This window comes from Arhodomonas aquaeolei DSM 8974 (assembly GCF_000374645.1).
In the GTDB taxonomy this organism is placed as follows: domain Bacteria; phylum Pseudomonadota; class Gammaproteobacteria; order Nitrococcales; family Nitrococcaceae; genus Arhodomonas; species Arhodomonas aquaeolei.
In genome coordinates, this window is the sequence record NZ_KB894802.1 from 58,427 (window position 1) to 273,653 (window position 215,227).

The window sequence follows — 215,227 nt, forward strand, 5'->3', positions numbered from 1 at the left end:
GGGCACGCGCACGTCCGCACGGCGACCGCTGACGTGGATGCGCCGGGACCCCGGGAACGGCCGGGTCACGGCCTCGCCGAGGGCGGCCGCGGTGCCGCGGATATCGGTATCGGTGTCGCTCATGATGTGTCGCCTCTGCTCGCAGATGGTGAAAAGGCGACGAAAAGGGGGGAGGGAAGGTTGCACGTCCGCGATGACGGCGGACGCCGGCCGGTGGCCGGTGATGTGCAAAGCTCCCTGCGCCGGTACGAACCGGATCAGGTTCCAAGGGACTCTCTCAGCCCGGCATGCGTCGTTGCACCCGGGCACCCCCGCTTCTTCGTCCAGTAACGTCCCCGGCGCGGCCGGGGACTGTCACCGAGACTAGAACCGGCGTGTCTGCCGGTCAAATGCGGGTTTGATCTGGATCAATGCCCCTGTCGCCCCGTTGCGATGTGATCGTGCGGTCATGTTTTGAACGAGCGGAGGCAGTCATGGCCGTAGTCACGAACCAGTCCTGGGATCACCTCGAGTGCCCGGCATGCGCGGCGTGGCAGGTGGTGCCCCGTGGCGCGGCGGTGTCGCTGGAATGCCGCTGCGGCCGGCCGGATCCGGCGGCGCATCTGCGCCGGCCCGCGACCGGCTACGAGGTAATGCTTGCGAGTCAGCGCCGGTCGCTGTTGACCGTCCACGAGCCCGTGCCCGCGGGCGAGGGCCTGCGCGAGGCGGCCTGACCCGTTACCCGGTCCGGCGGGACCCTGCGCTACACTGGCGGTCCATTGCGGACCGCCGGTGAGTTCCCATGCCCCGTTTCGCCGCCAATCTGTCGATGCTGTTCACGGAGCGCCCATTCCCGGCGCGTTTCGAGGCTGCCGCCGCCGCGGGGTTCCGTGGTGTCGAGTGCCATTTCCCCTACGACTATCCGGCGCCGGTGCTCGCCGGCGCCCTGGCGGACAGCGGTCTGAGCCAGGTGCTGTTCAATCTGCCCGCCGGGGACTGGGCCGCCGGCGAGCGCGGGATCGCCTGCCATCCGGACCGCCGGGATGAGTTCCGGGCCGGCGTGGATACCGCGATCCACTACGCTCGCGCGCTGGCGTGCCCGCGGGTGAACTGCCTCGCCGGGCGGCTCCCCGGGGACGTCTCTGCGGAGTGCGCGCGGGAGTGCCTGGTCGACAACCTGCGCTATGCCGCGCCGAGGCTTGCCGACGCCGGCGTGCAGCTGCTCGTCGAGCCGATCAACACCCGCGACGTGCCGGGCTTCTTCCTCTGCCGCTCCGACCAGGCCCTCGGAGTGATGGACGATGCCGGCGTCGCCAATCTCGCGTTGCAGTACGACGTCTACCACATGCAGGTGATGGAGGGGGACCTGGTGCGGCATATCGAGTCCGCGTTCTCCCGCATCGGCCACGTCCAGGTCGCGGACAACCCGGGCCGCCACGAGCCGGGCACCGGGGAGATACATTACCCCTTCGTGTTCGAGCGACTGGACGCGCTCGGCTACGACGGCTGGGTCAGCGCCGAGTACGTGCCCCGCAGCGGTACCGCGGCCGGACTCGGCTGGCTGATGCCCTACCTCCGGGGGTAGGGCGGCGGGTCAGCGCCGGAGGATCTCGGCGAGGTCCACCGGGCGCTCCTCGTCGCTGAGCGCGAGCCGGGATTCCAGGGTGGAGAGGTGCTGGCGCACCAGCGTGGCCGCCTCGTCGCCGCGGCCCTCGGCCAGGCAGCGCACCAGCTCCTGGTGGTCGTCACCGAGGTAGCAGGCGCTCATCCCGGGGGCCTTGTACAGCGCGATCACGATGGAGGTGCGGATCACCAGCTCCCGGAGCATGCGGCCGAGCACCTCGTTGGGCGCGTTGTCCGCCAGGCACAGGTGGAAGGCCATGGAGTGGTGGACCCGGTCCTCCTGGCGGTCGCCGGTGTGGGCGGCGTGCTCGTCGCGGATGATGTGCTCGAGCCGCTCCCGGGCATCGCCGCTGAGCCGGCCGGCAAGCTGGCGGGCGACCTCGCCCTCCACCAGGCGCCGGGCATCGAAGATCTGGCGGGTCTCCTCGACGCTCGGGTGGGCAACCAGCGCCATCTGGTTGGGCCGACGCGTGATGATCTGGTCGGCCGTCAGGCGCGAGAGGGCCTTGCGGACCACGGAGCGGCTGACACCGAACAGCTCGCCGAGAGTGATCTCGGGTAGCCGCGTGCCGGGAGGCAGCCGCTGGGTCAGTACCGCCTCGTAGATGGCGTCGTAGATGGCGTCGTCGGATGCGCGACGCCCGCGTCCGGGCGTTTCGAGGCCCGCCTGCTCCAGCGGTCGTGGCTCGCGTTGCTGCGCCATGGTCTCCTGCCGCGTCGGGATGTCTAGGGGTTACGGATACCGCTCGAATGTATCGGTTACCCCCGGGCCTCGCAAACGGCGGCGGCGCTCACGCGCGCGCCGCGATCCGCCGGGCGATGTCGTTGTGCCGACGAACCAGTGCGGGGAGGTCCACGTCCGTGAGCGCGCCGTCGCGGACCCGGAGGCGCCCGTTGATCAGGCTGAGTGCGACCTGCGGTGGGCGGCAGAACACGAGCGCGGCGAGCGGGTCGTGGACCGCGCCGCCGGCGAGCGGCAGGGTGTCGAGCCGGTAGCCGACGATATCCGCGGCCATGCCGGGGGCCAGGTGGCCGATGTCATTGCGGCCGAGCACCGCGGCCCCGCCGCGGGTGGCGAGGCTCAGTGTCTCCACGGCGCCCATGGCGTCGGGGCCGTCCACGAGGCGGTGCAGCAGCATCGCCTGGCGTGCCTCGCCGAGCATGTCCGAGCCGTCGTTGGATGCGGAGCCGTCCACCCCCAGGCCGACGCGGGCGCCGGCCCGGCGGAGCGCGCGCACCGGGGCGACGCCCGAGCCCAGGCGCATGTTGGAGCTCGGGCAGTGCGCCACGCCGCAGCGGTGTGCGCCGAGGCGGCGGATTTCGTCGTCTTCCGGGTGCACCATGTGCGCGAACCAGACGTCCTCGCCGCACCAGCCCAGGTCCTCGGCGTACTCCACCGGGGTGCGGCCGAAGCGCTCGCGGCAGTAGGCCGTCTCGTCGCGGGTTTCGGCGAGGTGGGTGTGGCAGTGCACGCCGTAGTGTCGGGCCACCTCCAGACTCTCGCGCATCAGCGTCTGCGATACGGAGAAGGGGGAGCACGGTGCCAGGGCGATGCGGGTCATCGCGTAGTCCGCGTCGTCGTGGTGGGTCTCGATCACCCGCTGGCTGTCGGCGAGGATCGCGGTCTCCGACTCGACCACGGCGTCCGGCGGCAGGCCGCCGTCCGACTCGCCCACCGACATGGACCCGCGCCCGGCGTGGAAGCGCAGGCCCATCTCCCGGGCGGCGTGGATCTGGTCGTCCAGGCGGGCGCCGTTGGGCCAGAGGTAGGTGTGGTCGGCGGCGGTGGTGCAGCCGGAGAGCATGAGCTCGGCGGCGGCGATCCGCGTGCTCACGTCCATGGCCTCCGGATCGAGGCGTGCCCACACCGGGTAGTGGCTCACCAGCCAGTTGAACAGCCCCGCGTCCTGCCCCGCCGGCAGGTTCCGGGTCAGGGTCTGGTAGAAGTGGTGATGGGTGTTCACCAGCCCGGGGATGAGGATGTGTCCGCGGGCGTCGATCACCCGGTCGGCATCGGTGCCGATGCGCGCCGCGGGTCCCACCGCGGCGATGCGGTTGTCCTCGATACGGATGCTGGCGTCGTGGAGCACGCCGCCGTCGTCGCCCTCCATGGTCGCGACGGCCGCGGCGTTGTCGAGGATCAGGCTCGTCATGCCGCTGTCACTCCTTGTTTCGCTCGATCCACGCGCCGAGGGCGGCACGCTCCTCGTCGGTGATGCCGGTGATGTTGCCGAGCGGCATGTAGTGGCTGTCGACGGCGACGCGCTTGATATCCGCGCGGTGTTTGCGGATCTGTGCGGCGGTCTCCAGCACGATGCCGGCGGGCGGGCTGGCGTATCCCGAGAATGAGGGCTCCGGGGCGTGGCAGGTGGTGCAGCGTTCGTCGATGATCGTGTGCACCTGCTCGAAGCTGACCTCGCTCACTGTCTCGCCGGTGCCGTCGCCCGCCAGCATCGAGCGGACCGGCGGGCTCAGCACCGCGACCACCGCGGCGAAGGCCAGCGCACTCGCGGGCAGTATCAGCCGCTTCACCGCACCGGGCCGGTGGCGGATGTTGAAGTAGTGGCGCACGGCGACGCTGATGATCGACACGGCCGCGAGGATCGCCCAGTTCCACGCCGCCGCGTAGGTGCCGGGGAAGTGGTTGCTGATCATGATGAACAGCACCGGCAGGGTGAGGTAGTTGTTGTGGCGGCTGCGCAGCAGGCCGTTCTTGCCGTAGCGCGGATCCGGCGAGCGGCCCTCCTCCATGGCCCGCACCAGCTCCTTCTGCGAGGGGATGATGACGAAGAACACGTTCGCCACCATGCACGTGCCGATCGCCGCGCCCACGTGGATGTAGGCGGCGCGGCCGCTGAACACGGTGCTCAGTCCCCACGCCAGGAGCACGATGAGTACGGTGATCAGCGCCGCGAGCAGCCGCGGGCGCTCGCCCAGCCAGCGGCAGAGGCCGTCGTAGACAAGCCAGGCGGCCACCAGCGTGGCGATGCCAATGGCCACCGCCTGCCAGGGCTGGAGGGCGGCGACCGCCGGATTGACCATCATCGTCTGCGCGTTGAGGTAGTAGACGATGATCAGCAGGGTGAAACCGCTGATCCAGGTGAAGTAGGCCTCCCACTTGAACCAGTGCAGGGTCTCGGGCAGCTGCGGCGGTGCCACCGCGTACTTCTCGACGAAGTAGAAGCCGCCGCCGTGCACGGCCCAGAGATTGCCGGCGATCCCCGCGGGCTTGCCCGTGCGTTCGAGGTTGTTCTCCAGCCAGTTGAAGTAGAACGACGCCCCGATCCAGGCGATGCCCACGATCAGGTGGATCCAGCGAACCAGCAGGTTCGCCCACTCCATCAGATGCGCTTCCATATCCGAGGGTCCCCGTGAGTCTCGTGCGGCCGGCGGTCTTTAACTGCCCCGGTAGGTGGTGTAGCTGTAGGGTGAGATGAGCAGCGGCACGTGATAGTGCTCGTCGGCATGGGCGATGCCGAAACGCACCACCACTTCGTCGAGGAAGCGGGGCGCGTCGCCGGGCAGGCCCAGCCGGTCGAAGTACTCGCCGACCTGGAAGACGAGCTGGTACTGCCCGGCCCGGAAGGCGTCGCCTTCGAGCAGGGGGCCATCCACGCGGCCGTCGTCGTTGCTCACGGCGTCGGTCAGCGGGGTCAGCACGTTGTCCTCGACCCGTGCCAGCGCGATGCGGATCCCGGAGCCGGGGCGGCCGTGGGCGGTATCCAGTATATGGGTGGTGAGTCGGCCCATGGCACTCTCCTCCTCGTTATTCGCTCGTCAGCGGGTGGGTGACGGTGGTCCCGGTGGCCGTCCGTTGGGAGGTATAAAACACGTTGTCGACAAACGCAAACAAAAGTGTATACATTTTTGGCCGGCTGGTGATGCCAGCCGGAAATGAGTTATGGGGGAAGTCATGGCGGAAGGCGTACTGGAACCGAGACCGAGTCAGCTCAACGAAGACGATTTCGTCGCCCATTACGGCGACGTCTACGAGCACTCGCCGTGGATTGCCCGGCAGGCGTACCGGCGCGGCCTGAGCGTCACCGAGGACACCCCGGATTCGCTCGCGGCGACGATGGCGGCGGTGCTCAATGCTGCCTCCGCGGAGGACCAGCTCGAGGTAATCCGCGCCCACCCGGACCTCGCGGGCAAGGCGGCGGTGCAGGGCGGGCTGACCGACGACTCCGCCCGGGAGCAGGCCGGGGCGGGCCTGGATCAGTGCACGCAGGAGGAGTACGAACGCTTCCAGCGGCTCAACCGGGAGTACTGGGAGCGGTTCAACATGCCCTTCGTGATGGCGGTCAAGGGCCATGACCGCGGGACGATCCTGGAGTCCTTCGGGCGCCGCCTGGAGAACGGCCCGGACGAGGAGCGGCGCACCGCCGTGGCGGAGATCAACCGCATCGCGCGGCTGCGCCTGCTCGACCGGGTGACGTGATCAGCGGGCGCGGGCGTCGGCGGCCTCGAGCGTGTTCTCCAGCAGGGTGGCGCGGGTCATCGGGCCCACGCCGCCCGGGACCGGCGTGATCCAGGCCGCATGCTCCGCGGCCGCGGCGTAGTCGACGTCGCCCACCATGCGGCCTTCCTCGTCGCGGTTGATGCCGACGTCGATCACCACCGCGCCGGGCTTGATCCAGTCGCCGGCGACGAAGCCCGGGCGGCCGACGGCGGCGACCACCACGTCCGCGGCACGGACCTTCTCCGCGAGGTTGCGGGTGCGGCTGTGGCAGATGGTCACGGTGCAGCGCGCGTTCAGCAGCTCCAGCGCCATGGGCCGGCCCACGATGTTGGACTGCCCGATGACGATCGCGTCCAGGCCGGTGAGATCGACGCCGGTGCGCTCGAGCAGGGTCATCACGCCGTGGGGCGTGCACGAGCGCAGGCCCGGCAGGCGCAGGGTCAGGCGCCCGACGTTCACCGGGTGGAAGCCGTCCACGTCCTTGGCGGGGTCGATGGTCTCGATCACCTTCTGGGCGTCCATGTGCCCGGGCAGCGGGAGCTGGACGAGGATCCCGTCGACCTCGTCGTCGGCGTTGAGCCGCTCGACCAGGGCGAGCAGGTCCGCCTCCGGGAGGTCGGCCGGGAGGTCGTGGTCGATGGAGCGGATGCCCACCTCGGCGCAGTCGCGGCGCTTCATGCGCACGTAGACCTGCGAGGCGGGGTCGTCGCCGACCCGGATCACCGCCAGTCCCGGGGGCCGCCGCCCCTGGTCGCCGCGCTCCGCCACGTCCCCTGCGATGCGCTTTCGCAGCGCTGCGGCGATCCCCTTGCCGTCGATGATGCGCGCGTTCATGTGCTATAACCTCCGGGTGGACAGTGACCGGCGAGTAAGGCGCCGAATTCTCGCACTTGGGCGCCGGCCGCTCAACTCGAACGCTTGACGGCGGCGGGGGCTCTGCGTAGTATTCCGCCGTCTGCAGCGACGGCTGTAAGGCCTGCCCGGCGTGACCCGGCACGAGAAGCACGGGGTGTAGCGCAGTCTGGTAGCGCGCCTGCTTTGGGGGCAGGATGTCGGGGGTTCAAATCCCTCCACCCCGACCAGTACCGTCGCCGCACTGGCCAGGCGACCCGGCGGGTGTGCCGACGCTTGGGGCTGTGGGTCAAGCGCCCGTAGCTCAACCGGACAGAGCATCGGCCTTCTAAGCCGAGGGTTGCGGGTTCGAATCCCGCCGGGCGCGCCAGATTCGAGGGATTGGCCGATTCGACAATGGTGGGCGTAGCTCAGTTGGTAGAGCACCGGATTGTGGCTCCGGAGGTCGTGGGTTCAAGCCCCATCGCTCACCCCAAACAATACGGGCCGTTAGCTCAATTGGTAGAGCAGCTGACTCTTAATCAGTTGGTTCAAGGTTCGAGTCCTTGACGGCCCACCATACCGCTGAAAGGGGCAGGCCCACGGGCCTGCCCCTTTTCTTTGCGCCTTTGCATTCCCTTTGTGGCTGCCGGGTCCGGCAGCCGGATCCCGTGGCGATGACGGAATAATCCCTGCCGGTGGCCGGTGGTAAGTGCGACGTAAGTGCCGGGGCGCTAGGGTGTCACCCGGGGACCGTGGCGCGGGGCGCCGCGGCCGGGTGTCCAGGCCACCGGAGCTCGTCGCCATGAGACAGCGTATTGTCCCGCTCGCCATCCTCGCCGCCGCCGTGGCGCTGCCTGCCCTGGCCGCCGCCGTGCCCCGGCCGGTGCCAGGGCGCTGGGTGAGTGTCGCGCGTCTGGAGGCGATCGGCATTACCCAGCGTCACGAGGGGGTGCTCAGTGCGCGGTGGTGTCAGTCCGGTTTCGTGTTCGCGCCGCAGGGCAAGCCACCGGCGACCTTCACGCTGGATCCGGATGCCGGGGTGTACACGGCGACCACCAAGGCCGACAGCTGCGTCACCCACTGGCGGCTGAGCCCCGGGCAGCGCCGGCTGGAGGGCACCTATACCGGGCAGTGTCAGGGCATGAGCATGGAGGCGCGGGTCACCATGCGCCTGCTCGAGGCATCGGGCTCCGTCGAGTCAGCGCCGCCGAAGCGGGGTGGCGGCGCTGACGGGCGGGCCGGTGGCGCCGGCGGGGATATCTCCGGTGGCCGGGCCCTGGGCGTGGTCGCCTCGGCGCTGACCGCGGTGGGGGCCGCCACCGATCCGGGGGCGTTCGGCGACTATCTCTGGAGCGACGTGAAGCAGGGCTCGCGGCATGTGTCCATGTGGCTGACGGCGGACCGGCAGCCCCGCCGGGCCGCCCGGTCGATGCCCGATCCCTGTGATGTCGCGCCCGGCAGCCTGGAGGGTGCGCGCTATCTCCTCGACTTCGAGATCTACCGCCTGGGCGGCGACGGTACTCACATGGCGGTCGCGCGCGTCGTCGACGTCGAAACCGGCAGGATCCTCCAGCAGCGCATGGGCGAGGGCGGCCGCGGTCGCGACGGTGCGGTCGCCGCGGTCGGCGGTGCCTACGATGCACTGGATCTCGGCATCACCGTGCCGGCGAAGCGGTGAGGAGGCGGGGCGGTGAGCGTGGCAGGCGATCCGGACCGCGAGACGCTCGTGCGGGCGCTTGAGGACGAACGCCGACGCGAGCTCCGGCGGTTGGTGTCCCGCCTGGTGGTGCTCGCGGTGATGGTCGTCGCGGTATTCGGTGTCTTCTTCGCCGGTGCGGATACCGTCGAGGACCGGCTCGTGATCCTGGCAATGGCGCTGATCGTGGGGGGCGTCCCCGCCTGGATGATCGGTCGCGGCGGTCCCAACCGCTGGCGACGGCACGTCGCCGAAATGCTCTATCCCGCGCTCGCGCAGGAGGCGGGGTTCACCGACTACGCCTACCGCGGTCCCGGCCTCGCCTTTGACGGCTTCCGTGAGATGGACCTGGTCCCCGCGTATCACAGTGGTACCCGGACCCATCTGCTGGCGGGGACCTTCAGCGGCGTGCGGCTGCAGGCGGCGGAGGTCGAGCTGCGTCGCGGCCGCGAGGGGCGTGGACGGGTGTTCACCGGCCTGGCGGTCCGGGCGCGGCTGTCCGGCGATCCGGGGGTGAGCGTCCGGGTCGGACCCGACGGCGGGCGAATCGTGGGCGCGGTCCGCGAGGCGGTTCGTGCGCCGGCATCCGGGCTGGCTCTTGTCTCTCATGCCGGGCTGCGCGGTGCCGGACTGGAGGTTCGGGCGGACAACGCCGTGCTGGCCTCGCGGCTGCTCGACGCCGGCCTGGCCGAGGCGTTGAAGGCCCTCCGGCCTTTCGGTGCCGTGCGCGCCGCAGTGGTCGATGATGTATGTCTGGTCACGATCGAGACGGAGGCGGCCTTCTTTCCCGAGCCGGCGGTCCGGCGGCCGGTTCCCGGAGATCATTCCCGCGCCGTCGCCGCCAGGCTGTCGGCGCTCGCCGAGCTCGGCCGCCGGCTGGGTGAGGCACTCGCGAGCGGCCCCGCACGGCAGGGCTGATGCCGGGCGCCGCCAAACGCTGCTGCATGAGGAGAGCCGCGATGAACACCAGCAAACGCCTGTTCGCCGCCGCCACCGCTGTGCTCGCCGGTCTTCTGGCGGGTATGTCCGTCGTCCACGCCGGCAACTGCCGGACCCCCGCCAAGGCCGCTGCCGACCTGTGGGACCGTTACGACCAGGTCGCCAAGGCGGTTGGCTGTGCCGTCGGTACTGCCGGCGCCGCGGTCGCAACCGGCGGTGTCTCCCTGCCGGCCTCCGCGGCGATCTACGCCGGCTGCCTTGGCAAGAGCGAGGCAGCCGACCGGGCAACCAAGGGCATGATTGCGGCCTGGAACCGCATGAACCGCAACGGCTGGGGCACCATAGGCCCGCGCAAAATGGTTCTCGGGGCGTCCTACGAGGGCACCATCCGTGGCCCGGGCAGCCGCATGTACATCACGCCGGCGCCGGTGGGCGCCTTCATGCTCGACCTCTCCCTGGGCAAGCGCGATGAGCGCCGCAACAAGGGTCGAACGGAGGTCACGGTCTGCCGCTTCGCCCCGCCCGGCGATGACGGGCTCGTCGACGGCGAGAAGCTCTGGAGCTTCACCATCGACCGTGGCCGCGGCAACCAGGGCCGGACCTGGCACCGCCGTCTCACCGGCGTACGCGGGTACATCGTCACTGTCGCACTGCAGGGCAAGAGCGCGGTGAAGGCGATGAAGTACCGTGTCTCCGCCAAGGAGAGCGCGCCGGACCATACGGTGGTGATCGACGGCGGTGCCGCCGCCGGGCGCACCGGCTACCGTCTGGTCGCCGGCCGCTTCGTCCAGCCGGTGGACGGCCGCGTCGCGGGCCGGCGCGTCAGCATCGATTCGAACGACACGGCCCGTGGCCGTCGGGCGGAGGGGAGCGTCTCCAGCGGCGCGGACGGCTTCCGCGTATACGGCGACGTGCGCTCGGTGAGCCTCGATAATCCGGCGGCCGCGCGGGTCTACGTGGATGGCCGGACGCGCGCCGTGGACACGGCGGGTCGTGACCGCGGTGGCAACACGCGTGACAAAGCCGGCGGCAACCGGAATGCTTCGGCCGGCGGGCAGGGCGGTAACGGCACTGTCGGCAAGCTCGCCGGGAATCCCGGCCTTGACAGCGGCGTCGAGCTACCCAACGGGGTCGTCAACAAAGGCAGTGGTGCCGGGAATGGCGGTGGCGCCGATCCGGACGCCTTCGCCGGGCGCTGGTCCACCGACTTCGGTGAGCTACGGCTGCACCGCGCCGGGCCCTTCGTGGTCGGCGACTACGCCGACAAGGGCGTAATGGTCGGTCGCGTCTCCGGGGGGTGCGCCGCGGGCGTGTTCACCAACGGCGGGCGTAACGGGATCTTCCGCTTTACCCGTGCCGGCGATGGCCGTTTCCGCGGTCAGTGGGCCTGGCACGGCAAGGACCTGCAGGGCAACTGGACCGGCAGGCGCACCGGCGATGCCCCTGCGCGCCTGCGCAACTTCACCCGCGACGGCGGGACCACGCATACCCAGTCCCTCGGCCGTGACGTCTTTGACGGACGTTACACCAGCGATTACGGGCCGGTGGGCCTGTATGCGCGGGACCTGTTCGTGGTCGGTGACTACGGCGACAAGGGGATCCTCGCCGGTATGTGGGACGGCAGTGGCTTCGTCGGCCGCTTCACCAACGGTGCACGCACCGGCTGGTTCGATTTTCGCTTCCTCTCGAAGAACGGCGACTTCCGTTCCGGGCGCTGGGGCTGGGTCGGTGACGACGGCGGCGGCGACTGGTCGCTGCGTCGCCGGCGTGATGGTGTCGACCCGGCGGCCCTGACCCTCGCCGAGTCGGTCGGCTGCCCGCGCTGACTGCCGTGTCCGCCACCGCCCGGGCTGGGGCGCTCGCGTGTGTCCCCGCGATGGTTTAGGATACGCGCGCTTGCGGTGCGTGCACTGTGTCCACCGCGTGGCTGCAGGCCACGCACCGTCTCTCGCCCGGCGCGTGGGCGGGCCGTTTAGCGCGGTTCGCCGCGGATTGTATAATCCGCCGGACACTGCGAAAGTGGCGGAATTGGTAGACGCGCTGGGTTTAGGTCCCAGTGGGGTAATCCCCCGTGCGAGTTCGAGTCTCGCCTTTCGCACCAGACATTGAATCGTGAGGCGCGGACACGGCGTTCGCGCAAGAGGTGGTAGTCGATGCAAGTATCCGTGGAGACGACGGAGGGCCTGGGCCGGCGCATTCGCGTGCAGGTGCCCTCCGAGCGCGTGGACAGCGAGGTCGAGAGCCGGCTGAAGGACCTGCGCGGGCGTGTGCGCATGAACGGTTTCCGCCCGGGCAAGGTGCCGCTCAAGGTGGTGCAGCAGCGCTATGGCGAGCAGGTCCGTGGCGAGGTCCTCAACGAGGTGGTGCAGAGCACCTACAGCGAGGCGCTGGAGCAGGAAGGCCTGCGTCCGGCCGCCGCGCCGGAGATCGAGCCGGTACAGACCGATGCCGGCAAGGACCTCGAGTACCAGGCTTCCTTCGAGGTGCTGCCCAGCGTCGAGGTCCAGGGGATCGAGGAGGTCGCTGTCGAGCGCCCCGCCGCGGATATCGGCGATGCGGACATCGACGCGCTGATCGAGCGTCTGCGTCACCAGCAGGCGGATTACAGCGAGGTGGATCGTCCCGCCGACGAAGGTGACCGTGTCACCATCGACTTCCACGGCACCGTGGACGGCGAGGAGTTCGAGGGCAACAGCGGCGAGGACGTGCCGGTGCAGCTCGGCTCCGGTCAGATGCCCTCGGAGTTCGAGGCCGAGCTCGTGGACGTGAAGGCCGGTGACGAGACGCGCATCGAGTACACCTTCCCCGAGCAGTTCCCGGACGAGACCATCGCCGGCAAGACCGCGACCTTCGAGGTCCGCGTCAAGACGGTGGAGGCCCCGGACCTGCCGGAGGTCGACGACGAGTTCGCCAAGGCCCTGGGCATGGAGAACGGTCTCGAGGAGCTGCGCGAGCGCGTGCGCGAGAACCTCGAGCGCGAGCGTGACCAGGCGGTGCGCGCCCGGGTCAAGGAGCAGGTGATGGATGGGCTGCTCGAGCGCAACCCCATCGACCTGCCCCAGGTGCTCATCGATCGCGAGATCGAGCAGCTGCGCGAGCAGACCAAGCAGCGCATGCAGCAGTACGGTGCCGAGGGCGAGGAGCCGGACCTGCCGGCCTCCCAGTTCGAGGACGAGGCCCGTCGCCGCGTCGCGCTCGGCCTGCTGGTCAACGAGGTGGTGCGCGCCAACGAGATCGAGCTGGACCGCAACCGACTCCAGCAGGCGCTGCAGGACATCGCCAGCAGCTACGGCCAGCCGGACCAGGTGATCCAGGCCTACATGCAGAACCAGCAGCTCATGGAGAGCCTGCAGGTGCAGGTGATGGAGGATCAGGTGGTTGACTGGATCGCCGAGCGCGCCCAGATCACGGACAAGCCCATGAGCCTTGACGTGCTGCTGGGCCGTGCCACTGACGAGACCGCCGGAGAGTGATGATGATGAGCGAGCGCGAGGGCCAGATCCGCAGCGAGATCGAGAACACCGGGCTCGTGCCCATGGTGGTCGAGCAGACCGCCCGGGGCGAGCGCGCCTACGATATCTACTCGCGGTTGCTCAAGGAGCGGGTGATCTTCCTGGTCGGCCCGGTCGAGGACTACCAGGCCAACCTGCTTATCGCGCAGCTGCTGTTCCTGGAGTCCGAGAACCCGGACAAGGATATCCACCTCTACATCAACAGTCCCGGCGGCGTGGTCACCGCCGGTCTGGCAATCTACGACACTATGCAGTTCGTCAAGCCGGATGTGAGCACCGTGTGCATCGGCCAGGCCGCGAGCATGGGCTCGCTGCTGCTGGCCGCGGGTGCCGCGGGCAAGCGTTATGCGCTGCCGAACTCGCGGGTGATGATCCATCAGCCCCTCGGTGGCTTCCAGGGCCAGGCCACGGACGTGGACATCCACGCCCGTGAGATCCTCTCCACCCGGGAGCGTCTCAACCGCATCCTTGCCTATCACACCGGCCAGGACATGGAGACGATCCAGCGTGACACCGAGCGCGACAACTTCATGGATCCGGAAACGGCCCAGGAGTATGGCCTGATCGACGCCGCGCTCAAGGACCGCTCCAGCATCGCCGGCGCCACCGAGTGACCCGCGGCCCGCCCCGGCGACAATCGCCGGGGCGGGGATTGAACCTGCCTTCCCCGCCCCCCATCTCCAGCCCTGGAAGGCGCCGGAAAGGCCGCCGTGCGGCCGTCGGCGTGTACTTGCGTGCCTGCCAAAATGCAGGCAAGGTTTCAGCAAATGCTTCTCCCATGTTCGAGGGTGACCAATGACTGACAGAGAGAACGGCAGGGGCGACGACAACGGCAAGCTGCTGTACTGCTCCTTCTGCGGCAAGAGCCAGCACGAGGTGCGCAAGCTGATTGCAGGCCCATCCGTTTTCGTCTGCGACGAGTGCGTCGAGCTGTGCAACGACATCATTCGTGAAGAGATGGAGGAGAAGGCGGCGGGGGCCGGCAGCCGGCTGCCGAAGCCGCAGGAGATCAAGGAGGTCCTGGACGAGTACGTGATCGGCCAGGAGCCGGCCAAGAAGGTGCTGGCGGTTGCCGTCTACAACCACTACAAGCGCATGGAGGCGGGCCAGTCCAAGAGCGACGTGGAGCTCTCCAAGAGCAACATCCTGCTCATCGGCCCCACCGGCTCGGGCAAGACCCTGCTCGCGGAGACCCTGGCGCGGCTGCTGGACGTGCCCTTCACCATCGCCGACGCGACCACGCTCACGGAGGCGGGCTACGTCGGCGAGGACGTGGAGAACATCATCCAGAAGCTGCTGCAGAAGTGCGACTACGACGTCGAGAAGGCGCAGCAGGGCATCGTCTACATCGACGAGATCGACAAGATCTCGCGCAAGGCGGATAACCCGTCCATCACCCGGGACGTCTCCGGCGAGGGTGTGCAGCAGGCGCTGCTCAAGCTCATCGAGGGGACGACCGCGTCCGTGCCCCCGCAGGGCGGGCGCAAGCACCCGCAGCAGGAGTTCCTGCAGGTCAACACCGCCAATATCCTGTTCATCTGCGGTGGTGCCTTCGCGGGGCTGGAAAAGGTCATCCAGCAGCGCTCGGAGAAGGGCGGCATCGGCTTTTCCGCCGACATCAAGGCCAACAGCGAGCGCAAGAGCACGGGTGACACCCTCCGCGACGTGGAGCCGGAGGACCTGGTCAACTACGGGCTCATCCCGGAGTTCGTCGGCCGCATGCCCGTGGTCGCAACCCTCGCCGAGCTCGACGAGCAGGCGCTGGTGCGGATTCTGCGTGAGCCCAAGAACGCGCTGGTCAAGCAGTTCGGCAAGCTCTTCGACATGGAGGGCGTGGAGCTGGAGTTCCGCGACGAGGCCCTCGTCGAGGTGGCGCGCAAGGCCATCGCGCGCAAGACCGGTGCCCGCGGGCTGCGCACCCTCATCGAGCACGTGCTGCTCGACACCATGTACGATCTCCCGAGTATGGAGAACGTCAGCAAGGTGGTGATTGACGACGCGGTGATCCGGGGCGAGACCCGGCCGTACGTCATCTACGAGGGCTCCGAGCAGCAACCCGCCGCCGCCTCCGACTGAGCGCCCCGCTCCGGGGGAGCCGAACCGGGCCCGGGCACCCGCAGGGTGTTCCGGGCCTTCGAGCGTATGTTGAAAGCGTAGTCGCCCGGCTCCATATCCCCCACATCCGAATCGTCGCGATCGCCGCGCTTGCGGCGGTCGCGGGCACAGGCACGAGGGCCAGAATCCTATGTCCACCGAATCGAGCGCCGAGCGCAACACCCCGGTCACCGGGCGCATGCCGGTCCTGCCGCTGCGCGACGTGGTGGTGTACCCGCATATGGTCATCCCGCTGTTTGTCGGGCGGGACAAGTCCATTCGCGCCCTGGAGGCGGCGATGGAAGGCGAACGCCGTATCTTCCTGGTCGCCCAGAAGAGTGCGGAGGTCGACGAGCCGGGGCCGGACGACCTCTACGGCATCGGCACCATCGCCAACATCCTGCAGATGCTCAAGCTCCCCGACGGCACCGTGAAGGTGCTGGTCGAGGGCAGCCAGCGGGCGCGCTTCTCCGCACTTGTGGAGGACGCCGACTACTTTGCCGCCAACGCCGAGGAGATCCCGGAGATCACCGGCGAGGGCGACCGCGAGCTCGACGTGATGATGCGCTCGCTGATGTCGCTGTTCGAGCAGTACGTCAAGCTCAACAAGAAGGTGCCGCCGGAGATCCTCTCCTCGCTGCAGGGCATCGACGAGCCCGGGCGGCTGGCGGACACCGTCGCCGCGCACATGTCGCTGTCCATCGAGGAGAAACAGCGCACCCTCGAGATCGAGGACGTGCGTGCGCGCCTCGAGCACCTGATGGCGCTGATCGAGGGCGAGCTCGACATCCTCCAGGTCGAGAAGCGCATCCGTGGGCGCGTCAAGCAGCAGATGGAGAAGTCCCAGCGCGAGTATTACCTGAATGAGCAGATGAAGGCCATTCAGAAGGAGCTGGGCGAACTCGAGGACGTGCCCAACGAGGTCGAGGACCTCGAGAACAAGATCGCCGACTCCGGCATGCCGCAGGAGGCACGCGAGAAGGCGGACCAGGAGCTCAACAAGCTCAAGCTCATGTCGCCGATGTCCGCGGAGGCGACGGTGGTGCGCAACTATCTCGAGTGGATGGTGAGCGTGCCGTGGAAAAAGCGCACCCGCGTGCGCCACGACCTCGAGCGCGCGCAGCACATCCTCGACACGGACCACTACGGTCTGGAGAAGGTGAAGGAGCGCATCCTCGAGTATCTCGCCGTGCAGAAGCGCGTGCGCAAGCTCAAGGGCCCGATCCTCTGCCTGGTGGGCCCGCCCGGTGTCGGCAAGACCTCGCTGGGGCAGTCCATTGCCCGCTCGGTCAACCGCAAGTTCGTGCGCATGTCCCTTGGCGGCGTGCGCGACGAGGCGGAGATCCGCGGCCATCGCCGGACCTACATCGGTGCGCTGCCCGGCAAGATCATGCAGAAGCTCTCCAAGGTGGGTAACCGCAATCCGCTGTTCCTCCTCGACGAGGTGGACAAGATGGCGATGGACTTCCGTGGCGACCCGGCCTCGGCGCTGCTCGAGGTCCTCGACCCGGAGCAGAACACCACCTTCAACGATCACTACCTGGAGGTGGACTTCGACCTCTCGGACGTGATGTTCGTGTGCACCGCGAACACCATGAATATCCCGGCGCCGCTGCTGGACCGCATGGAGGTCATCCGGCTGCCGGGCTACACCGAGGAGGAGAAGATCAACATCGCCGAGCGCTATCTCGTCCCCAAGCAGATCAAGGCCAACGGCCTGCGCAAGGGGGAGCTGGACATCAGCGCCAATGCGGTGCGCGACATCGTGCGCTACTACACCCGCGAGGCGGGCGTGCGTAACCTCGAGCGCGAGGTCGCCAAGATCGCGCGCAAGGTCGTCCGCGAGGTGGTCACCGGGGCCAAGAAGAAAGGCAAGACCGAGACCGTGCGGGTCACCACCCAGAATATCGATCGCTACCTCGGCGTGCGGCGCTACCGTTACGGTGTGGCCGAGGAGGGTGACCAGATCGGGCGTGTGACCGGCCTGGCATGGACCGAGGTGGGCGGCGAGCTGCTCACCATCGAGTCGGCGGTGGTCCCCGGCAAGGGCAGGCTGACCAACACCGGTCAGCTCGGCGAGGTCATGCGCGAGTCCATCGAGGCGGCACGCACGGTGGTCCGCAGCCGTGCCGAGGCCCTGGGCGTGGACCCGGAGTTCCATCAGAACCGCGACATCCACGTCCACGTGCCCGAGGGCGCCATCCCCAAGGATGGTCCCAGCGCCGGTATCGGCATGTGCACGGCGCTGGTCTCGGCCCTCACGAGCATCCCGGTGCGTGCGGACGTGGCCATGACCGGCGAGATCACCCTGCGCGGTGAGGTGCTGCCCATCGGCGGGCTCAAGGAGAAGCTCCTCGCGGCCCTGCGTGGGGGTATCAAGACGGTGCTGATCCCGGAGGAGAACCGCAAGGATCTCGCCGAGATCAACAAGGATATCAAGGGCAAGCTCGATATCCGGCCGGTACGCTGGATCGACGAGGTCCTGGACGTGGCCCTCATCCGCCGGCCGGAGCCCGCCGACAAGGCGGAGCCGGAGACCGGCGAGGCCGAGACCCCGCGCAAGGGGCGTCGCAAGCGCGAGAGCGCCCGTACGCACTGAGTGCCGCGTCCGCTCTGGCGTTGACACTCTTCGGGGGCATTGCTATAAATCGTCCCGCCGGTGAACGGCGGGACGGTTATCCTCCCGTTGCCCCATGCGGGGTATCCCCTTTGTGGATAGAACGCGGTGGATAGGAACAGGACGTCCCAGCGGTCCGCGCCCCCAGTGTTGTGCGTCTCCGTTGGTGACGCTAGGATGCGGGAAGGCTTACGCCGCGGTGCTTTGCCGACGCGGCCGGCACCAGCCGAAGTCGCGGGCAATGGGTTGGTCCATAAAAGAACACCAAGGGGAATCGTTCTGATGAATAAGTCCGAGTTGATCGAAGCGGTCGCGCAGTCTGCAGACATTTCCAAGGCGGCGGCCACTCGTGCCGTTGATGCCTTCGTCGACTCCGTCGCCGACGCGCTTCGCGAGGGGGATCAGGTCACGCTGGTGGGCTTCGGCACCTTTACGGTGCGCGAGCGTGCCGCGCGTAGCGGGCGCAATCCGCGCACCGGTGAGACCATCAACATCCCCGCGTCCAAGGTTCCCGGCTTCAAGGCTGGTAAAGCGCTCAAGGATGCGGTAAACTAGCCAGTCTCAGTTGGGGTGGTTAGCTCAGCTGGGAGAGCGTCGCCCTTACAAGGCGAATGTCGGGGGTTCGAACCCCTCACCACCCACCAAAAACGGAGCGGTAGTTCAGCTGGTTAGAATGCCGGCCTGTCACGCCGGAGGTCGCGGGTTCGAGTCCCGTCCGCTCCGCCACCGATTTCCCAGCACTCCAGAAAGGCGCCCGCGCGGCGCCTTTTTGCTGTCCGGAACCCCGGAAAACACGGGTTGTCTCCCGGGGGACGTGTATAACCCCAGTCGGCATGGTTGGTGACGATGCTTCAGGCTATTCGTGACAATACCAGGGGCTGGATCGCCTACGTTATCGTGGCGGTCCTGATCGTCCCCTTCGCGCTGTTCGGCGTCTATAACTACTTCACCGGCGGGAGCAATCCGCCGGTCGCCGAGGTCGCGGGCCACGAGATCACCTCGCAGCAGCTCGACCGAGCGGTCCAGCAGCAGCGCCGGCGTCTGCAGCAGATGCTTGGCGACCAGTACGATCCGTCCATGTTCGGCGACGGCGTCCTCCGGCGCCGCGCCCTGGACAACCTGATCGATTCCACGGTGCTCGACAGCTATGCGCGGGAGCATGGTTTCCGCCTCACCAATGCCGCCCTGCGCGCCCGGATCCGCTCTCAGCAGGCATTCCAGGCCAACGGCGAGTTCTCCCAGGAGCGCTACCAGGCGGTGCTCCGCCAGAACGGCATGACCCCGGAGCAGTACGAGGCCCAGCTGCGTCAGCAGGGGGCCACCGGGCAGCTCCGCCAGGGGGTCACCGGCTCGGTGATCGTCACCGACGTCCAGCTCGCCCGTTTCGTCGCCCTGCAGCGCCAGCAGCGCGATGCGGCCTGGCTGCGGGTCGATGCCGCCGCGTTCAACGGCGAGGTGGACGCCGGCGAGGACGCCCTGCGCGAGTATTACGACGCGCACGCCGATGCCTGGCAGCGGCCGCAGCAGGTCCGGCTCGCCTACGTGGAGCTCTCCCGTGACAAGCTCGCCTCCAGCGTCGAGGTCAGCGACGAGGCGGTGCGCAAGCGCTACGAATCCCTGCGTGATACCCGCTTTACCCAGGGGGGCGCGCGCCGGGTGCAGCATATCCTCATCCAGGTGCCGGACGATGCCGCCGACGAGGAGGTCGAGGCCGCGCGCAAGCGCCTGGAGGATGTGCGCACGCGGATCGTCGACGGCGACATCGATTTCGCGGCGGCGGCACAGGAATATTCGGACGACGCCGGCTCCGCGGATGACGGCGGCGCCCTGGGCTGGGTCTCCCGGGGCGACCTCTCCGAGCCGATGGCGAAGGCGGCGTTCTCCCTGGAGGAGGGGGCGGTCAGCGAGCCGGTGCGCACCGATTTCGGCTGGCACCTGATCCGCGCCGCCGAGGTGCGTGACCGCGAAGTGCAGCCCTTCGAGGCCGTTCGTGACACCCTGCGCCAGGAGCTTGCGGCGGAGAAGGCCGAGCAGCGTTACGTCGAGGTACGCAACGAGTTCGCCAACGTCGCCTACGAGAACCCGCAGGGTCTCGAGCCCGCCGCCGAGGCGGCCGGGGTGCCGGTGCAGACCACGGACTGGGTCTCGCGTCAGGGCGGCGGCGAGGGCATTGCCTCCAACCAGTCGGTGATGGAGGCCGCCTTCTCCAGGACCGTCCTGGATGACGGGATGAACAGCGAGCTCATCAAGCTCGGCGACAATCGCTCGGTGGTCGTGCGTATCGCCGATCAGCGTCCCGCGACCACGCTGCCGTTCGATGAGGTCCGCGATCAGGTGCGTGAGCGTTTCGTCTCGGAGCACACCGCGACCCTCGCCCGCGAGCGCGGCGAGGCGCTGGAGAACAAGCTCGCCGACGGCACCACGGCGGAGGACCTCGCTGCCGGTGGTGGCGGTGTCGACTACAAGGCGTTCGGCTGGGTCGGCCGTGACGGTGGCGGCGGGCTACCGCGTGCGGTTACCGACCGGCTCTTCCGTATGGCCCATCCCGGGGACGGCGGGACGACTCGTGCCGGGGTCAGCCTGGCGGACGGCGACTACGCGGTGGTCCTGCTGAGCGGTGTGCGTGACGGCAGCCTGGATGACGTGCCCGATGCGCAGCGCGAGCAGCTGCGTCAGCGTCTGGGGCAGCTCGATGCGGCCAGTGTCGGTTCGGCCCTGGTCGAGGCGTTGCGCGCCGAGACGGACGTCACCATCTACGAGGACCGCCTCTAGGCCGGGGACTCACTGCCGGCCGTCCAGCGCGGCGCCGGGGTTCCGGCACCGCGCTGGGTATGCCTTACTCGAACTCGGCGCCGGACAGTGCCACGGCGTGGAAGCCCGCATCCACGTGGACCACCTCGCCGGTAATGCCGGAGGCGAGGTCGGAGCACAGGAACGCCCCCGCCTTGCCCACGTCCTCCGGGGTGACGTTGCGCCGCAGCGGTGCCGCCTGGGCGTTGTAGTCCAGCATCTTGCGGAAGTTGCCGATCCCCGAGGCCGCCAGGGTGCGGATGGGGCCGGCGGAGATGGCGTTCACCCGCGTACCCTCCGGGCCGAGGTCGTAGGCCATATAGCGCACCGACGCCTCCAGCGCCGCCTTGGCCGGCCCCATGACGTTGTAGTTCGGCAGGGCGCGTTCACCGCCGAGGTAGGTCAGGGTCAGCAGGCTGCCCTGGCGGCCCTTCATCATGGGCCGTGCCCGCCTGGCCAGCGCCACGAAGCTGTAGGCGGAGATGTCCTGGGCGGTGCGGAAGCCCTCGCGGGTGGTGTTGTCCACGAACGAGCCCTCGAGCTCCTCGCGGGGCGCGTAGCCCACCGCGTGGACCACGATGTCCAGGCCGTCCCACTGGCGCTCGAGCTCGGCGAACACCGCCTCGATATCCTCGTCACGGCTGACGTCCAGCGGCAGCACGATACTGCTGCCACACGCCTGCGCACACTGCTCGACCCGCGGCTTGAGCTTGTCGTTCTGGTAGGTCAGCGCGATTTCCGCACCCTGCTCGGCCATGGCCTCGGCAACCCCCCAGGCGATGGAGCGGTTGCTCGCCACGCCGACGATCAGTGCCTTCTTGCCATCGAGAAAACCCATCGGCTCGTCCCTAGTCTCTGTCTGAAGTGATAGCCCACCCCGGCCGCGCCGGCGGCCGGGGTCCCGCAGGGGAATGGTACACGAGCGTGGCGGCCGCGGGGTGGGGCGAGTGTTGGCGCCTCGTGATGGAGTGCTACTATGCCCGGCAATGTGTCCGTGAGGAGTCCTCGCCGATGAAGGTCCTGGCGAAGCTGTGTGCCGGCGTACTCGTGCTCGCTGCCGCACCGGCCGCGATGGCCGCGCATGCCGTGGCCATGTACGGCAGCCCCAAGTATCCGTCCGGATTCGAGCATTTCGATTACGTCAACCCGGATGCCCCCAAGGGCGGCACGCTGCGGCTGGCGAACACCGTCGCCGCGACCTTCGACAGCCTCAACCCCTTCATCCTCAAGGGTAATCCGGCGGCGGACCTCACCCGGACCTACGACACCCTGACCGTGCGCTCGCTGGACGAGCCGTTTACCGAGTACGGGCTGGTGGCGAAGGACATCGAGATCGCCCCGGATCGCACCTGGGTGCGTTACCGCCTGCGCAAGGCGGCGCGCTTTCACGACGGCGAACCCATCACCGCCGAGGACGTGGCCTTCAGCTTCCGCATCCTCAAGGAGAAGGGGCATCCCCAGTACCGCTCCTACTACAAGGATGTCACCGGCGTGGACGTGGAGGATGCGCACACGGTGACCTTCCATTTCGCCAGCGGAGACAACCGCGAGCTGCCGCTCATCCTCGGTCAGCTCCCGATCCTGCCCAAGCACTACTGGGCGGAGCGTGATTTTGACAAGACCACGCTGGATCCGCCGCTAGGCAGCGGCCCGTACCGCATCGCCGAGGTCGATCCCGGCAAGCGTATCGTCTATGAGCGCGTGGACGACTACTGGGCGAAGGACCTGCCCGTGAACCGCGGGCGCTACAACTTCGAGCGCATCAGCTACGACTACTACCGCGACGCCACCGTCGCGGTGGAAGCGCTCAAGGGCGGGGCCTACGACATGCGCATCGAGAACGTGGCCAAGAACTGGGCCACCGCCTACAACATCCCCGCGCTGGAGGAAGGGCGGCTGGTCAAGCAGTCCATCGACCATAACCTGCCCTTCGGCGTGCAGGGGTGGTTCTTCAACACGCGCCGGCCTGTATTCCAGGACCCCCGGGTGCGTGAGGCCATCGGCTACGCCTTCGATTTCCAGTGGACCAACCGCAATCTGTTCTACGGCGCCTACAAGCGCCTGGACAGCTATTTCGCGAACTCCGAGCTGGCCGCACGGGGCAAGCCCTCAGGGGCGGAGCTGAAGCTCCTGGAGCCATGGCGCGACCAGCTTCCCGAGCGTGTGTTCAGCAAGGCCTACACGCCGCCGAGTACCGCCGGCGAGGGCGGCCTGCGGGATAACCTGCGCCGCGCGGTGGCGCTGCTGAATGATGCCGGCTACGCCATCCGCGACGGGCGCATGGTCAACGAGGATACCGGCAAGCCGCTGTCCTTCGAGATCCTGCTCGACAGCGCCTCGATGGAGCGGGTCACGCTGCCCTTCGTGAAGAACCTCGAGCGGCTGGGGATCGACGCCACCGTGCGGACGGTGGATCCGACCCAGTACCAGAACCGGGTCCAGCGCTTCGAGTACGACATGATCGCCGAGCGCATCGCCCAGTCGCTCTCTCCGGGTAACGAGCAGCGTGCCTACTGGGGCTGCGAGGCGGCGAAGACGCCGGGCAGTCAGAACTATGCCGGCATTTGCAGCCCCGCGATCGACGCGCTCATCGACAAGGTCATCCATGCGCCCGACCGCGAGGCGCTGGTCACGCGTACGCGGGCGCTGGACCGGGCGCTCCTGTGGGGGTTCTATGTGGTGCCCCACTGGTACTCCGGCAGTTTCCGGCTGGTCTACTGGGACAAGTTCGGCCAGCCCGCCAGGAACCCGCCCTACGGACTGGCGCTGGACAGCTGGTGGGTGAATCCGGAGAAGGCGGCGGCACTGTCGCAGTGACGGCCGGGCAGGGAACCAAGGAGGTGCGAGCATGTCGGACGCACTGATGCACGGCGCGGAACGCATCACCGAGCGGGTCCGGGAGCGGGCCAACGCGGCCAACGTGGCCCTGCTCTCGGTGTTCTGGAACGGCGATGAGGGCCTGCGCGGCGACGCCGACCTGCAGACCCTGTTCATCGAGGGTGTGGAGAAGACCGCACGCGTGGCGCTGACCAGCGACCAGGTCAGCGGCGCCAGCGAGGGCGGCGTGACCCCCGACGTGGACGCGCTGCTCGAGGAGGCGCTGAACAGTATTCACGTGCCGGCGGCGCCGTCGCCGCCGGAGGGGGGAGCCGGCTGAGGGGATGCCCGCCTATATCGCGCGACGCCTGCTGCTGATGATCCCGACCCTGCTCGGGATCCTGCTGCTGAACTTCGTGATCGTTCAGTTCGCCCCGGGTGGCCCGGTGCAGCAGATCGCCGCGCAGGTGCGCGGCACCACCGATCTGAGCACCAGCCAGTTCGCCGGCAGCAGCGGCGATACCCGTGGCGGGGACGGCAGCGACACCGGCTCGGGTTACCGGGGTGCGCAGGGGCTGCCGCCGGAGCTGATCGAGGAGCTGCGCCATCAGTTCGGCTTCGACCGTCCGGCCTACGAGCGCTTCCTCAAGATGGTGGGCGACTACCTGCGGCTGGATTTCGGCGAGAGCTTCTACCGTGACCGCAGCGTGCTCGATCTGATCATCGACAAGCTGCCGGTCTCCATCTCGCTGGGGTTGTGGACGACGCTGATCGTGTATCTCGTCTCCATCCCCCTGGGGATCCGCAAGGCGGTGCGCGACGGCAGCCGCTTCGACGTGTGGACCTCCGGCGTGGTGATCGTCGGCTACGCGGTGCCGGGGTTCCTGTTCGCCATCCTGCTGATCGTGCTATTCGCCGGCGGGACCTACCTCGACTGGTTCCCGCTGCGCGGACTGACCTCGGAGAACTGGGCCGCACTGTCGTGGCCCGCGCGCATCGCGGACTACTTCTGGCACATCACCCTGCCGGTCATCTCCATGGTCATAGGCGGCTTTGCGAGCCTGACCATGCTCACCAAGAACTCCTTCATGGAGGAGGTGCACAAGCAGTACGTCGTCACCGCCCGGGCCAAGGGGGTGAGCGAACGCCGGGTGCTCTACGGCCACGTCTTCCGTAACGCCATGCTGGTGGTTATCGCGGGAATGCCCGCGGCGTTCGTGAGCATCCTGTTCACCGGCGCGATGCTCATCGAGGTGATCTTCTCGCTGGACGGGTTGGGTCTGCTCGGCTTCCAGTCGGTGGTGAATCGCGACTACCCGGTGGTGTTCGGGACCCTGTTCATCTTCACGCTGCTCGGCCTGATCCTTAACCTGATCGGCGATCTCACCTACGTCCTCGTGGACCCGCGTATCGACTTCGAGACCCGGGAGGGCTGAACGGATGCACTGGCGCGAGGCATGCCGGAGCGCACAGGGCGGCCGCGGGGCGCGCCCATCGGGGGGCGAATGCGCGGACCGCGTCTGAGCCCGATCAACCGCCGGCGCTGGCAGCAGTTCCGGCGCAACCGCCGGGGCTGGTACTCGCTGTGGCTGTTCACGACGCTGTTCGTGCTGACCCTCTTCGCCGAGGTCATCGCCAACGATCAGCCCCTGTTCGTCTGGTACGACGGTGCCGCGTATTTCCCCGTGGTGGCGGATTACCCGGAGACCGCCTTCGGCGGCTTCCTGCCCACCACCGCGGACTACCGCGACCCCGCGGTGCAGGAGATGATCGAGGCCAAGGGCTGGATGCTGTGGCCGCCTATTCCCTACAGCTACGACACCATCAACTACGACCTGCCGGTCCCGGCGCCGGCCCCGCCCAGCGCGGACAACTGGCTCGGTACCGATGATCAGGGCCGCGACGTCACCGCCCGGCTGATCTACGGCTTCCGCATCTCCGTGCTGTTCGGCCTGCTACTGACGCTGACCAGCTCGGTCATCGGTGTCGCCGCCGGCGCGGTGCAGGGCTACTTCGGTGGCTGGACGGACCTCCTCGGCCAGCGAGCGATCGAGATCTGGTCCGGGCTGCCGGCGCTGTACGTCATCATCATCCTCTCCAGCTTCGTACAGCCCGGCTTCTGGTGGCTGCTGCTGATCCTGCTGCTGTTCAGCTGGACCCAGCTGGTCGGCGTGGTGCGCGCGGAGTTCCTGCGCGTGCGCAACTTCGACTACGTCAAGGCCGCCCGCGCGCTGGGTGTCTCCGACGGGGTGATCATCGCCCGGCACGTGCTACCCAACGCCATGGTGGCCACCATCACCTTCGTGCCCTTCGTGATGACCGGGGCGATCACCGCGCTGACGTCACTGGATTTCCTGGGCTTCGGCATGCCGCCCGGGGCGCCGTCGCTGGGCGAGCTGCTGGCCCAGGGCAAGGCCAACCTCCAGGCCCCGTGGCTCGGGATCACCGCGTTCGTCGCCCTGGCGGTGATGCTCTCGCTGCTGGTATTCATCGGCGAGGCCGCCCGGGACGCCTTCGATCCGCGCAAGACCCTGCAGGGGGGCATGGATGGCTGACGTCCCCCTGCTCGCCATCGAGGGACTCCAGGTTGCCTTCGGCCGGCAGGTCGTGGTTCACGGCGTCGACCTCACGGTTCGCGGCGGCGAGACCCTCGCGCTGGTGGGGGAGAGCGGCTCGGGCAAGTCGGTGACCGCCATGTCCGTGCTCGGGCTGCTGCCGTACCCCCATGCCAGCCACCCGGCGGGGCGCATACGCTACCGCGGCGGGGACGTCCTGGGGGCCGACGACGCGCGCCTGCGGCAGATGCGCGGCGGCGAGGTCGGCATGATCTTCCAGGAACCGATGACCTCGCTGAACCCGCTGCACACCGTGGAGAAGCAGATCGGCGAGAACCTTGCGATCCACCGCGGACTGCGCGGTGCGGCCATGCGCAGGCGGGTGCTGGAGCTGCTGGAGCTCGTTCGTCTGCCGGATCCCGAACGCCGCCTGGGGGCCTATCCCCACCAGCTCTCCGGCGGCCAGCGCCAGCGTGTGATGATCGCCATGGCGCTTGCCAACGACCCGGCACTGCTCATCGCCGACGAACCCACCACGGCCCTGGACGTGACCATCCAGGCGGAGATCCTCGACCTGCTCGCCGACCTCAAGGCCCGGCTCGGGATGGCGATGCTGTTCATCAGCCACGACCTCAACGTCGTGCGCCGCGTGGCGGACCGGGTGGCCGTGATGAAGGACGGACTGGTCGTGGAGCAGGGGCACGCCGCCACCGTGTTCGCGGCTCCCCGGCACGAGTACACGCGCGCGTTGCTCGCCGCGGAGCCCTCAGGGCGTCCGGAGCCAGTGGCCGACGGTGCGCCGACGGTGCTCGCCGCCGAGGACGTGCGCGTGTGGTTCCCCATCCGCGGCGGGCTGCTCCGTCGGGCACGGGATTACGTTCGCGCGGTGGACGGTGTCTCGCTCACCGTGCGCCGGGGCGAGACCCTGGGCATCGTCGGTGAGAGCGGCTCGGGCAAGACCACCCTGGCTTTCGCGCTGCTGCGCCTGCAGCCCGCCACCGGGCGGGTGGTGCTGCTCGGTGACGACATCTCGCGTCGCCGCCCCCGGGCCCTGCGGTCGCTGCGCCGGCGCATGCAGGTGGTCTTCCAGGACCCGTATGGCAGCCTCAACCCGCGGCTGTCGGTGGCACAGATCGTCGCCGAAGGCCTTAGCGTGCACCGCCTCGCCCGCGACGATGCGGAGCGCGAGCGCCTGGTCGCCGCCGCGCTGGAGGAGGTGGGGCTCGCCCCGGAGCTGGCCGAGCGCTTCCCCCATGAGCTCTCCGGCGGTCAGCGCCAGCGGGTCGCGCTGGCCCGCGCGGTGATCCTTAAGCCCGACCTGATGGTGCTCGACGAGCCAACCTCCGCGCTGGACCGTACCGTGCAGTCGCAGCTGGTCGCGCTGCTACGCGACCTCCAGGTGCGGCACGGACTGGCGTTCCTGTTCATCAGCCACGACCTGTCTGTGGTGCGGGCGATGAGCCACCGCATCCTGGTAATGAAGGACGGCACCGTCGTGGAGTCGGCGGAGACCGAGGCCCTGTTCCAGCGTCCCGGCGAGGCCTACACCCGGCGGCTTATCCAGGCGGCACTGGGACCCGCGTGAGTCGCCGCGTTCTGATATCCTTGCCGCGTTTGGCCCGCTGACGGAAAACCTACCCCCATGGACCCGGTCATCGCCCTGGTGGGCCGCCCCAACGTGGGCAAGTCCACCCTGTTCAACTACCTCACCCGGAGCCGCGACGCCCTGGTCGCCGACTACCCGGGGCTCACCCGCGACCGCCAGTACGGCCTGGGCCGTGTCGGCGGGCGTGCCTATATCGTCGTCGACACCGGCGGCGTGGGCGAGGACGAGGCCGGCATCAACCAGGGCATGCAGGGGCAGGCCCGCCAGGCGGTCGCCGAGGCGGACGCGGTGTTGCTGCTTGTCGACGGCCGCACGGGGCTGACCGGGGCGGACGAGGCCCTGGCCGCCACCCTGCGCCGGGCGGGCAAGACGGTCTGGCTGGTGGTGAACAAGACCGACGGGGTCGATCCCCGCCTGGCGGTAACGGACTTCCACGCCCTGGGGATCGGTGAGCCCCGTGCTATTGCCGCTGCCCATGGCCGCGGCGTGCCCGCGCTGATGGACGAGGTGCTCGCGGCGCTGCCCGCCGAGGGCGCCGGCGACCACCCGCCGGTGGACGAGGCCCAGGACGCCATCCGGGTGGCCGTGGTCGGGCGCCCGAACGTGGGCAAGTCCACGCTCATCAACCGCATCCTTGGCGAGGACCGGGTGCTGGTCTACGACATGCCCGGCACCACGCGGGACAGCATCTTCATCCCCTTCGAGCGTGACGGCCAGGCCTACACCCTCATCGACACCGCCGGTGTGCGGCGTCGCGCCCGGGTCCGCGAGGCGGTGGAGAAGTTCAGCATCGTCAAGACTCTCCAGGCCATCGAGGCGGCCCACGTGGTGGTGATGGTGGTCGACGCCCAGGGGCTGGTCTCCGAGCAGGACGCCCACCTGATCGGCCACGTGCTCGAGGCGGGCCGGGCCTTGGTGCTGGCCGTGAACAAATGGGATGGCCTCGAAGAGGGCCACCGCAATGAGGTCCGGCGCTCGCTGGACGTGAAGCTCGGCTTCCTCGACTTCGCGCGGGTGCACTTCATCTCCGCGCTCCATGGCACCGGCGTGGGGCTGCTCTACGATACCATCGGTCAGGCCTACGCCGCGGCCATGGCCGAGCTGGAGACGCCGCGGCTCAACCAGATCCTCACCGACGCCACTGCCGCCCACGCACCGCCGCTGGTGCGCGGGCGTCGGGTAAAGCTGCGCTATGCCCACCAGGGCGGGCGCAACCCGCCGGTGATCGTCATCCACGGCAACCAGACCGCACGACTGCCGGAGGCCTACCGGCGCTACCTCTCCAACACCTTCCGCCGGGAGCTGGACCTGTGGGGCACGCCGCTGCGCCTGGAGTTCCGCACCGGCGACAACCCCTACGCCGACCGGGCCAACACGCTGTCCGCGCGCCAGCGCGCCCGCCGCCGGCGGCTGATGCAGCACGTCAAGCGCCAGAAGTCCAAGCGCGGCGGCAAGGGGCGGTGACCGGGCGGCGCGGCGCTAGCGTTTTCGCCCGCCGATGACCTTCGCCCGTAGCGTGTCGCCGTGGGCTGCGCCCAGGGACTGCACGCGCTCCAGCAGACCCTCGCTCAGGCGGTGACCGGCGGGGATGAGCAGCAGTCCCTCCGGCGTGGTCAGGTCCTTCGCCAGCACCATGCCCGGGCGGAGCTCCGAGATCGGGACCCCCTCCTGGCCGGCATCGTCGCCCTCCGACTGGAGGTCGTGCCAGCGCAGGAAGGCGTTCACGGCGCGGGGGTCGAAGCGCCCGCCGCGCTCGCGCTGCAGCAACGCCCGGGCGTCCGCCTCGCTGAGCCGGCGTGGGCGGATGTGGCCGTGCATGGCCTCGTCGAAGACGTCGATGACGGCGAGCATGCGTGCCGCCACGGGGATCGCGTTGCCCTTGAGCCCGTCCGGGAAACCCTTGCCGTCGTAGCGCTCGTGGTGGTGGCGCACGATGCTCGCCGCCTCCCCGAGCGGCGCGCTGTGGGCGAGCGCGTCGGCGATGATGACCGGATGCCTCCTGAACGACTCGATGGCCGACTCCGGCAGACGCGACTCCGGCGTGCGCTGAATGGACTCCGGCAGGGTCGCTTCGCCGACGTCGTGCAGCCGTGCCGCCAGTGTCGCCTCGATCACACGGGACTCGCTGAGCTTGAGATGACGGCAGAACCCTTCCATGAGCGTTGCCACACGGTCCCCATGGCCCTGCTTGGCGGCGGTTTCCAGGGTGTACAGGCCCTCGGCGAGGGTGCGCGCGGCTTCGGGGATGGTCTCCGCCGGCGGCTGCTCGGTGGCGATATCCCGGTCGAGGCGTTTGCCCTCGGCGTTGCTGATGGCGGCGACGAGGGTCGCGTGAAGCTCGTCCGCGGACCAGGGCTTCTCCACCAGGGCGTGGATGCCCGCCTCGTTGATCGCGCGCAGGCTGGTCGCATAGTTGCCGTACGCGGTGAGCAGGATGCGCGGTACCGAGGGCGCGCGGGCGGCGAAATCGATAAGCAGGTCCACGCCGTTCTCGTCGGCAAGGCGGTAGTCGCAGATGATCGCGGCCACGGATTCCTCGTCGAGCACCGCCTTCGCCTCCGCACCGGAGTTTGCGCCGCGCATGGCGTAGCCGCGGCCGATGAGTTCCCGGCGCAGGGCGGTGAGCACGTGGGGCTCGTCGTCGATGCACAGCACGGTGTGACCGGATCCGGTCTCCGGCGGGGCCGTGTCATCGCTCATCGTCGTGCTCCTCCTCCGTGGTGTCGCCCTCCGAGCGCAGGGCGTTGGCCTCCGCCTCGTCGCGCTCGCGTTCCAGCTCGCTGATGCGCTGCTGCATGGTGATCGCCTGGGCCGCGAAGCGGTCGACTGTCTCCTCCAGCGAGGAGATCGCCTGGCGCTGGTTCTCGTAGGCCTCGGCCTGGCTCATGAGCTTGCGGATCTGGCGGCGGTTGCGGTAATTCTCGTTCTGGAACAGCGTCAGCGATTGCTCGGATTCCTGGATCTGGCGTTCGAGCTTGGCGATGCGGGCGAGGTACTCGCGTTTCTGCTGTTCCTTCTCCTGCTCGGAGCTCTCGAGCTGGGTCCGCAGCTCGCGGATGACGGTGCGCTGCTGGTCGAGTGAGTTGACGATGCGCCGGTACTCGGTGTCCATGCGCTCGGTGCTCTGCTCGATCAGCTGATCCCGCCGGCGGAGACTGTGCGGGCGGGTCGGGCGCTGCACGCCGGCGGCGGGCCGTGCCTCGAACGGGGCGATGTCGCCCCGGTCCATGTACTCGTCCAGGGGCTGGCGGCTGTGCTCGTAGTGAGCCAGGTGCTCGTCTAGACGTCGCCCCAGGGCGCCCTCGTCACCGAACTCGGCCCGCAGGGCATGGCGCATCTCGGCGTTCGCGCGGCGCTCGACGACGTTGGCGCTGTGCATCTCGTTGAAGCGCTCGCGGTATCCTTCCAGGGCGCCGATGCGTTCCTGCAGCCGCTGGACCTCCACGGCCTGGTTGTGCGCCGCCCAGGGGTCATTGCCGCCACTGTCCGGCGGCGACGCGGTCTCCGTATGCGAGCGTTCCCGGGATGACTCCGCGCGGCTGGCGCGCATGGCCGTGGTAATCGCCTTCTCCACCCGGTCCCAGAGGCGGATATCGCGCTCCACGGATTCCTGATGCGTGCGCCAGTAGGCCTCCGGTGGCGCCTCCAGACTGGTGAGCTGGGATTGCAGGAGCGCGTAGCGCATCTGCAGGCAGACCAGCTCCGGGTCACCGGTATCGTCGATGTGGGCCAGCCGGTGCAGCTCCGCGGGCGCGCCCTGCCAGCCCTTGCGGAAGCGGTGTACCAGCCGTTTGACGGCCTCGTGGAGAAACGCGGAGAAGGCCTCGACGTCTTCCGCAGGCGCAACGCCCTCCGCTTGCAGGCCGCGGATCCGGCGGCGCTGGCGGCGGTAGAGCACGGCGAGGACGACGACGGCCACCAGCAGGATGTAGATGACCTCTGCCAGCACGACGACGATGCTGATCCAGATGTTATCCCCGAGATTCATGGGCCTGCCCCGTTTTTGCTGCGCTTTTCCCGGGCGTGAGCCGGCCGGCGGCGGGTGGCGGTCGTCGTGTGAAAAGGCTTTGCCAATACCGGTTCGGCAGCCCATTATCTGCACAATGTGAGAACGCCGCCAACCGGGGCGCGATATGATGCCAAGCTCCTTTCTCCCCGGCCTGCGCGGGCTGACCGGGCGCCTGTTCCGTGTCCTTTCGGGCCCGCGGCGACGCTCGTCCCGGCTCAGCGACGAGATGGCGCGCTCGTGCCTCATCGATCAGATCGCCACGGTAGCCGCTGCGACCTCGGCCGCGGAGGCCGCGGAGGCGGTCGTCGCCCGGCTCGCCGCGGCCTTCGGGCCGGGCGGTGGCGCCTGGCTCACGCTGCCGGAGGGGCGTTTTGCCGCCGGTTACACCGAGGATGATGGAGAGGGTATTCGTGCGCCGGTGCCCGGCGTCGGTGACGACTGCGAGCTGTGCCTCGTGCCCGGCCCGGCTTACCGGGGCGGGCCGGGGGAGCATCTGGTGGCGCTGGTGACCGCTACCGCCGATCTGGTCGGTCTGTTCCGCCGTGGCGAGGCCCACCGTCGGGCCCGTGCGGCGGATGAGGCGTACCTGCGGGTTATCGCCTCCACCGCGGAAGAGGGCATATGCCGGGTCGCCCTCGACGGCCGGGTGCTGGATGCCAACGAGGCGTTCGCCCGGATGTACGACTGCCGGCTCGAGGAGTTGATCGGGCACTGCATCATGGAGTATCTGCCGCCGCAGATCGCCGAGCGTATACGTACCGGCCTGGCGGCGCGTGCCGAAGGCCGTAGTGAGCGTTACGAGCTCCACCTCCATCCCGATACCCCGCAGGAGCGCTGGCTGATGGTCTCGGCCTCTCCGGTCCGTGGACCCGACGGCCGGGTCGAGAGCGCCTTCGCCATGGTCACCGACATCACCGCGCTCAAGCTCGCGACCCGCGAGGCAGAGCAGGCGCGGGAGCGCGCCGAGGCCCTGCAGGCCGAGATGCTGCGTACGGCCAAGCTTGCGGCGGTGGGGCAGATGGCCGCCGGGGTCGCCCACGAGATCAACAATCCGATCGGTTTCGTGCGTTCCAACCTGGGCACGCTGCGTGAGTATGTCGGCGTGCTCGAACAGGCCGCGGCGGGTGACGACGATGTCTCGCAGGAGAAGCTCGCCTTCGTGCGCGAAGACATCCCGGAGCTGCTCTCCGAGAGCGAGGCGGGCATACAGCGGGTCGCCGACACCGTGCGCACGCTGCGCGGTTTCGCCCGTGACGACAGCGGGGAGTGGACGGGTGTCGACCTCAACGAGGTGGCGGTGAATGCGCTGCGCATTGCCGGGCCGCGCCTCAAGGGGCGGGCGCGAACGCTGCGCGAGTTCTCCGCCGTGCCGACGGTGCGGGGATCGCCGGTGGAGCTCTCCCAGGTGCTCGTGAACCTGCTTATCAACGCGGCCAACGCCCTGGATGGCCACGGCACCATCCGTGTGGTGACGCGGTGTGAGGGTGACGAGGCGGTGCTCGAGGTCGCCGACGACGGCCGCGGGATGAGCGAGGAAGAGCGCGTGCGGGTGTTCGAGCCCTTCTACAGCCGTTCCGGCCAGGAGGGCACCGGTCTCGGGCTGTCCATCGTGCAGAACATCGTCGAGCGTCACGGCGGGCGGATCGAGCTTGCAAGCGAGCTGGGTGCGGGCAGCCGTTTCAGTGTCCGTCTGCCGGCAGCGGCGGACGTGGAGCCGGCCGTGGAGGCGCCGGGCGGGTGAGCGCGGACGGTACGTATCAGCCCTCGTCATCATCGCCCTCGTGCGGGCTGGTGGAATCGCCGTCGAGATACCGTGCGTGGATGCGGGGCGCCGGCGCCGGGCGGTGGAAGTAGTACCCCTGCAGGTAGCGACACCCCAGCTCGCGCAGGTACAACGCCTGTTCGTGCGTCTCCACCCCCTCGGCGACGACTATCAGGTCGAGCTCGCCGGCGAGGGCAATGATGCCGCGGACTATGGCCTCGCTGGCCTCGTTGTCGTGCATTCGCGCGATGAACGTGCGGTCGATCTTCAGGCCGTCGATCTCCAGCTCCGCCAGGTAGCTGAGTGACGAGTAACCGGTGCCGAAGTCGTCGATGAGCACCCGCACGCCGGCGGCACGCAGCCGGTGAATGCACGGCACCACGGTGCCCTGGTTGCTTACCAGGGTGTCCTCGGTGATCTCCGCGACCACGTTTTGCGGGTCGATATTGAAGCTCTCCAGGCGTTCCAGGAGGCGGTCCGCCATGTCCGGGGCACCGAACTGTTCGCCTGAGAAGTTGATACTGATGGACAGTTCCGTCCCGCGGCTCCTGAACCAGCGCCGCCAGTCGAGGCAGACGTTCTCCACGACGACGTTGGAGAGCTCGCGCATCAGCCCGGCCTCTTCGGCGACGGGCAGGAAGTCTCCGGGGGGGACGACCCGATCCGGGTGGCGCCAGCGCACCAGTGCCTCGAAGCCGACCACGGCGAAGTCCCGGCTGCGCACCACCGGCTGGTAGTAGTTGGTCAGCTCCGCGGTCTCCATGGCCAGTCGCAGCTGGGCGGCGATCTCGATGAACTGCCGCGCCCGGTCGCCGAGCTCGTCGGTGTAGAAGCAGTAGCCCTGGGTGTCGAGCCGTTTCGCCTCGCTGGCCGCGGCCTCGGCGCTGCGTAGCAGCTCGCTGTCGGTGAGCCCGCAGCTCGGGTAGGTGCCGATGCCCACGCCGGAACCGAGAGTGATCGTGGTCCCCTGCAGGGTCAGCGGCCGGGCGACGGCGTCATTGATGGCCTGGGCGGTCAGCGCCGCATCCATCGGGTGGGAGATCTGGTCCAGGCACACGAGGAAGCTGTCGCCGGTGTGCCGGGCGACTTCGCCCTCGTCGTCCACCACGGTCTGGAGGCGTTCGCCTATGGCCTTGAGGACGGCATCGCCGAAGGCGTGACCGTAGGACTCGTTGATCGGGCGGAAATGGCGCAGGTTCACCGCCAGAACCGCGCAGATGTCCTTCTCCGGATCGAGGGCCCCGAGGCGGCGTTGCAGGGTGGCGGTAAAGCCTTCCCGGTTAGGCAGGCCGGTGACCGAGTCGAACGTGGTGAGCACGTTGATACGGTGTTTGTAGGCCTCGATCTCGGCGCAGTCGTAGAAGCAGCAGATGTAGCTGCAGTCGGGGCCGTCCTCTCCCACCCGGGTGATGGTGCCCGCCAGCCGCAGGGGCGAGCCGTCGCTCGTCCGGGAGCTGACACTGCCGTGCCAGACGCCGTACTGCGCCAGGCGGTCGTCCATGGCCTGGCGTTCCCGGGGGTGGCCGTCAAGGAGCTCCCGGAAGGGGACGAGCCGGCCGGTCACCGCCTCCGCGGAGCGGCCGGATATCTCCTCGAAGGCGTTGTTGACCGCCATTACCCGCCAGTCCGAGTCGAGTATGGCGACGGCGTTGGTGATGCTGTTGAGGGCGAGCTGGGCCTTCTCGCGTTCCTGTTCCGCGATGATGGTCTCGGTGATGTCGCGGATGACCATGACGTTACGGGGGGCACCGGCGCTGTTACGGTACAGCGCGCTGGTCAGTGCCAGGGTGATCTTTGCGCCGTCCGCCCGGCGTGCGGGGACACGGGCGCGCACGCTACGGTGCCGCCGGCGCCGTTCCAGCAGGTCGGTGATCGCGGGATCGGTCTCGTCGACGACGAGCCCGGGTCCGTTCGAGACCAGTGTCTCCTCCGGGTAGCCGAGGATGCGGCAGGCGGCCGGGTTGGCGCTCAGGATGCGCCCGTCCCGGGCGGTCGTGACGATGCCGTCGGCGCTGTGCTCGATCAGCAGGGCGTATTCTCCCGCGAGGTCGCGTCGGGCGAACTCCGTGCGCAGGGCGTGGTAGACCGGGACCCCGGTGGCAAAGGCGAGATACACCAGGCCCAGGGGGATGAAGAACAGGGTGGTGGGCAGCCCCCAGGGCGCGCCGATCCCGTCGAGCCCGAGGGCCAGCCATCCCACCACGCACACCGCGGCATACGCGAGCGCAAGCACCGACGCCGTAATCACTGGATGAGGCCCGGGGGCGCCGCGTTTCAGGGCAGGCTTTTCGCGCCGCATCGTGCCTCCCTCCGATCATGCAGGGGTGTAGGGAATGTTGATTCTGGCCCGCGTTTCAAGCCGTTGTCGCCGGTTGGTCAATATTCATTCATATTGTGATGTTTGTCACGTAAATTCAGCATCCGGAATGGATGCCGCCTAGCCTGGCTGTGCTGGCCGGTGCCTGTTGCGCGTGCGAGACTGAAAAGATGACCGGTCTATGCCAAATGCCAGGGGAGAGACCCGCCGTGCCATCCCAAAGCCCGCCCTTTTCCGACCATCCCCGATGCACGGTGACCGGTGAGCCGCGTCACGTGGGGGTCGAGATCGAGCTCGCGGGCCTCGGGGTCGAGGCACTGTCTTCGCTGGTCGCCGCCAGTGTCGATGGCCGCGTGGAACGTCTCAGCCGCTACGAGCACCGCATCATCGGCGATGCCCGGGGGGACTGGGGCGTGGAGCTGGATTTCGCGTTCCTCAAGCGACGGGGACGGCGTTCGGGGAATGACGGTGTCCCTGAAGATGCCCTGGAGGCGATGATCCGGCTGGGCGCGGAGCAGCTCGTGCCGGTGGAGGTGGTCTCGCCGCCGCTGCCCATCGACGAGCTCGGCGGGGTGGACCGCCTCATCGAGTCGCTGCGCCGGGCCGGGGCGCGGGGTACGGGGGACGGGCTGACCTATGCCTTCGGGCTGCAGCTCAACCCCGAGCTGCCGGCACTGGATGCGACCACCGTGACCCGCTATCTGCAGGCGTTCCTGTGTCTGCACGACTGGCTCAAGGAGCGCGCCCGGGTGGATCTTACCCGGCGGCTGACGGCCTACATCGATCCGTTCCCGCGGGATTACGTGAGGCGGGTGATCGATCCCGGCTACACCCCGGGCCTGGCGACGCTGGCGGACGATTACCTTGCCGCGAACCCCACCCGTAACCGGGCCCTGGACCTGTTGCCGCTGCTCGCCCATATCGACGGGGAGCGCGTGCGTGCGGCGGTCGACGACCCCCGCATCAAGCCGCGTCCGGCGCTGCACTATCGCCTGCCCAACAGTGAGGTCGGCCGGCCCGGATGGGGGATCATGGCCGCCTGGGCGGACTGGCTGGCGGTGGAGCGCCTCGCCGCCGATCCGTCACGGCTTGCCGGGGTGTGCACCGCCTACGCCGAGCACCTGGATCAACCCCTGTCCGGGCTCGTGCACCCGTGGAGCGAGCAGGCCGGTACGTGGCTGGACGTCCCCGACGCCCCCTGATCGCGGTCACCGGTCCACGGCGTGGCGGTATCGGTCCGCGCCGGTGCATCGACGTCGCCCTGCGCCTTGCCGGCGGGAGACCGGTGCACTGGCATGCCGGGAGCGTCACTGACGGCGTCGCGGTCCACGCCGTGGTGATCTCCGGCGGCCACGATGTGGACCCGGTACTCTACGCGCAGACCCCCCGGGTCCGGCCCCGCCACGATCCGGAGCGCGACGCCTTCGAGTCGGACGTCATCGCCCGCGCCCTTGCCTGCGGCATCCCGCTGCTCGGCATCTGCCGAGGGGCGCAGTTGCTCAACATCGTGCGCGGCGGCAGCCTGCACCAGAGCCTGCGTAGTCGCCGTCGGCACACCGGCAACCGACGGACCTTGCTGCCGTGCAAGAGCGTGCGTGTGGTCGCGGGCAGCACGGTCGAAGCGGTCCTCGGAACCGGGCGGTTGCGGGTGAACAGCCTCCACGATCAGGGTATCGACCGGATCGGCGAGGGGCTGCGGGTGGTGGCGACGGACCGGGACGCCATCGTCCAGGCCGTCGAACGGCCCGGTGCCCGTTTCGTCATCGGCGTGCAGTGGCATCCGGAGTTCCTGGTTTACCTGCCCTCGCAGCGGCGGCTTTTCCGTTCACTGGTGGACGCGGCCGCGGCGAGCGAGGCCGTGCCTTTCGAGACAGCGTCCCGGCCGTGAGCGGCTATCTCGGGCTTTTCGCGCTCGCCTTCCTGGCGGCCACGATTCTGCCGGCATACTCGGAGGTGCTCTTCGGGGGCATGGTTGCGGCCGGTTATGACCCGTTCGCCCTGTGGCTGTGGGCGAGCGCGGGCAATACCCTGGGGTCAGTGGTCAACTGGTTGCTGGGGCGCTATCTGCTGCACTTTCGAGACCGCCGCTGGTTTCCGTTCCCGGCCGGCGCGCTGGGGCCCGCGCAGCGCTGGTTTCAGCGCTACGGGGTGTGGTCCCTGCTGCTGGCCTGGGCCCCGGTGGGAGGGGATGCACTGACCTTCATCGCCGGCATGATGCGTGTGCGCTTCCCGCTCTTCCTGCTGCTGACGGGGATCGGCAAGGCCACCCGCTATGCGGTCCTGCTCGCCTTGATCGTCGGCGCAGGGACGGCATTCCCCGTCCCGGGCTGAGCCTGGCCCCGGGCGGCGCCAACGCCGACTAACGTTCTACTAACGCACCCTCGGATACGCTGCGCTGCAGACAAGGCGTACTCCGCAGTCGGTCGTCACCGCTTTGCCGCAGGCAGCGATCGGGCCGGCCCCCAGATAGAACACGAACGGTGCCGACAGCCATGCGTTATCCAGCGAATCCGACCGTAGCCGCCTCCCGGATCGCGGCCGCCCGGGTGGGCGGCGGTTGTGCCCTGTCCGTCGCAGCGGTCGTCTCGGCGTTGGCGAGTGCGCCAGCAGTGGCCGGCAAGGACATCGTCATCACCGGGGAGACCGCCACCCGGGTGGTGCGTGACGGCGACACCACCACGGTGTCCACGGACACCGTACGTGGGGAAAACGGCTTCAACGATTTCAAGCATTTCCGCGTGCGCCGCGGCAATACCACCAATATGAAGCTGCCGGCGGGAACCCGGCGGCTGATCAACCTCGTGCACGACAGCCGCGCGGTCGTGAACGGCGAGCTCAACGCCATCCGCAACGGCGCGGTGGGCGGCGAGCTGCTGTTCGCCGATCCCCACGGGTTCGTGGTCGGGGCGAGCGGCACGGTGAACGCCGGCAGCCTCGCGGTGGCGGCGCCCACGGCGGATTTCATGGACCGCGTGGTCGAGGACATCGACGGTGACGGTAGTGCCGTCGACGCCCTCGTGCGCGGCGCGTTCCCGGTCTCCGGCGACGGCGTCATCCGCATCGACGGCGAGGTCAATGCGGACAAGGGCGTGCGCATCGTGGGCACCCGCTACGAGCAGACCGGCACCGTGAACGCCGGGGCAGCGCCCACCGACGGTGACCGCGCCGAGGCCACGTTCCGGGCAGCGGTAAACGTCGAGGGCTTCGCCGAGGCGGACGCCCTGCGCGTAGAGGGCGGTTCGCTGGTGGCCGTGACCACCGGTGACGCGACGATCGACGGCGAGGTCATCGCGCAGGCGCGCGACGGCAACGGCGGCGGCGTGCTGGTCACCGCCGGCGAGGACCTGGACATCGGCGGCAACGCGCGCATCGACGCCGACGCCGACGGTGCGGACGGTGACGGCGGCACGGTCGGCCTGTGGGCGGACCGCAATGCGGTCATGTCGGACGGGGCGCACGTGAGTGCGGACGGTGCCGGGGCCGGCGACGGCGGGTTCATCGAGTTCAGCGCGGGCGAATCGGTCAACATCGGTGCCGTGGAGATTACTGCCCGCGCGCCGGGTACCGGCACGGCCGGTACCTTCGTGGTCGATCCCGCGGACCTGACCATCAGTGGACGCGAGGACTACGACGGCACTAACGCCGAGTTCACCGCTACCAACAGCATCACCGTTGCCCAGGGGGCCGTGATCAATACCCGGGACACAGCCGGGGGTGTGTCGGACGGTACGGACCGGGATGACGCCGGCCTGTCCGCGTCCCAGGGTGATTCCGGCAGCATCTCACTGGATGCGCCCGCCATCACGCTGGCGGGCGACGGCGGCAGCGGTGCGCAGCTGCTCACCTTCGCCACCGGGAGTTACAGCGCCGGCGATGTGACGCTCACCGCCGGCGGCGACCCGGAGATCAACCTCAGCATCGACACCACGCCGACGGCGACCATCGACGTCCAGGCCGGGGCGCTGGTCGACGCCGGGGCCCGGGGCAGTGGCAGCGCGGGTGACGTGGCGCTGGTGGCTACCGCCGTGGACCGGAAGGTGTCGGGCTTCAGCCAGGTATCCGCGGATGTGGACGTGGCGGGTGAACTCATCGGCCGTGACATCTCGGCGACCGCGGAGGCACGGTCGCTGATCAAGCTCGTCAATCTCCAGAACGCCAGCGACGTGGTCACCGAGGACATCGGCAGCGGCCGAATCGAGGCGAGCTTCGACGACGTTACCGATCTCAGCCAGCTCGGCTACGAGCTGCCCGCGTCGTTTTCCGTGGCGAAGGTGGACGCGACGGTGGACGTCACCGCCGGTGCCAGCCTCGACGCGGCGCGGAATGTCACCGTGGACGCCAACGCCACCCGGCACGTGGACACCGCGGCGGACAATGCCGTGGGCAACATGGCGCTGCCCATCGGTATTGCCGCCATGTACGGCCAGATCAGCGGCACGACCCGGGCCGAGGTCGCCTCCGGGGCGACGGTTACCGCCGGTAACGACCTCGCGGTACAGGCCCGCAGCGACAACACACTGAAGGCGGCGGCGAGCGCCAGCGGCGAGGCGACCAAGTCGGGCAGCAGCGCCGCCGGTTCCGGCTCCACCTCGTACAAGACGGCCTCCACCGTGGGCGGCGCGCTCAGTATCGGCTATGCCGATACCAGCACCGAGGCCGTGGTTCGCGGCGACCTGAGCGTGGGCCGGGATGTTGCAGTGACGGCCCGGGATCGCAACGCCTACTCGGTGAGCGCGTCGTTCATGCTGCAGTCCGCACCGGACGCGCCAACCGCCGGACTTACCGCGGCGTTCGGCGAGTTCAACGCCGATGCCGACGCCCGCCTGGGGAGCGATGTCAACGGCGTCAGGGACGTCCGGGTGACCGCGGATTCGCTCACCGACGGCAACGCCGTGTCCTCGACCGCCGGGATCGACAGCGCCAAGAAGCGGACCAACCGCGTCAGCTCAAGCGGTGGCAGCTCCCGGGCGGCCGGCGGTGTCGGCGGCGGCATCTCCGGCGGGCTCAACCAGCAGGCCGGCGGCGCCTCCGGCGGCAAGATCCAGCTCGGTGCCGCCATGGCCATCGGCCTCACCGACGTGGGCTCCGATGCGCGTATCGAGGATGGCACCACCGTGAATGCCGACGGCAGCGTCGCGGTCCAGGCCCGGACCAAGCAGCAGGCGATCCGTACCATTGCCAGCAACACCCTGGCGGTGAAGGGCGCCAGCGCCAGCGGTTCGTTGACCACGATCAGCACCGGCCTCACGGTCGCCCGTCACACCCAGCACGCGCGGGCGCTCATCGGCAACGACGCCACCGTCACCGCGGACACCGTGGGGGTGCGCTCGGAGTCGCGAACGCCGATCACCGTGGACTATCCGGATGCCTGGACCGGCCCGGAATACTGGGACTCCGCGGCGGACGTGGTCAGCAGCCTCAAGGAGACGGCCTCGGCGGCGACCGGCGTGCTCGATCTGGGTAACAGCCTGTTCTCCTCGTTCACGCAGACCGAGGCCAAGAGTGCCGGCTCCCTCGGGCTCGCCGGTACGATCAACTATTTCGGCGTCGACCACACCTCGGAGGCGTGGATCGGTGACGGTGCCAGCGTCACCGCCCGCGGCGACGGGGACGGCACCCCGGATACCTGGTCCGCGCCGCTCGTGGCCGGTTCGGACGGCACCGACTGGCAGTACGACCAGGCCATCGACGTGAGCGCCCTGTCGCATACCGGGGTGATCACCGGGGCCGGTGTGCTCAACAAGCTCACCGGCGGCTCCTCGTCCAGTGGCGGCAGCTCCTCGAGCTCGGTCGGTGTCGGCGGTGCGTTCTCCTGGATCGACCTGGATGCGACCACCAGCGCCGGCATCGCCGACGAAGCGGTCATCGACGCGGGCGGCAACGGTCTGGGCGTGAACGCCCACGCGGACGACCTCGTCGTCCAGGTCCTGCCGGCGGCGGGCAAGGGCGCGAGCATCGGTGTCTCCGGCGTGTTCGGTCTCACCCAGGTGGACAACGATACCGATGCCGTCATCGCCGACAGCGCCACGGTCGATGCCGGGCGCATCGGCGTCAATGCGGACCAGTCCCTGCAGGCCTACGGTCTCGCCGGCGCGGTGACCCTCTCCAGCAATGCCGGCGTGGGCGCGAGCGTGTTCGTCCACGACGTCGAGACGGATACCAGCGCGGCGATCGGGGATATCGGCAGTAGTGGCGACAACCTTCTGCCGCCCCCGCTGGACACCGGTGGCCTGTCGCTGCCCGACGGTGGCGGCGTGCTGACCACGGGCGATCTCGTGGTCACGGCGGACACGTCCGGTCGCGTGGTCGGGCTCGGGGTGGCCGCGGCGGTCGCCCGGCAGAAGAACTCGCAAAAGCAGGGCATGACCGGCACCCAGCGCAGTGACGCCAATAACACCAGCAGCTCGGCGCAGAGCAGCACCCAGGGGCGGGTGAGCGATCCGCAGAACGACGGCAGCAACAGCAACGGCGCCGGGAGCACGCTCAGCAACACCGGTTCCCGCCTGGAGCAGCGCTCCGGCGGCAACAACAGCCAGCAGTCCCTGTCCGGCAGCAACGGCAGCCAGCAGCGCAGCAACAGCAAATTCAGCCTGGCCTTGGCCGGCTCGGGGGTCTTCAACCGTTCCCGCATCGATACCGCGGCCGAGATCGCCAACGTCACCGTGCACGCGCCGGACAATAGCAGCGACACGGACATCACCCTGCGCGCGGTCAACAACACCGATCTCATCGGTGCGGCGGGGTCCGGCGCGCTGAGCGTGGGCGGCAACAGCTCGAAGTTCTCCTCGGCGATCGCCGGCGCGGCCGCGATCAACTGGCTCGAGAACGACACCAGCGCGCGGATGATCGACACCACGGCGGATCGCGCCGGCACCGTGAACGTGCAGGCGGCCAATGCCGGCGACCAGGTGGCGGTGGGCCTGGGTCTCGCGGTGAGCAGCGGCAGCTCGGGCAGCGCCGCCGTGTCCATCGCCGGTTCGGCATCCCTCAGCCTGGTGGACGGGAGCACCACTGCCGCCATCGATGGCAGCGACGTCACCGCCGTGGATGCGGACGGCGACGGCACCGCGCCGGACGTCACGACGGCGGCCTTCGACCGTTCGCGCATCCTGAACGGCGGCGGCGCGTTCTTCGCCGCCGCCGGCCAGCAGAGCGGCGGGTTCGGCGCCGCCGCCACCGCGGCGTGGATCGGCAACGACACCACCGCCCGTATCGGCGGGAGCGCGCTCTCCGGGTTCAACGACGTCGACGTGCTCGGGCTCTCGTCCAGCCAGATCCTGCTCGGCGCCTTCACCGCCGGTGCCGGTGGCCGGGTGGCGATCGGTGGCTCGTTCTACGGCGCCTATGTCGACAACACCCTTACCGCGGAGATCGACGAGCGCGACGGCAGCCGTGCCAGCATCAATGCCGACGGCGACGTGACCGTCCACGCGGAGGGCGTCGACGGGTTCTCGCCGCTGGCCGGGTATCTCACCGCACCGGGGGACAGCAGCGCTTGGCTCACCGGCGCCTCCGGGCTCACCGGCGACAGCCGGCTGCAGCAGGAGGTCGAGACCGACAACGACGACGGCACCGCCACGGTGTTCGACGGCGATCTCTCCGGGGAGATGATCCTCGGTGCCGCGGTCAGTGCCCAGGGCAGCACCAACGGACCGGCCGGCGGGCTCGCGTTCGGCTTCACCTACGTGGACAGCGCCTACACCGCCGTGATCGGCGACGCGGACGTCACCACCGGCGGCGACGTCGACGTCCGCGCCGCCAACAACGCGGCGATACTCGGCATGGCCGTCGGCGCCGCCGCCGGCAACCAGGCGAGCTTCGCCGGCTCGGCGATCGCCAACGTCATCCGCGCGGACGTCACCGCGCGGGTGGGGGCCGAGCGCGACGGCCTCGCGGCCGACCAGCACCGCGCGGTGGTCAACGCCGCCCGGGTGGACGTGGACGCGGCCGCCGACGGCGAGCTGTATTCCTTCATCGGCAGCCTCTCCGCCTCCGGCAAGGTCGCCATTGGTGCCTCCCTCGGCTACAACAGCATCGGCGGTGACGTGGCGGCGCGGGTACGCGCTGCCGATATCACGACGTCCGCCTCGGCCACCGATCAGGCGCCGTGGGCGGTCTCCGTGGACGCCCGCCGACGCTCGGCGGTGCGGACCCTGGCGGTCTCCGGCGGCGCCGCGGGCAACACCTCCGTGGGTGGCTCCCTGGTGGCCAGCGACCTGCTGGGCACCACCGGCGCCACGGTCGATCAGGGCAGCGATATCGACGCCGCGAGCCTGCGCGTGAACGCCACCGATGGCGGTGACCCGCTCTCCGGCATCTGGTCCTTCGCCGGACAGGTCGGCGGGGCCGGTACCGCGGCGATCGGCGGTGCGTTTTCCGTGAACACCATCGACCGGGACCAGACCGCCGCCGTCGACGACAGCGACGTCACCGCGAACGGCGACGTCCAGGTGGCCAGCGAGGCGGACGCGAACGTGCGTACCGGTGCGGTCGCCGGTGGCGCGTCCGGCAACGTCGCGGTGTCCGGGTCGCTGACCATCAACACCCTGCTGGGCGAGGAGGAGGCCCGTGTCAGTGGCAGCACGGTCAACGCCGGCGGTCTCGAGGTCGCGGCGCGCGGCGGGCGCAGCATCTGGAGCCTGGCCGGCTCGTTCTCGGCGAGCGGTAATGCCGCAGTAGGCTTTGCGGGGTCGATCAACACCATCAAGGGCAGTCGCACCGCGACGCTCACGGGTAGCACGGCGGACGTCGGCGCCGGCGACGTCGACGTCGCCGCCGGCGGCTACGAGAACGGCACGACGCGCCTGGTCTCCGCGGCCGTCGCCGGCGGTGCCGCCGGCTCGGCGGCCATCGGCGGCTCGCTGGCGGTCAATACGGTGCTGCGCACCGAGACCGCGCAGGCGGACGATGCCGACGTCACCGCCGGCAGCCTGTCGGTGACCGCGAACGACGGGGCCACGGAGATCGACGCCCTGGCGGGAGCGGCGAACGCCTCCGGCAGCGCGGCCGTGGGCGCCGGGGTGACGGTCAACACCATCAAGGGCAGCCGCAGCGCCCTGCTCACCGGGAGCGTGCTCGACGTCAGCGACAGCGTGGACGTGCTCGCGCGCCAGGACGGGACCATCCGTTCCGCCGGCGTCGCCGGCTCGCTCGCGGGATCGGTGGGTGTCTCCGGCTCCAATACCACCAACATTCTTGACGGCACCGTCGAGGCGGGCGTCGAGAATACGGCCTCCAGCGACGACGGCCAGGACACCACCGTGCGCGCCACCGACGCCGCGACCATCGAGTCGCTGGCGGGGCAGGTGAGTGGCGGCGGATCGGCGGGCGTGGGTGTGGCCGCCGGGATCAACCGGATCGGCACGGCCGTCAGCGCGTATATCCGTGGCGAATCCGGCGACGGTGCCTACCGCGGCAACGACATCCGCGTGGACGCGCTTGCCCGGCCGGAGATCAAGACCGTGGCGGTGAGCGGCTCCGCCGCCGGCCAGGCCGGTGTCGCCGGCTCGGTGGCGACCAACATCGTCACTGCGACGACCAGGGCGCGGATCGAGCAGGGCGCGCACGTCGTGGCGGCCGACGACCTCGCGGTCACCGCCCGCGACCGCAGCGTCGTGCGCGTGCTCGGCGGCGCCGCCGGCTTCGGCGGCCGCACCGGGGTCGCCGGTACGGCGACCTTCAACCTCATGGAGGGCGAGACCTCGGCGGCCATCACCGGCGGCGCCACGCGGGTGTCCGCCCTGGGCGGGGACGCCGGCGACGACGTCACCGTCTCCGACGGCACCATCGCCGGGGATGCGCCGGATCCGGGGGCCTGGTCCGACCCGGAGGACTTCAGTCCGGTGAACGACCTCGCCGAGAACGAGGAGGACGTCAACGGCCTGGCGGTGCGCGCGAGCAGCATCCAGCAGGTGGGCGTGCTCGGCACCGCGGTCTCGGCCACGGTCCCGCGGCTGACCGGCTCCGGCTCCGGCGCGGCGGTGGGCAACGTCAACGTGGTGGCCGGCGCGACCCGCGCGGAGATCGAGAACGCCACGATCAACGCGGCCGCCGACGGTACGCCGGCCTCCGGCGCGGACGTCACCGTGGGCGCGAGCAGCCACGTGTTCGACGTGGACTACGTCCTCGCCGCCTCGGGTGGCGGCTGGGCCGGGGTCGCGGGGGCGATGGACGCCAACGTGATCAAGCGCACCACCCACGCGGGGCTCCACGGTGCGACGGTCAACGCCGGCGACGCCGTATCGGTGGATGCCCGCTCGACCCAGGCGGTCGCCGGCTTCGCGGCCGGGGCGACCGCCGCCGGCGGGGCCGTGTCCGGCTCCGTCGCCCTCGCGGTCGCGCAGGGGAACACCGAGTCGCTGGTCGACGGCGGCAGCGACGTGGACGCCGGCGGCGACGTCTCCGTACGCTCGGAATCGGACGTTAGCGTCGCCACCACCGGCGGCGCCGCCTCGGTGGGCGCCGTGGGGGCTGGCGCCGCCTTCGGCGTGGGGGTTACCGAGGCGACGACCGTGGCCCGCATCACCGGTGCGGGCACGCGGGTGCTCACCCCCGGGCAGGTGACGGTGGACGCGGATGCGACCACGACTCTCACCACGGCGGCCGCGGCGGCCTCACTGGCCGCCGGCGGCGCGGTCGCGGGCGCCGGCTCCCTCGGCTACGTACGCAATACCACGGAGGCCACCGTCGAGGACGCCACGGTCGGGACAGACGGCGACGCGGTGGGCGGCCTTGATGTGAACGCCGGCGACGACGTGACCCTGAACACGGTGGCGGGCGCGCTGGGTGTCGAGGTCAGCGGGGGTGCCGGTGCCGGGGCGGGCGCCGGCGTGATCCTGGTGCAGAGCGGCACGCGCGCCGAGATCAACGGTGCCGATGTCGTCGCCAGCGGCGACGTCAACGTGGATGCGCGCCGCGACGCCGACCTGTTCCTCACCTCCGTGGCCGGCGGCGCCGGCGTGAACGTGGGGCTGGCGGGTTCGGCGGGCGTCATCATCCTCGGCGACGGCACCGTGACCAGTGACAGCGAGGACTACGGCAGCCCGGACGAGGAGCTGGACAAGGGCGGCAGCGGCACGCTCTCGGAGATCGACGGCCTGACCAGCGGCGGGAAGACCGGCAATTCCTCCGGCAAGTACGACAACCCGCTCCAGGCCAATTCCGACCCGGACGCCGAGCTCGAGACCACGACCTCGGATACCCTCGCGTACGACGACGGCACCGGCGGTACCCGCGATGCCGGGACCACGCTGGAGGACAGCACCGCCTATGACACCGGCGGCCGGTACCGCAACCGCAGCGCCGACGAGACGGCCGCGCGGATCATCGCCAGCGACGTGGACGCCGGCGGCGACGTCTCCGTGACCGCGACCAATGCGACCGCCACGGAGAACATCACGGGTGCGCTGGGTGTCGGCGGCACCGTGGGCGTCGGCGTGGGCATCGGTTTCACCCGGGTCTACAGCGAGGTCACCGCCGAGATCGATGACAGCACGGTCTCCGGTGACGGGATCACCGTGAAGGCGGACGCCGACGACCTCGGCGACGATTACACCGCGCTGCTGCATTCCTACGTGGGCTCGGTCGGCGGCTTCGGCGGTGTCGCGGTGAACATCGCCGACGCGCGGCTCGACGACACCGTGACCGCCCGGGTGCGCAACAGCACGGTCACCGGCAACGGCGGCGACCTCGACGTGATCGCAAGCGACGGCTCCAGCGTCTCCACCAGTGCCTACGGTGCGGCGCTCTCCGGCGGGATCGGCGTCGCCGCCGTCTATTCCGGCGCTAAACGCGACGGCACCGTGGACGCCTTCCTGGACGCCGACAGCCCGGTGACCGGGTTCCGCGACGTCGGCCTCAGCGCGGCGACCGACGCCGTTACCGGCGCCCGAGGATGGGCCGGTGCCGGCGGTTTCCTCGCCGGAGCCTCCGGCACCGGCGTGGTGGCGGCGGACGAGGTCGCCGCGGACGCGCGGATCAAGACAGGCACCGCCGTGAACGTCTCCGGCGGCGTCTCCGTCGGCGCCTCCGCGCGCTCCCGCGTGACGGCGGATGCCCTCGGCATCGCGCTCGGCGGCTACCTCTCGGCGGCGGCATCCATTGCCGAGGCGACGGCGGGCGCCGGTGCGGTTGCCGTGGTCGAGGACAACGCCGACGTCCGGGCGGACTCCCTGGATGTCTCGGCGAGCCGCGGCACGGCGGACGCCGACGATGCCGACATCGCGGACAACGGCCTGGACGGCAGCTTTTCCTCCGACCCCGCCTGTCCGGGGGCGGGCGCCGTCGATGCCTGCGCCTTCGCCCGCGGCGCCTCCGCGGGCGGCCTGGTCGGCGTGAACGCCACCAAGTCCACGGCGACGAGCACCGGCGAGGTCCGCGCCGAGGTGGGGGATGTGACCCTGCCGGGCGCCGACGTCTCGGTGACGGCGGGCGCCACCACCGGCCAGTACAGCGAGGCCACCGGCTACTCCGTCGGTATCGTGGCCGCGGGCGCCAATCTCTCCTACGCCACGAACAGCGTCACCACCAAGGCCATCCTCGACGGGCCCGCCGGCCAGCACGGCGGTATCGGTACGCTCGAGGTCCGGGCGGTCAGCGAGAACGACGCCACCGGCCGCGCCACCGCCGGCAGCGGCGGCGTGGTCTCGGGGGCCGCCTCCAAGGTGGAAACCGACGACGAGGCCGTGACCCGGGCCAGCGTGGCGGCGGGCATCACCGACGATCCCCTGGTCAGCGACGCGCTGCGCGTGCGTGCCTACCATACCTCGCGCTACGACGGCCGGGTGGACAGCGTGCAGGCCTCCGTGGTCGGGGCGAGCGGTGCCCGCGCGGATCACGACATCACTACCGACGTCGATGCGACGATCGCCGGCGGCGCCCACCTGGCCGCCGGTTCCGCCCAGGTGACCGCGCAGACCGACGTCCGCAGGCCCAAGGATACCGACTACGACATCACCTCGGGCTCCGGCGGCGTGATCGACGCCCCGGCGGTAGAGGCGGACAGCCATATCGCGCCGCACACCGATGTCACCGTCGGCGACAACGCCGTCCTGGACGTCTACGGCGACTGGCGCGAGCCCGGTCACCGCCTGGTGCTGGAGTCCGTCAACGACGTGCAGGCCGATCAGCGGGTGAAGCTGGATTCCGGCGGGGCGATCTCCGTCGCGAAGGCGGAGTCCCTGGTGGACATGGAGGGTGCGGTGGCCGGCGTCTCCGTCGGCAACGCCACCCTGGAGACGGTCGGCGACCTCGTGCTCGCGGCCTATACCACCGCCGATCTGGATGCCCGCGCGAACGTCAAGACATACGGCGGTGCCGGCGCGGCACAGGGCAAGAGCCGCACGAAGGCGGCGGTCACCAACCGGGTGGATGTCGCGGGCGGCGCGCGCACGAAGTCCTGGGGCGACACCGCCATCTATGCCGGACGCGATGCCGACGGCACCCAGGGGCTGTTCGATCTCACCGCCCGCACCGAGCTGTGGAACAAGACCGCGTTCCCGGTGGAGACGGACCCGGTGGCGGACGCCATTGCCGATCAGTCCAACCTGATCACGCTCGCCAGCAACGCGAAGGTGCGCAGCGTGCGCGACGTCGAGCTCTACGCCGATGACGGCCGCCGCCTGCTCACCGGCTCCGGCACCGGTACGGACCTCTACCGCAAGGCCGCGGAGGACATCGCCAACGCTATCGGCGACCTGGTTGGGGCCGACGACATCTCCCTGGAGATCACCTACCAGAATACCGAGGACGCCAGCACCGACCGCGTGCAGGTCGATGGCGACGTGCTCACCGGCGTGCACTCCCACCAGACCCTGACTATTGCCAACGCGCTCGACGGCGACGGGGAGTACGAGGCCACCGAGCAGAGCGCCGGCATCACGTACAGCAGCGATACCCGCAACCTGCTCACCGAGCTGCAGGACCGTATCGACGAGCTCTACGAGATGAAGGCGAACTACGGTTCGGTGGAGGCGGCGCGGAACGCGTTCGAGGCCGAGATCAACCTGCTCGAGCGCCAGCTCGCCCGGCTCAGCGGCCAGGCCGACGATTACCCGGGCCAGGGTGTGCAGGTGCGCTTCATCGAGGTCGATCCGATCCTCGCGCGTCCCGGCTCGATTCACGTCATCGGCGACAGCCTCCGGGGCAGCGGCGAGCTCCACGCCCCGGGTGACGCGCGTATCGACATCAACAACGCCAGCCCGGCGTTCCTGGACATCACGGGCCTCGAGATCCCGGCGGACGCCGGCGGGGAGCTGACGTTCAACTACACCTCGGTGTCGGACAACGCCGAGCTGAATAACCTCAACGCCGGCGGCGGTGCCGCGTTCACGGAGATCGAGACCGCCGAGAACTCGCCGGATCCGCTGATCACGGTGGACTCGACCTTCAACCCGGACCTGAACGACCCGCCGGCCGGTGTCTCCGGGGACGAGGCGAGGGCGGTGGACCCGGCGATCTACGTCACCGGGGATATCCGCAACCTCCGCGGCAAGGTGGCGATCGAGAGCAACACCGGCAACGTGCGCGTGACCGGCAACATTCGGGCGAACACCGTTGACATCGCCGCCGGCGACTCGCTGACGCTCTCCTACGTGGACACCTTCCGCCACGTCGGCGGCGACCCCCGGGTGGGCGGCTACGGCGGCGTGAAGGTCGCGGCCAACAACCTCATCGCCTCGGCGCGCTATCTCAACCTCAACGCGACCCTGCAGAGCGGCATCGCGGACTGGGACCTGAACCTGGACAGCGCGGACAAGGCCGATATCGATGCCTTCCGCACGGACTACTGGCTCGCCCGCATCCGCGGCGAGAGCCCCGATGCCACGTTCAAGGTGCGTGAGCGCGATAACGACACGGGCACGCCGGCGGTGATCTACGACGCCAGCAAGGACCGTCTCGAGCTGGAGGGCGTGGAGGTCAAGGGCGGCTACATGGAGCTGTCCGGCAAGATCATGAACACCGGCAAGGGCACGTTCTGGGACACCAGCATCGCCGCCCTGAACGTCGGGAACATCACCGACATCCAGGATGCCCAGGCCAATGACACCACGGTGACCCTCGCCACCAAGTCCATCGGCTCGGACGACGTCCGCATCGTCTATGACGGCGCAAGCGATGAATATCGTCTCGAGGGCGCGGGCGTGCAGAGCATGCCGGACTTCAACGGCAAGAAGAGCTATCTCAGCAGTGCCGGGCGGATCAATATCCTCACGGACGGCTTCGACTTCACCGCCAGCAACGCGAGTGACGACGCTGACATCAGCACCGTCGGCCGGCTGCGGGTGCTCGACGGTTACGGCCGCATCGACATCACCAACGAGACCGGCTACCAGCTGCACGCCAATGCCCTCGATGCGGGCAACGACATCGAGGGCACCCTGCGGATCAACGACACGGACGCCGCCTCCGGAGGCGGCAGTGCGACGACCACCGTCTATAAGCACCTCGGCAACGACGTCCAGGTCTACCGCGAGCACGACGACGGGACGCTCAGCCTGTTGCGTACCAACGAGGACAGCCGTTCGGCGCAGTACACGCCGGAGGAGCACCTCAAGTATGCGTGGCTCACGGGCACGGACTACCGCGAGAAGCGCACCGTGCGCCGCTACAACGACACCGCGATCGGCTTCATCCCCAGCGGCGAGGGGACGGTCGATTATGACCACACCAAGGAGCTCGATCACGCCCCCCTGCCTGGCGCGGAGTTCATCACCACCGACCAGGTGACCGAGGGTACGAAGGAGGTCGACCGGGGTGACTGGGAGACCGTGTCCAAGCGCAACTGGTCGACCTGCGAGACCAGCACGCCGGGGGTCTGCTGGGAGTGGCGGTACTGGTCCGAGGAGGTCACAGTCCGCGGCCGCACGGATATCGACCGCCATGCGGTCGCCGCGGACAACCCCATCGACGTCGAGTTCATCGGTCAGGACGCCCCGGCCATCAGCGTGGACAACGGCGGCGCGCGGCTGACGCTGGGTGGCGCGGTCACCGCGCCCACCGGTACGGTGACCATCGACGCGGGGGCCGTGTCCGGGACGAGCGACGGCGCGGCGGTCGTCGCCGACCGTATCGATATCGGCGCGGTCAGCGGCATCGACAACTTCACCGTCAACGCCGGGGATGCGTTGCGCGCGGTCACGGACGAAGGGGCGGTGGCGCTCACGGCCACCGGCCGTACCCCGCTGGAACGGGTGGCCTCCGGCAACGGCAGTGTCCGCCTCGACGCCGGCGGCGACGTCGTGGTGGCCGGCTCCGCCGGTTCCGGGGCGGTGGTCAGCGGGCGGGACGTCTCGCTCACCTCCGGCGCCGGCAGCGTGGGCACGTCGGCGGTCCCGGTGCGGCTCGACTCCAGCGTCGGCGGGGAAGGCACGGTAACGGTCACCGCCTCCGGCGACGCCCACGTCACCGAGACCGCCGGTGACCTGCGTGTCGACCGGATCGTCGGCCGCGGCGGGGATGTGAGTGCCCGGGTGGTCGACGGCGACATCGTCGACGCCAACACGACCCAGCGCCGGGACGAGCGGGCCCGCAGCGAGCTGCTCGACGTGTGGGAGGGCATGGACCTGCGCGCCGAGGACGGTGCGGCGGACGCCGTCGCCATCCAGGAGGACGCCTACGCGGCCCGCCAGGAGCGGGTCTACCGGCTCTACTGGGAGGCGCGCAACGTCCACCAGGACGGCAACGGCGACTATGTCGCCGACAGCTTCGATCCGGATACCTTCGACTATCAGCTCCCGGGCAGCGAGCGCCAGCGCCTGCTCGACGACGGCGTCGCCCAGTCGGCCATCGACGACCTGGAGCAGCAGCGCGAGTCCGCGATACTCGCCATGCACAACGAGGTGCTCAACGATCCCGCTGCCGCCGATTACGATCCCGACTTCAGCTATACGCTCACCAGCGCGGACCGCGACTCGCTCTCGCAGGGCTCGGTCTGGACCACCGAGCAGCTTGAAAGCCGGATCGGTGCCGGGCTCGCCAAGGGCACGACGGATACCACCACCCGTATCGAGGAAGAGAACTTCGTCGCCGGCGGCCGGCTGGACCTCGTCGCCGATCGCATCGGCGCCGAGACCGCCGACGAGATCGTCATCGACCTCAGCGGCGGCTCGGTGAGCCTCACCGATGAGCAGCGTATCGCCCTGGCCGCTGCGGAGCCGGACGACCTCGACATCACCGACGACACCATCCGCATCCGCCAGCGTGAGGACGTGGACGTGGACGCCGGCGCCGCCGTCACCGCGGTTTCCGGTTCCGATGTGTTCCTCGGCGGCCAGCAGGACATCAACGTCGAGGACGTCAGCGGCGGTGCCGTGCGGATCAAGACCGCCGGCGACGTGCTTACGGCGGCCCCCGGGCAGGTGGTGGTGGACGGCAACCGCGTCATCCTGGAGTCCGGCAGCGGCACCCTGGGCACGGCGGCCGACCCGGTGCAGGTCAATGTCGCCGACCGCCTCACCGCCCGCGGTTCCAACGGCGTCTACATCCGCCAGGACGGCACCCTCACGCTCCAGCGCATCGTCTCCGACGCGGGCGTGGGCCTGTGGGTCGACGGCGGCGATTTCCTCGCCGGCACCGACCAGGGGATCGATATCCAGGCCGGCGGCCCGGTGTCGCTGAACGTCAGTGGCGACGTGGGCGATGCCGGCGAGGCCCTGGACATCACCGGCGGTGATATCGCCCTCGATGTCGGTGGCGACGCCTGGCTGGCGGCACTGCCTTACGCCGGCGCCGTGGCGGACATGACCCTCGCCGCCTCCAGCGTGACCGGCACGCTCGACGTCGCCGATGTCCGCAGCCTGACGGTGGACGGTGCCGTGGATACCGGCGCCTTTGCCGCGGCCGTCGGTGACCTCGGCATGACCGTGAACAGCGGTGCCGGTGTCACCGCGGCCGGTGCGATCGACATCACCGGCGATCACCTCGCGATGCAGGGCGACGCCGGCCTGACCGGTGACCGCCTCTCCGTGGACGTGGCCGGCGATATCGTTGCCGACCGTGTCCGCGCCCGCGGCGGTGCGGCGGACACGGACCTGCTGCTGGACGCCGGCGGCTCGCTGACGATGACCGACGACGGGTCGCTGATCAGCAACGACGCAGGGCTCGCCCGTCTGCGTGCCGGCGGCCATATCGGTACGCCTGCCCGGCCGCTGGAGGTCGACGTGGACACGCTGCACGCCGACGCCCTCGGTGGTGATCTGCGGCTGCACAGTGGCCACGCCATCGGGTTCGTCGACCGCAGCACGGCCTCCGGCAGCGGCACCGCGACCGCACGGATCGTGGCCCCGGCCGTCACCGGCGCGGACCTCATCGCCGACCGGCTGCTGGTGGAGGCGGGGACCTTCTCCGGGCCGCGGCTGGAGACCCGGGACGCGCCCATGGATCTCGCCGTGGACGGGCTCGCCGACATCGGCACGCTCATCGCCGGGACCACGGCGGTCATCGATGCCGGGGCGCTGGCCATCGACTCGGCCGCCGTGACGGACACCCTCACCGCCACCACGACGGTGCGCAGCGGCGCCGACGGGCACCAGGACCTCGGCACCCTGGACGCCGGCGCCCGGATGAGCCTGACCGCCGCCGGCGACGTGGATTACGACAGTCTCACCGGCGACGCCACGCTGGCCATGGACGTGGCCGGTACCGCCACCGGCCGGACCGCCGCGTTCGAGGACACGCTCACGTTCACCGGCACCGGGGACTATGACGTCGGTGCCGTGACGAGCAACACCGGGGACGTGATCGCCGACGATGTCGGCGGCGCCTTCGACGTCGCCACGCTGCGGACGCCGGCGGGGCTGATCGATGTCACCGCCGGCTCCTCCGCCATCGCCGACGGCGAGGCCGGCGGCGTCCACGCCGGGGACGGCTGGTCCGTCAGCGTGGTCACCGACGGGGTCCAGGATCACGGTCGTCTCGCCGCCGAGGGCGACATGGCCTTCGAGGCCGGCATCGACCACAGCGGCTACGAGAACGACGCCGCCGGCGGTGCGGACTTCCGGGCGCTGGACCTCCTCTCCCGCGGGGGCAGCATCCACGTGGACGCCGGGTTCGCGGCAGTGGAGGCCGCGGACGCCTTCGCGCCGGATCAGGCGATCCGGATCCACACCACCGGTGCCCAGCGCCATGGCCGCATCGAGGGCTCCGGAACCGCCCGGCGGCTCCGTGCCGACGGCCGGGTGGAGCTGTACGCCGGTGACGACATCACCATCCGCGAGGTCATCGCTGGCATCGACGGTGAGAACTGGTCCGACACGGAAGGCGGTGATGCCGATATTGAATCGGCCCACGGTGACATCGTGGGCAATCACATCAAGGCCAGCCGCGACATCATCCTGATGGCCATCAACGGCCGCCTGGAGCTCAACCGCCTCGACTACGGCCGCGGCTACACCCTGGAGGCGGGGCGCGACATCATCGCCGGCATCGGTGGCAACTTCGACTCGGCGGACGGCGAGATCAAGGCCGGGCGACACATCGAGATCACCACCCTGGGCCGGGCCGGCGAGAACGGGGATATCCTCCTCGGCGGACTGGAGGCGACCGACGGCCACATCTGGCTGGATGCCGCCGGCGACATTCTCGTTAGGGTGAACGGGGCCGGGGCCCGCGCCACCAGCGGCCTGATGACCGCGGGTGCCGGGGTGGACCTGGCCGCCGATGGGGATATTCGCGTCGATACCGGCATCGACGCGGGCGACGGCATCGACGCGGTCTCCGGTGGCGACATCACCGTCGGTGGCTTCCTGCGCAGCGGCGGCGCCCAGGACCTGAAGGCGGCGGGCGAGATCACCTTCGACACCGCGGATGCCGGCGGCGACGTGGACCTGGACGCGGTGCTCGGACCGGTCCGGTTTGTCACCGTGGACAGCGGCGGTGCCGTCACCGGCACCAGCGGCGGCGATCTCACCGGCGAGCGCGTCTCGGCCGACGATGAGGTGCGGCTCGCCGCCGGTGTGCGCGACGGTGCCGTGACCCGGCCGGCGGACCTGCGCCTGACCCGCCTCGACGGCCGCACCGGGGAGCTGACCGCCTCCGACGAGCTGCGGGTCGACGATGCCCGTGTGGCTGACCGGCTGTGGCTGATGGCCCGGGATGTCGACGTCGGTGCCACCCAGACCGGTACCGGCGTCCTGGACGGCCGGATCACCGGCGCCCTCGGCGGCGTCGCCGATGTGGCACGGCTGACCCTCGATGCCGCGGCCGGCCGGGGCGCGGTGTTCGACCGTGTTTACGGCCGTCAGGTACGCATCGACACGACCACCGACCGGGTCCACATGATGGATGCCTGGATCCCGCAGTGGCTTCGGCTGAACACCGCCGAGGCGGCGGTGCTGGCGGACAACGTCGATCCCACGTCCGATCCGGCCATCGACATCCAGCTCCACGAGCTCGACTACCGTTTCGAGTTCGAGATCGACGGGACCGACGCCTTCACCGACGCCTACGTCACCCGCTTCGCCAACGGCTATGCCGTCGAGGTGCCGAACTACAACGCCGACCACAACCGTGGCGGCACGCGCACCGGCGGCACCGGGGCGGCACGGCGCACCGCGCAGAAGAGCATCGTTCGCGAGGCCTCCCGGGTGCTTTCGGTGCAGCCGCCGGTCACCCCGGGGCTGCCCGTGGAGCCGGTGAGCGTGGGTACGGGCGGCGCGGTATCGACCTCCGGCGGTGGCGCCGGGATGTTGCAGAACGATGGAGACCGCAATAGTGATGCGATTTGAAGCGCGGGTCTGCGGACTCGCTGCCGGCCTGAGCCAGGTCGCGGCGGCGGTCCTGCTCGCGGTGCCGGCCGTCGCCGGCGCCCAGCAGGCGGCGGATGCCCCGGAGCCCGGTGCGATCCAGGAGCAGCTCGATCGTGAGCGCCGCGACCTCGAGGCCGCCCAGCAGCCCGGGGATGAGGGTCCGGTGCTGGATGTGCCCGAGATGCGTTCCGGAAAACTGCCGGAGACCGGCGAGCGGTTCACGCTCAAGGGCGTGCGCTTCACGGAGTCGACGGTGATCCCGGAGGAGCGCCTGCGCGCCATCGCCAGCGATTACGTCGGCCGCGAGGTCGGGTTCGACGACCTCAACGAGATGGTGGCCCGGATCAACCGCATCTACGATGAGCGCGGCCAGCTCACCGCGCGGGCCATGATCCCGCCCCAGCGGCTGGACGACGGCATCCTGCGCGTGACCATCGTCGAGGGCAGGCTCGGCAGTCTGCGTATCGAGGGCAACACCTATACGCACGAGGACTACATACGCTCGGTCATCCCGGTGGCCCCGGGGGAGTTCGTCGACGTCCCGGAGCTGCGCCAGCGGCTGCAGACGCTCAACCGTCTCTCCGGGCTGCGCTATTCCGCCGGCCTCGAGGCGGGGGAGGGCTTCGGCGAGAGCAACGTCCGCGTCGACGTTCGTGAGCCCCAGCGCTGGCGGGCACAGGTGTTCGCCAATACCAACGGCTCGGACTCTACCGGTCAGTACCAGGCCGGGACCTTTCTCGTCGTCAACGGCCCGCGCGGCGTGAGCGACCGGCTGGTGGTCTACGGCATCGGTGCCGAGGGCCTGGCAAGCGGGTATCTCGGCTACGAAATGCCGGTGACCGACTCCGGTGGCCGGCTCAATGTCTCGGCGACCTACACCCGGACCAAGATCGTCGGCGGTGGCTTCGAGCAGCTCGATATCACCGGCGATTCCAAGCAGGTCAGCGCCAGCTACATCGGCCCCTGGATGAACTGGGGGCAGACCGTGCTCGACTGGAATGCCCGGGCGTCGTGGCTCGACTCCGGTAGCGAGATCTCCGGCGGCACCCTCTCGGACACCAAGCTTTACCGTCTGGGCACCGGCGTGGTCCTCCGCGGCGTGGGCGCCAGCGGTGCGCGCTGGCGCGTCAGCCAGGAGCTGGTGGTCAACCGCTCGGACGTCTTTGGCGAGGAGACGCAGACCTACGCCACTTTCCCCGGCGAGGCCACCTACGCCCATCCCTTCACGCCGCGTATCAGTGGTCTGGTCAAGGGCAGCTGGCAGTATGCGATCAAGGATCAGTTCGCCTCGCCGTCCTACTACCAGGCCGGCGGGCAGTCCAGCGTGCGCGGCTACGACCGCGGCGTGCTCTCCGCGGCCCGGGGCGGCGCCGTGTCAGCGGAGGCCCACTGGCGGGTCCACCCCACCACGGACCTGTTCTACTTCGTCGACTACGGCTTCGTCGAGGGCCGCAGCCAGGACTTCGAGCAGCTGCGCAGCACCGGTGCGGGCGTCAGCGCGGGCACCGGCACCAACTGGAACGCCTCGCTCACGGTGGGCGTGCCGCTGCGCGACGTGACCCAGGACCAGGACAGCTACCGCATCCACGCGCAGCTCAGCTACAGCTTCGGTTCTTGAGTGACCGCCCGTCACCCCGATCAGCACAGCACAGGAGACCCCCAATGGCATCGCTGCTCTTCTATAGCGACATCGTCCCCCTCAACAGCGAGCGGCACGCGGATCTGCGCCTGCGCGACGCCGTCGGCGACTGCAGCTTCGCCCGCGACACCCACTTCGTGCCCGTCGCCGGGGTGGAGTTCTACCAGGTCGCCGCAGACTACCCGATCCTGTTCGCGGGGAGCGATGAGGACCCCTCGCCGGTCGCGCTGCTCGGCCTGGAGAGTGGTCGCAACCTGTTCGTGGACAGCGAGGGGCACTGGCAGAGTGGCACCTACGTGCCCGCGTTCGTGCGGCGCTACCCGTTCGTCCTGGCCCGGGGCGAGGACGGTGAGGATGCCGACATGACCGTGTGCATCGACCAGGCCTACGGGGGTTTCAACCGCGAGGAGGGCACCGCGCTGTTCGAGGACGACGGCAGCCAGAGCGAGTTCCTGCAGCGCACTGTCGGCTTCCTGCAGCAATACCTCGCCGACAGCGAGCGCACCCGGACCTTCGCGCGGCGGCTCAACGAGCTGGGGCTGCTCGTACGCCGGGACCTCCAGATCACCGACGCCGACGGCAACAGCCGCGCGATCCGGGATTTCCGCGTCGTCGACGAGGCGGCCCTGGACCAGCTGGACGACGCCACTGTGGCGGAGCTCCACCGCGACGGCTCGCTGGGCTGGATCCACGCCCACATGGTCTCCCGCGGCCAGCTCGAGCGCATGCCGGTGCGTCTGCGCACCGAGGCGGCGTGATTCCCCCCGCGGGTCATAGCACCGGCGGGTCCGTACCCGGTCCCGGCCGGCGGCATGCCCGCCGGGGCGCGCCCGTGCCGGGTATGGCCGCGTCCGTATCTCGGTGGATAAAAAGGGGAGGGGTCGGTGTGCTGGCGCCCCGGGCAGGATTCGAACCTGCGACCTACCGCTTAGGAGGCGGTTGCTCTATCCGACTGAGCTACCGGGGCGTGAGCGGGCAGTATACCGGTGCGCCTCCCGGCGCCCAAATCCCGCCCATAAAAAAGGCCGGTCACTGACCGGCCTTTTTCCGTTATCTGGTGGAGCCGAGGGGAGTCGAACCCCTGACCTCTAGAGTGCGATTCTAGCGCTCTCCCAACTGAGCTACGGCCCCTGTAAGAACGCGAGGGAGTATATCATCGTGCTCTGTCTATGCAATACCGCCGCCCCGCGCGAGGCGGCGGTACGGCGGGTTCACTCGCCGGTCAGCAGCACCTTGATCGCCTTCTCGTCGCTGGCGCGGGAGAACACGTCGTAGGCCCGCTCCACCTCGTCGAGCCGGAAGCGATGGGTCACCAGCCCGGCCGCATCGACACCGCCGGCCTCGAGGATGCGCATGAGCACGGGGATGGTGTTGGTGTTCACCAGGCCGGTACGGACCGTGATGTTCTTGATCCACAGGTCCTCGAGGTGGAAGGTCACGCCCTTGCCGTGGACCCCGATGTTGGCGATGTGACCGCCGGGGCGGACGATGCGCTGGCAGATATCGAACGTGTCCGGGATCCCCACGGCCTCCATGGCCACGTCCACGCCTTCACCGCCGGTCATGTCCATGACCGTGTCCACCGCGTCGCCGGTGACCGTGTCGGTGGCGCCGAGCTGCCGCGCCATCGCCAGCCGGTTCTCGTCCGGGTCGATCATGATGATGCGCGCGGGGGAGTAGAAGCGCGCGGTGAGCAGGGCGGCGAGGCCGATGGGCCCGGAGCCCACGATCGCGACGGTATCGCCGAGCCCGACTTCGCCGTTGAGCGCGCCGATCTCGTGGCCCGTGGGCAGGATGTCGCTGAGCATCACCGCGGCCGCCGGGTCCAGTCCTTCGGGCAGGCGGTAGAGGCTGTTGTCCGCGTGGGGGATGCGCACGCGCTCGGCCTGGGTGCCGTCGATGCGGTGGCCGAGGATCCAGCCGCCGTCGCGGCAGTGGGCGTAGACGCCGCGCTTGCAGTAATCGCAGCGCCCGCAGGCGGTGATACATGAGATCAGCACCGGGTCCCCGGGTTTTACGCCGGCGACGCCGTCACCCACGGACTCGACCACGCCGACACCCTCGTGGCCGAGGATACGGCCCGGTTCGCAGGTGGGGACGTCGCCCTTGAGGATGTGCAGATCGGTGCCGCAGATGGTCGTGTGGGTGATTCGCACGACCGCATCCGTGGGTTTCTCGACGGACGGATCCGGACGGTCCTGCCATGTGCGCTTGCCGGGTCCTTCGTAGACCAGTGCCTTCATCGCGTTGCCTCCCTGCCTTTACAGGCCGTTACGTGGTATCCCCAGTCTAGCTCCGCCGCCGGCCAGGATCACCATCGTCGGTGAGGCACGCCGGACAGCCGCCGGCCGCCGTGCGGTGAGCGGAGGCCGGTGTTCGTGTCAGAATCCCCCTGTCGGCGGGCCATCCCGCGCCCATGGAGCAAGACGTGACGCCGCGGCTGTCGATCATTATCCCCGTCCTCGACGAGGCGGCCGTTCTGCCCGGGCTGCTGGCGTCCCTGGTGCCGTTTCGCGAGGCCGGGGACGAGGTCATCGTCGCGGACGGCGGCAGCCGTGACGGTACGCCCGCATCCGCGGCGCGGCGGGCGGACCGGGTCGTGGGCACGCCGCCCGGGCGTGCCCGGCAGATGAACGCGGGCGCCGCCCGGGCCTGCGGCGGGATGCTGTGGTTCCTGCACGCGGACTCGCGGCTCACCCCCGGATGCCGGGACGCGCTTCTCGACGCCGTCGACGGTGGTGCCGCGTGGGGGCGGTTCGACGTGCGTCTGAGCGGTGACCGCTGGCTCTACCGGGTCATCGCCGCGGCCATGAACACCCGTTCACGCTGGACCGGTATTGCCACCGGAGACCAGGGACTGTTCGTTGACGCCGGCGTGTTCCGGCGCGTGGGCGGATTCCCGGAGCAGCCGCTGATGGAGGATATCGCGCTGTCGGCCCGGCTGCGCCGTGTCGCGCCCCCCTGGTGCGCGCCCGGGCCGCTGGTGACCTCCAGCCGGCGTTGGGAGCGTAACGGCGCGTGGCGCACGATCGCACTGATGTGGCGCCTGCGCCTGGCCTACCGGCTCGGCGCCGATCCGCAGCGTCTCCACCGGCGCTACTACCGTAGTGGCGATGCCCCGTGAGCCGTCATCTGCTGATCTTCGCGAAGCCCCCGCTGCGCGGGCGGGTGAAGACCCGGCTGGCGCGGCGTATCGGCGACCGTGCCGCGCTGGCCGCATACCGGGGCCTGCTCCGCGATACGGTTGTCCGCCTCGCCGGCGCCGGCGGCGCCCGGCTTACCGTGGTTGGGGCCGGGGCGCCGCACCCGGCGCTGCGGCGCCTGGCTGAGCGTCACGGCGGTGATTTCCGGACCCAGGGGCCGGGCGACCTCGGGGCGCGGATGGAGCGCGCGCTGCGGCGCGTGCTGGCTGGCGGCGGTCTGCCGGTGATCGTCGGTGCGGACTGCGCCGGCGTGACCCGTGCCCATTTGACCGGGGCCTTCGCGGCGCTGGAGGCGGGGGCGGGTGTGGTGCTCGCCCCGGCCGAGGACGGCGGCTATGCGCTGGTGGGGGCCTCCCGGCCCGTGTCCGAGGCGTTCGTGCGCATGCCCTGGGGCGATCCCCGGTTGATGCGCCGTACGCGCCGCCGTCTCGCTGCTGCCGGCGTCCCCGTTACCGAGCTGGCGCCGGCCTGGGACGTGGATGACTGGCTGGATCTGCACCGCTGGCGGCGCGAGCGCGGCCGGCGGCCGCTTGGAGGTCGCCCGCGCCACGGGTATCCTTGAGACCCGTCGGGTTCAGCGGCATAACGCTCGCCGCTCAGGGCCCGGATCGATGCCGGCGGACCGCATAACGGCCCGCTTTCCCGGGCAGGTGGCCTGTCGGAGTCAGGCCGCTACTAGGAGTGGCGATGTTTCTGGAGCGCAACCCCCGCTTCGTCAGCCGTCTTACGCGCGACACCCTCGCGATCATACTGGCGGGCGGCCGCGGCGGCCGGCTCGCGAACCTCACCGACTGGCGGACCAAGCCGGCGGTGCCGTTCGGCGGCAAGTTCCGTCTCATCGACTTCCCGCTGTCGAACTGTATCAACTCGGGCATCCGCCGCATCGAGGTGATCACCCAGTACAAGGCGCACTCGCTGATCCAGCACGTCCAGCGCGGCTGGGGGTTCCTGCGCGGCGAGTTCGGGGAGTTCATCGAGGTCGTCCCGGCCCAGCAGCGCCTGGATAAGCCCCTGTGGTTCGCGGGGACCGCCGATGCCATCCATCAGAACATCGACATCATCCAGGCCCACAACCCGGGCTACGTCCTCGTGCTCGCCGGCGATCACGTCTACAAGATGGACTACGGGCCGATGATCGCCCAGCACGCCGCGAGCGGGGCGGACATGACCGTGGGCTGCGTGCGCATGCCGCGTGAGCGCGCGCGCTCGTTCGGGGTGATGACTGCGGATACCGACGGGCACGTGTTGCGTTTCGCCGAGAAGCCCGTGGACCCGGAGCCTACGCCGGACGATCCCGACCGGGCGCTGGTGTCCATGGGCATCTACATCTTCAATCGGGAGTATCTCTTCGAGCGCCTGCGCGCGGACGCCGAGGACATCAACTCTTCCCGGGACTTCGGCCGCGATATAATCCCCGCCGCGATCGAGCAGGACCGGGTGATGGCCTATCCATTCGCCGACCCTGAGTCCGGTGCCCAGCCCTACTGGCGGGACGTGGGCACCGTGGACGCCTTCTTCGAGGCGAACCTGGAGCTCATCGGCCGGACCCCGGAACTCGACCTCTACGACGAGGACTGGCCGATCTGGACCTACCAGGCGCAGCTGCCGCCGGCGAAGTTCATCCACGACGGCGAGGGTCACGGCGGCATCGCCGTGGACGCGATGGTCTCCGGCGGTGACCTCATCGAGGGCGAGGTGCGCCATTCGCTGCTGTTCAGCCAGGTCCGCGTGCGTCCGCGGGCCCGGGTGGAGGACGCCGTCATTCTGCCCGACGTCGAGGTGGGAGCGGGTTCGCGGATCCGCCGCTGCGTGATCGACGAGGGCTGCCGTATCCCGCCCGGGACGGTGATCGGCGAGGACGAGCAGGCGGACTGCGAGCGCTTCTACGTCTCCTCCGGCGGGGTGGTCCTGGTCACCGCGGAGATGCTTGGCCAGGAGGTCGCCCATGTCCGGTGATGGAAACGATTTCCATCGTTTTTCGGCCGACGAACGGTCACTGGCGACAATCCTGTATCCATTGAATTAATCCCTTTACAGCCCTAGAATTAGCTATGTCGCGGCGCAGCATAGCGACAGCAGAATCAGTGGTGTTTTCAACAATGTTCTGAATCGGAGGTTCACCATGCAGAACGAGGGGCGTGATCTCATCTTTTTCCCGTCCAAGGCGCAGGACCTGATGGCCATGACCGCCGCCGAGCGCGATCACTGGCTGATGCAGGAGATGCGCCGGGCCCGCGCCCGCACGATCCAGCATGGTGTCACCGCGATTCGCAACTGGCTCGGGCGTCGTTTCGGGTTCGGCGGCAGCGCGCCGGCGGGCAACGTGGTCTCGGTCAACGAGCGTGCCCGCGGCGGCGAGAGCCGCGAGGGCCGGCGGCACGTCGCCTGAATGACACGCCGGCGGCGCCACTGTGCAGCGGCGGCCTCCGGGCCGCCGCTGTCGTTTGCGCGAATGGTTTTTGGCCGTATGATTTCGGTTGTCGACGAATCCACCCCACTGAGTGAGGAGACGACGGAAAATGGCTAGTACGCTGCGTGCCATCATTGCCCTGACGCTGATCGCCGGGGTCCTCGTGATCGCGGGCTGCAACACCATGGAAGGCTTCGGCAAGGACGTGAAGAACACCGGAGAGGCGATCGAGAAGAAGGCGAGCGATTAGGCACAGGGCGGAGCGCCCGGCGGGCGTGTTCGTCCCGACGAGAGAAGCCGGCCCGCAGGCCGGCTTCTTCGTATCCGCAAGCTGGTACCGGGAGGGGGACTTGAACCCCCACGCCCTTTCGGGCATCGAATTTTGAGTCCGACGCGTCTACCGATTCCGCCATCCCGGCAGGGCGGCTTCAGTATACGTCAGCCGCGGACACCCCGTGAAGGCGCCGGCGGGGCGCGGGGATTCGCCGCCGTGCGGCGGCCCTGATACTATCGCCGGCTGTTCGGTAACGGCACGGCCCCAATGGATCGCAGCGACTTCCACTTCGAACTGCCCGACGAGCTGATCGCCTCCCGCCCGTTGGCGGAGCGGACCGCGAGCCGGCTGCTTTGCCTGGACGGCGAGACCGGTGCGGTTGCCGACCGCCGGTTCACCGATATCGCGGGGCTGCTTGCACCCGGGGATCTGCTCGTACTCAACGACACCCGTGTCATCCCCGCGCGCCTGCATGGCTGCAAGGAGAGCGGCGGGCGTGTGGAGGTGCTGGTCGAGCGCCTGACCGGCGAGCACGAGGCGCTGGCGCACCTGCGCGCGAACAAGACGCCGAAGCCGGGGGGACGGCTGGTGCTGGAGGGCGGGATCGAGGCGGAGGTCGTCGCGCGCGAGGACGCGCTCTTCCGGCTGCATTTCGCCGGCGACACGCCGCTGCTCGAGCTGCTCGAGCGCCACGGTCACATGCCCCTGCCGCCATATATCCGCCGGCCGGACGAGGGCCTGGACCGCGAGCGCTACCAGACCGTGTTCGCCGAGCGCCCCGGTGCCGTCGCGGCGCCCACGGCGAGCCTGCATTTCGACGAGTCGCTGCTGGCCGGGCTCGCCGGTGCCGGCGTGGAGGCCGCGCGCGTTACCCTGCACGTGGGGGCGGGGACGTTCCAGCCGGTCCGCGAGGCGGACATTACGCGTCATCACATGCACAGCGAGTGGCTGAACGTGCCGGCGGACACAGCCGCAGCGGTGGCGCGTACCCGCGAGCGTGGCGGCCGGGTGGTGGCGGTGGGCACGACGGTGGTGCGCGCGCTGGAGACCTGCGCCCGCGCCGGCACGCCGGCGGCATTCAGCGGCGAGACCGATATCTTCATTTACCCCGGCTATCGCTTCCGCGCGGTGGACGCGATGATCACCAACTTCCACCTGCCGGAATCGACCCTGATCATGCTGGTCAGCGCCTTTGCCGGCCGCGAGCACGTGCTCGCGGCCTACCGCCACGCCGTCGAGGCGCGCTACCGGTTCTTCAGCTACGGAGACGCGATGTTCATCCAGCCGCCCAGCCCGGAGGCCCGGGCATGAGCGTGGACTTCGAGATCGCGGCGCGCAGCGGCCGCGCCCGCCGGGGCACGCTGACCTTTTCCCGGGGGGGCTCGGTGCCGACACCGGCGTTCATGCCGGTGGGGACGTACGGCACGGTCAAGGCGATGACGCCGGAGGAGCTCGAGGAGCTCGGCGCCGGCATCATCCTCGGCAACACCTTCCACCTCTGGCTCCGGCCGGGCACGCGGATCATTCGTGCCCACGGCGATCTCCACGACTTCATGGGCTGGGACGGGCCGATCCTCACCGACTCCGGCGGCTTCCAGGTGTTCAGCCTGGGCCGGACGCGCCGGATCACCGAGGCCGGCGTGCACTTCCGCTCGCCGGTGGACGGGGCGAAGGTGTTCATGGGGCCGGAAGAGTCGATGACCGTGCAGCACGACCTCGGCTCGGACATCGTGATGATCTTCGACGAATGCACGCCGTATCCGGCGAGCGAGGCCGAGGCGCGCACCTCGATGGAGCGCTCGCTGCGCTGGGCGGCCCGCTCGCGGGCCCGTCACGACGAGCTCGGCAATACCAACGCCCTGTTCGGCATCGTTCAGGGCGGGGTCCACGAGGGTCTGCGCACGGCCTCGCTCCAGGGGCTCACGGAGATCGGCTTCGACGGCTATGCCATCGGCGGCCTCGCCGTGGGTGAGCCCGCCGAGGAGCGCCACCGCGTGCTCGAGCACCTGGAGCCCCAGCTGCCCGCCGGCCATCCGCGCTATCTCATGGGCGTGGGCAAGCCGGAAGACATCGTCGAGGCGGTGCGCCGCGGCGTGGATATGTTCGACTGCGTCATCCCCACGCGTAACGCGCGCAACGGCTTTCTCTACACCGAGACCGGGGTGCTTCGCATCCGCAATGCGCGCCACGCGGAAGATATCCGACCCATCGATGAAACCTGTGGCTGTTATACGTGTCGACACTACTCACGGGCCTACCTGCGGCACCTGGACCGTTGCAGGGAAATCCTGGGGGCACGGCTGAACACCCTGCACAACCTGTACTATTTCCAGCGGCTGATGACGGGAATCCGTTCGGCGATCGAGGCGGACCGCTTCGAGGACTGGGCGGCGTCGTTCTACGCCAAGCGCCGGGGGCTGTGACATAATGCGCGACTTTGCGGGTCACCCGGGAGGCGGTGGCCGCGGAGTTGATACGTCAATGATATCGAGGAGACTCGTATGGACTTCCTGATTTCCGATGCCCTAGCCCAGGGGCAGGGCGGGGCCGCACCGGGCGGTACGCTCACCAGTCTGATCTTTCCCGTTGCCCTGATCGTCATCTTCTACTTCCTGCTGATCCGTCCCCAGCAGAAGCGCGCCAAGGAGCACAAGAAGCTCGTCGAGGGCCTCGCCAAGGGCGACGAGATCGTCTCCAGCGGCGGGCTCGCCGGCAAGGTGACCGATGTCGGCGAGAACTTCGCCAGCGTCGAGATCGCCCCGAATGTCGAGATCCGGCTGCAGAAGAGTGCCGTGGCGCAGGTGCTGCCCAAGGGCACGCTCAAGCAGAAGCTGGAGAAGGCCGACAGCGGCCAGGACAAGTCGGGGAAGAAAGCCGGCAAGTCGGACGAGCAGTAATCCCGCCGCGACCAGGGAGTCGGCATGACCAACCGCTATCCGCTCTGGAAGTACCTCATCCTTGCGGTCGTGCTCGTGGTGGGGGTGATCTACGCGCTGCCGAACCTCTTCGGCTCGGACCCGGCGCTGCAGATATCCACTGAGTCCGGTGACCCTCCGGCGGAGACCGTGCAGCAGCGCGTCGTCGACCGCATCGAGGGCATGGGACTGGCAGTCAAGGGCACCGAGGTGCGCGAGGGCCGCTTCCTGGTCCGCCTCAACAACACCGAGGCCCAGCTCGCCGCCAAGGACGAGCTGGACGTCTCTCTGGGGCCGAAGTACACGGTCGCGCTCAACCTCGCGCAGTCCACACCGGACTGGCTGCGGGCGCTGGGGGCGCGGCCGATGTTCCTCGGCCTCGACCTGCGCGGCGGTGTTCACTTCCTCATGGAGGTGGACACCGATGCGGCGATCCAGCAGCACATGGATCGCTATACCAACGAGTTCCGCAAGGCGCTGCGCGAGGCGCGCGTGCGCTATACGGACATCAGCGAGGATGGCACCAGCCTGCGCCTGGGCTTCGATGCCGCCCAGGAGCGCGAGCAGGCCTTCCAGGTCCTCAGCGACGACTACCGTGAGCTCGAGTTCACCTCGGACGAGTCCGACGGGCAGTTCTGGATGCGTGCGAAGCTGCCGGAGAAGCAGGTCCAGGAGATCGTCGACTTCGCCGTCGAGCAGAACATCACCACCCTGCGCAACCGGGTCAACGAGCTCGGCGTGGCCGAGCCGGTGATCCAGCGCCAGGGTCGCAGCCGCATCGTGGTCCAGCTCCCGGGTGTGCAGGACACCGCCCGCGCCAAGGACATCCTCGGCGCCACGGCGACGCTCGAGTTCCGGCCCGTGGACATGGACAACTTCCCCTACCAGGGCGGTGCGGACGGCCCGGTGCCGCCGGGCTCGGAGGTGTACCCGCGCCAGGACGGCGGCTACGTGATGCTCGAGGACAACGCCATCCTCACCGGCGAGTACATCACCGACGCGCAGTCCGGGCTTGATCAGCGCACCGGCCAGCCGGAGGTGACCATCCGCCTCAACGCCGCCGGCGGCGACCTCATGACCCGGTTCTCGGCCCAGCACGTCAACGATTACATGGCGGTGCTGTTCATCGAGACCCAGACGGTGACCCAGCGCGTCAACGGCGAGGTGCAGCGTCGCCAGCAGACCGACCGCAAGGTCATCAGCGTCGCCCAGATCCAGGAGCAGCTCGGCAGCCGCTTCCGGATCACCGGGCTGGGGAACCCGCGGGAGGCGCGCAACCTGGCGTTGCTGCTGCGGGCCGGCTCCCTCGCCGCGCCGCTGCAGATCGTCGAGGAGCGGACCATCGGCCCGAGCCTGGGCCAGGAGAACATCGACCAGGGCCTCGCCGCCGTGGTGGTCGGCTTCCTGCTCGTGGTCGCGTTCATGGCGCTTTACTACAAGGTCTTCGGCCTGATCGCCGACGTGGCGCTGCTGCTGAACCTCGTGCTCATCGTCGCCGCGTTGTCGCTCCTGCAGGCCACGCTCACGCTGCCCGGCATCGCCGGCATCGTGCTGACCGTGGGTATGGCCGTGGACGCCAACGTGCTGATATTCGAGCGTGTACGCGAGGAGATACGGGCCGGGGCCTCGGCGCGGACCGCCATCGACTCCGGCTACGGCAAGGCGTTCTCGACCATCGCCGACGCGAACATCACGACGCTGATCGCAGCGATCGTGCTCTTCGCCTTCGGTACCGGCCCGGTCAAGGGCTTCGCGGTCACCCTGTCCATCGGCATCGTGACATCGATGTTCACCGCGATCATGGGCACCCGCGGGCTGGTGAATCTCATCTACGGCGCCCGCCGCAAGGCGCGGCTCTCGATCTAGGGCGAGGTCCAGCATGAACCTGTTCAAACGTGACACGCAGATCGACTTCCTGGGCAAGCGGCGCATCGCGTTCGTCGTCTCGCTCGTCCTGCTCCTGATCGCCGTGGGCTCGCTCGCCGTGCGCGGGCTGAACTTCGGGCTCGACTTCACCGGCGGCACGCTGGTGGAGATCGGTTACCAGAAGCCGGTGTCCCTGGACGAGGTGCGAAGCGAGATCGGGGACGCCGGGTTCACCAGCGCCGTGGTCCAGCATTTCGGCACCGCCAAGGACGTGCTCATCCGGGTGCCCCCGGAGGGGGCCACGGGGCAGCGTGTCGGTGACCGCATCCTCGCCGCCGCCCGCGGCGGCGACCGCCAGCCGGAGCTGCGGCGGGTGGAGTTCGTCGGGCCACAGGTGGGCGATCAGCTCAAGGAGCAGGGCGGACTGGCGATGCTCTACGCGCTCGCCGGCATTCTCGCCTACGTTGCTTTCCGCTTCGAATACCGCTTCGCCCTGGGGGCGGTGGCGGCGCTGGTGCACGACGTGACCATCACCCTGGGCTTCTTCTCGGTGACGGGCGTGGAGTTCGACCTCACGGTGCTCGCCGCGTTGCTCGCGGTGATCGGTTACTCGCTCAACGACACCATAGTGGTGTTCGATCGTATCCGGGAGAACTTCGTACGCGTACGCAAGGGCACCCCGGTGGACGTGGCGAATATGTCGCTGAACCAGACCCTCTCGCGCACGTTGATGACCTCCGCGACGACGCTGCTGGTCGTCATCGCGCTGGCGGTGCTGGGCGGTGAGCTCATCCGGCCGTTCTCGGAGGCGCTGCTCGTGGGTATCGGCGTCGGGACCTACTCCTCGATCTTCGTGGCGAGCGCCCTGGCGCTGCGCCTCGGGGTGAGCAAGGAGGACCTGATCCCGCCGGAGAAGGAGGGCGCGGACCAGGAGAACCATCCCTGATCCGCGGTTCGCGGGGCGGCCCGGCCCGGGCGGCCCCGCGGCGGTGTGCTAGCGGCGCAGCGCCTCGGTGAGATGGGGGCGGATGGTGCCGAGCAGGCTGCCGTGCAGCTTCAGGCTGCCCGCGACCACGTTGCCGCTGTCGAGATACCCGGTCTCGCCGGTGAAGTCCGTCACCAGGCCGCCGGCCTCCTGCACCATCAGCGCCCCGGCGGCGATGTCCCAGCGGCTGAGCCCCAGCTCCCAATAGCCGTCCAGCCGGCCGCAGGCCACGTAGGCGAGGTCCAGTGCGGCCGATCCGGCCCGCCGGATGTCACCGGCATGCTCCATCGCATCCGCGAACATCCCCAGGTAGGCGGGTTTGTGCTCGGGGTGACGGAAGGGAAAGCCGGTGCCGAGCAGTGCGCCGTCGATGCTGCCCCGCTCGCGCATGCGGATGCGCCGGCCCTCGAGGGTCGCGCCGCCGCCGCGGTTGGCGGTGAACAGCTCCTGGCGCACCGGGTCGTAGATCACCCCCGCCTCCAGCTGTCCGCGGTGGAGCACGGCGATGGAGACCGCGAAATGCGGGAAGCCGTGCAGGAAGTTGGTGGTGCCATCGAGGGGGTCGATGAGCCAGACATAGTCGGCATTCGCCTCGCCGCCACCTTCCTCGCCGATGATGGCGTGGTCCGGGTAGGCGCGGCGCAGCGTGGACACGATCTCGCGCTCGGCCATGATGTCCACGTCGCTGACGAAGTCGTTCGCCCCCTTGCTCTCCACGCGCACGCGGTCGAGCCGGTCGAGGTTGCGGACAATGACGTTACCGGCGCTGCGCGCGGCGCGCACAGCGATATTCACCATCGGATGCATTGGGGATCGCCTATTCCGGCCAGCAATGGACAGCCGTAAAGCGTAACAGCAATAATGCGCGCCTGTCCTGTCCGGAGCCAGCGGGGATGCTCGATCACGTTCAGGTGCTGCTTGTCGGCACCACCCATCCCGGTAACGTCGGCGCCGCGGCGCGGGCGCTCAAGACCATGGGCCTCTCGCGCCTGGCGCTGGTCGCGGCCTGCGCGGTCGACGACCACGCCCGCGCCAACGCCGGCGCCGCCACGGACGTGCTGGACGCCGCGACCGTTACGGCGGATGTGGATACCGCGCTCGCCGGTGCCGGCCGGGTCTTCGGCGTCAGCGCGCGACCGCGCCGTCACGGCGTGCCCGCGCTCAGCCCCCGGGACGCGGCGGCGGAGATCGCCGGTGCGCCGGATACACCGGTGGCGGTGATGTTCGGGCGCGAGCACTCCGGGCTGACCAACGAGGAGATCGGGCGGTGCCATCGCCTGGTCCATATCCCCGCCAATCCCGACTATGCCTCGCTCAATCTGGCCGCGGCGGTGCAGGTCGTGTGCTACGAGCTGCGCCTTGCCGCGGCAGGGGCGGCGCTGCCGACGGCGGGGGTGGACGACGCGCCGGCCTCGGCGAATCACCTCGCCGGGCTCTACGACCACCTGGCGCGGGTCATGGCGGCCAGCGGTTACGCGGCGGCGGCGGACCAGAAACACCTCATGCAGCGCCTGCGCCGGCTGTTCAACCGGGCGGTGCCGGAGCACACGGAGGTGAACATCCTTCGCGGGATCCTCGCCGCGGTGGAGCGCAGGCTCCCGCCGCCGGATGGCCGGGAATGAATCCGTACCGTTATACTGCATGCATGATTGCCATGCTGCCCGGTCCCGGCCGTTTCTCGTGTAGCCGGCCCGGATAGCGCCCCGGCGGTGCTATCCGGGCCGGCGCGGGGCCCGCACGTGCCGGTGCTCCGCGTCCCGTGGGCCGCTCAACCATCCACCGGCATCGATACGGGGCCTCCCTTCATCATGTTCGACCGCATCAAGCAAGATATCGCCTGCGTCTTCGACCGTGACCCGGCGGCGCGCAACGTCTTCGAGGTGCTCACCTGCTATCCCGGCGTGCACGCGCTGATCTTCCACCGCTGCAACCACTGGCTGTGGCAGCGCGGCGTGCGCTGGCTGGCACGGTTCCTCTCGCTGTTCGCCCGCTGGGTCACCGGCATCGAGATTCACCCCGGTGCCCGTATCGGCGAGCGGTTCTTCATCGATCACGGCCTGGGTATCGTCATCGGCGAAACCGCGGAGATCGGCGACGACTGCACGCTCTACCAGGGCGTGACCCTCGGCGGGACCTCCTGGGAGAAGGGCAAACGCCACCCGACGCTGGGCGATAACGTCATCGTCGGTGCCGGGGCGAAGATCCTCGGGCCGATCACCCTGGGCGACGGCTCCCGCGTGGGTTCCAACGCCGTGGTGGTCAAGGACGTGCCGGAGGGCGCGACGATGATCGGCGTCCCCGCGCGGGTGGCCCGGCGGCCGGAGCCCGTTACCGAGGAGGACCGCCGGCGCGAGGCGACCGCGCGGCGCATCGGTTTCGATGCCTATGGCGCCACCCGCGACATGCCCGACCCGGTGGCCAACGCCATCAACGCCATCCTGGACCATGTCCACACCACGGACGAGCGCCTCGAGGAGATGTGCCGCGCCATGCGCAAGCTCGGCGCCGAGGTCAGCGACGAGCGTCTGCCCGAGCTTGGTGACTGCGGCATGCAGACCGGGGCCGGCGAGGAGACCGAGGAGGCCTCCGGCGAGGCGTCCGGTGCGGACGACTCGGAGAGCCCCCGCACCGGCACGCACTGATGACGGATCCCGGCCCGGTCTATCTCGACTACGCGGCGACCACCCCGCTGGACCCGGCGGTTCTGGCCGCGATGCGACCGTGGCTGGAGGGGCTGGCCGGGAACCCGGCGAGTGCCCACGCGGTGGGCCGGCATGCCGCCGCCGCGGTGGCGCAGGCCCGTGCCCGGGTCGCCGGGGCCCTGGGGGCGTCGGCCGACGAGATCGTGTGGACCTCCGGGGCGACCGAGGCCGACAACCTCGCGATCAAGGGGGCGGCGCGTCACCAGCACGCGCGCGGACGCGGTGATCATCTCGTCACCCTGGCCACCGAGCACCGCGCGGTGCTGGCGAGCTGTGAGGCCCTGGAGCGCGAGGGGTTCACGGTGACGCGGGTGCCGCCGGAGTCGGACGGCGGCGTGAGCGCCGGGGCGCTCGCCGCCGCGCTGACCGCGCGCACGGTCCTGGTGTCGGTGTCCGCGGTGAACAACGAGACCGGCGTGATCCCCGACCTGGCGGCCATCGCCGAACGGGTGAAGGGGCACGGCGCGCTGCTGCATGTCGATGCGGCCCAGGCCCTCGGCCGGGTGTCGCTGGACGTCTCCGGGCTGCCTGCCGACCTGGTCTCGCTTTCGGCCCACAAGTGCTATGGCCCCCAGGGCGTGGGGGCGCTGTATGTCCGTCGTCGCCCGCGGGTCCGGCTCATGCCGCTGCTCCATGGCGGCGGCCAGGAGGGGGGGCTGCGGCCGGGCACGGTGCCCGTGGCGCAGGTGGTCGGTATGGGGGCGGCAGTGGCGCGGTGCGTGCGCAACGCGGCCCGGGACGGCCGTCACCTGGAGGCGCTGCGGGGTCGCCTGCTTGCCGGCCTGGCCGAGATCGGCGGTGTGATCCTCAACGGGCGTCGGGATGGTTCGCCGCATATCGTCAATGTCTCGTTTCCCGGGGTGCATGGCGCCGCGCTTGCCGGCCTGCTGGACGGCCTGGCGGTCTCCGCGGGCTCGGCCTGTGCGGCGGCCGTGCCGGCGCCGTCCCACGTGCTGCGCGCCATGGGCCGGCCGGATGCCCTGGCCCACGCCTCGCTGCGCCTCAGCCTGGGCGGGCCGACCACTGCCGGGGAGGTCGATCGGGCGGTGGCGGTGATCGGTGCTGCGGTGGGGCATCTGCGCGGCTTCTCACCGGTGTGGCAACGCCTCGCCGCCGGCGAGACGATCCAGTCGGTCTACGGGACCCGCACTCCGTTGGTGTCGATATGACGGGCTGCGGGGCGATACCGCTGGATCCCGCAGTGGCGTTGACATACGGCGGGGCCGTGGCCGCACGTTTCGCCGCCCCCGCTCATGCCGGCCGTCCCGATGGGACCGGCTGGCTCTCGGGGGAGGCCGGCCGGGTGCCGGCCGGCGTGACGGTGAGGATCTGGCTGCGCGGCGACACGGCCGGCGGTGTCACCGCCGCGCGTTTCGAGGCGTTCGGCGATCCGGCGGTGATCGCCGCCGCGGACTGGCTATGCGACGAGATCGCCGGCCGGCCGCTGACGGAACTCGGGGGGCTGACAGCCCGTCGAATCAGTGAGGCACTGGCCATTCCCGCGGCCCATATGGATGGTACGCTGGTGGTTGAAGACGCGCTCGCCGCCGCGGCCGAGCGGCTCGCGGCCATCGGCGGGCGGTCCGGCGACGACGGAGGTTGTGGCAAATGAGTATTCAGGTAACCGATCGCGCGGCGGCGCACATCCGCCGCTCCGTAGCGGGACGCGATGACGCCGTGGGCCTGCGGCTCGGGGTTCGCACGTCCGGCTGCTCCGGGTTCATGTACACCGTTGACTACGCCGATGCCGTCGGCGAGGACGATACCGTATTCGACGTCGGTGACGTCCGGGTCGTGGTGGACCGCAAGAGCCTGCCGTTCATCGAGGGCATGGAGGTCGACTTCGTGCGCGAGGGCCTCAACGAGCGGTTCGCGTTCCGCAATCCCAACGCTACCGCCGAGTGCGGTTGCGGCGAGAGCTTCTCCGTGGCGTGAGCCGGTCGCCGGGGGCTCAATTGCCCGGTCCGGCGCCCCGGGTTAGACTGTTCGCCTTTAGCCGGCGCCCTCGTCCGGGGGTGCCGGCGAGCCTCGTTAACATCCTGGAATCCACTGCGACCGAACACGGAGTAGCCGCATGGCCGTTGAACGCACCCTCTCCATCGTCAAGCCCGACGCCGTGGCGAAAAACGCGATCGGCGAGATCTACAGCCGCTTCGAGAAGGCGGGTCTGCAGATCGTCGGCGCGAAGATGCTGCACCTCAGCCGCGAGCAGGCCGAGGGCTTCTACGCGGTGCACCGCGAGCGGCCGTTCTTCGACGCGCTGGTCTCGTTCATGACCTCGGGGCCGGTGATGGTGCAGGTGCTCGAGGGCGACGACGCGATCCGCAAGAACCGCGAGATCATGGGTGCGACCAACCCGGCCGAGGCGGCCGCGGGTACCATCCGTCACGATCTCGCCGAGACCATCGACGCGAACGCCGTCCACGGTTCCGACGCGGCCGAGACGGCCAAGACCGAGATCGAGTTCTTTTTTGGCGACGATGAGCTCTGCGCCCGTAGTTGATGCCAACCCCGGTGATGCGCCGGGTCGGGTGAACCTGCTCGACCTGGACCGCCAGGGCCTGCAGCGGTTCTTCGCCGATCTCGGCGAGAAACCGTTTCGCGCCGTGCAGCTGCTCAAGTGGCTGCACCAGCGCCGTGTGCTCGACTTCGAGTCGATGACCGATCTCAGCAAGTCGCTGCGCGCGCAGCTGCACCGGCACGCCGAGGTCCGTCTGCCGAGCCCGGTATTCGATCAGGAGTCCCGGGACGGCACGCGCAAGTGGGTCCTGTCGCTGGAGGGCGGCAACGCCATCGAGACGGTGTTCATCCCCGAGAACGACCGCGGCACGCTGTGCGTGTCCTCCCAGGTCGGCTGCGCGCTCGACTGCACCTTCTGCTCCACCGCCCAGCAGGGGTTCAACCGCAACCTCTCCACGGCGGAGATCATCGGCCAGGTGTGGTTCGCCCAGTCCGCGCTCGACGCCGAGGGGCGCGGCCGCCGGGTGACCAATGTGGTGCTCATGGGCATGGGCGAGCCGCTGGCGAACTACCGGAACGTGGTGCCGGCGACCCGGCTGATGGTCGATCAGCACGCCTACGGGCTTTCCCGGCGGCGCGTGACGCTGTCCACCTCCGGGCTTGTGCCGAACCTGCGCCGGCTCGCGGGCGAGAGCGACATCAGCCTGGCGGTGTCCCTGCATGCGCCCAACGACGCCCTGCGTGACGAGATCGTGCCGGTGAACCGGCGTTATCCCCTGGCAGAGCTGCTCGACGCCTGCCGGCAGTACGTGGCGAATACGCCCCACCGCCGCATCACCTGGGAGTACGTGATGCTCGACGGCGTGAACGACAGCGACGGCCACGCCCGGGAGCTGGCGCGGTTGCTCGAGGGCATCCCCTCGAAGATCAACCTCATCCCCTTCAATCCGTTCCCCGGCGCGGCGTACGAATGCTCGCCGGCGGAGCGGATCCAACGCTTCGCCTCGCTGCTGCAGCGCGCCGGCTACATCACCACGGTGCGCCGGACCCGGGGGGAGGATATCGACGGGGCCTGCGGCCAGCTCGTGGGCGAGGTCTCGGACCGCCTCCGCCGGCATCCCCGCTGGGGCCGTTCCGCCCCGGAGGGTGCGGCATGAGGGGTGTCTGGCTGGCGGTGGTGCTGGCACTCGGGCTGAGCGCCTGTGCGAACGTGCCCCAGCAGGAGCCCGCGCCGGATTCGCAGCCCAAGACCGACAGCCAGCAGGCGGCCAGCGCCAATACCCAGCTCGGCGTGCGCTACCTGCAGCAGGGCGAGCCCCGGCAGGCGTTGCGCAAGCTGCGCAAGGCGCTGCGCCAGGATCCGGACAACGCGGACGCGCACACGGTGACCGGGATCGTCTACGAGCGCCTGGACCGGCCCGAGCAGGCCGAGAAGCACTACCGGCGCGCCGTGGAGCTCGACGGTAACAACGGCACGGCGCTCAATAACTACGGACGCTTCCTGTGTGACCGCGGCGATGTCGACCGCGGCCTGACGATGTTCGACCGCGCGGCGGACAATCCGCTCTATGACCGCGTCGCGGTGGCCCTGACCAACGCCGGCAACTGCGCGCTCAACGCTGGCCGAAAGGACGTCGGGGAGGACTACCTCCTGCGCGCCCTGGAAGCGAACAAGACCTTCCCGCCGGCCCTGCTGCGCATGGCACGCCTGCGCTACGAGCAGGGCCATTACCTCAACGCGCGCGCCTTCTACCAGCGCTACCTCGATGCCGCGCCGCAGACCGCCCAGTCCGCGTGGCTCGGCCTGCGCATCGAGCACGAGCTCGGCAACCAGGATGCGGTGGCGAGCTACCGGCTGCTGCTGAACAATCGTTTCCCCGAATCGCCGGAGACGCGCCAGATGCTGGAGTGGGAGAGCGATGGCAAGCTTTGATTCACCCGTGGCGGAGGCCCCTGAGGAAACCGGCGGGCATGGACCCGGCCGGCGTCTGCGCCTGGCCCGCGAGCGCCGGGAACTCGCTGTCGGCGCGGTGGCCGACGCCCTGCACCTGCACCGCCACGTGGTGGTGGCGATCGAGGAGGATCGCTACGACGATCTGCCGCCGGTGACCTTCACCCGCGGCTATATCCGCTCCTACGCGCGGTTTCTGGAGCTGCCGGAAACCGAGATCCTCGAGGCCTTCGACCGCCTGGGCGTCCGCGACGCCTCGCCGACGTTCACGCCCCCGGGCTCCGAGAGTGGGCCGCGGCGGGGGGCAGGCCTGCCCGCCGGCACGCCCTGGCTGCTGGTCGTGCTCGTGGTGGCGGTGCTCGCCGTGGCCGGGTGGTTCTGGTTCAACGACGACGGTTTCGGTGCCCTGATCGGCCGGGACCAGCCCGAGGTCGGGGCGTCGGCGCCCGCGGCGAGCGGTACGGTCGAGCAGCAGGGCGCCAACGCGACGGAAGGCTCCGGCGGGGCCGCCTCCGGTGTTGAGGGGGACGCTGTGACGGGCACAGGGAGCAGTGCGGCCTCTGCCCCGCCGGAGGACGCCGGCGTGGCGGCATCCGGTGAGCAGACCGGCATTACCGGCGCCGGCGATACCGGGACCGGAGGCGCCGGGTCGACGGGTACCGCGCCGGAGGTCGGTGACTCGGCGGCTGCGGGTGCGCCTGAAAGCGGTACGGAATCGCCGGCGGCCGCGGATACCGGCACGTCGTCCGGCACGGCGCGTGGTGCGTCCGCCGCGGACGCGGCGTCCGGGGTTGCCATGACCGGCGCAGACGCCGCTGTCGGGAACGGGGCTGCCGGCACCACGGCGGCGGCCGCTGGCGAAGAGGATGGGGGAGACGGGGCCGGCCCCGCGCCGGCGGGAAGCGACCGTCTGACCTTCGAGTTTACCGGCGAGTCCTGGATGGAGGTCACCGACGCCGCCGGCGACCGTCTGCTGTTCGGGCTGGTCGGCGGCGGCGAGACCCGCACGGTGACCGGTGAGCCGCCGTTCGAGATCGTTGTCGGCGACGTCAGCGTGGTCTCGCTGAGCCACGACGGCCAGGCTGTCCCCCTCGCGGACCGCGCCAACGGACGCGTCGCCCGTTTCACCCTGGGCGAGTCGCGCTGACCGCCGAACCCAATCATCACGGAGAACGACTTGAGCAGTAGCCTGCAGAGCCTGCGTGGCTTCGCGGACATTCTCCCCGGCGCGAGCGCGCTCTGGCGCGATGTCGAGCAGCGCCTTCGCCGGACGGTGTCCGCCTACGGTTACCAGGAGATCCGGCTGCCGGTGCTGGAGCGCACTGAGCTGTTCGCCCGCTCCATCGGCGAGATCACCGACATCGTCGAGAAGGAGATGTACACCTTCGAGGACCGCAACGGTGAGAGCCTGACCCTGCGCCCCGAGGGCACCGCCGGCTGCGTGCGAGCGGCCCTGCAGCACGGGCTGCTGCACGGCGCGCAGCCGCGGCTCTGGTACATGGGGCCGATGTTCCGCTACGAGCGCCCGCAGAAGGGGCGCTTCCGGCAGTTCCACCAGATCGGGGCGGAGGTCTTCGGCCTCGACGGCCCGGACGTGGATGCGGAGATGATCCTGATGACCGGGCGCATGCTCCGGGCCATCGGCCTTACCGACGTGCGCCTGGAGATCAACAGCCTCGGTACGCCGGAGGCGCGCCGGGCGTACCGCGAGCGCCTCCAGGCGCACCTGCGCAAGCACGAGGACGTCCTCGACGACGACGCGCGCCGGCGCCTGGAGAGCAACCCGCTGCGCGTGCTGGACAGCAAGAACCCGGCGATGCGCGAGGTCATCGCCTCGGCGCCGAGCCTGCTGGACGCGCTGGACGAGGAGTCCGAGGCGCACTTCGGGCGCCTGCGCGAGCTGCTCGACGCCGCCGGCCAGCCGTACACCGTCAACGAGCGCCTGGTTCGCGGTCTGGACTACTACAGCCGCACCGTTTTCGAGTGGGTGAGCGACCGTCTCGGTGCCCAGGGCACCGTGCTCGCCGGTGGGCGTTACGACGGACTGGTCGCCCAGCTCGGCGGCCGGGCGACCCCGGCCATCGGCTTCGCTGCCGGTATCGAGCGCCTGGTGGCGCTGGTGGCGGATGCGGAGGCCGATGCGGCCGAAGGGGCGGCGCCCGCGGTGGACGCCTACATGGTGATCATGGGCGAGGCGCCCCGCGGTGAGGCGATGCGTCTTGCCGAGCGTCTGCGCGACCGGCTGCCGGCGCTGCGGCTGCAGCTCAACAGCGGCGGCGGCTCGTTCAAGAGCCAGTTCAAGCGAGCCGATCGCAGCGGTGCCCGGTACGCGCTGATCGTGGCCGAGGAGGAGCTGGCGGAGGGCCGGGTCGGGCTCAAGGACCTGCGCGGCGAAGGCGATCAGGTGCGGCTCGACGAGGATGCGCTGGTCGGGCAGCTCGCTGCCGTGGCGACCCGGCGTGACGACATCAACGGAGGGGGCTGACGTGGCATACACCACCGAAGAGGAACAGCTTGAGGCGCTCCGGCGCTGGTGGCACGAGAACGGCCGGGCCGTGATTGCGGGCGTGATCATCGCGGTTGCCGCGGTGGTCGGCTGGCAGCAGTGGGAGTCCTGGCAGGAGCGCAGCGCCATGGAGGCGTCGGCGCGCTACGACGCGCTCAACGAGGCGGTGGCCGAGGATCGCCCGGACGCCGTCGAGCAGGCGGTGGAGGCGCTGCGTGCAGACTCCGGCGACAGTCCCTACGCCGTTCTCGGCAGCCTGGCGGCGGCCAAGTACTTCGCCGGCCGGGGCGACCTCGAGGCGGCCCGGGCGCGGCTGGACTGGGCGCGCAACAACGCTTCCAGCGATGCCCTGCGGCAGGTCGCGCGGCTGCGTCTCGCGGAGGTTCAGCACGCCCTCGGTGACGGCAAGGGCGCCCTGGCGACCCTCGAGCCGGTGCCGGGTGGACCGTTCGCGGCCCGTTACCAGGAGCTGCGCGGCGATATCCTCGTGGCGCTGGACCGTCACGACGACGCGATCGAGGCCTATCGTGCAGCCATGGACAGCGAGCCCGGCAGCCAGCGCAGCCAGTACGTGCGGGTGAAGCTCAATGACCTCGGTGCCGAGGTCGGGGAGGCCTCATGATGTCGCGGATAGCCCGGCTTTCCCTGGCCCTCGTGCTCGGCTCGGCCCTCGTCGGTTGCGCCACGCCCGACGCCTTCGAGGCGACGGATCCGCCCGGCGGCGTGTCCGTCGCGGGCGGTCTGGAACCGGAGATGGTGTGGTCCCGCGATGTGGGCGAGGCCGGCGGTCTGCATGACCGGCTGGAGCCCGCCTACTCGGACGAGCGGATCTATGCGGCGGGCGCCGACGGCACGGTCTACGCGTTCGATGCCGAGAACGGACGGACCGAGTGGACCCAGGACCTGGGCGCCCCCCTGTCCGGCGGACCGGCGGCCGGGCACGGCCTGGTGGTGATCGGCACGCGCAAGGGCGAGGTCATCGGCCTGTCCGCCGACGACGGCGAGGTGCTCTGGCGCTCCGGGGTCACCAGCGAGGTCCTCGCGCCGGCGGCGATCGGCGACGACGTGGTCGTGGTCCGGACCAACGACGGGCGCGTGTTCGCCCTGGAGCCGGACAGCGGTGAGCGCCGCTGGCTCTACGACCGCAACGTCCCGACCCTGACCGTGCGCGGGCACAGCGCCCCGGTGATCGCCGAGGGCGGTGCCATCGTCGGTTTCGACAACGGCCGCCTGGTGGCGCTGTCGCTGAGCGAGGGCACTCCCGTCTGGGAGGCGTCCGTGGCCGTGCCCAAGGGGCAGACCGATCTGGACCGGATGATCGACATCGACGCCGATCCCCTCGTGGCGCGGGATGCGGCGTTCGCCGTGGCCTACCAGGGCCGTGTGGCCGGTGTGGCGCTCAAGAGCGGCCAGGTGGTCTGGGCCCGCGAGCTCTCCGGGAACGCCGGTCTGGCGCTCGCCGGGCGTCGTCTCATCGTGCCCGATACCGGGGGCCGTGTCTGGGCGCTTGATCCGTCCAACGGCGCTTCGCTGTGGCGCCAGGACGCCCTGTCCGGTGAGGCCCTCGCCGGCCCCGCGATCCAGGACGGGTACGTCGTGGTGGCGGGTGATGACGGTTACCTGAGCTGGCTGAACGCGGACAGCGGCGAGATCCTGGCGCGGCGACATGCCGCGGATACCCGCATCACGGTCGCCCCGCTGGTCGTGGGTCACCGGCTCTATACCCTCTCCACCGGCGGCCAGCTTCAGTCCTGGTCCCTGCCGGGCTCGTGATCGCGACGGCATGTGCCTGATCGTCGTCGCGGCGGGCCACCACCCCCGCTACCCGCTGGTGGTGGCGGCCAACCGCGACGAGTTCCATGAACGCCCCGCCGCGCCGGCGGCGTGGTGGGACGACCCGCCGGTGCTGGCGGGGCGCGACCTGCGTGCCGGCGGCACCTGGTTTGCGGTGGACCGGCGCGGCCGTTTCGCCGCGGTCACGAACTTCCGCGATCCCTCCACCGAGGCGGCGCCGCGCTCCCGCGGCGAGCTGCCCGCGGCGATGCTTGCCCACGAACGCCTCGAAGCCGGTCTCGACGCACTGGCCGGCGTCGCCGGCCAGTACGGCGGTTTCAATCTGCTCTCCGGTGACGCGCACGGCGGCGGGCTCGTGCACCTGTGTAACCGGACCGGCGAGTCACAACGGCTCGGGCCGGGGCTGTATGGCCTGAGCAACCACACCCTGGACACCCCCTGGCCCAAGGTCCGGCGGGCCCGTGACGGGCTGGCGGAGTTGCTGGCAGCGGACGCCGTCGACGCCGGCGTGCTTCTCGAGCTGCTTCACGATCGCCGCGGCGTTCCCGACGACGCGCTCCCGGATACCGGTGTCCCGCTGGAGTGGGAGCGCCTGCTGGCACCGGCGTTCATCGTCAGCGAGCGCTACGGGACCCGTGCCTCTAGCGTTTACATCGTCGCCGACGACGGTACTGCGACCTTCGTCGAGCGGCGTTTTGACCCGGCCGGCCGGCCGACGGGGGAGACCCGGGAGGCCTTCCGCGTCATGGGCTGACGGTCGGCGGGCCCGGCGGGCAGGTTACCCGGCGCATCGGCGCGTTCGCGTGGTCCCCCGGGCTGAATTGCGCCCCCCGGGGGCGGGTGATAGGCTCGTTGGCCTCCGTCCGGAGGGTCCCTCCGGACCCGGCCGTCGGGCTTCGCCCCGGCCGCGAGCGAAAACGCCAGCGAGCGACATTGGAGGAGTTCGACTCATGCGCATCATTCTTCTGGGCCCCCCGGGGGCGGGTAAAGGGACTCAGGCGCAGGCCCTGTGCGAGACCTACGGCATTCCGCAGATCTCCACCGGGGATATGCTGCGCGCCGCCGTCAAGGCGGGTACGCCCCTCGGCCAGGAGGCCAAGAAGGTCATGGACAGCGGCGGGCTGGTCTCCGACGAGATCATCATGGGCCTGATCAAGGAGCGCGTGGCCGAGCCGGACTGCGCCAACGGCTTCCTCTTCGACGGCTTTCCGCGCACCATCGCCCAGGCCGACGCCCTGGCGGCGGAGGGCATCCGCATCGACAACGTCGTCGAGATCCAGGTGCCGGACGAAGAGATCGTCCAGCGTATGACCGGGCGGCGCGTGCATCCCGGCTCCGGGCGGGTCTATCACGTCGAGCATAACCCGCCGAAGGCGGCGGGCCGCGACGACGAGACCGGCGAGGAGCTGGTCCAGCGCGACGACGACCGCGAGGAGACGGTCCGCAAGCGCCTGGAGGTCTACCATGAGCAGACCCGTCCGCTGGTCGACTACTATCGCGATCTCGCCGGAAAGGGCGGGCCGGATGCGCCGAAGTACGTGAGCGTGGACGGCCGCGGCAGCGTCGAGGACGTGCAGGCGCGTATCCGCGCCGAGCTCGTCGACTGAGCCCCGATAACGCGGGCGGGCTGCGTCCAGTCCCGCCCGCGTGCGTATTCCGGCCCGGCCCCGTGTCGTGCCGGACGTTCCGGCGGGGCGGCTAGTCCCCGCCCCGGCCATGACTGGCCAGCCGGCGCAGTGCGTCGGCCAGCCGTGGGTCGTCACAGCCCTCGGCGGTGGTCTCCAGCAGGCGGGCGTTCGTGCCACTCAGCCGCCGAGGCGGCGCACGACGGGTGCGCAGTCGCGGCGGCTCGACGGTGATCCGGCACGTACGGGGGCGCTGGTCGATCAGCGATGCGGCGGCCTCCAGCAGCTCCCCCTGCCGGTATCGCAGCTGGGTGGCCCAGATCGGAGAGTGTGCAACCAACGCCAGGGCATCGCGGTCCAACCCGGCGAGGCGCCACTGGCCGTGTAGCTCATCGGGCAGCACGCGCTGGAGCCGGCGTTGCCACCGGGTCGTCTCCCGGGTGCGTGCGCCGAGCCGTTCCAGCACGGTGTTGCCCCGGTGCAGGACCCCGCGCAGGACCTTCGGACGACCGTTGCCGCGCTGATCCGCCGGCATTAGTGACCCTGCTAATGGATGGATGAATACGCTATAGTAGCGCCCTGTCGCGAAGTGGACTACCGCTTTCAGCCCGCACCCATGCCAGCTCGGATGACGTCCATATGTTAGGTGCCATTACCAAGAAGGTCTTCGGCAGTCGCAATGACCGCGTAGTTCGCCGGATGCGCAAGACGGTGCAGCGCATCAACGACCTCGAGGAATCCGTCCAGAAGCTCGACGATGACGCCCTGGCCGGGCGTACCGCGGTGTTCCGCGAGCGTCTCGAGGCCGGCGAGAGCCTGGACGACCTCCTGCCCGAGGCGTTCGCCACCGTGCGCGAGACGGCCCGCCGGGTGCTCGGGATGCGCCACTTCGACGTCCAGCTCATCGGCGGCATGGTGCTCCATGAGGGCCGGATCGCCGAGATGAAGACCGGTGAGGGCAAGACCCTGGTCGCCACGCTGGCCGCCTATCTGAACGCGTTGCCGCGCACCGGGGTGCACGTGGTCACGGTCAACGACTACCTGGCCCGGCGCGACGCCGAGTGGATGGGACGGGTCTATCGCTTCCTGGGCCTGGAGGTCGGGGTCGCGGTGCCGGGAATGGACCCCGAGGACAAGCGCGCCGCCTACGCCGCGGACATCACGTACGGGACCAACAACGAATTCGGCTTCGACTACCTCCGCGACAATATGGCCCTGCGCCTCGAGGAGCGGGTCCAGCGCGGCCGCGGTTTCGCCATCGTCGACGAGGTGGACTCCATCCTCATCGACGAGGCGCGTACCCCGCTGATCATCTCCGGACAGGCGGAGCAGTCCAGCGAGCTCTACCAGCGTATCGACCAGCTCGTGCCCCGCCTCACCCGGCAGGAGGAGGAAGAGGGGCCTGGTGATTTCAGCGTCGACGAGAAGGCCCGCCAGGTCTATCTCACCGAGGACGGCCAGGAGCGCGCCGAGCAGATCCTCAAGGAGAGCGGCCTGCTCAAGGCGGACGAGAACCTCTACGACGCCCGCAACATCTCGCTGGTCCACCACCTGAACGCGGCACTGCGCGCCCACGCGATCTTCCAGCGCGACGTCCACTACCTCGTGCGCGATGGCCAGATCGTGATCGTCGACGAGTTCACCGGCCGTGCGATGCCGGGGCGGCGCTGGGGCGACGGTCTGCACCAGGCGGTCGAGGCGAAGGAGGGGGTCGAGATCCAGGCCGAGAACCAGACGCTCGCCTCGATCACGTTCCAGAACTACTTCCGTCTCTACGACAAGCTCTCCGGCATGACCGGTACCGCCGACACCGAGGCATACGAGTTCCAGCACATCTACGGCCTGGAGGTGGTGGTCATTCCCACCAACAAGCCGATGGTCCGCGAGGACCACCACGACCTCGTCTACCTGAACCAGAAGGACAAGTACGGCGCGATCCTCGAGGACATCCGGGACTGCCACCAGCGCGGGCAGCCGGTGCTGGTCGGCACCACTTCCATCGAGGCCTCGGAGCTGCTCTCCCGCGAGCTCAGGAAGGCCAACGTCCCCCACGAGGTGCTCAACGCCAAGCAGCACGAGCGCGAGGCGGGCATCATCGCCCAGGCGGGCCGCCCGGGGGCGGTGACCATCGCCACCAACATGGCCGGCCGCGGCACGGACATCGTGCTCGGCGGCAATCTCGACGCGGAAATCGCGGAGCTCGGCGACGACGCCGCCGAGGAGGCGGTGGAGGGCCAGCGCGCGGACTGGCAGGCCCGACACGACGCGGTCATCGAGGCCGGCGGCCTGCACGTGATCGGCACGGAGCGCCACGAGTCCCGGCGCATCGACAACCAGCTCCGCGGCCGTTCCGGCCGTCAGGGTGATCCGGGCTCGACCCGCTTCTATCTCTCCCTGGAGGACAGCCTGCTGCGCATCTTTGCCTCCGAGCGCGTCTCGGGGCTGATGCAGCGGCTCGGCATGGAGGAGGGTGAGGCCATCGAGAGCGGCATGGTCTCGCGGGTCATCGAGAACGCCCAGCGCAAGGTCGAGGGCCACAACTTCGACATGCGCAAGCACCTGCTCGAGTACGACGACGTCGCCAACGACCAGCGCAAGGTGGTCTACCAGCAGCGCGATGAGCTGCTGCGCTCGGAGGACATCTCCGAGACCATCGAGGCGATGCGCGGTGACGTCGTCGAGGCGGTGATCAGCGAGCACATCCCGCCGGGCAGCATCGACGAGCAGTGGGACGTCGCCGGCCTCGAGGAGGCACTCGCCGCCGAGTTCAACGCCCGGCTGCCGGTGCAGCAGTGGCTCGACGAGGAGGACGACCTCCACGAGGAGACGCTACGCGAGCGCATCCACGAGCACATCGCCGAGCAGTACCGTCAGAAGGAGGCGGAGATCGGCAGTGATCTCATGCGCCAGGTCGAGCAGAGCTTCCTCCTGCAGGTGCTCGACTCCCACTGGAAAGATCACCTCGCCGCGATGGACCACCTGCGCCAGGGCATCCAGCTGCGCGGCATGGCCAGCCGCGACCCCAAGCAGGAGTTCAAGCGCGAGGCCTTCGCGATGTTCCAGGAGATGCTCGAGGGCATCAAGCGCGAGACCATCAAGATCCTCAGTCACGTCCACGTGCGCTCCGAAGAGGAGACGCGTGCCGCGGAGGAGGAGCGCCACGCCCGCGAGCAGGCCTCCATGCGGGCCCAGCACGCCGAGGCGAGCGCCATGAGCGATGCCTCCGGCGAGGAGGGCGCGGGCGCCGCCGCGGAGAGTGGGGAGAGCGGGACGTTCGTGCGTGACGGCCGCAAGGTCGGGCGCAACGAGCCTTGCCCCTGCGGCTCCGGGCGCAAGTACAAGCACTGCCACGGCCGGCTGGCGGGCTGATCCGTGGCGGTCGGTAACGACGCCCTGCCGGTGCTGCACCCGGTGCCCGGCGTGCGCCTCGCCGCCGCGGCCGCCGGGGTGAGCAAGCCGAACCGGCGCGACCTCGCACTCATCGAGCTCGCACCCGGCGGCACTGCCGCCGCCGTGTTCACCGAGAACCGTTTCCGTGCGGCGCCGGTGGTGCGCGCCGAGGCGAACCTCGCGGCGATGGCGCCGCGCTATCTGCTCGTCAACACGGGCAATGCCAACGCCGGCACGGGCGAGCGCGGTCACGCGGACGCCCGGCGCTGCTGCGAGGCACTGGCGTCCCTGGTCGGCTGTGCGCCGGAGGCGGTGCTGCCGTTCTCCACCGGCGTGATCGGCGAGCCGCTGCCGGCGGGCCGCATCGAGGCGGGCCTGCCGACGCTCGTGGACGGTCTGCGCGACGATGCCTGGGCGGACGCCGCCGAGGCCATCCTCACCACCGACACGCGGCCCAAGGGGGCCAGCGAGCGCGTGGAGGTCGACGGGCAGACGGTCACCCTCACCGGCATCGCCAAGGGCTCGGGCATGATCCGGCCCAACATGGCGACCATGCTCGCGTTCCTGGCCACCGACGCGGTCATCGAACCGGCGCTTGCGCGGCGCCTGCTCGCCGATGCCGTGGCCGGCAGCTTCAACCGCATCACCGTCGACGGCGACACCTCCACCAACGACGCCTGCACCCTCGTCGCCAGCGGGGACAGTGCCGCCCGCCTCGATCCGGACGCGGATCCCGCGGGTTACGAACGCTTCCGTGCCGCGCTCTCGCGTGTGTGCGAATCCCTGGCGCGGGCCATCGTGCGGGACGGCGAGGGGGCCACCCGCGAGATCGCGGTCACCGTGTGCGGGGCCGGGGATGGCGACGAGGCGGCCCGCGTGGCGTTCGCGGTGGCGGAATCCCCGCTGGTGAAAACCGCCGTGTTCGCGGGCGACCCGAACTGGGGCCGTATCCTCGCCGCGGTCGGCCGCGCGGGCGTGGACGACCTCGACGTCACCCGGGTACGCATCGATCTCGCGGACTACACCATCGCCGACGGCGGTGGCCGCGTTGATGGCTACGAGGAGGCGGAGGCCGCGCGGCGCATGGCCGCGGACGAGCTGCAGATCACCATCGACCTGCGTCGCGGTGAGGCCGTGACCACGGTCTGGGGCTGCGACCTCTCCTACGAGTACGTGCGGATCAACGCCGATTACCGGTCATGAGCCCGGCAGCGGAGACGATTCACGTGGCCGTCGCGGCCATCCGCGGCGGTGACGGCCATGTGCTCATCTCCCGCCGGCCCGACCACCTGCACCAGGGCGGGCTGTGGGAGTTCCCCGGTGGCAAGGTGGAGCCCGGCGAAGCCGTCACCGAGGCGCTCGTCCGCGAGATCCGCGAGGAACTCGATATCACCGTCACGCCACGCCGGCCGCTGATCCGGGTGCCCTTCGATTACCCGGGCCGGCGGGTCGAGCTCGACGTCTGGCTCACGGTGCCGCAGCCGGGCGAGACGCCGAGGGCCCTCGAGGTGGCCGAGTGGCGCTGGGTCCCGTCCGCCGGGCTGAGTGCCTACCCGTTCCCGGCCGCCAACACCCCGATCGTCCGGGCGCTGACCCTGCCGGAGCGCTACGCCATCACCCCCGCGGAGGAGGACGGTGATGCGCTGCTGGCCCGCCTCGACCGGGCCCTGGCTTCCGGGCTGGCGCTCGTGCAGTGGCGGCGCGCCACGGCGGACGCGGCGCTGCTGCGAGAGGCGATCCGGCGCTGTCACGCCTCGGGCGCCCGGCTCCTGGTCAATGGCGACCCGGCGGCGGCGCGGGGGGCGGGGGCCGACGGCGTCCACCTGTCCTCGGCACGCCTGCGTTCGCTGGACGCCCGGCCGTTGCCGGCGGACATGCTGGTCGCCGCTTCCTGCCATGGCCCGGAGGAGCTCGATCTCGCCCTGGGCGCGGACGCCGACTTCGTCGTGCTCTCGCCGGTGCGCGCCACGCCGTCCCATCCGCGTGCCCATCCCCTCGGCTGGCCCCGCTTCGCGGAGTGGATCGCGGCGTTCCCGCGCCCGGTCTACGCGCTGGGGGGGATGAGCGTGGCCGACCTGCCGGACGCGCTGGCCGCCCGGGCACAGGGGATCGCCGGCATAAGAGGGCTCTGGTAGGCGCGACGACGGCGGTCTTCCCGGCGGCGGCCGCCGTCAGTTGTCGGCGTCCTCGCCCTCGCCGGGGCTCCACGCGTCCAGGGACGGTTCCCCGGGGATATAGCGCTCGCCCTCTACCCACGCACCGAGATCGATGAGCCGGCAGCGCTCGCTGCAGAACGGGCGGTAAGGCGAGCGCTCGGACCACTCCACGCGGGCACCGCAGTTGGGGCATTGAACCGTGCCCGGGCCGCCGCCCCCGGGCCTGTTGGCGGTCAGATCGCGCATAGCTCCAGCCGGAAGGGTACGTTCTCGTCGGTCTGTTGGGGACGCTCGGTGGCGCCGCCCTGGACCATGAAGCGCACGGTGCAGAAGTGCTTGTTCCCGCTGATCTCCGGGAAGTACGGGGCGTCCGCGGGCAGGGCGACCCGCAGCAGCTGGTACGGCGATCCCCGTTCGAGGGTCCGCTGGTAGCTGCCCCCCTCCGCCTCGAGGGTCACCGGGTCGGCACTCTCGCGCAACAGCGAGAGGATCCGCCGGGTTGACTCGCGCAGGATACCGAAACCGTCGTACCAGCTCTCCAGGTCCTCGCGGCGCCGCTCCGGCGACCGGTTGAGCCACAGGTGATAGCCCGGCAGGTCAAACGCACAGGTCCCGCCCATGATCCCGGAGCGCTGCGCCACGGCCGCGAGGAACTCGTTGTCGCGAACGATGGCGGGTATCCCCGGCGGCGCGGCGCGCAGGCGCTGGGCGAGGTCGCGGCACTCGTCGAGCACCGGTGCGAGCAGTGAGGGATCCACGCCCGGGCGCTTCTCCAGCGCCTCCAGCGAGGTGACCATCTGCTCGAGCTCCTTCTGGATCTCCGAGCGCAGGTCCCCGCGGGAGAGCAGGGCGACGATGTCCACCAGCGTGCCCACCGCGAGCCGACTGTGCCACTCCGTGTCCCCCGTCATCCCGAAGCGGCCCTGGTCGAAGAGGAACTCCAGGCGCAACAGGGTGCGCACCCGTTCGTTGAGCGGGTGTTCGTAGGTGATGCGCGACGAGGAGGATTCACTCATGGTGGACGACCCTGCAGAAACGAGTGGCCTATTGTGACGCAGCGGGCGAGCCGCGACCAACCCGTCGCCACGCGACGTCACCGCAGGGGTTAGCGGCCGCCGGTGGCGAGGGCGAGGTAGCGCTCGTGAAGGGCGTCGACGGCGTCACGCAGCGCCTCCGGCGGCCCGCGGTTGTCGATCACGTCGTCGGCATGGGCGAGCCGGTGCGCGCGCGATGTCTGGGCCGCGAGCGCGGCACGGGCCTGCTCGTGGGTGTGGTCGTCGCGCTCGGCGAGGCGTTCGATCTGATGCGCCTCCTCGACGTCCACCACCGCGACGCGGTCCACCCACTCGTGCCAGCCGGATTCCACCAGCAGCGGCACCACGAGGACAATATACGGTCCCGGGCTGGCCGCGATGCGCTCACGGACGGCCGCCTCGATGCGCGGGTGCAGGATGGACTCCAGGCGCCGCCGGGCAGCCTCATCGTCGAAGATGAGCGCGCGTAGGGCGCGGCGGTCGAGGCAGTGGTCCTGGGTGAGCACGTCCTTGCCGAACGCATCCACCACGGCCGTGAGGCCGTCGGAGCCGGGGCGTACAACCTCGCGGGCGACGGCGTCGGTGTCGATCACGTCGGCGCCACGTCGGGCGAACAGGCGGGCCACCGTCGACTTGCCGCTGGCGATGCCGCCGGTGAGACCGACCACGAACACTAGGCGATCCCCGCGAACTGCAGGTAGGCGTCGATGAGGGCGTCGCCCCACAGCAGTGCCACCCAGCCGGCCGCGGCGAGGTACGGCCCGAACGGGATGGGCTGGTCGCGGTGACGGCCGAGCCCCGCGATGAGCGCGATGCCCACCGCTGCGCCCACGAACGACGAGAGGATGATGACCAGCGGCAGCATCTGCCAGCCGAGCCAGGCGCCGAGCAGGGCGAGGAGCTTGAAGTCGCCGTAGCCCATGCCTTCCTTGCCGGTGATCAGGCGGAAGGCATGATAGACCGCCCAGAGCACCAGGTAGCCGGCGGCGGCCCCGGTGATGGCCGTTGCGGGTCCCACGAACACGGGGACCAGGGCGAGCAGCAGCCCGAGCCACAGCCCGGGGAGGGTCAGGCTGTCCGGCAGGAGGAAGTGGTCCAGGTCGATGACCGTGAGCACGATCAGCCACCAGGTCAGGACCAGCCCGGCGGCGCCGGCGACGGTCCAGCCCAGCTGCCACCAGGTGACCAGCGAGAGCACCGCGGTGAGCCCTTCCACGATCGGGTAACGCGGCGAGATCCGCGCGCCGCAGTCACGGCAGCGGCCACGCAGGAGCAGCCAGCTCACGACGGGGACGTTGTCGCGGGCCCGGACCGGGCGATTGCAGGCGGGGCAGTGCGAGCCCGGGCGGATGAGGTTGAACGGCTCGCGCGCGGGCGGTGGCTCGCCGCGAAGCTCGGCGCACTGGGCCGCCCAGTCCGCCTCCAGCATCCGCGGCACGCGGACGGCGACCACGCTGAGGAAACTGCCCACCGCGAGCCCGACCAGCACTACGAGGGCCGCCTGCAGGCCGGTGTTGGCGGCCAGGAGGTCAAAGAGCGGCATGGGCGCTCAGATCACCTGGCCGAGCTTGAAGATGGGCAGGTACATCGCGATGACCAGCCCGCCCACGAGCACGCCCAGGATGACCATGATGAAGGGCTCCAGGAGGCTGGAGAGGCTGTCGATCGCCGCGTCCACCTCCTCCTCGTAGAACTCTGCGACCTTCGCGAGCATGCTGTCCAGCGAGCCCGCTTCCTCGCCGATGGCGATCATCTGCACCACCATGTGCGGGAATGTCTTGGACTGGTCCGCTGCCCATTGCAGCTGCTGGCCCTGGGCGACTTCCTCGCGCATGCGCAGCACGACGTTGCCGTACACGGAGTTGCCGGTGGCACCGGCCACGGATTCGAGCGCATCCACCAGGGGCACGCCGGCGGCGAACATGGTCGAGAGGGTGCGCGCGAAGCGCGCGATCGCCGCCTTGTGCAGGATCTGGCCGATTACCGGGATGCGCAGCACTACCCGGTCCAGGAAGTGCCGGAATCTCTCCGAGCGCTTGTAGGTCTGTATCGAGGCGATCACCACCGCCACCAGGGCGGCGAGGATGAACAGCCAGTTGTCCCGGGTGAAGTTGGACAGGTCGATGACCATGCGGGTGAACGCGGGCAGGTCGGCGCCGAAGCCCCGGAACAGCGACTCGAACTGCGGCACCACGTAGATCAGCAGGATCGCGGTCACGCCGATGGCCACGCAGACGACGGCCGCCGGGTAGAAAAGCGCCTTTCGGATCTTGCGCTTGATCGACTCGGTCTTCTCCTTGTAAGAGGCGATCTTGTCGAGGAGGGTGTCGAGCACGCCGGCCTGCTCGCCCGCCTCGATGAGGTTGCAGACCAGCTCGTCGAAGTACATCGGGTGCTTGCGCAGCGCATCCGACAGCGGTGTGCCGGACTCGACATCCTCCTTGATGCCGAGCACGAGCTGCTGCATGTTCGGGTTCTCGTGCCCGCGGCCGATGATGTCCAGCGCCTGCACGATGGGCACGCCGGAGTCCAGCATCGTCGCCATCTGGCGCATGAGCACGGCGATATCGCCGGCGCGAATGCGCTTGCGGCGCTGCCCCTCCATGAGCTCGGCGATGGAGGATTTGCGCCGGATCCGCTGCGCGGCGATGCCTTGCTTGCGCAGCGTCGCGCGCAGGCTCGTCGCGCTCTCGGCGCGGGAGTCGCCCTTGACCTTGCGGCCGTTTCGGTCGACCCCTTCCCAGTTGAAGCTGTTGAGCTTGAGCGCCTTGGTCGCCATGGCCTAGTCCACCGTGACCCGGTTGATCTCCTCAAGGCTGGTCACACCTGCGCGAACCTTGTCCAGCCCGGATGTGCGCAGGTCCTTGACGCCTTCGCGCTCGGCCTGTTCCTGCAGCTGCATCGCGTTGCCACCCTCCATGATGATCTGTCCCATCCGCTCCGATACGGGCATGACCTGATAGACGCCCACGCGCCCCTTGTAGCCGGCCGCGCACTGCTCGCAACCCTGTGGGGCGTAGAGGACGAGATCATCTATCTCGTCCTCGCGGAAGCCTTCCTCGAGCAGGGCCTCCCGCGGGATATCCTGGGGCTGTTTGCAGTGGCTGCACAGGCGCCGTGCCAGGCGCTGGGCGATGATGAGATTTACCGACGAGGCGATGTTGTAGCCCGGCACGCCCATGTTGGCGAGACGAGTGAGCGTCTGCGGTGCGTCGTTGGTGTGCAGCGTCGAGAGCACCAGGTGGCCGGTCTGCGCCGCCTTGATCGCGATCTCCGCGGTCTCGAGGTCGCGGATCTCGCCGACCATGATGACGTCGGGGTCCTGGCGCAGGAATGAACGCAGTGCGCCCGCGAAGTGCAACCCGGCCTTGGGGTTGATGTTGACCTGGTTGATACCGCCGACGTTGATCTCGACCGGATCCTCCACGGTGCAGATGTTGCGGTCCGTCGTGTTGAGGATGTTCAGTGCGGTATAGAGCGAAACCGTCTTGCCGGAGCCCGTGGGGCCGGTCACGAGCACCATGCCGTAGGGCTTGTGGATGTACTCGAGGAAGTTGTCCTTCTGCTCCGGCTCGTAACCGAGCTGGTCGATGCCCATCTGCGCCGAGGTCGGGTCGAGGATGCGCAGCACGATCTTCTCGCCGTAGATCGTGGGCAGCGAGCTGACACGGAAGTCGATGGCCCGGCGGCGCGAGAGGTTCATCTTGATGCGCCCGTCCTGGGGCACGCGGCGCTCGGCGATGTCCATGCGAGACATCACCTTCAGCCGCGCCGCGAGGCGGGGCGCGAGCGCACTCGGCGGGCTCGCGACGTTCTGCAGGATGCCGTCCTGGCGGAAGCGGACGCGGTACTCGCGCTCGTAGGGCTCGAAGTGGATGTCCGAGGCACCGCGGTTGATCGCGTCGAGCAGGACCTTGTTGATGAAGCGCACGACCGGGGCATCGTCGGAGTCCGGCGTTGCCGCCCCGGCGTCCTGGCCCTCTTCCTCTTCCTCGCCGCTCGTTGTCTGAAGATGTTCGAGATCCTCGTCCAGGTCGAGGTCGGCGAGGGCGTCACCGGCGTCGTTGAGCGCGTTCTCGATCGCGGCGCCGAGCTTGTCGTCCTCCACGAGCACGGGCTCGGTGATCAGCCCGGTGTGGAACTTGAACTCGTCCAGCGCGCGCAGATTGGTGGGGTCGGAGACGGCGACGAACAGCCGCTTGCCACGGTGCACCAGCGGCAGTGCGCGGTGGTGGCGGATGAGGCGCTCGCGGACCAGCGACACCGCGGTCTGGCCGAGGTCGATGGCATCGAGGTCGATCACGGGGAGGCCGAACTCGTCCGAGCCTGCCGCGGCGATGCGCAGCGGCGCCACCATGCGTTGCTCGACCAGGTAGGTAACGAAGGGCTGTTCGGCCTGCTGGGCCGCGGCGAGCGCTTGCTGAGCCTGCTCGGTTTCAAGCAGACCGTCGCGAACGAGCCGCCCCGCGAGTCCCCCGAGCTTCACCGACGGATTGGCCGTTGCCATAGGCTGTCACCACTTGCCTGATGGAATACGGCGCGAAATGCCCCGGGGTTGGCCGCCCCGTCGCGCCTGTTGCCGACTCCCCTTATGGGGCGACTATACCCGATCGTCCCGTCGACTGTAACCAGCCCCGCCGGGGCCCTGTGCCCGTTTGCCGCAGGTTTTCGCGGCAAAATGGGAACGGGTCGGCACTAATGCGTGTCCTCCTCGACCAGGTTCACGCCGGCGGCCCAGAGCGAAGCGAGCGTGCCGGCGCGGGCGACCGGGGGCGCGATAACCGCGACATCATGGGCGCGGGCGTGCCCGGTAATGGCGCGCAGGGCGGTGTCGTCGAGGACGGAGCCGTCACTGGCGAGCAGCGCCTCATGCAGCCGGATGAAGGCCAGCGGCAGCGCCGCGGCGATCTCCGCGAGGCGTGCGGCGTCCGCGACGCCGGAGACCGCCAGTGGGTCCGGAATGTTCGCGGCGAGGGCCGGGGTGGCGATTTCGGCGGCGGCCACTTCCGGGATGACAGCCCCCTGGGCGACGCCGTGATGGTCGCAGCGCCCGCGCAGCCACCCGGGGTAGGCCGGATCGGCGAACGTGCCGACCCCGAGCGGCACGATGACCGCCGCGATATCGGCGGATGCGGCCAGCCCGTCGAGGACGCACTCCAGGACCTCGCGGTCCAGCCGCATCGCCAGCCGGGAGCCGGCGATGGCGGGACCGTAGTCCCCCGGCGGCAGGGGCGATCCGGCCTCGTCGAGGATACGCGGGTGTACCCGGGCGAGGTGGCTCGTACCGCCGTCGAGACGCGTCAGTGCCGCGCTGCGCGTGGCCAGACGCTCGGCATTCAAGGCGCTCTCGATGCGCCTGCGCCACTCGCCGCTGCTCCTGTGACCCCCCGGTTGGGGGAGCGGGCCGGAGGCGCTTAGAAGGCCCTCCGGATCCGACGCCGGCGTCACTCCGCGGGCATCGACCTGCGCCGATACGGTTGGCGCCGCGCCCTCGGCGGCGTCGGCGAGGCGGGCCGCGAGGTCGCCGCAGGCGCCGGCGGGGACGCCCCGTGCGAGAAACGCGAAGCGGTCGTGCCCGAGCCGGGCGAGGGGGCCCAGCGGCGGCACCGCAGTGTTCATGGCGTCGGCGGCGGTGATGATCGCCGCCTCCTCCTCGGCCGGCGTGTCGCCGTCGGTGGTGAGCGCGATGTGCAGCACGGTGGAGGGGACGCGGTCGGCCGTTGCGGTGGCCGTGGCGACCTCGGCGAGCAGGGCGTCTCCGCGCATCAGGCCGGTGGCCGGGTCGCTGTGTTCAAGCATGCAGGCGTTGGTGATCCGGCGGCGGTTGGCCTGGATCCGACGACGGAGGAGGGGGGCGAGTACGGCCTCGTGGCCGGGCCCCAGAGCCAGGTCGACACCGGGGGGCGGGCACCGCGGCGGGTCACCGGCGTGCAGGGTCGCAAGTACCGGTGCCGTCAGCGACGGACGCTGGCGGATGGCCGGAACCAGCGTGGTCGTGAGCTCGGCGTCGACGATCACGGCGTCCGGCCGCCATCGCTCCAGCCTCAGCAGCAGGGCGTCGTCGTCCGGCTCGAAGGTGGTGACGGCGAGGCCGTCTGTCGCAAGCGCATCCGGAATGGAGGCGGCGGTGCCGATCAGCGCGGTCCGCCCCGGTTCCCCGGTGTCGCCCAGCCCGGCGAGGAGCCGCCGCAGCGGGCCCGGGGCGACGGGCTGTGGCACCACCGCGTCGGCCCCGGCATCGAGGGCGCGGCGATAGCTGCCGACACCCGCATCCGGGACGGCGAGGATGAGCGTGGTGGCGCCGGGGTCTCGGGTTGTCCGCCATGGTGGGCCGTCCTCGCCGGCGGGAGGGTCCACGGCCGCGACGATAACGGCCGGCGGGCGGTGGGCTACTGCGGTCCGGAGCACGGCCGCGCTGGCGAACGCGCGGGCGTGGTGGCCGTGCGCGCGCAGTGCCGCCGCGAGGTGCTGGCTGTCCGTCAGCTGCGACAGGCAGATGTAGATGGTGTCGGGCCGGTCCGTTCCCTGGTCCATGGCGGTCTCTCATGATGGCGTCCCCTGCGGGCGGGGCCCGGTGGCAATGGTGCGTCATTCCCCGTGCGCGGTCGAGCGGACCTTGTGTGCCGAAGGGTGCGGCGTTATGCTCTGAGCGACATATACCCCTCCCACCGGGGGAGGGATTGAGGCCAGGAGGTGAACGATGGAGTTCCAGGTTGAGGGTATGTCCTGCGGTCATTGCGAGAAGGCGGTTCGCGAAGCGGTCGAGGCCGTGCCCGGGGTGGAGTCGGTCACCCGGGTGGACGCGGCGAGCGGTGCCCTGGTGGTGAGCGGCGAGCCGGAGGCCGGGGCAGTGGCCGACGCTGTGCGCGAGGCCGGTTACGACGTGACGGCGCCGTCGTCATGAGCGAGGCCGAGACGCACTGCGGACTGCAGCTCGACGACGGGGTCCGCGAGGACGCCCGTCGCCGTCTGCTGTCCCTGCGCGGGCATGTCGATGGTATCGCCCGCATGCTCGAGCGCGACGAGATCTACTGTGTCGACGTGCTCAAGCAGATCAAGGCGGTGGAGGGCGCCCTCGGCAAGGTCGGGGATCTCGTTCTCCGCAGCCATCTGCGCAACCACGTCACCACCGCCCATGAGCGCGGCGATACCGACCGTATCGTCGAGGAGCTGATGGACGTCCTGAAGTACCGGTGAGCCGACCATGAGCACCACTGTCGATATCCCCGTGGAGGGGATGACCTGCGCGGGCTGTGTCTCCCGCGTCGAGAAATCCCTCGGCGGCGTCTCCGGCGTCAGCGAGGCCAGCGTGAATCTCACCACCGGTAACGCCCGGGTGGCCTTCGACGGGGACCCGGCGGTGGCGGACGCGGTTGCCGCGGTCCGGGACGCCGGCTACGACGTCGCCACCGAGGAGCGGACGTTCACCATCGAGGGCATGACGTGTGCCGGCTGCGTGCGCCGCGTGGAGCGTGCGCTCGCCGCCGTGCCGGGCGTGCTCGAGGCCAGCGTCAATCTGACCCTGGGCAACGCGCGGTTGAACGTCATCCCCCGCGCCGATCTCGACCGCGAGGTCATCGCCGCGGTGGACCGGGCGGGCTACACGGCCAGCCGCGATGCGGACGAGGGGGCGCCCTCGCAGGGAGACCGTGCCGACCCGGAGCTGACGCGGCTGAAGCGCTCGGTGGCGTTCGCGGCAGCGTTCACGGTGCCGCTGGTGATCATCGGCATGGGCAAGATGCTGCCCGGGATCGGTTCGTGGATGCAGTCGGTGATGCCCGAGCGGGCATGGATGTGGCTCGAGCTGGTGCTGGCCTCGCCCGTGCTCTTCTGGGCCGGTGCGCGGTTCTTCCGCGGCGGCGTGGCGGAGCTGCGCCATGCCGCGCCGGGCATGGACAGCCTCGTGATGCTCGGGGCCAGCGCCGCCTGGGGCTATTCGTTCCTCGCGCTGGTGGTGCCCTGGATATTCCCCGAGGGCACGGCGCAGACCTACTTCGAGGCCGCCGGTGTGATCGTCACCCTGATCCTCGTCGGCCGGCTGCTCGAGCACGTCGCCCGCGGGCGGACCTCGGAGGCGATCCGCGGGCTGCTTGCACTGCAGACCCCCACCGCGCGGGTCCGTGACGGCGACGATACCCGGGAGGTCGATGTCTCCGAGGTGAGCGTGGGGGCCGAGGTGGTGGTGCGCCCCGGGGAGCGGGTGCCGCTGGACGGATCCGTGATCGAGGGTCGTTCCTGGGTGGACGAGTCCATGCTCTCCGGCGAGCCCGAGCCTGTGGCGAAGGAGGCGGGTGCCGAGCTCATGGGCGGTACCGTCAACGGCCAGGGCGGGCTGGTGATGCGGGTCAGCCGCGTCGGCGGTGACACGGTGCTCTCCCAGATCATCCGCATGGTGGAGGCCGCGCAGGCCGAGAAGCCGCCGATACAGCGTCTGGCTGACCGGATCGCGGGGGTGTTCGTGCCCCTGGTGCTGGCCGCGGCGGCGATCACCTTCGTCGTCTGGCTGGCGGCCGGGCCCGAGCCGGCGCTGTCCTACGCCTTCGTCACCGCGGTGAGCGTGCTGCTCATCGCCTGCCCCTGCGCCATGGGACTGGCCACGCCCACGGCGATCATGGTCGGTACCGGCCGGGGGGCGCGCATGGGCGTGCTCTTCCGCCGCGGGGCGGCACTGGAGGGCCTGGCGAAGGCGGATACCGTGGTCATGGACAAGACCGGGACCCTGACCCGGGGGCGGCCGGCGGTCACCGACGTGCGCGTGCTCGCCGGCGACGAGGCGACGGTGCTTGCCCGTGTCGCCGCGGTCGAGGCCCTGAGCGAACACCCGGTGGGCGAGGCCGTCGTCGCCGCGGCCCGGGACCGCGGTCTGGAGCCGACGCGCGCCGAGGGCTTCGAGGCGGAGGCCGGCTACGGTGTGCGCGCCCGGGTGGACGGTCACGACATCGCGGTCGGCGCCGAGCGCTACCTCGAACGCCTCGACGTGGCGGCGGGTGATGGCCGGGAAATCGCTTCGACGCTGGCGGCCCGGGGTCGCACCCCGCTCTACGTCGTCGAGGACGGTCAGCTGGTCGCGGTGCTCGGCGTGGCCGATCCGGTCAAGCCGGAGGCGGCGACCGTCGTTTCAGCGCTGCGCGAGCGCGGGCTCACGGTGGCGATGCTTACCGGTGATACCCGTACCACCGCGGAGGCCATCGCCGGGGAGCTGGGGATCGACCGGGTGGTCGCCGAGGTGCTGCCGGCGCAGAAGGCGGACGAGATCCGGCGCCTGCAGGGCGAGGGCCGGCGTGTCCTGTTCGTGGGCGACGGCATCAACGACGCCCCGGCGCTGGCCCAGGCGGATGCCGGTATTGCCGTGGGAACGGGGACGGACGTGGCCATCGAGGCCGGCGATGTGGTCCTGATGCGGGGATCGCTGGACGGGATCGTCAATGCCGTGGCGCTCTCGCGGGCGACCCGGCGGACCATCCTGATGAACTTCGCCTGGGCCTACGGCTACAACGTCGCGCTGATCCCGGTGGCTGCGGGGGTGCTCTGGCCGGTGAGCGGCTTCCTGCTCAACCCGATGCTCGCCGCGGGCGCGATGAGCCTCTCCAGTGTGCTGGTGCTCACCAACTCCCTGCGGCTGCGCCGGTTCCGTGGGCCCATGGGCCCGGGGGAGGCGGGTGAGGCGGCCGGCGGGCGTACGCCGGCCGCCGCGGCCTGATCAGCCGCCGTTGACCTGATCCTTGAAACCCTTGCCGGGGCGGAAGGCGGGAACGCGGCTGGCGGCGATCCGGATGCTCTCGCCGGTCTGGGGGTTGCGCCCGGTCCGGGCCGCGCGCTCGGTCCGGGTGAAACGCCCGAAGCCGGTAACGCTGACATCGGTGCCGTCGGCAACTGTGCCCTGAATGGTGTCGAACAGCGCGTCCACGACCTCGGCGACCGCCTTGCGAGGCAGCTCGTCACAGCGGTCACGTACGGCGTCGATGAGCTCGTTCTTGTTCATCACAGGATTCATTCGCCTCTCTCCCTTCGATTGCTGTCGGAGTCGGATCGCTCGCCACCGGGCGGCGGCAACGCAGGGTCTGTGGCGGAGTTCAGCAGACGCATTGCCGCCGTGTCCAGCGATTCCGCGACGAGTGTGACCGGGACCACATTACAGGAGGGTTTTGGCGACGCTCCAACGAAAAAGGGGCCGGATCCGTCGATCCGGCCCCTTCTCGGGGAATGGTCGGGGTGACTGGATTCGAACCAGCGACTCCTACGTCCCGAACGTAGTGCTCTACCAAGCTGAGCTACACCCCGGATTGTCTGCTAGTGGCGACGGTCGGCAGCGAATCGTGCCAGCTCAGCGAGGGCCTCGCGGAGCCGATCGTCCCTCGCGAAGGTGAGCGCTGCCTCTGCCTGGCGCGCCTCCTCCTCAGCGAGGCGGCGAGTATAGGCAATGGCGTCGGTGTTTGCAATGGCCTCGCAGACCGCGGTGATCCGTTCGCGCCCGCCGGCCTCGATCGCCTCGCGGATGAGTGCCCGGGTATGCTCGTCGCCGACCTCCATGGCCCGGATAAGCGGCATCGTCGGCTTGCCCTCGGCGAGGTCGTCGCCGACGTTCTTGCCGATCTCCGCGGGGTTGCCATCGTAGTCCAGGGCGTCGTCAATGAGCTGGAAGGCGGTCCCCAGGTGGCGGCCGTAGGCCGCCGCCGCGGTGTCGTCGCTGCCGGCGAACAGCGCGGCCAGGCGGCAGCCCGCCTCGAACAGGGCCGCGGTCTTGCGGTAGATGACCTCGCGGTAGCGGGCCTCGTCCACGTCGGCGTCGTGGACGTTAAGCAGCTGCAGCACCTCGCCCTCCGCGATCGTGTTGGTCGCGCGTGCGAAGGTCTCCATGGCCTCGGTGCTGCCGAGCTCCACCATCATCTGGAACGAGCGGGTGTAGAGGAAGTCGCCGACGAGCACGCTCGCCTCGTTGCCCCAGATATGGTTGGCCGTGTCCTGTCCGCGGCGCTGGTCGGAGCCGTCGACCACGTCGTCGTGGAGCAGCGTCGCGGTGTGGATGAGCTCGACGATGGCCGCCAGCGGGATGTGGCGGTCGCCCCCGTAGCCGGCGGCGCGGGCGGTCAGCAGCACCACCATCGGGCGCAGCCGCTTGCCGCCGCTGTTGACGATGTAGGCGCCGAGCTGGTTGATGAGCACCACGTCCGAGCGCAGGCGGTCCTGGATGGCCCGGTCGACGGCCTGCATGTCCTCGGTGACGAGTTCGCGAATGGCGGCGAGATCCATTAAATGGTCCGTCCCGGGCAGCTCCTGGAGTGGTGAGTCGACCGGATGCTAGAGAGGGGGGTGGGGGGTGTCAAGAAAACGCCCGCGGGAGTTGACCTCGCGCGGCGCGAAGCCTATGATTCGCGGTCTTTAGTTTCCCAGACTGCATTAGCAGCGAACCGGATTTGGAGAACGCAGCCATGTACGCCGTGATCAAGACGGGCGGTAAGCAGTATCGCGTCAGCGAGGGCGATGTCCTCCGTGTGGAGAAGATGGAGGCCGAGGCCGGCTCCACGGTCGAGTTCGACCAGGTGCTCATGGTCGGCGGCGACGACGTGAAGGTGGGTTCTCCGCTGGTGGACGGCGGCCGTGTTTCCGCCGAGGTGGTCTCCCACGGCCGTGACCGCAAGGTCGAGGTGGTGAAGTTCAAGCGCCGCCAGGGCTACCACCGCAAGCACGGCCACCGCCAGCACTTCACCGAGGTCAAGATCACCGGCATCAACGCCGGCTGAATCGGAGGTTAACGAGGCATGGCACATAAGAAGGCAGGCGGTAGTACCCGCAACGGTCGCGACTCGGAATCGAAGCGCCTGGGCGTGAAGCGCTTCGGTGGCGAGGCGGTGCGCGCCGGTAATATCATCGTTCGCCAGCGCGGCACGCACTTCCACGCGGGCGCCAACGTCGGCATCGGTCACGACCACACCCTGTTCGCCAAGAGCGACGGTGAGGTCGTGTTCGAGCGCAAGGGGCCGCGCAAGCGGCGCTTCGTGAGCATACGCGCGGCGAGCTGATCGGCGACCGAACGCATCCCGAAAAGCCCCGTCGCAGGACGGGGCTTTTTTTTGCCGGTAAGGGCCGGCTCGAGGTGGCGGTATGAAATTCGTGGACGAGGCGCGTATCCGGGTCGCCGCCGGTGACGGCGGGGACGGCTGCGTGAGCTTCCGGCGGGAGAAGTTCGTCCCCAGGGGCGGGCCTGACGGCGGCGATGGCGGCCGTGGTGGCAGCGTCTACCTGGTCGGCGACGAGGGCCTGAACACCCTCGCGGACTTCCGTCACAGCCGCCGTTACGCGGCCGAGCGCGGTGAGAACGGCCGCGGCCGGCAGATGACGGGACGCAGCGGCGACGACGTCATCGTGCCCGTACCGGTGGGCACCGTCGTCACCGACCGGGAGACCGGCGAGGTGATCGGCGATGTCACCGCCGAGGGCGAGCGGCTGCTCGTCGCCCGCGGCGGTGACGGCGGTGTCGGCAATATCCACTTCAAGAGCTCCACCAACCGTGCCCCCCGGCAGTCGACGCCGGGGCAGGATGGCGAACGCCGCGAGCTCTCGCTGGAGCTGCGCGTGCTCGCCGATGTCGGCCTGCTCGGGCTGCCCAACGCGGGCAAGTCCACCCTGATCCGCGCCGTCTCCGGTGCCCGCCCGCGGGTGGCTGACTACCCCTTTACCACCCTGTATCCCAGCCTGGGCGTGGTCCGCGTGGGACCGGGGCGCAGCTTCGTGATGGCGGACATCCCGGGGCTGATCGAGGGGGCGGCTGAAGGTGCCGGGCTCGGGGTGCGTTTCCTCAAGCACCTGGCGCGTAACCGGCTGCTGCTGCACGTCCTCGACATCGCCTGCATCTACGACGACCGTGACCCCGCCGCCGATGCGCGCTCGGTCGTGGACGAACTCGCCGCGTTCGACCCCGGGCTGGCGGCGCGGGAGCGCTGGCTGGTGCTGAACAAGATCGACCTCATTCCCGCCGACGAGCGCGACGCGGTGGCCGCCGAGATCACCGCGGCGATGGATTGGGAGGGCCCGGTGTTCCTGGTCTCCGGTGAGAGCGGGGAGGGCGCGGACTACCTGTGCCAGCGCGTCATGGACCGCCTGGAGGCGATGCGGGGCGAGGGTGACGCCGATGGATGAGGGTGCGCGCTGGCGCGCCCGGCTGGCCGATACCCGGCGCTGGGTGCTCAAGGTGGGCAGCGCCCTGGTGACCAATGAGGGCCGGGGGCTCGACGGTGAGCGCATCGCCGGCTGGGTGGCTCAGATCGCGGACGCTCATCGCCAGGGGCGGCAGGTCGTGCTGGTCTCCTCCGGCTCCGTCGCCGAGGGCGTGCAGCGCCTTGGCTGGCCCCGTCGGCCGCATGCGCTGCATCAGCTCCAGGCCGCCGCGGCGGTCGGGCAGATGGGGGTGGTCGAGGCCTACGAGCGGGAGTTCCGCCGTTTCGGTCTGCGCACCGCCCAGGTGCTGCTCACCCATGAGGACCTTGCCGACCGTCGCCGCTATCTCAATGCACGCAGCACCCTGCGCACGCTGCTGGCGCTGGGGGTGGTGCCGGTGGTCAACGAGAACGACACGGTCGCCACGGACGAGATCCGCTTCGGTGACAACGACACCCTGGCGGCGCTGGTGACCAACCTGGTCGAGGCGGAGGTGCTGGCGATCCTGACCGATCAGGACGGTCTGTACGATGCCGATCCCCGCCAGAATCCGCGGGCCGCCCTGATCAACGAGGCGGACGCCGCCGATGAGCGCCTGGAGGCGATGTGCTCGGATGCGCCCGGTGCCCTGGGCAGCGGAGGGATGCGCACGAAGGTGACCGCGGCGGCCCGTGCCGCTCGTTCCGGTGCTGTGACCGTGATCGCCTCGGGCCGCCTTCCTGACGTGGTGGCACGAATCGCCGGCGGAGAGCGGCTGGGCACGCTGCTGTGGCCCTCGCGGGAGCGGATGGCGGCGCGCAAGCAGTGGCTGGCCGGCCAGCTGCAGGCGCGGGGGACGCTGTGGCTGGACGCCGGTGCGGCACGGGTGCTGCGCGAGGACGGCCGCAGCCTCCTGCCGGTGGGCGTGACACGGGTGGACGGGCGATTCATGCGCGGTGACATGGTGACCTGTCTCGACCCGGATGGCCGCGAAGTGGCCCGGGGGCTGGTGAACTATGGCTCGGGGGATGCCCGCCGGCTGCGCGGCGTCTCCTCCAGTCGCATCGAGGCCGTACTCGGGTATGTCGACGAGCCCGAGCTCATCCACCGTGACAATCTGGTGCTCTCGGAGGAGAGCTGAGGCGGGTGCCGGTGGGGCGTGTCCGGCGGGCAGGTGGAAACGAAGACGCCGGCCAGCGGCCGGCGTCTTCGTCACGATCAGGCAGGTTCCGGCTTAGCCGAGGGCCTTGATCTTCTTGGCCAGGCGCGCCTTGTGCCGCGCGGCCTTGTTCTTGTGGATCACCCCTTTGGTGGCCATGCGGTCGAGGACCGGGACGGCCGTACTGTAGGCTTCCTCGGCCTTCGCCTTGTCGCCCGCCTCGATCGCCTTGATCACCTGCTTGAGCTGGGAACGCATCATCGAGCGGCGGGCCTGATTGTGGCGACGGCGCTGCTCGGTCTGACGAGCGCGCTTCTGAGCAGAGGCGATGTTAGCCAAGGTCGAACTCCTGCGTGATCCTGTCCACGATAAAGTCGCGTATGATGGCGCCTCGCCCGGTCGGTGTCAATCACGCGCGACGCCCGCGGCGCGCGGGCGCGCGACCGCGTACCGGGCCCGGGCATCGCAGGCGTATACGGAGACAACGGCATGAAGGTAGCGGGCCTGTTCCGGGCGTTGCTGACATTCAGCTCGTGGACGCTGCTCTCGCGGGTCCTGGGGCTGGTGCGCGATATCGTCCTGGGCGTGGTCTTCGGCCCGTCGGCAGGGATGGACGCGTTCCTGGTGGCGTTCAAGATCCCGAACTTCATGCGCCGGCTCTTCGCCGAGGGGGCGTTCTCCCAGGCCTTCGTGCCGGTCCTCTCGGAGTACCACACGCAGAGCACGCCGCAGGAGGTCAGGGCGCTGGTGCGCCGGGCCTCCGGGAGCCTGGCGGTGGTGCTGTTGGCGGTGACCCTCGTGGGGATGGCGGCCTCGCCCTGGCTGGTGCGGGTGTTCGCCCCCGGCTTCGCCGGTGACCCCGAGCGCCTCGCGGCGGCAGCGGGGATGCTGCGGGTGACCTTTCCCTACCTGATGCTGATCTCGCTGACCGCGTGTGCCGGCGCGGTGCTCAACAGCCTGGGCTCGTTCGGTCCGCCTGCGTTCGCGCCGGTACTGCTCAACATCTGCCTGATCGGCGCGGCGCTGATCCTCGGCGACGTGCTCGATCCCGGGGTGGCGGTACTTGCCTGGGCGGTGGCACTCGCCGGGGCGTTGCAGCTGGCGCTGCAGCTGCCGTTCCTCGCCCGCCAGGGGTTGCTGGTGATGCCGCGGCCGGATTTCCGCGATCCCGGCGTTCGACGGGTCCTGCGGCTGATGGGGCCCACGCTGTTCGGCACCTCGGTGCAGCAAATCAACCTGCTCGTGGACACAGTGCTGGCGTCGTTCCTGATGACCGGCAGCATCAGCTGGCTGTACTGGTCCGACCGTCTGGTGGAGTTTCCGCTGGGCATCTTTGGCGTCGCCCTCGGCACGGTGATCCTGCCGCGGCTGTCTCGGGATCACACCGGCGCCGGGCCGGAGGCGTTCAACGCGACCCTCGACTGGGCCCTGCGGCTCACGCTGGTGCTCATCGTCCCGGCGACCGTGGGGCTGATGGCGCTGGCCGCGCCGATGCTGGCGACGTTGTTCCAGTACGGCGCCTTCGGGGCCCGCGATGTCCAGGCGGCGAGCTTCAGCCTGCTCACCTACGGGGTGGGGCTGTTCCCCTTCGTGCTGGTCAAGGTCCTGCTGCCCGGCTATTTCGCCCGCCAGGACACGCGCACACCGGTGCGTTACGCGGTGGTCGCGATGGTGGTAAACGCGGTGTTCAGCATCGCCGCCGTGGCGCTGCTGTACGGCAGCGGCGTTGCCCACGCCGGGCTGGCCCTGGGTACGGCCCTGGCCGCGGGGGTGAACGCCGGACTGCTCGTGCGCGGGCTGCGCCGGCGCGGCGTCTACCGGCCGCAGGCCGGCTGGCCGCGCCTGCGCCGGCAGGTCGGTCTGGCGGTCCTGGTGATGCTCGCCGTACTCTACTGGCCGGCCCGCCAGCTCGACGCCTGGATCGCGGCGGGACCGGGGCTGCGGGTGGCCGCGCTGGCGGGCTGCATCGTGGTGGCGGCGGTGGCGTATTTTGCCGTGCTCCTCGCCCTCGGTCTGCGCCCGGCGATGCTGCGCGAGCCGCCGTCGTCGGAGGTTCGGACGCCGGCGGGGTAGACCGGCCGCGCCCGGCGGCGGGCCGTCTTCACGGACGGGTGCCGGTCGGGACTCCGGCTCCCGGGAGGCGGCCCGGACTGTCGCACGCCTGCGGCGCACGACCTACCTGCGGGTTCCGGCCGGGATATACCGTGCCATCTGTAGGTCGGCTGCTCCTGGCAGCCAACAGCTTCCGGGCCCGTGTCGGAACCTGCGCATGGCCGGTCCACGGCGGGTCTGGCGGAACGTCGGCTGCCTGCGAGCAGCCGACCTACCGGCGGCAACATACAAGGTCATGCGTGGTCGCAGGCCGTGTGCGACGTCCCCGCCGGTTCCGGCCGGGGTGCCGTGCCACCGGTAGGTTGGCTGCTCCTGGCAGCCAACAGCTTCCGGGCCCGTGTCGGAACCTGCGCATGGCCGGTCCACGGCGGGTCTGGCGGAACGTCGGCTGCCTGCGAGCAGCCGACCTACCGGCGGCAACATACAAGGTCATGCGTGGTCGCAGGCCGTGTGCGACGTCCCCGCCGGTTCCGGCCGGGATGCCGTGCCACCGGTAGGTTGGCTGCTCCTGGCAGCCAACATCTTCCGGGCCCGTGTCGGATACCTGTACATGACCGGCCCAAGGCGGGTTGGGCCGGGATCTTGGCTGTGCTCAGCAGCCAGCCCACGGGCCCCCTGCGGCCAGGGCCTCCACGCACGGGTCCCGGTCAGGGTGTCGGTGGCCGGACGTAACCGGCCCGCGGTGGCGGTGCGGGCCGTCGTCGGCGTTCGGCAGATACGCTGAACCGGCGTTACGCCGGGCCGGCGGCGGCCCACGACTTTCACCGCGCAGTGAATCCACCGTAGAATACAGGGATTTGGGGACCGGCACGGCATGGAGCTCATCCGGGGCAGCCACAATCTAGTGCACCGGCACCACGGTTGCGTCGCCACCATCGGCAATTTCGATGGCGTGCACCGTGGCCATCATGCCGTGATCGCGCGTCTGCGCGAGCGCGCGGACGCGCTCGGGCTGCCGGCGACGGTGGTGACCTTCGAGCCCCACCCGCTGGAGTTCTTCGTGCCCGAGCGTGCGCCGCCGCGTATCACCGGGCTGCGCGACAAGCTCGCCGCGTTGCACGGCTGCGGCATCGACCGGGTCGTTTGCCTGCGCTTCGGCCGAGGCCTGGCGGATATGCCGGCGGAGGCGTTCATCGATGATCTGCTGGTGCGGCGGCTCGGCGTGCGGTTCCTGATGGTGGGCGACGACTTCCGCTTCGGCCACGGCAGGCGGGGCGGTTTCGAGATGCTGCGCACGGCGGGCGAGACGAACGGCTTCGAGGTGGAACGGATGCCGACGGTAGTCGACGGCGGCAGCCGGGTTTCGAGCACCCGGGTCCGGGAGGCGCTGGGATCGGGTGACCTCGCCACGGCGGGCCGGCTGCTCGGACGGGCCTACACCATCAGTGGCCGGGTCGCCCGCGGGGACGCGATCGGCCGGGAGCTCGGCTGGCGTACCGCGAACATCCGTTTCCGGCGTTCGCCGCCGCCGGTGCACGGCATATTTGCGGTGACCCTGGACGGTCTTGGCCGGCGGCAGGAGGGGGTGGCCAGCGTCGGCACGCGGCCCACGGTCAACGGTCGGGCCACGCTGCTGGAAACCCACCTCTTCGATTTCGACGGCGACATCTACGGCGCCCACGTCGCCGTGACCTTCCGGGCGTTCCTGCGTGGCGAGGAGCGTTTCGACACCATGGAGGCGCTGCGCGAGCAGATCGCGCGCGACGCCGACGCGGCGCGGGCCTGGTTCGCCGGGCAGCCCGACAACCCGTCATCGACACAGGATCGCAGGACGACGTCGTGACCGATTACAAAGACACCCTGAATCTGCCCAAGACGGACTTCCCCATGCGCGCCAACCTCGCCAAGCGCGAGCCCGACCGGGTGGCGCGCTGGAACGATGAGGGCCTGTACCGGCGCATCCGCGAGCAGCGCGCCGGGCGCGAGCGCTTCATCCTCCACGACGGCCCGCCCTACGCCAACGGCGAGATCCATATCGGCCACGCGGTCAACAAGATCCTCAAGGACATCATCGTCAAGGCGCGCACCCTGGACGGCTACGACGCCCCTTACGTCCCCGGGTGGGACTGCCACGGCCTGCCCATCGAGCACAAGGTCGAGCAGGACATCGGCAAGGCCGGCGAGGACGTCTCCGACGCCGACTTCCGGGCGGCCTGCCGACGCTTCGCGGAGGCGCAGGTGACCGGGCAGAAGGCGGACTTCCAGCGCCTCGGCGTGATCGGGGACTGGGACGATCCGTACCTGACCATGAACTTCCGCACCGAGGCGGACATCCTGCGCGCGCTCGGGCGCATCGTCGGCAACGGGCACCTCAAGCGCGGCTTCAAGCCCGTGCACTGGTGCACCGACTGCGGCTCGGCACTGGCGGAGGCCGAGGTCGAGTACGACGACCACGTCTCCCCGGCGATCGATGTGCGGTTCACCGCGGTGGACGGCGACGCGCTGCGCCGTGCCTGTGGCGCCGAGGGCATGGAGCCGCAGGCCGCCGCGTCGCTGGTGATCTGGACGACGACCCCGTGGACGCTGCCGGCAAACCAGGCGGTGGCCGTCCACCCGGAGCTGGATTACGTGCTGGTCTCCGCCGACCACGGCCGCGAGCTGCTTCTGCTGGCGGAGGCCCTGCACGAGACGGCGCTGGCGCGCTACGGCATCGAGCACTACGGCATTGTCGGGCGTTGCCTGGGCCGGGACCTCGAGGGACTGGCGCTGCGTCACCCGTTCCTGGACCGGCGGGTGCCCGTGGTCGTCGGCGAGCACGTCACCACCGAGGCGGGCACGGGTGCCGTGCATACCGCGCCGGGTCATGGTGCCGATGACTTCGAGGTGGGCCAGCGCTACGACCTGCCGCTGGAGAACCCGGTTGGCGATGACGGCCGCTTCCTCCCCGGGACCGAGCGTTTCGCCGGGCTGTTCGTCTTCGATGCCAACCCGAAGATCGTCGAGACCCTGCGCGAGACCGGGACGCTGCTCAACGTCGAGCGCTACGAGCACAGCTATCCCCACTGCTGGCGGCACAAGACCCCGATCCTCTTCCGCGCCACGCCCCAGTGGTTCCTCAACCTGGAGGCCAACGGGGTGCGCGAGAAGACCCTGGAGGCCCTGCCCACGGTGCGCTGGTTCCCCGACTGGGGTGAGGGCCGCATGGCGGCGATGGTGCGCAACCGCCCGGAGTGGTGCATCTCGCGCCAGCGCAACTGGGGCGTGCCCATCGCGCTGTTCGTCGACCGCGAGACCGGTGAGCCCCACCCGCGCACCGACGAGTTCATCGAGGCGGTGGCCCAGCGCATGGAGCAGCGCGGCATCGACGCCTGGTTCGAGCTCGATCCCGCGGCGCTGCTCGGCGACGACGCCCCGCGCTACGAGAAGGTCACCGACATCCTGGACGTGTGGTTCGACTCCGGGACCACCCACGCCTCCGTGCTGGAGTCGCGCCCGGAGCTCGCCAAGCCGGCGGACCTCTACCTGGAGGGCTCCGACCAGTATCGCGGCTGGTTCCAGTCGTCGCTGCTCACCGGCATGATGCTCGACGGCCGGCCGCCCTACCGGGGGACGCTCACCCACGGCTTCACCGTGGACGAGAAGGGCTACAAGATGTCCAAGTCGCGGGGCAACGTCATCGCCCCGCAGACGGTGATGAACAAGCTCGGTGCCGATATCCTGCGGCTCTGGGTGGGCTCCACGGACTATACCGGCGAGATCGCCGTCTCCGACGAGATCCTCAAGCGCACCGCCGACAGCTACCGGCGCATGCGCAACACCGCCCGCTTCCTTCTCGCCAATCTGGCGGGGTTCGACCCGGCCACCGACTGCGTCGAGCCGGAGCGCATGCTGGCGCTGGACCGCTGGGCGGTGGACCGGGCGCTGGAGGTCCAGCGCGAGGTGGTCGCCGCCTACGACGTCTACGACTTCCACCAGGTCACCCAGCGCGTGCACCACTTCTGCGTGCTGGACATGGGCGGCTTCTACCTCGACGTGATCAAGGACCGCCAGTACACCACCCAGAGCGACAGCCTCGCCCGGCGCTCCTGCCAGACGGCGATGTACCACATCGTCGAGGCGCTGGCGCGCTGGATCGCGCCGATCCTCTCGTTCACCGCCGACGAGCTCTGGGCCCACATCCCGGGTGAGCGGGGCGAGGGCGCGGGCGCGGGCGCGGTGTTCACGGCGGAGTGGTACGACCAGCTCGTCCCGCTGGAGGGCGAGGCCTTCGACCGCGGCTTCTGGCAGCGGGTACTGGGCCTGCGCGAGGCGGTGGCCAAGCGCATCGAGGAGCTGCGCAACGACAAGGTCCTGGGTGCCACCCTGGAGGCCGAGGTCGAGCTCTACTGCCCGGAGCCGCTGTACAGCGAGTGGCAGCAGCTCGGCGATGAGCTGCGCTTCCTGCTGATCACTTCCGCGGCGCGGGTGCACCCGGCGGAGGCCCGTCCGGAGGGCGCGATGACCGCGAGCCTCCCCGATGGTACGGAGTTCGGCGTGGTGGTCTCGGCCACCGAGCACGCCAAGTGCGTGCGCTGCTGGCACCACACGCCGGACGTGGGCCGCAACGCCGATCATCCGGAGCTGTGCGGCCGCTGCGTGGCCAACGTGGCCGGCGAGGGCGAGGAACGGCTGTATGCCTAGCCACGCGGTGGCGCCCGCCGTGTGTCCGTCGCACGCCTCCGGCGCACGACCTACGCGGTCCCCAGTGGTCGTCCAGCGGGTAGGTCGTGCACGGCCAAAGGCCGTGTGCGACAGCGCGGCCCTGCGGCAGGTCAGGGCGTCGCAAGTACGTCGTGCACGGCCGCAGGCCGTGTGCGAGAGCCCAACACCGCGGCAGGTCGGAATGTCGCACGGCCCCGTCGCGCGACCTGCTTGGTCGACGGCGGATAGCGGTCGGGTAGGTCGTGCACCGCCAAAGGCCGTGTGCGACAGCCCCGCGTCGCGGCGCCTGGTCCGCGCGCGGTGCATCATCGACTCGATCCATGGTGATGCTCGCGCGGGTAGGTCGTGCACGGCCACAGGCCGTGTGCGACATCGCCTCCTTCGCTGTGCCGTGCCCGCCGCGAGGCCCGCCTTGTCACACCGGGAATCCGATCCATGCTGCGCTTCGGCCTGATCATCGCCGCCGTCGTCCTGGTCGCCGATCAGGCGACGAAGTACTGGGCGGCAACGGCACTGATGCCCTATCGTCCGGTGCCCGTGATGCCGTCGTTCAACCTCACGCTCTCGTTCAACACCGGTGCGGCGTTCAGCCTGCTCGCCGACGGCAGCGGCTGGCAGCGCTGGCTTTTTACCGCCCTGGCGCTGGCGGTGAGTGTCTACCTGATCTGGTGGCTGCGTGCGCTGCGGCCCGGTGAGCGGCTGGTCGCCGCGGCACTCGGCCTGGTGCTCGGGGGCGCGCTGGGCAACGTGCTGGACCGCATGGTCCACGGGTACGTCATCGATTTCCTGGACGTTTATGCCGGCAACTGGCACTGGCCGGCCTTCAACGTGGCCGACAGCGCCATCTCCGTGGGTGTGGCGATGCTGGTGATCAGTGTCGTCCTGGGCCGGCGGGTGTGAGCCTTCTAGGCGAGGCTCCGGCGCTCGTGAGACAATCCGCCCACATACGCGAGGCGACTGCCACCATGCCCGAGATACTGCTTGCCAACCCCCGCGGCTTCTGCGCCGGCGTCGACCGGGCGATCAGCATCGTCGAGCGGGCGCTGGAGTGTTTCGGCGCCCCGATCTACGTCCGCCACGAGGTCGTGCACAATCGCACCGTTGTCGAGGATCTCCGCGGCAAGGGCGCGGTGTTCGTCGAGGAACTCGACGAGGTCCCTTCCGGTGCGACCGTCATCTTCAGTGCCCACGGCGTTTCCCAGGCGGTGCGGGAGGAGGCGGACCGTCGCGGCCTGCGCGTGTTCGATGCGACCTGCCCACTGGTCACCAAGGTCCACATCGAGGTGCAGAAGCATGCCAGCGAAGGGCGGGAGGTGGTGCTCATCGGCCATGACGGCCATCCGGAAGTGGAGGGCACCATCGGCCAGTACGTAGGCGAGGGCGCGGACCGCGGCGCGATCTACCTGGTGGAGACGCCCGACGACGTCGCCCGCATGGACGTCCGCAACCCGGACGAGCTCGCCTTTGTCAGCCAGACGACCCTGTCGATGGATGATACCGGGCAGGTCATCGACGCCCTGCGCGAGCGCTTCCCGCGTATCCACGGGCCGCGCAAGGACGATATCTGCTACGCGACCCAGAACCGCCAGGATGCCGTCAAGGACCTCGCCGCGCAGGTCGACTGCATGATCGTCGTGGGCTCCCAGAACAGTTCCAATACGCGCCGGCTCAAGGAGCTCGCCGAGCGCATGGGGGTCACCGCGTACCAGATCGACGGCCCTGACGACCTGCGCCGGGAGTGGCTTGACGGTGCCGAACGTATCGGCGTCACCGCCGGGGCGTCGGCACCGGAGGTCCTGGTGAAGGGGGTCGTGGACCGCCTCGTCGCCTGGGGCGGCACCCGGCCGGCGGAACAGGCCGGTCACACCGAGGAGGTCGTCTTCTCCCTGCCCCGGGATCTCATGCGAGAGATCAGACGGCGGAGTGCGTAGCCACGACTTTCGCGCCTCCGCCGCCGATTCAGCCGATGGCGCCCTCGGTCGTCGCTTAGCAGTCGTTCTTGTCGATATCCGATATCCGATGCGAGACGCGGGCGCGTCCAGTCGCGCTGATGACAACGGCGCGTGCATGTCCTGCGGTGGTGATGCCAGTGTCGTCACAGACGGTGAACGTGCCCATCTGCAAAGCCCCCGATGCGGTGCGGGGGTAGCCTTGGGGTATGTAGGAGAGCGATTCCGACACCATCTGGTTGCCGGTTAACCGGAAGCCGTCGCGCAGGGCGCGTGAATCGCGGAGTAACGGCTCGGTGTTATTCCGGTCCCCGCTACCGTCGCGGTCGACAAACACGACCCAGCCGGCAGACCAGTCGGTGCCGGAGCGGCGAACCGTTATGCGCTCGCCGCGTTTGACTGCTTCGGATCGTGCAAACGCCAGTGTCGTCAGAAATCGGTTGGTCGACGAACTCAAGGCGGTGCTTCGAACAATCGTTGAGAGGGTGGGTATGGCGATCCCGAGTATGGCCGCGAGCAGGGCGACGGTAACCAGTAGCTCGATGAGCGTGAAGCCTCGTCGGTGCATGTCTGCTCCTCCATGAGCGGTTTCGAAGGACTGCGTCATTCCGTGACGAGTGATCTCGAAGGTCAGTTTTTGAGCAATGAGTGATCGTCGTTGTCTCTCGATGCTGTTCCGTTCATCGTGTGATGAGACCCACCAATCGGGCCGGGCTCGTGGAGGTCCCCGAAAGATCCTACCGTTGTCGCCATGAATAGCAAGATACGCGGATTCACGCTGATCGAATTGATGCTTACCGTGATCGTGGCTGCGATCCTGCTCTCGGTCGCGATCCCCAGCTTCCGCACGTTCATACAGAACAACCAGCTGACCACGGCGACCAATCAGTTCGTTACCGCGCTCAATCTGACGCGTAGCGAGGCCGTCAAGCGTGGTCGTTCGGTTCGTATCTCCGCCCTTTCCCCGTCGGGTAGTAACGAGTGGGGGGGAGGGTTCATGGTGTGGATCGACGAGAACGGTGATGGCACCTACGACGCGAGCGACGATCAGCAACTTCGCCGCTGGGATGCCCTGGACGGCAACATGACGGTCGACAGCAACAATGGCAGGACATTGTTCATCTATGACGGTGACGGTGTCGTCAACGCCGGAGATACGGTCGACGTCTGTGACAGTGGACGTTCGGGGGAGACCGGCCGCCGGCTTGCTATCGACGTGACGGGCCGTATTTCCATCAGCGACGATAGCTACAGTGGCTGTTCATAAGATCATGTACTCCTCATCAACAACAACCGTACGACAGTCGGGGCTCTCCATGATTGAGATCCTCGTGACCGTGCTTGTGCTCTCTATTGGCCTGCTGGGTGTTGCAGGGTTGAACCTGCAGGCGATCAAGGCGAATACCGAGGCGATGAAACGCTCGCAGGTGACTTGGCTCGTCGACTCGCTGGCCGAGCAGATGCACGCCAACAGCGACGGCGTGTACGACTACTTCAGCAGCTCCAATCCTCCAATGCCGTTGAAGGGTGGGACGAATCGGTGTGATTCCCCGCCGACGGACCACTGCAGCTCTGATGCATGCCGGGTATTCCGGGATGCACTATGGCGCGTCGCCTGCGACGCCAGTCTTGGGGCGGAGGCATCCGGGGTCGCGGCGTTGCCCGGTGGAGAGCTAAATATCGAGTGCAGCGAGGACCCTTGTGAGGAAGGGGACTCATTCGAGATAGAGGCCGTATGGCGCTATCAGGGCGGCGACGGTAGCGGTGACGGCCCCGACGACAAGAGCCGATTCGTACAGGAGGTCGTGCCGTGATGGTGATGGGCGATGAGTCGCATTCCAGGGAGCGGGGGCTGACGCTTATCGAGCTCATGATCGCGCTGGTCTTGGGGCTGATGCTCTCCGCCGGCGCGGTGCAGTTGTTTATCGCCAATAAGCAGAGCTACCGCTTGCAGGACGCTTTGGCGCGGGTACAGGAGAACGGCCGTTTTGCCATGCAGCGGCTTGGCCGTGACGTCCGCATGGCGGGTTATCACAATCCGCTCACCGCGCCCACTCCGGATGCGTTTCATACCGACGCCACCCCTTCGGATTCGAATACGGCCGATGGCGGCAGCGGCGCGAGTGATCGGGTCGCCGTAGTCCGTATGTATCCCGATGAGACAGCGGCCGACTGCCTGGGAACCAAAGCCGCAGGGGAGCGTGTCGTCAACGTGTATTCGGTTTCGGGAGGTTCGCTTGTTTGCCGCGGTATGGACCCTGAAACCGGAAGCTGGCTGGAGAGCGCACAGCCGCTCATCGATGGTGTCGATACCTTCCAGGCAGAGTACGGAATCGACAGTGATGATGACGGTAGCGTCGACAGTTACGAGGATGCGGGTGGGGTGACGGACTGGAGTCAGGTCATCACCGTAAGGCTTGCGCTACTGCTACGTACGCAGCAGGACAACCTCAGGCCCGCCAATGCGGATACCTACAACGTGCTCGGCGAGACGGTTTCCCCGGGCAGTGACGGACGGCTGCGCAGCATCTTCGAGAACACCATAGTCCTTAGGAACCGTTTGCCATGACTGCGTGGAATCGGATTGCGGACCTTTCTCGAATCGGCCGGCAACGCGGTGCCGCGCTGGCGATAAGTCTGGTAATCCTGCTTGTGTTGACGTTGGTTGCCGTTACCGCGTCACAGGTCAGCCGAATGCAGGAGGCTATGTCGGGTAACGCCCAGCAGGAACGGACTATATTCCAGACGACCTATTCGGCCATTTCGTGGGCGCTTAACAAGTTCAGCGACGATCCGTCCACACTGGCCAGCGCGATTGACAGCGACGGTACGGAAAACGTGAGCATGGATGAGTCCACCGAGGACCGGTTGGTCACGGATCGCCACCTTCAGCTGAGCACCCTGGAGGTTACGCATACCGGTCAGGGATGTCCCAGTGGCTTCAGCTGCAAGAATTTTGAGGGGCATTACTTCGACGTGGACTCGGAGGCATCGATCGCCGGTACCGGTGCTAACTCGAGTCAGACTCAGGGCATTATGCGCGTAACGCCAAAAGATTGATGACCGTGATGTGTTTGTGCGTTTCGGTAATCGTATGTGGCTGAATAGTGAACCGGGGGTGAGGATGTCAAAGACTGCAGGCGTTTTCTGGGGAGTTTTGCTTCTCGTTGTCGCGGCAGCGGCCTCGCCGGTATCGGCGGAAATCCGTAACCTTGAATCCGCCATTGAGGCGGCAAGAATCACCATGACGAAGCAGGGGGCGGGGCGTTTTGAGGTTGAGGCCCAGGCCTGCCCGACGTGCAAGAAGCGGCGTTTCGACGTGTCCGACGATACCCAGTTCATAAACCGCGGACAGCAGTCGAGTATCGATCAGTTTCTCGCGACGCAGCCGACAACGGGAACAGTCATCTACAAATCGGATAGCGGCGAATTGACCAAGGTCCTCTGGTCGAAGTGAGCGTCTGGACGTTGGGTGTCCGGTATCCCGATACGAGCCAGGGCTAGGAGCAACAGCAATCATGAGTCATGGAAGCAGCGTCTGCCGGTGGGGCTTGGTAGCGGGGTTACTTCTGTCTTTGCTCTCGATCGCCCATGCGGACGATACCGAAATCTATGTGCCTGACGAGAGCGCATGGAAGCAGCCGAACGTGCTGTTTGTCGTCGATACCTCGGGGAGTATGAGCTCCACTGTCGAGGTGACGCCTGAAGAATATGATGCCTCACAGTCGTATGACGGGGATTGTGACACCGGGCGAATCTACTGGTCAGAAGGAGGCGGCACGCCTTCCTGCGGCGGGAGGAACGGCGGTACGGACAACTGGATTACCGAGGACGCGTTCAAGTGTGACTCCGCTCAGGGTTCGCTGGATAGCGCTGGTCAGGCACTCGGCGTGAGGAGCGCGCAGAACAGGGAGCAGTGTTCCTGGTCCTGGTCGTGGTCCGACGGCTGGCACAGGGAATGTTCGACGAGCTGGCGGGATCTGGATGACAACTCCCATGACGCAGCAGTGGAGTGCCGTGCTGACCGTGGGACGCATGGTGCCTCCGATGGTGATGCCGCTGTGTATGCCTCGGACACCGATGGCCCTTGGTCCGAGAATGAGGACGAGGAGATCAACTGGGGTTATCGGGATGACTATAATTTTTACACTGGAAATTATCTGAATTATCTCGATAGCGCGACGGTCGAGGAAAAAACCCGGCTGGAGGTCGTGCAGCAGATCGCCGGCGACTTGGTTGATAGCATCAATGGTATCAATATCGGGTTGATGCGATTCGATGCGGGACACGACTGCGGTTATTGGAGCTGCAGCTACTCCGGCGGCTTCGTGGATTTGGCAATCGACGATATCGGGGATAACAGGTCGGCTTTCAAAACCAAACTCAACAGCTATTATCCGGGCGGGAACACCCCTCTCAGCGAGACCTATTGGGAGGCGGCACGGTATTTTCGCGGTGAAGGCGTAGTTTTTGGTAATGAGACGGAGCCACGCACGAGCGTTGACGAATGCAGGCAGTCCGACTCGTGGAACACTTACAAGTCGCCGATTGAGGACCCCTGTCAGAACAACTACGTCATACTGTTGACGGATGGTCTCCCTACAGACGATACCGAGGCCAATGATGCGATCCGTGATTTGACGGGGGCGTCGTGCTCGGGGAACGGCGGCTGTCTCGACGAGCTGGCGGAATACCTGTACGAAGAGGACCAGTTCGACGATTCCGATTTTGGTCGGGATCTCAGTGATTTCGAGGAAAGCACCCAAAAAATAATTACCTATACCATCGGCTTCCGGGTTGATGATGGGCTGTTGTCTGATACAGCCAATAAGGGGGGGGGTCGTTATTACACTGTCGATACCTATGACGAGCTGAAGAGTGCGCTTACGGAGATATTCGTCGAGATAGTCTCTTCTGGGGCGACGTTCGCGTCACCGGGTGTGGCTGTCGACAATTTCAATCGCCTGCAGAACCGTAACGAACTTTACTATGCGCTGTTCGAGCCGGCCTCGACGACGCGATGGCCGGGGAACGTCAAGAAGTACCGTCTCGGGTATGACGAGGACACGGATACATTCCAGGTTGAGGATGCGAACCACACGGCGGCTGTCGATTCGTCTACCGGCTTCTTCAAGGACAACGCCAAGAGTTACTGGAGTGAGGTCGTGGACGGCGACGATGTCCAGAAGGGCGGTGCCGCCAATCAGTATCCGGATCTCAATCCTGAAAGCCGCAATGTCTATACGTATCTCGGTGATTCGGAAAACCTGACAGCCAGCTCGAATGCGCTCGATGAGGGCAACTCCGGGATTACCAAGTCCATGATTGGCTTGGCCGACAGTGCGTCGGATGCCGAGCGTACGGAGGTGCTCAAATGGGCGCGCGGTGTTGATGTCCTGGATAGCGACGATGACGGCAGTACCAGCGATGCATGTCAGCGAATGGGGGACCCCCTGCACGGCCAGCCCGTCCTAGTGACCTACGGCGGCAGTCAGGACAGTCCCGATATAACGCTATATGCGATTACCAATAGCGGGTATCTGCACGCCATTGATACCAGTGATGGCTCGGAGACGTTTGCGTACGTTCCCAGCGATCTGCTCGGAAATCTCGCAACGCTCATGGATAACCCGGACGGTACGGACAAGACCTATGGCCTCGACGGACCATTAGAGACCTATGTCGAGGAGAACGGGGACGATTCCGATCAGACCATCGAAGCCGGCGAAGGTGACAAGGCTTACGTGTTCGCCGGCATGCGGCGTGGTGGGCGCGACTTTCATGCACTGGATGTGACTGACCGCTCTGAACCTTCCCACCTCTGGACAATCACTGGTGGTAGCGGGGAGTTTTCGGAGTTGGGGCAGACTTGGTCCGCGCCGCAGACGGCGACCCTGCTCTGGACAGATGGCTCGGAGAAGGACGTGCTCATCTTCGGTGGCGGGTACGATCCTGCGCAGGATGTCGAGGGTGCTCCGGTAACGGACGGCCAGGGGCGCGCGATATACATCGTCGACATGGAAACGGGGGAGCTTCTGTGGTGGGCCGGTCCGTCTGATTCCGGGGCCGATCTTGAACTCTCCAATATGACGAACTCGATCCCGGCGGATGTGACGGTTGTCGATATCGATGCCGACGGTTACCCGGATGCCCTGTTCGCCGCTGACATGGCGGGACAGATATGGCGTCTGGACTTTACGTACAAGGACACCGATAGCGGTGAGCAGGATGGTGACCCGGGGATAGACGCGCTTGACGAGATTACCGGCGGTCGCATAGCCGATTTTGCTGGTTCGGGTGAGGCCGGCAACCGGCGATTCTATAACGCGCCGGATGTGACCCTTATCAATAACGGCGGGGAAAACTACCTGGCTGTCTCCATCGGTTCCGGTTACAGGGCGCATCCGCTTGATACGACAATCAACGAGCGGTTCTATATGCTAAAAAGCACACCGGTGTATGGGGCCCCGACGGGCAATGATGGAAACGTCGACTATACGACGGTCACCGAGAGTGATCTCTACGACGCCACCGATAACACCATCGGGCAGGGCAGCGACGAGGACAGCGCGGCTGCTCAGGAAACTCTGGACGAGGGTGATGGCTGGTATATCGACCTTGAGGCAGACGGTGAGAAGGTCCTCGGTACTGCCACGGTATTCAATAGCCGACTGCTGTTCACCACGTTCATCCCAAGTGATGATCCGGAAGCGGTATGCGGGACCCGTAACGGGCATTCCCGGCTCTACCTGATGGATGTCCGTGACGCCACCCCTGTGGCGAACCTTGATACCGACTCGGACGATCTCACTGATACGGACCGTTACGTCTCGCTTACGCGCGGCGGGATTGCGCCGTCACCACAGGTTCTTCTGGTACCGGGAGGTGAGAACGGTGACGGACCCATCCAGCCAGTGGTGACCGTTGGTACGGAACTCCCTCTGGAGAATTTCTGTAAGGAGGACGGAAATTGCGTGGACGGGGGGCCGCTGGGCTCGTTACCGGCGCTTTCGCGCACGTACTGGCGAGAGAACGAGACGGAGTGATCAGCACATGATTATTCGCGTAACGAGGGAACGAAGCGTTGCAGGATTTACGCTGATCGAATTGATGATTGTGGTGGCGGTTCTGGCGATCATTGCGGCGATCGCCTACCCGACCTACCAAGGCCAGGTGCAGGCCTCCCGCCGTGCGGACGGTAAGTCGATGCTGATGCAGGTTATGCACGCTGAGGAGCGCTATTACACGGAAAACTACTCTTACACCACTGATCTCGACGATAGTGGCGACGGCGGCGAGCTAGGCCTTAATGACGGAGGGGCGTCGGCGGGTAACGTGCTCTCGGACGATGAGTTCTATGAGATCAGTGCCAGCGGCTGTGGCAGTGGTATCGGCGAGTGTGTCCAGTTGACCGCATCCCGGCGGGGCGCTCAGCAGGCGGACACTGAGTGTGGCAACCTCACGATGGATTCCCTGGGCAACAGGGGCAACACGGGCTCCGCTCCCGCCGATGAGTGCTGGTGAGTGTTGCACGTTGACGTGTAATCGTGGGGCGATATTAGGCCCTAGATAAGGCTGGACAGCGATCGGTGTGCGCGATAACCTTTGCTCCCGACTCAAGGCCGGCGTAGCTCAGCTGGTAGAGCAACGCATTCGTAATGCGTAGGTCCGCGGTTCGAGTCCGTGCGCCGGCACCATATCTTCCGCTGACCGGGTCCTCCGGTTGGCATCGGTTCCCGCGAGTTCGTCGCCGGCCTGTTTCCATCACAGGCTGGCGGTATGCACGCCGCTCAAGTTCCCGGGTGAACCTGCCGCTAAAGAACGGTAAGGGTTTCACGGACGGAAGAGGGGCGATCGTGTTCAGACTGCTGACGTCGAGCATCCGCAACAAGCTGCTGCTCAATACCGGCCTGGGTACCGGGCTGACCCTGGGCGCTGCGCTGTTTGCCATGGCCGTGGCCTGGCAGGGCCTGCAGACCTATCGCGGGCTGCTCGACAGCTCCCTGGTCACCCAGGCCGATATCAGCTCTCTGAATCAGGATCTGGACCGTCAGCTTCTTGCCTGGAAGGACATCATGCTTCTCGGTGCCGACCCTGCGCGTGAGAAGGCGGAGGCCCGGTTCCGCAAGCAGGGTGACTCCATCGAGGAGGACAGCAAGGCGCTGATCTCCCGTCTCGACGACATGCCAGAAGTGCGGGCCTTGCTGAAACGCTTCCGTTCCGAGTACGCGGAGATGCGCAGCGGCTACGATGAGGCGCTGCAGGTCTTCGTCGACTCCGGGTATATGCGTCTGACGGCGCGTGCGATGGTGGACGGGTTGGCCGAGCAACCGCGGCAGACCCTGGTCGAGGTCCAGGACCGGGTGGACGAGCGGCTGCAGGGCATGGCCCAGGAGACCGCGGCGTCGACGATGCGCAACTTCATGATCACGCTCGTCCTGATCGCGATCGCGGTGCTGGTCGCGTTTGCGGTCTTCCTGTTTCTCCTGCGCCGCAGTATCACGCGCCCCGCCGGCGAGCTGGTGGAAGGGCTCCAGGCGATGGCGGCCGGGGATTTCACCCGGCCGGTGGAGCGTCATACCCAGGATGAGCTCGGGCGGGTCGCCGAGGCCGCGGAACGCCTGCGCACCGATGTCGGCGAGCTGGTTGGAGAGGTCCGCGGGGCGGTCGCCCGGCTGGGCGAGTCCGCCGAGCAGACGGCGGCACTGGCGGAGCATAATCGCACCGCGATCACGACCCAGCGCGAGGAGACCAGCCAGGTCGCCACCGCCATGAACGAGATGAACGCCACCGTGCAGGAAGTGGCCCGGAATGCGGGCGAGGCGGCCGAGTCCGCGGCGTCTGCGTCACGGGATTCCGAGAACGGGCGTGGCGTGGTGGAGACCACGGTATCCCGCATGGATCAGCTGGCCGAGCGTATCGACGAGGCGGGTACGGCGGTGGAGCAGCTCGACCAGCACAGCACGGCCATCGGCTCGGTGCTGGATGTCATCCGCGATATCGCCGAGCAGACCAATCTGCTGGCCCTCAACGCCGCCATCGAGGCGGCCCGGGCCGGCGAGCAGGGCCGTGGTTTCGCCGTGGTCGCCGAGGAAGTGCGGGCGCTGGCGCGTCGCACCGCGGAGTCCACGGATCAGATCCAGCGCACGATCGAGGAGCTGCAGTCGGGTAGCCGGCGGAGCGTGGAGCTGATGGGGGAGAGCCGCGGTGCCGCGGGCGAGGTCGTGGAGCAGGCCCGCGAGGCCGGGGCGGCGTTGCAGCGGATCGCCGAGGGTGTGCAGCGCATCAACGAGATGAACGACCAGATCGCCAGTGCCGCTGAAGAGCAGAGCGCGACCACCGATGAGATGAACCGCAGTATCTCCAATATCGCCCAGGTGGCCGACGACAGTGCCGAGACCGCCGGCGAGACGACCCGCGCCAGCGAGTCGCTCCAGCGCCTGGCCGACGAGCTGGATGAGCTCGTCCGCCGTTTCCGGATCAGTGCTGCTCGATGACCAGTACCCGGCCCTCGTGCCGGAGGTTTACCCGCCCGAGAAACGACATCCCCAGTAGCGGCGTGCTCGGCGCGCCGCCGGGGAGCACCATCCCGTCGACCCCCTGGACCACCACCTCGCCGAGGCGTACCCGATCGAAGGTGACCCGCCAGCCCGTGGTGGCGCCGGAAGCGGTATTGACCCGTATGCGGGTCCCGCTTTCCTGGTAATCCAGCCCCATGCCGTCCGCCATGGCCGCGTTGATCGCTACCATATCGGCACCGGTGTCCACCAGGAAGCGCACGGGGCGGCCATTGATGCGGCCGTTGCTCATGTAGCGCCCGCGGGTGTCCGGTGACAGCCGCATCTGGCGGGGGGTGGCGGCGGCGTATGTGCCGCCGGCACGGCTGGTGAGGCTCAGTCGACGGCGCTGGCCGTCGATACTGATGACTGCCGCCTTGGGGGTGGCGTCGATGAGGCGCACACCGCGGGGACCGGTCGTGCCCTCGGAGAGCACGACCCGGGTGCCGTCGATCTCCAGCAATGCCTTGCCGGGGAACAGGGCGCGGACCTGCACGTCCGGAGGGGCGGCTGCGGCGACGGTGCATGCCATGACGGCGGCGGCCGCCGCGGTGCGCAGCCATACCCGGAGGGTGAGCCGCGCATGCCGTGCCCGGCGGCGTCCGGATTGGATGGGTACGTGATTCAACACCGGCGACTCCCTGTGGTGATGAGGTGTGCGTGGCGCTCCAGCCGGGGTTCAGCATACTAAGCCGGCTATTGCCATTGCCACCTCCCGAATCGTGCCGATGCCCGACCCGAGCGATCGTCCCGGCTGGCGCTGGTCTCCGGCCTTGCCCATCGTCGGCTGCCGGGAGCAGCCGATCTACGGGAGGTGCAGCGCTACCGGGTTTGCCGGCAGGCCCCCTTTGCGGGATGCCTGCGAAGGGGACCGGTGTTGTAGGTTGGCCGCTCCTGGCAGCCAACATCCCGTCCCCGGCTACGCCGACGGCTTGAGCGGCCTGATGACCCCGATGTGCGCGCGTGCCGCCAGCGCCGGCGGGACAAAGCCGGGATGACCGCGTCGGGGGGCGGCCATGCGCAAGCCCGTTCCCATCTGTTCCGGCGTCATCAGGAACCAGACACCCGATACCCCGCAAATCGCTTGATCCGCGAGACGGTATCTACGGAAGGGTGGACCACCGGGACTTCGTCGAAGGGGTAGATTGGCTGCTCCCGACAGCCAACATCTGTGCGGGAAGGGTGCGCACGCGGGACAGGCGCCTTGTGATTGCGGGAGGCGGACATCCACTACCCGCCGTATGAGAATGTCGGCTGCCTCCCTGCCGCCGATCTACGGGATGCGTCGCGCGCTTTCGGCGCATGCCCGGTGAGATTGCCGGGCGGAAAAACGCCCCGGCCGGGGAAAACCGGCCGGGGCGGTCACGGGTCGTGCGGCGTGTCGGTCGGTTACTCGCCGCGGAAGCGGCCCACGAGCTCGCGTAGGCGGTTGCTCATGGCCGCGAGCTCCTCGCCCGCGCTCTTGAGCTGATCCATGGCGTTGACCGACTCCTCGACCACCGAGCCGACCTGCGAGACGCTCTGGTTGATGCTCTCGCTGGTGGCGGTCTGCTCCTCGGCGGCGCCGGCGATCTGCGTGTTCATCTCGGTCATCTGGTTGATGCCCTTGCTGATGCTGCTGAACGAATCGCCGGCCTCGGCGGCCTTGTCCACGGTCTCCTGGGCGCGGCTGCGGCTGCTGTCCATGGCGGTGGCCGCGTCCTCCGCGCCGTTCTGCACCCGCTCGATGATCGACTGGATCTCGCCGGTGGACTCCTGGGTGCGCTGGGCGAGGGTGCGGACCTCCTCGGCGACCACGGCGAAGCCGCGGCCCTGCTCGCCGGCGCGGGCCGCCTCGATGGCGGCATTGAGGGCGAGCAGGTTGGTCTGCTCCGCCACCTCGCGAATGACGTCGAGCACCGTGGAGATGTTGCCCGCCTCGTCACGCAGGGCCATGACCTTCTGCGCCGCGGACTCCACTTCCGAGGCGAGCCCGTCGATGGCCTCCACCGTGTCCTGCACGACCTTGCGGCCGCGTTCGCCCTCGTCGGAGACGGATTCCGCGCTCTTCGCCGCCTCGGCGGTGTTGCGCGCGATCTCCTGTGCCGTGGCCGCCATCTCGTTCATCGCGGTGGCGACCTGGTCGATCTCCGAGCGCTGGCGCTGGACACCCTCGTCGGTGCTCTGGGTGACCGCCGTGAGCTCCTCGGAGGCGCTCGCCAGGCTCGTGGTCTCCTGTTTGATACCGCGCACGACGCCCTGCAGTGCACCGAGGAAGCCGTTCACCGCGGCGATGAACTCACCGACCTCGTCGTTCTTGCCGGCGTCCAGGCGGCGGGAGAGGTCCGCGTCGCCGTTCTCCATGCTGGTGAGCAGCCCGGTGATCTGCTCCTGGCCGCGCTTGATCGGGCGCACGATGCCGCGGGTGATCAGCAGCGCGAGCAGCAACCCGCCGATAACGGCCGCCGCCAGCACGCCGGAGGTCACCAGGGAGGCCTGCTGGGCACGGCCCTGGGCGCCTTTCGCCACGTCGGCGAGGTCGTCGAACGTGCTGTCCTGCAGCGCGCGGGCGGCCTTCGCCATGGACTTGCCGAGCGGGTCGAGGGTGTTGTCCCTGGCGGTCCCGATGGCATTCAGCCGGGAGGCGAGCCCCTTGGCGGTCTCGTGGTACTCCGTCAGGCCGTCGCGGGCCTGCTTGACGAGTTCCTCCTGGTGGTCGCCGAGCACGTAGGTGGACAGGCGCTCGATGCCCTTCGCCGTCTCCTCGGCGAGCTGGTTCGTTTCCTGCTTCAGGGCCGGGTCCTGGTTGTTCACGTACTGCCGGGTGGTGGCCCGGAGCTGGTTGAACAGACCGAGCGTGGACTGGGCCTGATAGGCGAGGAGGTAGTCGTTGGAGCCGGTGCCCGCCTTCGCCAGCTCCTGGAGCGGGGCATTGATGCCGGAAGCGGTATCGCCGAGCTTGGCGGCGATCTCATTGATGCCCGTCGCCGCCTGCTCGATCTTCGTTTCGAAGACCTTCTCGTAACGTCCGTGCTGTTCGGCGAGCTGGTCGACCAGGTCCTGGCGCTCGGCGTTCTCGATCAGGCCCTGGGCGCGTTTGACCGCCGCGTCGAACTCGCTGCCGAACTGGGAGAACTCCTTCGCCATCTGTGGATCCCGGGAGGCGATGTAGGCGTCCAGGCGCAGGCGCTGGCGGTACAGGGAGCTGAGCATGTCCGTGGCGACGGCGGTGTTCGGCACGAGCGTCTCGGTGACATCCGTCATCTGGGAGTCGACGCTGCGGAAACCGTTGACCGCCACCACGCCGACGATCACGAACAGCGCCAGTATCAGCGCCGGTGCCGCCATTACCTTGGCCGTAAGGCCCATCCTGCGGTTGCGCAGGCCCTTGCGCGTTGCGCCCCTCTCGGTGGCTTCACTGCGTTTTGACTGCTTCATTGTTGCCCCGCCGTTCCGTGAAACATAGCCTTCCCCGTTCGTATCGGCACGGCCGCGGGCGACTTGACCGGCGTACCGGAGCCGGTCGGGGGGAACGCCGCGCGCGCCGTGTTGTCCGCATCTGCGGGGTACCGGCGTGATTGCGCCGGATATTAGCATGACGTCAGTCAAGGATCGGGCTCCGGGGCCGATACCCTTGGTGAAAGCGGGGCGAAGTTCTCGCCATGCACTGGCAGCATCGGGGACACATAGCGGATGGATCTGGCGACGCTGATCGGTCTAATCGGGGCGACGGGCGTGATCATGATGGCCATCGTCGTGGGTGGCGATGCGGCGATCTTTCTCAACGTCCCTTCGTTGCTGATCGTGGTCTCCGGCGCCCTGCTCGCGACACTGATCAAGTTCCCCCTGAGTCAGTTCCTCGGGGCGTTCAAGTCGGTGGGAAGGGCGTTCAAGTATCGTAGCGACGATCCGCGCCGGCTGATCGAGCAGACCGTCGACCTCGCCCAGGTGGCGCGCAAGGAAGGGCTGCTGGCGCTGGAGAACTACGAGGTCGATAACCCGTTCCTGCAGCAGGGCGTTCAGCTGCTTGCCGATGGCCACGAGCCCGAATTCGTCAAGAAGGTGCTCGGCCAGGAGATCGACCTCAGCATCGAGCGTGCCGAGCGTGGGGAGAACGTCTTCCGTGCCCTCGGGGACGTGGCGCCGGCGATGGGCATGATCGGCACGCTGATCGGGCTCGTGCAGATGCTCTCCAATATGGACGATCCCAAGAAGATTGGTCCGGCCATGGCCATCGCGTTGCTCACCACGCTCTACGGTGCGGTTATTGCCAACGCCATCGCCCTGCCGCTGGCCGACAAGCTCGCCGCGCGTAATACCGAGGAACGGCTCAACCGGACCCTCATCCTGGAGGGGCTGATTTCGATCCAGGAGGGCTTGAATCCGCGGGTCATCGAGGAGCTGCTCAAGACCTACCTGCCGACGAGCCAGCGCCAGGACGCCACCGACGAGGCGGCGTAGGCGATGATCGGGGACGCGCCGACACGACGGCAGAAACGCCAGGCGATGCCGCCGGGGGCGCCGCAGTGGATGGCGACCTTCGCGGACCTGGCGACGATCCTCCTGTCCTTTTTCGTGCTGCTGCTCTCGTTCTCCGAGATGGACGTGGAGAAGTACAAGCAGGTGGCCGGATCGATGCGCAACGCCTTCGGCGTGCAGCGCATCGAGTTCGCCTCCGACGTGCCCAAGGGAACGAGCTTCGTGCAGCAGGAGTTCGAGACCGGCCAGCCGCAGAAGACCTCCATTGACCGTTTGCGTCAGATTACCAGCTCCGCCCAGCGCCGGAACCTGACGCGGCTCGACGAGCAACTGCCTATCCCGGTCGAGGAGCGCCAACGAGGCCTCAAGGAACAGGCACAGGCCAAGCAGAACGCCAGGGTGGAGGAAAACCTCAAACGCCTGCGGGCACTGCTCGCCGAGGAGATCAAGCAGGGGCTGGTCGAGGTCAAGCGTGCGGGCACGCGTATCATCATACGTATACGTGAGCGGGGCTCGTTCCCCACCGGCTCGGACCGCCTCATAAAGCCGTTCAAGCCCGTGGTCGAGAAGATCGCCACGGCGCTGGGGGAGACCGCCGGCGGGGTCACTGTGGCGGGGCACACGGACAACGTGCCGATAGACAACGACCGTTTCCGCTCGAACTGGGCGCTGTCAGCGGCTCGTGCGGTGACGATGTACCATCGCCTGGTGACCGCGGCCGATCTCGATCCGAAGCGGTTCACCGTGGAGGGGCACGCCGATACCCGTCCCGTGGCGTCCAACGATACGCCCGAAGGCCGTGCACAGAACCGGCGGGTCGAGGTCATTCTCGAGCATGGTGGCAGCGGAGAGATCGAGCGCAGCATTGATGCCCTGCTCGGACTCAAGGGAGGAGGGAAGCCGGATGAGCCATCATCAACCACCGGACAGTGACGAACGGCGCGCGCACTTCCGTGTACCGGATACGCTGCTCCTCGACTACGAGCCAATAGACGAGGGGCAGATGGAGTCGCGCCGCGAGGAGATGGCGGGGCGCTGGCCGAATGCCTTCATGCTGGCCAGCCGCCTGCACGAGATCCGCGAGGGGGCGACGGTGCTCCGACGCCACGCCCGCCAGGAATCCGCCGTTTTCTCCAAGCTCGTGGATACCCTGGATCAGAGCATCGACCTCCTCGCCGAGACGCTGGCCGTCCAGGCGTTCGGCAACCGGGTCGCCAAGGTGACGGACGTCAACATCGGTGCCGGCGGGATGGATTTCATAAGCTCCGACGGCGCGCTGCCACCGGGCTCCATCCTCGATTTGCGCATGCTCTTCCATTCAACCGGTGCGGGGCTGCGTATGTTCGGCCGCGTGCGCCATTGCGACCGTGTCGCAACCGGAGGACACCGGCTCGGCATTGAGTTCGAGTTTGCCCGCGAGCACGACCGGGAGCTGCTGGTGCATCTGATGCTGCGCCGCGAGGCCCAGCTGCTGCGTGAGGAGCGAGGAGACTGAGCGTCAGGTCTTGCGCAGGAGCTCGCGCTGTAACGAGAGCACGAGGCCCTGGAGGCGGTCGCGGTCCGCGTGCGTGAAGTCCTGGAATTCGGCGCCGAAGCGGTAACGCTTTCGCTGCCGGTCGTATTCGAGGTAACGGATCTCCACCCGCGCGTCCAGCGGCTGGCTGTCGTGCAGGGCGATGTGGCAGTCGTACTGGTTATGCGGCTCGGGCTCCGGGCCCTTGATCACGTAGGCGCCGATGCCGCCGGCGGAGAGGTCGCAGAGCTGTATATCGGTATCCGGGGCGTCCTCGCCGCCGGACAGTGTGCAGTGCTGCTGGCGGGTCAGCGGGACGGGCACGCGCACGAAGCGTCGGCGCTGATTGTAGACGATCTCCTCGGGGTAGCCGGCCACGTAGTAGTAGATGCCATCGGCCAGGCCGATCTCCTGGACAGTGACCGTGAACCGGGTGTCGACACCGAGGGTCCGGCTGACGACGCGCAGCTCGGTGCCGATCTCGATGCGGTCGTGGCCGCGTCGGGGTTTGAGCTCGTCGAGGGTCAGCCGGCGGCTCTGGGGGTCGACGTAGAGCAGCGCGCTGCGGAAGGGCGTGCCCCGTTCCGGCAGGTGGACGTCCAGAAGGTTGCGGGATTCGTGGAGGCGGCGGAGGATTCCGGTCTTCTGCCCGGGGTTGCGTATGATTTCCGGTTCCTCATAGGGCGCCGCGTTCGTCATACCGCTTTTTTCCCCACCGTCAGGCGCTGGTTCGCAGGCGCCCGGATCCGGACGCTGTTCCCCCGCCGGGACCGTAGGTCTCGCCGTCGCGCTCGCGGCCGGTCAGCAGCGCGACTTCCTCGCCGACGGTCTCGAGCACCCGCGCGATGGCAATGCCGTTGCGCTCGTTGCGGCGGTTAACGCGCGCGAGGGTATCGCGCAGCGCCTGCCACTCGGTTTGCAGGGCCGAGTCGGCGTCCTCGCCCGGGGGGGCCGGTTCGGGGCAGGTGTCGATTGCCTCGAACAGCCGCAGCTTCTCCTGGGCGGTGGCCTCGATGGTCGCGGGATCGGCACGCGCGGTGATCTCCGCGTGCTCGCGCTCGAGCACTGCGTCGAGTTCGTCGACAAGCCCGCGGAGGGTGCGCAATCCGTCAAGCGTCAATGTGCCGTCAGCCATCGCTCAGCAGTTGCTCGAAGTCCGCGAAGCGCTGGGCGATGCGGTCCGCGTCCAGCGGGTACTCCCCTCGCGAGATGCGATCGCGGAGATCCTGGACACGGTTGCTGTCCACTTCCGGCGTGTTATCGATAGACTCACGCACCGCCTGCAGGCGGCTGGATTCGCTGGTGCTGTCACTCTGCGGGGCCGCGGTCGCGGCGGACGGGCGGCTGTCGGTATCCTCGTGCGAGCCGGTCCGTGCCGTGCTGTTCCTGCTACCCGTCGGGTAACTGCCGGGCGGGCGCGGGCCGTTGTCGATGGGGTTGCTCATGTTCCCTGCTCCTCGATTATCCAGACCTGCCTCTGCAGGAGTTAGCGGCCGGATTTCCGCGAACTTTAGCAGCTCGCGGGGTGAATGTCCGTTGTCAGCGCTCAAATGTCCGTTGTCAGCGCTCAGTAGTTGACGCGCATGCGCCCGCGCGCGACGACCTCGCCCTCGACGACACGCTCGGAAGAGAGATTGCGGGCACGTATCCGTTCGCCTCGGGTGCCGTCCTCCAGGGCGCGCCCCTGCATGCTGACCTTCACCGGGCCGTTGCCGGCCTGGATAAGCAGGGTATCGCCGCGGCGCACGAGTGTCGGGCGGGTCAGCTGACCGGCGTCGATGACCGTACCCGGTTGCAGCGACCGCTGTGTCTGCAGCCCGATCAGGCCCTCCGGGTCGGTATAGTACTCGCCCCGGAGCCTGGTGGTGGTGCGCCGGGCCGTGCGCAGGTCTTCGGCATCGAGCCGGCTGCCGCGGGGGACGGGCCGGGCCGCGACGACGACCTCGATGCTGCGCACCACCCGGGTCGGGACGTAGACCTTCCAGGGGGAGGGACCCGGGCAGCGAACCCGGACCACGAGCCGCTCGCTGCCCTCCCGCCGGTTGGGAGCGTCGGCAGCCAGGGCCTCGCCGCAGGCCGGTAGCCGCAGGCGCTCGTCGAGCCGGTCGATTTCCACGCGCTCCAGCTGTCCGGCATCGCCGTCGAGCTCGTTGACGAAGGCCTGTACGCTCGTGCGTATCTCCGCCAGCGACTGGGTCGGGCGGGCCTGGGCCGCGGGCAGCACGCTGCCCAGCAGTATCAGTGCGACGATTGCTCGGTAGGCCATCGTGGGTCCATATCGTTCCTGTGTCCGCCCTCGTGCTTGCAGAATCCGTTCCAGGTGGGTTCAGTCCCGTGGCGGTTGGCCGATAACCATACTGTCCGGTACATCAGTGGAGCCCTGTTCCAGGACGCTAGCGCCATCCGTTACGATGGAGTCGCGAAATCCGGCCCTGCGGCCGGTGAAATGCCCGAGGAGGTCGCGCGTGGCCCTGGAGAGCCGCAAAGACAACAACACGATGGCCGCGGCGGACTACGAGGCGTTCCGGCGCTTTCTCGAGGAGCGCTCGGGCATCATGCTCGGCGAGAACAAGCAGTATCTCGTCACCAGCCGCCTGGCGCCGTTGCTGCGTCGCCATTCCCTCGCCGACCTGGGGGCGTTGGTACAGCGGCTCCAGTCCGCGGGGGGGCAGCAGCTGCGTACCGAGGTCGTCGACGCGATGACGACCAACGAGACGCAGTGGTTCCGCGATATCTACCCGTTCCGCATCCTCGCCGACCAGCTTTTTCCGGAGTTCGAGCGGCGTGGCAAGCGCCATATCCGGATCTGGTCGGCGGCGTGCTCGTCGGGCCAGGAGGCCTACTCGGTGAGCATGACGCTGTCGGAGTACCAGGCAAAGGGTCGGAATCTTGACGCTACAATCGTCGGTACGGACATCTCCACGCAGATTGTCGGTCGGGCGAAGGCCGCGGAATACAGTGCCAGCGAGATCCGTCGCGGGCTGAGCGAGGAACGCCAGCGACGATATTTCGACGCCGTCGATCAGAACACGTGGCGGGTTCGCCCGGAGGTCACCCGGCGGGTGAGCTTCCGCCAGCACAACCTCCTCGAGGCCTACGGTACCCTCGGCCGGTTCGATCTCATCCTCTGCCGCAACACTCTCATCTACTTCTCCATGCCCACGCGCACGGATCTCATCCGCCGCATGGGGCAGGCCCTGGAGCCCGGCGGCTACCTCATGGTCGGGGCCTCCGAGTCCCTGCCCAGGGAGCTCACGGAATTCGAGATGGTGCGCTGCCATCCCGGCGTGGTGTACCGCCGCAAGGACTGATCGTTTCCGGGTTGATCCGGCCTGTCGCACACGGCCTGCGGCTGTGCCCGGCCCATCTGTTTCGGCCTTGACCCCTTCGGCTGGTGGTGTGAGACCTGCGTCCCGGACGCGGGATTCGGCGAGCCGGGCGGGTAGGTCGTGCGCCGAAGGCGTGCGACGTCGCGGAGGACAGGCCGTCTTCTCGCACACGGCCTGCGGCCGTGCCCGGCCCATCTGTTTCGGCCTTGACCCCTTCGGCTGGTGGTGTGAGACCTGCGTCCCGGACGCGGGATTCGGCGAGCCGGGCGGGTAGGTCGTGCGCCGAAGGCGTGCGACGTCGCGGAGGACAGGCCGTCTTCTCGCACACGGCCTGACGGCCGTGCCCGACCTACACGTTTCGACCTGTAACCCTCCGGTGGTCGAGGCGCTCGCGCTAGCTGGCACGTCTGTTGCATCTGCCTGACCCGGAATCATCGCAGGAGGTGACCGGGCATGAGCATCACGATGGATCGGGTTTTCGGCGTCGCTGCCGACGCCCTGCAGGTGCAGTCCGAGCGCACGCAGCTGATAAGCGGCAACATCGCCAACGCCGATACCCCCGGCTACAAGGCGCGGGACATCGATTTCCGCAAGGCCCTGGACGGCGCCGGCGGCGGTGCGCTGGCGCTCGCGCGGACGTCGCCGGCGCATCTCGGTACCGGCGCCGCGGGCACGAGCGCCTCGGTGCAGTACCGCGTGCCTGCCAACCCCTCCCTCGACGGCAACACCGTGGAGGTCCACCGCGAGCAGGCGAAGTTCGCGGAGGCCACCACCCAGTACCAGGCCGCCCTCAGCATGCTCGGTGACGACATCAAGGGCATCATCGGCGCGATCAAGGGGGAGTAGCCCATGTCCATGTTCAATGTCTTCGACGTCGCGGGCTCGGCGATGAGTGCCCAGTCCCTGCGGCTGAATCTCACGGCGAGCAACCTCGCCAACGCCGAGACCACGGCCTCGTCGCCGGAGCAGGCCTACCGGGCGCGCCAGCCGGTCTTCTCGGCGGCGTTGCAGGCGGCCCAGGCACGCGACGGCGACGCCGGTGCGGTGCCGGTGGAGGTGCGCGGCGTGGTCGAGAGCGAGGCACCGGTGCAGGAGCTTTACCGGCCCAACAGCCCGCAGGCCGATAACGAGGGCTATGTCTATCGCTCGAACGTCAACCCGGTCGAGGAGATGGTCAACATGATCTCGGCCTCGCGCTCGTACCAGAACAGCGTCGAGGTGATGTCCACCTCCCGCGATCTGATGCTCCAGACGCTGCGTCTCGGACGCTAAGGAGAACGCCATGACCACGGTGACCGGCACGAGCAGTGCCTCGCAGCAGGCTGCCATGTCGTCCAGCCAGGCAGAGAACGACCGCACGGAGCTCGGCCAGCAGGACTTCCTCAAGCTGATGACCACCCAGCTGCAGAATCAGGACCCGATGAACCCGATGGAGAACGCGGAGTTCATGTCGCAGATGGCCCAGTTCACATCGGCGTCGGGCATCCAGTCCCTGCAGAGCTCGTTCTCCGACTTCCAGTCCTCCATGACCGCCAGCCAGTCGCTGCAGGCGGCCGGCCTGGTCGGCCGCAAGGTCACCGCCGAGAGCGACACGGGGCATCTGCCCCAGGACGGCGAGCTCAGCGGCACCGTGGAGCTGGACGCCGGAGTCGGCAATTTGACGGTATCCATCGTCGACGGTACCGGCACCCGTGTCGCGGAGATGGCGCTCGGCGCCCAGGATGCGGGCTCGGTGGATTTCTCCTGGGACGGCGAGAACGCGAACGGCGAGCGCCTGCCCAGTGGCGATTACCAGGTGGTCGCCGAGACCACCACGACGGACGGGGTGACTACGCAACCGGTACGCATCGCCGGCGAGGTCACCAGCGTTGCCCTGGCGGGCAACGGCCGTACGCCGACACTCACCGTCGACGGCGTGGGCGATATCTCGCTGTCCGATGTACGCAAGGTTCAGTAAGGGGAGGCACAAGGCATGTCTTTCGGAACGGCTCTCACCGGTCTCAAGGCCGCGGCATCGGACCTCGATGTTTCCGGCAACAACGTGGCGAACAGCCAGACGACGGGCTTCAAGTCCTCGCGGACCGAGTTCGCGGATATCTTCGCTTCCAGCAACCTGGGGGTCTCGCAGACCGCGGTGGGGCAGGGCGTGCGCCTGGCCAATACCCGTCAGCAGTTTTCCCAGGGGCAGTTCGACTTCACCGGTCGCAGCCTGGATCTGGCCGTCAACGGCGAGGGGTTCTTCCGCGTGAGCGACGGCGGGGAGACGCAGTACACCCGAAACGGTGCGTTCAGTCTCGACAAGGACGGCTACATCGTCGATGCGAACGGCCGCCAGCTCACCGGTTTCCAGGCGGACGGCGAGGGCAATATCACCGGGGCGCAGGGGCCGCTGCAGGTCAATATCGGCAACGTCGCACCCCAGGCGTCCAACGAGATGCGGTTGTCGGCCAATCTCGACGCCACCGCGGACGCCCTGACCAACCCGTTCGATTCCGGTGATCCCGAGACCTATAACTTCTCCACGTCGACCACCCTGTACGACTCCCAGGGCGGTGATCACCTGACGACGCTGTATTTCCGCAAGACCGGCTCGAATCAGTGGAACGTCCAGGCGACCGTCGATGGGGCCTCCGGTGTCGGGAGTCCTGGCAACGAGATCGACATGGGTACCGTGTCGTTCGACACCCAGGGTCAGCTGACGGCGCCGGCGAACGACACCCTGACGTCGGGCGCGGTCCCGCTAAGCGGCAACGTCGCGGACCTCGATCTCTCGCTGAACGTCGAGGACCTCACCCAGTTCGGCTCCCCCTTCGAGGTCAAGCAGCTGCGCCAGAACGGCTACGCCGCCGGCCAGTTCACCGGCCTGGGCGTCGAGGCGGACGGGCGCATCATCGCGCGCTTCACCAACGGCCAGACCGAGGCGCTGGGGCAGGTGGCACTGGCGCGTTTCCCGGCCCCCGAGCAGCTTCAGCAGGTGGGCGACACGAGCTGGGTGGAGACCTTCCAGTCCGGCACGCCCGTGGTCGCCGCGCCGGGCTCCTCGGGGACGGGATCGCTGGAGCCAGGGGCGCTGGAGCAGTCCAACGTCGACATCACCGAGGAGCTGGTGAGCATGATCACCGCCCAGCGCAACTATCAGGCGAACTCCCAGATGATCTCGACCCAGAACCAGATCACCCAGGAGATCCTCAATATCCGCTCGTGAGCGGTGAGCGTCTGCGCCGCGGCACGCCGGCCGTGCCGGCGGCGCAGGCACAGGCTCGCGCCCGAAGGAGGCAGAGACCATGGATCGCATGGCCTACATCGCGATGGCGGGGGCGAAATACGCCCTCGAACAGCAGCGGGTTACCAGCAACAACCTCGCCAACGCGAACACCACCGGCTTTCGCGCGGACCTGGAGGCACTGACCAGTCGCGACGTTCACGGCCCGGTGCGCCCGAGCCGTGTCTACGGCGTGGAGACGCGCACCGGCAGTGATTTCACCGAGGGGGCGCTGAAGACCACCGGGCGTGACCTGGACGCCGCGATCAGCGGCAACGGCTGGTTCACCGTCCAGGCGGCCGATGGGACCGAGGCCTACACCCGCCGTGGCGACTTCCGCGTCACCCAGGGCGGCCTGCTGGAGACCGGGGCCGGCGAGCTGGTCATGGGGGAGAACGGCCCCGTGGCCATCCCACCGGCGGAGAAGGTCGAGATCGGTCAGGACGGCACCATCAGCGTCGTGCCCAAGGGGCAGAGCGCCAATGCCATGGCGGTGGTTGACCGGCTCAAGCTGGTGGATCCGCCGACCCGGCAGCTGCGCAAGGGCGAGGACGGGCTGTTCCGGCTCGCCGGCGGCGGCACTGCCGATGCCGACGCCGGTGTGAAAGTGGTTTCCGGCGCGCTTGAGTCCAGCAACGTCAATGCCACGGACGCGCTGGTGCAGATGATCGACCATGCCCGCCGCTTCGAGAGCTACATCAAGATGATCGAGACGGCGCGCCAGACGGACGAGGCCGGACAGCGACTGCTGCGCAGCGGCGGCTGATGCGGCATGAGAGTTGCAACGGTTTAGCCACGACGGGATCGATGCGCGCGGATACGCGCGGGAGGAATGAACCATGAATCCGGCACTCTGGGTGGCCAAGACGGGGATGGACGCGCAGCAGACGCGGATGTCCGTGGTCTCCAATAACCTGGCCAACGTGAACACCACCGGCTTCAAGCAGGACCGGGCGAAGTTCGAGGACCTCGTCTACCAGACCGTCCGCCAGGCCGGCGGCCAGACCACGCAGGACGCGCAGCTGCCCTCCGGGCTGATGGTCGGGACCGGCGTGCGCGTGGCCGCCACGGAGAAGATGCACACCCAGGGCAACATCCAGCAGACGGGGAACGCCCTGGACATGGCCATCAACGGGGACGGCTTCTTCCAGGTGCTGCAGCCCGACGGCACGATCGCCTACACCCGGGACGGTTCGTTCCAGGTCGACAGCCAGGGCCAGCTCGTCACCAAGAACGGTCTCTCCGTGGTGCCCAACATCACCATCCCGGACGACGCCCAGAGCGTGACCATCGGCCAGGACGGTACCGTTTCCGTCAAGACCGCCGGCCAGGCCCAGTCCACCCAGGTGGGTACCGTGGAGCTCGCGGGCTTCGTGAACCCCGCCGGGCTCAAGCCCGTCGGTCAGAACCTGTTCGTGGAGACCGGGGCCAGTGGCACGCCGCAGACCGGTACCCCGGGGCTCAACGGCCTGGGGAGTATCCAGCAGGGCTCGCTGGAGAGCTCCAACGTCAACATCGCCGAAGAGCTGGTGAATATGATCGAGACCCAGCGGGCGTTCGAGACCAACACCCGTGCGATCTCCACCACCGACGGCATGCTCCAGTTCATGACCAACAACCTGTAATCACCGCAGGTGGGCGGGGCATTCAACATGACCTTCGAGACAACAGACCGGCCAGAGGCGGATCGAGGGCGCGGGAGCGGGCAGCCGACCGCCTCGCCGGTTCCCGTAGGTCGTGCGCCGAAGGCGTGCGACTTCTCCGACGGCGCCCCGCGGGGTGCCGGGCGTGCCGTGTCGCCCACGGCCCGGGATGTCGGCTGCCGGGAGCAGCCGACCTACGGGCAAGGCGTAGCCCCGGTAGGTCGTGCGCCGAAGGCGTGCGACTTCTCCGATGGCGCCCCGCGTGGCGCCGGGCGTGCCGTGTCGCCCACGGCCCGGGATGTCGGCTGCCGGGAGCAGCCGACCTACGGAAAAGGCGTAGCCCAGGTAGGTCGTGCGCCGAAGGCGTGCGACTTCTCCGATGGCGCCCCGCGTGGCGCCGGGCGTGCCGTGTCGCACACGGCCCGGGATGTCGGCTGCCGGGAGCAGCCGACCTGCGTGACGTCATGGCCCGCCGCGGGTGGCGGCCGTGCCGGCATGCTGCGCGGGCTGCTCGCCTGCCTGTTGGTGGCGCTGTTCCTCGTCGGCTGCGCGAGCACGCCACGCACACCGCCGGAGCCGTTGCCCCAGCCCAAGCTCTATGAGCCGGAGCAGCAGGACAATGGCGCGATTTACCAGCCAGGGCTGGATACGCGGCTGTTCGAGAACCGCGTCGCCCATCGCGTCGGCGACATCGTGACGGTGCGGCTCGAGGAGGAGACCGACGCGAGCAAGAACGCCAACATGGCGCTCGGCCGCAGCTCCAGCTACAGCATGCCGTCGCCGACCCTCGCGGGGAAGACGCCCACGGTCGACGGCAATCCGCTGTCGTTTGATGTGCAGAGCGAGCAGGACTTCGACGGCGGCGGCTCCGCGTCCCAGAGCAACGCCCTGTCGGGCACGGTGACGGCCACCGTCGTCCGCGTGCAGCGCAACGGCAATCTCGTCATCCGGGGGCAGAAGCAGATCACGCTGAACCGGGGCGAGGAGTACGTCACCATCTCCGGGGTGGTCCGGCCGGACGACATTGATGCACAGAACACCGTCTCCTCCACCCGCGTCGCCAACGCCCGGGTCAGCTACACCGGTTCCGGTGCGCTGGCGTCGAGCAGTCGCATGGGCTGGCTGGGACGCTTCTTCCTGAGTGTGGTCTGGCCGTTCTGAGGGCATGAACATGACACGCACGCGACTCATTCTCCTCGTGCTCACCGCGCTGATGCTCGCCGTGCCGCCGGCCTGGTCGGAACGGATCAAGGACCTCGCCTCCGTGCAGGGGGTACGTGAGAACCAGCTCGTCGGCTACGGCCTCGTGGTCGGCCTCAACGGCAGCGGCGACCGCACGAGCCAGACCCCGTTCACCGTGCAGAGCATCAAGTCGATGCTCGCCAGCCAGGGCGTGACCCTGCCGGCGGACCAGAACCTGCAGGTCGAGAACGTCGCGGCGGTGATGGTCAGCGCCGAGCTCCCGCCCTTCGTCAAGCCGGGCCAGCGCATCGACGTCACGGTCTCCTCCATCGGCAATGCCGACAGCCTGCGTGGCGGCAGCCTGCTGATGACCCCGCTCAAGGGCGCGGACGGCCGCGTCTACGCCATGGCCCAGGGCAATCTCCTCGTCGGAGGCTTCAGCGCCGGCGGCAACGACGGCTCCAACGTCACCGTCAATATCCCGACCAGCGGCCGGGTCCCCAACGGCGCCACCGTCGAACGCACGGTGCCGGACAGCTTCGGCAAGGGTCGCACGGTGATGCTCAACCTCCACACCCCGGACTTCACCACCGCCAAACGTGTCGCTGCCAAGGTCAATGGCAAGCTCGGCGACGGCACCGCCAGCGCCATGGACGCCGCCACCGTGAGCGTGCGTGCCCCTGCGAACCGGGACTCCCGGGTGAGTTTCGTCTCCTTCCTTGAGAACCTGGAGATCGACCCCGGCGAGGCGCCGGCCAAGGTGATCATCAATTCGCGCACCGGTACCGTGGTGATCGGCAACCAGGTCGAGGTGCGCGCCGCGGCGGTGAGTCATGGCAGTCTGACCGTCACCATCACCGAGAATCCCCAGGTCAGCCAGCCCGAGCCCCTCTCTCAGGGGCAGACCACGGTCACACCGAACAGCGGGGTACAGGTCGATCAGGAGAACAACCCCATGTTCCTGTTCGGCCCCGGCACCCAGCTCTCGGAGATCGTCAATGCCGTCAACCGCGTGGGTGCCTCTCCCAGCGACCTGGTCGCCATCCTCCAGGCACTGCGCAAGGCCGGCGCCCTGCGTGCCGAGCTGATAGTGATCTGAGGCCGTCGCCATGCGTGCCGATGGACTGGGAGGCTACAACGCCGTCAACTCCGGCGACCTGACGCGTTTGCGCCGGGACGCCCGTTCCGGCGGGGAGGACGCCGTCCGGCAGGTGGCGAAGCAGTTCGAGTCGCTGTTCGTGCAGATGATGCTCAAGGGCATGCGCGATGCCTCCATCGGTGACGGTGGGATGTTCTCCAATAACGCCACGCGCCAGTACCAGCAGCTCTTCGACAAGCAGGTGGCGATGCAGACCGCCGACGGTCAGGGCTTCGGTATCGCCGCCATGGTCGAGCGCCAGATGCGGGGCCAGGCCGAGGGCGGCGCGGGCGCGGTTAACGGGACGTCACTGGCGGATTACCGGCAGCGGGCCGTACCCGCCGCTGCCCCGCCGACCGGCTGGGCGGCCGCCGGGGCGGATGCCGCCGCTTCCGGGAGCGGCACCGCCGGGCAGACCGACGAGAGCGTCGGGGCAACGGACAGCGCTGACGGTGGCGGACGCTGGGAGAGCCCCCAGGCCTTTGTCGAGGACGTCCTCCCCGCGGCCCGGCGTACCGCGGAGCGCCTTGGCGTCCCCCCCGAGGCCCTGGTGGCCCAGGCGGCCCTCGAGACGGGCTGGGGGGCGAGAACCCTGCAGGCCGCTGACGGCAGTCCGAGCTTCAACATGTTCAACATCAAGGCCCACGGCTGGCAGGGCGCCCGGGTGCGGGTGCCGACGCTGGAATACCGCGACGGCGCGGCGGTGCGCGAGCAGGCCGAGTTCCGCGCCTACCGCTCGGTTGACGAGGCCTTTGCAGACTATGCGGACTTCCTGCAGAGCAATCCCCGCTATCGCGACGCGTTGAACGCGGGCGACGACGATCCCGCCGGATTCGCCGACGCCCTGGAGGACGCCGGCTACGCGACGGACCCGCGTTATTCGGAAAAACTGCGCCGGATCCTTGACGGTCCCACCCTCCGGGACACGATGGCGGGTCTCAAGGATTCCGGCGAACGGTCGACAACCTGACATGTACCCCGCGTGAGCGCGCGAGGGGCCCGACGAGGGAACCGGTATGGGTGTATTCGAAAACGGTGTCTCCGCGCTGCAGGCCCTGCAGCGCGCGATGAACACCACCTCGCACAACATCTCCAACGTCAACACCGACGGTTACAGCCGTCAGCGCACGGAGTTCACCACCCGTACGCCCCTTGGTGCGGGCAACGGCTTCTCCGGCAGCGGCGTGGAGGTGGAGACCGTGCGCCGGATCTTCGACCAGACCCGGGAGACCTCGGTACAGCGCAACACGTCCGAGTACCAGCGCCTGGAGACCCTGGCCAACAGCGCCGGGCGCATCGACGACATGCTCGGCGACGAATCCTCGGGGATCTCCAGCGCCCTGCAGGATTTCTACGGCGCGGTCCAGGATGTCGCCGCGGATCCATCGTCCGCGACCAGTCGGGATACGCTGCTCACGCAGGCGCGCAACCTCTCCAGCCGTTTCCGCGGCGTCGGTGAGCAGCTCCGCGGTTTCAATGACGACGTCAATACCCAGCTCAAGGGCAAGACCGCCGAGGTGAACCAGCTCGCGGGCTCGATTGCGGACCTCAACCAGGAGATCTCGGTACAGAGCGGGCGCTTCGGCGAGCCGCCGAACGACCTGCTCGACCAGCGTGACCAGCTCGTCCGCGAGCTCTCCGGACTCGTGGACACCCGCACGGTGGAGGCGAGCGACGGTTCGCTGAACGTTTTCGTGGGCACCGGCCAGACACTGGTTTCCGGATTCAGCAACTCCGAGCTGACCACCGTCCGTCCCGACGGTGACCCGACTCGGCTGAACGTTGCGATCACCACCCGCTCCGGCGGTACCACCGACATTTCCCGCCAGATAGGCGGTGGCGAGATCGGCGGTCTGCTCGACTATCGCGAGAATGTACTCAACCCGACCCGCGAGGAGATCGACCGCATGGCCGCCGGCCTGGCGCAGACGTTCAATGCCCAGCATCGCGACGGCCTGCAGTTCGGAGGCGGCAACGAAGGGGGCCTCGGCGGCGACCTGTTCTCGCTGGGCGGGCCCGGCAGCGTCGCCGATGGTGCCACCGTTGACAGCGGATTTGCGGCCTTCGACCCCGAGAGCGAACCGGCCCTGAACGGGGTGCGCCTGACCTTCGACCAGGCGAGCTCGCAGTGGACTGCGGAGAACGTCGCCACCGGCGACACGCAGACGTTTCAGGACAATGACCAGGTCGTCTCGTTTGCCGGAATGAACCTGGACATGGGTAAGGTTTCCGGTGCCTCCGATGGTGCGACCATCAGCGTCGATCCACTGCAGGACGCCGCGACAGGCATGCGGGTCGCCATCGACCGGCCCAGCCAGGTCGCTGTCGCCGCCCCGCTGCGGGTGGGCGAGGTCAGCGGCAACGACGGTGATGCGGCTGTCGACGATTTCAGCGTCGACAGCATCGACGGTCTGCCGTCGGGCGGGCCGGCCTACCGGCTGGAATACACCGACAGCCTGCCCGGTGGTGGCACGGGCTACGAGCTGGTGGACGGCGGCGGCAACGCGGTGAACGATGGCGCCGGCAACCCGGTTACGATCGCCTACGATCCCGCGACTGACGCCGCGGGCAAGGCGTTCTCGGTGGACGTCGCGCTCGGCGGTGGCAATACTGCCACCGTCTCGGGCGCGTTGAGCGGCCGTCCCGAGGTCGGCGACGCGTTCACCCTGGAGCGCAATACCGGCGCCGTGGGTGACAGCAGCAATGCCGTGGCCCTCGGCGACATCGCCGAGCAGGGCGTGTTCGACGGCGGTGACACGACCCTGCAGGAATTCTATGCCGGGCTGGTCGGCGAGGTCGGCACGAAGACCCTGCAGGCGCAGACCGGCCGCGATGCCCAGGAATCCGTGCTGGAGCAGGCGAGGGCCGCCCGTGACGAGGTCTCCGGCGTGAACCTCGATGAGGAGGCGGCGGACCTCATGCGCTTCCAGCAGGCCTACCAGGCCGCCGCACAGTCCATCTCCATCGCCCGCACCACCTTCGACGCGCTGCTGTCGGCGACACGAGGCTGATCATGGTCCGCATCTCTACCAACCAGTATCACCAGACCGCCCTCAATGCGCTGCTTGACCAGCAGAACACCCTCTCGAAGGTCCAGGAGCAGATTGCCTCGGGCAAGCGCATACTCAGCCCGTCGGACGACCCGTCCGGTGCGGCGCGGGTCCTGGAGCTCGCCCAGAGCATCGAGAGCACGGAGCGTTACAACCGCAACATCGATGCTGCCGAGTCGCGGATGGGGCTGGAGGAGTCGACCCTGAACGAGGTCAGCTCGACTCTCCAGCGGGTGCGCGAGCTCGCCGTTCAGGCGAAGAACGACAGCAATACGGCGGAGGACCGCAAGAAGATCGCCGCCGAGGTCCGCGAGCAGTGGAAGCACCTCGTTCAGCTTGGCAACACCACCGACGGCAATGGCGAATACCTTTTCGCCGGTGCCCAGAGCGGTACCCGCCCGTTCCAGACGCAGGCGGACGATACCGTCCAGTATGCCGGTGGCCAGACCGCCCGCCGTCTGCAGGTGGGAGCCGGCCGGAGCATGGAGACGACCCATACCGGTTATGAGACCTTCATGGACATGCCGGCCAGCTACGAGGTGACGGCCACTACAGGAAGCACCGGTACGGCCACGGCGGCAGTGGCGGTCAACACGTCGGTCACCCAGCGCGAGGACGTCTCCGGCTACGAGGTCCGGTTCACGGAAACCGCCGACGGCGGGTTCGACTATGCGGTCGTCGACGACAGCGGCAACGCGGTTACCGACAGCGACGGCAACGCCATAACCGGGCGTTACGAGGCCGGCCGGAGCATCCAGCTCCCAGAACAGGGCGTGGAGCTGACCCTGCACGGCCAGCCGGCGGACGGCGATGCGCTCACCATTCAGGCGGACAGCGATCGCTCGATGTTCGATGCGGTCGAGCGGTTCGCGAGCGCGCTGGAAAACGCCAGCGACACGGAGCAGGGGCGGAGTGCGTTCCAGGCCGCCGGCGACCGGGCGCTCGCGGAAGTCGACGCCGGTCTGGAGAACGTCGAGCGGATCCGCGCCGAGGTGGGCGGCCGGCTGAACGGCCTGGACAGCGAGCGCAATGCCAACGAGGCCGCGGCGCTGGAGCTCAAGAGCGCGCGCAGTACGATCCAGGACCTGGATTACGCCAGCGCCATCTCCGAGTTCTCACGACGCCTTACCGGCATGCAGGCAGCCCAGCAGAGTTACTCCAAGATCCAGGGCATGAGCCTGTTCAACTACCTGTAAGCCCGCATAAGACCCCATTCCGGTAGCTCGTGCACGGCGACCGGCCGTGTGCGGCTCCGTCCGCCACCCCCGGTAGGTCGTGCACGGCCGCCAGGCCGTGTGCGACATCCCGCCTACCGGGGCGAGAACGTCGCACGCCTTCGGCGCACGACCTACCATATCCGGCGGGCTATACACGGCGAGCGGCGGTGTGCCACGCGCCCGCTGCGCCGGGCCCGAAAACGCTCACCGCCGGCGTTCGCCACCCCAGCCGGTAGGTCGTGCACGGCCGCGAGGCCGTGTGCGACATCCCGCCTACCGGGGCGAGAACGTCGCACGCCTTCGGCGCACGACCTACCCATCCGGCGGGCTATGCACGGCGAGCGGACGTGGGCGGCTGCTCCGTCCGCCAACATCGGTAGGTCGTGCACGGCCAAAGGCCGTGTGCGACATCCCCCGTCGGGCGCGCCTCCAACCGCCTGCGACATGGCACCTGCAACCCCACCACTCACTCACGCCCGACATGCGGTGGTAGGGACGGCACCTGCTCGCCCCAATACGGCGGGTACACACCCGCGCGTACCAGTCGATGAAAACTCGACCACGGCCACGCCGCCGGACAGGCCACGAGGCCGTGGCGAACCGGATTGTAATGGACATAATCGAGGTGGTTGCGGAAGTCAGCCTCGTCGCGGATACAGTGCTCCCAGAACCTCGGTTGCCAGATGCGTCCGCGCTGCGCGCCCGCCGTCACGGCCCGTTTGATCAGGCTCCAGCGGGTGGCGAAATCGGCATCGTCCGGTGGCAACGTCCACACGCAGTGAAGATGGTCCGGCAGCAGCGTGATCGCCTCCATGCGAAACGGCCGGCGCTCGCGCGTTCCGCGGATCGCGGCACCGAGCAGGGCGCGGATGCCCGCGTCGCACAGCACGGCCCGCCGCCGGTAGGTCACAACGGTAAAGAAATAGGAACCACCCGGTATCCATGGGCGTCGGTATCGCATCCCTGCGTTCCCCGATGATCGATTCGTGTCGTTCGACCATCGTGGATCGCACTCGCGGTTGCAAGGAACGGTATCCGGCACGAGAACGTCGCACGCCTTCGGCGCACGACCTACCATATCCGGCGGGCTATACACGGCGAGCGGCGGTGTGCCACGCGCCCGCTGCGCTGGCCCGAAAACGCACACCGCCGGCGTTCGCCACCCCAGCCGGTAGGTCGTGCACGGCCGCGAGGCCGTGTGCGACATCCCATCCCTCTCCGAAAGCCACGCGCAAAGGCACGCCAACGCCCGCCTATTCGAACGCCAGCGCCTCCCCCAGCCCGTTGATCAGCGGCTTGAGGTGCTTCTTGTAGTGCCGCCAGCGCTGCTTGGACTTCGTGTAGATCGGCTGGCGGACCTGGTCGTAGCTCGCCGTCAGGGTGCGTACGCCGGAGCGCGTGTGGTCCAGGCAGGCGTCGTCCCACGGCAGGTCACAGAACTCGAGCATCCGGCGGATTTCCAGCTCCGGGTCACTGACCAGGCGCTCGTAGTGCAGCTCGTGGATCGACAGCGGCAACGCCTCCCGCCAGTAGGCCATCAGGCGCCGGTAGTGGCGGTAGTAATGGGCCAGGTTGTCCTGGTCGTAGGCGAACTGCAGGCCCGAGGCGGCGAAGTTCTGGAAATAGCAGGACAGGCAGGTGTCCAGCGGGTTCCGGTTGCAGTGGATGATCCGCGCGTTGGGGAACAGCAGCGCGATCAGGCCGAGATGCATGAAGTTCTGCGGCATCTTGTCGGTGACCCGCAGTGTCTCGTCCGGCGCCAGCTCAGCGAGGAAGTCCAGGTACTGCCCGGCGGCCTTCGCCGCGGACTCCCGGGTGAGCTCCGGCACGCACTCCGGGTAGGGGGTGGTGACGTCCATGAGATCCGGCAGGGCGTTGGCGATGCTCTGGATCTCGCGTAGCTCGCCGGCGGCGGTGACGCCGGGGTGGCTGGCGATGACCTGCTCGGTGAGGCTGGTGCCGGAGCGGGGCATGCCGACGATGAAGATTGGTCGCCGGGAGTCGCTGCCGATACCCGACAGGCGCTCGAACAGCGCCTTCGTGAAGGTCGTGGTCACCGCGTCGAACTGCTTTTCCGCGAACGCCCGGTCGTAGGTCCGGGGCTTGATCTCGTTGCCGCGCCGGAAGAAGTCGAAGGCCCGGTCGTAGTCGCCGATGTCGTCGTAGAGCTGCCCCGCGGTGAAGTAGAGGCCGTAGTGCGAGCGGCTGGCGAGCCTGCCGGACATGGCGCGGTCGACGATCTCCGCGGCCTGCTTCTGTTCGCCCATCCGGCGGGCGAGGGTGAGATAGGCCCCCAGGGTACCCGGGGCCACGGTGGCGTTGTTCTCGATCAGCGGCCGGACCAGCTCGAAGGCCTCGGCCTTGCGGCCGCTGCGTTCCAGCACCCGGGCCTTGATGCTGACGAGCTGGTCGTCGCCGGGTTTGAGTGCCAGTGCCCGTTCGATCGCATCCTGCGCCTGGTCCCACTCCCCCTGGCCGGCCAGGATCTCCGCCATCAGTCCCAGCCCCGCGGTGTCCTCGGGGGCCAGCGCGATCGCCTTGCGAGCCTCTCGGTAGGCCTGTTCGTGGCCGCCGGAGTGGGCGAGGCACTCAGCGAGCAGCCGGTGGAAGCGTGCCTCGCCGGGGGCGTAACGCACCAGGCGCTTCGCCCAGGCCAGCGCTTCCTGCGGGCGCGCCAGCGCCACGAGGGTGGAGGCCAGTGCGAAGAGTCCGAGGACGTGGCGGTTGTCGAGGTTGACTGCTGCCCGCGCGATGTTCTCCGCCGAATCGTGCTGGCCGATCTCCAGCAGCGCCTCGGCGAGGTTGGCGAAGGCGTCCGGATCCCGCGGGGCCGCGACCACGGCGCGGTTGAGCACCTCGGTGGCCTGGGCGTATTCGCGGCGCGCCTTATGGATAATGCCGATGTTGAGCAGGGCCTTGGCGCAGTGTTCGTCGTGCGCCAGCGCCTGCTCGAATACGGCCCGGGCCTCGTCCAGACGCCTCTCGCCGTACAGGGCGGTGCCCTGATTGCAGAGGAAGACCGTATCGCCGGGGGCGAGCTCGACGGCCATGCCGAAGAGCTGGCCGGCCACGTCGTGCTGGCCGATCCGCATCGCGAGCAGACCCAGGCCGTTGTAGGCGTCGGCGTTCTCGGGATCGTCCGCGAGGACTGCGCGGTAGCCCGCCTCGGCCTCCTGCAGGCGTCCGGCGCCCTGGTGCAGGTCGGCCAGCTCCAGGCGCTCGTTGTCCGTGCCGGCGTTAGTCATGTCTGTCGTTCCACCTGTTTGTCCGTCCACGCGGGAGTGTCGCATCCACGGCGCCTGCCGCCCAGCGGGCCCCGCCATGGCGCCTCCCGCGGCCCGTACGGGGCATTGCAAGGGGCATGCCGTCGCCGATTGGATAATCTCTTGTGGTCAGGGGGTAAAGTCCTTCGCGGGGGTGCCGATAGAGGGTTTGAAGGCGGCCATCAGTGCATCAGACAGGCCGGTCGCCGAAGCGCAATCCGGGGCTCCGGACTATCTGGCAAGGAGACTGAGCAATGGCACAGGTCATCAACACCAACATCGCGTCGCTGAATTCCCAGCGGCACCTGAACAACACCCAGGACACCATGCGTACGGCCATGGAGCGTCTCTCCTCGGGTCTGCGCATCAACAGCGCCAAGGACGACGCGGCGGGGCTTGCGATCTCCAATCGCATGACCGCCCAGATCAACGGCATGGACCAGGCGGCACGTAACGCCAATGACGGCATCTCCCTGGCGCAGACCGGCGAGGGCGCGCTCCAGCAGATGACCAACAACCTCCAGCGCATGCGTGAGCTGGCGGTGCAGTCGCGTAACGCCACCAACGCCACCCAGGACCGGGAGTCGCTGGACGCCGAGTTCCAGCAGCTGCTCTCCGAGAACGACCGTCTGGCCAAGACCACGGCGTTCAACGGCCGTAATATCCTCGACGGCAGCCTCGGCACCGAGGAGTTCCAGGTGGGCGCCAACGTCGGCGAGACCATCTCCGTGGACGTCAGCTCCAGCATGCGGACGAACTCCATCGGTAATCACGCCACGGCGGACTACGCGCTGAACGACTACTCCGCTTCCACCAGCGCGCCGTCGAACAGCAACGATTTCTTCCTCGACAGCTCCGGCGATCTGGCGATCAACGGTGTCAACGTGGCGTCCGTCAGCTCCGCGCTGACCTCCGACGAGATGAGCGCGGGCCGCGGCGCCAACTCCGCCTATGGTATCGCCGAGGCGATCAACCTGGGCACCGAGGACCACGGCGTGACCGCAACGGCAGAGGCGGCGCAGACCACCCTGAGCTTCAGCGAGCTGAGCTTTGGTGACAGCACCAACACGTCCGAGACCTACACCCTCGAGATCAACGGCAAGACCATCACCCAGCAGACCGAGGGCAGCGTGGACGTGAGCAGCGCCGAGGCGCTGGCCACCCAGATCAACAACGCCTCCAACGAGACCGGCGTGGGTGCGCGGGTGGACGGTTCCGGCAAGCTGGTGCTGAGCGCGGAGGATGGCCGCAACATCGAGATCAAGGAGTCCGTGGGCAGCTCGGCCAGTGTCGGCGGCTTCTTCGGCAACACCGGAATTACGGCGACCGGCGGTGAGTACACGGTCTACAAGGGCAGCGTGCGCCTCGATTCCGACAACCAGATCTCCGTGGCCAACAACGACGGCGAGTCGCAGTCGTTCAGCACGGTCGCCGCCACTGCGACCGACACCACGGGCACCAAGGCCCTGTCCGCTTCGGACATCCTGACCGCCGCGAACTCGGATGCGGCGCTCCAGCGCATCGACTCCGCGCTCTCGGACGTCGACTCGCTCCGGGGTACCTTCGGTGCCATCCAGAGCCGCTTCGAGTCCACGGTCTCGAGCCTCGAGACCAGCTCGGAGAACCTCTCGGCCGCGCGCAGCCGCATTCAGGACGCGGACTTTGCCGCCGAGACGGCCAAGCTGTCCAAGGCCCAGGTGCTCCAGCAGGCGGGTACGTCGATGCTGGCCCAGGCCAACCAGCAGCCGCAGTCGGTGCTGAGCCTGCTGCAGTAAGGCAGGCGGATGGCGGCGCCCTGACCCGGGGCGCCGCCGCTTACCGGGTGGTGAGAGGGTCCGGAAATGGCAACCGTTCAGAATGTTTCACAGGGGCTTTCTCAGGTGGTGCCCCCCACCACTGAGGCCGATGGCCGCTCAATGTCTCGATCAACGGTGCAGCAGCAGCGCACGGGGGACCAGCCCCGCACCTCGGCGATACAGGACTCGGAGCGCCCGGCCCTGGGCGGCGAGGGTGAACGCAAGGCGGCGGAGCAGCTCGTGGAGCAGCTGCGCGAGCGCTTCGAGCGCTATGACCATAACCTGCAGTTCTCCGTGGACGATGCCACCGGACGCAGCGTGGTGAAGGTGGTGGACGGCCGTACCGACGAGGTGATCCGGCAGATTCCGCCCGAGGATATCCTCGAGTTGGCGCGTTTCATGCACAAGTTGAGCGACGAAGACGGCGGCGCACTGTTCCGGACCGAGGCGTGACGGACGGTTCGCCGGCGGCGGTCAATCGGTAAGAGGTCAGCCCCATGTCAACGCTCACCAGCCTGGGAATCGGCTCCGGCCTGGACATCAACCAGACAGTTTCCGATCTCGTGTCCGCCGAGCGCGAGCCGGCCGAGTCGCGGCTCTCCTCGAAAGAGGAGACCTATCAGACCAAGCTCTCGGCCTATGGCGCGCTGAAATCGGCCCTGTCGAGCTTCAGCGATAGCATCCAGGGGCTGCAGAAGGTCGATACCTTCGGGCAGCGAAGCGCGAGCTCATCGGATTCCGAGGTGTTCACTGCCTCGGCGGATTCGACCGCGCAGACCGGATCCTACTCCATCGAGGTCACGAAGATGGCGAGCCCGCAGAAGCTCGCCAGTGCCGGCGACATGGGATGGAGTGAGGACTCTACCGTCGGCACGGGCACGCTGAGTATCGGTGTCGGTGGTTCCTCGTTCGACGTCAAGATCGGCAGCGGCGACAACACCCTGGCCGGCATTCGGGACGCCATCAACGACGCCGACGGCGGCGTGACCGCAAGCATCATCAACGTCGACGACAGCAGCGGCAACACCGAATCGCGCCTGGTACTCACCGCGGACGACCCGGGTACCGAGAACACGATTACCGTCGGCGTCAGTGGTGACGGAGACGGCGACGACACGGACGCCGCCGGCCTGTCGGCACTGCGTTATGACTCCGGCGTGAGCAACCTCACCGAGACCCAGACCGCCGAGGACGCGGTGATCCAGGTGGATGGTCAGACCGCGACGCGTTCGAGCAACAGCATCGACGACGTGATCCCCGGTGTGACCATCGACCTGGCGTCCTCTGCGCCGGGCGAGACCCAGACACTCACCGTGGGCCGTGACGACAGCGGCGTTAAGTCCGCGCTGGAGGATATGGTCAAGGGCTACAACACCCTGATGCAGACCATCAGCCAGCTGACCAGCTACGACAAGGCCAGTGGCGAGGCCTCTGTGCTGCTTGGGGATGCCACCGCCCGCGGGCTGCAGACGCAGGTCCGCCAGGGCGTGACCAGTCCCGTCGAGGGTGTCGAGGGCGATCTCCGCAGCCTCGCGGATCTCGGCCTGGGGGTTGGTCGCGACGGCCAGCTGAGTATCGACGAGGAGCGTCTCAACGCCGCCCTGGAGGACAATCCGAAAGGTGTCGCGGAGCTGTTCACGGCGGATTCCGGCGGGGTCGCGGGCCGGCTGGAGGAGATCGCCGATTCGTATCTCGGCGATAACGGGCTCATCAGCAGCCGCACCGACGGGCTGCAGGACCGGCTCGATCGTATCGCCGACCAGCGCGACGACCTGGACCGGCGCATGTCCAACCTCCAGCAGCGGTATCTCGACCAGTTTATTGCCATGGACCAGATCGTCTCGGACATGGACAGCATGCAGAGCCAGCTGACCCAGGGGCTGAAGAGCCTGCCGGGCTACATCAGCACCAACGGGGACAACTAGCGCCGACTGGCGTTCGTTTGAAACAGACGCCCCGGAGCGGGGCACACGGGGTACGACAGAGGTAGCGGCAGATGACTTACGGCGTTAACGCCTACCAGCAGGTGGATCGCAGCGGTGCGAACTACGCTGATCCCTGGCAGCTGACAGCGATGCTGTTCAACGGTGGTCTGGAGCGTGTAGCCCAGGCCCGCGGCGCGATGGAGCGTGGCGATGTCGCGGTGAAGGGCGAGCGTATCGGCAAGGCGATCGGGATCCTCGACGGTCTGCGAGCCAGTCTGAATCATGAAGAGGGTGGAGAGCTGGCGAGCAACCTGGATTCGCTGTACGAGTATATGCAGCGGCGCCTGGTGGCGGCCAACGCGCATAATGACTTGACGGCGCTGGACGAGGTCGCGACCCTGCTCCGCGAGATCAAGGAAGGCTGGGACGGAATCCCGGCAGAGGCACGCAATGCCCCCGGACAGCAAAACGCCCAGGCCGGTGGCGCCGTCTGACGGCGATGCCGCCGCGGCCGCGGAGCGCGAACGCATCGCGCGGCGGCTGCTGGCGCTCACCCGTGAGATGCGCACCTTCGGTGAGGCGGGTGACTGGGTCGGCTTTGCCGAACGCGAGGCTGAACGCCAGGAGCTTTCCCGCGAGCTCTTTGCCACCCCGGTTCCCCACGATGCCGCCCCGGTGGTCGCGGACTGCGTCCGCCGGGTGCTTGAGCTCGACGAGTCGCTGATCGAGCTCGCCCGTGCCCACCGCGACGAGGCCGCCCGCATGCTGGAGGAGTCCCAGCGCGGGCGCCAGGCGGCCGACGCCTACCGCCGCTTTTCCCGCTGAGCCCCAAGAGACGTTGCCCGCCTTCGGGAACCGCGGGTAGGTCGTGCACGGCCGCAGGCCGTGTGCGAGAGCTCCCGCCGACGCGCGACACGGCGCTACTCGAGACGTCGCACGCCTTCGGTGCACGACCTACCGAACCGTCCGGTAGGTCGTGCACGGCCGTGAGGCCGTGTGCGACAGCTCCCGCCGATGCGCGACACGGCGCTACCCGAGACGTCGCACGCCTTCGGCGCACGACCTACCGAACCGTCCGGTAGGCCGTGTGCGACAGCTCCCGCCGACGCGCGACACGGCACCAACGGAGGCGGCGCACGACCGGGGTGTCAGGGCGTCGACACCTGGTGACGGTGCGTCCTTTGATCGTCGGTTCATTGACGCCGGGTTCTCGAACTGCTGAACTCTAGCCCCGGGTGAGAACCGGCGCACACAAGAAGGCGGACGTGTCTCACCCCGGAAGAACAACAAGGCCGCCTGAGGGGGTGGCCCTTCTGATGAACGGGGCAATGCAATGGCGAATGTTCTGGTGCTCGACGCGGACGCCGAGCGGGCTGCTGGCGTCTGCGCTGTCGTGGAATTCGTCGGGCACACGGCGCGCTGTGTGGCCCATCCGGCGGAGTTCGACGGCGTGCTCGGTGAGGTCGATCCCGCGCTGTGCCTTGTCGTCGGGGGCGACGATTCAGGGGCCGAGCTGCTGAACGCGCAGTGGGAGCGCCTGCCCGGCGTGCCGGCCTACCTGGTCGGGGTGGAGCGGGGCAGTGCGCTGAGCCGTGGTGCCAATGTGGTCGGTACCCTGCAATTGCCATTGCGCCGCCAGGAGTTCCAGTCGGCGATGCAGAAGGTCCTCGGCCAGCCCGCGAGACCCGCCGAGGGAGCGCGGGATGCGGTGCCGCGGCTCGTCGGCGAGAGCCGGACCATGCAGCGCGTCGGGCGGCTTATCGAGCAGGTCGCCGCGAGCGAGGCCAGCGTTCTGGTCCTCGGCGAGTCCGGCACCGGCAAGGAGGTGGTGGCGCAGCAGATCCACGCCCAGTCCGGGCGGGCTGACAAGCCGTTTGTACCCGTCAACTGCGGCGCTATTCCCGCGGACCTGCTGGAGAGCGAGCTCTTCGGTCACGAGAAAGGTGCGTTTACCGGTGCTATCTCGGCGCGCCAGGGCCGTTTCGAGCTCGCCCAGGGGGGCACGCTGTTCCTCGACGAGATCGGCGACATGAGCCTGCACATGCAGGTCAAGCTCCTCCGCGTGCTTCAGGAGCGCACCTTCGAACGGGTGGGCTCCAATCGCAGCATCGAGGCGGACGTGCGTATCATCGCGGCCACCCACCGTGATCTGGAGCGGCGGATCGCCGACGGCGAGTTCCGCGAGGATCTCTACTATCGCCTCAATGTCTTCCCCATCGAGCTGCCGGCGTTGCGGCGCCGGGTCGCCGACATCCCGGTGCTGGTGGACGAGATCGTGCGCCGGATCGAGAGTGACGGCCGGGGCTCCGTGTCGTTCAGTCCGCGTGCGCTGGCGCTGTTCGCGCGCTATCACTGGCCGGGCAACGTCCGCGAGCTCGCCAACCTGGTCGAGCGCATGGCTATCCTCCACCCGTGGCAGGAGGCGGATGTTGACGACCTGCCGGAACGCCTTCTCGAAGCGGTGGACGAGCACATCCCCGAGCCCGAGCCGGAAGCGGAGGCCGCGGCCGTGGAATCGGATGCTGCCGGGGGGGGCTGGCCGTCCCTGGATCCGGAGACCGGTATGGACCTCCGCGAGGTGCTCGGCGATCTGGAACAGCGTCTGATTCGTGACGCCCTGGATGCCACCGACGGCGTCGTGGCCCGTGCGGCGAAGCTGCTCAACCTGCGTCGCACGACCCTCGTGGAGAAGCTGCGCAAGTATGGTATCGACCGCGAGGACACCGCCTCGCGCCCGGCGTGACCGGGGTGTGGGGAGCAGGATGGCGTTTCGCGGATATCCCGGGCGGCGGGGGGTTGACCGAAGACGTCGCACACGGCCGTTGGCCGTGCCCGACCTACAAAGGTGGGTAGGTCGTGCGCCGCAGGCGTGCGACGTCTTTCGGGGCGCCCGAGCGGGGTCAGGGACGTCGCACACGGCTTGGCGGCCGTGCCCGACCTACAACGATGGGTAGGTCGTGCGCCGCAGGCGTGCGACGTCTTTCGGGGCGCCCGAGCGGGGTCAGGGATGTCGCACACGGCCTGGCGGCCGTGCCCGACCTACAACGGTGGGTAGGTCGTGCGCCGCAGGCGTGCGACGTCTTTCGGGGCGCCCGAGCGGGGTCAGGGATGTCGCACACGGCCTGGCGGCCGTGCCCGACCTACAACGATGGGTAGGTCGTGCGCCGAAGGCGTGCGACGACTTTCGGGGTGCCCGAGCGGGGTCAGGGACGTCGCACACGGCCTGGCGGCCGTGCCCGACCTACAACGATGGGTAGGTCGTGCGCCGCAGGCGTGCGACGTCTTTCGGGGCGCCTGAGCGGGGTTAGGGATGTCGCACACGGCCTGGCGGCCGTGTCCGGCCTACCCTTGGCGGCGGGAGCCACACCTTCTCCCCAACCCCTCTCCTGTGAAGGGAGAGGGGCACGGCGCGGTCGGCTTGGCCGGTAGGTCGGCTGCTCCTGGCAGCCGACAGGCCGGCTGTCGGCAGTTCCGGGCGGAGCCGTTGCGTCGGCCGGCGCCGGATTTGCCCGGCACGTGACGGGGGTTCTCGAAAGTGGGCACGGCCCTTGCAACACCGGGGCAGGTCCAATGCCCGTGGAGGGAATGAACATGGCCGACCCCAGTATCCAGCAGGTGCTCGCGCAGATGCGCACCCTGGCCTCGCAGGCCCAGCGCACACCGTCCAACGAGGCCGCGGCCACCGCGACCGGCACCGCCTCGTCGTCGCAGGGCTTCCAGGGGATGCTCACCGATGCGCTGCGTTCCGTGAACGACCTGCAGCAGACCGCGAGTCAGAAATCCGACACCTTCCTCCGGGGCGGCAACGTCTCGCTGGCAGAGGCAATGGTGGCGGGGCAGAAGTCGCGGGTGGCGTTCACTGCGGTCAAGGAGACCCGGACCCAGCTACTGGACGCATACCGCCAGATATCGCGGATGCAGGTGTAACTTAGGGCACGGCAATGGCGCAGGCGAGTCAGGCACTCACGACACAGCCCGGGCAGCAGCCCGCCACCGATACCGCCGGGTCGGGACCGCGGCGCGACGGTCAGGGGCGGCTCGGCCGGCTCATCAGCGAGTACCTGGGCGACCGGGTATTCCGTCAGCTCGCGCTGGTGCTTGGCCTGGCAGTGGCGATCGCCGCCGGTGTCGGCCTGGTGATGTGGGTGCAGGAGCCCATGTACCGGCCCCTGTTCTCGGATCTGCCCGCCGAGGACGCCAGTGCCGTGATGGACGCCCTGCAGACGGCGAACATCCCGTTCCAGGTGGACGAGAACAGCGGCGCCATCATGGTGCCGATGGATCGCATCTACGACGCGCGCATGACGCTCTCCGCCCAGGGCCTGCCGCAGACCGGTGGTGTGGGGTTCGAGAGCCTGCGCAAGGATCCGGGCTTCGGCACCAGCCGGTTCCTGCAGACGGCCCGGTTCCACAGGGCGCTGGAGACCGAGCTCGGCCGCACCATAACCAGCCTCAACGCCGTGCGCTCGGCGCGCGTGCATCTCGCCATCCCCGAGCGCTCGGCGTTCGTCAGCGAGGACCGCAAGCCCACCGCATCGGTAACCGTCACGCTATTTCCCGGCCGGTCGCTTAGCGACGGCCAGGTCCGGGCGGTGGTCAACCTCGTCGCCGGCGCGGTTCCCGAGCTCAGCGCCGAGCGTGTTTCAGTGGTCGATCAGGACGGCACGCTGCTCACCGAGCAGTCCGGGGGCAACGGTGCCGAGGCCAGCGGTGAGCAGCTCGCCCAGCAGCGGCGTATCGAGCGGAACTACGTCCAGCGCATTCGCGATCTGCTCGCGCCCATCGTGGGCCGGGACAAGGTGCGGGCGCAGGTGGATGCGCAGCTTGACTTTTCGGTCACCGAGCAGACCGAGGAGCGCTACGACCCGGATCAGACGGCGCTGCGCAGCGAGCAGATTTCCAATGATCGTTCCGTGCGCGGCGAGGGGCCGAACGGTGTCCCCGGTGCCCTGACCAATCAGCCGCCGGCGGGCGGCCAGTTGGCCCCTGTACAGCAGGGACAGCAGGGTCAACAGGGCGCGAACGCTCAGGGTCAGGGCGGCCAGGGCGGCCAGGGCGGCCAGGGCGGCCAGGGCGGTCAGGGCGGCGCCCAGACGCAGGTGGTGGACGCCAGCGAGAGCGCGACCCGCAACTACGAAGTCAGCCGGGTGGTCAGCCACCGCAAGGGCGAGGTGGGCACGATCCAGCGCCTCTCGGTGGCGGTGTTGCTGGACCAGCCGACCACGACCAATGATGCGGGTGAGACGGTGGCCGATCCGTTTTCCGCCGACCAGCTCGAGGAGATCCGCTCGCTGGTCCAGCGCGCTGTGGGCTTCAACCCCGGCAGGGGCGATACACTGGACGTGGTGAGCACGGAATTCCGTGCCCCGGTGGAGCAGGCGCCGGACGTGTCGCCGCCGCTCTGGGAGCAGCCCTGGGTATGGGAGCTCGGGCGGTTGCTGCTCGCGACCATCGTGGGGCTGGTGTTGATCCTGGCAGTGATTCGCCCGCTCATCCAGGGCCTGCTCGGACGCGACCGGCGCCGCGACGGTGAGGCGCGCGAGGACGGCGAGGCGGCAGCTCAGAGCGCGCAGCTCGAGGGGCAGGGTGCTGAGCAGGCGCAGCTTATGGCCGAGCGGGCCCAGCGACAGGTCGAGAGCGGCGGTGGCAGCCGGGGCAGCGAGGAGTACGAGCAGCGCGTGCAGGCGGCACGCGAGATGGCCAGTAGCGAGCCGGCACTGGCGGCGAACGTCATCAAGAGCTGGCTCAGTCCGGAAGGCAGCAGCGAGTAGCACGGCATGACGGGTGCGGAGCGCGCGGCGATATTTCTCATGACCCTCGGCGAGAACGAGGCGGCCGAGATCATGCAGCACCTGGGCCCGCGGGAAGTCCAGCAGCTGGGACTAGCCATGTCGAGCCTGGAAAACGTCTCCAAGGATCAGGTCAACAAGGTCCTCAACGACTTCGTCACCACCGTCGAGGAGCAGACGTCGCTGGGCATCGGCAACACCGACTACATCCGCTCGGTGCTGGTCAAGGCCCTGGGCGAGGACCGCGCCGGCAGCATCATCGACCGCATCCTCATGGGCGGCAACACCCGCGGCCTGGAGCAGCTCAAGTGGCTCGATCCACGCACGATCGCGGAGATGGTGCGCCTGGAACACCCGCAGATCATCGCCATCGTGCTTGCCTACCTGGACGCCGACCAGGCCGCGCAGGTGCTCGCGGAGCTGCCGGATCGTATCCGCCACGACATCGTCATGCGTATCGCCACCCTGGAGAGCATCCAGCCCGCCGCGCTGCAGGAGCTCGACGAGATCATGGAGCGTCAATTCTCCGGCAAGCAGCGGATCAAGTCGTCGTCCATCGGCGGGGCACAGTCGGCGGCGAACATCATGAACTACCTCGACTCCAGCGTTGAGAGCGACGTCATGGAGCATATCCAGACCGCCGACAGCGAGCTCGGCGACCAGATCCAGGACCTCATGTTCGTGTTCGACGACCTCGCCGACGTCGACGACCGCGGCGTGCAGCTGCTGCTGCGCGAGGTCGGCACGGACATCCTCGTGCTCGCGCTCAAGGGCGCGGACGACCGGGTCAAGGACAAGGTCATGCGCAACCTCTCCAAGCGCGCCGCCGAGATGCTCCAGGACGATCTCGAGGCCAAGGGGCCGGTGCGCGTCAGCGAGGTCGAGCAGGCGCAGAAGGAAATCCTTACCGTGGCGCGGCGGCTTGCCGATGAGGGCCAGATCATGCTCGGCGGCGGTGGGGAGTCCTTTGTATGAGCGAGCGTATCCGCCCGATCTGGGCCGAGGAGAACGACACGGGTGTCGCCAGTGCGTGGGAGATCCCCGATATGGCGGGCAACCGGCGCGACGAGGCCACCGAGCCGGCGCCGGAGATGCCGAGCGTCGAGGAGATCGAACGGATGCAGGCCGAGGCGCGTGCCGAGGCCGCGCGGGAGGGGCGCCGCGAAGGCTACGAAAAGGGCTTCGCCGAGGGCCGGCAGGCGGGCCTGGACCAGGGGCAGGCGGAGATCAAACGCCGTGCCGGCGAGCTCCAGGCCCTGCTCGATTCGCTCCAGGCCCCAGCCGCGGAGATGGACGCCGAGGTGGAGCAGGGGCTCGCCGAGCTCGCCCTGGCGGTGGCCCGGCAGGTCATCCGCCGGGAAATCGTCACCCAGCACGGCGAGATCGTCGGCGTGGTGCGCGAGGCGGTGGCGGAGCTGCCGCTGGACAACCGTGAGGTGCGCCTGAGGGTGCATCCGGACGATGCCGCCGTGCTCCGCGATGCCGGCGTCGAGGGTGAATGGCGGATCGTTGAGGATCCGTCGGTCAACCGGGGTGGCTGCCTGGTGGACAGCGGTGCTTCCCACGTGGACGCGCGGCTGGAGACCCGGATCGCCAACGTCGCGGCCTCGCTGCTCGGCGACGGCCGGGACGGTGACACGGCCGCGGAGGGCGGGGCGGATCCAGCCGGGGAGGCGGACGATGACTGAGGCCCGCCGCGTGGACTGGGCCGGGCGCCTCGCCGCCCGGCGCGACGGACTGCGGCGGCCGGACCCCGTCGTTGAGGGGCGGTTGCGCCGGATGATCGGACTCACCCTGGAGGCCGAGGGCTGCGAGGCCCCGGTGGGCTCGCGCTGCGAGATTTTCGGGCACGGCGATCACAGCGTTGAGGCGGAAGTGGTCGGCTTTGCCGAGGGGCGGCTGTTCCTGATGCCCACCGGCGCGCTCCACGGGGTGACCCCGAACGCACGGGTGCTCCCCCGTGAGGAGGCCCTCGCGGCGCACGTTGGTCCCGATCTGCTCGGGCGCGTGCTCGATGGCGGCGGTGAGCCGCTGGACGACCGTCCCGCGCCGGAGGCGCCGGCACGCATGCCCCTCGCCGGTCGCTCGATCAACCCGCTGGGGCGTGCCCCCATCCGTGAGCCCCTGGATGTGGGCATCCGCGCGATCAACGCGCTGCTTACCGTGGGCCAGGGCCAGCGTATGGGCCTGTTCGCGGGCAGCGGCGTGGGCAAGAGCGTGCTGCTCGGCATGATGACCCGCTACACCAACGCCGACGTCGTGGTGGTGGGGCTCATCGGCGAGCGCGGCCGGGAGGTCAAGGAGTTCATCGAGGACATCCTCGGCGAGGAAGGGCTGGCGCGCTCCGCGGTGGTGGCAGCGCCGGCGGACACCTCGCCGCTGATGCGCATGCACGGGGCCATGCTCGCCACCAGCATCGCCGAGTACTTCCGCGACCAGGGCCTGCGCGTGCTCCTGCTCATGGACTCGCTGACCCGCTACGCCCAGGCCCAGCGCGAGATCGGACTGGCCATCGGCGAGCCGCCGGCGACCAAGGGCTATCCACCGTCGGTGTTCGCGCGCCTGCCCCAGCTCGTCGAGCGCGCCGGCAACGCCGGTCGGGGCGAGGGTTCGATCACCGCCTTCTATACGGTGCTCACCGAGGGCGATGACCAGCAGGACCCGGTGGCCGATTCCGCCCGCGCGATCCTCGACGGGCACATCGTGCTCTCGCGCTCGCTCGCCGAGAGCGGCCACTACCCGGCCATCGACATCGAGGCGTCCGCGAGCCGGGCGATGCTCAACATCACCGACGACGCGCACGTACGCGCGAGTCAGCGCCTGCGGCGGCTCTATGCCACCTACCGGCGCAACGAGGACCTCATCAACGTCGGTGCCTACCAGCACGGCAGCGACGCGTCCGTGGACGAGGCGATCGCCTATCACTCGTCCATCATGCGGTTTCTCGGTCAGGATATCGGCGAGGCCGTTTCGTTCCGGGACGCCGTTGCCGAGCTGCACGACCTCATCGGCGAGGACACGGGGGCGAGTCTTGCCTAAGAGGGGATGCCATTGACACGACGTAGCGAACGCATGCAGCCCATCCAGCGTCTCGCCGGTGAACGGGCGCGGGAGGATGCGCGCCGTCTCGCCGGCCGCCGGGACGACGCCGAGCAGGAGCGCGAACGCCTCGCCCAGCTCCAGGGTTTCCGTCGGGAGTACGAGCAGCGCTTCGCGGTCTCCGGCCAGGCGGGGATGGACGCCCACAGGCTGCGTGACTACAACGCCTTCATGGCACGTATCGACACGGCGGTGCGCCAGCAGCGCCAGACCGTGGAGGCGGTCGAGGCGGAGGTGACCGCCCTGCGCGAGCAGTGGCTGAAGTCCTGGGGGGATGCCCGGGCACTCGACACCCTGGTCGAGCGCTACCGCGGCGAGGAGCGCCGGCGCGAGGCCGGCCGGGAACAGCGGGAGAACGACGACTTTGCCCAGCGTGTGCGCCGCGGCGGTGCCCGTGACGGGGGGAGGAACTGATGCAGTCGATCAAGCTTTCAACGGAGACCACCGGCGCATCGCCGGGCACGGCGGCCCAGGCGGGCGCCGGCGCCGGGGGCGACGCCTTCGAGACCCGCCTCGGCGAGGCCATCGAGGCCGCCACCGGACGGCGGCTGAGCAAGGAGCAGATCCGCGATCTGCTCGCCGGCGAGGACGGTGCCGGTCTCAGCCGTGAGCAGTTGCTTGCCCTGCTCGCCGGCCAGGACGCCGGTGGCACGGGGCTGGACGCCGACGCCCTGGCGGGCCAGCTCGCCGGTCTGGAGGCCGATGTCGATGGCGACGGCAGTGACGACGATGGTACCGGCATGGACATCGGTGCCTGGATCGCGGCCCTGGTCTCGGCACAGCAGGCCGGCGGGAGCAACGGCGACGGTGCCGACGCCCTGCAGCGCGCCGTTGCCGCCGGCAAGGGTGGCCAGAATGCCGGTGACCGCCTCTCCCAGCTGCTCCAGGGGCTCGGGGCAGGGGGGAGTGCGCCGGACGACAGTAACAGCCGCGACGGCGGGTTCGACGCGCTGCTCGGCAGCGTGGATACCCGCGCCGCCGCGAGCCGCGGCGGCAACGCGACGCCGACGCTGCAGCTCTCGACCCCGGTGGGGCAGCCCGGTTTCACCCGCGGCGTGGCCGATCAGGTCACCTGGATGGTGAACAACGGCACCCAGAATGCCCGGGTCACGCTGGACCCGCCGGATCTGGGTCCGCTGGAGATCTCCGTGTCGACCCGTGACGACCGCACCAGCGTGTCCATCGTCGCCCACCACGCGGGCACCCGGGACGCCCTGATGGCGGACAGCGCGCGGCTGCGGGCGATGCTGGCGGACAACGGGTTCTCGGGGGTCGAGGTCTCGGTGCGTGACGGCAGCGCCGAGGGCGGCAACGCCCAGGCCTTTGGCGACGGGGGCGCTGGCGCCGACGGCGGTCACTCCGGCGACGGCGGCGGCCAGGGCAGCGGTCCGGGCGCCTCGGAGATCCGTCAGGACAACGGCGGCCTGATCGGCGGCAACGGCCTCGTGGACCATTACGTTTGAGCGTGCGGTGCGGAATTGGTTTGCGCCGGGTGGCGGCGTATCCTTGCCGGCCGGTCCGCAGAACACCGCCAGCGCCGGCGCGCTGAACGAATCAACAGGGGGATAAGGAATGCCGACGAACGTCTCCGGGCGCGTCCCGCCCGCCTCGCCGGGCCGGCAGTCGGGCCTGTCCAAGCTGGTCCTGATCCTGGTCATCATGCTGGGCCTGCTGCTCATCGGTGGCGGCACGGTGGCGGCGCTGTACTTCACCGGCGTCGTCGGCGGCGACCAGGCGGCCGAGGCGGCCGCGGCGGAGGGCGATGCCCAGGACGGCGCCCAGAAGGAGCCCGAGCCCAAGCCGGCGCTGTATCTGCCGCTGGAGCCGCCGATCGTGGTGAACTTCAGCGGCGAGCAGCGCAGCGGCTACCTGCAGGTGGGCGTGGAGCTCATGGCCCGCGACCAGGCGGTGCTCGACGCGGTCAAGACCCACATGCCGGTGGTGCGCAACAACCTCATCCTGCTCTTCGGCGATCAGGACTACGACACCCTGGACAACCGCGCCGGCAAGGAGCAGCTTCGGGCGAAGGCCCGGGAGGCGGTGAACGAAGTGCTCTCGAACCACGGTATCGAGGGGCAGGTGGAAGCGGTGTATTTCACCTCCTTCATTCTCCAGTGACGGCGGATCCGCGCGATGAGTGATCAGGACATCCTGAGCCAGGACGAGATCGATGCCCTGCTTCACGGCATAGACGGCGGGGACGTGGCCGGTGAGGAGGAGGAAGCCTATACCGATCCGGGCCAGGCGAAGTCCTTCGACTTCGAGAGCCAGGAGCGGATCGTGCGTGGGCGCATGCCCACGCTGGAGATGATCAACGAGCGCTTCGCGCGGCTGTTCCGCATCGGGCTGTTCAACATGCTGCGCAAGGCCCCGGAGGTCTCGGTGGGCGGCATGGAGATGATGAAGTTCTCCGAGTACGTCCACACCCTGTACGTGCCCACCAGCCTCAATCTGATCAAGGTCCAGCCGCTGCGCGGCACGGCGCTGTGCATCCTGGATCCCAAGCTGGTGTTCATCCTGGTGGACAACTTCTTCGGCGGCGACGGGCGCTACTTCACCAAGATCGAGGGCCGCGAGTTCACGCCCACGGAGACGCGGGTGATCCGCATGGTGCTCGATCAGGCGTTCGCCGACCTCTACGAGGCCTGGAACCCGATCCTGTCGGTGGAGTTCGATTACGTTTCCTCGGAGGTGAACCCCCAGTTCGCCAACATCGTCTCGCCCTCCGAGGTGGTGGTGGTCTCCAAGTTCCAGGTGGAGATGGACGGCGGCGGCGGTGAGTTCCACGTAACGCTGCCCTACACCATGATCGAGCCGGTGCGCGAGATCCTGGACGCCGGCGTGCAGAGTGACCGCAACGAGGTCGACGAGCGCTGGATCCGCTCGCTGCGCGAGGAGATGAAGCAGGCCCGTGTGGAGCTGTCCTCCTCGCTCACCGACGTGACCATCGGGCTGCGCGATCTCATGCGCATGAAGCCCGGCGACGTCATTCCCATCGAGATGCCCGAGACGGTCACCGTGGTCGCCGAGGACGAGGTCCCGGTGCTGCGCGGCCGCCTCGGCCAGTCGAACGGCAACATGGCGGTTCAGATCACGGAGTTGCTGCGCGTACCCGAGCGCGACAGCCTGATCAAGCTGAGGAACAGAGAGCATGAGTGACGAGGACAACCAGCAGGACGATCAGGGCCAGCTCGGTGACGAGTGGGAAGCGGCTCTGGCCGAGCAGGGCGTACAGGATGGCGACGCCGACGACGAGGGCGGTACCGCCGGCGGCGGTGCCGGGGAGACGGGCGATGATGCAGGGGACGCCCCCGGCGGACAGTCGGCCGCCGACGAGGCCTTCCAGCGCGCGGCGCTGAACGATCTCCAGGACAGCGCCGGTGCAAAGCCCGCGGACGAGGACGTCAATCTCGACGTCATCCTCGATATCCCGGTGACCCTGTCCATGGAGATCGGGCGCACCAAGATCAGTATCCGCAACCTGCTCCAGCTCAACCAGGGCTCGGTGGTCGAGCTCGACCGCCTGGCCGGTGAGCCCATGGACGTCATGGTCAACGGTACCCTGGTGGCCCATGGCGAGGTGGTCGTGGTCAACGAACGCTTCGGCATCCGGCTGACCGACGTTGTCAGCCCCAGCGAACGCGTGAGAAAGCTCAAATGAGACGGGCGTTCACGGCGGTGACGTCGCTCGCGCCGGCCGCCGCGGCGGCCGCCGAGGGCAGCGGTGTGGATACCGGGGCGCTGCTGCGCCTCACGCTGGGACTCGCCGGCGTGCTCGCGCTGATCGTGGTGCTCGCCTGGGGGATGCGGCGGATGGGGCGTTTCGGCAGTAACGCCGGCGGGCGGCTGCGCGTGCTCGGTGCGGTGCCCGTGGGCCAGCGCGAGCGGGTCGTGCTGTTGCAGGCCGGCGAGCGCCAGCTCCTGATCGGCGTGGCCCCGGGCTCGGTGCGCACGCTGCAGGTGCTCGACGAGCCCATTGTGCCAGTGGACGGTGGCGGGGCGCCGGCACAGACCGGCTTCGCCGCGCGCCTGCGGGGTGCGATGCGCGATACGGAGGCGTCGTGAGCCGACGCTGGCTCTGGGGGCTGCTCGCCGCGCTGCTGGTGCTGCTGCCGCTGGCCGCCTGGGGCCAGGCGGACGGCATGCCGGCGCTGACCATCGAGCAGACCGCAGACGGTGAGCAATGGAGCCTGAGTCTCCAGGTGCTCGCGCTGATGACGCTGCTCACGCTGCTGCCGGCCATCGTGCTGATGATGACGGCATTCACGCGGATCATCGTCGTGCTTGCCATCCTGCGCACCGCCATCGGCACTCAGAGCACGCCGTCCAACCAGGTGCTGGTGGGGCTGGCGTTCTTCCTCACCCTGTTCGTGATGCAGCCGGTCTTCCAGCAGATCAACAGCCAGGCCCTGCAGCCCTACATGGCCGATGAGCTGGGACCGGTGGAGGCGATGCAGACCGCGGTGAAGCCGTTGCGCGGCTTCATGCTCGCCCAGACCCGGGAGCAGGACCTGTCCATGTTCCTGAATATCTCCGGCGAGGGGCAGGTCGAGGGGCCCGAGGCGGTCCCGTTGACGGTGCTGGTGCCCGCGTTCGTGACCAGTGAGCTCAAGACCGCCTTCCAGATCGGCTTCATCCTGTTCCTGCCGTTCCTGGTCATCGACCTGGTGGTGGCGAGCACGCTGATGTCCATGGGCATGCTCATGCTCTCGCCGATGATCATCTCGCTGCCGTTCAAGATCATGCTGTTCGTGCTCGTCGACGGCTGGTCGATGATCATGGGCACGCTGGCGCGCAGCTTCACCGCGGGGTAAGGCGGGGCGGCAATGGCCGCTGCGCAACCGGGAGGGAGTCATGGAACCGTCTTTCGCGATACAGCTCGGCAAGGAGGCGCTCACCGTCGCCATCCTCATCGCCGCCCCCATACTGCTCTCGGCGCTTGCCGCCGGCCTGATCATCGGCATGTTCCAGGCGGCGACCCAGATCAACGAGCAGACCCTGTCGTTCGTGCCCAAGCTCGCGGTGCTGGCGCTCACGCTGTTCATCGCCTCGCCGTGGATGCTCAACGTGCTCATGGACTTCACCGAGGGGCTGTTCCGCAACATCCCGCAGTTCATCCGGTGAACCTCGAGGCGGCGCAGATCACCGCCTGGCTCGGCCAGTTCCTCTGGCCGCTGGTGCGTGTCGGCGCGATGATGCTGGTCGCGCCGGTGTTCTCCAACGCGGCGGTGCCGGTGCGCATCCGTGTGCTCCTGGGCGTGGCACTGACGGTGGCGGTGATGCCGGCGGCCGGCGGTGCGCCGGCGCTGGATCCGCTTTCGGCCGCCGCGGTGGTGCTCGCTGCCCAGCAGGTGATTATCGGCGCGGCCATGGGGCTGCTGGTGGCGATGGCGTTCCAGACCGTGGTGGTGGCGGGCGAGAGCATCTCGCTGACCATGGGGCTCGGTTTCGCGACCATGGTCGACCCGCAGTCCGGGGTGCCCGTGCCCGTGCTCTCGCAATTCCTGCTGGTGATCCTCACACTGCTGTTTCTCGCCTTCGGCGGCCATCTGGTGCTCATTCAGCTGGTCGCGGAGAGCTTCCGGCTGCTGCCACTGGATGCCGGCGGCCTGGCCGCCGAGGATTTCCACACGGTGGTGGCATTCGCCTCGACCATGTTCTCGGGGGCCGTGCTGTTGGCCCTGCCCGCAATGGCGGCGCTGCTGATGATCAACATGATCATCGGCGTGATGACCCGCGTCGCTCCGCAGATGAACATCTTCTCGGTGGGCTTCCCCATCACCATGCTCTCCGGGTTCGTCATCCTGCTCACCCTCGTGCTCCCCTCGATGCCCCAGCGCATGTCAGCCATCTGGCGCCAGGCCTTCGACACCATCCGCCAGATTCTCGGCGCCTGACCCCCCCCGTCCGCCGCCGGCGGGTGTAAGCACGTTGTCCGTGCACTGGTACGAAACCTGCTTGCCCGGTACCGGGACGGTACGTATCGCGAGGCGGGGATGGCCGAGGAAACCCCGGACGGGCAGGAAAAAACCGAAGAGCCGACCGAAAAGCGGCGGCGGGACGCAAAGGAAAAGGGTCAGGTCCCGCGATCGCGGGAGCTGAGCACCACCCTCGCCATGCTCGCCGCCGCGGTGGGGCTGCTAGGGCTCGGCGGCTATATGGCCGATGGCCTGGACGCGCTGCTGCGCGGCAACCTCGCCGTCGACCGCGCCGCCGCCTTCGACCCGAATGCTCCCGTGCGCATGTTCGAGGAGGCGATCATCCAGGGCATCCTCGTGGTGGCGCCGTTCGCGCTGATCATGCTCGCGGTCAACCTGGTGGCGCCGGTGGCGCTGGGTGGCTGGTCGTTCAGCGGCAAGGCGCTGGCGCCGAAGCTCGAGAAGATCAGTCCCCTCAAGGGATTCAAGCGGATATTCGGCGTCAATGGCCTGGTGGAGCTCGGCAAGGCGCTGGCCAAGATCACGGTGGTGGGGACAGTGGGGGTGGTGATGCTGAAGGTCCAGCTCCGCGACTTCCAGGCGCTCACGGGCATGCCGCTGGCCGCGGGCGCGGCGCAGGCGGCCGACCTGTTCTTCGGCACCTTCCTCGTTCTCTCCGTCTCGCTGATCCTCATCGCGGCGGTGGATATCCCCTACCAGATCTGGGACCACACCAAGAAGCTGCGCATGACCAAGCAGGAGGTCAAGGACGAGTTCAAGGACACCGAGGGCAAGCCCGAGGTCAAGGGCCGTATCCGCCAGCTCCAGCAGGAGCTGGCCCGGGGACGGATGATGGAGGCGGTGCCCGAGGCGGACGTGGTGGTCACCAACCCCACCCATTTCGCGGTGGCGCTGCGTTACGACGGCGCGAACATGCGCGCGCCGCGGGTGGTCGCCAAGGGAGGTGACCAGCTCGCCCGGCGCATCCGCGAGCTCGCCGGCGAGCACCGGGTGCCGCTGTTCGAGGCGCCGCAGCTCGCACGGGCGCTCTATCACACCACGGACATAGACGACGAGATCCCGGCGGGCCTCTACCTGGCGGTGGCCCAGGTGCTCGCCTACATCTTCCGGCTGCGGCGGGGTACGGCGGGCGGGCCGCCCCCGGCGCCGGAGGTCCCCGAGGAATTCAGGCAGTACGCGCGGCGCGGCGCGGCACAGGAGTAAGGCACGGACATGGCGGCGGTAATCTCTCGCAACTGGCGGCGCTTCGGGGTCACCGGGCTCGGCACGCCGGCACTGCTCATCGCGCTGCTGGCGATGATGGTGGTGCCCCTGCCGCCGCTGGCGCTGGACCTGTTGTTCACCTTCAACATCGTGTTGAGCCTGGTGATCCTGCTGGTGACGGTCTACAGCCATCGCCCGCTGGACTTCGCGGCGTTCCCCACGGTGCTGCTGGTGGCGACGCTGCTGCGTCTGGCCCTCAACGTCGCCTCCACCCGGGTGGTGCTGATCGAAGGGCACACCGGTCCGGGCGCGGCGGGCAACGTGATCGAGTCCTTCGGCTCGTTCGTCATCGGCGGCAACTACGCGGTGGGCCTGGTGGTCTTCGCGATCCTGGTGATCATCAACTTCGTGGTGGTGACCAAGGGTGCCGGGCGCGTCTCCGAGGTCAGCGCGCGCTTCACCCTGGACGCGCTGCCCGGCAAGCAGATGGCCATCGACGCCGACCTCAACGCCGGCATCATCGACCAGCAGCAGGCGAAGGAGCGGCGCGAGGACGTCGCCCAGGAGGCGGACTTCTACGGCTCCATGGACGGCGCCAGCAAGTTCGTGCGCGGCGACGCCATCGCCGGCATCCTGATCCTGTTCATCAACATCATCGGCGGCCTGGCGGTGGGCGTGCTCCAGCACGATATGCCGGCGGGCCAGGCGATGCAGAACTACACCCTGCTCACCATCGGCGACGGCCTGGTCGCGCAGATCCCGTCACTGGTGCTCTCCACGGCCACGGCCATCCTCGTCACCCGCGTGTCGTCGTCCCAGGACATGGCCGGCGCCGTGCTCTCGCAGCTGTTCAGTAACCGCCGCGTGCTGCTGATCAGCGGCGGCATCGTCGCCTCAATCGGCCTGATCCCGGGCATGCCGAACCTCACCTTCCTGCTCCTCGGCGGTCTGTGCCTGGGGGGGGCCTGGTGGCAGAAGCGCCGGGAGGAGGAGACCGCGGCGGCGGAGACACCGGCGCCGGCGGGTCAGGAGGCGGAGGCGTCGCGGCCGGAGCAGCGCGAGCTCACCTGGGAGGACGTGCCGCCGGTGGATACCGTCGGTCTGGAGGTGGGCTACGGGCTGATCCCGCTGGTGGACCGTAACCAGGACGGCCAGCTGCTCACCCGGATCAAGGGTGTGCGCAAGAAGGTTTCCCAGGACCTCGGCTTTCTGGTGCCGTCGGTGCACATCCGTGACAACCTCGATCTTGCCCCGAACGCCTACCGGATCAGCGTCCTGGGGGTGCCCGTGGGCGAGGCCGAGGTCCAGCCCGGCCGGGAGCTGGCGATCAATCCGGGGACCGTGTCCGGTCGACTAGACGGTGCGCCGACGCGGGATCCCGCCTTCGGCCTGGAGGCGGTCTGGATCGACGCCAATCAGCGCGACTATGCCCAGAGCCTGGGCTACACCGTGGTTGACAGCAGCACCGTGGTTGCCACCCATCTCAGCCAGGTCGTCCAGGACAACGCCCACCAGCTGCTCGGCCACGACGAGACCCAGAAGCTGCTGGACATGCTCGCGCGCCAGCAGCCCAAGCTGGTCGAGGAGCTGGTTCCGACCACCCTGTCGCTGTCGGTGGTCACCAAGGTCCTCCAGAACCTGCTCTCGGAGCGGGTGCCGCTGCGGGATATGCGCTCCATCGTCGAGACCCTGGCGGAGCACGGCCCGCGGGTTCAGGACCCGCAGCAGCTCACGCAGATCGTGCGCGAGGCCCTGGGCCGGATGATCGTCCAGGGGATCTCCGGCATCAACGGCGAGCTGCCGGTGATTACGCTGGAGCCACAGCTGGAACAGTTGTTGCAAGACACTATCCAGGGGGTATCCGAGGGGGCCGCCGGCTTCGAGCCGGGGCTCGCCGAGCGTCTGCAGCGCTCGCTGACCCAGAGTGCCCGGCGCCAGGAGATGAGCGGTCAGCCCGCGGTGCTGCTCACCTCGCCGGGACTCAGGAGCTGGCTCTACCGGCTCACGCGGCACGCGAGTCCCGGACTGCACGTGCTTTCCTACAACGAGATACCCGACGAACGGGAGGTCCGGGTCGTCGCCACGGTGGGACAGCAGGAGGTCTCGCAGGCGGGCTGACCCGGTTTGACGGCCCTAGTGGAGCGGCAGCATGAAGATCAAGCGCGTATTCGCCGAGGACATGCGTTCAGCCATGCGTCAGGTGCGCGAGTCGCACGGCGCGGATGCGGTCATCCTCTCCTCGCGACGGGTGGAGGGGGGCGTCGAGGTGATCTCGGCGGTGGACTATGACGAGCAGGCGGTGCGCGAGGCCGTCGCCCGCGAGGAGCGCCGGACCGCGCGGCATGCCGGTGGGGCCGGCGAGATCACCGGCGGCGGGGCGGACGGATTCGAGCGGCTGCTCGCCCGCGCCGACGCCGATGCAGCGGCCCGGGAGGACACGGCTCCGGCCGGGGGTTTCTCGGTGACGGTGGGGGATGACGGGGACGAGGGCCCGGCGGGTGACGATAAACCGGCGCCGACGCGACGGCGCGACGGCGCACCGTCGCTCGCGTTGGACTACGAGCGTTTCGCCGGCGGTGACGATAGCGGCGACGACGACGACCCCGAGCCCGCGGGCACCCGCCGGACGCGCTCGGCGAGCAACCGCATCGAGTGGACCCAGGAGCCGGCCATGCAGGCCATGCGCGAGGAGCTGCGCACCCTGCGCTCGCTGTTCGAGAACCAGCTCACGCTCATGGAGTGGCAGCAGATGGGCCGTGCCACGCCCGCCCGGGCGACGCTGATGCGCCGGCTGCACGGCATGGGGTTCGGCCCGGACGTCTGCCGCGGCCTCGCCGACGCGGTTACCAGCCGTGAGGACCCGGATCACGCCTGGCGTGAGGCCATGTCCCTGGTCACCGAGCACGTGGCCACCAGCGACGACGAAATCATCGAGCGGGGCGGGGCGGTGGCCGTCGTCGGCCCCACCGGGGTGGGCAAGACCACCACTGTCGCCAAGCTGGCGGCCCGCTTTACCCTGCGCCACGGTCGCAACCAGGTGGCGCTGGTGACCACGGACAACTTCCGCATCGGCGGCCAGGAGCAGCTGCGCAACTTCGCGCGGATCCTCGGTGTGCCGGTTCATGCCGCGGCCGACGGCGAGGAGCTCGCCGAGCTGCTCGACGATTTCTCCGACCGGCGCCTGGTGCTCATCGACACCGCCGGGATGAGCCAGCGCGACATGCGCCTCGCCGAGCAGATGCGCGCGCTCAAGGACGGCGCCCATCGGATCCGGCCGTACCTGGTGCTGTCGGCGAACACCCAGCTGCCGACCCTGATGGAGACCCTGCGCGCATTTCGCGCCGTGGGCCCGGTGGGGTGTATCCTGAGCAAGGTCGACGAGGCTGCGAGTCTGGGCGGGGTGCTCACGGCGGTGATGCGTGGCCGGCTGCCGATTGCGTACGTGGCCGACGGTCAGCGCGTGCCCGAGGATCTGCGCCCGGCGCGGGCGGATGCGCTGGTCGGCGAGGCGGAGGCCCTCGCGGCGGATAGCGACGGTGAGAACGAGGACGACGAGTCCCTGGCGGTGGCCTTCGCGGGCAGCCTGGCACGGCAGGGCTGAGGGGCATGGATCAGGCAGCGGGATTGAGACGAATGAGCGAGCCGAAGCCGGTCAAGGTGGTCGCGGTGGCCAGCGGCAAGGGGGGCGTGGGCAAGACCAACGTATCCGTGAATCTGGCGAGCGCCCTGGCGCGGGAGGGGCGTGGCGTGATGCTCTTCGATGCCGATCTCGGCCTCGCCAACGTGGACGTGCTCCTGGGGCTCTCGCCCAAGCGTAATCTCGCCCATGTGCTGGATGGCGAGGCCGGGCTGGAGGAGGTCCTGCTCGAGGGACCGGAGGGCATTCACATCGTTCCCGCCTCCTCGGGAACCCAGCGCATGGCCGAGCTCTCCGGCGCCGAGCACGCGGGCCTGATCCGCAGCTTCAGCGAGCTCGCCGTTGACCTCGATTACCTGTTCGTCGATACCGCCGCCGGCATCTCCGACTCGGTGATGAGCTTCGCCCGCGCCGCGCGGGAGGTCCTGGTGGTGGTCTGCGACGAGCCGTCCTCGCTCACCGATGCCTACGCGCTGATCAAGGTGCTCAACCGCGACCACGGCGTGCAGCGTTTCCACATGGTCGCCAACCGTGTCCCGGGGCCGCGGGAGGGCCAGAATCTCTACGGCAAGCTCGCGCGCGTGCTCGACCGCTTCCTGGACGTGACCCTGGAATACCTCGGCGCCGTCCCCGAGGACGATCGCCTGCGTGCCGCGGTTCAGCGCCAGCGCGCGGTGGTCTCGATGTATCCCTCCTGCCCGTCGGCCCGGGCCTTCCAGGCGCTGGCGGCGCGCCTCGAACAGTGGCCGCTGCCGAGCCGCGCCGACGGCCAGCTGGAGTTCTTCGTCGAGCGTGTCATACGCTATGGCAGTCGCGTCCGGGAGGTCTCCGAATGAATGGACATGCGCTCTACGAGGCGGTCCAGCGGGGGAGCAGCGACGACCTGCTGGTGGCGAACGCCCCGCTGGTGCGACGCATCGCTCACCACCTGGCGAGCCGACTGCCTCCGAGCGTGCAGATCGAGGACCTCATCCAGGCGGGCATGGTCGGCCTGCTGGAGGCGGCGCGGCAGTTCGACGCCAGCCAGGGCGCCTCGTTCCAGACCTATGCCGGCATCCGCATCCGCGGTGCCATGCTCGATGAGATCCGGCGCCTCGACTGGACACCGCGTTCCGTGCACCGTCGCTCCCGGGAGGCCGCCGAAGCCATCCACGTCCTGGAGAACGAGCTCGGCCGTGAGCCCCGGGACGCCGAGGTCGCCGCCAGGCTGGGCGTGAGTGTCGACGACTACCACGGTATGCTCGCCGACGCCTCGAGCGCGCACCTGTTCAGCATGGACCAGACGGATCCGCAGACCGGCGAGACCCACGACCCCGCCGGGGATGGCCCGTCACCGCAGGACGTGCTGACCGACGGTCACTTCCGCGCCGACCTTGCCGAGGCCATCCGCGGCCTCAGTGAACGCGACCAGCTGGTGATGCAGCTCTACTATGACGAGGAACTCAATCTGCGCGAGATCGGCGAGGTCCTCGGGGTGAGCGAGTCACGTGTCAGCCAGATTCGTGGCAAGATAATGCTAAAGCTCAAGGCCTCCCTTGCCGATTGGTTGGATGGATAGACACCGATCGGGGCGCCCCCGCGACGGGGGCGTGCACACCGCCGCCGGCGGTGAGGCCTCACAATAACTCGCGTTTCCACTCAGGGGGATCGGCGTGGCACTGGACAAGCACATGAAAATCCTCGTGGTGGACGATTTTTCCACCATGCGGCGCATTATCCGTAATCTTCTGCGGGATCTCGGCTTCGACAACATCTCGGAGGCCGACGACGGCAACACCGCGCTGCCCATACTCAAGCGTGGCGGTTTCGACCTGCTCATCACGGACTGGAACATGCCGGGCATGACCGGTATGGACCTGCTCAAGAACGTCCGTGCCGATGAGGAACTGGCCGAGCTGCCCATCCTGATGGTCACCGCCGAGGCCAAGCGCGAGCAGATCATCGCGGCGGCCCAGGCGGGCGTGAACGGCTATATCGTCAAGCCCTTCACCGCCGTGACGCTCAAGGAGAAGATCGAGAAGATCTTCGAGCGCATCAATGCGGGGGGTTAGGCGATGAGCGACAGCCAGCGCAGCCAGGAATATCTCGCGCTAGCACGCACGCTCATCGAACGTGTCGAGGCCGGCGACGACCCGGGCATGCAGGAGACCGTCGATGAGCTAACGCGACTGCGTGAGAGCGAGCTCTTCCAGGAGATCGGCCAGCTTACCCGCGAGCTCCACGAGGCCCTCAAGTCCTTTCGCGTGGACAGCCGCCTCACCGATATCGCCGCGAGCGAGATCCCCGATGCCCGGGAGCGGCTCAACCATGTCATCGAGGTGACCTCCCGTGCCGCCCACCGCACGCTGGAGGCCGTCGAGACCAGCCTGCCGCTGGCCGACGAGGTCGCTGCCCGGGCCGGGACGCTCCACGAGCGGTGGCAGCAGTTCCGCCGGCGTGAGCTGAGCGCCGACGATTTCCGGGGCCTCAGCCACGACATCGAGGCCTTCCTGGCCGCCGCCGCAGACAACGGCAAGACACTCCACAACGCGCTTTCCGAAGCGTTGATGGCGCAGGATTACCAGGACATCACCGGCCAGATCATCCGCCGCGTCATCACCCTGGTTCAGGAGGTCGAGGACGGCCTGGTCGAGCTCGTGCGCATTTCCGGGGCGCGGATCGCTGAAGAAAAGCCGCGTGCTGCCGATAAGGCGGATGAACGTGCGGAGCAGCAGCTCAGTGGACCTGCGGTCCCGGGCCAGGACGACGACGATGTCGTATCGGGCCAGGACGACGTCGACGACCTGCTCTCCAGCCTCGGCTTCTGAGGGAGACACGCATGGCTATCGATCCGCAGGACGACATCGTCCAGGACTTTCTGGTGGAGTCCCGGGAGATCCTCGAGGGACTCGGCGAGCAGCTCGTCTCGCTGGAGCAGGCGCCGGAGGACCGCGACCTCCTCAATTCGGTGTTCCGCGGCTTTCATACCATCAAGGGCGGTGCCGGATTCCTCGGCCTCGACGAGCTCGTCGACGTCTGCCATCAGACCGAGGACATCTTCAATCTCCTGCGCCAGGGCGAGAAGCAGATGAGCCCGGAGCTCATGGACGACGTGCTCCAGGCCCTGGACGTGGTCAATGGCATGTTCGACCGCATCGAGGACGCCCAGGATCTCGAACCCGCGCCGGGGGGCCTGCTGCAGGCGCTGCGCAGTCATAACCAGCCGGACGACAATGCCGGCGGTGCAGCCACGTCCGCCTCGGACGGGGCGTCGGCAGGCGAGGGCACGGGTGGAACGACGGCCGCGCCCTCCGGCGCCGCCGCACCTGGCGGTCAGGAGGCCGCGTCCGGGGATATCAGCGACCAGGAGTTCGAGGCGCTGCTCGATGCCCTCGATGGTGAAGGGGTCGGAGACGGCGGTTCAGCCGCGGCGAAGGACACTGCCGTGGAAGGCGCGGGCGCGGGCGCGAGCGCGGGTGCGGGGGCCGCCGCCGGTGACGAGATCACCGACGACGAGTTCGAACGCCTGCTCGACGACCTCCATGGCGAGGGTAGTCATCACGGTGTCCCATCCGCCCCGGCTAATGCCGCCGACGGGCAAGGTCCCGGGGACGCCGCCGCCGGTGACGAGATCACCGACGACGAGTTCGAAAAGGTCCTCGATCAGCTTCACGGCAGCGGCCAGGGTCCGACGGGGGGCCAGACGGACGCTGCGGAGACGCCCGTGGCCTCCGGCGGCGGATCCTCCGCTGCGCGGGAGCCGTCGTCCCGCCGCCCCGAGGCGTCGGCCGGCGGTGGGCACCAGGGCGGTGGCGACGGCGGTGCCGCCGCGGGCGGCGGTCAGCACGGCGCCGGCGGACACGGGCACCGCGGTGAGACCAGCGTGCGCGTGGACACCGCAAAGCTCGACGACATCATGAACCTCGTCGGCGAGCTCGTGCTGGTGCGCAACCGCCTCGCGAACCTCCGCGGCGAGATTGGCGACGAGCGTCTCTCCCATGCGGTGGGCAACCTCGAGCACGTCACCTCGGACCTGCAGAACTCCGTGATGAAGACCCGGATGCAGCCCATCCGCAAGGTCTTCGGCCGTTTCCCGCGGGTCATCCGCGATCTCGCCCGCAACCTGGAAAAGGAGGTCGAGCTCGTCACCGCCGGCGAGGAGACGGATCTGGACAAGAACCTGGTCGAGGCACTGGCGGATCCGCTCGTCCACCTCATCCGCAACTCCGTGGACCACGGCCTGGAGCCCCCGGACGAGCGCCAGAGTGCCGGCAAGCGGCGCACCGGCACCGTGCGCCTCGCCGCCGAGCAGGAGGGCGATCACATCCTGCTGACCATCGCCGATGACGGCCGCGGCATGGACCCGGACAAGCTCCGCGAGATCGCGGTCAAGAAGGGCGTTCTGGACGCGGAGTCCGCACGGCGGCTCGACGACAGCGAGTGCTACAACCTCATCTTCGCGCCCGGCTTCTCCACCAAGGAGCAGATCTCGGACGTCTCCGGGCGCGGCGTGGGTATGGATGTCGTCAAGAACAGCATCTCCCAGCTCAACGGCACCATCGATATCGATTCCGAGCTGGGCCGGGGCACGATCATCCGCATCAAGGTGCCGCTGACGCTGGCCATCCTGCCGACCCTCATGGTGCGCATCGCCGGGCGCAAGTTCGCGCTGCCGATGTCCGTGGTCCGCGAGATCTTCGAGCTCGAGCGCGGCCGTACCAACGTGGTGGACGGGCGACTCACGGTCATGGTCCGTCACAAGGCGATGCCGCTGTTCTTCCTCGAACGCTGGCTGGACCGGATGGGTGCCGAAGCGGTGGTACCGGCGAAGAGCCTTACCGGCGAGGATCAGGAGAAGGATTCCCAGGTGGTGACCGTGGTCATCGGTCACCAGACCGTCGGGTTCGTGGTCGACGAGGTGATCGGTCTCGAGGAGGTCGTGATCAAGCCCCTCGGTGCCATCCTCCACGGTCTGCCGGGGCTGGCGGGCTCGACCATCACCGGGGACGGGAGCATCGCCCTGATTGTGGACATCCCCAGCCTGATCAAGCAGTACGGCTCGCGTCTATAGAGCGGCAGGAGAGGTAGGAGAGCGGTTTTGAGCAGAGTAAGGACGCTGGTTGTCGACGACTCCGGCTTCTTCCGCCGGCGGATCTGCGATCTGCTGGCGTCGGATCCGCAGATCGAGGTGGTCGGTGAGGCCGTCGACGGCAGGGAGGCCGTGCAGAAGGTCCAGCGCCTGCGTCCGGACGTGGTGACCATGGATATCGAGATGCCGGTGCTCGACGGCATCTCCGCGGTGCGCGAGATCATGCGCCGCAACCCGACGCCCGTGCTCATGTTCTCCTCGCTCACCTACGATGGGGCCCGGCCCACGCTGGATGCACTCGAGGCCGGGGCGGTGGACTTCCTGCCCAAGCGCTTCTCGGACATCTCCAGCAACCACGACCACGCCCGGCGGCTGCTCTGCGAGAAGGTCAAGCTGGTGGGCCGGCGCTCCATGCGGCGACCCACCTCACCGCCGCCGTCCCCCGCCTCCGGACAGGGCCGGGCGCGGGGCACGGCCCAGGCGCAGTCCGGCGCACCGGTGCAGGCACAGCAGCCGCCGCAACGGCGGGTGGAGGTGCCCGCCGGCAAGGTCCGGCTGGTGATCATCGGCACCTCCACGGGCGGGCCGGTGGCACTGCAGAAGGTGCTGGCGAAGCTGCCCCCGAACTTCCCCATGCCCGTGGTGCTGATCCAGCACATGCCCGAGGCGTTCACGGAGGCCTTCGCGGCGCGGCTCGACCAGCTCTGCCCGTTGCGCGTGCGTCAGGCCGTCGAGGGCGATTCCCTGCGTGCCGGCGAGGTGCTGCTCGCCCCCGGCGGCCAGCATCTGGGTTTCAAGAGCCAGGGCGGGCACCTCGCGGTGCGGCTGATCGAGCCGCAGCCGAACCAGTTCTATCGTCCCAGTGTCGACGTTGCCTTCGAGGAGGCGGCCCGTCATGTGCCGGGGCACGTTCTGGGCGTGGTGCTCACCGGGATGGGGGCGGACGGCTGCGAGGGTGCACGCGCACTCAAGCGCAGCGGCTCCCTGGTGTGGGCGCAGGACGAGGCGAGCAGCGTCATCTACGGCATGCCGGCCGCGGTGGCCAGGGCGGGACTGACCGATCAGATCCTGGATATCGACGCCGTCGGGCCGGCGCTGGCACGGTTGCGGGCCTGACGGCCCGTCGCGGAGGACGCATGCACGTATGGACCGTCGCGAATCAGAAGGGCGGGGTCGGCAAGACCACTACCGTGGTCAGTCTCGGCGGTCTGTGCGCCCAGCGCGGCCTGCGCACGCTGGTGGTGGACCTCGACCCCCACGGTTCGCTGAGCAGCTATTTCCGCCTCGATCCGGAGTCCGTCAACCCGGGGCTCTACGAGCTGTTCCGCAACGACGGTCAGCTCGAGCCGGCGATGCTGCGGCCCACCGGCGTCGAAGGCCTGTCGCTGCTGCCGGCGTCCACGGCGCTGGCGACGCTGGACCGCCAGCTCGGCACCCGCAAGGGCATGGGGCTGATCCTGCGCCGGGCGCTACAGCGCCTGGACGGCGAGTTCGAGCGGGTGCTGCTCGACTGCCCGCCCATGCTGGGCGTGCTGATGGTCAATGCCCTGGCGGCGAGCCAGCGAGTGATCATCCCGGTGCAGACCGAGTTCCTGGCGGTCAAGGGGCTTGAGCGGATGATGCGCACGCTGGCGATGATCCAGCGCTCGCGCAACGAGGCGCAGCCGCAGACCATCGTGCCCACGCTCTACGACCAGCGTACGCGCGCCTCGGTGGAGACCCTGGCGCTGCTGCGCCACGAGTATTCGGACCTCCTCTGGGACGATGTCATCCCGGAGGACACGCTCTTCCGCGAGGCGAGCAAGCAGGCCCTGCCGCTCACGGTACTGCGGCCATGGGCGCGGGGCAGCCAGGCATACCGCCGGCTTCTGGCTACGGTGGAAGCCACGGCGGAAGACGATCAAAAGGCAAAGGTGCTGGGCGATGACGCGGCGATCTGAACAGCACGGCTCCCAGCTGCTCGAGCAGACGGACGCCGTCCGCGGCTACCTCGACGAGCTGCTGCGCGACCTTCCCACGGATGAGAGAGACGACGTCACGGCGGCGCACGCACCCGAGTCGCAGCCCCTGCGGGTGGTATCGGAGTCGGCCCCCCTCTCGCCCGCGGAAAGCCCGGAGGGGTCGGCGCTGACGCGGGCGGTGGGGGCCGGTGGCGGCGAGGCCGGCGAGGGGAGTCTGGTTCCGCCCTGGGCGAGCCCGCAGTTCCAGGCGCTGCTCTTCGAGGTCGGCAGCCTCAAGCTCGCGGTGCCGCTGGTCAAGCTGCACAGCGTGGTGCCGTTCAGCGATCACATCGCGGCCGTTCCGCGCCAGCCCGAGTGGGTGCACGGCATGATGCGCTATCGTGGCCGCAACGTGCTGGTGATCGACACCGCGCGGCTGGTGCTGCCGTCGACGCACGCCGACGCCGATGCCGCCGAGGGCCGCCCCGAGCACATGCTCATCGTCGGTGATGGACGCTGGGGGCTCGCCTGCCGGCGGATCGGTGACGTGGTACGACTGACTCCGGGCGAGGTACGCTGGCGCAGTCGCGCGGGACGCAGGCCCTGGCTGGCGGGTACGGTCCTCGGGCGACTGTGTGCGTTAATGGATACCGAGGCGTTTGCCGATATGTTGAGTCAGGGGGCGGAAGGTGCCGCCCTGAGCGTGCGCATCACGGAGAACGAATAGTTATGTCGGAACAGCTGCATGCACAGACCGAGGCCGAGGGCGCGGTTAGCCAGTGGGTCACCTTCACCCTCGACGACGAGACCTACGGCATAGGGGTAATGCAGGTCCAGGAGGTCCTGCCGCTCTCGGAGATCGCGCCGGTGCCCGGTGCGCCGCCTTACGTGCTCGGTATCATCAACCTGCGTGGCAATGTGGTCACCGTCATCGACACCCGCATGCGTTTCGGTCTGCGCCCGAAGGAGCCGGAGGACAGCGACCGCATCGTGGTGATGGAGGCGGGTAACCAGGTCGCCGGCATCCTGGTCGATAGCGTCGCCGAGGTGACCTACGTGCGCGACGGCGAGATCGACACCGCGCCCAACGTCGGCAATGACGACGCCTCGCATTATATCTACGGCGTGGTCAGCCGGGACGACGACCTGCTGATCCTGGTGGACGTCAACCGCCTGCTGAGCGCCGATGAGTGGGAGGAGGTCGCCGAGCTCTGATGAGGCGATGGCTGGAGATGGCGGCGTGAGCGCGATGCTGATCGCGACGGGGGCGGCGGTGCTCGCACTCACCGCGCTTGCCGCGGCCGCCTATGTCGTGCGGCGATCGCGCGCCCATGCGCGCTGGCTCACGGCGATGGATTCGCGCTGGGCCGATCTCGCCGAGCAGCTCAAGGCCCTCACCGCTGGCGCCCTCGGGCAGGGGGAACGGCTGAACCGCCTCGAGGAGAACATCGGGCGGCTGCGACACCGCCTGGACACTGTCGCGAGCCAGGAGACCGGTGGCGGCCCGGCCTTCGCCCAGGCGATCCGGCTCGCGCGCCGGGGCGCCAGTGTCGACGAGGTCATGGAAACCTGCGGGCTGAGCCGCATGGAAGCGGAGCTGGTGGTCACCCTCCACCGTGATGAGGACGGTGGCGGCGGCTGAACACCGTGCGCCGGTCCCGGACCGCGCCTGCGCCTGTGGCCTTTCAACGCTCCGATCCGCCCTTCTCACGGGCGCTGTAGCCCGTCGGGACGCGGCCGCGAACCCAGTAGGCGAAGGCGATCACCTCAGCGACTGCGCGGTAGAGGTCCTCGGGTATCTCCTGGCCCAGAGGCAACGTCGCCAGGACCTCCGCCAGGTCCGCGTTGGCGTCCAGGGGCACGCCGTGTGCCTCGGCGATCCGCCGGATCTCGTCCGCGGTGACGCCTTGGCCGCTCGCGGTCACCCGCGGCGCACTGTCGCCGCTGTATTCCAGGGCGACGGCGATCCGCCGACGTTCGTCAGGCCCGGTCATTGATCAATCCCTCCCCGTCCTCGGATATCGCGCCGGCCTCGGGCTCCGGCGGCCGTTCGCTTACCCTCAGCCCCTGGATCGCGAGCCCGGCGTCGTCCAGGGCCTTCTCCAGGTGGGGCATCTCCGTGGCCAGCGCCTCGCGAAGCACGGCATCCTCCGCGCGCCAGGTGATGCTGAGGCCGTCGGCGTCGTAGAACAGCCGGGCTTCCAGCTCGCCGAGACCGGTGAACCCCAGGCGGACATCTACCCGCCAGCGTTTCGGTTCGCCTTCGGTGGCCGTGTCGCCGCCCTCGCCGCGGCCGGTGGACTCCTCGCGGATCGACAGGCGCAGATCGTCGATCTCGCCACCGTTCGCCACCGGCAGCTCGAAGCTCAGGGCGACCTGGCCGTTGGGCCGGTGGGCGGCGAGTTGGTGGATCATCTGCCGCGCCAGGACGCCGCTGACGGCCTGCTCGGCGTCCCGGGCCGCGCGGCTGGCGGTCGCGTCGTCGCGCTCGCCAGCCGCGCGGTCCGACCCGCGCAGTGCGGCCGCCAGGCGCAGTAGGCGGGCACGGAGGTCACCGCGGGTGATGATGTCGGCCTGTTCGGGTTGAGCGGCAAGCCGGCTCTCGAAAAGGGTTCCGGAGTTCCGCAGCGCGGTATGCAGGCCTTCCGCGGAACTCAGTTGTCCGGGGGTCGGCAGTGAGGCCAGCAGGGGCTGGAGCGCCCGTGCGGCCGGCTCGGGGATCTCGCCTGCGGGTACTGCCGCCAGCAGCCTGATTCCCTGTGACACGGGTTGCTGGCGCGGCAGGTTGATCCGCTGGAGGCGGGTAAGGGCATCGCCGCCGCTGTGACCGGCCAGGAGCTCCAGACCGGCTTGGCCGCCCTCGCCGGCGGTTACCCGCAGGGCGACGCTGTCACCGGTGGCGAGGCCGGTGCCGGCGGGCAGCGGCAGGCGCAGGCGGCCGGCCACCGCCATCATCTGACCCTCGTCGCCGCGACGCACCGTGGCGTGGAGGACCCGTCCCGTGGGCAGGACCTGGAGCATGGGGCTGGCCTCGATGGGTACGCTGATCGGGCGTGGGTTCGCGGGGGGCGTGTACAGCATCACATCCCAGCCGCGTCAGATTTCCGACCATCGCATGGCGCAGAACCTCTTCCAGATGCCGCCGTTTTGGCTATTTGTCGGATTCGACGGGTCAAATTACCGGTTGGCACGGAATTCGCTTCGCATGCCCCGTCAATCCGATAGGAACGAGGGTGCCACCGTGGTTGCGAAACGCCAAGCCGAGCCCGATGTCTGGGTGATCGACGAGACCGGTGCCGACGAGCTCCTGAGCCTGGGGAGCCCGGCCGTGGCCTGGCTGCTGACGCTGCAGCGTGTCACCAGCGTGGAGGAACGGCTGGGGGTTCTCCTGGACTGGTTGTCGTTCCAGGCCGGTGTGACGGCGTTGCGATTCATCGACCAGGACGGACGTGTACGAATGGATACCGGTCCGGAGACGGGCACCTGCTTATGGTGGCGGATCGCCGGATCGGAGGCGCCCGGGCTGTTCCGCATCGGCGACGATGGCGTTGTGGATGTCAAGAAACTGTCGCTGATTCTCGGCGCGGCGGCGGCGTTGCTGCGCACTGCGCTCGCCTACGAGCGCGCCGTCCGCAGTGCCCGCCGCGATCCGCTGACCGGCCTGCAGAACCGCGAGGCCATGGAGGAGGCCCTGCTCGCCGAGTTGGACCTGGTCGCACGTCACGATGCCCCGCTCACCCTGCTCGTCGTCGATATCGACCACTTCAAGCACATCAACGACTGCTTCGGCCATCGCGCCGGGGATGCTGTGCTGCGGGAGATAGCGCAGCGCCTGCAGGCACGTTCGCGCACCGGCGATCTCGTGTTCCGCTACGCCGGTGACGAGTTCGTGGTGGCGTTGCGCCAGACCGACGAGCCCGGGGCAGAGCATGCGGCACGGCGCCTGCGTCACTTGGTCGAGCGTGCCGTGATCCAGCACGAGGATCACATCATTCGCGTCCGCGTGAGTGTCGGGGCCGCCTGTGCGCGCGCGGGCGACACGCTGGGGACGCTGTTCGAGCGCGCGGACCAGGCAATGTACCGCGACAAGGCGGACCCGCTGCGCATCCCGCTTGCCGCGGGACCCACCCGGGCGGGCGAGCCGGCGCACGGCCTTCAGGGGCAGTAGCGGCGGGCAGGAGCCGCCGCACGGTTGGCTTGGGCCATGGGTGCGTCCGCGGCCATGCGTACCCCGCGGTGAACGGGCTATGATGTGTCGGAAACCCCTTCCGGAGCACGGCATTGACCAGCATCCTGGTGGTCGAGGACAACCTCGATCTCGCAGCCAATATCGTGGATTACATGGAAACCTGCGGTCACGTCGCGGACTCTGCGGCCGATGGCCGCGAGGCGCTCCGCCTGACCGGGTGCCACCATTACGATGTCATCGTCCTGGATCTCGCATTGCCGGGCGTTGACGGCTTGACGGTCTGCCGCCGTCTCAGGGAGGGCGGTGACGCCACCCCGGTGATCATGCTCACGGCTCGGGGTGAGCTCGACGAGAAGCTCGCGGGGATCGAGCACGGCGCCGATGACTACCTCGTCAAGCCGGTGGCCCTTGCGGAGCTGGAGGCACGGATCCGCGCCCAGGTGCGCCGCGCGCGCGGGGCGTTCAACCGGACGAGCCTGCGCGTTGGCGACCTCGATCTCGATGAGCGCACGCGGGAGGTGTTCCGCGCCGGCCGGCCGGTCAGCCTCGCCCGCGCCGATTTCCTCCTGCTGCGGCGGTTGATGCGCGATGCGCCGAACGTGGTCACGCGGGAGGCGCTGGAGGAAGCGCTCTGGGGTGACGAGCCGCCTGCCACCGACACCCTCCGCGCCCATGTCCACCGCCTGCGCCGTGTCATCGACCACCCCTTCGACCAGCGGCTACTGCACACGGTGCACGGGGTCGGATATCGCCTGGTGCCCGCGGATGAAGCCCAGGCATAGCCTCCGGTTCCGCATTCTGGCGGCGTTCGTCACCGCCGGCATAGTGCTCGGGCCGCTGCTGGTTGGGGGGCTGCTCGCTGCCGCGTACCAGTTAGAGGAACGCGCGGTGGCCCGCGCCCTCAGCGCTCGGCTCGAGCAGGTCGTCGCGGCGCCCGAACGGTTCGACCTGCGCGCTTCCCCGCAACGGCCCGGTGTGCTCGTCTACGGTCGTCTCCCTCCCGCCATGCTCCCCGAGGGCGTAGCGGGCTGGGAGCAGGGCCTCTACGAGCTGGGACAGGGCGGCTCCGCTGAGTACCAGGGACCCTTGCGGGTGGACGCGGTCGCGCGGTTGTCGCAGCGCCGGAGCTGGGCCCTGGCGGTGGCGCGCCGTGACGGCCAGACGTTCGTTGTCGCCGATGACCTCACAACGCTGGAATACCGGGAATCCCTCACGCTCTGGCTAGTCGCCGGGGGTAGCGTGCTCGCGCTCTACGTCTCGCTGTGGCTGGGCTATTATTTCTCCAGGCGGCTGATCGAGCCGCTGCGCCGCCTTGCGCTGTCCGTGGGTGAGGGTAAACGGGTGCTACGGGGGGTCAGCATCGAGAGCGATGACTATCCCCCGGACGAAGTCGGAGAGCTTGCGTGCGCCTTCGCGGACTACCAGCGGCGCATGGTCGAGGCCCTGGAGCGCGAGCGGGCATTCTCCGCGGACGCGAGCCACGAGTTGCGCAATCCCCTGGCCGTGATCGGGAGCTCGCTGGAGATCGCGGAGCGCGATCCCGGCCTGGCGGAGCCGACCCGTCGGGCGCTGGCCCGGGCGAACGCCGCGACACGCGAGATCACCGATACCGTCGGCGCGCTCCTGGTGCTGGCGCGCGAGGCCTCGGGCGATATCCCCCACGCGCCGGTCGAGGTCGAGCCGGTGCTCGCGCCGCTGGTGGGGCGGCTGGCCGCCGACGCCGGGATCCCCGTGGACTGGGAGGTCATCGCCCGGGCGACCCTGGCGGCCCCGGAAGTGGCGATTCGCGCCGTGGCGGAGAACCTGATCCGCAACGCGGTGCAGCATACCCGCAACGGGTATGTCCGGGTCCGGCTGTACCGGGATCGTCTCAGTGTCGAGGATAGCGGCGTTGGTATCCCCGCGGAAGAAATCGAGCGCATCCGTCTCCGCGGGGTGCGGGGCAGCAACACCCTCAGCCGCGGTAGCGGCCTGGGGCTGTCCATCGCCGAACGGTTGTGCCGGCGTTTCGGGTGGCGCATCGACATCGACAGCACCGTTGGCGTGGGTACGCGGGTGGTGTGGCGCTTTGCCGAGGCATCGGCGCCGGGATAGCATCCGGGCGCAGCGCGGGGGAAGCGGGCATCGGCCGTCCGGGGTCGCGTGCGGATGGTGCGGTGCGATGCACACGCCCCGCCCGTACACATTCTGTTAACAACCCCTTCATTAGACTCGCGCACACGCTCATGGAAGGTCGAGGCAGCAGGTGGAGTATTCGGTCGTCATCCCCGTTTATAACGAAACCGAGAATGTCGTTTCCCTGGCTGACGAGGTGCACAGGGCCCTGGAAGACTTCGTCGACTACGAGATCGTATTCGTCGACGACGGCAGCACCGATGACAGCGTCTCCCGCCTGGCGCGGCTGCGCCGGGCGGACCCACGCATCCGCGTGATTGCACACGAGCGCAACGCCGGCCAGAGCGCGGCGCTCGCCACGGGTGTATCCGCTGCGGCGGGTGTCTGGATCCTTACCCTCGACGGGGACGGCCAGAACGATCCCGCCGACATCCCCCGGCTGATCGCCGAGCGTGAGCGCACCGCGGCCGATCTCGTCGCCGGTTGGCGCCGCCGCCGCAACGACACCTGGCTGAAGCGGGTTTCCTCCCGCGTGGCCAACGGCGTGCGCCGGCGTGTGCTCGATGATGGCTGTCCGGATACGGGCTGCGGTCTGAAGCTCTTCCGCCGCGCGATCTTCCTGTCCGTACCGCATTTCAATCACATGCACCGATTCCTGCCCGCGCTGTTCCATCAAGCCGGGGCGCAGGTGGCGACCCTGGCGGTGAACCATCGTGCCCGTAATGCTGGGCGCTCCAAGTACGGGCTCGGTAACCGGCTGTGGGTGGGGATCGTCGATGTTCTCGGGGTGCTGTGGCTGGGTCACCGGCGCCTGAACGTGAGCTATCACGAGGTGAGCCCATGATCGAGCCGACCTTCATCTGGCTGGGCGTGGGGTTGTTCGGCCAGGCGCTCTTCTCGCTGCGTTTCCTGGTGCAGTGGTTCCAGAGCGAGCGCGCGCGGCGCAGTGTCATTCCGGTGCCGTTCTGGTATTTCAGCATCGCGGGCGGGATGACGCTGCTGGCCTATGCGATTCACCGCGAGGATCCGGTGTTCATCATCGGCCAGGCCTCGGGGCTGTTCATCTACCTGCGCAACCTTTACTTCATCTACCGCCATCGTGGCGAGGGCGTCGACGCGGAGGGCGCATGAGACGGGACTGGCTGATCGCGGCATGGGTTGTCGGCGCGCTCGCGCTACTGACCACGGTATATCTGGTCGTACTGCCGCTGATACCCATCGACGAGACCCGCTACGCGGGCGTGGCGCTGGAGATGTGGCAGGGCGGCGACTTCCTGGTGCCGCGCATCAACGGCGCCTTCTACGCCCAGAAGCCGCCGCTGCTGTTCTGGCTGATGCAGGCCGGCTGGGCGGCCTTCGGGGTCAGCGACTGGTGGCCCAGGGTGGCCGTGGCGCTGTGCTCTCTCGCCGCCGCGGGGCTGACCGTGCGTCTCGCGGCGCTGCTGTGGCCGGAGCGGCCGAGGGTACGCCGGATCGCGCCGGTGATGCTCATGGGTACCGGTCTCTGGGCGGTGTGGGCGCCGGCGGTGATGTTCGACGTGCTGCTTACGGTGTGCGTGCTGATTGCCCTCGTCGGCGTGGCGGAACTCGCCGGTGGCCACACCCGGCGCGGTCCCCTGCTGCTCGCCCTCGGGCTCGGGCTCGGGATACTCGCCAAGGGACCGGTGGTGCTCGTGCACGTGCTGCCGACGGCGCTGCTGGCGCCGCTGTGGTACAGCGGCGGTGCCGGCGGCTGGCGGCGATGGTACGCACACATCGGGCTCGCGGTGATCGGCGGCGCGGCGATCGCCCTGGCCTGGGCGGTGCCGGCGGCGATCCGCGGCGGCCCGGCATATGCGGAGACGATCTTCTGGGGGCAGAGTGCGGGTCGTATGGTCAACTCCTTCGCCCATGCTCGGCCGTGGTGGTGGTACCTGGCGGTCCTGCCGCTGCTGGTCTTTCCCTGGATCGGCTGGCTGTCGGGCTGGCGCACGCTTGCTCGCCTGCGGCCACGACGGGAGGCGGGCACCGGGTTGCTTGTGAGCTGGCTAGTCACCGCGTTCGTCACGTTCACGCTCATCAGCGGCAAACAGGCGCACTACCTGCTGCCGCTGCTGCCCGGGCTGGCGCTGCTGATGGCCCGTGGGATCGACGAGTTGGGCGAGACGGTGAGCCGCTGGTGGGATGCGCTGCCCGCCGCAGGGGGGATGCTCCTGGCGGCCGGGATTACCCTGTGGCCCCACCTCGGCGCGGTCCCGGAGAGCGCGCCCGGCTGGGTTGCCGAGGTGCCACTGTGGCTACCGGCGGCGCTGGTGCTCATCGCCCTGGGCATGCTCGCGCCGGCGGCACGCCCGGTGGGTCGGGCGATCGCCCTGTCGAGCCTGAACGTCATCGCCGTGGTGGTGATCATCCTGGGCATCGGCGGGGTGGCCGCAGCATGGTACGACCTGGCGCCGGTGGGACGCCTGGTCGCCGGGCTGCAGCAAACCGGGCATCCGGTCGCCCACGTCGGCAAGTATCACAATCGCCTGCGATTCCCGGGCCGGCTCAGCCGGCCGGTCACGGTGATCGATGACGATGAGGTGAAGGGTTGGATCTGCTCGTACCGGGATGGTGTGGTAATCCGCTATTACGAGAACGCTGAGCGCATTCCGGATCAGCCCGTGCTCATGAAGCGGCCCTTCCGCAGTGACTGGCTGGTGGTGACCCGCGCCCGCGACATGCCCGGTTTCCGGAGCTGTCCCGACGCCCGACCCTCGGCCTGAGGCCTTCCGTTTGCGGTCATTCGAGGGAGATGCCATGCGACTGGTGCGATTCGGTTCCCCCGGCGCCGAGAGGCCGGGAGTGCTCGATGCCGCGGGCACGCTGCGCGACCTCTCCGGCCATGTCGACGATATCGCCGCTCCGGCCCTGGCGGTGGATGCGCGCCGGCGCCTCGCGGCGCTGGATCCGGCGTCGTTGCCCGCTGTCGACGACGAGCCGCGCCTCGGCCCCTGCGTGGCACGGCCCGGCAAGATCCTCGGCATCGGCCTGAACTACCGGGATCACGCTCGCGAGACCGGCGCACCGGCGCCGCAGCAACCCATCGTCTTCTCGAAGGCCGTTTCCTCCGTGTGCGGACCGGACGACGACCTGCTCCGCCCGCCGGGGGCCGAGTGCCTCGACTGGGAGGTAGAGCTCGGTGTGGTGATCGGCGAGAGCGCACGACGCGTGGACGAGGTCTGGGCACTGGCGCACGTCGCGGGCTACTGCGTGCTCGACGACGTCTCCGAGCGGGCGTGGCAGAAGGACCACGGCGGGCAGTTCGTGAAGGGCAAGAGCCACGATACCTTCTGCCCGCTGGGGCCGTGGCTGGTGACCGCGGACGACGTCCCGGACCCGCAGACACTGGGGTTGTGGACCGAGGTCGGCGGCGAGCGCATGCAGGAGGGTACCACCGCGGAGATGATCTTCCCCGTGGCGGCGTTGATCAGCCATTTAAGCCGCTACATGACTCTGGAGCCGGGGGACGTCATCGCCACCGGGACTCCGGCCGGCGTCGGCATGGGCCGGCAGCCGCCCCGGTACCTCGGCCCGGGCGAGACGGTGCGTCTCGGGGTCGAGAGACTGGGCGAGCAGACTCATCGAGTGGTAGCCGATACCCGCGACTAGCGCCGGGGCGCTCTGCGATGGGCACGGCCGGGGCGGCGCCGGCTCGCAGCGGGCGGCTGCGCCGTCAGTCGGTCACCGGCGTGGGGATCCCGCTGGGGCGCTCCAGTACCGCGGCGAGCCGATCGCGATCGGGGAGCTGGCCGCGGGCGAGTGCCGTCGCCGTGACCCGCTCCTCGAGGCGGCGTCGTTCGTCAGCGCTGAAGCGCAGGTCGTTGGCGGTGTAGTCGTCAGTCATCGGCAGTGGGTGCACCTCTACCCAGAGCCGGCCCCGGGCCCAGGTGTGCTTGACGGGCTGCTGGACGAGGCGCACCGGCGTGCCCCGGGGCACCTGCGGGAACAGCGCGGCGATGTCCTCCGGGTAGAGCCGGATGCAGCCATGGGAGACGCGCATGCCCACGCCTTCAGGGCGGTTGGTGCCGTGGATCATGTAACCCGGTAGCGCCAGGATCAGGGCGTAGGCGCCGAGTGGGTTGTCCGGGCCCGGCGGCACCACGCCCGGCAGGGGCTCGCCCTCGGCCCTGGCCTCTGCGCGGATGGACGCCGGCGGGTACCACGCCGGGTCGACGATCTTTTCCGAGACGCTCGTCGTCCCCAGCGGTGTGCTCCAGTCCTGGCGCCCGATGCCGATCGGGTGGGTGATCACGCGCTGGTGGCCGTCGTCTCCTGCGGGCGGGTAGAAGTACAGCCGTAGCTCCGGGACGTTGACCACGATGCCCTCTCGCGGTGTGTCCGGGAGTATGAAGCGCCTGGGGATGACCACGGGCCGGCCGCTGCCGGGGAGCCAGAAGTCGACGTCCGGGTTCGCGAGAATGATGTCCCAGTAGCCCACATCGAAGCGCCGGGCCACGTCATACAGGGTCTCGCCCTCGCGGACCTGACTGACGTGAGCGCGACCCACGAGGGCGCTATCGCCGGGTGGCAACGTCCACTCGTAGAGGTGCTGTCGGCGTGCCCCCGAGCCCCTATCGGCGCCCCGGGCGAGGAACGGTCCGGCGAAGAACAGGCCGGCCAAGGCCTGCAGGATTCGGCGGCGGTCCGCGTCTGGCGGCGTGTCCGGCATCTCGACGGCCCCTTGGTGACGGACCCGCTATCCTGCCACCTCGGCGGCGCCGGTGCACCCTTGCCGTGCAGTCAGCGGCGCAGCTCGACGCACCGCCAGATGTGGTCCTCGCTGAAGCGCAGGCTGTGGCGTTCACCTTCCATGTGCGGGCGTGCCGGCTCGTGGGTGGAGTAGGCGGCGAGCACCACCCCGGCCAGCTCGCTGCGACCGGCGGCGGTGATGCGTACGTCCAGCCATTCACCGCCGGTATGAAGCTGCACGACGTCGCCGGCGGCGGCGTGGTAGGGCGCCCCGGCCGGCGTGCGCAGGGGCTGTTCGTGGCCGCGGGGGTGCAGGTGGTGTGGGCTGTGCATGGTCGCTGTCCCGGCTTTCTCGTGTTTTGCCAAGTTCATGCCGGGAGGGTAGCGGCCATGGTGTTACCCCGGCGTGACACCACGGCGTCGCTTGCGTGACAGTGCGTGCGGCTGCACGCCGCCGGCCATGTGGGGCTGGGCCGGCGGCCCGTGGGTCAGCCCGTCGGCTCGACCACCACGACCTTGTCCGGCGCGAACGTCGCCCGGCCGATGTTGGCGGTCTCTTCGTGGGGATAGCCGGGCTGGTTGGCGACGAAGCGGGTGCCCCGGAGCGTGAGGTCCGCGTTCGCGTGGGTGTGCCCCGAGATCCAGAGAGCGGGCGGGTGCCTGTGGATGAGGCCGCTGAGGTCCGAGGCGAAGGCCGCGGCGAGGCCGTCGCCGGGGTAGCCGGGGTGACTGAGCTGGGGGACCGGCGCATGGTGGGTGACGACCACCGTGGGGCCGTCCCAGGCCTCGGCGAGCACAACCTCGAGCCATTCCCGGGTGTGTTGGTGAGCGGCCTGGGCGTCCTCGGGGCGGAAGGGACCGTCACGGGTGTGGATGAAGTGGTGGTCCGCGAGTTGGCGCGCGGCGATCCGCCGGTTGCGCCCGACCTGCTGGATGTCGCCGTGGGTGTGCAGGCGGTAGTCGGTCCACAGCGTGGCGCCGACGATGCGCACGCCGCCGAGATGGAGCAACTCACGCTCGAGGACGTGGACCTCGCCAGTGCCCCGTTCGCGCAGTGTCTGCGCGGTTTCCCGGCAGTCGGCGGCGAGGTCGGGGAAGTGCCAGCCATAGTACTCGTGGTTGCCGAGCACGTATGCCACCGGGGTGTCACGGTCGGCGGACAGCCTCGCTGCCGCCTCGACGCCGTGGGTGCCGGTGGCGATGTCGCCGGCGAGCACGATCAGGTCCACGTCCACCGCGGCCACCAGGTCCTCCAGGGTGGCGCCGTCACGGGTCTCCAGGTGAAGGTCGCTGACGATCTGGATACGCATGCTCACGGCCCCCTGTGTCCCGGTCCGCGGTGTCCGGTGACGTCCCTCATGTCCTCTCCTCCTGTAGCGCGGGCGACGCTACGCGCATTATGGCCTACGGCATGTGCCCGCGGACAGATTGTGCACCAGAACCGGCCGCAAGGACCGGTTAGCGGGCCGCGGATTGGGTGGCTGTGGTGCCGGAAAATGGCCCGCCTACCCGGTTGCGGCCCCCGCGCTTTGCGCGGTAGGCGCCAGCGTCGGCACGGCGGATCAGTGACTTGACGGTATCGTCCGGGCGTAGTGTGGCGACGCCGATGCTCACGGTCACCGCCTCGCCGGTGGGGGAGGTGCTCGCCGCGACCGTCTGCCGGAGTGCCTCGGCGATCCGCCAGCCGCCGTCCGGGTCGGTCTCCGGCAGGAGCACGATGAATTCCTCGCCGCCCCAGCGCACCAAGGTGTCGCTGTTGCGCAGCCGGTCACTGACGATCCGGGCGAAGTGCGCCAGCACGCGGTCGCCCATCTCGTGGCCGTAGCGGTCGTTGACGGCCTTGAAGTGGTCGAGATCGGCCATGAGGAGTGACAACGGCCGGTCGTAGCGGCGTGCCGTTGCCATGGCGTGTTCGAGCAGGGGCTCGAAGCCGGCACGGTTGAGGGCCCCGGTGAGCGCATCATGGCGTGCGGCCCGATCCAGGCGCGCCTCCAGCTCCTTGCGTTCGGTGATATCGATGAGCACGCCGCGGAAGAGCTGTCCCGGACCGGGGTCGTTGGCGGGGATCGCGTGACCGAACAGCCACCTCACGCCATGATCGGTGCGGACACGGAACTCCGCGTGCCACTCGGAGGGCGTGCCGATGTTGGCATGGCGGGTGGCGGCACGCATCTGGTCTAGGTCTTCCGGGAGGATGCGCGACCACAGTGTCCCGGGGTCGTCCGTGCGTTCCTCGGGGGACAGCCCGAGGAGCGTTCGCAGCCCGTCGCTGACGAAGGGGAAGCGCTCGCTGCCGTCGGGCATGAGGCGGTACTCGTAGACCGCGCCCGGGATGCTGTCGGCGATGTCCCGCAGCCGGTCGCGCTCGGCGTTGAGCCGTTGCATGGCCTCCTTGCGGACGGTGATGTCCTCGGCTATGACGTCGATGACGGTTTTGCCGTCCTCAAGGGCAAGTCGCGCGGTGACCGCGATCCAGCGTTGCGGCGCATCGGGGCCCGGCGCGATCAGGACCTCGCGGCCCTGCACGAGGCCATGTTCTCGCAGGGCGCGGGTGAGTGCCCGGCGCTGGTTGTCGTTGACGAACAGGGCCTGGAGGGTGCGCAGGTCGGTGATGCCGGCCATATCGACGCCGAGACGTTCCCGGGAGGCGGGGTTCGCCTCGATGCGCAGGCGTCCGCCGGCGAGGCGGATCCGTGCCACGGCTACCGGCAGATCCTGGAATACCCGCCGGTAGCGGTCAACGCGATGGTGAAGGTCGAGGAAGTCGTTCACCGTGCGCGCGAGCGCCCGGATTTCAGGGCTGCCGGTTTCCGGGGCGGCATGGCGGCTCTCACCGAACTGCTGCGCCTTGAGCGCGTGGTAGATGCGATTGATCGGCCGCATCACCTGGCGGCGTACCAGCAGGAAGATCAGCAGCGTGAATGCCGATACCGCCCCTGCAAGCCACGCCCCGTCGGCGAGGGCGTCATTCCGGGCGCGAGCGATTACGTCCGAGGCATCGAGCACGACCACCACCCGGCCGCCCACGAGGCTGCGGGCGACGGCACTTACCGGATCGGTGATCCTCAGCCGGGAGATCGCTACGGCCTCGCTGCGCTGCGGCCGCCAGAGCGTCACGTCGTCCTCGGGCAGGGGGCGCGTCAGCGAGGGGCCCACCGGCGTGTCGGCCAGTTCGCGGGCGGACCTGTCGCGCCAGGCCAGGCGCGAGCCGGCGACAATGCGCTCCCCGTCGGCGCTCGCGAGTGCGATTGCACGGATGCGGGGAGATGCTGCGACGGTGAGGACGAAGCGTTCCAGCGCGGAGCGCGAGGCGACCGTCTCCACCGCGTAGTTCATCGTCCGTGCGATCTGTAGCGCCTGCCTGGAGGCCGTGTCCCGGGCGTCGGGCAGGTGCTCGAGGTAGCTCACCCAGGCGGTCACGGCAACGAATACGGCGGCGAGAGCCAGCAGCGCCATGGCGATACGCGCCTCTATGCGCTTGTGCAGGGGAATCAGGTGTTTCACCGGCCTGTCGCCTTTTTCAGGGCGCGGCCGTCGAGTAGATACTCGGGGTCCAGGTCGATCGAGCGGCCGTCGAAGGCCTCGAGCGCGGCAATGGAGCGGCGGACCGCGCCGGTGAGGTGGCCGTTCTCACCCCAGTAATCGCGCTGCTCTCGGAGTCCGATCATTCGAATGCGCTCAAGGGCCCGGCGGATCTCATTTGAATTTTGACTGCTGCGGCGGGCCAGGAGTTCAGTGGCGGCCGCGGGATTCGCGCGTGCCCAGTCCAGCGCTCGCTGGTAGGCGCGCATCAATCGCCGCAGGGCATCGGGCCGCTGCCGAATGATGGCCTTGGACGCAACAAGGACGTCGACGACCGTATCAGGGCTCTCCGTGGTGTCGAAGATACGGCGCACCTCGGGCAATCGTTCCATGCGATCGGAGAAAGGGGGGTAGGTGACGGCGGCCGAGACCTCGCCATCCGCGAGGGCGTCGGGCATCGCGGACTGGGGCATGGGGGCGAGCCGCACGTCCGACGCGGGCACGCCCGCCTTCTCCAGGGCACTGGCGAGCACCAGTAGATTTACCGATCCCGGTTCGACGGCGACGTCGCGGCCCCGCAGGTCCCTGACGGCGGATACCGGGGGCCGCGCCAGGATAACGTCGCCGCTCATGGAATGGTCCAGCACGAGCACGGCACGGGCCTCGCGGTCCGCCCGCCGGGCGATCTGCACGAGCTCCAGCGGCGTCGCGCCGATGAGGTTGACCTGGCCGCGCTCGAACGCCAGGCGCGAGTCCCGCAGCGACATCGTGTCCACGATCTCGAGATCGACGCCGACATCCGCGGTGAAGCCTTGCTGTTGGGCGATATAGAAAAAGCCGTATCCCGGCCATGGATTGATGGCGAGCCGCAGCGCGGGCGGGTCATCGCGCGCGCAGGCGCTGACCACGAAGACGACGACAAGCAGGATCGTCCCCCGTCGTAGAGAGCTGAGTGGCATGGTGCCCCTTGGCTGTCCGTTACGTTACCGGCCCGCCCACGCGAGGCATATCAATTCCCAGGCTATATTATGCCGGCAAGAAACACCGGTGTTGAGGGGGCTGACCAGCAATTCCCATTATGGCGTGCCGCGCGGTTGAACCAGTCGCCGCCGGGCATGAAACGGCTGGCAAGACGTCGCACGCCTGCGGCGCACGAGCTAGCGAGCCAGCCGGTTAGGTCATGCACGGTCCCGGCCGAATGCCCCGGCGCTGTCACGCCGGGAATGGGTGGCATACGCCTGCGGCGTCGCAGCGGTCATCCGGCCGTGTGCACATCCCCGCCGGCAACGCAGCTGTCAATCGTGGCATCGACGGCCATCGGCCGCCGCCGAGTCCGTACGTGTTGCTATAATGAGAGTTGCCGGGGGCTGACAGGGTGGGTCTCGGGCCGGCCGATGAGAGCCGGCCCGCGCACGCTCACGGACGGTTGCGGTCGAAATGGGCGTCGAGTCCCCGCCACACGTCGATGTAGTCGCGCTGGCGGAACGGCGCCGCCATGGCCTGCTCCGTGGGCAGGAACAGGTAACGGGACTCGAACATGAACGCCAGGGTATCGCCCTGGTAGACCGGTTCGAGCGCCGCCGTGGAGGCATTATCGAAGGTCTCGGCGTCCGGGCCGTGGGGGGTCATGCAGTTGTGCAGGCTCGCGCCGCCCGGCTCGAAGCCCTCGGCCTTGGCGTCGTAGACCCCGTGGACCAGGCCCATGAACTCGCTCATCACGTTGCGGTGGAAGTACGGTGGCCGGAACGTGTCCTCGGCGACCATCCACCGCGGCGGGAAGATCACGAAGTCCACGTTGGCCGTCCCGGGGGTGTCCGTGGGCGCGGTGAGCACGGTGAAGATCGAGGGGTCCGGGTGGTCGAAGCTCACCGTGTTGATGACGTTGAATCGCGCGAGGTCGTACTTGCACGGATGATAGTTGCCGTGCCAGGCGACCACATCCAGCGGGGAGTGGTCGAGAGGGGCCGCCCAGAGGTTGCCGCAGAACTTCGCCACCAGCTCGAAATCACCGCGGCGCTGCTCGTAGGCCGCCACCGGTGTCAGGAAGTCACGCTGGTTGGCCAGGCCGTTGGCGCCGATGGGGCCGAGGTCCGGGATCCGGAAGAACGCGCCGTAGTTCTCGCAGATGTAGCCGCGGGCCTGGGCCGCCAGCAGGCGCACCTGGTACTTGAGGCCCCGCGGGATGAGCGCGATCTCGCCCGGCTCGACGGTGACTACACCCATCTCCGTGGCGATCTCGAGGCCGCCTTGCTGGGGAACGATGAGCCACTCGCCGTCGGCCGAGTAGAAGAAGCGCCCGTCCATCGAGCGGTTGGCGGCGTAGAAATATACCCCGCAGCCCGCCTGGGCCTTGAGATCGCCGTTGCCGGCCACCGCGAACAGCCCCTCGATGAAGTCCGTGGGCGTCTCGGGGAAGGGCATGGCGCTCCAGCGCATCTGGTTCGGGTCCACCGGGGTCTGAGCCGGCGCTTCCAGCCGGCCGAGGGTCACGGGCTCGAAAGCGCCCTGGACCACTGACGGCTGAATCCGGTAGAGCCAGCTGCGCAGGTTGCTGTGGCGCGGGGCCGTGAACGCCGTGCCGCTGAACTGCTCGGCGTAGAGGTCGTAAGGGCAGCGCTGCGGTGAGTTGCGGCCCACCGGCAGCGCGCCCGGCTCGGCTTCCGTTTCGAAGTAGTTTCGGAAGCCACTGAGGTACTGGCGTTCGTCCTGCGGCATGATCGTCTTCTCCTCCTGTATGAACGGGGAGCCGTGACGGCTCGTGCCGGCATCGTAACGCCATTTAGTTTTGAGCGAAACTACCTTGCAGGGACCGTCTTATCCCTCAGCCCATCCAGGAGGAGGCCGATGGTCTCGCGTTCCGTGTGCGAGAGGTGGGCGAGCAGGCGGTCCGGACGGGCGTTCTCGATCTCGCCGAGGCGCTTCAGGCACGCGGTCCCGGCCTCTGTCAGGGCCAGGTGTACGACCCTGCGGTCGTCCGGATGCGGCTGGCGGGTGACCAGCCCGCGCTCGCGCAGCCGGGCAACCGCCCGCGTGACACGCGGGCGCTCCAGGCCGGCGCGTTCGGCCACGGTGCCGGCGGACACAGGGCCGTGGACATCGAGGGCGGCGAGCACCCGCCAGTCGGCGAGGCGGATGCCGGCGGTCTGACGACAGGCGCGGTCGAGCGCCTGCTGGATACCGTCGGCGAGGGTGCATAGCGGCCCGGGCAGGGTCCTGGAGGCCGGTGTGGCGGCATGGGTGAGGGACATCGCGGCACCTGGGGTTGCTTGACTTTGATTTTGCCTGAAACTACTTTGCCGAACGCTACTCGGCCGTCCCCGTGGTCGGCTATGATCCGTATCAAATGCCCGATGAACACCCCGCCAGGGGATGAGGAGGCAACATGAAGCTGGCTTCGCTCAAGCGTGGGCGCGACGGCGCCCTGGTCGTGGTCTCCCGCGACCTCTCCCGCGCCGTCGAGGCGGCCGGCGTGGCGCCCACGCTGCAGGCCGCCCTGGACGACTGGACGGCCGCGGCACCGGCACTGCAGGCCCTTTACGGACGGCTGAACGCGGGCAGCGTGGAGGGGGCGTTCGACCTCGCCCCCGGTGCGCTCGCCTCGCCGCTGCCGCGGGCCTACCAGTGGGCGGACGGCAGTGCGTACGTGAACCACGTGGAGCTGGTGCGCAAGGCCCGGGGTGCGGAGATGCCGGAGAGCTTCTGGGCGGATCCGCTCATGTACCAGGGCGGCTCCGACTCCTTCGTCGGCCCGCGGGATCCCATCGTTGCCGGCAGCGAGGACTGGGGCATCGACTTCGAGGCAGAGATGGCGGTGGTCACCGACGACGTGCCCATGGGCACCACGCCGGAGGCGGCGGCGTCGCACATCAAGCTGCTGATGCTCGTCAACGACGTCTCCCTGCGCAATCTCATTCCCGGTGAGCTTGCCAAGGGCTTCGGCTTCTTCCAGTCCAAGCCTGCGAGTGCGTTCTCCCCGGTGGCGGTGACCCCGGACGAGCTCGGCGATGCCTGGGACGGCACCAGGGCGCACCTGCCCATGGTCGTTCACCTCAACGGCGAGCTCTTCGGCCGGCCCAACACCGGCGTGGACATGACCTTCGATTTCGCGCGTCTGGTCTCCCACGTCACCAAGACCCGGGAGATGGAGGCAGGCAGCATCGTCGGCTCAGGCACGATCTCCAACTACGATCGCAGCCAGGGCTCGTGCTGCCTGGCGGAGCGGCGCATGCTCGAGAAGCTGGACGCCGGCGAGCCGAGCACGCCGTTCATGTCCTTCGGCGACCGCGTGCGCATCGAGATGTTCGACGCGACGGGCGAGAGCATCTTCGGCGCCATCGACCAGCAGGTCGAGGAGTTCCGCGGCTGATGCGCCTCTACGACTATTTCCGCTCCACTGCCGCCTACCGGGTGCGCATTGCGCTCAACCTCAAGGGCCTGGCCTACGAGTCAGTGGCGGTGAACCTGCGTGACGGCGAGCAGCGGGGTGGGTCATACGATGCGGTCAACGCCCAGCACCTGGTGCCGACCCTCGAGCACGACGGCCGGCGGCTGACCCAGTCGCTGGCGATCTGCGAGTACCTCGGGGAGATCGCTCCTGAGCCGGCGCTGCTTCCCGATGATGCCGCCGGGCGCGCGCGGGTGCGGGCGATCGCCCAGGTCGTCGCCTGCGACATCCACCCGGTGAACAACCTGCGGGTGCTGAAGTACCTCACCGGCGAGCTCGGCGTGAGCGACGGCGACAAGCTCGGCTGGTACCGCCACTGGGTCCACGAGGGCTTCACCGCGCTGGAGCGCATGCTCGCTGACGGTCCGGCCGGACCATACTGTCACGGCGATGCGGTCAGCCTGGCGGACGTCTGCCTGGTGCCGCAGGTGTTCAACGCCAACCGCTTCGAGATGGACCTCGCCGCCTATCCGCGCATCCGCGCGATCAACGAGGCGTGCCTGGCCCTGCCCGCCTTCGAACGGGCGCGCCCGGAGAATCAGCCCGATGCCATCTGAGCGCGGGCCGGCACCGGTCCGGCCGGTGCCGGCTCCCGCCGCCGGGTGAAACGCGGTACTATCGCGCCCTATGCTCGACGATGATCAATCCCGCGTAGTCGACCACGAGGACGGCCCGGCGGCGGTACTCGCTGGTGCCGGCTCCGGCAAGACCCGCTGCACCACCGAACGCGCCGTGCGCCGACTGCGTGAGAGTGGCGTGGACGGCGAGGCCATGGTGCTGCTGACCTTCACCAACAAGGCGGCAGGCGAGATGCGCGAGCGCATCCGCGAGCGCTTGCCCGAAGGTCTCGCGCTACCCTGGATCGGCACCTTCCACAGCTACGGCAACGCGCTGCTGCGCCGCTGGGGGCATCACATCCGCGTGCCCGGTAACGCCACCCTGATGGACGCGGACGACGCTCGGCGCATGCTGGACGCGCTGCTCGCCGGTCCGTTCTCCGAGCGTCAGCGTCGCCAGGAGGCGCTTCAGGCGGTGGAGGCGATCAACGCCCGGGGTCTGGACGTCACCGAGGAGGCGGACCTGGAGGGCATCGTCACGGCCTGCGGCGAGTACGGCTTCGGCCCGGTCGCGAGCGCGCGGATGCTCGAGCGCCTGCGCCGTTTCGAGCGCGAGAAGCGCGACGCCGCCGTCATCGATTTCGCCGATCTCATCGCGCTGCCGGCGCGGCTGCTGCGCCGGCATCCGGAGGTGCGCGAGCTGGTGGCCGGGACGCTGCGCGATGTCACCGTCGACGAGGCGCAGGATACCGACGCCGCGCAGTTCCGGCTGTTGGAGCTACTGGCGCCGCCGAGCCGCACGGTCCTGCTGGTCGGCGACGACGACCAGGCGATATACGAGTGGCGCCACGCCCGTCCGGAGAACCTGCGGACCTTCATCGAGGCCTGGTCCGCCAGCGTCTACCGCCTGGAGCGCAACTATCGCTCCACCCCGGCGATCGTCGGCGGCGGCGCCTCGCTGGTGCGCCACAACACCGCGCGCCTGGACAAGTCCCCGTATGCGGTGCGCGCGGCCCCCGAGGGCGACGGCGTGCATCTCGTGCACTACGACGCGGCGGAGGCCATGGCCGAGGGCGTCGCCGAGCGCCTGGAGCGCGCGATCCGGGGCGGTGCGGCCGCGGACCACCTCGCCGTGCTCTACCGCAAGAACCGCATGGCCCGGTTCCTGGAGACCGCGCTGCTGCGGCGGGCGGTGCCCTACCGCGTGAAGGCGGGTACCGACCTGCTCGGGTATGCCGATGTGCGCATGATGCTCGCCGCCGGCCGCCTTGCGGCCAACCGCCGGGACATCCGCGCCCTCTCGCGGCTCGCCGAGCTCGTGCCCGGGCTCGGGGTACGTGGCGTGAGCCGGCTGCTCTCCGGCGGGGGCGATCCCTTCGCCGCCGCCGGCGCGCTCTCGCCCCGGGCCTCGGAAGGGCTCGACGCCCTGCGCCGGGCGCTGGACGACCTCCACGCCCGCGGCCCGGGCGGGCTGTTCGAGTGGTGTCGCCAGACCCCCATGATCAACGACTGGCTCCTCCGCCGGGCCCGGCGCGGTGGCCGCGGCGAGGGTGGTGAGGGCGATCCCGAGCGCGCCCTGCGGCCCATCCTCGGGCGCCTGCGGGCGATACAGGGGGCCGTGCGCCGGCGCCTGGATGCCCTGCCGGCCGGTGCGGACCGTGCCGCCCAGTGGGCCAGCGCGCTGGAGGTGGTCAGTGCCGGTACCGACGAGGCCGAGGAGGGCGGGCGCGTGACCCTGTGCACCGTTCACGCCGCCAAGGGGCTGGAGTGGCCCGAGGTGCACCTGTTCGGTTTCTCCGAGGGGCTCATGCCCATGGAGCGCGAGGGCGTGGTCGAGAACCTCCCCGAGGAGCGGCGCCTGGGCTACGTGGCGATCACCCGGGCCCAGGACCGGTTGATCCTCCACCACGCCGACCGCGTGGACATGGGCGGCGGCGAGGGTCCGCGGCGGCTGGCGGTCTCGCGGTTCCTGGAGGAGGTGCGTGCGGGCCAGCCGGTTACCCTGGTGGACCGCCGGCGCGGAGCGGCCGGTGGCGGCGAGGCGGACGCCGGCCAGGCCCGGGACTGGCTCGCGGAGATGCGCCGGGCGCTCGGGTAGGGTGTGGTGAGGGGCCGGTATCTCGCCCGTAACTTGACATGCCGGGCGATCCTTCGTTAACTATCGGACATGTTTATGGATCAGCCCCGGCACCTTCTGACCTCCCGCCTGCCGTCCCGGCTCCTGCCCGGGCTGCTCCTGCTGCGCCTTGCGCGCAGCTAATCAGACCCCACACAACACCCAGTTCACCGTTCAACAGCCACCCGCCGGGCGAGGCGGGGTAACAGCGGATAGTTGCGAGGAGCGAGCATCCATGCCGCGCAGCGAGCAACCGATCAACCGACGACTGATCAGCGGTCGGCGGGCCATGGAAACGTGGCAGCCCGCCGGCCGTGACATCGCCACAGGCCCGCGATTGCGCCGATAGAACATGGAGAATTGAGCGATGTTGTCCGATCCGTCGAAGAAATACCGTCCCTACCGTCCCATCCAGCTCACCGACCGTACCTGGCCGGATGCGACCATCGATGTGCCGCCTGTGTGGATGAGCACCGACCTGCGCGACGGCAACCAGGCGCTGTTCGAGCCGATGGGCGTGGAGACCAAGCTGGAGATGTTCCATATGCTGGTCTCCGTGGGCATCAAGGAGATCGAGGTGGGCTTCCCCTCGGCCTCGGAGACCGACTACACCGTCGTGCGCCGGCTCATCGAGGAGGACATGATCCCCGATGACGTGCGCATCGAGGTGCTCACCCAGGCGCGCGACCACCTCATCGAGAAGACCTTCGAGTCGCTGCGTGGTGCCAAACGCGCCATCGTGCATCTCTACAACGCCACCTCTCCGGCCTTCCGCGAGCTGGTCTTCCACCTCGACCGCGACGGCAGCCGCGAGGTCGCGGTCAATGGGGCGCGGCTGATCCGCAAGCTCGCCGAGGAGAACCCGGAGACCGAGTGGATGTTCCAGTACAGCCCGGAGACGTTCTCCGCGACGGAGCTGGACTTCGCCCACGAGGTGGTGGACGCGGTCACCGAGGTTTGGGAGGCGTCGGCGGACCGGCCGGTGATCGTCAATCTGCCGGCGACGGTGGAGATGTCCATGCCCAACGTCTTCGCCGACCAGATCGAGTGGATGCATCGCAACCTCGCCCGGCGCGAGGGCATCGTGCTCAGCGTCCATCCGCATAACGACCGGGGCACCGCCATCGCCGCGGCGGAGTTCGCCGTCATGGCCGGGGCGGACCGCGTCGAGGGCTGCCTGTTCGGCAACGGCGAGCGCACCGGCAACGTCGACCTCGTCACCCTCGCGCTCAACCTCTACACCCAGGGTGTGCATCCCGGGCTCGACTTCTCGCGCATCAACGACGTCGCACGGACGGTGGAGCAGTGCACCCAGCTCCCCATCCATCCGCGCCATCCTTACGTCGGCGACCTGGTGTTCACGGCGTTCTCGGGCTCGCACCAGGACGCGATCAAGAAGGGGTTCGCCGCCCAGGAGCCGGAGGCGCCCTGGCGGGTGCCGTACCTGCCCATCGACCCCCGGGACCTGGGCCGGACTTACGAGTCGGTCATCCGCGTCAACAGCCAGTCCGGCAAGGGCGGGGTGGCCTACCTGCTCGAGCGCGACTATGACCTCACCATGCCGCGGCGCATGCAGGTCGAGTTCAGCAACGCGATCCAGCGCGTCACCGACAGTACCGGTGCCGAGATCCGTGCCGACGAGATGTGGGAGATCTTCCGCCGGGAATACCTCGAACTCGATCACCCCATCGACTACGTCAGCCAGAGCCTGTTCGACGTGGACGGCCGCCAGGGCGTGCGGCTCAAGGTCCGCGAGAACGGCCGCGAGGAGGTGCTTACCGGTGTCGGCAACGGGCCCATCGACGCCCTGCTCGCCGCGCTGGACGCGGACGTGCGTGTCCAGCACTACGAGGAGCACTCTATGGGCCGGGGGTCGGACGCCCGGGCGGTGTGCTTCGTGGAGCTCTCCTGCGAGGGGGTGGCGGGGGATGTCTTCGGTGTCGGTATCGACGGCAACATCGTCAGCGCCTCGATCAAGGCCGTGATCAGCGGTATCAACCGGGTCTGGGCGCGGTTGCCCGAGGACCGGCGGAACGGCCTGATCGGCCGGGGCGACGGCAGCCAGCGCTTCGCCTGAGCCGGTGATGCCGGGGCATCGGCGGCCGCCCGCGGGCGGCCGCTACCAGTTGCGCTGCATCGCGAGAAAGGTCAGCGAGGCGGACCACGTCACCAGCGCCAGCCCGGTGATCGCCTCCGTGCCCACGAGCAGCCGGATCGGGCCCTGCGGGGTGATGTCGCCGAAGCCCAGGGTGGTGTAGGTGACGGCCGAGAAATAGACATGGTCGAGCAGCCCCTGCAGGGGCAGTCCCACCAGTTTGCCCGTGCCGTCGAGCTCGAGTAGCAGCGAATAGCCGGCGCCGAAGATCCAGATCTCGATCACGTGGGCGCCGAGCAGGCCGAGGATGATCACCACCATGCGCCGGTGGCCGTGGCGGGCCAGGCTCTGGCCGACGAGGAAGCGCCAGCCCACCTGCAGGCACTGGTAGTGGATGACCACGCAGATGCCCACCAGGAGCGCCGTTACCACGGCCATGAACCAGTGGGTCGGGCTGGTCAGGGCGTCGATGAAGGGGGAGGTCGGGTGTTCCACGTGCGTATCGGGTCCGCGTCGATCCGGGCGTTCGTTGTCCGGCCGTTAGTATCGTTGCCGCCGGGCCCGGCTGTCACCGGCCGCGGCGGTATGGTTCCGGTGCGCGTCCGGGCGGCGGCCGCGGGCGCGTCTCCCGGGGGATCCCGCCCGCGCCTGTGTGGGGCGGATCGCGTAAACTTGCGTCCGCACCCCGGGCCCTGCCAAAGTTATGCGCTCAGTGCGTGCGGCACCTCAGTGTGCCTCCGCGGTCAGGGCCTGCCAACGAACTCAAGCAATGGAGAACGTTAGAGTGTCTGCCGCTAACGAATCAGCGAACGCCTCGGCCAGTGGGTCGGGATTCTGGCTTTTCGCGAGTAACTTCTTCAAGCACCCCGCGATGCTCGGATCCATCATCCCGAGCTCCCGTCACCTCATCGACAAGCTGCTCGCGCCCGTGGAGTGGTCCCGCGCGAAGCGCGTCGTGGAGTACGGGCCCGGCGTCGCGACGTTCACCCGCGCCCTGCTCGAGCGTATGCCCGAGGACGGCGAGCTGCTGGTCATGGAGCTCAACCGTGACTTTGCCGATTACGTGAGGGAGCGCGTTCAGGATCCGCGGCTCACCATCGCCCATGCCTCTGCGGCGAGTCTCGATGAGTGGACCGAGCAGCTCGGATGGGACGGGGTGGACTATATCGTCTCCGGTATCCCGTTCAGCACCATGCCCGCGGACACCCGTGACGAGATCCTGGAGACGACCCGTAACGGGCTCGCCGAGACCGGCGAGTTCCTGGTCTTCCAGTTCTCGAACGCGGTCTTCCCGTTCCTCAAGGATACCTTCCCGCGGGTGGACAAGGAGTTCGAGGTGCGCAACATCCCGCCGGCGCACTGCTACCGCTGCCGCGTGGCCGCGGAGTAACCCTGCCGATACCGGACGGGCCGGTGCGCCCAGCGGCCCGTCACGATTCCCCGCACGCTGGAAACGGACACAAAAAAGCCCGCTTGCCGCGGGCCCAATTCTATTTTTGCTTTGGTAGCCTCTCCCCCCCTTGGCCGACGGCCCGGTCTTTCGCCGGGCTTCGCCTTCAAGGTTGACGTTGATATTACCGGACGTGGCAGGTGACGCAAGCATGAGTTGTGACGCGATGCACCATTTTCGAGGGGAAATCAGCTGAATTGATCGTGAATGGGTGTTCACATCTGCCCGGTTTTGTGTATACTGCAATGCAACAGCGGTTTTGATCTCTCCTCCTCTTGGCCGACCTCATTCAGGTCGGCTTTTTTTTGTCCGTCCACAATGAGTGCACCGGGTTGGGTTATCTGTGAACTGCGGTCAAACCCCTTGTGACTCACTGTCTGTTCATGTTGCGGCGCAATGCTGTATACTCGGTCTCAGCTAGAGTTTTCAATCTCTCCTCCTCCTTGGCCGACCACTTGGGTCGGCTTTTTTTTGTCCGGTACTTTCATCCCGGCCCGGTCGTTTGCGCCCGGCACCACGGAAGCCGCGCCTGGGCCGGCTGGCATGACCATCACGGGGTGGCGGCTGTGTCCGCGGTGCCTGTCGCCAAGGTGAGGGTGGCGCACCCCGGCGGCGTGCGATCCCTACATGCGCCCGCTCCCCAGGCGCTGTGGCCCTACGACTGCCGTGCCGGCCCCGGTGTTTGTCGGCTGCCTCCGGGCAATCGCTTTACCGTCGAAGCGCGCCCCAGATAGGTCGTGCACCGTCAGGTGTGCGACGCCTGGATGGTTTCGCGGGGATGTCGCACACGGCCCGGGGCCGTGCACGACCTACCGGCGGCTGGCCGTGTACCCAGCGCATGCGATGACTGGTTCGGCCGCGGATCGGGTATGCCGCCGCGCTGCTTCCCTCGGGTTGGCCGAGCCTGGCGGCCAACATCGACGGCGCGCGCCCGCCGGGCGGGCGGGATGTCGGCTGCCGAGCGCAGCCGACCTTACGGGAAACGGCGCCCCGGCAAACCACCGGCGATCTCGGGTAGGTCGTGCGCCGAAGGCGTGCGACGTCTCAGCCCAGTCCCAGTGCCCGGGGCAGCCCCACCGCGATCACCGGGAAGGCCAGCAGCAGCGCCAGGCGGAGGACGTCGGCGAGGATGAACGGGACGATCCCGGCCATGATCTGCGGCAGCGCGAGGCGCTCGTCCGCGGCCTGGATCACGAACAGGTTCATGCCGATGGGCGGGGTGATCAGGCCGAGTTCGATGACCGTGACCAGCACCACGCCGAACCACACCGGGTCGTAGCCCAGGTGGGTCACCACCGGAAAGACGAAGGGCACGGTCAGCAGCATCATCGACAGGCTGTCCATGAAGCAGCCCAGCAGCAGGTAGAAGAGCAGCAGCACGACCATGACCGTCCACGCGGGCCACTCCAGCGCGGCCACCGTGCTCACCAGGAACTGCGGGAGGTTGCTGGACTCGATGAAGAAATTGAAGAGGGCGGCGCCGATGAGGATGAAGAAGATCATCCCGCTGGTGACCGCCGCCTCGCGGATCCCGCCGAGCAGCACGCTGCGCGTGAGGCGCCCGCGCACGGCGGCGAACACGAACGCACCGGCCGCACCCACCGCCGCCGCCTCCGTGGGCGAGAACAGGCCGGCGTAGATCCCCCCGATCACCACCACGAACAGCAGCACCACGTCCCAGGTGCGTCCCAGCGCCCGCAGCCGGCCGGCGGCGTCCCGGCGCTCCCCGGCGGGGCCGAGCGCCGGGTTCGTGCGGGTGCGCACGCGCACCGCGAGCATGTACAGCGCCGTGCCGAGGAGCCCGGGGAACAGGGCGGCGGCGAACAGGGCGCCGATGGACTCGCGGGTGAGCAGGGCGTAGATCACCAGGATGATGCTCGGCGGGATCAGCACCCCGAGGGTGCCGCCGGCGGCGACGGCGCCGGCGGCCAGGGAGTCCGCGTAGCCCTTGCGCCGCATCTCCGGCAGGGCGACGCGGGACATCGTCGCCGCGGTCGCGAGGCTGGAGCCGCAGATCGCCCCGAAGCCGGCGCAGGCGCCGATGGTCGCCAGCGCCAGGCCCCCGCGCACATGGCCGACGAAGGCATAGATGCCGTCGTAGAGGTTGCGCGAGAGCCCGGCGTGGGCCGCGAACACCCCCATGAAGATGAACAGCGGCACCACCGACAGGCCGTAGGGATGGACCGCGCCGAACGGCAGCGTGCCGAGCATGAACCGCACCGCAGGCCAGCCCGCCAGCGGGATGGCGCCGAGCACACCGACCAGCCCCATGGCCACGGCCACGGGCACGCGCAGGGCGATGAGCACGAGGGCGGCGACGAAGCCGGCGACGCCGGCCAGTTCTGCGGGCATTGACGGGGCTCCGGTTACGGCGCCTCGCCGGTCGCGGCGTGCACGAACCGGCGCAGTGCCTCGGCGAGTGTGGCGACGAGCGAGAGCAGGCAGCCGCCGAGCAGGGCGCTCCAGTACCAGATCATCGGGATGCCGATGGTCTGGGAGGAATCCCCATAGCGCAGGGCGAGCAGCGCCTGGTCGAGGCCATAGCGCCCGAGCAGGGCCACCAGCGCCGCCCCGGCGAGGGCGGCCAGGGCGTCGAACCCGGCGCGGGCGCGCTCCGGCAGCCAGTCCGTCGCCGCGGTGATGCCGACATGGGCGTTGCGGATGAAGGTGTACGGGATGGCGAGGAAGGCCATCGTCATCACGCACAGCTGGGTGATGTCCACCAGTCCGGTCAGCGAGCGGTTGAGGACGGCGCGGGCCGCGATGTCGCCCACCACCATGACGATCGCTAGCCCCAGTACCGCCACCCCGGCGGTCGCCGCCCAGGCCAGCACCCGCTCGACTCCGGCGTGCAGGCCCGCGGCGATCGTGGCGCTACGAGGACGAGTCACTGTATTCCCGCACCAGCTCCCGGGCGCGTTCGTAGATCGCCGGCGCGTTGTCCACGCCGTTGTCCTGCAGCGTCTCCAGGCGATCCCGGATCATGGGCTGGAGCTGCTCGCGCCAGCGCGCGCGCTCGGCGTCGCTAACCGGGATGATCTCGTGGCCGCGGGCCACCGCGTCCTCGCGCCCCGCGCGGTCCCACTTGTCCCACCAGGTGCCGAACCGGGTCTCCAGGGTCTCGCCGGAGAGCTCGTCGATGGCGTTCTGCACCGACTCGGGCAGGCTGTCGAAGCGCCGCTGGCTCATCACGAAGTAGAACGACACGGTGTAGGCCCGTGCGTCCGTGTGGTACTGGAGGACCTCGTTCAGACGAAAGGCGCCGACCGCGTCCCAGGTGAACAGGGTGCCGTCGAGTGTGCCCTTCTGCAGGTTCTCGTAGACCTGGCTCGGGGGCATGCCCACCGGGCTGGCACCGAGGTATTCCAGCATCTCCGAGACCGCGGGGCTCGGCGTGCGCAGGCGCAGGCCCTCGAGGTCCTCGAGTTCGCGCACCGGCGTGTCCGTGGTGTGGATCAGCCCGGCGTTATGGGCGTGCAGCGCGAGGACCTTGAGGCCGTCGTACTCGTCGCCGAGACGACCTTCCCGGTAGAGCTGCCAGAGCACCTGCGAGGCGGTGCCGGCGTCCTCGACGAGGAACGGCATCTCGATCACCGAGGTGGCCGGGAAGCGCCCGCGCGGCAGCCCGCTCAGGCCGTGGGCGATGTCCACCACGCCGGCTCGCACCTGGTCGAGCTGGCGCGTGATGTCGCCGAAGGCGGTGTTGCCCGGATAGATGGTGACCTTCACCCGGCCGTCGGTGCGCTCCTCCAGCGCCCGGGCCCATGGCTCGAGGAAATCCGTGTGGATGCCGTGGGACGGCGGCAGGTAGTGGCTGAGCTTGAGCTCGATGGTCTGCTGTGCAGCGGCGGCGGAGGCCGCGAGCAGACCCGCCGTGGCGACGCCCGCGAGCAGCGCGCGTGCGAGGATTCCCCTGGGCATGACTCTCCTCCTGCGTCCGGGGATATTCGTGTACTTGTGTCCGGAATATTACCCGGTTTCGTTTCGATAGAAAATAAACGGCCACTCCACCGTGACCCTTCGACCCGTCCACGCTGAGGCGCGGTGCCTGCGACGGGGCCGCGGGCAATGCGGTGTTCACGGTCGCGACGGGTCGGCCCGTGGCGACGCCGGGGCCCGGTGGGCGGGGTGAAACGAGTGGCGGTGTGGCGGGTCGGTGTCAGGCGGGCCTGATGTCGACGGCGCCCGGAGGAAGGCCGCTGCCGGGCGGGTTGTTGCCGTTCAGGGGCGGTCGCGCATCCGTGCCACCTGCTCCTGCAGCCGGTCGAGCAGGCGCTGGAGCTCGAGGCACTCGCTCTCGTCGAGGCCGGCGAGCAGCTCGCGCTCCCATGCCCGGGCGAGGGGGGCGATGCGCTCGTAGGTGGCGCGCCCGTGGGCGCTCATGCGGATTACGGCGACGCGCTGGTCATGGGCGTCGCTCTCGCGCTCGATGAGCGCGCTGCGGGCCATGCGCTGCAGCGCCCGGCTCACCCGGGGTTTGTCCATGTTGGTCCGCTCGCTGAGCACCCCGGCCGAGAGTGGTTCCTCCCGGGCGAGATGGGCGAGCACCCGCCACTCCGGGATCGAGATCCCGAAGCGCGCCTGGTACGTCCCGGCGAGCGAGCGGCTCATCCAGTCCGCCAGTACCGCCATGCGGTAGGGGATGAATCGCTCGATCTCCAGCTCTTCGGCCGGGCCGGCATGGTCTCGTGTGGCCTTGTCATCCATGCCGGGGATGTTGCAGTACGCCGCCCCGGTCGGCAACCACGGCGTCGCTCCGGTGCGCCCATCTATGACTGACGGATGAATCACTTGTGATGCTGCGTTGCAGCACAAAGCGTTACAATGCGTTCAATATTTCAGCTCAGGGAGTATCAACCATGCAGAACCGGCAGTGGTTCCTCATGCTCGGCCTCAATGCCGAGGGCGAGCGCCGCGTCTACAAGGCCCGCCTCGAGGATCGCGTTCAGGCCGAGCGGCTTGCCGAGCAGCTCGAGTTCGACGACGCCGCGACCATCCTCGACGAGGCCGCCGTCTCCCGGATCGGGCGCTACGGCTACGGCTTCCAGCTGGTCTTCCAGATCGCCCCGGAGATCAGCCCCGCGGACTACGGTATCGGCGAGTCGGAGACCCTTCAGGCGGCGTGACGGCCCGCCGTCGCGCCGGCGTGGACTGTCTCGCGCCGGTGCGCCATGCTAGTTTGCCCTGCTAGGTTCACTGTGAGGCAGGCGGCATGGCACGGGTGCTGATCGCCGACGATCACCCGCTCATGCGGGATGCGTTGCGTCCCGTGTTGCGGGATCTTTTCGGTAGTGATGTAACGATTCGTGACGCGGACAGCGTGGAGGCCAGCCTCGCCGCGCTGGAGGCGGCGTCGTTCGATCTCATCCTCTTCGATCTGTGCATGCCCGGCGGCGGTGACGCGGCCGCGCTGATGGCCGTGCGCGAGCGCGCCGCGGCGGTGCCGCTGGTGGTGATCTCCCACCGCGAGGACGCTGCGGTGGTGCGCCAGAGTATCGCCGCCGGCGCCACCGGCTTCATCCCCAAGTCCCTGAACACCACGCTCATCCGCAGCGCGCTGCAGCTCGTGATCGACGGCGGGCAGTATTTCCCGAGCTGGGCGTTCACCGAGCGCGAGGCGAGCCCCGTGGCCGGGGAGCGCGAGCTCAGCGCGCTGACGCGGCGCCAGCGCACCGTGCTTCGCCTGCTCGGCGAGGGGCAGTCCAATCGCCAGATCGCCGAGCAGCTCCACCTCAGCGAGTGGACGGTCAAGGCCCACGTGAGCGCGGTGCTGCGCAAGCTCGGTGTCAGCACCCGGGTCGAGGCCGCGCTGATCGGCCGCGAGCTGGCCTGATCCGCACTACCTTCGCGCCTGGAGCAGGTCACGCAGCCGTGCCGTGTCCACGGGCTTGTGCAGCAGCTCCACACCGAGTTCCCGGCACTGGCGCGTCAGCCATTCCCCGCGTTCGCTGGTGACGATGACTGCGCGCAGCCCCGGATGCGTGCCGCGCAGCCGCGTGGCGACCTCGAGGCCGTTCTCGCCGGCGCCGCCGAGGTGGTAGTCGATCAGCGCCGTGGCGGCGGCCGCCGGGGCCCGTTCGGGCGGGGCGTAGCAGGTGTGTACCCGGGCCCCCCACTGGCGCAGCAGCGTCGCCATGCCGAGCATCACCGCCTGGTCGTTCTCCACCACCAGGACCTCCTCGCCGGCGAGATCCCGGGCATGGGCACCTGAGTCCGCGCGCTGGCCGGGGTCCCGCGCCTGTTCCGGCTGGCCGGCGGGGAGGGTGATCCCGAAGGCCGAGCCGTGGCCGGGGCGGGAGCGCAGCACGATACCGGCGCCGATGAGCTCGGCGATCATGCGCACGATGGTCAGCCCGAGGCCGAGCCCCTGGGCCTCGCCGTCACGGCCGTTGCGTAGCTGGTAGAAGCCGCGGAAGATGCGCTGCTGCTCGCGCTCGGGGATGCCCGGGCCGGTGTCGTAGACGCCCACCCGCCAGGCGCCCCGCCGCGGTCGCGCGGTCAGCAGGATGCCGCCGTCGCGGGTGTAGCGTACGGCGTTGCCGAGGAGGTTGCGCACGGCGCGCTCGACCAGCACCGGATCGCTGTATACGGTCGCCGGAGGGCAGCGAACCCGGCAGGTGAGGTCGGCGCTCTCGGCGTGCAGGCGGTATTCACCGCCCAGGCGGTGCAGCAGGACGTCGAGCCGGAAATGCGTCGGCTGGGGCTGGACCACGCCGGAGTCGAGCTTGGCGATGTCGATGAGGCTGCCGAGCAGGCTCTCCATGGTCTCCAGCGTTGCCTGGCCGCTGGCGGCGAGGTCGAGGACCTCGTCGTCGTCGGCGCTGTCGGCGATGGCCTGCAGCAGCAGCCGTGCCGCGGTCAGGGGCTGCTGCAGGTCGTGGCTCACCGCGGTCAGGAAGTTCGACTTGTTGGCGCTGGCGCGTTCGGCACGGGCCTTGGCGCGCTGGAGCTCGTCCTCGGCGGAGCGCCGCCGGGCGATCTCGTCCATGAGTCGCCGGTTGGCCTCGACGAGCTCGGCGGTGCGGGCCTTGACCGTTTCCTCCAGCACCGCCGCGGTCTCGAACAGGGCGTAGTCGCCGCCGCGGCTGCCCTGGTCCTGCTCGGCGCGCTCCATGAGTACGTCCACCATATGCAGCAGGCGCTCGTTCTCGCTGCGCAGCCGCTCGATCTCCGTGGTCCCGGCGTGCTGCCTGTCAGTCATGGCCCAGGGCGATCCCCGTGAATGTCTGGTTGAGGTGCATGCGCTCGAACTGTTCGCCGTACGTGGCCATCCCCGAGACACCGAAGCGTGTGAGCAGTTCGTTCATGGGGGCTTCCAGGCACTTGTGCTCGATCTCCCGGTGGCGCAGGGCGCAGTCGAAGGCGAGGGTGGTGGCGATGCCGCCCAGGTCGTCCGCCACCGCCTCGAAGCGATGCTGCAGGTCCGCGGCGAGGTCCCCCGCCATCGCGACGCGCAGCACGATCCCCTGATCCACGGCGCAGGTGAACATCAGTCCTTCGCCGGGATCGGTGGAGACGAGGCGCACGGAGCGGATGTAGTAGGAATCGCCGACCTTCACCGCCGGCGGGCTGTTGGCGAGTACCGCGGGGGTGAGCCGTTCCGGTGCGGTGCCTATGGCACGGGCGTATTCATGGGCGGCGGGGCGGCCGTTGAGCTCCAGCACCACGCGCCGGTCCGGGTCGGCGCGGGTGACCAGCAGCCGCTGCGGGCCTGGAGTGAAGTGGTGCGTGGAGAACGCGCGGAACGGCCGGCGGGGCCGCAGGAGCACGAGCACGGCGGCATTGTCGCGGCCACGGCCCTCGTGCCAGATGCGTCCCGGGCGTTCGCGGAAGTGATCCCCGGCGGATCCCCCGACCAGGCGCAGGTTCCCCAGGCCCTGGGCGATGGAGGACACGAGGCGCTCCTCGCACTGCGCCATACCGTCCACCAGCAGCAGCGCGAAGGCATCCTCCGGGCCCGGGGGCTCGCCGGTGAGGCGGTGCATCTCGCTCTTCAGCCAGCTCGCCGCCTGGAAGCCCCGGGAGAAGTCTATCCGGTCGACGTCTTCCAGGGTTGCCGTGACCACCTCGGCCTCCGAGGGGAATGCCGCCGCGCTGACCCCGTGGCGTCGGTAGCCGGAGGGCCCGAGCACGGCGGAACCCACGGTGCCGAGCACCCGTGCCCCGGGACGGTGGCCCGCCAGCCGCTCGCTCACCGCCTCCAGCGGGTAGTCGCCGGAGCACCAGAGGAGGATCAGCGAGCGCGTCTCGGCGCCAAGGCCGCGGTCGATCTCCGCGGCGGCGAGGGCCGGGTCGTCGAGGGCGCTGTCCACGCGGCGGATCGCGGCACCGTGCCGGGCCGGTGTCGCCGATAGCCGGGGCGGTCGCTGCATCTGTTTCTCCTCCTCCCCGCCGTCGAACGGGTCTGTCATCGGAGATCGTAGCAGCATACACCGCGGCGTCGTCGTTGCCGGGGTGGCCGGTGGTCTGCGCGGTGCGCGTCGCGCCGGTGGCGCGATACCGGCAGAGCGGGGGCACTAACACTTTCGGGCTATGGGGTGGGGCGAAAAATGCTGCGAGGGGGCAATACAGAAGCCACCGGCGCCCTCCTAGGATTCGATAACGCGCAATGACAACGAGCAACGAACTACCGGGGAGGGAGGTCATGCCGCGTCGAATCATCCCCCTGGGGCCGTTGGCCCCGTGCACGGCGGCCGTGCTCGCGCTGGCGTCGGCGAACGCCGCCGCCTACGAGGTCTACAGTGGCGAGGACGGCTCCAGCCTTAGCCTCGATACGGAGCTCGGCGTCGGCTATTTCTCCAGCCAGCAGGATTACACCGGCCAGGGCCGGGATGAGGTCAACTGGACCGAGGGCTACTTCAAGGCGGGCGTGTCCGGCGAGCGTGTGCTCGGTAACGGGGCGAGCGTCTACGGTGCGCTCAACGGGCTGGCCTCCGCCACCGACGGCGATGGCGACGCCGGCGGCTTCAGCACCGGTGACGAGAGCGAGTTCGACGTCGAGGACGCCTACGTCGGCTGGCGTTCCGGCTCGCTCATCGGCGGCGTGGACGATGCGGTGGACCTGTCCATCGGCAGCCAGTCGTTCACGGTCGGCGACGGCTGGCTGATCAACGGCGATGCGCTCAATTTCGGCGAGGGCTTCGGGGACTCCCTGAGCCGCGGCGGCGCCTACTGGCTCGCACCGCGCCATGCCTTCCGCCGCACCGCCATCGCCCGCTTCGAGACGGGCACGCCCTGGCGCGGCGATGCCTTCTACCTGGGGTCCGACAACGACGCCCAGGGCGACACCGAGCTCGCCGGCCTCAATGTCGAATACAACGACGAGGGCTGGGGCACGCTCGGGGCCACCTACCTGCACGTGCTGGATGTGGACGAGGACGACCTCGGCGGCGCCTACGCCTCCCGCGACGGGCTCAATACCGTCAGCCTGCGCGGCAACAGCAGCCTCGGCATCGACAACGCGGACTTCCGCTTCGAGGCCACGGTGCAGCGGGGCAGCCCCGACAACGCGGCGGACGTCGACGCCCATGCGTGGTACGTCGAGGGCAGCTACCAGTTCGCCGACGTGTGGCTCGCGCCCAGGCTCGCCTACCGCTTCAGCAGCTTCTCCGGCGACGACCCGGACACCACCGACAACGAGGCCTTCGACCCGCTGTTCTACGGCTTCAGCCGCGGTTACGGGACCTGGTTCCAGGGCGAGGTCGCGGGCAACTACACCGGGCCGTTCAATTCCAACACCGACGTGCAGCACGTGGGGCTGTACCTCCACCCGCACGAGCGCGTGCGCCTCGGAGCGCTGTACTTCGACTTCAACACCCGCGAGACCGCGCCGGGGACGAGCGACGACTACGCCCGGGAGCTGGACGTGTTCATGGAGTACGCGGTCACCGAGCGGCTGTTCATCTCGCCGGTGTACTCGCGCTTCAACCCGGGGGACGGCTTCTCCGGCCCCGACGAGACCAACAATTACTTCCAGGTCATCGCGATCTGGAACTTCTGAGCCAGAGGACGAGAGGCAGGCAATGACGCAAGCGGCAGAGCAGCAATCCGTATTCGCCGGGGTCTCCGCGGCGGCCCGGGCGTTCGTCGAGCGCGAGCACGGACACTACATCGGCGGCGAATGGGTCGGCGCCTCCGGCGGCGAGCGCCTGCCGGTGCACGACCCGGCCACGGGGACGGTCATGACCCGGGTCGCCGGTGGCCAGGGGGCCGATGTCGACCGCGCTGTCAGCGCGGCGCGGCATGCCTTCGAGGACGCCGAGTGGTCGCGCATGCGGCCGGTGGACCGGGAACGCCTCCTGTTCCGGCTGGCGGACGCCATCGAGGCGCACGCCGACGAGCTCGCGGAGATCGAGAGCCTGGACCAGGGCAAGGCCGTCGGCATGGCCCGGAACCTGGATCTGACCATGGCCGTGGACTTCGTGCGCTACATGGCGGGCTGGGCCACCAAGATCGACGGACGCAGTGTCCAGCCCTCCGTGCCCTACCTGCCGGACCAGCAGTTCACCGGCTGGACCCGCAAGGAGCCGGTGGGCGTGGTGGGGGCCATCGTGCCCTGGAACTTCCCCGTCCTCATGGCGGTGTGGAAGCTCGCCCCGGCCCTCGCCACCGGCTGCACCGCGGTGCTCAAGCCCGCCGAGGAGACACCGCTGTCGGCGCTGCGCCTCGCCGAGCTGGCCGAGTCCGTGGGGACGCCGGCAGGCGTGATCAACGTGGTCACCGGCGAGGGGCACACCGCGGGTGCGGCGCTGTCCGGGCATCCGGGGATCGACAAGGTCGCGTTCACCGGCTCCACCGAGGTCGGCAAGCTCATCGGCAAGGCGGCCATGGACAACATGACCCGCGTGTCCCTGGAGCTTGGCGGCAAGTCGCCGGTGGTCGTGCTCGACGACATGGACCCGGCGGCCGCCGCCCAGGGCGCGGCGCAGGCGATCTTCCTCAATCACGGCCAGGTCTGCACCGCCGGCTCGCGGCTTTACGTCCACAGCCGCCAGTACGGCGCCGTGGTCGACGGCCTCGCCGGCATCGCCGGCGGCATGCGCCTGGGTTCCGGGCGTGATCCGCAGGCCCAGATGGGGCCGCTGGTTTCCCGCGAGCAGCAGCAGCGGGTGGCGGGCTACATCGACAGCGGCCGCGAGCAGGGGGCGCGGGTCGCCGCCGGCGGTCATACCCGCGAGGGCGGCTATTTCGTCGAGCCCACCATCCTCGCGGACACCAACCACGATATGCGGGTGGTGCGCGAGGAGATCTTCGGCCCGGTGCTCACCGTCATGCCCTATGACGACCTGGACGAAGTCGCGCGCCTGGCCAACGATACCCCGTACGGGCTCGGCGCGAGCATCTGGTCCAACGACCTCTCCCGGGTGCACCGCCTGATCCCGAAGATCCGCGCCGGCACCGTGTGGGTGAACTGTCACAACGTGCTGGACCCGGCCCTGCCGCTGGGCGGCTTCAAGCAGTCCGGCATCGGCCGGGAGCTCGGGCGCGAGGTGGTGGACCTGTACACCGAGACCAAGACGGTAATGATGAGTATCTAGACCGTGATTCCGGCGGTGGCCGCTGCCGCCGCCACAACGTCGCGAAGAGTAAGGGGGAAGAGGATCCATGAAATCGCGAACCCGCCTGGCGCTGCTCATGGCCGGCGTGCTGACCGCCGGCCTGGCGAACGCGCAACTCGAGCCCGAGCAGCTCTCCGTCGAGGAGCTGCCCGATGCCAGTCCCCACTGGGTCTTCGTGGGGGATGTCAGCTTCTTCCACATGCCCGATTCCAAGGTCGTGCTCCTCGACGGCGACGCCGAGACGACCAACGAGGCGTACCTCGGGATGATGTCCACCGGCTACAACCCCGCCATCGAGGTGGCCCCGGACGGCTCCGAGCTCTATTCCGCGGAGACCTACTATTCCCGCGGTACCCGTGGCGATCGTGAGGACATCGTCACGATCTTCGACACGCAAACGTTGCAGCCCGTCGGTGAGATCGACATCCCGGAGAAGCGCCACTTCTCGCTGCTCCAGCCCTACGGCCTGGTCACGGCCAACGGCGGCAGCGACCTGCTGGTGTTCAACGTCACCCCCGCGACCAGCGTGAGCGTGGTCAGCCTCGAGGAGCGCAGCTACCTCAACGAGATCCCGCTGCCGGGCTGCGCGTTCATGTACCCGGCGCCCGAGGGCCGGCGCTTCGGCAGCCTCTGCGCCGACGGCTCGTTCGTGGTGGTGGACTACGACGGCGACGGCAAGGAGACCGGCCGCCAGCGCATGCAGCTGTTCGACGCGGGCACCAGCCACCTCTTCGAGAAGCCCGTGTACGTCGGCGACACGCTGTACTTCGTCTCCCACGAGGGCACCGTCCACCCGGTGAACTGGAGTGGCAAGATGCCCGAGTTCGGTGACACCTGGCAGCTCGCGAGCGACAGCGAGCGGGAGGCCGGCTGGCGCCCCGGCGGCTGGCAGATGGAGGCCGGGCACGCCGCCAGCGACCGCCTGTACGTGCTCATGCACGAGGGCGGCGAGGACACCCACAAGGACCCGGGTACCGAGGTGTGGGTGTATGACACCGGCGCCGGCGAGCGCGGCCAGCGTATCGCGCTGAAGAACGCCGCCGTGTCGATCCAGACCACCGCCGACGACGAGCCCCTGCTGTTCGCCCTGCGTGCGGATTTTTCCGGTATGGATGTCTACGACGCCCGGTCGGGGGAATACCTGCACGGCTATGACGGCTTTGCGGACACGCCGTTCCTGATGCGGCGGCCCTAGGAGGCCATGATGATCGATCCGGTAATCAGCGGGATCGCCAGGGGCGTGGTCGCCGTGCTGCTGCTCGCCGCCGCGGTCTACAAGCTGCGGGACACCGCCGGCTTCCGGCGCTCGATCCGGGACTATGCCCTGGTCAGCGAGGCCCTGGTCCGGCCGCTGGCGTGGGTCATTCCCCTCGCCGAGGTGTCCGCCGCCGCGGCGGTGGTCTTCGAGCCCACCCGGGTGGCCGGGGCGACGCTGGCGGCGGTGCTGTTCGCGGTATTCACCCTGGCGATAGGCGTCAACCTGGCGCGGGGCCGGCGGGACATCGACTGTGGCTGCTTCGGCCCGTCCCGGGGCCAGCAGCTCAGCGGCTGGCTGCTACCGCGCAACGGGGTGCTGGTGGCGCTCGCCGGCGTGGCGGCCCTGCCGCCGACCGGCCGCGCCCTCGGCGGGCTGGACTACTTGTGGAGTCTCACCAGGTTGTCCCCGGATAGGCCGAGGACGCTGATGGGTGTTTGGTGATTAAGGCTAGCGTGCTGTCGGTGCCAGTTGTAGTCGTGCTGCCAACGCGGCAGGTGCGCGGCGCGCTCGTTTGAATCCTGGTAGGCGAAGGCATAGGCCCACTCGCGCAGCGCGGTCTGGATGAAGCGCTCGGCCTTGCCGTTGGTGCGTGGGCGGTAAGGCCGGGTGAAGCGGTGTTGGAGACCGAGCTCGCGGCAGGCGCGAGCGAAGGCGCGTGAGCGATAGCAGGCGCCGTTATCGGTGAGCACGCGGCGCACGGTGACGCCCAGGCGCGCGTAGTAGGCCAGCGCCGTGCGCAGGTGGCGGATGGCCGAGTCGGCGGTTTCATCAGGCTCGATGGCGATGTGCGCGATGCGCGAGCGGTCATCGACGGCGACGTGCACGAACTCCCAGCCTGCGCCCCGAGACTCGTGGGTGCGCTTGCCGGTGGCGCGGTGTCCGGGGCGCTGGAAGCGGCCGAGCTTCTTGATATCGAGGTGGAGCAGATCGCCGGGGTGCTCGTGCTG

The 215,227-nt window shown here is 69.0% G+C and carries 187 protein-coding genes, 12 tRNA genes and 1 riboswitch (1 of these 200 only partly in view); of the genes, 146 read left to right on the forward strand and 53 right to left on the reverse strand.

All coding sequences use genetic code 11. The features are described 5' to 3' along the window. A protein-coding gene (thiC, locus tag C516_RS0104835; protein ID WP_018717239.1) for a phosphomethylpyrimidine synthase ThiC crosses the window boundary here: on the reverse strand, positions 1 to 123 show its beginning. The gene continues 1,758 nt to the left of window position 1, outside the view; the window shows 123 of its 1,881 coding nt (coding positions 1-123); its start codon is at positions 121 to 123; its stop codon lies off the left edge, out of view. Positions 124 to 217: 94 nt separating this feature from the next. Continuing rightward, positions 218 to 323, reverse strand: a riboswitch (TPP riboswitch). A 150-nt stretch (positions 324 to 473) separates the two neighbouring features. Here thiC and C516_RS0104840 point away from each other — a divergent pair. Both C516_RS0104840 and hyi read left to right on the forward strand, forming a co-directional pair. Continuing rightward, the gene (locus tag C516_RS0104840; RefSeq protein ID WP_018717240.1) at positions 474 to 713 is read left to right on the forward strand and encodes a hypothetical protein; all 240 of its coding nucleotides are present in this window, start codon (positions 474 to 476) and stop codon (positions 711 to 713) included. A 68-nt stretch (positions 714 to 781) separates the two neighbouring features. Next, positions 782 to 1,564 carry a hydroxypyruvate isomerase gene (hyi, locus tag C516_RS0104845; protein WP_018717241.1) on the forward strand — a complete coding sequence of 261 codons (783 nt, stop codon included), beginning with the start codon at positions 782 to 784 and terminating at the stop codon, positions 1,562 to 1,564. A 9-nt stretch (positions 1,565 to 1,573) separates the two neighbouring features. Here hyi and C516_RS0104850 read toward each other — a convergent pair whose 3' ends face one another. From C516_RS0104850 to uraH, 4 genes are all read right to left on the reverse strand, one after another. Then, on the reverse strand, positions 1,574 to 2,305 hold the full coding sequence (locus C516_RS0104850) for a GntR family transcriptional regulator (protein WP_018717242.1): 732 nt from the start codon (positions 2,303 to 2,305) through the stop codon (positions 1,574 to 1,576). Between the two features lie 88 nt (positions 2,306 to 2,393). Then, complete coding sequence (locus C516_RS0104855) at positions 2,394 to 3,755, reverse strand: 8-oxoguanine deaminase (protein ID WP_018717243.1); 1,362 nt, start codon at positions 3,753 to 3,755, stop codon at positions 2,394 to 2,396. A gap of 7 nt (positions 3,756 to 3,762) precedes the next feature. Continuing rightward, positions 3,763 to 4,959, reverse strand: coding sequence for a urate hydroxylase PuuD (locus C516_RS0104860; RefSeq protein WP_026320951.1), 1,197 nt, complete (start codon positions 4,957 to 4,959; stop codon positions 3,763 to 3,765). A gap of 39 nt (positions 4,960 to 4,998) precedes the next feature. Beyond that, the gene (gene uraH / locus C516_RS0104865; protein ID WP_018717245.1) at positions 4,999 to 5,352 is read right to left on the reverse strand and encodes a hydroxyisourate hydrolase; all 354 of its coding nucleotides are present in this window, start codon (positions 5,350 to 5,352) and stop codon (positions 4,999 to 5,001) included. Between the two features lie 151 nt (positions 5,353 to 5,503). Between uraH and uraD the strand changes: the two genes are divergently transcribed. Next, positions 5,504 to 6,040, forward strand: coding sequence for a 2-oxo-4-hydroxy-4-carboxy-5-ureidoimidazoline decarboxylase (gene uraD, locus C516_RS0104870; RefSeq protein ID WP_018717246.1), 537 nt, complete (start codon positions 5,504 to 5,506; stop codon positions 6,038 to 6,040). On the opposite strand, the gene folD is transcribed toward uraD, so the two are convergent. After that, positions 6,041 to 6,895 carry a bifunctional methylenetetrahydrofolate dehydrogenase/methenyltetrahydrofolate cyclohydrolase FolD gene (gene folD / locus C516_RS0104875; protein WP_018717247.1) on the reverse strand — a complete coding sequence of 285 codons (855 nt, stop codon included), beginning with the start codon at positions 6,893 to 6,895 and terminating at the stop codon, positions 6,041 to 6,043. A 171-nt stretch (positions 6,896 to 7,066) separates the two neighbouring features. Between folD and C516_RS0104880 the strand changes: the two genes are divergently transcribed. From C516_RS0104880 to C516_RS0104955, 16 genes are all read left to right on the forward strand, one after another. Continuing rightward, positions 7,067 to 7,143 (forward strand) — tRNA-Pro (locus C516_RS0104880). 63 nt (positions 7,144 to 7,206) lie between these two features. Then, positions 7,207 to 7,283 (forward strand) — tRNA-Arg (locus tag C516_RS0104885). Positions 7,284 to 7,312: 29 nt separating this feature from the next. Further along, positions 7,313 to 7,388 (forward strand) — tRNA-His (locus tag C516_RS0104890). Positions 7,389 to 7,396: 8 nt separating this feature from the next. Further along, a tRNA-Lys gene (locus C516_RS0104895) sits at positions 7,397 to 7,472 on the forward strand. 225 nt (positions 7,473 to 7,697) lie between these two features. Then, positions 7,698 to 8,573, forward strand: coding sequence for a hypothetical protein (locus tag C516_RS0104900; protein ID WP_018717248.1), 876 nt, complete (start codon positions 7,698 to 7,700; stop codon positions 8,571 to 8,573). A gap of 12 nt (positions 8,574 to 8,585) precedes the next feature. Next, positions 8,586 to 9,509, forward strand: coding sequence for a hypothetical protein (locus tag C516_RS0104905; protein WP_018717249.1), 924 nt, complete (start codon positions 8,586 to 8,588; stop codon positions 9,507 to 9,509). Positions 9,510 to 9,550: 41 nt separating this feature from the next. Next, positions 9,551 to 11,356: a hypothetical protein gene (locus C516_RS0104910; protein ID WP_026320953.1), complete on the forward strand. Its 1,806-nt coding sequence runs from the start codon at positions 9,551 to 9,553 to the stop codon at positions 11,354 to 11,356. A gap of 187 nt (positions 11,357 to 11,543) precedes the next feature. After that, a tRNA-Leu gene (locus tag C516_RS0104915) sits at positions 11,544 to 11,631 on the forward strand. Positions 11,632 to 11,683: 52 nt separating this feature from the next. After that, positions 11,684 to 13,003 carry a trigger factor gene (gene tig, locus C516_RS0104920; protein WP_018717250.1) on the forward strand — a complete coding sequence of 440 codons (1,320 nt, stop codon included), beginning with the start codon at positions 11,684 to 11,686 and terminating at the stop codon, positions 13,001 to 13,003. A 5-nt stretch (positions 13,004 to 13,008) separates the two neighbouring features. Further along, entirely contained in the window at positions 13,009 to 13,656 is a 648-nt protein-coding gene (clpP, locus tag C516_RS0104925; protein WP_040409254.1) for an ATP-dependent Clp endopeptidase proteolytic subunit ClpP, read from the forward strand. 181 nt (positions 13,657 to 13,837) lie between these two features. Beyond that, complete coding sequence (gene clpX / locus C516_RS0104930; RefSeq protein ID WP_018717252.1) at positions 13,838 to 15,118, forward strand: ATP-dependent Clp protease ATP-binding subunit ClpX; 1,281 nt, start codon at positions 13,838 to 13,840, stop codon at positions 15,116 to 15,118. 169 nt (positions 15,119 to 15,287) lie between these two features. Beyond that, the gene (gene lon / locus C516_RS0104935) at positions 15,288 to 17,735 is read left to right on the forward strand and encodes an endopeptidase La (protein WP_018717253.1); all 2,448 of its coding nucleotides are present in this window, start codon (positions 15,288 to 15,290) and stop codon (positions 17,733 to 17,735) included. 300 nt (positions 17,736 to 18,035) lie between these two features. Next, on the forward strand, positions 18,036 to 18,308 hold the full coding sequence (locus C516_RS0104940; RefSeq protein ID WP_018717254.1) for an HU family DNA-binding protein: 273 nt from the start codon (positions 18,036 to 18,038) through the stop codon (positions 18,306 to 18,308). 13 nt (positions 18,309 to 18,321) lie between these two features. Then, positions 18,322 to 18,397 (forward strand) — tRNA-Val (locus tag C516_RS0104945). A gap of 5 nt (positions 18,398 to 18,402) precedes the next feature. Continuing rightward, positions 18,403 to 18,479, forward strand: a tRNA-Asp gene (locus tag C516_RS0104950). Between the two features lie 120 nt (positions 18,480 to 18,599). After that, entirely contained in the window at positions 18,600 to 20,525 is a 1,926-nt protein-coding gene (locus C516_RS0104955) for a SurA N-terminal domain-containing protein (RefSeq protein WP_018717255.1), read from the forward strand. A 64-nt stretch (positions 20,526 to 20,589) separates the two neighbouring features. Here C516_RS0104955 and C516_RS0104960 read toward each other — a convergent pair whose 3' ends face one another. Continuing rightward, on the reverse strand, positions 20,590 to 21,381 hold the full coding sequence (locus tag C516_RS0104960) for an enoyl-ACP reductase FabI (protein ID WP_018717256.1): 792 nt from the start codon (positions 21,379 to 21,381) through the stop codon (positions 20,590 to 20,592). Between the two features lie 173 nt (positions 21,382 to 21,554). Here C516_RS0104960 and C516_RS0104965 point away from each other — a divergent pair, with 173 nt between their 5' ends. The 6 genes from C516_RS0104965 to der all read left to right on the forward strand — a co-directional run bounded on the left by C516_RS0104965 (position 21,555) and on the right by der (position 28,985). Continuing rightward, positions 21,555 to 23,360, forward strand: a complete 1,806-nt coding sequence (locus C516_RS0104965) for an extracellular solute-binding protein (protein ID WP_018717257.1) — start codon at positions 21,555 to 21,557, stop codon at positions 23,358 to 23,360. A gap of 31 nt (positions 23,361 to 23,391) precedes the next feature. Continuing rightward, entirely contained in the window at positions 23,392 to 23,700 is a 309-nt protein-coding gene (locus C516_RS0104970; RefSeq protein WP_018717258.1) for a hypothetical protein, read from the forward strand. A 4-nt stretch (positions 23,701 to 23,704) separates the two neighbouring features. Next, positions 23,705 to 24,796 (forward strand): microcin C ABC transporter permease YejB, encoded by a 1,092-nt coding sequence (locus tag C516_RS0104975; protein ID WP_018717259.1) that lies wholly within the window; start codon positions 23,705 to 23,707, stop codon positions 24,794 to 24,796. A 69-nt stretch (positions 24,797 to 24,865) separates the two neighbouring features. Then, on the forward strand, positions 24,866 to 25,915 hold the full coding sequence (locus C516_RS0104980; RefSeq protein WP_018717260.1) for an ABC transporter permease: 1,050 nt from the start codon (positions 24,866 to 24,868) through the stop codon (positions 25,913 to 25,915). Continuing rightward, positions 25,908 to 27,500, forward strand: a complete 1,593-nt coding sequence (locus tag C516_RS0104985; RefSeq protein ID WP_018717261.1) for an ABC transporter ATP-binding protein — start codon at positions 25,908 to 25,910, stop codon at positions 27,498 to 27,500. The genes C516_RS0104980 and C516_RS0104985 overlap by 8 nt, the downstream gene beginning before the upstream one ends. 57 nt (positions 27,501 to 27,557) lie before the next feature. Continuing rightward, positions 27,558 to 28,985 (forward strand): ribosome biogenesis GTPase Der, encoded by a 1,428-nt coding sequence (gene der, locus C516_RS0104990; protein WP_018717262.1) that lies wholly within the window; start codon positions 27,558 to 27,560, stop codon positions 28,983 to 28,985. 15 nt (positions 28,986 to 29,000) lie between these two features. On the opposite strand, the gene C516_RS0104995 is transcribed toward der, so the two are convergent. Next, a complete protein-coding gene (locus C516_RS0104995; RefSeq protein ID WP_018717263.1) occupies positions 29,001 to 30,221 on the reverse strand; it encodes an HD domain-containing phosphohydrolase in 1,221 nt (406 codons plus the stop codon). Continuing rightward, a complete protein-coding gene (locus C516_RS0105000) occupies positions 30,211 to 31,509 on the reverse strand; it encodes a hypothetical protein (protein WP_018717264.1) in 1,299 nt (432 codons plus the stop codon). Before C516_RS0105000 ends, C516_RS0104995 begins: the two co-directional genes overlap by 11 nt. 145 nt (positions 31,510 to 31,654) lie before the next feature. Here C516_RS0105000 and C516_RS20360 point away from each other — a divergent pair, with 145 nt between their 5' ends. Continuing rightward, on the forward strand, positions 31,655 to 33,271 hold the full coding sequence (locus tag C516_RS20360; protein ID WP_018717265.1) for a sensor histidine kinase: 1,617 nt from the start codon (positions 31,655 to 31,657) through the stop codon (positions 33,269 to 33,271). 16 nt (positions 33,272 to 33,287) lie between these two features. On the opposite strand, the gene C516_RS0105010 is transcribed toward C516_RS20360, so the two are convergent. Beyond that, positions 33,288 to 35,591 (reverse strand): putative bifunctional diguanylate cyclase/phosphodiesterase, encoded by a 2,304-nt coding sequence (locus C516_RS0105010; RefSeq protein ID WP_084594082.1) that lies wholly within the window; start codon positions 35,589 to 35,591, stop codon positions 33,288 to 33,290. 272 nt (positions 35,592 to 35,863) lie between these two features. Between C516_RS0105010 and C516_RS0105015 the strand changes: the two genes are divergently transcribed. The 6 genes from C516_RS0105015 (at position 35,864) to C516_RS0105045 (ending at position 58,750) form a co-directional block, all read left to right on the forward strand. Beyond that, entirely contained in the window at positions 35,864 to 36,811 is a 948-nt protein-coding gene (locus C516_RS0105015) for an amidoligase family protein (protein WP_245558742.1), read from the forward strand. Continuing rightward, positions 36,784 to 37,497 (forward strand): gamma-glutamyl-gamma-aminobutyrate hydrolase family protein, encoded by a 714-nt coding sequence (locus C516_RS18585; RefSeq protein ID WP_051088193.1) that lies wholly within the window; start codon positions 36,784 to 36,786, stop codon positions 37,495 to 37,497. The genes C516_RS0105015 and C516_RS18585 overlap by 28 nt, the downstream gene beginning before the upstream one ends. Then, entirely contained in the window at positions 37,494 to 37,940 is a 447-nt protein-coding gene (locus C516_RS0105025) for a YqaA family protein (protein ID WP_018717269.1), read from the forward strand. Before C516_RS18585 ends, C516_RS0105025 begins: the two co-directional genes overlap by 4 nt. Before the next feature lie 278 nt (positions 37,941 to 38,218). Beyond that, a complete protein-coding gene (locus tag C516_RS18590) occupies positions 38,219 to 56,332 on the forward strand; it encodes a leukotoxin LktA family filamentous adhesin (protein WP_018717270.1) in 18,114 nt (6,037 codons plus the stop codon). Continuing rightward, positions 56,322 to 57,971, forward strand: coding sequence for a ShlB/FhaC/HecB family hemolysin secretion/activation protein (locus tag C516_RS0105040; RefSeq protein WP_018717271.1), 1,650 nt, complete (start codon positions 56,322 to 56,324; stop codon positions 57,969 to 57,971). Before C516_RS18590 ends, C516_RS0105040 begins: the two co-directional genes overlap by 11 nt. A gap of 44 nt (positions 57,972 to 58,015) precedes the next feature. Next, entirely contained in the window at positions 58,016 to 58,750 is a 735-nt protein-coding gene (locus tag C516_RS0105045; RefSeq protein ID WP_018717272.1) for a SapC family protein, read from the forward strand. 132 nt (positions 58,751 to 58,882) lie between these two features. Here C516_RS0105045 and C516_RS0105050 read toward each other — a convergent pair. The 3 genes from C516_RS0105050 to C516_RS0105060 form a co-directional block, all read right to left on the reverse strand. Further along, positions 58,883 to 58,959: transfer RNA gene (locus tag C516_RS0105050), tRNA-Arg, on the reverse strand. An 88-nt stretch (positions 58,960 to 59,047) separates the two neighbouring features. Continuing rightward, positions 59,048 to 59,123: transfer RNA gene (locus C516_RS0105055), tRNA-Ala, on the reverse strand. Positions 59,124 to 59,203: 80 nt separating this feature from the next. Further along, positions 59,204 to 60,235 carry a zinc-dependent alcohol dehydrogenase family protein gene (locus tag C516_RS0105060; RefSeq protein WP_018717273.1) on the reverse strand — a complete coding sequence of 344 codons (1,032 nt, stop codon included), beginning with the start codon at positions 60,233 to 60,235 and terminating at the stop codon, positions 59,204 to 59,206. Between the two features lie 173 nt (positions 60,236 to 60,408). On the opposite strand from C516_RS0105060, the gene C516_RS0105065 reads away from it, so the two are divergent. From C516_RS0105065 to C516_RS20755, 5 genes are all read left to right on the forward strand, one after another. Next, complete coding sequence (locus tag C516_RS0105065) at positions 60,409 to 61,116, forward strand: TIGR04283 family arsenosugar biosynthesis glycosyltransferase (RefSeq protein WP_026320956.1); 708 nt, start codon at positions 60,409 to 60,411, stop codon at positions 61,114 to 61,116. Continuing rightward, positions 61,113 to 61,757, forward strand: coding sequence for a TIGR04282 family arsenosugar biosynthesis glycosyltransferase (locus tag C516_RS18595; protein ID WP_018717275.1), 645 nt, complete (start codon positions 61,113 to 61,115; stop codon positions 61,755 to 61,757). Before C516_RS0105065 ends, C516_RS18595 begins: the two co-directional genes overlap by 4 nt. A gap of 125 nt (positions 61,758 to 61,882) precedes the next feature. Then, a complete protein-coding gene (glgC, locus tag C516_RS0105075; RefSeq protein ID WP_018717276.1) occupies positions 61,883 to 63,151 on the forward strand; it encodes a glucose-1-phosphate adenylyltransferase in 1,269 nt (422 codons plus the stop codon). Between the two features lie 166 nt (positions 63,152 to 63,317). Beyond that, on the forward strand, positions 63,318 to 63,584 hold the full coding sequence (locus C516_RS0105080; RefSeq protein ID WP_018717277.1) for a hypothetical protein: 267 nt from the start codon (positions 63,318 to 63,320) through the stop codon (positions 63,582 to 63,584). 130 nt (positions 63,585 to 63,714) lie between these two features. After that, positions 63,715 to 63,855 carry an entericidin A/B family lipoprotein gene (locus tag C516_RS20755; protein ID WP_018717278.1) on the forward strand — a complete coding sequence of 47 codons (141 nt, stop codon included), beginning with the start codon at positions 63,715 to 63,717 and terminating at the stop codon, positions 63,853 to 63,855. Between the two features lie 82 nt (positions 63,856 to 63,937). Here the strand turns inward: C516_RS20755 and C516_RS0105090 are convergent. After that, positions 63,938 to 64,024 (reverse strand) — tRNA-Leu (locus C516_RS0105090). Positions 64,025 to 64,146: 122 nt separating this feature from the next. On the opposite strand from C516_RS0105090, the gene queA reads away from it, so the two are divergent. From queA to secF, 5 genes are all read left to right on the forward strand, one after another. Then, the gene (gene queA / locus C516_RS0105095; protein ID WP_018717279.1) at positions 64,147 to 65,190 is read left to right on the forward strand and encodes a tRNA preQ1(34) S-adenosylmethionine ribosyltransferase-isomerase QueA; all 1,044 of its coding nucleotides are present in this window, start codon (positions 64,147 to 64,149) and stop codon (positions 65,188 to 65,190) included. 2 nt (positions 65,191 to 65,192) lie between these two features. Next, positions 65,193 to 66,302, forward strand: a complete 1,110-nt coding sequence (tgt, locus tag C516_RS0105100) for a tRNA guanosine(34) transglycosylase Tgt (protein WP_211210584.1) — start codon at positions 65,193 to 65,195, stop codon at positions 66,300 to 66,302. A gap of 78 nt (positions 66,303 to 66,380) precedes the next feature. After that, positions 66,381 to 66,776, forward strand: a complete 396-nt coding sequence (yajC, locus tag C516_RS18600) for a preprotein translocase subunit YajC (protein ID WP_018717281.1) — start codon at positions 66,381 to 66,383, stop codon at positions 66,774 to 66,776. A 24-nt stretch (positions 66,777 to 66,800) separates the two neighbouring features. Further along, positions 66,801 to 68,660 (forward strand): protein translocase subunit SecD, encoded by a 1,860-nt coding sequence (secD, locus tag C516_RS0105110; RefSeq protein ID WP_018717282.1) that lies wholly within the window; start codon positions 66,801 to 66,803, stop codon positions 68,658 to 68,660. Between the two features lie 13 nt (positions 68,661 to 68,673). Next, a complete protein-coding gene (gene secF, locus C516_RS0105115; protein WP_018717283.1) occupies positions 68,674 to 69,606 on the forward strand; it encodes a protein translocase subunit SecF in 933 nt (310 codons plus the stop codon). Positions 69,607 to 69,654: 48 nt separating this feature from the next. Here secF and C516_RS0105120 read toward each other — a convergent pair whose 3' ends face one another. Continuing rightward, the gene (locus tag C516_RS0105120) at positions 69,655 to 70,452 is read right to left on the reverse strand and encodes an inositol monophosphatase family protein (protein ID WP_018717284.1); all 798 of its coding nucleotides are present in this window, start codon (positions 70,450 to 70,452) and stop codon (positions 69,655 to 69,657) included. A gap of 86 nt (positions 70,453 to 70,538) precedes the next feature. Here C516_RS0105120 and C516_RS0105125 point away from each other — a divergent pair, with 86 nt between their 5' ends. The 14 genes from C516_RS0105125 (at position 70,539) to adk (ending at position 82,665) form a co-directional block, all read left to right on the forward strand. Then, positions 70,539 to 71,267 carry an RNA methyltransferase gene (locus tag C516_RS0105125; RefSeq protein ID WP_018717285.1) on the forward strand — a complete coding sequence of 243 codons (729 nt, stop codon included), beginning with the start codon at positions 70,539 to 70,541 and terminating at the stop codon, positions 71,265 to 71,267. A 186-nt stretch (positions 71,268 to 71,453) separates the two neighbouring features. Then, a complete protein-coding gene (gene cysE / locus C516_RS0105130) occupies positions 71,454 to 72,287 on the forward strand; it encodes a serine O-acetyltransferase (protein WP_018717286.1) in 834 nt (277 codons plus the stop codon). Further along, positions 72,287 to 73,516 (forward strand): cysteine desulfurase family protein, encoded by a 1,230-nt coding sequence (locus C516_RS0105135; protein WP_018717287.1) that lies wholly within the window; start codon positions 72,287 to 72,289, stop codon positions 73,514 to 73,516. The genes cysE and C516_RS0105135 overlap by 1 nt, the downstream gene beginning before the upstream one ends. Beyond that, complete coding sequence (locus C516_RS18605; RefSeq protein ID WP_084594086.1) at positions 73,513 to 73,959, forward strand: iron-sulfur cluster assembly scaffold protein; 447 nt, start codon at positions 73,513 to 73,515, stop codon at positions 73,957 to 73,959. Before C516_RS0105135 ends, C516_RS18605 begins: the two co-directional genes overlap by 4 nt. Then, complete coding sequence (locus C516_RS0105145; protein ID WP_018717289.1) at positions 73,956 to 74,282, forward strand: HesB/IscA family protein; 327 nt, start codon at positions 73,956 to 73,958, stop codon at positions 74,280 to 74,282. The genes C516_RS18605 and C516_RS0105145 overlap by 4 nt, the downstream gene beginning before the upstream one ends. A 139-nt stretch (positions 74,283 to 74,421) precedes the next feature. Further along, complete coding sequence (gene ndk / locus C516_RS0105150) at positions 74,422 to 74,850, forward strand: nucleoside-diphosphate kinase (protein ID WP_018717290.1); 429 nt, start codon at positions 74,422 to 74,424, stop codon at positions 74,848 to 74,850. Next, positions 74,828 to 75,964: a dual-specificity RNA methyltransferase RlmN gene (gene rlmN / locus C516_RS0105155; RefSeq protein ID WP_051088194.1), complete on the forward strand. Its 1,137-nt coding sequence runs from the start codon at positions 74,828 to 74,830 to the stop codon at positions 75,962 to 75,964. Before ndk ends, rlmN begins: the two co-directional genes overlap by 23 nt. After that, on the forward strand, positions 75,961 to 76,740 hold the full coding sequence (pilW, locus tag C516_RS0105160) for a type IV pilus biogenesis/stability protein PilW (RefSeq protein ID WP_018717292.1): 780 nt from the start codon (positions 75,961 to 75,963) through the stop codon (positions 76,738 to 76,740). The genes rlmN and pilW overlap by 4 nt, the downstream gene beginning before the upstream one ends. After that, a complete protein-coding gene (locus C516_RS0105165) occupies positions 76,727 to 77,905 on the forward strand; it encodes a RodZ domain-containing protein (protein ID WP_084594087.1) in 1,179 nt (392 codons plus the stop codon). The genes pilW and C516_RS0105165 overlap by 14 nt, the downstream gene beginning before the upstream one ends. 30 nt (positions 77,906 to 77,935) lie before the next feature. After that, positions 77,936 to 79,243, forward strand: coding sequence for a histidine--tRNA ligase (hisS, locus tag C516_RS0105170; RefSeq protein WP_018717294.1), 1,308 nt, complete (start codon positions 77,936 to 77,938; stop codon positions 79,241 to 79,243). A 1-nt stretch (position 79,244) separates the two neighbouring features. Beyond that, positions 79,245 to 79,886 (forward strand): YfgM family protein, encoded by a 642-nt coding sequence (locus C516_RS0105175; RefSeq protein WP_018717295.1) that lies wholly within the window; start codon positions 79,245 to 79,247, stop codon positions 79,884 to 79,886. Continuing rightward, entirely contained in the window at positions 79,886 to 81,037 is a 1,152-nt protein-coding gene (gene bamB, locus C516_RS0105180) for an outer membrane protein assembly factor BamB (protein WP_018717296.1), read from the forward strand. The genes C516_RS0105175 and bamB overlap by 1 nt, the downstream gene beginning before the upstream one ends. 10 nt (positions 81,038 to 81,047) lie before the next feature. Beyond that, on the forward strand, positions 81,048 to 81,812 hold the full coding sequence (locus C516_RS0105185) for an NRDE family protein (protein WP_018717297.1): 765 nt from the start codon (positions 81,048 to 81,050) through the stop codon (positions 81,810 to 81,812). A 196-nt stretch (positions 81,813 to 82,008) separates the two neighbouring features. After that, positions 82,009 to 82,665: an adenylate kinase gene (gene adk, locus C516_RS0105190; protein WP_018717298.1), complete on the forward strand. Its 657-nt coding sequence runs from the start codon at positions 82,009 to 82,011 to the stop codon at positions 82,663 to 82,665. Positions 82,666 to 82,756: 91 nt separating this feature from the next. On the opposite strand, the gene C516_RS20365 is transcribed toward adk, so the two are convergent. Then, complete coding sequence (locus C516_RS20365; RefSeq protein WP_018717299.1) at positions 82,757 to 83,218, reverse strand: DciA family protein; 462 nt, start codon at positions 83,216 to 83,218, stop codon at positions 82,757 to 82,759. A gap of 104 nt (positions 83,219 to 83,322) precedes the next feature. Here C516_RS20365 and secA point away from each other — a divergent pair, with 104 nt between their 5' ends. Genes secA through C516_RS0105210 form a run of 3 tightly spaced genes read left to right on the forward strand, consistent with a single transcriptional unit; the run spans position 83,323 to position 88,208 of the window. Further along, positions 83,323 to 86,052: a preprotein translocase subunit SecA gene (gene secA, locus C516_RS0105200; RefSeq protein ID WP_026320958.1), complete on the forward strand. Its 2,730-nt coding sequence runs from the start codon at positions 83,323 to 83,325 to the stop codon at positions 86,050 to 86,052. A 3-nt stretch (positions 86,053 to 86,055) separates the two neighbouring features. Further along, positions 86,056 to 87,276, forward strand: coding sequence for a bifunctional glutamate N-acetyltransferase/amino-acid acetyltransferase ArgJ (argJ, locus tag C516_RS0105205; protein WP_018717301.1), 1,221 nt, complete (start codon positions 86,056 to 86,058; stop codon positions 87,274 to 87,276). After that, positions 87,273 to 88,208: a Nudix family hydrolase gene (locus C516_RS0105210; protein ID WP_040409245.1), complete on the forward strand. Its 936-nt coding sequence runs from the start codon at positions 87,273 to 87,275 to the stop codon at positions 88,206 to 88,208. Before argJ ends, C516_RS0105210 begins: the two co-directional genes overlap by 4 nt. A 36-nt stretch (positions 88,209 to 88,244) precedes the next feature. On the opposite strand, the gene yacG is transcribed toward C516_RS0105210, so the two are convergent. The 7 genes from yacG to C516_RS0105245 all read right to left on the reverse strand — a co-directional run bounded on the left by yacG (position 88,245) and on the right by C516_RS0105245 (position 95,797). Further along, entirely contained in the window at positions 88,245 to 88,475 is a 231-nt protein-coding gene (gene yacG, locus C516_RS0105215; protein WP_018717303.1) for a DNA gyrase inhibitor YacG, read from the reverse strand. After that, the gene (gene zapD / locus C516_RS0105220) at positions 88,463 to 89,245 is read right to left on the reverse strand and encodes a cell division protein ZapD (RefSeq protein ID WP_018717304.1); all 783 of its coding nucleotides are present in this window, start codon (positions 89,243 to 89,245) and stop codon (positions 88,463 to 88,465) included. Before zapD ends, yacG begins: the two co-directional genes overlap by 13 nt. Before the next feature lie 89 nt (positions 89,246 to 89,334). Beyond that, entirely contained in the window at positions 89,335 to 89,937 is a 603-nt protein-coding gene (gene coaE, locus C516_RS0105225) for a dephospho-CoA kinase (RefSeq protein ID WP_018717305.1), read from the reverse strand. Beyond that, complete coding sequence (locus C516_RS0105230) at positions 89,937 to 90,806, reverse strand: prepilin peptidase (RefSeq protein ID WP_018717306.1); 870 nt, start codon at positions 90,804 to 90,806, stop codon at positions 89,937 to 89,939. Before C516_RS0105230 ends, coaE begins: the two co-directional genes overlap by 1 nt. Before the next feature lie 6 nt (positions 90,807 to 90,812). Continuing rightward, positions 90,813 to 92,042 carry a type II secretion system F family protein gene (locus C516_RS0105235; RefSeq protein ID WP_018717307.1) on the reverse strand — a complete coding sequence of 410 codons (1,230 nt, stop codon included), beginning with the start codon at positions 92,040 to 92,042 and terminating at the stop codon, positions 90,813 to 90,815. Positions 92,043 to 92,045: 3 nt separating this feature from the next. Continuing rightward, entirely contained in the window at positions 92,046 to 93,770 is a 1,725-nt protein-coding gene (pilB, locus tag C516_RS0105240; protein ID WP_018717308.1) for a type IV-A pilus assembly ATPase PilB, read from the reverse strand. Between the two features lie 188 nt (positions 93,771 to 93,958). Beyond that, on the reverse strand, positions 93,959 to 95,797 hold the full coding sequence (locus tag C516_RS0105245) for an EAL domain-containing protein (RefSeq protein ID WP_018717309.1): 1,839 nt from the start codon (positions 95,795 to 95,797) through the stop codon (positions 93,959 to 93,961). Between the two features lie 166 nt (positions 95,798 to 95,963). Here C516_RS0105245 and C516_RS0105250 point away from each other — a divergent pair, with 166 nt between their 5' ends. Genes C516_RS0105250 through C516_RS0105260 form a run of 3 tightly spaced genes read left to right on the forward strand, consistent with a single transcriptional unit; the run spans position 95,964 to position 98,963 of the window. After that, positions 95,964 to 96,167 (forward strand): heavy-metal-associated domain-containing protein, encoded by a 204-nt coding sequence (locus C516_RS0105250; protein WP_018717310.1) that lies wholly within the window; start codon positions 95,964 to 95,966, stop codon positions 96,165 to 96,167. Continuing rightward, positions 96,164 to 96,460 (forward strand): metal-sensitive transcriptional regulator, encoded by a 297-nt coding sequence (locus C516_RS0105255; protein WP_018717311.1) that lies wholly within the window; start codon positions 96,164 to 96,166, stop codon positions 96,458 to 96,460. Before C516_RS0105250 ends, C516_RS0105255 begins: the two co-directional genes overlap by 4 nt. A 7-nt stretch (positions 96,461 to 96,467) precedes the next feature. Then, positions 96,468 to 98,963, forward strand: a complete 2,496-nt coding sequence (locus tag C516_RS0105260) for a heavy metal translocating P-type ATPase (RefSeq protein ID WP_018717312.1) — start codon at positions 96,468 to 96,470, stop codon at positions 98,961 to 98,963. On the opposite strand, the gene C516_RS0105265 is transcribed toward C516_RS0105260, so the two are convergent. From C516_RS0105265 to C516_RS0105275, 3 genes are all read right to left on the reverse strand, one after another. After that, on the reverse strand, positions 98,964 to 99,257 hold the full coding sequence (locus C516_RS0105265) for an HU family DNA-binding protein (RefSeq protein ID WP_018717313.1): 294 nt from the start codon (positions 99,255 to 99,257) through the stop codon (positions 98,964 to 98,966). A 210-nt stretch (positions 99,258 to 99,467) separates the two neighbouring features. Beyond that, a tRNA-Pro gene (locus C516_RS0105270) sits at positions 99,468 to 99,544 on the reverse strand. 9 nt (positions 99,545 to 99,553) lie between these two features. Beyond that, on the reverse strand, positions 99,554 to 100,513 hold the full coding sequence (locus tag C516_RS0105275; protein WP_018717314.1) for a polyprenyl synthetase family protein: 960 nt from the start codon (positions 100,511 to 100,513) through the stop codon (positions 99,554 to 99,556). A gap of 179 nt (positions 100,514 to 100,692) precedes the next feature. Between C516_RS0105275 and rplU the strand changes: the two genes are divergently transcribed. The 4 genes from rplU to proB all read left to right on the forward strand — a co-directional run bounded on the left by rplU (position 100,693) and on the right by proB (position 103,538). Further along, positions 100,693 to 101,004, forward strand: coding sequence for a 50S ribosomal protein L21 (rplU, locus tag C516_RS0105280; protein ID WP_018717315.1), 312 nt, complete (start codon positions 100,693 to 100,695; stop codon positions 101,002 to 101,004). A gap of 18 nt (positions 101,005 to 101,022) precedes the next feature. Beyond that, positions 101,023 to 101,283, forward strand: coding sequence for a 50S ribosomal protein L27 (rpmA, locus tag C516_RS0105285; RefSeq protein WP_018717316.1), 261 nt, complete (start codon positions 101,023 to 101,025; stop codon positions 101,281 to 101,283). Positions 101,284 to 101,365: 82 nt separating this feature from the next. After that, positions 101,366 to 102,400 carry an Obg family GTPase CgtA gene (cgtA, locus tag C516_RS0105290; RefSeq protein WP_018717317.1) on the forward strand — a complete coding sequence of 345 codons (1,035 nt, stop codon included), beginning with the start codon at positions 101,366 to 101,368 and terminating at the stop codon, positions 102,398 to 102,400. Next, a complete protein-coding gene (gene proB / locus C516_RS0105295; RefSeq protein WP_018717318.1) occupies positions 102,393 to 103,538 on the forward strand; it encodes a glutamate 5-kinase in 1,146 nt (381 codons plus the stop codon). Before cgtA ends, proB begins: the two co-directional genes overlap by 8 nt. Before the next feature lie 93 nt (positions 103,539 to 103,631). On the opposite strand, the gene rpsT is transcribed toward proB, so the two are convergent. Beyond that, positions 103,632 to 103,895, reverse strand: a complete 264-nt coding sequence (gene rpsT / locus C516_RS0105300; RefSeq protein ID WP_026320962.1) for a 30S ribosomal protein S20 — start codon at positions 103,893 to 103,895, stop codon at positions 103,632 to 103,634. A 150-nt stretch (positions 103,896 to 104,045) separates the two neighbouring features. On the opposite strand from rpsT, the gene murJ reads away from it, so the two are divergent. The 5 genes from murJ (at position 104,046) to ispH (ending at position 112,240) form a co-directional block, all read left to right on the forward strand. Next, a complete protein-coding gene (gene murJ / locus C516_RS0105305; RefSeq protein WP_018717320.1) occupies positions 104,046 to 105,629 on the forward strand; it encodes a murein biosynthesis integral membrane protein MurJ in 1,584 nt (527 codons plus the stop codon). Positions 105,630 to 106,482: 853 nt separating this feature from the next. After that, positions 106,483 to 107,451, forward strand: a complete 969-nt coding sequence (gene ribF, locus C516_RS18615) for a bifunctional riboflavin kinase/FAD synthetase (RefSeq protein WP_018717321.1) — start codon at positions 106,483 to 106,485, stop codon at positions 107,449 to 107,451. After that, positions 107,448 to 110,288 carry an isoleucine--tRNA ligase gene (ileS, locus tag C516_RS0105315; RefSeq protein WP_018717322.1) on the forward strand — a complete coding sequence of 947 codons (2,841 nt, stop codon included), beginning with the start codon at positions 107,448 to 107,450 and terminating at the stop codon, positions 110,286 to 110,288. The genes ribF and ileS overlap by 4 nt, the downstream gene beginning before the upstream one ends. 456 nt (positions 110,289 to 110,744) lie before the next feature. Beyond that, positions 110,745 to 111,209 (forward strand): signal peptidase II, encoded by a 465-nt coding sequence (lspA, locus tag C516_RS0105325; RefSeq protein WP_018717323.1) that lies wholly within the window; start codon positions 110,745 to 110,747, stop codon positions 111,207 to 111,209. Between the two features lie 65 nt (positions 111,210 to 111,274). Beyond that, positions 111,275 to 112,240, forward strand: a complete 966-nt coding sequence (gene ispH / locus C516_RS0105330; RefSeq protein ID WP_018717324.1) for a 4-hydroxy-3-methylbut-2-enyl diphosphate reductase — start codon at positions 111,275 to 111,277, stop codon at positions 112,238 to 112,240. A 55-nt stretch (positions 112,241 to 112,295) separates the two neighbouring features. Here the strand turns inward: ispH and C516_RS0105335 are convergent, their stop codons facing one another. After that, positions 112,296 to 112,826 carry a GspH/FimT family pseudopilin gene (locus C516_RS0105335; protein ID WP_018717325.1) on the reverse strand — a complete coding sequence of 177 codons (531 nt, stop codon included), beginning with the start codon at positions 112,824 to 112,826 and terminating at the stop codon, positions 112,296 to 112,298. Positions 112,827 to 113,009: 183 nt separating this feature from the next. Between C516_RS0105335 and C516_RS18620 the strand changes: the two genes are divergently transcribed. The 9 genes from C516_RS18620 to C516_RS20375 all read left to right on the forward strand — a co-directional run bounded on the left by C516_RS18620 (position 113,010) and on the right by C516_RS20375 (position 121,755). Next, on the forward strand, positions 113,010 to 113,525 hold the full coding sequence (locus tag C516_RS18620; RefSeq protein WP_018717326.1) for a GspH/FimT family pseudopilin: 516 nt from the start codon (positions 113,010 to 113,012) through the stop codon (positions 113,523 to 113,525). A 4-nt stretch (positions 113,526 to 113,529) separates the two neighbouring features. Then, entirely contained in the window at positions 113,530 to 114,072 is a 543-nt protein-coding gene (pilV, locus tag C516_RS20370) for a type IV pilus modification protein PilV (RefSeq protein ID WP_084594090.1), read from the forward strand. Beyond that, a complete protein-coding gene (locus tag C516_RS0105350; protein WP_018717328.1) occupies positions 114,072 to 114,827 on the forward strand; it encodes a PilW family protein in 756 nt (251 codons plus the stop codon). Before pilV ends, C516_RS0105350 begins: the two co-directional genes overlap by 1 nt. Beyond that, complete coding sequence (locus C516_RS18630) at positions 114,824 to 115,318, forward strand: PilX N-terminal domain-containing pilus assembly protein (protein ID WP_018717329.1); 495 nt, start codon at positions 114,824 to 114,826, stop codon at positions 115,316 to 115,318. Before C516_RS0105350 ends, C516_RS18630 begins: the two co-directional genes overlap by 4 nt. Positions 115,319 to 115,382: 64 nt before the next feature. Beyond that, positions 115,383 to 115,715, forward strand: a complete 333-nt coding sequence (locus C516_RS0105360) for a hypothetical protein (protein ID WP_156831134.1) — start codon at positions 115,383 to 115,385, stop codon at positions 115,713 to 115,715. A 61-nt stretch (positions 115,716 to 115,776) separates the two neighbouring features. After that, complete coding sequence (locus tag C516_RS18635) at positions 115,777 to 119,304, forward strand: pilus assembly protein (protein WP_084594091.1); 3,528 nt, start codon at positions 115,777 to 115,779, stop codon at positions 119,302 to 119,304. A 7-nt stretch (positions 119,305 to 119,311) separates the two neighbouring features. Continuing rightward, positions 119,312 to 119,782, forward strand: coding sequence for a type IV pilin protein (locus tag C516_RS0105370; protein WP_018717332.1), 471 nt, complete (start codon positions 119,312 to 119,314; stop codon positions 119,780 to 119,782). Between the two features lie 97 nt (positions 119,783 to 119,879). Continuing rightward, positions 119,880 to 119,955, forward strand: a tRNA-Thr gene (locus tag C516_RS0105375). 159 nt (positions 119,956 to 120,114) lie between these two features. Next, complete coding sequence (locus tag C516_RS20375) at positions 120,115 to 121,755, forward strand: methyl-accepting chemotaxis protein (protein ID WP_018717333.1); 1,641 nt, start codon at positions 120,115 to 120,117, stop codon at positions 121,753 to 121,755. On the opposite strand, the gene C516_RS0105385 is transcribed toward C516_RS20375, so the two are convergent. Both C516_RS0105385 and C516_RS20380 read right to left on the reverse strand, forming a co-directional pair. Then, the gene (locus C516_RS0105385) at positions 121,739 to 122,443 is read right to left on the reverse strand and encodes a retropepsin-like aspartic protease family protein (protein ID WP_018717334.1); all 705 of its coding nucleotides are present in this window, start codon (positions 122,441 to 122,443) and stop codon (positions 121,739 to 121,741) included. The two genes, C516_RS20375 and C516_RS0105385, sit on opposite strands and share 17 nt — an antisense overlap. A gap of 761 nt (positions 122,444 to 123,204) precedes the next feature. Continuing rightward, positions 123,205 to 125,232, reverse strand: a complete 2,028-nt coding sequence (locus C516_RS20380; RefSeq protein WP_169509127.1) for a HAMP domain-containing methyl-accepting chemotaxis protein — start codon at positions 125,230 to 125,232, stop codon at positions 123,205 to 123,207. 255 nt (positions 125,233 to 125,487) lie between these two features. Here C516_RS20380 and pomA point away from each other — a divergent pair, with 255 nt between their 5' ends. The 3 genes from pomA to C516_RS0105405 are packed head-to-tail and all read left to right on the forward strand — an operon-like array spanning position 125,488 to position 127,768. Further along, positions 125,488 to 126,255 (forward strand): flagellar motor protein PomA, encoded by a 768-nt coding sequence (gene pomA, locus C516_RS0105395; protein ID WP_018717336.1) that lies wholly within the window; start codon positions 125,488 to 125,490, stop codon positions 126,253 to 126,255. 3 nt (positions 126,256 to 126,258) lie between these two features. Further along, the gene (gene tssL / locus C516_RS0105400) at positions 126,259 to 127,206 is read left to right on the forward strand and encodes a type VI secretion system protein TssL, long form (protein ID WP_018717337.1); all 948 of its coding nucleotides are present in this window, start codon (positions 126,259 to 126,261) and stop codon (positions 127,204 to 127,206) included. Continuing rightward, positions 127,178 to 127,768, forward strand: coding sequence for a PilZ domain-containing protein (locus C516_RS0105405; protein WP_163138560.1), 591 nt, complete (start codon positions 127,178 to 127,180; stop codon positions 127,766 to 127,768). Before tssL ends, C516_RS0105405 begins: the two co-directional genes overlap by 29 nt. A gap of 3 nt (positions 127,769 to 127,771) precedes the next feature. On the opposite strand, the gene C516_RS20385 is transcribed toward C516_RS0105405, so the two are convergent. The 4 genes from C516_RS20385 to flgA form a co-directional block, all read right to left on the reverse strand. Then, a complete protein-coding gene (locus C516_RS20385; protein WP_018717339.1) occupies positions 127,772 to 128,485 on the reverse strand; it encodes a flagellar brake protein in 714 nt (237 codons plus the stop codon). Positions 128,486 to 128,504: 19 nt separating this feature from the next. Then, entirely contained in the window at positions 128,505 to 128,921 is a 417-nt protein-coding gene (gene flgN / locus C516_RS20390) for a flagellar protein FlgN (protein ID WP_084594094.1), read from the reverse strand. Further along, on the reverse strand, positions 128,914 to 129,231 hold the full coding sequence (gene flgM / locus C516_RS18655; RefSeq protein WP_018717341.1) for a flagellar biosynthesis anti-sigma factor FlgM: 318 nt from the start codon (positions 129,229 to 129,231) through the stop codon (positions 128,914 to 128,916). The genes flgN and flgM overlap by 8 nt, the downstream gene beginning before the upstream one ends. A 122-nt stretch (positions 129,232 to 129,353) precedes the next feature. Beyond that, the gene (flgA, locus tag C516_RS0105425; RefSeq protein ID WP_018717342.1) at positions 129,354 to 130,052 is read right to left on the reverse strand and encodes a flagellar basal body P-ring formation chaperone FlgA; all 699 of its coding nucleotides are present in this window, start codon (positions 130,050 to 130,052) and stop codon (positions 129,354 to 129,356) included. Positions 130,053 to 130,251: 199 nt separating this feature from the next. On the opposite strand from flgA, the gene C516_RS0105430 reads away from it, so the two are divergent. The 12 genes from C516_RS0105430 to flgL all read left to right on the forward strand — a co-directional run bounded on the left by C516_RS0105430 (position 130,252) and on the right by flgL (position 142,586). Further along, a complete protein-coding gene (locus C516_RS0105430) occupies positions 130,252 to 131,097 on the forward strand; it encodes a CheR family methyltransferase (protein WP_018717343.1) in 846 nt (281 codons plus the stop codon). Between the two features lie 471 nt (positions 131,098 to 131,568). Further along, the gene (gene flgB / locus C516_RS0105435; protein WP_018717344.1) at positions 131,569 to 131,961 is read left to right on the forward strand and encodes a flagellar basal body rod protein FlgB; all 393 of its coding nucleotides are present in this window, start codon (positions 131,569 to 131,571) and stop codon (positions 131,959 to 131,961) included. Between the two features lie 3 nt (positions 131,962 to 131,964). Continuing rightward, entirely contained in the window at positions 131,965 to 132,387 is a 423-nt protein-coding gene (gene flgC / locus C516_RS0105440; protein ID WP_018717345.1) for a flagellar basal body rod protein FlgC, read from the forward strand. Positions 132,388 to 132,397: 10 nt separating this feature from the next. Further along, positions 132,398 to 133,072: a flagellar hook assembly protein FlgD gene (locus tag C516_RS0105445; protein WP_018717346.1), complete on the forward strand. Its 675-nt coding sequence runs from the start codon at positions 132,398 to 132,400 to the stop codon at positions 133,070 to 133,072. A 15-nt stretch (positions 133,073 to 133,087) separates the two neighbouring features. Beyond that, complete coding sequence (gene flgE / locus C516_RS0105450) at positions 133,088 to 134,320, forward strand: flagellar hook protein FlgE (protein WP_018717347.1); 1,233 nt, start codon at positions 133,088 to 133,090, stop codon at positions 134,318 to 134,320. A 79-nt stretch (positions 134,321 to 134,399) separates the two neighbouring features. Next, the gene (flgF, locus tag C516_RS0105455) at positions 134,400 to 135,143 is read left to right on the forward strand and encodes a flagellar basal-body rod protein FlgF (RefSeq protein ID WP_018717348.1); all 744 of its coding nucleotides are present in this window, start codon (positions 134,400 to 134,402) and stop codon (positions 135,141 to 135,143) included. Between the two features lie 73 nt (positions 135,144 to 135,216). Further along, on the forward strand, positions 135,217 to 136,002 hold the full coding sequence (gene flgG / locus C516_RS0105460; protein WP_018717349.1) for a flagellar basal-body rod protein FlgG: 786 nt from the start codon (positions 135,217 to 135,219) through the stop codon (positions 136,000 to 136,002). Between the two features lie 474 nt (positions 136,003 to 136,476). Then, positions 136,477 to 137,181: a flagellar basal body L-ring protein FlgH gene (locus C516_RS0105465; protein ID WP_245558743.1), complete on the forward strand. Its 705-nt coding sequence runs from the start codon at positions 136,477 to 136,479 to the stop codon at positions 137,179 to 137,181. Positions 137,182 to 137,185: 4 nt separating this feature from the next. Beyond that, on the forward strand, positions 137,186 to 138,301 hold the full coding sequence (locus tag C516_RS0105470) for a flagellar basal body P-ring protein FlgI (RefSeq protein ID WP_018717351.1): 1,116 nt from the start codon (positions 137,186 to 137,188) through the stop codon (positions 138,299 to 138,301). A gap of 10 nt (positions 138,302 to 138,311) precedes the next feature. Further along, the gene (flgJ, locus tag C516_RS18660) at positions 138,312 to 139,310 is read left to right on the forward strand and encodes a flagellar assembly peptidoglycan hydrolase FlgJ (RefSeq protein WP_018717352.1); all 999 of its coding nucleotides are present in this window, start codon (positions 138,312 to 138,314) and stop codon (positions 139,308 to 139,310) included. Between the two features lie 46 nt (positions 139,311 to 139,356). Further along, positions 139,357 to 141,351, forward strand: a complete 1,995-nt coding sequence (gene flgK, locus C516_RS0105480; RefSeq protein WP_018717353.1) for a flagellar hook-associated protein FlgK — start codon at positions 139,357 to 139,359, stop codon at positions 141,349 to 141,351. 2 nt (positions 141,352 to 141,353) lie between these two features. Continuing rightward, positions 141,354 to 142,586, forward strand: coding sequence for a flagellar hook-associated protein FlgL (gene flgL, locus C516_RS0105485; protein ID WP_018717354.1), 1,233 nt, complete (start codon positions 141,354 to 141,356; stop codon positions 142,584 to 142,586). A gap of 487 nt (positions 142,587 to 143,073) precedes the next feature. Here the strand turns inward: flgL and C516_RS0105490 are convergent, their stop codons facing one another. Further along, a complete protein-coding gene (locus C516_RS0105490; protein WP_026320969.1) occupies positions 143,074 to 143,568 on the reverse strand; it encodes an REP-associated tyrosine transposase in 495 nt (164 codons plus the stop codon). Positions 143,569 to 143,860: 292 nt separating this feature from the next. After that, the gene (locus tag C516_RS18665; protein WP_018717356.1) at positions 143,861 to 145,852 is read right to left on the reverse strand and encodes a tetratricopeptide repeat-containing sulfotransferase family protein; all 1,992 of its coding nucleotides are present in this window, start codon (positions 145,850 to 145,852) and stop codon (positions 143,861 to 143,863) included. Between the two features lie 272 nt (positions 145,853 to 146,124). On the opposite strand from C516_RS18665, the gene C516_RS0105500 reads away from it, so the two are divergent. From C516_RS0105500 to C516_RS18695, 33 genes are all read left to right on the forward strand, one after another. After that, positions 146,125 to 147,645 (forward strand): flagellin N-terminal helical domain-containing protein, encoded by a 1,521-nt coding sequence (locus tag C516_RS0105500; RefSeq protein WP_018717357.1) that lies wholly within the window; start codon positions 146,125 to 146,127, stop codon positions 147,643 to 147,645. 141 nt (positions 147,646 to 147,786) lie between these two features. Continuing rightward, positions 147,787 to 148,119: a flagellar protein FlaG gene (locus C516_RS20395; RefSeq protein WP_084594097.1), complete on the forward strand. Its 333-nt coding sequence runs from the start codon at positions 147,787 to 147,789 to the stop codon at positions 148,117 to 148,119. A gap of 44 nt (positions 148,120 to 148,163) precedes the next feature. After that, positions 148,164 to 149,591, forward strand: coding sequence for a flagellar filament capping protein FliD (gene fliD, locus C516_RS0105510; RefSeq protein WP_018717359.1), 1,428 nt, complete (start codon positions 148,164 to 148,166; stop codon positions 149,589 to 149,591). 71 nt (positions 149,592 to 149,662) lie between these two features. Further along, entirely contained in the window at positions 149,663 to 150,085 is a 423-nt protein-coding gene (fliS, locus tag C516_RS0105515; protein WP_018717360.1) for a flagellar export chaperone FliS, read from the forward strand. Then, positions 150,072 to 150,416, forward strand: a complete 345-nt coding sequence (locus C516_RS0105520; protein WP_018717361.1) for a flagellar protein FliT — start codon at positions 150,072 to 150,074, stop codon at positions 150,414 to 150,416. Before fliS ends, C516_RS0105520 begins: the two co-directional genes overlap by 14 nt. A gap of 508 nt (positions 150,417 to 150,924) precedes the next feature. Further along, positions 150,925 to 152,334: a sigma-54 dependent transcriptional regulator gene (locus tag C516_RS0105525; RefSeq protein ID WP_018717362.1), complete on the forward strand. Its 1,410-nt coding sequence runs from the start codon at positions 150,925 to 150,927 to the stop codon at positions 152,332 to 152,334. Between the two features lie 848 nt (positions 152,335 to 153,182). Continuing rightward, complete coding sequence (gene fliE / locus C516_RS0105530; protein WP_026320970.1) at positions 153,183 to 153,518, forward strand: flagellar hook-basal body complex protein FliE; 336 nt, start codon at positions 153,183 to 153,185, stop codon at positions 153,516 to 153,518. Between the two features lie 14 nt (positions 153,519 to 153,532). Next, complete coding sequence (gene fliF, locus C516_RS18675; protein ID WP_018717364.1) at positions 153,533 to 155,362, forward strand: flagellar basal-body MS-ring/collar protein FliF; 1,830 nt, start codon at positions 153,533 to 153,535, stop codon at positions 155,360 to 155,362. Positions 155,363 to 155,368: 6 nt separating this feature from the next. Next, positions 155,369 to 156,355 carry a flagellar motor switch protein FliG gene (gene fliG / locus C516_RS0105540; protein ID WP_018717365.1) on the forward strand — a complete coding sequence of 329 codons (987 nt, stop codon included), beginning with the start codon at positions 155,369 to 155,371 and terminating at the stop codon, positions 156,353 to 156,355. Next, positions 156,352 to 157,068, forward strand: a complete 717-nt coding sequence (locus C516_RS18680; protein ID WP_018717366.1) for a FliH/SctL family protein — start codon at positions 156,352 to 156,354, stop codon at positions 157,066 to 157,068. Before fliG ends, C516_RS18680 begins: the two co-directional genes overlap by 4 nt. Continuing rightward, positions 157,061 to 158,419, forward strand: a complete 1,359-nt coding sequence (fliI, locus tag C516_RS0105550; protein WP_018717367.1) for a flagellar protein export ATPase FliI — start codon at positions 157,061 to 157,063, stop codon at positions 158,417 to 158,419. Before C516_RS18680 ends, fliI begins: the two co-directional genes overlap by 8 nt. A gap of 12 nt (positions 158,420 to 158,431) precedes the next feature. Continuing rightward, positions 158,432 to 158,893: a flagellar export protein FliJ gene (fliJ, locus tag C516_RS0105555; protein WP_240466041.1), complete on the forward strand. Its 462-nt coding sequence runs from the start codon at positions 158,432 to 158,434 to the stop codon at positions 158,891 to 158,893. Then, entirely contained in the window at positions 158,893 to 159,942 is a 1,050-nt protein-coding gene (locus tag C516_RS20400) for a flagellar hook-length control protein FliK (RefSeq protein WP_018717369.1), read from the forward strand. The genes fliJ and C516_RS20400 overlap by 1 nt, the downstream gene beginning before the upstream one ends. A 109-nt stretch (positions 159,943 to 160,051) precedes the next feature. Further along, the gene (locus C516_RS0105565; protein ID WP_018717370.1) at positions 160,052 to 160,597 is read left to right on the forward strand and encodes a flagellar basal body-associated FliL family protein; all 546 of its coding nucleotides are present in this window, start codon (positions 160,052 to 160,054) and stop codon (positions 160,595 to 160,597) included. 15 nt (positions 160,598 to 160,612) lie between these two features. Continuing rightward, entirely contained in the window at positions 160,613 to 161,638 is a 1,026-nt protein-coding gene (gene fliM / locus C516_RS0105570; RefSeq protein ID WP_018717371.1) for a flagellar motor switch protein FliM, read from the forward strand. Next, positions 161,631 to 162,140 (forward strand): flagellar motor switch protein FliN, encoded by a 510-nt coding sequence (gene fliN, locus C516_RS0105575; protein ID WP_018717372.1) that lies wholly within the window; start codon positions 161,631 to 161,633, stop codon positions 162,138 to 162,140. The genes fliM and fliN overlap by 8 nt, the downstream gene beginning before the upstream one ends. After that, positions 162,137 to 162,544, forward strand: a complete 408-nt coding sequence (gene fliO, locus C516_RS0105580; protein WP_018717373.1) for a flagellar biosynthetic protein FliO — start codon at positions 162,137 to 162,139, stop codon at positions 162,542 to 162,544. The genes fliN and fliO overlap by 4 nt, the downstream gene beginning before the upstream one ends. Beyond that, positions 162,541 to 163,293 carry a flagellar type III secretion system pore protein FliP gene (fliP, locus tag C516_RS0105585; RefSeq protein ID WP_018717374.1) on the forward strand — a complete coding sequence of 251 codons (753 nt, stop codon included), beginning with the start codon at positions 162,541 to 162,543 and terminating at the stop codon, positions 163,291 to 163,293. The genes fliO and fliP overlap by 4 nt, the downstream gene beginning before the upstream one ends. Positions 163,294 to 163,333: 40 nt before the next feature. After that, positions 163,334 to 163,603, forward strand: a complete 270-nt coding sequence (gene fliQ / locus C516_RS0105590) for a flagellar biosynthesis protein FliQ (protein WP_018717375.1) — start codon at positions 163,334 to 163,336, stop codon at positions 163,601 to 163,603. Continuing rightward, positions 163,600 to 164,376, forward strand: a complete 777-nt coding sequence (gene fliR / locus C516_RS0105595; protein WP_018717376.1) for a flagellar biosynthetic protein FliR — start codon at positions 163,600 to 163,602, stop codon at positions 164,374 to 164,376. Before fliQ ends, fliR begins: the two co-directional genes overlap by 4 nt. 99 nt (positions 164,377 to 164,475) lie before the next feature. Continuing rightward, positions 164,476 to 165,621: a flagellar biosynthesis protein FlhB gene (gene flhB / locus C516_RS0105600; RefSeq protein WP_018717377.1), complete on the forward strand. Its 1,146-nt coding sequence runs from the start codon at positions 164,476 to 164,478 to the stop codon at positions 165,619 to 165,621. Positions 165,622 to 165,630: 9 nt separating this feature from the next. After that, a complete protein-coding gene (gene flhA / locus C516_RS0105605; RefSeq protein ID WP_018717378.1) occupies positions 165,631 to 167,739 on the forward strand; it encodes a flagellar biosynthesis protein FlhA in 2,109 nt (702 codons plus the stop codon). A 31-nt stretch (positions 167,740 to 167,770) separates the two neighbouring features. Next, positions 167,771 to 169,222, forward strand: a complete 1,452-nt coding sequence (gene flhF / locus C516_RS0105610) for a flagellar biosynthesis GTPase FlhF (protein WP_018717379.1) — start codon at positions 167,771 to 167,773, stop codon at positions 169,220 to 169,222. 32 nt (positions 169,223 to 169,254) lie between these two features. Further along, positions 169,255 to 170,094, forward strand: a complete 840-nt coding sequence (locus C516_RS0105615; RefSeq protein ID WP_018717380.1) for a MinD/ParA family protein — start codon at positions 169,255 to 169,257, stop codon at positions 170,092 to 170,094. After that, complete coding sequence (locus C516_RS0105620) at positions 170,091 to 170,816, forward strand: RNA polymerase sigma factor FliA (RefSeq protein WP_018717381.1); 726 nt, start codon at positions 170,091 to 170,093, stop codon at positions 170,814 to 170,816. The genes C516_RS0105615 and C516_RS0105620 overlap by 4 nt, the downstream gene beginning before the upstream one ends. A gap of 100 nt (positions 170,817 to 170,916) precedes the next feature. Then, positions 170,917 to 171,309, forward strand: a complete 393-nt coding sequence (gene cheY, locus C516_RS0105625) for a chemotaxis response regulator CheY (RefSeq protein ID WP_026320972.1) — start codon at positions 170,917 to 170,919, stop codon at positions 171,307 to 171,309. A gap of 3 nt (positions 171,310 to 171,312) precedes the next feature. Further along, positions 171,313 to 172,065 carry a protein phosphatase CheZ gene (locus tag C516_RS0105630; RefSeq protein WP_018717383.1) on the forward strand — a complete coding sequence of 251 codons (753 nt, stop codon included), beginning with the start codon at positions 171,313 to 171,315 and terminating at the stop codon, positions 172,063 to 172,065. Positions 172,066 to 172,076: 11 nt separating this feature from the next. Further along, the gene (locus C516_RS0105635) at positions 172,077 to 174,308 is read left to right on the forward strand and encodes a chemotaxis protein CheA (protein WP_018717384.1); all 2,232 of its coding nucleotides are present in this window, start codon (positions 172,077 to 172,079) and stop codon (positions 174,306 to 174,308) included. Between the two features lie 27 nt (positions 174,309 to 174,335). Continuing rightward, positions 174,336 to 175,442 carry a protein-glutamate methylesterase/protein-glutamine glutaminase gene (locus C516_RS0105640; RefSeq protein WP_018717385.1) on the forward strand — a complete coding sequence of 369 codons (1,107 nt, stop codon included), beginning with the start codon at positions 174,336 to 174,338 and terminating at the stop codon, positions 175,440 to 175,442. Positions 175,443 to 175,462: 20 nt separating this feature from the next. Further along, entirely contained in the window at positions 175,463 to 176,266 is an 804-nt protein-coding gene (locus C516_RS0105645) for a ParA family protein (RefSeq protein ID WP_018717386.1), read from the forward strand. Then, a complete protein-coding gene (locus C516_RS20405) occupies positions 176,250 to 176,993 on the forward strand; it encodes a chemotaxis protein CheW (protein WP_018717387.1) in 744 nt (247 codons plus the stop codon). Before C516_RS0105645 ends, C516_RS20405 begins: the two co-directional genes overlap by 17 nt. 2 nt (positions 176,994 to 176,995) lie before the next feature. Continuing rightward, positions 176,996 to 177,481, forward strand: a complete 486-nt coding sequence (locus C516_RS0105655) for a chemotaxis protein CheW (protein WP_018717388.1) — start codon at positions 176,996 to 176,998, stop codon at positions 177,479 to 177,481. Between the two features lie 34 nt (positions 177,482 to 177,515). Next, on the forward strand, positions 177,516 to 177,908 hold the full coding sequence (locus C516_RS18695) for a DUF2802 domain-containing protein (protein WP_156831143.1): 393 nt from the start codon (positions 177,516 to 177,518) through the stop codon (positions 177,906 to 177,908). 43 nt (positions 177,909 to 177,951) lie between these two features. Here the strand turns inward: C516_RS18695 and C516_RS0105665 are convergent, their stop codons facing one another. Together C516_RS0105665 and fliK are read right to left on the reverse strand one after the other, a co-directional pair. Continuing rightward, on the reverse strand, positions 177,952 to 178,260 hold the full coding sequence (locus tag C516_RS0105665; protein ID WP_018717390.1) for an EscU/YscU/HrcU family type III secretion system export apparatus switch protein: 309 nt from the start codon (positions 178,258 to 178,260) through the stop codon (positions 177,952 to 177,954). Then, the gene (gene fliK / locus C516_RS0105670) at positions 178,247 to 179,347 is read right to left on the reverse strand and encodes a flagellar hook-length control protein FliK (RefSeq protein ID WP_040409248.1); all 1,101 of its coding nucleotides are present in this window, start codon (positions 179,345 to 179,347) and stop codon (positions 178,247 to 178,249) included. Before fliK ends, C516_RS0105665 begins: the two co-directional genes overlap by 14 nt. 160 nt (positions 179,348 to 179,507) lie before the next feature. Here fliK and C516_RS20410 point away from each other — a divergent pair, with 160 nt between their 5' ends. The 7 genes from C516_RS20410 (at position 179,508) to C516_RS0105705 (ending at position 186,200) form a co-directional block, all read left to right on the forward strand. After that, a complete protein-coding gene (locus C516_RS20410; protein ID WP_051088195.1) occupies positions 179,508 to 180,434 on the forward strand; it encodes a GGDEF domain-containing protein in 927 nt (308 codons plus the stop codon). Positions 180,435 to 180,547: 113 nt separating this feature from the next. After that, the gene (locus tag C516_RS0105680; RefSeq protein ID WP_018717393.1) at positions 180,548 to 181,237 is read left to right on the forward strand and encodes a response regulator transcription factor; all 690 of its coding nucleotides are present in this window, start codon (positions 180,548 to 180,550) and stop codon (positions 181,235 to 181,237) included. Continuing rightward, positions 181,221 to 182,549 carry a sensor histidine kinase gene (locus tag C516_RS0105685; RefSeq protein ID WP_018717394.1) on the forward strand — a complete coding sequence of 443 codons (1,329 nt, stop codon included), beginning with the start codon at positions 181,221 to 181,223 and terminating at the stop codon, positions 182,547 to 182,549. The genes C516_RS0105680 and C516_RS0105685 overlap by 17 nt, the downstream gene beginning before the upstream one ends. Positions 182,550 to 182,700: 151 nt before the next feature. Next, positions 182,701 to 183,414 (forward strand): glycosyltransferase family 2 protein, encoded by a 714-nt coding sequence (locus C516_RS0105690; RefSeq protein ID WP_018717395.1) that lies wholly within the window; start codon positions 182,701 to 182,703, stop codon positions 183,412 to 183,414. Continuing rightward, entirely contained in the window at positions 183,411 to 183,701 is a 291-nt protein-coding gene (locus tag C516_RS0105695; protein WP_018717396.1) for a lipid-A-disaccharide synthase N-terminal domain-containing protein, read from the forward strand. Before C516_RS0105690 ends, C516_RS0105695 begins: the two co-directional genes overlap by 4 nt. Then, the gene (locus C516_RS18705; protein ID WP_018717397.1) at positions 183,698 to 185,314 is read left to right on the forward strand and encodes an ArnT family glycosyltransferase; all 1,617 of its coding nucleotides are present in this window, start codon (positions 183,698 to 183,700) and stop codon (positions 185,312 to 185,314) included. The genes C516_RS0105695 and C516_RS18705 overlap by 4 nt, the downstream gene beginning before the upstream one ends. A 34-nt stretch (positions 185,315 to 185,348) precedes the next feature. After that, entirely contained in the window at positions 185,349 to 186,200 is an 852-nt protein-coding gene (locus C516_RS0105705; protein ID WP_018717398.1) for a fumarylacetoacetate hydrolase family protein, read from the forward strand. Between the two features lie 64 nt (positions 186,201 to 186,264). Here the strand turns inward: C516_RS0105705 and C516_RS18710 are convergent, their stop codons facing one another. The 7 genes from C516_RS18710 to C516_RS20420 all read right to left on the reverse strand — a co-directional run bounded on the left by C516_RS18710 (position 186,265) and on the right by C516_RS20420 (position 194,050). Then, a complete protein-coding gene (locus C516_RS18710; protein WP_018717399.1) occupies positions 186,265 to 187,260 on the reverse strand; it encodes a L,D-transpeptidase family protein in 996 nt (331 codons plus the stop codon). 71 nt (positions 187,261 to 187,331) lie between these two features. Beyond that, positions 187,332 to 187,613 (reverse strand): hypothetical protein, encoded by a 282-nt coding sequence (locus C516_RS0105715; protein ID WP_018717400.1) that lies wholly within the window; start codon positions 187,611 to 187,613, stop codon positions 187,332 to 187,334. Positions 187,614 to 187,768: 155 nt separating this feature from the next. Next, positions 187,769 to 188,590 carry a metallophosphoesterase gene (locus tag C516_RS18715; RefSeq protein ID WP_018717401.1) on the reverse strand — a complete coding sequence of 274 codons (822 nt, stop codon included), beginning with the start codon at positions 188,588 to 188,590 and terminating at the stop codon, positions 187,769 to 187,771. A 148-nt stretch (positions 188,591 to 188,738) separates the two neighbouring features. Beyond that, a complete protein-coding gene (locus C516_RS20415; protein ID WP_018717402.1) occupies positions 188,739 to 190,784 on the reverse strand; it encodes a GGDEF domain-containing protein in 2,046 nt (681 codons plus the stop codon). After that, positions 190,781 to 191,761 (reverse strand): ABC transporter substrate-binding protein, encoded by a 981-nt coding sequence (locus C516_RS0105730; RefSeq protein ID WP_084594100.1) that lies wholly within the window; start codon positions 191,759 to 191,761, stop codon positions 190,781 to 190,783. Before C516_RS0105730 ends, C516_RS20415 begins: the two co-directional genes overlap by 4 nt. Positions 191,762 to 192,218: 457 nt before the next feature. Next, positions 192,219 to 193,517: a homogentisate 1,2-dioxygenase gene (hmgA, locus tag C516_RS0105735; RefSeq protein WP_018717404.1), complete on the reverse strand. Its 1,299-nt coding sequence runs from the start codon at positions 193,515 to 193,517 to the stop codon at positions 192,219 to 192,221. Between the two features lie 80 nt (positions 193,518 to 193,597). Beyond that, positions 193,598 to 194,050, reverse strand: a complete 453-nt coding sequence (locus C516_RS20420; RefSeq protein ID WP_018717405.1) for a MarR family winged helix-turn-helix transcriptional regulator — start codon at positions 194,048 to 194,050, stop codon at positions 193,598 to 193,600. 134 nt (positions 194,051 to 194,184) lie between these two features. Between C516_RS20420 and C516_RS0105745 the strand changes: the two genes are divergently transcribed. From C516_RS0105745 to leuA, 4 genes are all read left to right on the forward strand, one after another. After that, entirely contained in the window at positions 194,185 to 195,168 is a 984-nt protein-coding gene (locus tag C516_RS0105745) for a fumarylacetoacetate hydrolase family protein (RefSeq protein WP_018717406.1), read from the forward strand. Continuing rightward, positions 195,168 to 195,803: a maleylacetoacetate isomerase gene (gene maiA / locus C516_RS0105750; RefSeq protein WP_018717407.1), complete on the forward strand. Its 636-nt coding sequence runs from the start codon at positions 195,168 to 195,170 to the stop codon at positions 195,801 to 195,803. The genes C516_RS0105745 and maiA overlap by 1 nt, the downstream gene beginning before the upstream one ends. Before the next feature lie 70 nt (positions 195,804 to 195,873). Then, entirely contained in the window at positions 195,874 to 197,901 is a 2,028-nt protein-coding gene (locus tag C516_RS0105755; RefSeq protein WP_026320973.1) for an ATP-dependent helicase, read from the forward strand. A gap of 385 nt (positions 197,902 to 198,286) precedes the next feature. After that, positions 198,287 to 199,996, forward strand: a complete 1,710-nt coding sequence (gene leuA / locus C516_RS0105760) for a 2-isopropylmalate synthase (protein ID WP_018717408.1) — start codon at positions 198,287 to 198,289, stop codon at positions 199,994 to 199,996. A 42-nt stretch (positions 199,997 to 200,038) separates the two neighbouring features. On the opposite strand, the gene C516_RS0105765 is transcribed toward leuA, so the two are convergent. Next, positions 200,039 to 200,509 carry a potassium channel family protein gene (locus C516_RS0105765; RefSeq protein ID WP_018717409.1) on the reverse strand — a complete coding sequence of 157 codons (471 nt, stop codon included), beginning with the start codon at positions 200,507 to 200,509 and terminating at the stop codon, positions 200,039 to 200,041. Positions 200,510 to 200,885: 376 nt separating this feature from the next. On the opposite strand from C516_RS0105765, the gene C516_RS0105770 reads away from it, so the two are divergent. After that, positions 200,886 to 201,404: a class I SAM-dependent methyltransferase gene (locus C516_RS0105770; RefSeq protein ID WP_018717410.1), complete on the forward strand. Its 519-nt coding sequence runs from the start codon at positions 200,886 to 200,888 to the stop codon at positions 201,402 to 201,404. 1,104 nt (positions 201,405 to 202,508) lie between these two features. Here the strand turns inward: C516_RS0105770 and C516_RS0105775 are convergent. From C516_RS0105775 to C516_RS0105790, 4 genes are all read right to left on the reverse strand, one after another. After that, complete coding sequence (locus tag C516_RS0105775) at positions 202,509 to 203,816, reverse strand: TRAP transporter large permease (RefSeq protein ID WP_018717411.1); 1,308 nt, start codon at positions 203,814 to 203,816, stop codon at positions 202,509 to 202,511. Positions 203,817 to 203,830: 14 nt separating this feature from the next. Continuing rightward, a complete protein-coding gene (locus C516_RS18730) occupies positions 203,831 to 204,355 on the reverse strand; it encodes a TRAP transporter small permease (RefSeq protein ID WP_156831139.1) in 525 nt (174 codons plus the stop codon). Beyond that, the gene (locus tag C516_RS0105785; protein WP_018717413.1) at positions 204,339 to 205,385 is read right to left on the reverse strand and encodes a TRAP transporter substrate-binding protein; all 1,047 of its coding nucleotides are present in this window, start codon (positions 205,383 to 205,385) and stop codon (positions 204,339 to 204,341) included. The genes C516_RS18730 and C516_RS0105785 overlap by 17 nt, the downstream gene beginning before the upstream one ends. 300 nt (positions 205,386 to 205,685) lie before the next feature. Further along, a complete protein-coding gene (locus C516_RS0105790; protein WP_018717414.1) occupies positions 205,686 to 206,207 on the reverse strand; it encodes a MarR family winged helix-turn-helix transcriptional regulator in 522 nt (173 codons plus the stop codon). A 116-nt stretch (positions 206,208 to 206,323) separates the two neighbouring features. Between C516_RS0105790 and C516_RS0105795 the strand changes: the two genes are divergently transcribed. After that, the gene (locus C516_RS0105795; RefSeq protein WP_018717415.1) at positions 206,324 to 206,590 is read left to right on the forward strand and encodes a hypothetical protein; all 267 of its coding nucleotides are present in this window, start codon (positions 206,324 to 206,326) and stop codon (positions 206,588 to 206,590) included. A gap of 86 nt (positions 206,591 to 206,676) precedes the next feature. Continuing rightward, on the forward strand, positions 206,677 to 207,297 hold the full coding sequence (locus C516_RS0105800; protein ID WP_018717416.1) for a LuxR C-terminal-related transcriptional regulator: 621 nt from the start codon (positions 206,677 to 206,679) through the stop codon (positions 207,295 to 207,297). A gap of 6 nt (positions 207,298 to 207,303) precedes the next feature. Here the strand turns inward: C516_RS0105800 and C516_RS18735 are convergent, their stop codons facing one another. Beyond that, positions 207,304 to 208,665: a hybrid sensor histidine kinase/response regulator gene (locus C516_RS18735; RefSeq protein ID WP_018717417.1), complete on the reverse strand. Its 1,362-nt coding sequence runs from the start codon at positions 208,663 to 208,665 to the stop codon at positions 207,304 to 207,306. Beyond that, positions 208,658 to 209,836, reverse strand: a complete 1,179-nt coding sequence (locus C516_RS18740; RefSeq protein WP_018717418.1) for an FIST N-terminal domain-containing protein — start codon at positions 209,834 to 209,836, stop codon at positions 208,658 to 208,660. The genes C516_RS18735 and C516_RS18740 overlap by 8 nt, the downstream gene beginning before the upstream one ends. Positions 209,837 to 210,108: 272 nt before the next feature. On the opposite strand from C516_RS18740, the gene C516_RS0105815 reads away from it, so the two are divergent. The 4 genes from C516_RS0105815 to C516_RS18750 all read left to right on the forward strand — a co-directional run bounded on the left by C516_RS0105815 (position 210,109) and on the right by C516_RS18750 (position 214,721). Beyond that, on the forward strand, positions 210,109 to 211,464 hold the full coding sequence (locus tag C516_RS0105815) for an alginate export family protein (protein ID WP_051088196.1): 1,356 nt from the start codon (positions 210,109 to 210,111) through the stop codon (positions 211,462 to 211,464). Positions 211,465 to 211,486: 22 nt separating this feature from the next. Then, positions 211,487 to 213,001 (forward strand): aldehyde dehydrogenase family protein, encoded by a 1,515-nt coding sequence (locus C516_RS0105820; RefSeq protein WP_018717420.1) that lies wholly within the window; start codon positions 211,487 to 211,489, stop codon positions 212,999 to 213,001. A 67-nt stretch (positions 213,002 to 213,068) separates the two neighbouring features. Beyond that, on the forward strand, positions 213,069 to 214,217 hold the full coding sequence (locus C516_RS18745) for an amine dehydrogenase large subunit (protein WP_018717421.1): 1,149 nt from the start codon (positions 213,069 to 213,071) through the stop codon (positions 214,215 to 214,217). 9 nt (positions 214,218 to 214,226) lie between these two features. After that, positions 214,227 to 214,721, forward strand: a complete 495-nt coding sequence (locus C516_RS18750) for a MauE/DoxX family redox-associated membrane protein (protein WP_169509128.1) — start codon at positions 214,227 to 214,229, stop codon at positions 214,719 to 214,721. On the opposite strand, the gene C516_RS18755 is transcribed toward C516_RS18750, so the two are convergent. Further along, on the reverse strand, positions 214,658 to 215,227 hold a 570-nt coding region (locus C516_RS18755), incomplete at its 5' end, for an integrase core domain-containing protein (protein ID WP_018717423.1). The genes C516_RS18750 and C516_RS18755 overlap by 64 nt on opposite strands.

What these genes read in the sequence shown, in the direction of transcription:
- C516_RS0105800 (WP_018717416.1), top strand. Translation starts at nt 206,677, where the DNA reads ATGGCACGGGTGCTGATCGCCGACGATCACCCGCTCATGCGGGATGCG.
- flgF (WP_018717348.1), top strand. Translation starts at nt 134,400, where the DNA reads ATGGATCGCATGGCCTACATCGCGATGGCGGGGGCGAAATACGCCCTC.
- C516_RS0104960 (WP_018717256.1), bottom strand. Translation starts at nt 21,381, where the DNA reads ATGGGTTTTCTCGATGGCAAGAAGGCACTGATCGTCGGCGTGGCGAGC.
- hyi (WP_018717241.1), top strand. Translation starts at nt 782, where the DNA reads ATGCCCCGTTTCGCCGCCAATCTGTCGATGCTGTTCACGGAGCGCCCA.
- C516_RS20360 (WP_018717265.1), top strand. Translation starts at nt 31,655, where the DNA reads ATGATGCCAAGCTCCTTTCTCCCCGGCCTGCGCGGGCTGACCGGGCGC.
- C516_RS20385 (WP_018717339.1), bottom strand. Translation starts at nt 128,485, where the DNA reads ATGACGAACGCGGCGCCCTATGAGGAACCGGAAATCATACGCAACCCC.
- C516_RS0105360 (WP_156831134.1), top strand. Translation starts at nt 115,383, where the DNA reads ATGTCAAAGACTGCAGGCGTTTTCTGGGGAGTTTTGCTTCTCGTTGTC.
- C516_RS0105135 (WP_018717287.1), top strand. Translation starts at nt 72,287, where the DNA reads ATGACGGATCCCGGCCCGGTCTATCTCGACTACGCGGCGACCACCCCG.
- C516_RS18710 (WP_018717399.1), bottom strand. Translation starts at nt 187,260, where the DNA reads ATGCCGGACACGCCGCCAGACGCGGACCGCCGCCGAATCCTGCAGGCC.
- cysE (WP_018717286.1), top strand. Translation starts at nt 71,454, where the DNA reads ATGTTCGACCGCATCAAGCAAGATATCGCCTGCGTCTTCGACCGTGAC.
- C516_RS20755 (WP_018717278.1), top strand. Translation starts at nt 63,715, where the DNA reads ATGGCTAGTACGCTGCGTGCCATCATTGCCCTGACGCTGATCGCCGGG.
- C516_RS0105490 (WP_026320969.1), bottom strand. Translation starts at nt 143,568, where the DNA reads ATGCGATACCGACGCCCATGGATACCGGGTGGTTCCTATTTCTTTACC.
- C516_RS18750 (WP_169509128.1), top strand. Translation starts at nt 214,227, where the DNA reads ATGATCGATCCGGTAATCAGCGGGATCGCCAGGGGCGTGGTCGCCGTG.
- secF (WP_018717283.1), top strand. Translation starts at nt 68,674, where the DNA reads ATGAACCTGTTCAAACGTGACACGCAGATCGACTTCCTGGGCAAGCGG.
- C516_RS0104910 (WP_026320953.1), top strand. Translation starts at nt 9,551, where the DNA reads ATGAACACCAGCAAACGCCTGTTCGCCGCCGCCACCGCTGTGCTCGCC.
- C516_RS18740 (WP_018717418.1), bottom strand. Translation starts at nt 209,836, where the DNA reads ATGCAGCGACCGCCCCGGCTATCGGCGACACCGGCCCGGCACGGTGCC.
- C516_RS0105665 (WP_018717390.1), bottom strand. Translation starts at nt 178,260, where the DNA reads ATGACCGGGCCTGACGAACGTCGGCGGATCGCCGTCGCCCTGGAATAC.
- C516_RS0104970 (WP_018717258.1), top strand. Translation starts at nt 23,392, where the DNA reads ATGTCGGACGCACTGATGCACGGCGCGGAACGCATCACCGAGCGGGTC.
- C516_RS0105695 (WP_018717396.1), top strand. Translation starts at nt 183,411, where the DNA reads ATGATCGAGCCGACCTTCATCTGGCTGGGCGTGGGGTTGTTCGGCCAG.
- pilV (WP_084594090.1), top strand. Translation starts at nt 113,530, where the DNA reads ATGTACTCCTCATCAACAACAACCGTACGACAGTCGGGGCTCTCCATG.
- pomA (WP_018717336.1), top strand. Translation starts at nt 125,488, where the DNA reads ATGGATCTGGCGACGCTGATCGGTCTAATCGGGGCGACGGGCGTGATC.
- C516_RS18630 (WP_018717329.1), top strand. Translation starts at nt 114,824, where the DNA reads ATGACTGCGTGGAATCGGATTGCGGACCTTTCTCGAATCGGCCGGCAA.
- C516_RS0104940 (WP_018717254.1), top strand. Translation starts at nt 18,036, where the DNA reads ATGAATAAGTCCGAGTTGATCGAAGCGGTCGCGCAGTCTGCAGACATT.
- yajC (WP_018717281.1), top strand. Translation starts at nt 66,381, where the DNA reads ATGGACTTCCTGATTTCCGATGCCCTAGCCCAGGGGCAGGGCGGGGCC.
- flgA (WP_018717342.1), bottom strand. Translation starts at nt 130,052, where the DNA reads ATGGCCTACCGAGCAATCGTCGCACTGATACTGCTGGGCAGCGTGCTG.
- C516_RS18635 (WP_084594091.1), top strand. Translation starts at nt 115,777, where the DNA reads ATGAGTCATGGAAGCAGCGTCTGCCGGTGGGGCTTGGTAGCGGGGTTA.
- hmgA (WP_018717404.1), bottom strand. Translation starts at nt 193,517, where the DNA reads ATGCCGCAGGACGAACGCCAGTACCTCAGTGGCTTCCGAAACTACTTC.
- C516_RS0105265 (WP_018717313.1), bottom strand. Translation starts at nt 99,257, where the DNA reads ATGAATCCTGTGATGAACAAGAACGAGCTCATCGACGCCGTACGTGAC.
- fliE (WP_026320970.1), top strand. Translation starts at nt 153,183, where the DNA reads ATGGCCGACCCCAGTATCCAGCAGGTGCTCGCGCAGATGCGCACCCTG.
- C516_RS18620 (WP_018717326.1), top strand. Translation starts at nt 113,010, where the DNA reads ATGAATAGCAAGATACGCGGATTCACGCTGATCGAATTGATGCTTACC.
- rplU (WP_018717315.1), top strand. Translation starts at nt 100,693, where the DNA reads ATGTACGCCGTGATCAAGACGGGCGGTAAGCAGTATCGCGTCAGCGAG.
- flgJ (WP_018717352.1), top strand. Translation starts at nt 138,312, where the DNA reads ATGCGTGCCGATGGACTGGGAGGCTACAACGCCGTCAACTCCGGCGAC.
- adk (WP_018717298.1), top strand. Translation starts at nt 82,009, where the DNA reads ATGCGCATCATTCTTCTGGGCCCCCCGGGGGCGGGTAAAGGGACTCAG.
- fliS (WP_018717360.1), top strand. Translation starts at nt 149,663, where the DNA reads ATGACTTACGGCGTTAACGCCTACCAGCAGGTGGATCGCAGCGGTGCG.
- lspA (WP_018717323.1), top strand. Translation starts at nt 110,745, where the DNA reads ATGCTGCGCTTCGGCCTGATCATCGCCGCCGTCGTCCTGGTCGCCGAT.
- glgC (WP_018717276.1), top strand. Translation starts at nt 61,883, where the DNA reads ATGTTTCTGGAGCGCAACCCCCGCTTCGTCAGCCGTCTTACGCGCGAC.
- C516_RS0105820 (WP_018717420.1), top strand. Translation starts at nt 211,487, where the DNA reads ATGACGCAAGCGGCAGAGCAGCAATCCGTATTCGCCGGGGTCTCCGCG.
- C516_RS0104850 (WP_018717242.1), bottom strand. Translation starts at nt 2,305, where the DNA reads ATGGCGCAGCAACGCGAGCCACGACCGCTGGAGCAGGCGGGCCTCGAA.
- fliK (WP_040409248.1), bottom strand. Translation starts at nt 179,347, where the DNA reads ATGCTGTACACGCCCCCCGCGAACCCACGCCCGATCAGCGTACCCATC.
- pilB (WP_018717308.1), bottom strand. Translation starts at nt 93,770, where the DNA reads ATGGCAACGGCCAATCCGTCGGTGAAGCTCGGGGGACTCGCGGGGCGG.
- C516_RS0104860 (WP_026320951.1), bottom strand. Translation starts at nt 4,959, where the DNA reads ATGGAAGCGCATCTGATGGAGTGGGCGAACCTGCTGGTTCGCTGGATC.
- C516_RS0105815 (WP_051088196.1), top strand. Translation starts at nt 210,109, where the DNA reads ATGCCGCGTCGAATCATCCCCCTGGGGCCGTTGGCCCCGTGCACGGCG.
- C516_RS0105785 (WP_018717413.1), bottom strand. Translation starts at nt 205,385, where the DNA reads ATGCCCAGGGGAATCCTCGCACGCGCGCTGCTCGCGGGCGTCGCCACG.
- C516_RS18665 (WP_018717356.1), bottom strand. Translation starts at nt 145,852, where the DNA reads ATGACTAACGCCGGCACGGACAACGAGCGCCTGGAGCTGGCCGACCTG.
- C516_RS0105645 (WP_018717386.1), top strand. Translation starts at nt 175,463, where the DNA reads ATGCACGTATGGACCGTCGCGAATCAGAAGGGCGGGGTCGGCAAGACC.
- C516_RS0105250 (WP_018717310.1), top strand. Translation starts at nt 95,964, where the DNA reads ATGGAGTTCCAGGTTGAGGGTATGTCCTGCGGTCATTGCGAGAAGGCG.
- C516_RS0105080 (WP_018717277.1), top strand. Translation starts at nt 63,318, where the DNA reads ATGCAGAACGAGGGGCGTGATCTCATCTTTTTCCCGTCCAAGGCGCAG.
- ribF (WP_018717321.1), top strand. Translation starts at nt 106,483, where the DNA reads ATGGAGCTCATCCGGGGCAGCCACAATCTAGTGCACCGGCACCACGGT.
- C516_RS0105335 (WP_018717325.1), bottom strand. Translation starts at nt 112,826, where the DNA reads ATGCACCGACGAGGCTTCACGCTCATCGAGCTACTGGTTACCGTCGCC.
- C516_RS0105165 (WP_084594087.1), top strand. Translation starts at nt 76,727, where the DNA reads ATGGCAAGCTTTGATTCACCCGTGGCGGAGGCCCCTGAGGAAACCGGC.
- maiA (WP_018717407.1), top strand. Translation starts at nt 195,168, where the DNA reads ATGCGCCTCTACGACTATTTCCGCTCCACTGCCGCCTACCGGGTGCGC.
- C516_RS0105525 (WP_018717362.1), top strand. Translation starts at nt 150,925, where the DNA reads ATGGCGAATGTTCTGGTGCTCGACGCGGACGCCGAGCGGGCTGCTGGC.
- C516_RS0104980 (WP_018717260.1), top strand. Translation starts at nt 24,866, where the DNA reads ATGCGCGGACCGCGTCTGAGCCCGATCAACCGCCGGCGCTGGCAGCAG.
- fliM (WP_018717371.1), top strand. Translation starts at nt 160,613, where the DNA reads ATGAGTGATCAGGACATCCTGAGCCAGGACGAGATCGATGCCCTGCTT.
- cgtA (WP_018717317.1), top strand. Translation starts at nt 101,366, where the DNA reads ATGAAATTCGTGGACGAGGCGCGTATCCGGGTCGCCGCCGGTGACGGC.
- C516_RS0105405 (WP_163138560.1), top strand. Translation starts at nt 127,178, where the DNA reads ATGAGCCATCATCAACCACCGGACAGTGACGAACGGCGCGCGCACTTC.
- C516_RS0105705 (WP_018717398.1), top strand. Translation starts at nt 185,349, where the DNA reads ATGCGACTGGTGCGATTCGGTTCCCCCGGCGCCGAGAGGCCGGGAGTG.
- tig (WP_018717250.1), top strand. Translation starts at nt 11,684, where the DNA reads ATGCAAGTATCCGTGGAGACGACGGAGGGCCTGGGCCGGCGCATTCGC.
- ispH (WP_018717324.1), top strand. Translation starts at nt 111,275, where the DNA reads ATGCCCGAGATACTGCTTGCCAACCCCCGCGGCTTCTGCGCCGGCGTC.
- C516_RS0105745 (WP_018717406.1), top strand. Translation starts at nt 194,185, where the DNA reads ATGAAGCTGGCTTCGCTCAAGCGTGGGCGCGACGGCGCCCTGGTCGTG.
- C516_RS0105120 (WP_018717284.1), bottom strand. Translation starts at nt 70,452, where the DNA reads ATGCATCCGATGGTGAATATCGCTGTGCGCGCCGCGCGCAGCGCCGGT.
- flgC (WP_018717345.1), top strand. Translation starts at nt 131,965, where the DNA reads ATGTCCATGTTCAATGTCTTCGACGTCGCGGGCTCGGCGATGAGTGCC.
- C516_RS0105245 (WP_018717309.1), bottom strand. Translation starts at nt 95,797, where the DNA reads ATGGACCAGGGAACGGACCGGCCCGACACCATCTACATCTGCCTGTCG.
- C516_RS0105685 (WP_018717394.1), top strand. Translation starts at nt 181,221, where the DNA reads ATGAAGCCCAGGCATAGCCTCCGGTTCCGCATTCTGGCGGCGTTCGTC.
- C516_RS0104965 (WP_018717257.1), top strand. Translation starts at nt 21,555, where the DNA reads ATGAAGGTCCTGGCGAAGCTGTGTGCCGGCGTACTCGTGCTCGCTGCC.
- flgN (WP_084594094.1), bottom strand. Translation starts at nt 128,921, where the DNA reads ATGGCTGACGGCACATTGACGCTTGACGGATTGCGCACCCTCCGCGGG.
- C516_RS0105770 (WP_018717410.1), top strand. Translation starts at nt 200,886, where the DNA reads ATGCTCGGATCCATCATCCCGAGCTCCCGTCACCTCATCGACAAGCTG.
- C516_RS0105000 (WP_018717264.1), bottom strand. Translation starts at nt 31,509, where the DNA reads ATGAATCTCGGGGATAACATCTGGATCAGCATCGTCGTCGTGCTGGCA.
- C516_RS0105715 (WP_018717400.1), bottom strand. Translation starts at nt 187,613, where the DNA reads ATGCACAGCCCACACCACCTGCACCCCCGCGGCCACGAACAGCCCCTG.
- queA (WP_018717279.1), top strand. Translation starts at nt 64,147, where the DNA reads ATGGATCGCAGCGACTTCCACTTCGAACTGCCCGACGAGCTGATCGCC.
- C516_RS0105230 (WP_018717306.1), bottom strand. Translation starts at nt 90,806, where the DNA reads ATGCCGCTCTTTGACCTCCTGGCCGCCAACACCGGCCTGCAGGCGGCC.
- C516_RS20380 (WP_169509127.1), bottom strand. Translation starts at nt 125,232, where the DNA reads ATGAAGCAGTCAAAACGCAGTGAAGCCACCGAGAGGGGCGCAACGCGC.
- clpP (WP_040409254.1), top strand. Translation starts at nt 13,009, where the DNA reads ATGAGCGAGCGCGAGGGCCAGATCCGCAGCGAGATCGAGAACACCGGG.
- fliG (WP_018717365.1), top strand. Translation starts at nt 155,369, where the DNA reads ATGACGGGTGCGGAGCGCGCGGCGATATTTCTCATGACCCTCGGCGAG.
- C516_RS0104900 (WP_018717248.1), top strand. Translation starts at nt 7,698, where the DNA reads ATGAGACAGCGTATTGTCCCGCTCGCCATCCTCGCCGCCGCCGTGGCG.
- C516_RS20400 (WP_018717369.1), top strand. Translation starts at nt 158,893, where the DNA reads ATGCAGTCGATCAAGCTTTCAACGGAGACCACCGGCGCATCGCCGGGC.
- flgB (WP_018717344.1), top strand. Translation starts at nt 131,569, where the DNA reads ATGAGCATCACGATGGATCGGGTTTTCGGCGTCGCTGCCGACGCCCTG.
- C516_RS0105145 (WP_018717289.1), top strand. Translation starts at nt 73,956, where the DNA reads ATGAGTATTCAGGTAACCGATCGCGCGGCGGCGCACATCCGCCGCTCC.
- C516_RS0105795 (WP_018717415.1), top strand. Translation starts at nt 206,324, where the DNA reads ATGCAGAACCGGCAGTGGTTCCTCATGCTCGGCCTCAATGCCGAGGGC.
- folD (WP_018717247.1), bottom strand. Translation starts at nt 6,895, where the DNA reads ATGAACGCGCGCATCATCGACGGCAAGGGGATCGCCGCAGCGCTGCGA.
- C516_RS0105755 (WP_026320973.1), top strand. Translation starts at nt 195,874, where the DNA reads ATGCTCGACGATGATCAATCCCGCGTAGTCGACCACGAGGACGGCCCG.
- fliI (WP_018717367.1), top strand. Translation starts at nt 157,061, where the DNA reads ATGACTGAGGCCCGCCGCGTGGACTGGGCCGGGCGCCTCGCCGCCCGG.
- lon (WP_018717253.1), top strand. Translation starts at nt 15,288, where the DNA reads ATGTCCACCGAATCGAGCGCCGAGCGCAACACCCCGGTCACCGGGCGC.
- C516_RS0105010 (WP_084594082.1), bottom strand. Translation starts at nt 35,591, where the DNA reads ATGCGGCGCGAAAAGCCTGCCCTGAAACGCGGCGCCCCCGGGCCTCAT.
- C516_RS18735 (WP_018717417.1), bottom strand. Translation starts at nt 208,665, where the DNA reads ATGACTGACAGGCAGCACGCCGGGACCACGGAGATCGAGCGGCTGCGC.
- C516_RS0105065 (WP_026320956.1), top strand. Translation starts at nt 60,409, where the DNA reads ATGGAGCAAGACGTGACGCCGCGGCTGTCGATCATTATCCCCGTCCTC.
- flhA (WP_018717378.1), top strand. Translation starts at nt 165,631, where the DNA reads ATGGCGGCGGTAATCTCTCGCAACTGGCGGCGCTTCGGGGTCACCGGG.
- zapD (WP_018717304.1), bottom strand. Translation starts at nt 89,245, where the DNA reads ATGAGTGAATCCTCCTCGTCGCGCATCACCTACGAACACCCGCTCAAC.
- fliQ (WP_018717375.1), top strand. Translation starts at nt 163,334, where the DNA reads ATGGAACCGTCTTTCGCGATACAGCTCGGCAAGGAGGCGCTCACCGTC.
- C516_RS0105620 (WP_018717381.1), top strand. Translation starts at nt 170,091, where the DNA reads ATGAATGGACATGCGCTCTACGAGGCGGTCCAGCGGGGGAGCAGCGAC.
- C516_RS0105045 (WP_018717272.1), top strand. Translation starts at nt 58,016, where the DNA reads ATGGCATCGCTGCTCTTCTATAGCGACATCGTCCCCCTCAACAGCGAG.
- fliN (WP_018717372.1), top strand. Translation starts at nt 161,631, where the DNA reads ATGAGTGACGAGGACAACCAGCAGGACGATCAGGGCCAGCTCGGTGAC.
- tssL (WP_018717337.1), top strand. Translation starts at nt 126,259, where the DNA reads ATGATCGGGGACGCGCCGACACGACGGCAGAAACGCCAGGCGATGCCG.
- bamB (WP_018717296.1), top strand. Translation starts at nt 79,886, where the DNA reads ATGTCGCGGATAGCCCGGCTTTCCCTGGCCCTCGTGCTCGGCTCGGCC.
- proB (WP_018717318.1), top strand. Translation starts at nt 102,393, where the DNA reads ATGGATGAGGGTGCGCGCTGGCGCGCCCGGCTGGCCGATACCCGGCGC.
- fliO (WP_018717373.1), top strand. Translation starts at nt 162,137, where the DNA reads ATGAGACGGGCGTTCACGGCGGTGACGTCGCTCGCGCCGGCCGCCGCG.
- C516_RS18745 (WP_018717421.1), top strand. Translation starts at nt 213,069, where the DNA reads ATGAAATCGCGAACCCGCCTGGCGCTGCTCATGGCCGGCGTGCTGACC.
- C516_RS0104975 (WP_018717259.1), top strand. Translation starts at nt 23,705, where the DNA reads ATGCCCGCCTATATCGCGCGACGCCTGCTGCTGATGATCCCGACCCTG.
- C516_RS20405 (WP_018717387.1), top strand. Translation starts at nt 176,250, where the DNA reads ATGACGCGGCGATCTGAACAGCACGGCTCCCAGCTGCTCGAGCAGACG.
- pilW (WP_018717292.1), top strand. Translation starts at nt 75,961, where the DNA reads ATGAGGGGTGTCTGGCTGGCGGTGGTGCTGGCACTCGGGCTGAGCGCC.
- C516_RS0105125 (WP_018717285.1), top strand. Translation starts at nt 70,539, where the DNA reads ATGCTCGATCACGTTCAGGTGCTGCTTGTCGGCACCACCCATCCCGGT.
- C516_RS0105470 (WP_018717351.1), top strand. Translation starts at nt 137,186, where the DNA reads ATGAACATGACACGCACGCGACTCATTCTCCTCGTGCTCACCGCGCTG.
- C516_RS0105350 (WP_018717328.1), top strand. Translation starts at nt 114,072, where the DNA reads ATGGTGATGGGCGATGAGTCGCATTCCAGGGAGCGGGGGCTGACGCTT.
- C516_RS0105655 (WP_018717388.1), top strand. Translation starts at nt 176,996, where the DNA reads ATGTCGGAACAGCTGCATGCACAGACCGAGGCCGAGGGCGCGGTTAGC.
- flgG (WP_018717349.1), top strand. Translation starts at nt 135,217, where the DNA reads ATGAATCCGGCACTCTGGGTGGCCAAGACGGGGATGGACGCGCAGCAG.
- yacG (WP_018717303.1), bottom strand. Translation starts at nt 88,475, where the DNA reads ATGCGCGATCTGACCGCCAACAGGCCCGGGGGCGGCGGCCCGGGCACG.
- rpmA (WP_018717316.1), top strand. Translation starts at nt 101,023, where the DNA reads ATGGCACATAAGAAGGCAGGCGGTAGTACCCGCAACGGTCGCGACTCG.
- C516_RS0105730 (WP_084594100.1), bottom strand. Translation starts at nt 191,761, where the DNA reads ATGCCACTCAGCTCTCTACGACGGGGGACGATCCTGCTTGTCGTCGTC.
- fliF (WP_018717364.1), top strand. Translation starts at nt 153,533, where the DNA reads ATGGCGCAGGCGAGTCAGGCACTCACGACACAGCCCGGGCAGCAGCCC.
- flgL (WP_018717354.1), top strand. Translation starts at nt 141,354, where the DNA reads ATGGTCCGCATCTCTACCAACCAGTATCACCAGACCGCCCTCAATGCG.
- flhF (WP_018717379.1), top strand. Translation starts at nt 167,771, where the DNA reads ATGAAGATCAAGCGCGTATTCGCCGAGGACATGCGTTCAGCCATGCGT.
- C516_RS18695 (WP_156831143.1), top strand. Translation starts at nt 177,516, where the DNA reads ATGCTGATCGCGACGGGGGCGGCGGTGCTCGCACTCACCGCGCTTGCC.
- C516_RS0105255 (WP_018717311.1), top strand. Translation starts at nt 96,164, where the DNA reads ATGAGCGAGGCCGAGACGCACTGCGGACTGCAGCTCGACGACGGGGTC.
- uraH (WP_018717245.1), bottom strand. Translation starts at nt 5,352, where the DNA reads ATGGGCCGACTCACCACCCATATACTGGATACCGCCCACGGCCGCCCC.
- flgM (WP_018717341.1), bottom strand. Translation starts at nt 129,231, where the DNA reads ATGAGCAACCCCATCGACAACGGCCCGCGCCCGCCCGGCAGTTACCCG.
- murJ (WP_018717320.1), top strand. Translation starts at nt 104,046, where the DNA reads ATGAAGGTAGCGGGCCTGTTCCGGGCGTTGCTGACATTCAGCTCGTGG.
- C516_RS18715 (WP_018717401.1), bottom strand. Translation starts at nt 188,590, where the DNA reads ATGCGTATCCAGATCGTCAGCGACCTTCACCTGGAGACCCGTGACGGC.
- secD (WP_018717282.1), top strand. Translation starts at nt 66,801, where the DNA reads ATGACCAACCGCTATCCGCTCTGGAAGTACCTCATCCTTGCGGTCGTG.
- flgE (WP_018717347.1), top strand. Translation starts at nt 133,088, where the DNA reads ATGTCTTTCGGAACGGCTCTCACCGGTCTCAAGGCCGCGGCATCGGAC.
- C516_RS0104955 (WP_018717255.1), top strand. Translation starts at nt 18,600, where the DNA reads ATGCTTCAGGCTATTCGTGACAATACCAGGGGCTGGATCGCCTACGTT.
- der (WP_018717262.1), top strand. Translation starts at nt 27,558, where the DNA reads ATGGACCCGGTCATCGCCCTGGTGGGCCGCCCCAACGTGGGCAAGTCC.
- uraD (WP_018717246.1), top strand. Translation starts at nt 5,504, where the DNA reads ATGGGGGAAGTCATGGCGGAAGGCGTACTGGAACCGAGACCGAGTCAG.
- C516_RS20365 (WP_018717299.1), bottom strand. Translation starts at nt 83,218, where the DNA reads ATGCCGGCGGATCAGCGCGGCAACGGTCGTCCGAAGGTCCTGCGCGGG.
- C516_RS0105635 (WP_018717384.1), top strand. Translation starts at nt 172,077, where the DNA reads ATGGCTATCGATCCGCAGGACGACATCGTCCAGGACTTTCTGGTGGAG.
- clpX (WP_018717252.1), top strand. Translation starts at nt 13,838, where the DNA reads ATGACTGACAGAGAGAACGGCAGGGGCGACGACAACGGCAAGCTGCTG.
- C516_RS0105370 (WP_018717332.1), top strand. Translation starts at nt 119,312, where the DNA reads ATGATTATTCGCGTAACGAGGGAACGAAGCGTTGCAGGATTTACGCTG.
- C516_RS0105210 (WP_040409245.1), top strand. Translation starts at nt 87,273, where the DNA reads ATGAGCCCGGCAGCGGAGACGATTCACGTGGCCGTCGCGGCCATCCGC.
- flhB (WP_018717377.1), top strand. Translation starts at nt 164,476, where the DNA reads ATGGCCGAGGAAACCCCGGACGGGCAGGAAAAAACCGAAGAGCCGACC.
- C516_RS0104855 (WP_018717243.1), bottom strand. Translation starts at nt 3,755, where the DNA reads ATGACGAGCCTGATCCTCGACAACGCCGCGGCCGTCGCGACCATGGAG.
- C516_RS0105775 (WP_018717411.1), bottom strand. Translation starts at nt 203,816, where the DNA reads ATGCCCGCAGAACTGGCCGGCGTCGCCGGCTTCGTCGCCGCCCTCGTG.
- C516_RS18680 (WP_018717366.1), top strand. Translation starts at nt 156,352, where the DNA reads ATGAGCGAGCGTATCCGCCCGATCTGGGCCGAGGAGAACGACACGGGT.
- C516_RS0105630 (WP_018717383.1), top strand. Translation starts at nt 171,313, where the DNA reads ATGAGCGACAGCCAGCGCAGCCAGGAATATCTCGCGCTAGCACGCACG.
- C516_RS0105275 (WP_018717314.1), bottom strand. Translation starts at nt 100,513, where the DNA reads ATGGATCTCGCCGCCATTCGCGAACTCGTCACCGAGGACATGCAGGCC.
- C516_RS0105445 (WP_018717346.1), top strand. Translation starts at nt 132,398, where the DNA reads ATGACCACGGTGACCGGCACGAGCAGTGCCTCGCAGCAGGCTGCCATG.
- C516_RS0105615 (WP_018717380.1), top strand. Translation starts at nt 169,255, where the DNA reads ATGAGCGAGCCGAAGCCGGTCAAGGTGGTCGCGGTGGCCAGCGGCAAG.
- C516_RS0105185 (WP_018717297.1), top strand. Translation starts at nt 81,048, where the DNA reads ATGTGCCTGATCGTCGTCGCGGCGGGCCACCACCCCCGCTACCCGCTG.
- C516_RS18605 (WP_084594086.1), top strand. Translation starts at nt 73,513, where the DNA reads ATGACGGGCTGCGGGGCGATACCGCTGGATCCCGCAGTGGCGTTGACA.
- C516_RS0104985 (WP_018717261.1), top strand. Translation starts at nt 25,908, where the DNA reads ATGGCTGACGTCCCCCTGCTCGCCATCGAGGGACTCCAGGTTGCCTTC.
- flgK (WP_018717353.1), top strand. Translation starts at nt 139,357, where the DNA reads ATGGGTGTATTCGAAAACGGTGTCTCCGCGCTGCAGGCCCTGCAGCGC.
- rlmN (WP_051088194.1), top strand. Translation starts at nt 74,828, where the DNA reads ATGAGCTCTGCGCCCGTAGTTGATGCCAACCCCGGTGATGCGCCGGGT.
- C516_RS0105060 (WP_018717273.1), bottom strand. Translation starts at nt 60,235, where the DNA reads ATGAAGGCACTGGTCTACGAAGGACCCGGCAAGCGCACATGGCAGGAC.
- C516_RS18705 (WP_018717397.1), top strand. Translation starts at nt 183,698, where the DNA reads ATGAGACGGGACTGGCTGATCGCGGCATGGGTTGTCGGCGCGCTCGCG.
- leuA (WP_018717408.1), top strand. Translation starts at nt 198,287, where the DNA reads ATGTTGTCCGATCCGTCGAAGAAATACCGTCCCTACCGTCCCATCCAG.
- C516_RS0105565 (WP_018717370.1), top strand. Translation starts at nt 160,052, where the DNA reads ATGCCGACGAACGTCTCCGGGCGCGTCCCGCCCGCCTCGCCGGGCCGG.
- C516_RS0104995 (WP_018717263.1), bottom strand. Translation starts at nt 30,221, where the DNA reads ATGAGCGATGACACGGCCCCGCCGGAGACCGGATCCGGTCACACCGTG.
- C516_RS20420 (WP_018717405.1), bottom strand. Translation starts at nt 194,050, where the DNA reads ATGTCCCTCACCCATGCCGCCACACCGGCCTCCAGGACCCTGCCCGGG.
- ndk (WP_018717290.1), top strand. Translation starts at nt 74,422, where the DNA reads ATGGCCGTTGAACGCACCCTCTCCATCGTCAAGCCCGACGCCGTGGCG.
- C516_RS0105500 (WP_018717357.1), top strand. Translation starts at nt 146,125, where the DNA reads ATGGCACAGGTCATCAACACCAACATCGCGTCGCTGAATTCCCAGCGG.
- C516_RS0105040 (WP_018717271.1), top strand. Translation starts at nt 56,322, where the DNA reads ATGCGATTTGAAGCGCGGGTCTGCGGACTCGCTGCCGGCCTGAGCCAG.
- fliD (WP_018717359.1), top strand. Translation starts at nt 148,164, where the DNA reads ATGTCAACGCTCACCAGCCTGGGAATCGGCTCCGGCCTGGACATCAAC.
- C516_RS0105260 (WP_018717312.1), top strand. Translation starts at nt 96,468, where the DNA reads ATGAGCACCACTGTCGATATCCCCGTGGAGGGGATGACCTGCGCGGGC.
- C516_RS0105235 (WP_018717307.1), bottom strand. Translation starts at nt 92,042, where the DNA reads ATGGCGACCAAGGCGCTCAAGCTCAACAGCTTCAACTGGGAAGGGGTC.
- secA (WP_026320958.1), top strand. Translation starts at nt 83,323, where the DNA reads ATGTTAGGTGCCATTACCAAGAAGGTCTTCGGCAGTCGCAATGACCGC.
- C516_RS20395 (WP_084594097.1), top strand. Translation starts at nt 147,787, where the DNA reads ATGTCTCGATCAACGGTGCAGCAGCAGCGCACGGGGGACCAGCCCCGC.
- C516_RS0104840 (WP_018717240.1), top strand. Translation starts at nt 474, where the DNA reads ATGGCCGTAGTCACGAACCAGTCCTGGGATCACCTCGAGTGCCCGGCA.